This is a genomic window from Pseudochrobactrum sp. XF203 (genome assembly GCF_020341615.1).
GTDB classification, from domain to species: Bacteria; Pseudomonadota; Alphaproteobacteria; order Rhizobiales; family Rhizobiaceae; genus Pseudochrobactrum; species Pseudochrobactrum saccharolyticum.
Map to the genome: position 1 here is coordinate 57,672 of NZ_CP084393.1, position 225,396 is coordinate 283,067.

A 225,396-nucleotide genomic window follows, 5' to 3' on the forward strand; every position below is an offset into this window, starting at 1 on the left:
AGCGTGGCATGTATGGCCATGCTCGTGTATTGCCGCCGGAGAGCCGTAGTATCAACGGAGCCTATGAGATTGCCCGCTTGCTATTGGTGAAGGCTGGCAGACGATTGCGGCGCGAGGAATATTATGCCAGCGGCTTGTGGCTCTGGATGGCAATTGATGGCGGCTCATGGTTCCGCACGATCAAAATGCCGACCGTGAATGATGAGCAAGCCATTATGACGGCGCATACAGCGCTTTGGGAATGCGCACGGAGAGAACTGCCGAGACGCACAACCATTTTCCGTGTCGGTGTTACCCTGATGGATTTGAGCGAGGCCAATGCCCGTCAGCTGGATATCTTCAACAATGATGATGCGATCCGGCAGAAATGGGAAAGAGCCAATGGCGCTATGGATGCGCTCAATTCCAAATATTCCAGCACGATTGTTCACATGGGTGAATGGAAGCCGCCAGCGGGTGGCCATGTCGGCGGTAAGATCAGTTATGTGCGCATCCCCTCTGCGGAGGACTTCTACTAATGGGCAACTGGAAAACAAACTACAGGGTCAGTGATTTATCTGACACTCAAAAGCTGGAAATGATCTGCAAGAAATGCAGCAGGCTTGTTTACATTAATAAGGCCACAATCTGCACAGCCAAAGGCCGTGAACAGCTCTACCTGGATGAGATTGAGAAACGCGCCCGATGCAAGGCACGGGGCTGCAAAGGTCAGATGCGTATGGCCATGGTTCGGCTGGATGAGATGTCCGGCTTCACCGGAGGGCTGGCATGAGCGACGATATCAAATTCCGCACATCCAAAGGTATTTATATCCATTATTGCTTACATAAAGGGTGCAAGAACTGGGGAGCCTACGGCTTCAAAGGTCGCTTCGGCACAGAGTGGTTTTGTTTCGAGCATAAGGACGATGGATTATACATGCCGAAATGAACCAACGGTTCAATCCTGTATCTTAAACAAATTTATGGAAATGCTCATTGATTTGTTTTGTTCATCACTAAGTTCCAAGTCGGAAAGAATATTTTTCCGACAACAGGGATTAAAAGTGAACCAAGTATAAAGCCGAATATACCATCGGAAAATGCAGTCACTAACCAGTTAGCCACAGCAGCAAAGGCTTCTGAAACCTTGCTTGATGCTAATGTCGCCAGATACTCTATGAATCCATTCGGCTGATGCATCCCCAATTCATGCATTCCGTGAATGAAAATATTCCCACCGACCCAAAGCATCGCTGCGGTGCCGATTACGGTCAGTAGCCACAATAATTTGGGAACAGAACGAACCGTCCAATGACCAAAAGCACGCGTCCAAGACAATCTGCCTTTTTTGGCTAGAAGCACACCAAAGTCATCAAGTTTAACGATTACAGCGACGACTCCATACACAAGCAGTGTTACCATAAGACCAACCAAGCATAATGTTACTAACTCAATCCATAAAGATCGGGATTCAATCATTGAGAGAGCTAACGTCATAATCTCGGCAGATAATATGAAATCCGTCTTCACTGCGCCTGAGACACGACTTTCTTCAAGCGCTGTAGGATCCTGAACTTCATCAGTCTCACCGCCTTCGTGGGAATTTGAGGGAATTAGCTTATGCCAGATTTTTTCTGCGCCTTCATAGCAAAGATACGCACCGCCAATCATTAGAAGCCCAGTCACTGCAACCGGAAAATAATAATCCAATGCTAATAAGCCCGGTATGAGAAAGGCCTTATTTCGCAAACTCCCCATAGCTATTCGTGCGATCATAGGAAGTTCGCGAGCCGCAGTTATTCCGACAACATAATTTGGCGTTACTGCAGCATCATCAATAATAACACCAAGGGTTTTTGTGCCGGCACGCGTTGCATTGGCAGCAATATCATCGACAGAAGCTGCAGCTACCTTCGCGATGGCAGCCACATCATCTAAAAGCGCCAGCAAACCACTCATATCATCATCTCCAATGGAATAAATAAGAGTAGTTCACCGATAAAAATAAACAAGATTAGGAGTAGTTGATAAAGAGGGATTTACCGGCGGCGTTAGCACATGATCGTTCCAGCAACTACCAAATCAACAAACAACCAAAAGTAGATTTTTATAAAATAAAAACCAAAGGTTGACACAGGACAGCTAAGTACCTATATTTTTGATATCGATATTTGCTTGTTTAGCTTTGCTTTTAGCGCACACTATGCGCCTCTGACGAACCTTCCTTCAAAAAATCGCTATCACTTTCACGGCGTTCATACGCTGTGGTTTTCTATTATTGCTATGAAAGGGTTCGTTATGGCCACTGGCACAGTTAAATGGTTTAATTCTACAAAAGGCTTCGGCTTCATTCAGCCTGATGAAGGCAGCGCAGATGTGTTCGTTCACATTTCAGCTGTTGAGCGTGCTGGCATGCGTGAACTCGCAGAAGGCCAGAAAATCGGTTACGACTTAGAGCGTGATAACCGTTCCGGCAAAATGTCAGCCACCAATCTTCAGGCTGTATAATTTGGTATAACTCGACTTTGACCACGGATGTACTGGCACAGTTGAAAACATTACCGCGAGAGGTCAGACATTTTGTCTGGCCTTTTTTATTGACCCATATTTTTCTTTATCGTCGATCAAAAACTTCAACGATAATCAGGATGAGTGAAATCGCCAGCATATCCTTAACACTCACAGAATGCCGAGCATTGGCAGTTCTGCGTATTCCATTTGTTCAAATCTCCTAAGGTGATGTTGAACCATTTCACTTTTGAAAAGTTAGCCTTGTGATTGACTCACAAAGGATCTGGATATGAAAAAGACGGGTGTAACAGTTGAGAAAAAACTCCGAGTATCGCTGCCTTACTGGCAGACTACACCCCATATATCTGTAAGAACGAGAAAAACAGCTTCAACACGTAACTTTGATATCATTATTGTTGGTGCGGGAATTAGCGGTGCATTGGTTGCCGAAGCACTAACCGGTCATAAGCGTAAAATTGCCATCATGGATAAAAGAACACCTGTGCATGGGAGTACTATGGCCAGTACTGCTATGTTGCAGCATGAAATTGATCTGCCTCTCCACAAAATGGTCCAGCACACCGGAACACTCCAGGCAGAAACAATATGGCAACGCTCTGTAAATGCCGTCAGCGATTTACATAAACTTATCAAAAAACATGGAATTCACTGTCAGATGCAGCACAAATCTGCGCTGTATTTGGCGGGTGATAAATACGGAAAACGTGCCCTACTGACAGAGACCAAAGCTCGTAACTCTGCCCAGATTGATGCCAGATATCTGGATCAAAAATCTCTAAAAACCGAATTCAATATCAACCGCACTGCAGGAATTGTAAGCACATACTCTGCATCTGCAAATCCGGCTCAAATGACAGCTGGCTTACTAAAGCTCGTTCAAAAACACGGAGCAGAAATCATACAAGATATTGAGATAACTGACTTTGTATCTTTAAATGACCAAGTGATACTGGCAACTTCTGCAGGCGAAATTTATTCAGCAAAGTTCGTAATCTTTTGTACTGGGTACGAATTTTTACAATCGCTAAAAAACAAAAATCATCAAATTATTTCGACCTGGGCTTTAGCAAGCCGGAAAAATATCAGATTACCGCATTGGCTGAATGATTTTTTAGTCTGGGAAGGTTCAGATCCATACTTATATTTCCGCACCGGTTATGACGGCCGCCTAATTGCTGGCGGTGAGGACACGGAAAGCCCGGAAGCATACAAAGATCCTCAATTATTAGCTGAGAAAACAAACACTATTGCGGAAAAAATCAGCACTCTTTTGAATATAAATATTGGGACGCCGGCATTTCGTTGGGCCGCTGCCTTTGGAGATACCAAACTTGGTATACCGATGATCGGTGAAGTGCCTGATCATAAAAACGTATTTGCAGTTATGGGATATGGAGGCAACGGCATAACTTTTAGCAAGATAGCTGCAGATATAATCTCCGCCAAATTAAAGGGACAATCAGATCCCGTCGAGAATTTATTCAAATTTCGTTGAGCCAAAGTTCCTAAATATGGAACATCTCCAATTCTATACCGTTGACCAACATATCAGTGTGAACCTGGTATTCACTCAAATGGTAGAAAGGAGCAATCATGCCCCGTGGCGATAAATCTAAGTATACAGACAAACAGAAGAGAAAAGCACAACACATCGCTGAAAGTTATGAGAAAAAAGGTATACCTGAAGATGAAGCCGAAAGCCGCGCATGGGCAACCGTAAACAAAGATGATGGAGGCGGTAAAATGCCCGGCGGCTCTGGAAGAGGCAAGAAAACCGATCACCCCGCCTCGAAAGAAGGTGGCAAAAAGGGTGGTGAGGTAGCCGTACCAAGGAGTGCGAGCGAACGATCCGCTACGGCAAAAAAAGCAGCTCAAACACGTAAAAAGAATAAAGAGTCTAAGTAATTTATAAGCGTATGCAAAACGTAAATTTGCTTGGTTTTATAATTATTGGCTTTTTATGGTTTTTTTCCAGCCGGTCATATCTCTTCACAAATCTTGATATGACAATTTCATCCGCTGCCATCAGTCTATATTGATGATTAGAAGCGGGATAAGAAAATGCCTTTTAAAAAAGCTGATATCGTTGGTGCCTATACACCAGAGCAATTACATATGCTGCAACAAGCCTATGATGAGGTTTGCAATATTCTTGGCCGGTGTCCTACATCCGATGAGAACAAGGATGTTTTGGCAAGAGCCGTGATAAATATTTATAAAAGCGGAGAAAAAGACCCGCAGAAAATTGCAAAATTAATTTCCGAAATTGAAGAGTATCTATTCTAAAATTTATTCCAAACTATATGAGAACATCGAATAATTCCGATGTTCTCATATTTGCATATCTCATTCGTTACGGCTTATTGATTGAGGAGATAGCCAAGTTAGTTAGTTTATTATTAGTGGCTTTTTCCTGATCCAAAATTTCACTAAGTAAGGTATGGGCTTCCTCATGACCTAATTGCTTGGCCCATTCCCGCAAGGACCCATAACGGGAAATCTCATAATGCTCGACAGCCTGACATGCTGCTAACAATCCGGCATTTAAGGCTGTTCCTGAAGCCTCTTTTATCAATCCATCAGTCTCTTTAATGAGACCTTCTATAGCATCACACTTTTCACCTTCCGCAGATTTACCGATAGACTTGAAAACCTTTTTCAAAATCTCGATCTGGCCTTTCGTTTCTTCCAAGTGCTTCTCTGCGGCTTCTTTGAGTTTAGCATCCTGTGCAGCCTTAGCTACATTAGGCAAAGCTTTAACTATTGCATTCTCTGCATAGTAAACATCTTTTAGGGTATGCAGAAAAATATCAGCTAGAGTTTTCATCTTGTCTCCTCCTGTAAATTGAGCACAACGATATGAAGAGATTTAAGTTCCGAGCATCAATTTAGCGATTCAGAAAAAGAAAATATTTTTCTTAATAATCATACACATAACTAATATTTCTCGGAAAAAATTAAAGGCAGATTACTCTGCCTTTAATAATTATTTATCGATAACGTAATCTCTCCGCATCGATTTCATCCACACTATATGGTCGTGCATCCGGATCAAAACGCTCCCAGCCCTCTTCAGTATATCTGCGACGGCGTTCTTCCAGATTGACCATGTTTGCACGCGTCAGAATTTGCTGCGCGATACCATATTTTTCATCTGCTACATGGGCACTTACCAAGGTACCACCTCGACGCACACCCTCTGCATACATTTGCGCATCGTCATCGGATACACCTGCTTCCGCCAGAGCTCCAACCAAACCGCCAGCAGCAGCACCAACTACCGCACCTCCAGCCGCGCCAGCGGCTGTCGCAGCCAACCAGCCCGCAGCAACCACTGGTCCAACACCCGGAATTGCCAACAGCCCCAGCCCCGCCAGCAAGCCACCCGCGCCACCTACTGCCGCACCAATACCTGCACCTACTCCAGCTCCTTCAGCGGCTCCGGATTCTTTATTCGCGTCATGAGTGACGATGCTGATATCATCTGAAGGGATACCTGCTGCTTCCAAATCAAGAACGGCCTGTTTGGCGGTTGAGTAGTCATCAAATAGCGCTGTAATATTTTTCATAATCTTCTCCCTTTTATATAAAGCAATTCAATTGTGATATTATGGATTGGCTGTTGTGACGTTACCCTGATAATCCATAAGAACATTCACACTCGCACCGGCTTTCTGAGCTGTTGCATGCCAAATGCCGTCAGTATCTAGATTTTGCATTTTGACTTCAGTAAACCCGGCAGATTCAATTTTTTCTTTTGCCTGATCTTCTGTGAAGCTGTTCTCACCTTTCACGGGTGCCGCAGGGTTGGTTGAATTCGGCGTGACAATTGCTGGAGTCTTAGTAGTGTCAGTCTGCGTGTTTTGTGGATTAGTCCCTGATTGAGCAAACGCACTTGCAGTCATAAAAATACACGCAGATGTCAAAGTGATCAGTTTGAGTTTCATCATATAACCTCCTGTGGATATTTTACTAACGAGGAGGAAATCTGATTGTTCCAAAATTCAGTATCAATCAAGGGATAACATAATGTAATAAATGAAAATAATACGGGAGATCGAAATGGGTCAATATTTCTCTGATCTAAGCGAGGAAATATCCAAAATTACTGGGCACTATGGCTCATTTTTAATAGCGATTACATTTATAGTTATATGGTCATTATCTGGACCATTCTTTAATTACTCTGATACCTGGCAATTAATTGTAAACACAACTACAACAATAATAACATTCTTAATGGTTTTTCTTATTCAGAACTCACAAAATAGAGACTCATGCGCACTTCACACAAAAGTTGATGAGTTGATTGACGCGCTAAAAAATGCCGATGAAAGGGTCATTGGAATTGAGCATCTGCCATTGGAGGAACTCAAAAAATTAAGAGATAAAATCGAACATCATGCAGCTCTAAAAAGCCAATCTGAAAAAAACTGAAATTATATTTTGGAACTATTCCGCCGCCCGAATGTTAGAAAATTGTAACATACGTGCAAAGGAGATAGTTATGTTGAGAGCTAAACTTCTGGCAACGTCGTGTGCCTTGTTTATTGGTAGTGCGGCCTATGCTCAGACTAGCGACACCACTACCACGCCAAGTGCGCCAATGGAGCAGCAGCTTCAAACCACCGTTAAAACGCAGAACATGTTCGGAAATCAACCTTCGGATACAGCTGCTGAAACCAATAAGGTTGGCTTTTTGGAAGCAAAGCCAGGGCAGCTTCTTGTCTCATCATTCATCGGACAATCCGTTTATGATAGCTCGGAAAATGGCGCACAGTCTGTCGGTAAATTGAATGACCTTATTACGAGTCCCGAAGGTCAGATTGAAGCTGCTGTAATCGGTGTTGGTGGTTTTTTGGGTGTAGGTGAAAAAGATGTAGCGGTAAGCCCAGATCAATTACAGCTTGCTATGCGTAGCGATGGTAAGAAATGGCTAGTCATTAAAACAACCAAAGAAGAGCTGAATGCTGCGCCGGCTTTCGACCGTTCATCGCTTTTCCCGGAAGGTGTAGCTGATCCCGCAGCTGCAAACAAAGAGAGCCCAACGGAAATGCCGGCATCCCCCGCTCCGGCTACTCCGCAAACCAATACCACGCCATAACGCACACATATTTATGATGACTGTCCGGCTTGGTACCGGGCAGTCATTAATGCTTGAAAGGAGCTATGCACTATGAAATATGGCTACCTGATTTTAATAGTGGTGCTGTTGATGCTTTTAGTATGGGTAGTAAACAAACCCAGCAAACCAACTGTAGGCACTCAGGAAGCGCCTCACTCATTACAAACGGCTCCGGAGAATTAGCCGTTTATTTTTTGAAGTTAAGAGCCTTGGCGCGTCAGCCCAAGGCCATTATTTTATCAATATCCACCTATTACAGGTAAAATCTCTCCCGTTATGTAGCTCGCTGTTTGCTCAGAAGCTAAAAACACGTAAGCGGGTGCAAGTTCTTCCGGCTGCGCGGGTCTTTTCATTGGGGTGTCAGCCCCAAACTCAGCAACATCAGCAGCCTCTTTATCGGCTGGATTGAGCGGGGTCCATACAGGCCCGGGAGCTACCGCATTTACGCGAATGCCGTCTGATAGCAAGTTTGCGGCAAGAGCACGTGTAAAAGCATGAATACCACCTTTAGTCATTGAATAATCAACGAGCTTCTTGCTTCCCCTCAATCCTGTGACGGAACCGGTATTAACAATCGCCGCTCCTTTTTTCAAAAAAGGCAATGCAGCTTTTGTCATATTATAATAACCATACAAGTTGGTCTGTATTGTCTCATCGAAATGCTCCGGCAACAAATCCTGAAAGCGGTTAGCATGTAATTGAAAAGCTGCGTTATTAACCAGGACATCAAGCCTGCCAAAGGTTGTTACAGCATCTGAAGCAGCTTTTTCACAAAATGCCAGATCCCGCACATCTCCCTGAATTAAGAGGCATTCACGCCCCTCTTTCTCGATCATTTGCTTTGTAAGCTCGGCGTCCTTTTTCTCCTCGAGATATAAAACTACAATGGTTGCACCTTCACGCGCATATAAAACTGCCACGGCTCTCCCAATACCGGAATCTCCACCAGTAATAAGTGCTACCTTATCCTGTAGTTTTCCTGATCCTGAGTAGTACGGCGCATCGTACAAGGGCTCGGGTTTCAAAACTGCTTCAGACCCTGGCTTAGCTATATTTTGCTTCGGAAAAGGTGGAACCGGATATTCACGTGCACCAGTTTCAGATTCGTATGAATGTTCCGTTTTCTTATCGGAAACCTGTGCTTGCAGCTTCCTTTGTCGGGAGGCAGTAATTTTTGCTTTTTTTGAATTTTTTGAAGATTGTGACACGGCTCTCTCCCATAAAATAATTATGTGAACGATAGCCGGATGGGGTAGAAACTCGGCTGCCATTTCGTTGGCCACAATGAGAAACCGAAAAAATCAAAGTGTTTTTCATTACCATCATGTTCGGTTGACACGACCACCGCTCATAAGAGGAATGTTGCAACGCTATCTTGGTTCCGAAACTAATTTAAAGTGCCAGTATTACAGACCAGTACCCTGTTTGTGGGCAGCAACTACATAAATTCGAAAACTCCAGCACTTAGTAGACGATGTTAAATATGTAAATTTTATCAGCTTTTATTGAACCATTCTCGTTGTGCTTCGTTAGTTCATTGTATCAAAACCATTAAACGAAGGAGAATCCTGATGGATTGGAACAGAGTTGAAGGGAATTGGAAGCAGATCAAAGGTAAGATCAAAGAGCAGTGGGGAAAGCTGACTGACGATGATCTGGATCAAGTAAACGGACGCCGTGAACAGCTTGAAGGAAAAATTCAAGAGCGGTACGGAATTGAAAAAGATCGCGTCAAAAAAGACGTTGATGACTGGTATAATCGCCAAGGATGGTAATCCTCAAAAGCTCCCGCATGGGAGCTTTTCCTTATCCAGCAACGTTTCTTCATTGTCGCATAATAGGTTGAGATAAACTCTACAAAGATAGCTGAAACCACGTGCTTTTCACTTAGCTTAAACATGCGCATTAAGCAGGCATCATTATGGTTTTGGTAAATCAAGTTGCTGCCTAAAGATAAGGAACTGAGAAGATGAGTTAAAATTTCTTCAACAATATCATTGGATTATAGAGGAGGTTAAAATGAAGGAAATTCCCCCGCAAAAAGCTCGCCAAGGCAGCAAAGGCCGGCCAGTTTTGATTGTTTTAATCTCAAGTCTTATCATTGTCCTTTTGGCTTGGGTGGGCGCAGAGATTTATGGAGGTTATATTTCAAAAAGTGAAAACACCATAAATTCCGATCAAACCAATGAAAATAGCGAAACAAACTAAGATCATCAGATCATCGCATAAACACTCAGCTTGCATAGTGTGACATCAATAAATGAGCTGTCAGACTGATACTGAATTATAGGTGATCTCTCTAATATTTCCTAGGAGGGCATGTAATGGACTGGAATCAAATTAAAACGGACTGGCCACGATATAAAGTAAATATTCGTGAACAATGGGGTAACATAACATCAGAGGAACTAGACGAAATAGCTGGCGAACAGAATGCTTTGGAGCATAAAATACAACAGCGCTACAATCTAACACCTGAACAGGTGAGAGAGCAGATCAATGAATGGTATAGAAAATTATCCCGAAATACATAAAATTTCAAAATTTATAATATGCACAACCCATGAGCTGTGCATACCAGATAACTGAGACTTGACTGAGATCCTTCTCTTCTCCGTTAATACCCGTTTATCGTGTCAAGCGGCTTCCGGAGCTATATAGCCTACCTTCTTCTTGGATTTGTTGGAATGGCGCGGTAAAGACGGCATGCAAACCATCTTCATTATAATAAACATTTGAAGCGCCAATCCCCATAAGCCCCATTTTAATTAAACGTGAGCCAAAACCTTTTGTAGTCGGAACTTTGACTATCGGCCCATTTCGCTCACGCCACTCTAAAATTAATGTGGAAATATCACCTTCATTGCTGACTCTCCAATTAACCAATATGGAGCCATCAGGGACTGATAAAGCACCGTATTTGATAGCATTCGTAGTCAGTTCATTTATTAGTAGTGATGTTGACATTACACCTTTAGGACCGATCAGAATTTGGGGCCCTTCTAAAACTATTTTGCTTTTACTAGCTAAAGATTCAAAAACCGACGTGATAACTTGCTCAATTGTTCCATTAGAGGTGCCGCCCAAGCGTAAAATTTCATGTCCTTTTGCTAAAGCGTGAAGCCTTCGTGAAAACACTGGAACCGCCTCTTTTAAATCAGCTTTACGAAATGTTTGATTTACTAGCGCTTGAACCACACTGAATGTATTTTTAATTCTGTGGGATAATTCAGCATTAATGACGACGGCGTTCTGAACAGCCTCGACTTTTTCCGTCATTTCAATGACGGTATCAATCATGCCCAAAACACGCCCCGTTTCATCAATGATCGGGCTATAACAAAATGTAAAATAGCATTTTTCTGGATAACCGTGACGATTAATAACTAACGGGAAATCTTCGATAAATGTCGCCTTACCCTGATAGGCATCAAGTATCATTGGCTCAATATTTGGCCAAGCTTCACTCCATATATCTCTGAAAGATTGTCCCATGCAATTTTGCTTGGCACCAAGGATATTTCTGAATGCATCGTTATAGAGGGTTGTATACTCTTCACCCCAGACAATGGCTTTTGGGAAGCGTGATGCGAGCATAAGCTGGACAGTCGTCTTTAACTGCACTGGCCATTTTTCAGGATCACCGAGTGGTGTTTTCGACCAATCAAAAGCCCTTATTTCATCCGCTGATATTCCAACCTCAGATAAAAAGTAGTGAACATTATTCAAAGGAATCACCAAAAGGCTTAAGAGGCAGTTGCATAACTTGCTTTTAAGCATCAACTGATACGAATGTCTCTTAAAAACACTGCAGGGCGACTTTAATATTATTTTTTAAGGAGTCCTTATACAAAACTCCTAAGAGCTACATGAGCGGACGATAAATCCGGGCCAAAATGTCCGAGGCTCTCGATCTCAAGTAACTCTTGTAATCGTGACCTTGCTCTTGAAACACGACTTTTTATGGTTCCGATTGCACAATCACAGATTTCAGCGGCCTCTTCATAAGAAAAACCTGATGCGCCTATTAAGATGATCGCCTCACGCTGATCGTCAGGGAGTTGATCAAGCGCTTTTCGAAAATCCTTTAAATCCAGTGAACCATATTGAGCGGGATGTATTGCCATGGCGTTACTATAAGTGCCTTCACTATCTTGCACTTCACGTCCACGCTTCCTCATCTGGCTATAAAACTCATTGCGCAGTATTGTGACAAGCCAAGCTTTAATGTTCGTGCCAACTTCAAAGGAATCTTGTTTTGCCCACGCCTTTAAAATTGTATCCTGTACCAAATCATCAGCCTTATCCGCATTTCTAATAAGAGATCTTGCAAAAGCGCGCAAATCCGGCAGCGACTCTATTAGGCTCTTTTTAAAACACGACGGATTGTCACTCATAGTTAAACATCTCCCAGCAATACCACTTAAATCTTTATTTAGATTTTTCTGCTTTATCCAATTCATTTAGTAACTTCATTAAGTTCTCAGGTATTTCCTCATCTCTTAGAGAGTTGTATAGTGACCGCAACTTTGTTCCTATGCCTTGATCTGGGCTGAAAGCTGCAGTCTCCCATATTTTTAGATTTTTTGATTTATTTTCCATGATAGTTCTTTTCAATAATCTTTATGCACTCTGATTTTCCTGCGATTCTGTGATGACCATACTTTGGTGTTCGTGTAAGTAAATGCATTCGCAAGCGTTGGGTTCCTGTTTTTTTTAAAAATTACAGAACAATCAAATTATGTAAAACGAACCTCATCAGCGCGTTTCACAACCTTAATCTATCATTTGATGTGCCGTTGATATTCGCGATTTGAACCAAAAGTACGTTTCTGCGTTTCTAAAGAAGCGGAGGGTGAAATGTGCAATATCTATAATATTAAAATGCATAGTGCTCAGCTGAAGCAGGCCGTCGGGTCATATATTGATCTAACAAACGGCGCATCATTTGATGAAAATATCTACCCTGATTATCCGGCGCCAATATTGCGCAACAATCTGGATGGACCAGAGTTAGCATTAAGCAGATGGGGCATGCCAACCCCGCCGATGTACGTCAAAGGCGAGGCCGACGAAGGCATAACAAATGTGCGGAATATCTCATCCCGCCATTGGCAGCGGTGGCTGACCGTTGCAAATCGGTGCCTTATTCCGGCGACATCATTCAGCGAGTATGCACAGGAGCCTGCCCCGAAGACAGGAAAGAAGCCGCTGCACTGGTTTGCAATTGATGAAACGGAACCACTGTTTTTCTTCGCAGGCATCTGGACAGAATGGATTGGTGTTAGAAAGCCATCAGAGGGCAAGCAAAATCACACCCTGTTTGCATTCCTGACCAGTGAACCGAATTCAGTCGTCGCCCCTATCCACCCAAAAGCTATGCCAGTCATTCTGACTGAGCTGGAAGAATTCGATATGTGGATGACAGCGCCATGGGAAATTGCAAAAGAGCTGCAAAGACCCTTGAGTGAATATAAGCTAAAAATACTCAATTAGGTGAATGATATTAAAGGAATAAATTATGACCGATGATAAAAATACTACACCTTTAACTGAAGATGAGGACGTCAAATTTTTAGCTGAAAATACTGACGTCTCCCCTTTACAAGCGAAAGAGCTCATTAAAAAATTTGGGCGAGATAGAAAAACACTGCTGAAGGAAGCATTAAAATTCAAAGCAGAAGGTTAAACTTACGACCTGCTATACCTGTACCTATTGTTTTTTAATCCACCTGCTGATGAGCTCAAAAATAGCATCGCTTATCCACATTGCGCAGATGCCTACAAGAAATGCTCCAGCATGAATTGTCACATTGGTACCATCATCGGGCGGTAGTGGGAAATGAATAGCATTGAGATAGTGAACTAGCGGGCTGGTGAGATAGCCAGCCGCGAGGGCACCACATACAGGTGATGCTACAGCCTCACGAAAGGTATAGTTTTGGTGTGATAATGCGCGAAGTACTCCGCCAGCGAACCCTGCAATAACAACCGATACCTTAAGTCCATATGAAGTTAATGGATCCTCCATTACCAGCACCCCGCTTTCTTCCCATAGGCGTTGTGACCGGCAATGCTTTTGCCTGCATTCATGTCATTGCCCGCCAGATAAACAGCCGTTTCCGATTTAAGGTTGATCTTCTGCCAGCCCGCGCAATTGCTCGCACTCGTCGCGCACCCCGCCAAGCTCACGGCAAAGGCTGTAGCTGTCCATGTTCCCAACTTCCTCATTAATCCCTGCCCTGTTCTGATTTGCTTGTGTGACGGCCTGTGCAACTTTGAGTGCTGCATCCTGCTTGCCGTCATGTTGTCCGAGCGCATAAAAAAAGAGGCCTGAAACTGCCCCTCCGATGACCGCACCTGTGATGTGTTGAAGACTGATCCTCATGCCGCCTGATCCTGCATGCGCTTAATAAGGAAATATGCACCTGTAGCGAACGCTCCAACCATGATGATTGCAAGCGCCCACTGGATCGGCCCCGATCCGGAAGCCATGCCGCCAAGACCGGATAAAAGACCGCCAATCGATGCCCACGCCTCTGGTTTTTTTAAGGTTTCTGTGAGAGATTGGTCTTTGGGGTTGGCCTTGGCTGAAGCAGTATACACGTCAGTAATTGTCACTTTGCCTTTGACGAGCTGACGTGCTTGCGCTTCCACGCTCACCACCCGCTCGCGCCAGCCCCTACCGAACACCGGCCATGTTTTCAACGTCCGCATGAACCGAAGACGCTCAGCCGCATAAGCGCCGATCAGATCGCCCTTATAAGCTTTAACCGCAGCGACAGTCTGGCCGCCAACAATGCCGTCCGCAGTCACACCAACCACGCGCTGCAGCGATTTAACCGCCTGTGCGGGACCGCTGTTCACACCATAATCAAAAGCCATAAAATCAATACCAACCGGAAGCAGATCGCCGCCGGATTGCACCCAATAAGAGCGCCGGTAAATCACGATAGCTTCTTCTTTGGTCAGTGTTTTCACTTCCGCAGGCGTAACACTTTGTACGCCGCGGTGTGCTGCCAACGTCCTATGTGTTATGCCGTACTTTGTAGCGCCGCCCGGGTCTTTCGGATTATTCACATATCCGCCCTCATGACCAAAGGTCAAGTCAAGCGCGGTCGTTAAGGTCTCACGCATTGCGTTCCTTTCTAAAAGAAAAACCCCGCATAAGCGGGGTATGATTTATTTTTTTGATGTCAGTTGTTTTTTGTTGCGTCGCTTACGCATTTGCCATGTCAAAAAGACAATCATCACAACTGTTATTGTAATTAATGCGACTGCACCATTATAGATAGAAATATACTCATAAACTTTCATAATCTGCCTCCTGTATTGTAAACTGGCGGAGGCTAGGAAAGTTCCTATCAGGTTTCTTATGTTATTTTTTATCCTTATCGCGCCAGCAATTTTTTCGCATTTGCCACATAGAAAACACCAACATAAAAACAGCGATCACTAATATTGAAATTAATAAATAATATACTGAGATATATTCTTGGCCATCCATTTCACTTCCTCCTACCAATACAACAGAGGCAAAGGAAGAATGTTCCATGGTCAACAGCCGCATTGAAACTGATTAAACCAAGGCAGGTATATCGCTCTATCAAGATCTGTCTTGAAAAAAGGATTTCTATCACTAAATCCAAACCGTCATCCCAACTCTTCGTTCAGAATAGGAGGTTTCTGTGAGCGACCGTTTGTTTGACAAACCAGTTTACATTAAAAAAGGACGTTATCTGACATTAGAACTTTCCAACGTTCACGATGCACTTATGTTCTTACATGAATGGCCCGAAGACGATCGCGATCTCATTTATGAAACTGCCTGGAAGGCATGTTGTGATGCCTATGATGGGGTAAAACCAGTAATAGCGGCACGAAACGCGATACAGGGGTTCGCCCGTAAACGTGACATACTAGATATACCTAATCCTCCAATTCCTTGGTCGGCTTCTGAACTTTCAAATAGCGACCAATTACGAGTTTAGTTGTTCAGCATTAAGCCCGAAACGATGCATTCGGGCTTAATGTTATTGCTAGAGGCTGTAAGAATATCCTTTATTAAAGAGATACTGATTAGCCAGAGGTTTTCCGTTTATCCTTGCCGGCATCCCCACTAGGTTGCTTTAGATCAATACGCGTTATCCAACCTGTATTGCGGGAAAAATCATGTTGGACGGTTTCAGTTCGATATGTCCCATCGATACCTGGACGAGCGCCAGTAAGAACGACCGTTCCCTCTGGCTGTGCTTCCGAATTGCCGTCAATCGTGATCGACCCATCACCCTTGCCGCGCTCGCTGTCGGCCTTCCGGCTCTCGGAATTGCGCTTCGCCTCGTCCGCGTCTCCGGCCGGATACCGGCTCGTAAATTCGGCATTGGCTTTTTCGTCCTCGATCTCGACTTCCTCGGTTTTCCACGTCCCTGTTTTTTTATCGTACCATCGTGTTCTAGCCTTCGAGTAACGAGGGCGACCGGTCACGGGTGCGATATCCCACGAGATAAGATTTTCGCCGTAAACAGCCTGAACAACGGCAAGCTGCTGGCCTCCGGCCGAGCGCCCGCCGTTTCGTTTCGCGAGGATTGCAACGTCATTCGAAATCTTGAATGTCGCGCCGATCTCGCGGGCGACCCGCTCTCCGAAATGGATAAAGCTCTCGCCTTGCATCGCCCAATAAGGGCGGATGATAGATTTCAGTTCTTCATCGACGCGGACGTTTTCAATCCCGCCGAGCTTTGCTGCCTCCGAGAATACATCGCCGAGGTTCTTACCGTCCCAATGCTTTTGCTGTTGCTGCTTTGCCTTGCCCTGCGCGTCAAATCCCTTTCCGGAGATTGAGAGCACACGACCGGCAGAGCGGGAGCCGGAGGAGCGGACTTCATCGACGACGCCGCGAAAGACCACGGCGGCTCCGGCGTCATTTGAGCCGAGGGAAACGCTCAGAATTGCCCCCTCGCTTGGCAAAAGGATCGCGCCCTCTCCATCATCAAGCTCAATCCGTATCGTGTCGCTCGACACTCCCGCCTTATCTGTAATGCTTAGATTTATCAGACGGGGGAGGAGCGCGCTTGAAATATCCTGCCCGTCAACCATGACGATGCAGGTCGTCTTGCGAACCGTTGTATTCATGGATCAATCCCAAAGATGGACGACGTTTCGCTCTTTGTTTTTCAATTCAGGAGCGTCAATCGGGAAGCGAATAGAGGTTCCGACCGGAATAATCGGGCCGATATCGGCAAGGCCGGGGTTCATATCGAGGACGCGCTCGACAAAACCCATGCTTTGCCGCTTGAACCGACGCCAGACCAGCAGGGAAAGGGTAATTGCCTCACCCTTTACGACGACGGTTTCCGTGTTGCCGGTGTAAATCATCCGAGCATTCCTATCACTGTTGCAAAGAAGTCGGCATCCTGCGGCGCATCTGCGCGCCGCAGAGATATGTCAACGTCGATCACTTGCCCGACGCCCTTCGCATCGAGGTAGGAGCTTTCAGCCCCAACGCTCGTCACCACAAACCATCCGAGAGGAACACCGTCGCCACGCATGAGATATTGGGGCATACCGCTTCTGCGGATTGTATGAAGTTGCTCTAATGATCCAAGGCCACCGAGCTTGGCAGGGAATAATTTTACTGAGATCGTAAAATTCTCAGCCGCTTCTCCAACAAATTCGAGCGGCGGACGTCGACCCATTATTGGTTTTTCGACATATTCACCGCCGCTCTCGCTACTTGTTGCAGTCGGGTTGAACGGCCAGACCTCGAATTTTAAGGCTCCGAAATTCATAAGCATTATTCAACTCCTGTATCCGCATGGACGCCTGAAATTGCCGACATATCCATTTTTGGCCGTATGGTCGGGCTTATCGTGGTCGAGAGGATCGCTTGAAGTTCTCGCGCGAGAGCAACGGCTTTCGCCCTTGCCTCGGCCGCTTGAACATCAAAAGCCGCGTTGAACGCCCCCATTGTCTCGTTTGCTGCCGAAGCACCGCCCGCCGCGTCGCCTTGCGGCGTCATGTCATTAATTTGCTGGTCGAGCATTGTCCGCTCTACCTGCAAATTCTCGCGCTCCATGTTTGGCATGTCGCGCATAGACGGGTGAGTATTCTTTTCGATCTGCGAGAGGCGAGTATCAATCGCGGCCTGTCGAGCCTGCCATTCGGCAAGATCATGGGCGCGACCTTCCTCAGGTGATACTTGCGGGGCGACGCGTTCGCTTGCGCCGATCTTTGACGGGTCGATGCCCGTCTTTTCTTTCATCCACGCATCAATTCCGCTCGTAAGCCCCCATAGATTGCCCTCTGGGTCTATAGCACCGAGTATTTCGTTAATCGTGTACGCTGTACCAACGACGCCCGCTCCCTTGATGACTTTACCAAAAAGAGAGGTTCCCTTTGTTGCGGCACCGGCAACCGTAGCGCTTGCCGCAGCCGTGCCCGCAGCGCCCGCTGCTGTCGCGCCCGTAACACCCATCGTTGCAGCGGCAACAGCAAGCGCTCCACGCCCGAACTTGGTGGCGAGCATCATCAGCGAGACAAGCGACAGGAAGAATGAGATCACGCCGCCGCCGATGATAGCAATCGGGCCGAGAGCGGCCATAATCATGATCGCATACGTCCCGAACTCTAGCAGTTTAGGATTGCTCTCAGATAGAGATTTTAACCCGTCTGCCGCCCACTTGATAGCCTCCGAGGCGGTCTTGAGAACGCCGCTTTCACCAAGCGTTACGAACAGGTTTTCGATTGATGCAATGAACGCCGCCCAATCTCCGACGATACCTTTCATCATGATTTTAGCCATGCGGTCGGTCGCGCCTTTAGCTCCATTCTCAACATCAGACAGAGCTTTATCGAGATCGCCAGCGAGGAGCGTAATCAAGCGCGAACCCTGCCGAGCGTCGAAGACGCGAGCGATATCGCCGAGGTCGGCACCCTTCTCGCGAAGGGTACGGATAAACCCGAAGAAATCGACCTCGGAGCCTGCGGCCGTCAAAGCCTCAGTAATCGTTTCGGCGAGCTTCGACTTATCCATAACGGAGCCGTCGCCGCCGATAACGTTCGTCAGCTTCTCGGTAAGTTTGCTCAATGATTTTTTGAGCGAAGGGTCATTGAGAACCTGCTCAATCTGCTTTGCGTATGAAGTCGCATCAATACCGTCCACAGCGAGCGAGGAGACAATATCTTGTGCGCTGATCTGACGTCCGCCTTTTACAAAGTCGTTGACGTTGATGTTCAAACGCTCAAGAGCGGCGAGCATTGGTTTTGTCGGGCGAACCATACGAACGAGAGCGGACCGCATTGCGACACCGGCCTCACTCGCACGGATACCATTTCGCGCCATAACCATTGACGCGGCGGATACCTCCTCAATGGACATACCCGCAGCCGCAGCCATAGGGCCGACATACTTGAAGGTTTCGCCCATCATGCGCACGTCGGTATTCGAGTTTGACGCGGCATAGGCGAGAGCGTCGTTTACGCGGGTCAGGCTTTCCGAAGCCTGCTCAACCGTCTTCATAGGCAGACGCATCGCTGTCAGGACGTTCGTAGCAATATCCGCGCTTTCTTTAATTTCAATGTCACCGGCCAGCGCGAGATTAAGCATTCCTTTCATGGAACCCATAATCTGTTCGTACTTAAAACCGGCGCGGCCGAGTTCAAAAGTGCCCTTCATGATCTCGGAGTTTGTCGCGGGGAAAAGCTCGTTTAGCTCTTTCGCGTAACTCTGGATCGATTTGCGCTGCACGTCGGTTACGTTGGTGACGGCCTGCAAGGCGTTCGACGTTTTCTCAAAGTCATAAACCGAGCGGGCACCGAAGAACGTGAGGAAACTAGCGGGCATAGAAAGCCCGCTAGTCATATTATTAAAGTTCCGGCGAAGGCGATCCGTAGCCTTACCAACGTCCGTCACCATCGTATTAATCGCGCCGCCGATAGCGAGACGGCGTGCGTTCGTGCTATCGACCGCCGTCCCGATCCCGCGGATCGAATTCGCGGCCGCACGCGCCGGAGCCGTAACGGCATCGATCAAGCGGACGGTAAGGATTGAGGTAAGGTTAGCCATTTAGATACGCCTCTGCGGAATTTTCGAAGCTGTTTCGAGCCAATCAACAAGTTCTTTGATCGGCAGATCGAGAAAGAAACTTAGGGGCGTGTTGGTGTTTGCAGCAGCAAGCGCGATTACGCGTCGCCAGTCTCCACTCTCCCACGCCCCGGAGCTTCCCCCGTGTTGAGTGCCTTCCCTGCAATGTCTTGCAGGTCTGTAACATCCAGCTCTGCGGCTGCCTCGCCAAGGCCAGCCAAGCGACTGGCAATATCAACCATTGCAGAGAAAACGGCGCTCGTCGGCGGGGTCATTTTCGCCGCGATAGCCTCAAGATCTGTTCCCGTTCCGGACAGCTTTGCAGCCGCTTCGGCGAGGACGTACTCTTGCGAGGCTTTCGCGTTAGACGAATAGAACTTCATCAGTTCCGCAACCTGATCGCCAATGGCAACCATGTCCCCGCCATTCGGACGACGGATCGTGACGGAGGAGATCGTCGCCCCGTTCACCGTAATAGGATACTTGAGATCGTGCTTATTCATTTTCTTGCCCTGAAAATGCCCGCCTTTGCGGCGGACTTATGGAGATATAAACGATTAACTGCCGTTGCTGATCCGAAGAATGTTGTTGAAATCCGGATCGGGATCGACACCACCTAGGCGGAGCGTGTTGGTGAAGAAATCCCAATAGAGTTCTTCGGAGCCATCAAAGAAAAGTTCATAGTGCAGAACTTCATTGATCGCGTATTCGTGCCCCATCGTTTCGCCGCGCGTAAACGCATCCGGCGCAACACGGGAAAGACGCCCTTCCATAATTGCTTTCGCTTCAAGAGCCTTGCCATTCTTTTTATTGCGAATAACACCATACGCGGTGAAGTTTTTCCGGATCGTGCTGCCAAGGCCGAACGAGCGCAGGAGCGGCATATCCCAACCCTTCAGCTTGAAGGTCGGTTCGAGCTTTTCAACGCCGACGCCAAATTCGACGGCTACTTTGCCGCCGCCCGGATTGTGATCGACAAGCGTTTCCTGCAAATCTGGAAGCTTCAATTCTTCCAGCGTCAGAAACTTTGAGTTCTGGGGATCGTGGTCGCCGACGAAAAGGTTCGCCGCTTCCATGATATAGATATTTGACATGACGATTTTTCCCTATAATCGAGAAGCGTTAGCCGTGGCGCGAAGCCACCGCACGAACCTGATTAAGCGTCGAGGCTGGTGAGCAGGTCGTCGAGGAGCGCATCGAGCGCAGGGCGATAACGCGCTGACTGGATGCCGAGATAGCGCAGGACTGGCGGCTCCTCCGCCTGAAAGGCGACAGTAAACCGGCCAAGGCGCAGTTGCTCAGGACTATTGGCGGCGCGCGTGAAATTCACACGGAAGCCGAGCAGATCGCCCGTTGCTTGGATGTCGCGAAGCCCGCCTTTCATGGTGGCGAGAATGTCCTCAATTGTCCCACGGTCAATATTGCGACGGCCGAGGAAAAAGCGGAGGGTCTTGATAAACATCAGATGAATGTAATCGCGGCCTCGCACCTGATTATAGAACTGCCAAAGCGTATCTTCGGAACAAGTGTCTGTACCGACATAGAGGAACCCGCCGTCAGCAAGGGCGCCATCGGTGCTCTCGCCCCGTACGATAATGCCGATGTTTTTCGACAAAAGCTGTTGCCCTTCGGTCGCGCCGTCAAGGATCGAGAATTCAAGCGGACGGGACGGGCCGACAATACCGTAAACCGGCTGGTTCGCCCACGAATGGAACGGACGGCCCTGAAACTCATGGTCGCGGCGCACCGCAATACCAATGATTGCTGGGGATGCCGGGACGGTCACAACATCGCCGACGTCATCAATAACCTTAGCCGCAACATCGACAGGGATTATGCGCTTCGACTGGATTGTCGCACGCCATGCGCTCGCCGCAGTTTCGTCCGTTGCGGGACCGTCAACCACAGCCACAGCAAGCAGGCGGTCAAGCAAAGTCGGAAGGCCTGCAATAATCACATTTGCATCCGCCGAAGACGCAAGTTGAGATGTATATCCGGGCACGCAGATAAGACGAGGCGTAATGCCAAGCTCAGCACCTGCATTGAGCAGTGCATACATCCCGGTGCGGGCGTTGATATCGCCAAGCAGGTTGACGATTGTTTCGTCCGGTGTAGCGCCCTCAATTACGCGAACGCCGACAATTGTCGCCGCCGCCTGAAACTGACCAAGCTGCTGATTAATGAGCTTTACCGCATTGTAACCGGTGCCTGTTTTGCCCATCTTTGCGAGCTTTGCATCGTCAGACGAGTAAAAAAGAACCGGCTCATTAAGCGGAAACTCAGTCGCATCGGCGGCCGGTGCAGTAAACACAAGGCCGACAATCGACATATTCGTAACAATCGCCGGGCGCGGCTCGTTATCGATTTGGGTAATCGACAAGCCGAAGACTGGATCGCTCATTCCTCTTCTCCTGTTGAGGCGGGAACCCCGCCGAGCAATAAAAAAGGCACGCCGAAGCGTGCCTTTCTGCTATGTTTGAATAATAAAAAACCGCCTCAAGGGCGGTGTGTGGTGTCGGCTGTAGTGATGCTTACAATTTTGCTGCTTCGCGCCAGAAATTGTCTTTCTGTTCAGCCGTCCACTGCATTGCCTGACGGACGATTTCAGCCAACGGGTGCAAGCGATTGAATGTTGCAGCGCCAATGACCAACATCTGTGCATTGAACTTATCGTCTTCCGTTGGAAGCTGATCAATGATCACTTGCAACGGAGGCGGAATAGTTCCGTTTTGCAAGGCCGATAGCGCTTCAGCCTTGGTGATAATTTCCATGGCAGCCAGCTGCTGGAAAAACTGCCTGCAGCTAATCTCGTCCGGTACCAGTTCTATTACTGGCTCAACCGGATCAATCGTCCAGCTGTTAGTTTCCGGATGATAGGTTGATTTCTCTGGTGGCCGTGTCGGCACAACAATGTCGTCTTCGTTGATCGGGGTGTCCGTCGCTGACGTGTAAACACCGTCTGTCGGATTATAGAAAATTTTCATATCTTATCCCTTAGGCAACACGCAGAAACACTATGCGTTCGGAAGTTCGTCCCCAGCCTGCGTTCACTCTAAACCGTCCCATAGTGGTGTAGGCGATAGTGAACATTGTTCGATCCCCCGTGGTGTTGCTTGATGCAATTTCTGCACCCCATTCATCAGCACCTGCCATCGAAGCCCAGGTTTCCCACCCCCAATTATGCTGTCCTTCTAGCTTTCGAGGGCGTCGGCGGTCATCTTGTGTTTGGCTGGTTTTAGAAACACAGAAGGCCAAGCATTTCGTCCAAGGCGCAACGGTTTCTCTCCAGCCCCAATCCTCATTATTGAAGACTGAGAAACCAATCTCTACAGAGGTTTTGCCCCACGTCATTTTATTGATGTAGTTCCAGAGATCCAGTGTACCGGTTAAATCCCACATCGCCCCCGAAACGTTTCCGTTAGTGTGAACCTCTGCTCCAGAAACTTTTAAGGTGTTGGCTGCTTGCACCACTCCGGTCGGATGAACCTGCAAGAGGTCTCGTTCCCAAGCCCCCGTTGCAGGGTTCATCTTGCAGAGTACGAGAGCACCGTCTGACCGAAGTATCCATTTCTGAGTATCGTCGGCATCACCTGTAAAACCAAAGCCCAAAAGGTTTCGATTGACGTCGCTATTCCCATTTCTCAGAGAAAGATGCGTTCCAATTCCACGTCCTGTAAAGTTAGGGTTATTGCGATCCAACTTAGCCGCAACCTGTGCGGGAGTAGCAGCTCCAACATCTTCCGCAGACAGGTTGATGACACCTGTCTGCCCATTAACAGATAGCACTTGATCCGTCGGCGTAAGCATTTCCTGCCAGTTAGCCAACACTGTAGCCGGCTCTAAGCGTAGGATGAACGTCTTCTTCAAGTCAGTCCGTACAGCAACATCACCACGTTCAGCAACCAAGGCCAGCATGGAGGGTTGCGAATTGACAACAAACGTATCGGCAATTGCTACCGGTGGCAGCTGAGACGATGGAATTTTACCCGCGGCATCAAGTGTTGCCACACCGTTTGGAACACCTCTGTCAACGGTACCGAGCGCATCAATATTTTGACGCGCCCGCGATTTTTGAGCAAGGGTAAAGGCCTGCACAGAATCAACACGCACTCTTAGTGCGAGAGCATCAGCCGTACTGTTAGTGAGTGACTGAATGCTTTGATCAATAACTGATTGCTGAGCAGCTTGTGATGTCTCAATCTCGCTTCTCACCTGATCTGTGGTGATGGCATCCGTAATGCCATAACCATTGAGCGTGGTCGGTCTGTCAGTGATATCCGCAAAGGAATGCTTATGGCTTATATAAGCATCCTCAAAAGCCTTGAACCGGCTGTCGATGGCTCCGAATGTGGACGCCACCTTAATCATCTCAACGATCTGTAACCCGTATGGGTTTGGGATATCCCAATGATAATTTGGCGTCTTCTCATTTGCCATATTTTACACCTTTGAAAGCAACATGCGCATGCTTTTGATTTCCGGCCGAGCCGCTGGCGTGCCGGTGATTACGACCTTTGTTTGCGCATCAAGGTTGTTTGCGGGATAGGAAGCGCGGATATAAGTCTGCTCAACCACACCGTCGCCCAAGGGCGTTGCACTGGATACATTGACCTGAACATAACTGCCCGGAGCACCGATGCTGACCTGTGCGCCCGATCCTGCTGGCAGGAACGCATCGAATGTCACCAACACTTTATTGGTGTCAGTGGCATCAATAGCGCGGGTGTAATAGTCAGCCGTTGGCTGTAATTCCCCTTCCACAATCTGAACATCAGGGAACAGGAACGGGGTTACATGCTCTGATCCACGAAGTACCGCTTCCACCACAATATCTTCGTTCTGGATGTAATCCGCGAACTGGTGAATTTGTGAAGGGGCAGAGGTGATGATCTCATTACGCGCTGAACGGGTCAGGCGAATTAGCACCTCGGCTTCCGGATCAGGGATTTCAACGCCGGCACGAACGATCATGTCTGACATTTTCAAGGTTTTGAAACTGCCGATAGGGATCACCCGCTCGACCGGATCAAACTTGCAGGCCAACATGTCAAACCAAAGGTCTGCCTCGTTGTGAACAGTCCATGTCGATGCATTGGAGGATGACAACAGCACGCCAACCGTGAACGGCTGACCGGTGATCACCTCGTCCGTGTCGATATCGATCTTGCCGATTTCCGCTGTATAGAGCGAATGCTCAGCATCATCTGTCAGGACAACAAATGCATATTCACGACCGGCTTCCAGATAAACCGGAAAACGGAAGCGCGCGACAAACTGTTCGCCCTCAGTCAGATCAGTGGCAGGAACAAATGCTTCTGCAAGAACGATAGAAGTTGGCATACCCACTTCACACGTTCTGATCTGTACGAGCACAGCATTGGTATTTGATCCTTTCTTTGCGCACCACAAACGGATCGCAGAGAGACACCTTGCATTCACGAGAGTAAATGTCTGTGCCAGAGGATCGCGGCCTTCACCACGGCCACCATCGCCACCTCGTTCGCTGACGTTGTTGACGTTGGTGATGTTGTTAATCACCGTGTTGTTGATCACCGGCTGCGGCATTGTCTTGGATGAAGTCTCCAAGGCTGATGCAAGCCGGTATTCTTCAATGGTGATCTCCCCACGGCCAACATAGGTGCAGGATGCGCGAGTATTCGCAGACCCTTCAAAGAACACCGTCTTTGAACCTGATGGTACATTTGCAGGGATAGCGAATATCCCTGAAATAACACCATCTGCGTTTGCCGGAGCGTAGTCAGTAACCGGAAGTGCAATACCGTCGAACTCCAGAGCAGTCAGCTTTTCATTTTCAATAAAGCCTTCCAGTCTGAAATTAACATCGCGCTGACGAACAAACTCTGCCTGCACGATACGCTCACCGATTTTCTCAACGCGCTGCTCCAGAGAAATTCCTGAGATATATTCACCCTCAGGGGCTTCAAAGGATTGCGTTTGCGGTGAAGTCCAGCCCGTCTGCCGATCCGTAAAAATATCGGTCGAAGGCTCGACGCTTGCACGACCGGGCATTCGTGTGAATGTCTGATACGGGTTGATCTTCTTTGAGCTGCTACGACGTGGCTGTGTGATGATCGGGTATTCCGTGTAAGCAAGACATCGGATGCCGACAAACGACGGGAACTCATGCAGCCGTGGTATAATCGGCAGCGTCATTTTCCCACCGAACACCGCTGCTGTTTGCGGAATACCCTGATCCCGCATCGCATCATTACGGAGCGGATCAACAAACAGGCCGCGTTTTGCGCCGACATCACGGCCAGTGACGTCATTCTTGAGACGCTCCTGAGCAACCAGATCATAAAGATCAACGATTGCTGTGCGCATGTCCGTGATCTCATCATATGGCACGTTACGTACACCTGAGGCTTGAACAGCTGGCGGACGCCCCCAATCGTTATGGAGACGTGCCAGTTCGATCATGCTTTCCGGAATAACTGGCCGACGCGGACGGGATACAGCCGACACACCTTTGATATAGACTGGTGCGCCTGCCATATCGAGGCAGAGGGCATCAATGCGGGGCAGTTTGTAGGCATAGTCCAGCAGAACATTGGTACCGTTCGCCGCGCCCGTCACTGTGACTGTGTCACGGGTAACAGCGTCCGGCTGAATGTTTTCATTGTAACGGTATTTTACCGTGTAATTTGAACCGGGGGACGGCTCGGCGCCGTTCGGTGACCAGTCGATCTGGCCTTGCGACAGTATCCAGCTGGCCGGTGATGTATAAACAGTGCCACCCTGTTTAATTTCAAGAATGGCTGTGACTGACGGATGCTGCAGAGGATCAACCGCACCCGAGAAAGGACCATGAAGAACCGTTTCTGTCGTTTCCTTTTCAACCACAACACGGCGGACACTTTCAATCGGTGTTTTGGAAACCTTGAAAATCTGCGTTCCGCCAGTCGCTTCTGTGAAAGGGTGCGGCTCGGCATCAACATTGCGCAGATCAGGTTCTTCAGTGACCTCAACACGCATTGACTGCTGACGTACAATCCGGCGACCGCTGACATAGGCCACACCTTCGGCAATGGACAACACCTGTTTACCAGCACCATTCAAACCGACAGCTGTCACATCAAAGCCGGTATTCACAAAGGAGCCATTGCTCTCTCGCGAATATTTTTCCAAACTTTTGTAGATTTCTGACTGATCGGTATTGGTTTCAACGGTTAGAATTTTACCATCCCGCACCTGAAATACTGACTGCAAAGGTCGTGGGTCAGTTTCGAGCGAGTGCCCCCACGTCAGAATGATCTCAACGCGTGCAGCGCCTTCTTCCATAAAGGCTTCAGTGCCGGGTACAGAGCCTTTCAGGCTGCTGTCTTCGATATCGGTTACAAGGTTTTCCTGTGACCGGACACCAATTACCAATTCACCTGTGTTGGGCAGTACGAAAACAGTCTCATCAACATCATGTACCAGACCACGCATATAGATTGGGCAGGCAGGAAGACGGACACGAATATGGTCCGCGTCCGGTTCATCCACAATAGGATATTGGCCGTCCATGATACGGCCGTCTTGAATGATGTAATCACCGACACGACGCACCTGATCCAGCGCGCGTGACTGCAGTTCATTCATGTCAGTTGACTGAAGATAGATGCCCTGATGATCACGCCCAAGATCTGGAAACGCAATAGCGTGCTGTCGCCGGCTACGGTCATGTCGATCACCATAGCCAGGGCGCTTGATAATGCTGTTCATGTCGCCTCTCAGACGGTTATGACGAATGTCAGGGATTGGCTGATAGACCCGTCACGCACAATAGGCTGAAAACGGTCGGCCTGAATCATCGTGCCAATATTGGTGATCTCGATGTTGGGCATAAACATTTGCCCCTCTGGCACACCGGCAGCGAAAGCAGTGCCGATCATGATGCCCGCTTCGCGAAGCGTTGTTCCTACAGCATCGGATAAATCCAATTGGAAACGCACGAATACATGCGCTGTGGGGTCAACGCTTTTGCTGTAAGCAGCACCATCCGCCATAATAATGGTACCGGCCGGATCAGGTTTGACGTAATATTTCTCACGCAGCCGGGTTACGCCCACCTGAGCAACCAAACCGGTTTGCGCAGACATCTCGGCATCTAACTGCATTTGTTCCTCGGCATTTGACGGAGGAGGCAGGTTATCCCATGCCGCATCACCCTGACCAACGGCCAGGAACATGACGCTGTCGTACAAAGCGCGTGCGAGAAACACACGTCCGTTTTGCGTAAATACAGGCATTATTGGCCTCTTTGAACTATAAGTGATGGTTTGCCAAATGGCTGAATATTGAACGGCGCATTGCGGGTTGGAGTGGTCGCCTGATTGTTTAGATCAATATGGCGCGCTGATCCGCTGAGCAGAATTGCTCCTTCTTGCCGCGTCGGCATTCCGAGAACTAACGGACGGATCATACTGATATGCTGAGTGCGTTTAACTACGCCGCCGCCAAGCAGAGCATATACAGGCTGACGCCTGTTCACACGGAGTGAGAGCAAAGGCTCGGCATCCGAACGTTTGATGCCAGACCAATTGTTTACACCTGCATCACCATTCAATCGGTGCTTGTTTAGACGAAACGCCCGAACATCATGACCGGCTGTTACACGCGCAAATTCTGATCGAAGCGGCTTCGATGCTCTTACAAGATGCGTGACAGGGCGAACAAAATCGGTATTGCGCACCTCAAATGGTAAGTGAACCTGAAACCACCACCATTTGCTTGCTTTGGCGGGGAACTCTTCAATATCCCCGTCATGATTGATCCAGCCCAGCGCCTTGTGAATTGCAGCAGGTGTACCGATTAATCGCTGCCATTTGATCCCGTCACTAATCACAGTACGCAGGTCAGGAAGATATTCGGCAATTTCTGAGAGGCCGTATTCAGCGACAAGATAAGGTATCACCCTATCAATCGGGTGAAACTTCAACCCGCGCAACTCCACAATGCCGGGAGAAATTTCCGGAGAACGATCAAGTGCATCCGAAAATGACTTCTCTAAGAAAGTCATATTGCTCGGTAACAATGCGGATCGCTCTTTCATCAGTAATCGCGCCCCATGTAATTGAGTTTGATATTACCAATTGCAATCGCGGTACCGGCAGCAGCAACAAGCGGGACTGTCGGGGAAACCATTTCTATACGCTGTACGCCGGACAGATGAAGGCGTGCCTCGATCCAAGACGGGGTTAGATCAAAACCAATTGCAGTCTCAATATTCCAAGCCTTACGCAAAGCAGTTTCAAGCGGGGCTAGGTCAGTTAACGGAGCCGACGGGAGTAACCAAACATTGGCTTCAATTTCCGTCGTGCTTGTAACCGCTGCCTCAACAATTACTGTATCGTTGAGTGGGCGTACATCATCACTCATGACAATGTCCCGCACAGCGTCGAGCATTGCAGCATCCGGAATGCCGTCGTTTTCGTGCGAGAGAATTGCAACATGAATGATCGGCCAAAATTCTTCACGGAAAACAGCAACATCACGGATGCGCACGTCTGCCCGACGAGCTGCAGCCTTATACCAATTAGCTCCGCCTGCTGGTGATCGCGCCTGAATATTGAGAACGGTGCGGCTTCGCAACGCTTCATCACCCTCACCCCCCAATCGGACAACATCGTAAAATGCTGCAAGGTGCTCAAGGTCTGACCCTGTAGCAAACGCCAGCAGATTGGCCTTAGCCGCATCATTGATCCGCGCTCTTAGGAGTATTTCCCTGTAACTGCCAACTTGAAGTAACTTGTTAGCAAGTGAGCTTTCCAGAACGAGTGTCGGCTCAATAGTTGGGAATAAACGAATTAGTTCCTCTTGCATTTCAGCAAGACTTTGCTCGAATGAGATTGTTTCAATTACATCTGGCGATGGATAGCTATCAAGATTGATGGTCATATCAATACCAACCCTCGGCCAGCGGCGCCGCTTATTGTTAAATGTTTTGGACTGCCGGAAGTGAAGTTACCGATCAACGCCAAGGGGCGGTAATCGCCTTCAATACGAACGTGGAATTCACCGCTTCGGCTTACAGAAATTGGCGTGATTTTGGTAACCTTGTAACGTGGTTCCCATTGTTCAATTGCAGAAGTGACCGCAGCAAAAAAAGTAACGATTGTATCCGTTGTAAGATTTTCACCCATGAGCTTCGGTACTACAGAGCCATACCATTCACGCATGATACGTTCTCCAAAGAAGGTGGTAAGAAAGTCACCTATACATTGTTCAACGTGTTCCCAGCCGAAGATCAGCTCTCCAGTTACTCGGTTAAGGTCGACGCCGAGGGCTGCATTTTGTTCCATGCCGGTTTCTCCGAGGTTTCTCCCGCTTTACGCCGCTTGATCTTTTCCTCTTGACCCGCACCGACAGCATTATCATCTGGCGCGAGAACGAGAGTTCCGAGCGCCAATTCGTAAGCCGCCTGATTGTCCGATAGCTCAATCCTGCCGCTGTCCGGCTTGCGCTGGCCTGCCACATAGCGACCGGCGCGTTCGGTAATGAGATAGGTCTTTTTCATAGCTGCCTCTCTATGGGATGCGAAAGAATGATCGCCCTGTCGTTACGTGCCCGCACGTTGCAAGGTGGCCTTCCCGACAAACGGGGATGCCGCCGACGCGGAACGAGGGCGTTCCCTCTGCCATGATAGGGCTGTCGTGCGGCGGGAAGCCGTGCCCCGCAACACTGTCGCCTTTGACCGCGACCGGCTGGCCGTTCACGCGAAACCACGGCACTTGCAAGCCGAGTTGCGTCCCTCCGGCAGCATCGACACCGACGAGCGCAATTCCCGGCATGATTTACCCCAGTGAAAAATCAAAGTCAGATGCAACGGCGCGAAGGCCGTTGCCCGATAGTTCAAAAGTCGTTCCGTCACACTCGATCAGGAGGCGCGGAACTTTGACGACAATTTCGTCACCGCGCACCGCAACGGTCGCAGAGCCGAAGGTCATGACATTTTCGTCGCCCTTATCACTCGGAGATTTGTTCGCGTCGCTCCACGTCATAGGCAGCGCCAGACCTTGGCGGAAATCGCCCGATCCGTTCAGCACCGTCATTTGCTGCCCCCTTGATGGGGGAGCGTGAACCTTCAAAGCGCCTGCTACTTGAGCATACGGGATCGGAGGAGAGAGAAACGGCTCGTCGTCCGTCCCCCCAATGCGGAGACGGACGGTTCCGCCTTGCGGGTCAACCTCGTGAACAGTGCCCTGCGAAACCATCCCGTCGAAACGACGCTCGATCTCAGACGTTCGCCGGAGAAGGTCGGCGAGGAATTGGTCAAGCCTCATTCTCCGGCACCTCAAGTTCACCTGCCCGTTGCTCGGCAATCGTAAAGCCATCGGTAAGGTCAACGGCAGCGAGCTGGACAATTTCGTCAATCTTCACCGGCTTGGTTCCCATGATAACGGCAACGTCGTCGGCAACTCCGAGGTGACCGCGAGCGATTTGCCACGGCAAATAATCGCCGCCCGTTATCTCGGCTTCGATCAGCTTTGCGACGCCCGCATAATCGGCGTCGGCCTTCATAGCAATTAAGACCTTATCCCACGCGCTGCCTACACAAGGGGGTTCACCCGGCGTCGGTTCTTCAACGTGGTCAAGTGAATAAATATACTGCCGCGCGGCGTACCGAACGCCGTTTTCATCGTCCGCTCCGCGGCGGCTTGAAATCGAGTGAACGTTCGTAACCAGTGTGCGCCAAATGTCACCCCAAAACCCGCCGTCTGCGGAAAGGGCTTTCGCAATCTGCCAGCCGATCAGGCCGACCGTCGCCTCAAGCCCTGCGTCGCTTGACGGGATAGTTATAACTTCCGTTGTGTCGCCGTTCTCAACTTCGACCGTTACCTTTTGCGTGACGGCAATTTCGATCACAAGCTCAAGCTTATGATTGCCCGCGCGCAAGCCCTTTCCCGTTATGTCGATATTGTCGTCGTCAGTAGTGACGATAATCACCGGTTTGCTCTCTTTGCTTGCAACGAGGTTGACCGGATTAATCTTGCTGTCGAAAACACGATCCTCGGCGAACGTCCGGCCTTGAAGGGCGCGGATTGTAGCGAAGCGAACGGCGAGGGCTGTGAGGCTCATCGGTTACCATCCAGAACAAGAGAGATGACGATATCGCCACGGTCGGAGCTTTCCGGCGCGCGGGATAACTTGTAAGGCGGCTCATTCGGCCGCTGTATCATTCGAACGCGATCACCCTCCCGAAGCTCATACGGGATCGCTGCGAACACTTCGGGGCACAGCCATATGGCCGCATCCCTCTGCGAAAAGCGTGCGGTCGTGTTGATCTTCGATCCTTGCCGGGATCCGTCGAGAATGTCCGTCTTCGGCGTGAGCGCGACGACAGCGTAAACTCTAACGATTATGCGGGACGGGTCGGAAAGCTCGTCGGAAAAGTCGCCCTGTTTAAGCGGCTCTATCTGTACGACCTCACCAAACTCGCGTTGCACCGCCTTGAAGGCGGTGCGTACTGCGAGACTGTTCAACCGCATGGCACTTACTTCTTGCCAAGCATAAGAACCTTAGGACGTGTGCAGTATTGCAGGGCGTTCATCTGGGTATCGAGATGAATACCCTTATCGTTCGGCATTTTATACTGCTTGGTATAAAGGCGCTGACCGATTGTGTTCACAGTGTCAATGTAATCGGCAGGTGCGAACGCGGTTTTGAACAGCCCCGGAACACCGGTCGGGAAGAAATTCGCTTTGTCGCTTTCGATGAAGGTTTTCCCATCGATTACGCCGCCGCGATAGTTTTCCCAGACAATGCCGCCAAATTCAAAGATACCATAGCTTGAGCGGTTCGGGCCGATATAGCCCTCGCGCAGAATTTGCGCTTCCGACCAGCCTTTGAAAGTTTCGCGGACCTCCGGATGCGAGAGCAGAGCATCAAAGAAATTGTCACCGACAAAGGCATGAATACCGTTAAACGGAACGCCGCCCAGAATGTCGGACATTTTGCGGACGACTGCCGCGCATTTCTTGCGGAGTTCACCGTCAACAGGATTTGAGGCACCGAGAGCGAAATCGATCTCGTTTCCCTGCGTAACGCCGAACTCGGTAAAGAGGTTGAGCGTTGAACCGTCGGCATAGGTGACGATACCCTTTACCGCACCGAGGCGGGCATGTTCTTCGGTCACAGCGAAGTTGATGACGTGGGTCTGCTGGCGCTGGCCGACTTTCATCATGACGGTTTCAAGCTGGCGCTCGGTTCCAAAGGCGCGAACGCCCTGAACTTCTTCCGCATAAACCGCATCGTTGATTTCGAAATGCGGGATAATCAGGGAGCGCATATCGCGCTTCTCTTTGCCGATTGTCGTACCCGGCGCACCGCGCGGTGTCGGCGGTACGATGGTCAGAATATCGCCCTTCTTTTCAATGGCGATTGTCGTCGTATCGACGCCGCTGGCGGTGAAAAGACCCATTTCGCCAATGCGACCTGGCTTGTATTTCAGTTCGTTGATTGCGTCGGTCAGATTGGTAACCGAAAACGCATCGTTATTGAAAATGTCCAACATCTGCGAAATCTCCAAAAATTATTAAGTTACGTCGAGACGTTGGGCGTCAGCGAACGAGAATGCCAACGGAGGCGAGATCGGCAGTTGCCGCTGCCTTCTGCTCGGCGGTTACGTCTTCAGGCCATGCGATGCACTGGCCGTTAATTTCGGCGTCACGGAAGATTGCAGCGATCTTAACGGTTTCACTCGCACCGGTAACGGCCGGATAAATCGCGATAGCAGCCGCCTTTTCACTGCCGTCCTGACCGTCAGGGTCATACGAGACCGCGTGGTAATCGCCGGGGGTTTCAACACCGACCGCGATTTTAAAGCTGTCACCGGCCACAAACGCTGCTGTCCCCGCAGTGATCGTGAACTTGATTTCTTTGTTGAACGCTGCACCGACGGTGGCGTTGCCGAGGCTTGCGCCTGACGGGCTTTCAATCGCGAAAACAGTCGCGGAGGTAGCTGTCGCCGTATAGGTGCCGTTCTTCGCTTTCGAAGATACCGCAGGGGAGGCCATAGCAAGGGTACCGTCGCCGGTATTGCCGGAAGCGGCAACAACGGAGGTCGTTACGCCGCCGGCCTGCGCGAGCAGAGCCAAGACCGTACCGGCCTCGATATTCTGGCTTGCTCCGATGGTGACGCCTTCGCGGGAGCGCTGGCCGTTAGCCTCGCTCAAAATAAATTCTCCCGCATGGCGCGGTTCGTTGAACACTTTAGACATTGTTCAAATTCTCCAATGAGAGGGTTCAATCGCTGCGGATCGCGTGCGCCTGAAAGCGCTCTGGCGATCACATGCTTGCGTTAAGTTTGTCTGTGACTTTGCCCCACGACGCTTTTGTCTTTTCGACAGGGGTCTGAGGCTGGTCGGCCTTCGGGTCGAATGTGACAAGACCACTCGGAGCTTCGCTTGAGCGCTGACCTGTCGGCTGCGGCTGCTTCTGTTCTCTTTCCGGTGCCTGCTCGGATGTCGAAGCAGACAGGCCAGCGAGAGTGCCTTTCACAACATCAGCCGACAAGTCGGTCGTAAATGCGAGGTGCATTGCCGAAGCTTCGCGCCCTTTTGCTTCCGGCAAATTCAAAATCGCCTGAATACGGGTACGTTCCGCCGTTGCGCCGATCTTCTCGCCTTCCTTGCGCGCGGCTTCAATCTCTTCATTATTCATTTTTGCAATCCTCTTGCTGTTTGGTGGCGTTGGGCCGCGCCCTGCCAGTTCTGCGACAACCGCCTCGAATGTGCCGATGCGATCTGCCATCCCAGCCGCGACGGCGGCCGATCCGATAAGCACGTCGCCGCCGCCAAACTTGGCGATCACGTCGTCGGGCTTCACGCGACGGCCTTGAGCGACCGTCGCGATAAATACGTCTGCGAGTGCATCAATCGTGTTTTGAATACGAGCTCTGCCCTCGTCACTCGAAAGGTCTGTCCTCTTGCTGGGCGACTGCGAGGAGATAAATTCGCGCCGACCCGCTTCCGCATCTTTCTTGCTCGTGTCCTGAAAGGCAGCACGGACACCGATAGAGCCAAGGATCGCTGTGTCGGCGATCACGATCTCCGTTGCCTGCGATGCAAGCCAGTAGCCGGCCGAAGCCGCAGACCCGCCGACATAAGCGACAATCGGCTTGATTGCCTTGCCTGCGCGGATTGCCTTCGCCAGTTCATCAACGCCGGTCACTTCACCGCCCGGCGTATCGAAATTGAGAACAATCGACCGGTACGACGGGTTATCGAGGGCGGCTTGCAGATCACGCGCCATAATGTCGTAAGAGGTCGCACCCGAAATCGACGTAAAGATATTCGCGCGGCGGAAAAGAGGGCCGCGCGCTTCGATGATTGCGACCGTGCCCCGCTCCTGCAGGCGCTCGGCCGTCGGTACGTGCTTCGACCGATACGCCTCAAGTGCTTCGATTGAGACATTGTTTTCGCGGGCAGCGACGGAGAGAACGAGTTCCAGCCCTTCGGCTGTGATCGCCCACGGCTCCGCAAGCGCCGCCTGTAAGGCACGCGTTTCAGGCATAGAATCTTCCTTTAGGTTAGTACCGGCGCGAGCCGCCTCGGATCGCAAAGCGCCGATTAACGGGCGGCAATCCTTGCAGTTTGCGGCACTCATCCTCGGCGTCCTGAAACTCTCGACGGAGGATCAAAAGGTTTCCTTGCAGGATGGACGTTTGTACCTCCTGCTCGTTATCGCCATGCCGGAAGCGGACGCGCTGCGCAGAGCCGCCCGCAAGCCGGTCATAGTAAGCGTCTTTCAACGCTCTCGCGCGTTCACATGGGTTATCCCAATTAACCGCAACCTCGTCAGGGTGACCGATTACGTCGTCCGTCATTTCGTTTCGTCCTCCGTAATCAGTTTGTCGCCTACAGGGTCAGGCGTCATTGTATCGCCCTCCGGTAGGTAAAGAGTGGCACGTTTCTTGGCTTCACGGGAGCGCTGTTCATAAACATCCTCCCAATCGACGCCGAGATCGTTGCAAATCATTTCGTCGGACATGACGCCCATACGTTTGTAAACCTCGTGAGCCTTTGCGGCTTTGAGGTCATCGGCCTGCGGTCGGGCAGGCCCGCGCCAGTCAGCCGAACAGGCTGCGGAGCGGTTCTCAATGAACCCCATCAAACCGTTAGGGAACGGGATATTCCCCGCCTCTATCTCCTCCTCAAGCCATGCCTCGTAAACGTGTTGAAGAAAGCGGCCGCAGATATTTTTACGGCGCGCGAGAACGAGAGGCCATTTCTCGGCAGTCGCCATGCGAACGGACGAGTAAGTCGCACCGGTGTAATCACCGGTCAGCGTTTCGACCGTCATGCCGAGGCAGGTCGCAATCTCACGGAGGAGGAACTTGCTGAAAGCCTCATAGGTATCGTTCGGATGCTCCGACCGGTTCATCGTCAGCTTCTCGCCGGGGAACAAGTGAGCAATGCGCCCGCCTGATCCGAGGTCAATTTTAGTCTGCTGATACCAAGCTTGTTTAAAGCCGAACAGCGTCTCGGCCTGTGAGCCTGCACTCGCGTCCTGTTCGTTTTGATCTTGCAAAGCGTTCAAGAGAGCTTCGGTCGGTGCCTCGCTTTCGATTGTCGCGGCAAAGACAGCCTGAATAAGCGCGGCCGTCAGCGTCGCGTCGGCAAGTTGGTCATACTGGCGAAGAACGCGCAGAACAGGAGCAAGCGGCGTAATACCCCGAACCTGTCCCGGCGAGCCTTCGAAGACATGCACAACCTGCGGCCGCCCTGCGCCGTCGCGGGCTGCAATATCGATCTGCTCACGAAAAACACTGTCTCTTGTAAAGCGATACGAAAGCGGGAACCCGAAATCATCTGTCCGAATTCCCTGATACATTCGCGTCATGGCGTCCGTATCTTGAACAAGACGGTGCGGCAAAACGAGTTGAACCTTTGTTCGCGTTGTCGAAACGTCGCGTCGGATCGACGGGAGGAGGCTAACAGCCTCGCCATAGGCGAAAGCGGTTTTGAGAACCATCCCTGTGAGCTGCCCCATCGAGTGCTTTCCGGCTGCGTCGCACTCAACCGGATTTTCAGACCAGAGTATCCAGCGGCGTTCGACTTTACTGATCCATTCCTCTGTTTGTTTTTCATCCCATCCGAGGACGGTATGATCCGGTGTCGGGTTGAGGCGCAGGCCGGTGCCGATGGTACTCGCTACAGCCTGATTAACCGCTCCGGCAATCCAGCCAGAATTTTGCAGTGCGTCGATCGCGCGGGCGGCAGCTTCGATATAGGCAGAAAGCACATCTTCGCGGGTATCTCGAAGAGCAGGACGCCACGCGAAGAGCGCAGCAGCCCCGCCGCTGCCAGGCGACCGGAAATACTGCGCGGAGTGCTGCGGGGAAGACGCCGGAAGGTTATGCCCCGCGCCTCCAACGGCATTTCGTAAGATATCAGAAGCGCGAGAGAGTAAACCCATTGTCACAACCCATTAAATCCAGCAGCAAGCCGGGCAATACGGTCGAATTTCGACTCTGCCTCCGCTTTTGGCGCGCCGTTTGCATCAGGAACTGAGATTTTTGGCTCAGTTTTGTCGTCGTCCTTTCGACGCGAACCGGGACTAATCCGATGCGCGTTTAGTTGGTAGCCAGCCGCCGCCGCCAATGCCTCGCAGTCAAGATAATGGTTCTCGCGGGAACGCTGAACCCAGACCGGAGCACCAGTCGGCGAGGTTGTTCGAGCTTCACTTACGATCTGTTGGCAGTAATCATCCGCCGTTTCCCCATGAAGATACCAAGCTCCGAGAGAGGCCTCGCCGTCTTCCCTGATATGCGGGTACCGCAGGCGCTCATGAACCCAACTTTTCCAGTGATCAGTATCGAGCAAGTGCAGGGTAAGACCGTATTTAGAGGTCTTACCGTCGGCCTTTACTTCGATCTTTGACTGAATAATCGGACGTGTTTGTGTCCTCCGCCCTTTCGTCGGGAATACGAACCGAGGGAAACGCCGTGCGAACGAGTAAACACGATGTTCAGGCACGGCAAATTTCTTGCCCGGGCGGAAACCACTATCCACGAACACAAGACGGATCTGCAGACCATCAATCGGCTGCGTAATGAGATCGGCCAGATCATCCCATACTTCTTGTTGAGAGGTATCTCCCCACAGGTCACCGCTATCGATCAGCCAAGAGGTGGCACGCGCGCCCCACGCTCGGATAACGAACGGGAGGCGGTTTTTCTGAACGTCAATACCAGCCGTTAAGAACAGGGCTTGATCCGGAAGGGTTCGGGGAAGGTACGGTGCTTTAAGCTTTGCAACTTCCTGCCACTCTGGAACATCACCACCGCCCGGCGTATAAACCTCACCGAAACCGGCGTTGACAGCAGTCTGAACCTTGTCGGTTTCACCCGATGCGAGTGCTTTTAGATACGTTTCCGCCCTCTCCCCGAAAGAAACGAAAGGTGAAGCGAGGCCAGATACCCAGAACGATAGCGTCGTCGTATCGGGAGGATCGCCGAGTACGCTCCCGTCCACATTAACTGTTTGCCCCGGCGCAACATAAATGCCCTCGGCGTTCATGGCCTCTTTGTGGACTTCCTCGATAACGCACCCGTTACGAGGACATTCGATAAAGGCTTCGCGACGCGCCTGTGCGGGCGTCGCGGTTTTCGGCCATGATAAGCACTTGAACCGAGGAACAAACCATTCGCGACAATGCGGGCAACGCCATGTCCAATGATGCCGCGTGCCCTCCTGCCAAAGTCGCCAGATCGGCGAGGTTACATCCTCAGGGGCAACAACCCCCCAAAATTCAAGGCCGCTTTCGTGATCCATCTCAGTTTCGACCATCCCCTGCGACGGCGTTGAAGTTATGCCAGTCATGAAGTCCGCATATGTAATACCGCGAGCTTCGACAAGACCGAGTGGGTCGCCTTGTCCTTTAATGTTCGAGAGCATTTCGTCGTATTCATCGACCAGTGCCAAACCGGCAGGGTCGGATTTAAGAGCCGTTGAAGAACCGGCATGAGCCAGGCGAACGGTAACACCCGCGACACGCTTCAAGGTCTTTTTCATACGCTTACCGCGCGCCAGCTTGCGCTTGAGTTTCGGAGCCTCGTCAAAAAGCCCCATCAGGCGCGGCTCAAACTGGTCAGTGAGGAATTCACGCGACGGACCCACGTAAAGAATAGGAACTGGCCGCGTATCACAGCGGTAACCGATTACGTCAAGGATCGTCTCGGTCTTGCCGCTCTGCGCACCGGTGACAAGGACGTTCCGGGTATAACGGTTATCATCAAAACCCCGCGCATAAGGGACAATGTAAGGTGTAAGTAAAGGGTCACGTTGACCCGGCTTTCCGGAGGTCGGTGGGTAAACTCGGTTATCCGCCCCCCATTTGTCAGGAGTCGTTTTCTCCGTCGGCTCCGAAAGGATCGCTGCCAGATCGTAAAGCCTCACCCGCTTCTCTGAACTTGCCTTGTGATCGAGCAAACGCCCCATTTAATCCCTTCTCAATCTCCGCGCGCAATTTCACATCGCGCGTTACCGCTGCGGGGATGCCGGTAAGTTCTGCGCGTAGTGTTGCAAAAACATTTGAGACGACGGCTTCAACGTCTTCCATATCGACGAGGCGACCTTCCTCTTTCCCGATCCGGAGTTCGACCTCTCTTTGCCGTGCGGCCTTAAGGCCGCTGTCAGCTGCTGCTTTAGATGACCTTCGTTCCTCGTCTTTAAGGGAGCGGACATAACCTTGTACAACAGCAACCAGTGGGTACTTTCCCTTGATTGCCACGGGGATATAACCATTCGCCGATAGCTGACGAAGCCATTGAGATGTAATACCCAACAGTGAAGATGCCCCACTCGTTGACAGCATTTCTTCACCCGTAAGGTCGATGATTGCGGACGAGGTCGAAGATGTTGTGGCCTTTTTTGCCATTTCGATTTTCCTCAAAATGCAAAGCAAACTCCGATTTTCCAAATTTGGAAAACGCTCATATTTAGGGGTGCAGCGTGACCGCACAGCTTGCCTATGGGGTAAGGTACCTTTTCTTCGCCCCTTGACGTTGCAATGCAGAGGCGCACAGAGCGGTGAAGGCAAACGAATGACTTTGATGTAGCTCGTTACACCTTGCTCGTCTGCGGCCCTCTATGTGACTTTCCCTCTGGCGCATCGCCTACCACTTGAACAGGCGTATGAGCTCGTGCTCGACGCGCTTCATGGTAAACCCGTCGACTTGCTTCCACTTAGCTACGGTTGGATCTTTGGTGATCTCTCTCGCAATGTTGGGACCGAACAGCGGTTCGACTGGCCCGCGTTCTGGACTGGTACGTTTATAAACCTTGCCATCATAAGCAGGCACGATGAATGTGGATTTGAAAACTCGGCGCTGTTTCCAAGGCGCAGCGCTTACGCCTTTCTTACCTTGCCTTGCTGCGAAGAGGTTGAGGTTCATCTCATTACCAGTCGCTTCAAGGGAGTAAGAAAGTTTATTCGGGTTAGCCCGTTTTGTTTCAACGGCCTTATTAATTAAGCCGTATTTAATTCCGGTCTGACTGACGAGGGAACGCTTGACCTGTGTCCGCGCCATGTCGCCGCCTCGGTTAAGAGCATTTGCAAATATACGTTTAGCTTTTCCCTCACCTGCGACGTTCAGGGCTTTGCCAAAGGTATCATAAATGCCGTCCTTTGTGATGACGATATCACCGGACATAACTATTCACTCTCTCCATGTTTGGACAATAAAAAACCCCGACAGGGGGTAAACTGTCAGGGTTCGTTTAATGCTGTCATAGCTCATAAAAACCGAGCATGATAATCATTATCATTCATTTCTATGCCGTCAATATAACCAGTTAAACTTATGATTTTACTCAATTATATTTAAATTTATTAGTATAAATTAAGGCAATAAAAAAGGCCGGGGCAACTCTGCACCGACCTTCCTACTCACCATTTAATTACCAGTGCCAGTACATCCGTGGTCAAAGGTTTAAATTGATGAAGACGTTTGTGAGCGCTGTGAGAAACGCGCTGCATAGCAACGTCTATGAAACCAACATAGATAGCGATTGTGTTCTAAACAAGGATACAACCGATTTTTTAATTCTGCTGTACCCAGTTAAGTTTGTCAGAGGTAACTCCTACCTCTGATGCAACCTTAATTGCTCGCTCCTTCAACTCCTTAGGAACCTCTGCTGTGCGTGATAGAACCCAAAAATATTTTGGACTTGAACCAACAATAATTGCCCAACGATAATCTTCATCAAGTGCCACAATGTTATAGCCACCATAAAATGGGCCAAAGAACGAGACTTTAAGAGCGCCTTCATATTTATCGCGCACGAATTCAGCCGTTCCCGATGCACGCTTATATCTACCAGAATTTTCATCAACAACGCTGTTAAGCACATTCACTGTGCCATCACCATTAAGCGTGTATTCAGCGGTTGTTTTAATCAGACCTTTTTCAAATCTGTTATCAACGCGCGCGACTTCAAACCACTTACCTAGATATCGATCAAGCTCGAAACCAGTAACCGGGGACACATTTTCGGGAATTTCAGGGTGGGAAGCTTTATATAGCTTATATCCTGCGAACAAACCCACTGCGGCCAATAATAGCTTTTTTGCGTTCATAACAAACTCCTGTCAGTTATAAAATGAACGCATCTAACTGGGTGTAGTTCCTTTAGCTGCAAACGAAAAACAAAAAGGCAGCCTTTAAGCTGCCTCTTGCATTTCCGGATTATGAATTGGTTTTGCCCCTTCACTCATCCAATGCATGACTGTTGCCATCTTACCTAAATCTATACCTGATTTTGGCAGCATTGGCGACACCCTTGACCAGTCAGGGCATTGTAAGGATTGGGCTTTTTTCCAAATGATCGCGGCTAAATCAATTATCTGAGCATCTAAGCGTCGCTCTGCAGTCCTACGAACACGACCCGTTTTTTCGCAGAATGACCGGAATGACCCCACCTTTTTCGGCGCCGCCATACACATGGCATACTGTGAAAGGATCAATCGGCGCTCGATATCGTGCACATACTCCGGAACCCAATAGTATAACACTTCCTCAGCTCTGCTAATTGCCTTGCTGGATGGCACATATCTAATATTGCTTCCGTTATTTCCATAACCCAAAGAATGCCCGCCGATAGTTTCATCCTGATATGTAGGCCAGAATGTCCGAACTGCAGATGGCCGGATCATACCAACATTCAAATGCAGCATCGTGTCTGCCGCTTCAATGATCCGTGCACGAACCACAAATGATAGCTCCATAATGAGTGCAGCGTTTTCATTCAGCTGATTAAAGGTCAAGGCGGATTTCTGGCTCATCAAGTATGACCTCCAATTGCTTGTAAATTAAAGTTCTCAATGTCGGCCGGACTGGCCAAGGCCGTCGCGCTACAGCTTCACCGCGCAAAACACCTAGTGGAATCTGATCAAAGGCATCAAGCGCGTCGCCGGCTCGTTCCGCCCAATCTGGGCGCTGGATAAGCACATCAGAGATTGCCCCGATGGTTTCCGACCATAACTCGTCACGGTTATTGTTGGTCTGCCGGATACACCGCAAAACAAAGATCAGGTGACCATCACCATAGCTGTTACGGATTTCATGCATTGTACCTCTGGCGTGGCTCTGTGCTGCAGCTCGGCGTCGGTAGATCGGCACCAGCTTAATACCCAGACCGTCCAGAAGCGTATCAAGTTTCCCTTTTGCCATGCACCACCATCAGAACATTGCATCGAAAGAGGCTTGCGCAGTTTCTTCCTGCGGTGAGCGGAACACCGTATATTCCGCATCGAACAGAATTTGCGCATCCTGATTGGGTTCGCCACGGCGGCGCTTGTGATTGATCACAGCAGCTTTGCCGCGACTGGCATCATACTTCCGGACTAACTCGTCGCGGCGCTCCTGATGCGTCTCCTGCGGGATAAGCTCTTTGTAGAGCGGTTCCGGCCGATAGAGAGAAAACCACACATCAAGGTTCTGCTTTACACCGCCACCGCCATACGCATCGCCCATCATTGGCCGGATATTCCCCTTGGCTTTCCAGCGGCCTTTCCATTCTTCATTGCGCTGGATCAGGATAACGATTGCCACATCAAGAGATTTCGCCAGTGCCTTAAGCCCGCGATACAATGCATTCACGCGTTCAGCGAAAAGCTCATTCGATTTACCCGGAAGATTAATCATCTTGGCATGGTCGATAATGACCAGATCCAGTCCGGCAGAGCGCTTCATTGCTTCCATCTTGATACGAATGTCAGACAGGGTGCAGTCAGAGAACGCCACGATATCGAATGGCAAGTTCATGGACTTCATAAGCTCAGCCTCAATGCTCCCCTGCTCTTTCGTGTTCAGTGAATAGGAATCCAATCGGCCAAGACTGATCCGGCTTGCTTGCGCCGCTGCCTGTAGCGCCGCTTCTTCATCCGTGATTTCAATGGAGAAGAATGCTGACTTGAAACCGGCTGTTGCTGCATGGCGGCATTGTTGCAGGCTAAAGCTGGTTTTGCCGCCGCCACTATCAGACATGAAGCCGATCAGGTTACCACGGCGGATTTCTCCGGCGACTTGCGTAATCTCCGGCAGGAACCACGGTAACAGCGTATTCTGCTCAAGACTGGCCTTAGCAACCCGCTCAATCGCCTTTGGCAACAAGACACCGTATTTCATGGAACCGGCACGTTCATCACCTTCACGGGAGATTTCAGTCAAGCGATCTGCCGCTCCTGCAATCAGTTTTGCAGGGCTGGTATCAATCGGCATGGATACTGTCTGATCAATCAACGATTGTGCCAGCATATAAATCTGGCGGCGTGACCAGACTTCAAGAATGCCCCGCCCCCAGTCATAGACGCTCATATTTCCCACAGCTTCACTCGAAAGCCGGATAAGGTATTGATACAGGTTCAGATCATCACTGATTTTCAATTCTGCATTGATATACGGCTTGAGTGTCACCGGATTAGCGATGCGCCCCTCACTGATCATCTTTGCTGCTTTGGCATAAACATCAGCATGATGCTCATTTGAGAAATGCTCGGGCTTCAAAAAACCGGCAACGCGCCAATACGATGAATTATCCAGAAAGATACTGCCAAGCAGATACTGCTCGTGCTCAATCGCATCAGGAAGCTTGGGCTCGATAGATGAATGATGATAAGTCATTGCCGCGCCTCCTGATAAGATCTGATTATTTCTGCTGCGAGTTGCGGGACAATTGCGTTGCCGTAACCCTTGGTCGCAGCGCGTTCCACGCCAACGGATACCCCATCATCAAACAATAAGTGGCTGTAATTGCCTGCCATGGCGCGCCTTGCATCAACAAACGGGCTGCTATTGATGGAGAGTGACGAGCTCTCGCCGACAGATGAACATTCGATCTGCTTATATCTTTTCCATCCCGCGCCACTGCAGTCGGCCACCCAAAATAACCGTTGTCTTTCATGATCTGCCTCGACGGCACTAGCTGGGACAATTGTCGCCCCGCAGGCGTAACCAGCACTCTCCAAGTCCCCGAAAACCTCATCGAGCCATCCCCACGCAATCGCGTCTTTAACCTGTTCTCCAAAGATTGCTGAAGGTTGTACGATGCGGATGAGCCGATAAAATTCAGGCCATAAGTGCCTTGGATCTGCGCTTCCTTTGTTTTTTGCGTCGGTGAGGTTGGCAACACTGAACGGCTGGCAGGGGCATGAACCTGTCCAGAGTGGTCGTTCATCAGGCCATCCAGCAAGTCGAGCTGCAAGTGACCATCCACCAATACCGGCGAAGAAGTGGCATTGTGTGAAACCTTTGAGGTCGTCTGCATGAACATCTACAATGCTCCTTTCATCAACTTCGCCGTCCGCGATGTGACCGGCTTTGATTAGATTCCGCAGCCATTGGGCGGCATACGGATCAAATTCATTGTAGTAAGCGCTCATGCCGCCGCCCTCATACTCAGCATCTTAAATGTCTGTGTTTTTGAGGCTGCAAAGGCGATGCCAACAGCTTCGGCCATATCAACATTGGTGACTTTGATTTTCAGCTGGTTACAGCGGTCACGAGCAGCTTTTTTCCATAATTTTTCCTCTTGTGGATCCTCGCCATCCTTATGGGTAATTTTAACTGGTGGCTTGAACCCAGCCCCAAAAAAACTCTTGCGCCATGTTGCAGGAGGAATTGTTTGCCAAGGCAGACGGTACGCACCGATTATACTCACTACAGCGCCAATGAGAGCGTACAAAAGCATCTGGTTAGGATTGACCGTGTGTATGACTTTGGGGCCGTATAAGGTCTGAATTGTCTTCTTATAGGTCTTAATGTTTCGAAGCGGTTCTTCAATCGCAACGAAATCGGGACGCTCTGCTTTCAGCATCGTAACAAGTTGTTGAGCTAAGGATTCTGCTTTTTCTTCTGGGCTTGTACCAATAGCCTTGATAGAACCCGCCTTGATGGAAGAGAGTGAGGAGCTTGGTTCATACCACGCTAGGCCAGTAGTCGTAGCTACATCAAGCCCAAGAATAAGTGCCATCACACGGCCTCCAGAGTCGAAATGAGAGAATAGATTTCCGCGCCATCCTCAGATCGGGCAATCTTCAAACCCTCAGCTTTAAGCTGCTGGTTCACGCGGATTAGACTATTTTGGAACTGGACATAAGCGCCGACCGGCTGTGATTTCGGATTATCAAAACCGCAAGCATGCATGATGTTGCCACGGGCAATCCAACTGCCTGAATTTGCGCGCATGTAGACGCGCAGGCGATAATCACGAGTCTCATTATCTTGCTGTAAGGCTGGCGCGGTTGTCATTATTTACCCAATTATCCAGAGATATAATGGAGCTACGATCAGAGCAGCGGCCACGAAATAACAGGCCGCCGCCAGCATGATCAGCTCAGCAACAGAAGGCTGCTCTTTCACGCCGCCTCCTGATCCGGAAAGTCCGGATCGGCATCTTCGTCAGATTCCGAATTGATTTTTTCCATGGCAGACTGGAGATTATCGCGCATAAATTTCTGCCCCTTGTCCCAACCACGCAGCCATGCCGCATCTTCATCAGAACCGGCATCGTGTGGGCTTTTCGGGTCTTTGCCTGCAAGGCCAGCCAGTTCGCCCTCACCTTCAATCCGTTCGATTGCTGGTGCACGGTCACGCAGCAAATCCGACTGAAAGCCGGGAACAAGATTAAGCCATGTCAGGATAGTGCCCTGATTGAGATAGCGATCCGTCACTGTGGCTTTGTCGTCGGCATTCAGTGCTTTGATTGCAAAGTCTAGATCACCAAGAACAACGCCTTCGGACTGAGCAATTTTACCATCTTCTTTTTTGGCCTTGTTCACTTCTGCCAGTTTCGCATTGTGAACCATACGTTTACGCATATGATTGAAGAATAATGCCTTACGATCATTCTGTGTCAGTTGGGAATTATGTCCTGTTTTTGCTGTCATGCTTTTGCGTCCTTTTTTGCTTTAAAGAGTGCAGCCAAAGTCTCAGCCTCGCTCTCAATATCCTCCAGAGAAACATGCGGATTAATCGCTTTCTCGACTGCGATTTCATGCTGCAGCCGTCTCAGTTGTTCTTCACAAACATCGACATACGCCGCCCTGATACGAGCAAAGAGACTGGCATCCACCGTCTTTGCTCTGCCTATTCGGATGTTGTTCAGCGACCAGAAAGAAATCCCGTAACGGCTACCAATGCGCCGCATAGCGTTTTCTTGATCACCCCAACCTCTCGTTTCTTTCGCAACTATCTTCCGGACGTACCGGTTCGCTAAATCGGCGCTACACATAACTTCATGCACCTTCTGCTTACTTTCTTTGCACCACATGCACGAATTCCCTTGCTACGTTGATATCGGGAAACGCCGGTTTGTCCGGAGGTGTCAGAAAGGAACCGAATGAAATGAAAGCACCGGTGAAACGCTTGAGAAACAAATTGCCGGTGCAACTCGAACTGCCGCTTTCAGGTGACACTACGCTCCTGAACTGCGGGATTTACTGGTGGGAGAAAGGTGACGGTAATCGCCTGAAACCCGCCAATTCAAATGACCCGTTCACACTGGACGATAATTTTTCAGACCAGAATTGAGGCAGGTAATCTGTGGGGCTGGCGCGATGGGAGGAGTTGTCGCGCCAGCCCTTTTCCATGTCAGTTAAGCGGGGGAAGCAAATTAGACATGGAAACTGTTTTAAGCGGCCGCATCAGCTATCTGTGCAACATGCATCTGAACCAACATGTCATTGTCCAGAAGCATGCCTGCCGTGGCAGCCTGCTCAATCAAGAGAGGCCAATATCGAACAGGAATGGACTTTCTACGTCTCATTTCAGAGGCTGCAGAAGGCTTTACACGGATTGCTCTTGCAACCGCACCACTCCCACCAAATTTCTCGTACAACTCATTGATCGTTTTCATATCAACAATCAACACGATTAATGTTGATATGTCAACATGATTTATGTTGTGTATTTTGCGAATGTTGATTCATGGAAACAATGGGCGATAGACTCAGAGCAGCACGCTCTCGAGCAAATTTCACATCCGCAACGAAAGCAGCTGAAGCCCTTGGAGTTTCCGCATCGACTTATCGTGCACATGAGAACGGTCAAAATGAATTTGGCCCAGAAGAAGCCGACCGATATGCTCGGAAGTTCGGCACAACTGCAGCATATCTCCTAACAGGTGCAGGTGCAGAGCAAGCCACCTCCAAACCTCGCCTCGTCTCAAGCTTTGACCCTGATGATGATGAAAATCATGGCAACGGATATACGCGGGAACACTGGAAGCCACACACCGCCGGAGCAATACCTGAGCTTGATGTAAAGCTTGGTGCTGGAAATGGTACGATTGGTGAAGTGATTAATCTGCCGGTCGGCGATAACAGTGTATCCGGCCACAAGGTAATCCGCGAATGGCTTATTCCGGTTGATTACCTGCAGGATGAAATCAAAGCATCACCGCGCCACAGCACCATTATGGAAGTGATCGGCGATTCAATGCAGCCGACATATCTGCCCGGTGATCGAGTTATTGTTGACCTATCACAGGATACAATGAGCGCGGATACCGTCTATGCGATCAGCTATGACGATGAACCGCCCCAGATCAAGCGGCTGCAAAAAGTGCCATTCAGCGATCCGAAACAAGTGAAGATTATCTCGGACAATCCAATCCTTGAGACATTTTCAGTGGAACTAGACAAGCTGACGATCATTGGCCGTATCTGCGGGCATATTGCGCGAAAATAATCTTAATATTCACCTCAAAGAGGCAGGGGCGTTTATATGCAAACTGAAATTATTGCTCTATCTGCGTTAGCTGTGACCATAGCAGGCGCTTTATATAGTTGGGCATACAAGGCACCCAAAAGTTTTAGCCAGTATAGCCAAATGTTTGCAATGATTATAACCTGCGCCTCATTATTAGTAGTATCATATATGCATGGTTACAACTCAGGACTAATTGGCGCCTCCAAATTACAAGAAAAATACGTCAATACAAGCGAACTTGAATACTCAATAATATTGATATTTATAATTGGACTTACTGGTCTAATTACCCAATATTTATGCAAATTAATTGGTATAATTGCAAATTCAATAAGAGATGAAGGAAGTGCTAATAGCTCATCACAAAATAAATGAATACTCTTTCAGTGTGAGCTTGAGTATAAAAATTTGCATCAACCACTAAAATTAATATTCTGATATTCGGGGCTGATAGGCAAAGAGGAGGAGGGAGATGGCTGCAAAATGGGAAAAACTGCTAATTCTATGTAAAACATATCCTTCCCCAAGCGGAAAGTATGCTGAGACCTCCTGCGTTGCGGCAATCAATGAGCAAAAACAATTTGTTCGTCTCTATCCAATTCCATTTCGTTTAATTCGAAAACAAGATCAATTCAAAAAATGGCAATGGGCACGCATCCAAATTAACAAAGCTAAAAAAGATCATCGCCCTGAGTCTCATACAGTCAATGTGGATGCTATTTCATGTGATCCAGAGGCTATATCAACGAAGAACAACTGGAAAGATCGTAGGGCGGCTATTGAGGGCGCCTGTCAATTCACAAGCTTTGATGACCTTGAGGAGTTTCGCGCTAAGCACAATACTTCATTAGCATTTTTAAAACCAAGACGTATTATTGAACTACTAATCATACCGGTTCAAAATCCAAATTGGACCGACTTAGAATTAAATAAATTGTTACGCCGTAAGGATCAATCAGACCTTTTTGATAGTGGCGACGAAACAGAAATAAAATTACTCAGAAAACTACCTTACGATTTTTATTATCGCTATATCTGCGATGTAAATGGTGAAGAAAAAGAATACAAACACAAAATCGTTGATTGGGAGGTTGGGGCCTTATACTGGAATTGCGTTCAAAAACACAAAGAACACTGGGAAAAACCATTCCGAGACCAAATGGTAACATTTATGTCCTCCAGAGATTTAATCTTCTTTATGGGCAATATGCATCAATACCAATGGCAATGGCTAATAATAAGCTTAATTTACCCACCAAAAGATTTACCAATACCAACGACTGGAGACTTATTCGGCAGCTTCTAACTGAAATGTTGGCAACAGGTGTCGATTACGTTCGTATTTCACAGGGTCATCTCCATATAAATCAAAATGCGAGATTCCGTGTCCAACCAATTTTTCAGCGATTATCGATCGATGGCATGTTTTTGGATCGCGTTCAAAGCATAACATGCATGTAACTTTATTAGATGAAGTTTGAGCAAGTTCGCTGATACGATCTTCTGCTGCTGCTGTTTCAATATGCTCCGTATAAATTTTACGAAAGACATCATATTTGCCAGCTCTCGCAGCATCACGTCCAGGCTTAGGATCACCTAAAGTTTGGTATGAATGATACTCAATACCAACAGCTTCTAGATGCTCACGCAAAGAATTTTTTGAAAACCCTTTTTTACGAGACAAAGGTAGTGCACGGACGTCAGCCAAAACTTCAATGCCAACAACCTGCAATGTCTCTATAAATTTAGAAATATCGGTACCTTCGTATCCGATAGTATAAATGGTTTTCATTTCAAATTCCTTTCTCCGGCAGGAGAGCACTGAGGCGTTAACATATATTAAAAATAATCACCACCCTACCTTTTCAGGTCACAAAAGTCCGTATTTTAACAAACTGTGAACTCGTTATTCACAAAACTTGATGATGTAAATCATCTACTCAGCGCCCTTACGTTAATAACCCTTAACATAACCTATTGTTTTTCTTGGTTATGAAGGATGGTGAGGTAAGGGTTCGAGCTAAAGACCCCCCTACCCCCAGAAAGACAAAAGTCCTCCCAGAGGTAGGGGAATCTGTAACATGTCCTGAAGGCCGGAGCCGGTAATGGGACAGATGCTAGAACGCCTCTCAGCAGTTCGTCCTCAGTTCCTGGCAGCACCGTAGGACTTTCGACCCCCGCGCTTGTGGCTGCACCAGCAAAGGGAATTGCACCCTCGTCACCACTGAAATTTCAATGAGCGCATACCGCGCCGCTGTATCAACACATAACGTATCAACATAATTTATGTCAATTAACATTTTATATGTTGACATATTTCATGTTGATTGCCATGTTAGGCCCATCAACAGCACGAAGAAGCCCACGGGCTGATCTGCTTTTCACGATGGGGTTTTATGAAATGAACAAGATTGCTCTGAATGCCGCCGAGCGCATCATGCTCAAAGTCCCGACATTCTCCGGTTACGAATATGCCGATCCTCGCCTGATCAATGGCGCAACTTATGCGGACGTTATCAAGGCGGCTGGCGATTATGATGCCATTGAGATTTACCGGTTTGATGAACAGTCAATGCGCGTGACCGACATTACCGATGAAGTGTCTCTGCATTTCACCGGTGATATTCTGGATAATCCACCATTGTGGCTTCGCCATTCCGTCAGCTTCGGGAACATCGTTGCAGCTGAGCGCCGTTCAAACCGTGAATTTGCAGCCCATGAGCGCTCATTCGCTCAAGTAGCTCTATGAGGTGGTGACCATGACAGCACCACTCATGGATCGCGTCTGGGATGCTTATTGGGATCACGGCAATACCAAGCTTGCACTGGAGCGCGTTGTCGAAGTTATTCAGGAAGATTCCAAGCAGGCTCTGCTTACCGCTCATGTCGAAATCGAACGCCTGACGCAGCTCTGCGCTGAACTTGAAGTCGAATTGCAAGCCGCAGGTTCGCGCCGATTGGAGGCCGCGTGATGGATATCAAGATTGATCTTGATGAGTTTCAGTCGATTAGCGACCTGTCCGTAAAGGTCGTGCAGAAAGCCGCTGAAAAAGCAGGCTTCACTGAGCATCCGGATGGAATTTACTTTGGCATGTCCGATGCGGTTTATCATGCGGATAAGGCTCTCGGTTCCACAGGCCTGAAAAAGCTTGTCGGCAATGCGCCTGACTTCTGGTGGGAAAGCTGGATGAACCCGGCACGTGAAGAAAACGACGATACGCCTGCTAAAATCTTCGGCCGTCAGTTGCACCTATGTGTTTTGGAAGGTCGAGATAAGTTTATTGCTAAATACGCACCAGAACCAATCTCTGACAATTATCAGGGCTGCTTGAAAACTGCCGATGATCTGCGCGATTTTCTATCTAAAAAAAAGGCATCCAAATCAGGCTCAAAAGCAGAGTTAATAGCTCGAGCCAAACAATTTCCTGACTGCCCTGCGATATTTGATGAAGTACTCATTCTCGCACAAAAATCCGGCAAAGAGCTTATCAAGTTTAAGGACTATGCAAAAATCCTTGCTGCATCGGCTTTCATCAAGGCGAACACAACACTGTCCAATGCCTTTGAAGGTGGTCAGCCCGAAGTGTCCGTATTCTGGACTGCTGACGGTGTACGGTTCAAAGCGCGGTTTGACTATCTCAAGCTGAATGCGATTACCGACCTGAAATCCATTGCCAATCGCACCGACAAGGAATTCACCAAAGCCTGCTGCGATGCTGTTGCGAGTTATGATTACATCATTTCCGCAGAGCATTACACCGAAGGCCGCCGCCAGCTTAAACGCCTACTGAATGAAGGTCGCGTGTTCGGCTCCTATGATCCGGAATGGCTGGCGAAGGTCGCGGCAAATGAGGTTTTCGCATTCGTCTTTGTCTTTTGGCAGAAAGATGGCGCTCCTATCTCGCACGGCATCAAGCTCTCCCCTGGCAATCCGCTGTTCAGTTATGCACGAAGCATGATCGCGCAGGCGGTCGATAATTACCGCACCTATCTGGCCGAATTCGGCACTGAAACAGCATGGGTGCCGTCCACTCCACTTGAAGAATTAGACGAAACTGACCTGCCGGTTTGGTACCAGCAGCGCCTTATGACGGGATCGTAATTATGAACCAGATCGTACCAGCACAAAAACGCTCCCTCGTGGATAGCATGGCATCCCGTTACGACATGGAGCCTACAGAGTTCGTTTCAGCTATCAAAGCAACGGTAATCAAAGGTGATTGCTCAAACGAGCAATTTGCAGCCTTCCTGATGGTCGCCAAGGAATACAAGCTCAATCCTCTCACCAAAGAGATTTATGCCTTTCCTGATCGCGGCGGCATTCAGCCTATCGTTTCGATTGACGGCTGGATGAACCTGATCAATTCGCACCCGCAATTCGACGGCATGGAGTTTCAGGACAGCAACGGCGATGATGGGAAACTGTACTCAGTTGAATGCCGCATTTACCGCAAAGACCGTGCACGACCGGTATCCGTAATCGAATACATGTCTGAATGCTTCCGCCAAACTGATCCGTGGAAGAAGTGGCCGAACCGTATGCTTCGCCATAAGGCAGCAATTCAAGCTGCACGTTATGCATTTGGCTTTTCAGGCATCATGGAGCCGGATGAATACGACCGGATGAAAGATGTATCCCCACAGGTAAAAACAGTGATTGCTGACCCGCTGTCGGACGAACCAATCGCCGCACAGGAAACTGTGATAGTTGACGGTGAAATACTTAATGAAACAGCAGGACAAGAAATACCGGCAGATACTCCCCTGTCCGAAGCCGGTACAGAGGGTGGTGAGCAGTCCCCATCAGCCGCCACCCTCGACAATTTCAGCGTAGTTGATCATTTAACCGATCAGGACAAGGTTTCACTGCGGGAACTGATTAATCGCTTAAAGGCCGCCGTCGGTGATGACCCGGCTGTAATCGGCATGACATGCAACGCTTTTCTAGCAGGCGGATATCCTCTTTCTGAGTATGCCAATCAGAAAGCGGGAACAATCGCCATGCACTTTAAAGCAGTGTGCAAGCAAGAAATGGAAGTTGCGGATGCCATCAAGCATGCCTGTGGCATCGCCCAGATTGATGAAACCGAGGTGATGCTATGAGCAAACACCTACTTCTTCGTCGGGGCATCAAGGGCATTCACCGCTTCTTTCAGTCGCTTCTCAACCTTTGGTCCTTTGGGAGGAATTTGCCCCTCCTTATTCACAGTACTATTTGCAGGCTCTTCCACGGTCTCAATATTCAGATTCGTAGTTTTGTTCTTACCAGTAGTTTTTGGGTGAGTCATAAATTTGCTCCTTCTCAAAAACTCAACCCACAAAAGACAAATACGTTCCAATTTTTGTGGTGTTAAAAATGACGAAGCGCATAGAATTCACCCGAAAGATCAAAGCGCAGATCATCACCCGTGCAAACGGCAAATGTGAAAAATGCTCGGCCATACTAAAAGCCGGTGAAGGCGAAGTCGATCACATTTTACCTTGTGCTCTTGGTGGCGAGGCAACAGTTGCTAATGGCCGCCTGCTCTGCCGTGTCTGCCATGTTGAAAAGACGGCTGACGATATTCGGCGCGTCAGAAAATCTGATCGGCAGCGTGACAAGGCAAGCGGCGCTCTACGAGCAAAGTCTGCACTGGCAGGCCGGAAGCAACCAAAGCCAGCACTCACAAAAATCGTTCAGAAGCGTCGCTCACTATACGAGCCAATCCAGCCACAGGAGCGCATGCAATGACAGATAGTTTAATGTTTACTGCTGCCCATCAGCTCCCGATCAAGCTTATTAAGCAAATCAACCATACCGTCGGCGGCGTCCCTATCAAGACCAACCTGCAGAGAGCCATCGACTATGGTTATGAATCCGGTAGCTCTATCAATAATAACCCAAGTACCATTCACATCTTGCTTCATATCATATCGGCTTTCAGACACGGGAAGCACCTCAAAAATAAGAATCCTACAGCGCAATCATTATCAGGTTCGGCTATTGGGGGGCACAGCCGTATGACAAGGGATGAGCTGATTGTTCAGATAGGGCTATTGAAGGCTGAAGACAAACAAGAGCAATCCAAAATTGCAACCCCTGAACCCAATATCATCCGGCTAAGGCGGGAAATCCGAGAGTTGAAGCGCCAAGTTTTCAACGCCTCACCACTCGTATCGGAAGGAGGGAAGGATTGACTGAAAATCTATCAAACGACATTTTAATTGGCGCAAAGTCGATTAGTAAGTTCAGCGGCTTTCCTGAGCGAACAATTTATCATCTATGTGCAAAGGGCTCATTCCCCCACTTTAAAGCCGGTGACTTACTCTGCGCGCGAAAATCCACAATTATTAACTGGATCGCTCAACAAGAAGCAGTGTGATTTATGTCAACCAAAATAGCTGACCTGACAAAATAACAAAGCCGCCATGATAGGCGGCTTTAACGCTTCAATATGTTGCATCCGTGTTGCATGGAGTAATTTGTAACATGTTGAAAACCCTAGAAATGCGCGTTTTGGCATGTAACACAATGCAACACGTAAACAGTACGATCATCGCTGTTCTTATTGTTATAATTATTTGATTTTATTGGATTTTTAAGTGGTGCCCGGAGACGGATTTGAACCGCCGACACGCGGATTTTCAATCCGCTGCTCTACCAACTGAGCTATCCGGGCATCCCTGCAAGCCTGTCTGGCCAGCGTGACGGTGTTGGTGTCCGTCTGATGTGAGCGCTTTATAGCATTAAATTTTTGCCTGTCCAGCACCCTGAACAGAAATTATGCAGCGAACCGGCAATTATTTTCAAAAAGCCCGATTTTCCTTGATTTTTAAAGGATATTTTCTTTTGCAAACTCCCGCACTCAACTCAAAATCACACAAATCCGCTGCCTCGCAGATGAAAAACAGATGTGAATCACCCGAATCCGCCTGTTGAAAATTCTCAGCCGTGGTTTTGACAGCGCAGAAAATTCCATACGTCTTATATTGTGCATTCTGTGTCGCTGCCAAAACCGCTTTTTCAAAAGACGCGACATTCAATCACTGCGCAAAGAGCCGCATTATAATAATTCCAGATGACTTCACCAGCCAGCTGCGATAAAAGGCACGCATGTCGAGGAGAGGATCATATCCTGATTCCTGTTTGTCTGCGGGAGAGTGCCGGTAACGGCCACCGAAGGGGAAATCGCCCGAAATCTCTCAGGTACCAAGAACCGCAGAAAAGCAAGGCAACTCTGGAAAGTCGGGGGAAACCCCGCGCCGAAGGTGTAAGTAAGCCTCAACAGGCTTGCGAGTCTCTCAGGCTTCCGACAGAGGGGTACATCATGGCTTTCCGCTTTTGCGGAAGGCGGACGTGTGTCTCTGGAGTGAAAAATGGGCGATACATCTTCTTTAAAAACGCTTCCGCTGGAAGAATTACATATTGCATCCGGTGCCCGTTTCGGCGGCTTTGCCGGTTGGAACATGCCGCTGACTTATCCGCTTGGCGTGATGAAAGAGCATGTTCATACACGTGAACAGGCTGGTCTGTTCGACATCTCACATATGAAACTCATTGAAGTTTCAGGCAGCGATGCTGCCGCGTTGTTTGCAAAGCTGTGCCCGATTGATGTCACCAAACTCAATGAAGGCCAGTCGAAATATACATTCCTGATGAATAATGACGCAGGCATCATTGATGACCTGATCGTGACCCGTCTGGGTGACGAACGTTTCATGATTGTTGCCAATGCCGGTAATGCCGATATTGATATTGCGCATTTCCAAAAAGGTGCTGCAGGTCTCAACTGCACAGTAACCCCGCTTGACCGCGTCCTGCTTGCCATTCAGGGCCCGCAGGCTGCTGATGTTATGAAAAGCCTCGCATCTGATCTCGGTTTCAGCGTTGAAGAGCTGAAATTCATGCATGGTTTTGAGCCTAAACAGGGCTGGTTCGTTACCCGCTCCGGTTATACCGGTGAAGACGGTTTTGAAATTGCCGCACCGCTCAGCGATGCACAGGCACTGGCGAAATCTCTGCTGGGCGATTCCCGCGTTGCATGGATCGGCCTTGCCGCCCGCGACAGTCTGCGCCTTGAAGCCGGTCTTTGCCTGCATGGTCAGGACATCACTGAAACCATCGATCCGGTATCTGCCGGTCTGACATGGGCAATCACCAAAGCTGTACGCGAAACCGCCGCTTTCCCTGCCGCCGCTAAAGTTCTGGAACTGATTGCTAACGGCCCTGAAAAGCGCCGCGTCGGCATCAAGCCGGAAGGCCGTCAGCCGGTTCGCGCCGGCACCAAGCTGTTTGATGAAGCCGGCAGCGAAGTCGGTGAAATCACGTCCGGCGGCTTCGGCCCTTCAGCCGGTTTCCCTGTTGCCATGGGTTATGTCAGAGCCGATCTGAAAGAACCGGGCACACGTCTTTTTGCGGAAGTCCGCGGCAATAAAGTGCCTGTAGACGTCCATACACTTCCATTTACCCAACCTCGCTATCACAAAGGATAATCGCATGCCTAAAATCTTTTTTACCGAAGATCATGAATGGCTCAGCGTTGAAGGCGACATTGCAACTGTCGGCATCACCAACCACGCTCAGGAACAGCTCGGCGACCTCGTATTCGTAGAACTGCCTGAAGTTGAACGCGTTGTGGAAAAAGGCGAAGCCATTGTTGTGGTTGAGTCTGTAAAAGCTGCATCCGATGTGTATGCTCCGCTTAACGGTGAAGTCATTGAAATCAACGAAGAACTCAATGGCAATCCTGCGCTCGTCAACAGCGCGGCAGAAGGCGAAGGCTGGCTGTGGAAGATGAAAATCTCCGATGCAGCTCAGCTCGAAGGTCTGCTCGACGCTGCCGGTTATCAGGCACTGGTTGGCTAAATCATGGCATCATCATCTCTTCCTTTTGTAGAGCGCCATATCGGCCCTCGCGCCAGTGAACAGCAGGAAATGCTGTCGGCGCTTGGTCTGCCGTCGCTGGACGCTCTCATCAGTCAGGCAGTGCCGCAGTCAATTCGTCTTGACCGCGCACTCAACCTGCCTGCTCCGCTTGATGAAGCCGCAGCTCTCAGTGAGCTGTCCGGCATTATGGGGCGCAACGTAGTTGCCAAAAGCTTCTACGGTGCGGGTTATCACGGCACCCATGTGCCGCCGGTTATTCAGCGCAACCTGTTTGAAAATCCGGCATGGTACACAGCCTATACACCCTATCAGGCTGAAATCAGTCAGGGTCGCCTTGAGCTGCTGTTCAACTTCCAGACACTGGTGACAGAACTGACCGGCCTGCCGGTTGCCTGTGCATCGCTGCTGGATGAAGCAACCGCCGTTGCTGAAGCTGTTGGTATTGCCTATCGCCATCACCGCGAAAAACGTCCGAAAATGGTGATTGCCGGTGAATTGCACCCGCAAACACTGGATGTTTTGAACACCCGTGCAGAACCGCATGGCATGATCATTGAAGTTGGCGGCGAAGTGGATACCACAACCGCTGCGGTGATCATTCCTTGGCCGGATACACGCGGCGTTTACGGTGATTTCACCCGTATTATCGCCAGCGCCAAACAGACCGGTGCTCTGGTTGTGGCCGTTGCCGATCCTCTGGCGCTGACCATCACGCAGTCTCCGGGCTCATGGGGTGCCGATATTGCTGTCGGTTCCATGCAACGCTACGGCGTGCCAATGGGCAATGGTGGTCCTCACGCTGCTTATCTCGGCGTGAAAGAAAACCTCACCCGTATCATTCCGGGCCGTATCGTCGGTCAGTCGCTCGATGCACATGGCCGTCCGGCCTATCGTCTGGCGCTGCAGACCCGCGAACAGCATATTCGCCGCGATAAAGCGACATCGAATATCTGTACTGCTCAGGCACTGCTGGCCAATATGGCTGCATCTTATGCAATCTGGCACGGCCCTAAAGGCCTGCAGGCTATTGCTGATGCCGTTCATGCGATCACTGCCCGTTTTGCAGCCTCGCTCAAAGCTGCCGGTTTTGAACTGGCCGGTGAGCAGCTGTTTGATACAGTGACTGTAACGGTTAAAGGCAAAGCACAGGATTATGCTGACAAGGCGCTGGCAGGCGACCGCCTGATCCGCGTCATTGATGCTGATACTGTGTCTGTCACTTTCGATGAAACCTCGCTGGAAGATGATTATCTGGCTCTGGTTGCATTGTTTGGTGCAAAGCCTGTTGAAAAAGCAGCCCGTCTGTTGCCTGATGCGCCGCGTGACGAACATTTCCTGACACAGGCTGCATTCCACAGCTATCGTTCAGAAACCGAAATGATGCGTTTCCTGCGCAAGCTGGCAGACAAGGATCTGGCGCTTGACCGTGCGATGATCCCGCTCGGCTCCTGCACCATGAAGCTGAATGCTGCTGCTGAAATGATGCCGGTCTCATGGCCGACCGTCGGTGGTCTGCATCCTTTTGCACCACAGGCGCATCTGGAAGGCTACAAGGTTCTGACCGACAATCTCGAAGCATGGCTTTGCGAAGTGACCGGTTTTGACGCTGTATCCCTGCAGCCGAATGCCGGTAGTCAGGGCGAATATGCCGGTCTTCTGGCAATCCGTCGTTATCACCGCGCCAATGGTGACGAAAACCGCAATATCTGCCTTATCCCGTCTTCCGCACATGGTACTAATCCGGCCAGTGCGCAGATGGCAGGCATGAAAGTGGTTGTCGTTAACTGTCTTGAAGACGGTGACATTGATGTGGCCGATCTGAAAGCCAAGGCAGAACAGTATCGTGATACGCTGTCGGCGCTGATGATCACCTATCCGTCCACACACGGTGTGTTTGAAGAAACCATCCGTGAAATCTGCACAATCATTCACGCGAATGGTGGTCAGGTTTACTTCGACGGTGCGAACCTCAATGCACTCGTTGGTCTGGCACGTCCGGCCGATATCGGTGCTGACGTTTGCCACATGAACCTGCATAAAACTTTCTGCATTCCGCATGGCGGCGGCGGCCCGGGCATCGGCCCGATCGGCGTTGGCGCACATCTGGCACCATTCCTGCCAGGTCACGTGAACGCAGGCAGCGACAATGCGGTTTCCGCTGCACCATTCGGCAGTGCGTCTATCCTCGTTATCACATGGATGTATATCCGTATGATGGGCGGCGCCGGTTTGAAAAATGCAACGGAAGTGGCCATTCTCAATGCCAACTACATTGCTGAGCGCCTGAAGGATCATTATCCGATCCTTTATACCGGTGCGAACAATCGCGTTGCGCATGAGTGCATCGTTGACACCCGCGTGTTGAAAGACAAAGCCGGTGTGACCGTTGAAGATGTTGCCAAGCGTCTGATCGATTACGGTTTCCACGCCCCGACCATGTCATGGCCGGTTGCCGGTACGCTGATGGTTGAACCGACCGAATCCGAATCCAAGGCTGAAGTGGATCGTCTTTGCGACGCTATGATCTCCATCGCCAAGGAAGCGGCTAAGGTCGAAGCCGGTGAGTGGCCGCAGGATGACAATCCGCTGGCCAATGCACCGCACACCGTTGCAGACACCATGCTCGACGACTGGAAACATCCGTATTCCCGTAAGGAAGCAGCCTTCCCTGCGAAAAATATGGATCCGGCTTCCAAATATTGGGCTCCGGTATCGCGCATCGACAACGTAGGCGGCGACCGCAATCTGGTTTGCTCCTGCCCGCCGATGGATGCTTATACAGACTAAAACAATCAGAAAGGCCCTGATGAAAATCAGGGCCTTTTCTTTTGTCCGACAAACCACGGCACCGCCTTATGCGACATTAGTCTAACCTCATGCAAATTTTACTTTCCCTCTTAAAGCGGGGGGAGTAAGCGCTCAGGGTGTTTGCCGGTGCTGTGGAATCATCCTGCACCGGCAAAGCATGCAGAAAACTAACCAGTGTATTTTCTTGGATTTCAGGAGGGAAAATATTCTGGCAGATGAATTGTGAGGCATACTGAATGGATACTGCATCGGGGCACCCGCATTCCCAAGAGGAAGAGCCGCATCTTGCCCGTAATCTCAAAAACCGCCATTTGCAGCTGATCGCCATCGGCGGAGCTATTGGTACCGGCCTTTTCATGGGCTCGGGCAAAACAATTTCGCTCGCAGGCCCGTCAATCCTGCTGGTCTATGCGATTATCGGCTTTATGCTGTTTTTCGTAATGCGCGCTTTGGGCGAGCTGTTACTGTCCAATCTGAATTATCGCTCTTTTGCTGATTTTGCCGGTGATTATCTCGGATCATGGGCGCAGTTTTTTACCGGTTGGACCTATTGGCTGTGCTGGATTGTTACCGGTATTGCTGATGTTGTGGCCGTTGCCGGTTATATGTCGTTCTGGTTCCCTGAACTGGCCTTGTGGATTCCCGCACTCGGCCTGATCGTGGTTCTGGTTGCGCTGAACTTGCCGAATGTGCGCAATTTCGGTGAAATCGAATTCTGGTTCGCGCTGATTAAGATTGTTGCCATTGTTGCGCTGATTATTACCGGCGTTGTCATGCTCAGTTCCGGTTATGTGTCACCAAACGGTACTGCGGCTTCCATTACCCATTTGTGGGATCAGGGTGGCTTCTTCCCGAATGGTTTCTTCGGTTTTGTTGCCGGTTTCCAGATCGCGGTTTTCGCTTTTGTCGGTATTGAGCTTGTTGGTACCGCCGCTGCTGAAACCGAAAATCCGGAGCGCAATCTGCCAAAGGCGATCAATTCAATCCCTGTGCGTATTGTTCTGTTCTATCTCGGTTCGCTCTTTGTCATCATGACTGTGATGCCTTGGAACCAGGTTGACCCGTCGAGCAGTCCGTTTGTCGCCATGTTCTCGCTGGCTGGTCTCGGCATTGCCGCGCATGTGGTGAATTTCGTGGTACTGACCTCTGCGGCTTCCAGCGCCAATTCCGGTATTTACTCGACATCGCGTATGATTTTTGGTCTGGCAAGCTATGCTCTGGCACCAAAAACACTGGGCAAGCTGAACCACCGTCATGTGCCGGTCAATGCGCTGTTCTTCTCCTGCACATTCCTGCTGGCAGGTGTTGTGCTGCTTTACGCAGGACAGAGCATTATTGAAGCTTTCACCATTGTGACCACGATTTCGGCTCTGCTGTTTATCTTTGTCTGGTCGATCATTCTGGCATCTTATGTGCAATATCGCCGTAAGCGTCCTGATCTCCATGCAAAATCAAACTTCAAAATGCCGGGCGGCTATGCAGCCATTATTATGGTATTTGCTTTCTTTGCTTTCATCCTCTGGGCATTGGCACAGCAGGCTGATACGGCACAGGCACTGCTGATTACACCGGTATGGTTTGTCCTGCTCGGCGTGATCTATTTCTTCATGCGCAAGAAAAGCGTATAAAAACTGAAAAGGCCACTCGTCAGAGTGGCCTTTTTTATTACAACAAAATCCAGCGTATCAGCGGTGCGGCAAAGACATTGACCAGACCAACCAGCACCATCACCAGACCAGCAATGGTGCCTTCTTCTTTACCCAGTTGCTGAGCTTTGGCCACACCTGCACCATGCGCGCCCATGCCGAACAGAGCACCCCGGGCAAGGCCGGATTTCAACGGCAGAAAACGCAGGATTGTATCGCCGAGTGCGGCGCCAATCACACCGGTCACCACCACAAACAAAGCCGTCAGATTAGGAATACCGCCAATATCTTCCGACAAAGCCATGGCAAAAGGCGAGGTCACAGAACGCGGGATCAGACTGAGCCGCAGACTGCCGTCGAGACTGAGCAGCGAAGCCAGCCCCCATGCCGAGAGAATGGCAACAGAACTGCCGACCAGCACACCAAACAACAGAACCGGCCAATATTGCCGGATGACTGCCCGTTGTTCATAAATCGGCACCGCAAAAGCAACGGTTGCAGGACCAAGCAACATCACCAGCCAGTGTGTTGCGCTATTATATTCCGCATAGCTGGTGCGCATCAGCAGCACCGCCGCAATCAGCAAAACCGGTGCGGCAATGAGCGGTGAAAACCAGACACGCGGCCAGCGACGGTAAAGCTTTTTCGCCAGCAGATAGAACAGGATCGTTGCCGCAGACCACAGCACCATCATTCCGAGTGCGGGGGTGAGATAGTCCATGATCCCGCTCATGATGAATGTCTCATCTTTTGCAAATGACGGCTCAGACGCAAACCCGCTTCAACCGCCAATGCGGTGGAGATCATCACGATAACCGTGCCGAGCAAAATAACCGCGAGAATTTTCAGACCCAGCAGACCGAAAAACTCATGGTGATCGAGCACGGCAAGAACCGCAGGGATAAAAAACAGCAGCATCTCTGCCAGATACCATTGCGCACCACGGCGCACAGTCAGCAGGTTCATGCCGCCGGTCATCAAAAGTATGAATAACAGAAACAAGCCGATGACACTGCCCGGCACAGGCAGATGCGTTATTCTGGCGATACCCTCCCCCAAAGCCCAGAAACCGGCGATCAAAGCGATCTGGCCGATCCGGCTGTTTTGTACCCAATGGCGGACTCCTCCCGACATTTGAGCTGGAGACATTTTATGGCACTCTTTTCATGCAAATTAATTTTCCCCTTTATACGCCAACCCCATTCATGATAAAAATGAATTGATTGAATAGAATTAAGTCCCAAATGGAATAGCAATGGAACTGCGCACATTACGGATATTCGCCGAGGTTGTCCGCCAAGGCGGTTTCACACAGGCTGCCAAGACTGTTTTCCTCACGCAATCAGCTGTCAGCAAAGCCGTGCGTCAGCTTGAAGACGAACTTGGCGTGACCCTGCTCGACCGTAACGGCCATAAATCGGTGATGACCGATGCCGGAGAAGTGGTATTCCAACGCGCTCTGCGTATGCTGGCAGAACAGGATGATCTGAAAACCGAACTGGCAGAATTGCAGGGGCTGACCAAAGGTGTGCTGCGGCTCGGATTACCGCCAATCGGCAGTGACGCGCTGTTCGCACCGATGTTTGCAATTTACCGTCGTCTTTATCCCGGCATTGATATTCATCTTGTCGAGCATGGCAGCAAAAAACTCGAAGATATGGTGCGCGACGGCGAGGTGGATCTTGGTGCCTCCCTCTTGCCTGCGCCTGATGAATTTGACTGGCAGAATGTCCGCAAAGAGCCGATTGATGTGCTGATCCCCGCTTCGCACCCGCTGGCCGATCAGCCCTTTATTCCCTTGAAACAATTACAGGATATGCCGTTCATCCTGTTTGACAGTGCCTTTGCGCTCAATCCGATTATTCTGAATGCCTGTCGCAGTCAGGGCTTCACGCCGTCCATTGCCGCACGCTCCAGCCAGATTAATTTCATCATCGAGCTGGTTTATGCAGGGCTTGGTATCGGCTTTCTCCCGCGTCTGATTGCCGAACAACGGGTGCGCGACGGTGTCCGACATATTACACTGACAGAACCCGATCTTTCATGGGACATGGCATGGGTCTGGCGGCGCGGCGCTTATCTGCCTCATGCCGCGCGTGCATGGCTGGAACTGGCAGCACGTTTTCAGCACTGATAAGGGCTGGCAGGCATTATTGCCAGGAAATTCAGGCTCGTTTCTCCCGAACCGCCTGATAAAACCGCACATATCCAAGCTGGGCATTGCCGAGTTGATGCGTAGAATTCATGACTAAAGTGCAAATAAGGGTTTGCAGTTTTGGGGTAGTCGTCTGAGAATGAGCCAAATTTTTCGGGAGATAGTAAATGAGTGACATGACAAAATTTTCATGGAGCGATCCGTTCCTGCTCGATGATCAGTTGTCTGATGATGAACGCATGATCCGCGATTCCGCTGCGGCTTTTGCCAAGAGCGAACTGCTGCCGCGCATTGAAGAAGCCTATCTTGAAGAAGCTGTGCAGCCTGAACTGTTCCGCCTGATGGGTCAGGCCGGTCTGCTCGGTGTGACATTGCCGGAAAAATACGGCGCGGCGGAAGCCAATTATGTTTCCTACGGTCTTGTTGCCCGTGAAGTAGAGCGCATTGACTCCGGCTATCGTTCGATGATGAGCGTGCAGTCCTCACTCGTGATCTACCCGATTTTTGCCTATGGTTCGGAAGAGCAGAAAGACAAATATCTGCCGGGTCTGGTGTCCGGCGAGCTGATCGGCTGCTTTGGCCTGACCGAGCCTGATGCCGGTTCTGATCCTGCAGGCATGAAAACCCGCGCGGAAAAAACCGCGACCGGCTACAAGCTGCACGGCTCGAAAATGTGGATTTCCAACTCCCCGATCGCCGATGTGTTCGTCGTCTGGGCGAAATCCGTTGCCCATGACAATCAAATCCGCGGTTTTGTGCTTGAAAAAGGCATGAAAGGTCTGAGCGCACCGAAGATCGGCGGCAAGCTTTCCCTGCGTGCTTCCGTCACCGGTGAAATCGTGATGGACGGCGTGGAAGTCGGCGAAGATGCCCTGCTGCCAAATGTTTCCGGCCTCAAAGGTCCGTTCGGCTGCCTCAACCGCGCCCGCTATGGTATTTCATGGGGTGTTCTCGGTGCGGCGGAAGATTGCTGGCACCGTGCGCTGCAATATGGTCTGGATCGTAAGCAGTTCAACCGTCCGCTGGCGCAGACACAGCTTTTCCAGAAGAAACTGGCCGATATGCAGACAGAAATCACGCTCGGCCTTCAGGGCTCGCTGCGTGTTGGCCGTCTGATGGATGACCATAAATTTGCACCGGAAATGATTTCGCTGATGAAGCGCAACAATTGCGGTAAAGCGCTCGACATCGCCCGTCAGGCTCGCGACATGCATGGCGGCAACGGTATTCAGATCGAATATCACGTGATGCGTCATTCGCAGAATCTGGAAACAGTGAATACCTATGAAGGTACCCATGATGTTCACGCGCTGATCCTCGGCCGTGCGCAGACCGGTCTTCAGGCATTCTTTTAATAACTGATAATCGCCCGCTTCCCTCTGTATGGCGCTGATTTTTCAGCGGCATAACTGATGGAAGCGGGTTTTTCATATCCGGAGCAAATCTGATGCAGGCGCCGTTGGAAGGCATTAAAGTCGTTGAACTGGCACGTATTCTTGCAGGGCCGTGGATCGGCCAGACATTGGCGGATCTCGGTGCCGATGTCATTAAGGTAGAAAGCCCTGAGGGCGATGATACCCGCAAATGGGGTCCGCCTTATATTGACGACGGTGCGGAACAGTCAGCCGCCTATTATCATGCCTGCAATCGCGGTAAACGCTCGATCACCTGCGATTTTCGTGAAGATGCAGGGCGTGAGACCGTTCTCAAACTCATCAAAGATGCCGATATTGTCATCGAGAATTTCAAACTCGGCGGCCTGAAAAAATACGGCCTTGATTATGAAACCCTGAAGGAAATCAATCCGCGTCTGATCTATTGCTCCGTCACCGGTTTCGGTCATGACGGGCCTTATGCAGCCCGTGCCGGTTATGATTTCATGATTCAGGGCATGAGCGGCATTATGGATATTACCGGCGACCCGAAAGGCGAGCCGCAGAAAATCGGCGTGGCACTGGTCGATATTATCACCGGTCTTTACGGTGTCATCGGTATTCAGTCCGCGCTGCTGCATCGTCAGGTAACAGGTCTCGGTCAGCATATTGATATGTCACTGTTTGATTGCATGACCGGCGTTCTTGCCAATCAGGCAATGAATTTCCTCGCTTCCGGCATAGCGCCGAAACGTCTCGGCAATGCGCATCCGAATATTGCGCCTTATCAGACATTGCCGGTGAAAGACGGCTATTTCATCATCGCCTGCGGTAATGACGGCCAATTCGCCAAACTGGCAGGTTTGCTGGAGCTGTCGGAACTGGCTGAGGATGAGAAATTCCGTACCAATGCGGCTCGCGTACAAAACCGTGATGAACTGACAGCTCAGCTTGAAGCAAAAACATCTGCATGGTTGCGCGATGATCTGTTGGCCGCACTGGAAAAGCTCGCTGTACCGGCAGGGCCGATCAATACCATTGCCGATGTGTTCAGTGATCCGCAATTCATCGCCCGTCAGATGCGGGTGGACAATCAAGGTGTTCCGGGACTGCGCACGCCGCTGAAATTCTCCAATGCAGAACTGAAAACCGGCCTGCGCTCCCCGCGTTTAGGCGAGCATACGGAAGAAATTCTGGCAGAATTGAACTCTGAAAAATAACCAAAAACAGTATTTCAGAAGGCCGCTTTCAGCGGCCTTTTTATTGGCTGATCGTCCGGTAAAACAGGCGATGACATATTGCTGTTACAAAACTGACTCGTGATTTGGCTGATTTGCCTGCAGAATGAAGGTCTTGTCCGCTAAAATGGCGGGGTTTTTATCCACATAAAGGCAATTTTTTTTCATCAGCCATATTTATTGTATTTTACTTAAATTATCAGTGTTGATAAAATATTTTATCCCATTGAATAATATGGTTTTCTGGCAATTTGTTTTAGTTTCGTTCTTTGTAATAAAATTTTAGAATTAGCCAATAATATTGCGATTAATAACAAAGTTTCTCTTTTGTTTTAAAATAATCTCCTTCGACTAAAGGCGCACGGCTGAGAACTGAAAATAGATGTTTGACTCTGCCTGAAAAACTCATACTAGAATCCGTCTCAGTACTTTAACAGGGAGGGTTATATGTATCGTAAAATTTTGCTCGCAGGTGTCTGCGCACTCACACTGACCGGCGCTTTTGCCGGTGTGGCATCTGCCGAAGTCGTTCTGAACCGTGGTAACGACACAGATCCGGCAACATTGGATCATCACCGCACATCCACCGTTTCCGAAGGCCGCATCATGGCCGATCTCTATGACGGCCTTGTTCGTCAGAGCGCCAAAGGCGAAGCTGTTGCTGCCACCGCCAAGTCCTGGGATATTTCCGAAGACGGTCTGGTTTACACATTCCACCTGCGTGACGATGCCAAATGGTCGAATGGCGATCCGGTAACTGCCGGTGATTTCCTGTTCACATTCCGCCGCATTATGGATCCTAAAACTGCTGCCGGTTATGCCAGCATGCTGTTCCCAATCAAAAACGCTGAAGATGTGGTTGGTGGTAAGAAACCACTTGAAGATCTGGGCGTTGAAGCGGTCGATGATCTGACCCTCAAAATTACGCTGAAAGGCCCGACACCGTATTTTCTTGAACTGCTGACCCACCAGACCGGTCTGCCGATGAACAAGAAAAGCGTTGAAGAAAACGGTGATAAATTCACAACACCGGGCAAAATGGTCACCAATGGTGCCTATCAGCTGGTCAGCTTTACACCAAACGACAAAATCGTCATGAAGAAGAATCCGAACTTCTATGACGCCGATCAGGTCAAGATCGATGTTGTTAACTGGATTCCTTTCGAAGACCGCGCCAGCTGCATGCGCCGCTTTGAAGCCAAAGAAGTGCAGGTCTGCTCCGACGTTCCGTCCGAACAGATGGACTATGTGAAGAGCAAACTGGCTAAAGAATTCCGTATTGCCCCTTATCTCGGCTCCTATTATCTGCCGGTTAAAGGTAAAGTTGCCGACAGTAAACTGAAAGACCCGCGTGTTCGTGAAGCCATCTCCATGGCGATTGACCGTGAATTCATGGCAGAACAGGTCTGGCAGGGCACAATGCTTCCGGCCTATTCCGTGGTTCCTCCGGGCATTGCCAATTATGTTGAAGGCGGTGTGAAGGCTGAATATGCCGACAAAGACATGCTGGAACGTGAAGATAAAGCTAAAGAGCTTTTGAAAGAAGCCGGTGTTGAGCCGGGCAGCTTGTCAATCGAACTGCTCTATAACACATCCGAGAACCACAAGAACACAATGGCCGCGATTGCGGATATGCTGAGCAATATCGGCATCAAAGCCACGCTCAATGAAACCGAAGGTGCTACCTATTTCAACTTCCTGCGTGAAGATGGTCCTTTTGACATCGCCCGCGCAGGCTGGATCGGCGATTATAATGATCCGCAGAACTTCCTGTTCCTGACCCAGAGTGACGTCAGCTTTAACTATTCCAAGTGGAAGAACAAAGACTACGATGCTCTGATGGCTAAAGCTGAAGCCACAACAGATCTTAAAGCCCGCGCGGAAATTCTTGCCGATGCGGAACGTCTGTTGCTCAAAGAAACAGCCGTTATTCCGGTGCTGTATTATTCATCACGCGCTCTGGTCTCCGAAAATATCGAAGGCTGGTATGACAACCTGATGGATGCACATGCAACCCGCTGGCTGTCGCTCAAACAGTAAGTATTTTTACTGGCAGGCTGCATATTCACCTATGCAGCCTGTTGCATATCAAACTATTTTAACTTTGCCGCAGCCATTATTTTTATGAAGGCTGCAGTCAGGAAAATTATATGTTGAGCTATACGCTGCGGCGGCTGGCCAGCGCGATCCCGACGATATTTATCATCATCACGCTGACCTTCTTCATGATCCGGCTTGTTCCGGGCGGCCCGTTTGATCTTGAGCGCCCGATTGATCCGCTGATCCTCGAAAACCTGAAAAAAGCCTATAATATGGATGCGCCTTTATGGCAGCAATATCTGATTTATTTAGGCAATCTGCTTCAGGGTGATCTGGGCCCGAGCTTTGCCCGCCGTGACTTTACGGTCAATGATCTGTTCGCTTCCGGCCTGCCGGTTTCCATCATGCTCGGTGGTCTGGCTCTCACACTTGCCGCCATTCTCGGCACATTGCTCGGCGCGCTTGCCGCCTTGCGCCAGAATTCATGGCTGGATTATACCATTGTGGCCGTTGCAACATTCGGCATCACCACCCCCAATTTCGTTGTCGCACCGCTGCTCAGCCTGTTCTTCGGCGTTATTCTCGGCTGGGTACCTGCCGGTGGCTGGTCTTCCGCCAATGTCACCTATTGGATTTTGCCGATCACCACACTGGCACTGCCACAAGTGGCGGTGATTGCCCGCTTAGTGCGCGGCTCAACCATTGAAGCCCTGCGTGCCAACCATGTGCGTACCGCCCGTGCCTATGGTCTGCCTGCCCGCATCGTCGTCGGCGTTCATGCATTGCGTGCCGCTCTTCTGCCTGCTGTCTCCTATCTGGGGCCGACAGCCGCAGCTTTGCTCACCGGTTCGGTGGTTGTGGAAACCATTTTCGGTATTCCTGGTATTGGTCGCTATTTCGTACAAGGCGCATTGGGGCGCGACTATACATTGGTGATGGGCACTGTTGTTGTCATCTCGGTCTTTGTCGTGCTGTTCAACCTCGTTGTTGACCTGATCTATGCTTATCTTGATCCGCGGGTGCGCTATGACTGATATCTCAACAAATATGCCGTCTCACGGCGCACCGGAAGGCAACACAGCTGTTGCCGGCCGTTCTCTCTGGCAGGATGCATGGATCAGACTTCGCCGCAACCGCGCCGCTGTTGCCAGTGCCGTTGTGCTGATTTTTCTGTCACTCGTCGGTATTTTCGGGCCGATGGTCAGCCCGCATCCCTATGAAAAAATCTATCCGCAATTTGTGCGCGTAGCACCAAGCCTTGAAGCCTATCCGCGTGCGGATACGATTATTCCCGGCCTTGAACGGGAAATGGCGCGCGCGCGCCTGAAAGGCGGAGAACCGGAGCTTGCCGGTTCGAAACTCACTATTGACGTGACCTCAAGTGCGGGACGTGAACTGGATCAGCGCGTTCTGCGTTATTTCGAACGCTCCGATCTGTTCAGCAATCCGAGCCTTGAACTGGCAGCCGACAAGCTGAGCGGCAAGCTCTCGCTGGATGTGGCACGTAATTACTTCTTCTTCGGCACCGATAATCTCGGCCGCGATATGATGACCCGTACCTTTATCGGTGTACGTATCTCATTGGCAATCGGTCTGCTGGCTTCCGTTATGGCGCTTGTTCTCGGCGTCAGCTATGGCGCTATTTCCGGTTATCTCGGCGGTCGTGCTGACAATATCATGATGCGTATTGTCGATATTCTCTATTCTCTGCCCTTCATTTTCTTCGTCATTCTGATGCTGGTGTTTTTCGGGCGGTCGATCATCATCATCTTCATTGCCATCGGTGCAACGGAATGGCTGGATATGGCACGTATTGTGCGCGGTCAGACCCTGAGCCTCAAACGGCAGGAATTTGTGCAGGCGGCAGAAGCGCTCGGTGCAACACGACGCGGTATTATTACCCGTCATATTATTCCGAACGCGCTGGGGCCGGTGATTGTTTTCGTTACCCTGCTGGTACCGAAAGCCATTCTGCTTGAAAGCTTGTTGTCCTTCCTCGGTCTTGGTGTTCAGGACCCGATGACATCGCTCGGCCTGCTGATCTCTGAAGGGGCGCAGAATATGCGCGGCGCTTCATGGCAGCTGATTTTCCCTGCGGTCACCCTGACACTCATTCTCTTTGCGCTGAACTTCCTGGGCGACGGCCTGCGTGACAGCCTTGATCCGAAGGACCGTTAAGATGACAGCAGAAACAGTCTTATCTGTACGCGACCTGCGCGTAACATTTGAAACCAATGACGGGCCGGTTCATGCGGTACGCGGTATCAGCCTTGATGTGAAATCCGGCGAGACCGTCGCAATCGTCGGTGAATCCGGTTCCGGCAAAAGCCAGACAACCATGGCGATCATGGGGTTGCTATCGTCGAATGGTAAAGCGACCGGTCAGGCGCTTTATCGCGGTCAGGATCTGGTCGGCATGTCCGACAAAGAGCTGAATAAAATCCGTGGTGCCAAAATCACCATGATTTTTCAGGAACCGATGACCTCGCTTGATCCGCTTTATAAAATCGGCGACCAGCTGGCCGAGCCTTTGCATTTCCATCGCGGGATGAGCAAAGCGCAGGCACGTCCGCGCATTCTGGAATTGCTGAAACTGGTCGGCATTCCCGAACCGGAACGTCGTATCGACAGCTATCCTTATGAATTATCCGGCGGTCAGCGCCAACGTGTGATGATCGCGATGGCATTGGCGAATGATCCGGATATTCTGATAGCCGATGAGCCGACAACGGCGCTGGATGTGACCATTCAGGCGCAAATTCTGGAGCTGCTGGCCGATTTGCAGAAGCGCCTCGGCATGGCCATCGTTTTCATTACCCATGATCTGGGTATTGTGAAACGTTTTGCCGATCAGGTTTGTGTCATGCGCTCCGGTGAAGTGGTTGAAAGCGGTGCAACGGAGAAAATTTTCTCTTCTCCCGAGCATGCCTATACCAAGATGCTGCTGGATGCAGAGCCGGAAGGCACCAAAGCCGCACCACCCGCAACTGCACCTTTGCTGATTGAGGCAGATGATGTGTCTGTCACTTTCAATCTGGCAAAAGGCTGGTTGAAACCGCAGACGGTTCTGCGCGCGGTGGATGGTATTTCGCTCAACCTCAAACAGGGGCAGACCATCGGCATTGTGGGGGAATCCGGTTCGGGTAAATCTACGCTTGGCCGTGCTATTCTGCGCCTGCTGAAATCAGACGGGCGTATTGCCTATCTCGGCAAAGAGCTACCGACAGACCCGCAGGAAATGCGCCCGAAACGGCGCGAATTACAGCTGGTATTTCAGGATCCGTTCGGCTCGCTCAGCCCGCGTATGACTGTCGGGCGGATCATCACCGAAGGGCTGCTGATCCATGAGCCGGAACTCTCCGCCAAAGAGCGGGATATCCGTGCCGGTGAAGCACTGAAAGAGGTTGGTCTTGAGCCTTCAATGCGCAACCGCTATCCGCATGAATTCTCCGGTGGTCAGCGTCAGCGTATTGCGATTGCCCGTACCATGATCCTGAAACCGAAAGTCATTGTGCTGGATGAACCGACCAGTGCGCTTGACCGCTCGGTGCAAAAACAGGTGGTAACGTTGCTGCGTGATTTGCAGGAAAAATACGGCCTGTCTTATCTGTTCATCAGCCATGATCTGGCAGTGGTGCGTGCGCTTTCCGATTATATTCTGGTAATGAAAACCGGAAAGGTTGTCGAAGAAGGCCAGACCGAGCAGATTTTCGATGCACCGCGCGAGGATTATACCAAAGCACTGATGCAGGCTTCCATGAGCGAAAAACGCTTCGGAGCGTAAAGATCAAAAGGCCGGAGCTTAAACTCTGGCCTTTTATTTTTAATCCAGCACTTTACCGGGATTAAGAATATTATGCGGATCAAGCGCCGCTTTAAGGGTTTTCAAAGTCTGCAATTCGGCAGCGCTGCGGCTGTAATGCAGCCACGGTTTTTTATGCAGGCCGATACCGTGTTCCGCTGAAACCGAGCCTTTAAATGTGCGGATAATGTCATAGACAATATCTTCAACCGCGCGGTCATCTTCGGTGAAATCCGTATATTTCGTAATATCAATATGGAAATTACAATCACCGACATGACCGAAAAACAGGCTGGTCATGCCCGGATAGCGGTTCTGCAATGCCACCTGAATAGCATCTACCGCTGCACCGATCTGTGTTTGCGGGACTGACACGTCAAAACCGATGCACGGGCCTTCATGGGTCATGATTTCCGCAATGGCATCGCGCATTGTCCAGAATTCTTCGGCCTCACGATGGGATTGTGCAATAGCAGCATCGGCAATCCATCCCTGTTCCAATGCATGTTCGAGCACAGACTGAAACAAATCCGCTTCCGCATCCGGTTCAGCGCCCTGCATATCCATCAACACATAAAGCGGATAGCTGCCTTCGAGTGGTGCGCGGGCATATTTCGCAGCCATGTTGTAATAGTCGCCCCACATGGCTTCAAAAGCACTGACGCGGCCGGAAAGACGCTTTTGCGCATAATTCAGCAAATTCAGGGCATTCTCAAAATTCTCAAGCGCAACGACTGCGGCATTGGCACCGCCGATCCCCGGACGCAGACGCAGCACGGCACGGGTCACAACCCCCATTGTCCCTTCCGCACCGATAAACAGATGCTTCATATCCAGCGCCGCATTGTTTTTCGGCATTTCATTCATCATGCTAAGAATTGTGCCGTCTGCCAGCACCGCTTCCAGACCCAGCACCAGATCACGGGTCATGCCATAGCGGATCACACGATTGCCGCCCGCATTGGTGGAGATATTGCCGCCGATCTGGCAGGAACCGCGCGCGCCCAGATCCAGCGCAAAATTCATGCCTGCATTGCGCGCTGCATCCTGAATATTCTGCAGAATGGCACCGGCCTCGACAATCATCGTTCCGGCCTGCGCATTGATTGTCTCAATGCGGTTCATATTGCGCAGCGACAGAAGCACACAATCCTGTACCGGCACTGCGCCGCCGGCAAGGCCGGTCAGTCCGCCCTGCGGAACAACTGCGATACGGTATTCATTGCAGAGTTTCAGAATTTCAGAAACAGTTTGCGTATCCCGAGGCAGAACCAGAGCCAGCGGTGTGCCGCCCTGCTCATCGCTCCAGTCACTCAGATGCGAAATATCAAGATCAGAACCGGTTTGAATGTCTTTACCGAGAAGACCGGATAGTTTTTCCAGCAGTAACTGCCGGACAGAAGCGCTTTGCATTTCATTCCCCTTGATTTGTGAGATTATGTTTATTGGAATTGGTTCTGAATTGTTATAGGGATTTACAAAATTATTACGCTTCAGGTCGTTCTGTTTTTTAATAAGTTCGGCAGCAATCATCCTGCGGTCAAAATTAATATTGTCCGTTCTTTTTACTGAGGTTTCTCATGCCATTGAATATGTCCCGCTCTGCTTTTGCCAAAACTTTCGTTCTGACTGCTGTGATCGCGCCGCTTTGGGCTGGCACTGCACTGGCATGGACAGGTGATGATGTTGCAAAGCGTCTGCAGGCTCTTCTCAAAGAACAGATGGTGGAACTGACATTCTCCAAAGCAGAAACCGACGGCAAAAATGTCATTCTGCATGATGCAAAAGCACAGATTGCTATGCCAAAAACTTCGACTGACGAAACAGAAGAAGTGGAAAAAGACGAGAAAGACAACGCCCCTGTTAATCTCGGCAAGATTACGCTGAGCAATATTACCGAGGGCGAAGGCGATGTTTATCTCGTTGAAAAAGCCGCATTTGATGATGTCAAAATCGTTGAAGACAACAGCGTTTTCACCACCTCTGATATCCGCTTCAACAATGTCAAACTGACCAAAGACCCGAAAGTCGATCTGCTCGGCCGTATGCAATATGCCGAGAGCTTTCATCTCGGTGCCATCAGTGTCACGGTCGAAGGCAAGCCGGTTTTTGAACTGAACGGCGTACATTTCGCGCAGGAACCTTTCAGCAAAGAAAAAGCCAGCAATTATAGCTGGGGCATTGAGGCGCTGAAGGTTGATCTTGAAGAAGCGAACCGCATCGATCAGGAAAAGAAGAAAAAAGAAGCCGCTGAGTTTCAGAAATCTGTAGAAGAGGCCACGAAGGCGGCAGAAGAAGCTGCGCAGGAAGCAGCAGATGCCGCGAAAGCGACCACCGAAAATGCTGCACCGGCAACCGATGATGCCGCCCCTGCTGACAAGGCTGATGCTGCGGTTGCAGCCGATGCGAATCCAGATATTGCCACAGACAATACTGACGAGACGATTGAAGACAGCGGCGACGCGGAAGAACTGGCAGAAGATACCAGTGATCTGGACATGGACGCAATCCGTGCGCTCGGACTGGAAAAAATTCACCTGACCATGGATGGCAAAGGCACCTGGTCACCTTTTAGCGGCGAATATACTGTCGATCAGATGACCATTAGCGGTCAGAATATCGGTACTTATAATTATAAGCTCGCAATGGGCGGTTATAATCTGAAATTCATAAAAGCTGTGCAGGATCTGCTGACCAGTGTGATGGAAGACGGCGGTGACAACACTTCCATGCAGATTGCAGCCGTGGGCATGTTGCAGAACCTGTCCATCAGCAATATGGAATTGCGTTACGATGATGCAAATTTCTTCGGCAAAGTGCTGGACTATCAGGCAAAAGAACGCGGTATTACCCGTGAAGCTCTCGTGCAGGAAATGAAAGACCAGCTGCAGATCGGCGTTGCTTATTTTGAAAATGAGCCGCTTGTTGTTGAGGCCGCGAAGGCCGTGGGCGAATATCTGGACGCACCGAAATCAATCAGCTTTAAAATCCAGCCGGAAAATCCGGTGACCTTCGGTATTCTGACAGCGGTTGGTATGGCTGAGCCGAAAAAACTTTGGTCAGTGCTGGGCGTTAAAGTCGAAGCCAACAAATAAAAGCAAAAAGCCTGCATCTCCGGATGCAGGCTTTTTTATATCTTCATTGCGTATCAGAGCTGATGCAGACGCACATCCGGATACACATCCTGCGCGATCTCACATAAATGCTGGTGATGGGTCAGATAGATCACCTGCCCCTGACCGGCCATTTGTGTGAAAAGCCGGAAAGTTTCCCGCGCACGGTCATCGTCAAATGTTTCCATAATATCATCAGCGATAAACGGCATCGGACGGCGCGACACAAATTCATAATAACCGGCGATACGCAGAGCCAGATAAAGCTGAAACCGCGTGCCCTTAGACAGTTGATCCGCCGTTTTTGAACTGCCATCAGCCGCCACAGCAATCAGAATTTCACTGTCCTTATCGGTCTGTGTTGTCAGCTGGCGATAACTGCCCTGACTGATCGCAGCAAAGGCCTCTGATGCCTGCGCCATCATGGATGAGCGATGCTGATCGCGATAGAGGCGTAAAGCCTGCTCCGCCGCACTGATACCAAAGCGCAGTCGCAGATATTGTTTCGATTTTTCTTCAATCTCCAGCAATAATGTGCGGCGCTGTTCATCCAGTTTTGCAGCGCTGTCATCACCGGCCTGCGCCTCACGCAAAAGCTGCTCAGCCTGCATCTTCAGCCGGTATTGTTCCTGCTTATGCCGATCCTGTGCCTCATCCTGTTCGCGCAGACCCAGTAATTGTTCTTTGAGCTCACCACTATCAGCTTGCGCCAGCAGGTCCTCAGCTTCTGCCGGATGCGCAAGTCTCAACAAATGCGTGATCGTTTGCTCTTCATCCGTCAGCACTTGTTCCAGCTGCGTTTTTTTAGCACCGGCCTGAATTTTAAAACCGGCATCTTCCAGTGTGTCCGCCTGCAATTGCGTGAGCATAGCCTGCTTTCTGGCATTGAGCTCACCGGCTTTCTGGTTCAGTTGCAGCCTGTGCTGTTCAGCTTCCGCCAGACGACCTTGCAGCTCTTGCAGCTTTTTGTATTCGTCTTCCGCTTTGCGAATGCGCTGCGCGCTATGCATAGCAAGCTCGGCGACCGGAATACCCTCACCCGTCGATGTCTGCACAGGCAGACCAAGACGCTTCGCCAAAGCTTCCGTCTCACGACGATAGGCTGCCTGATCGTCGTGCATCGCATGGATACGTTGCGCCAGATCATGACTGCGCTCAAGTGCCGGAGCCAGTTCTGCCATCAGGTTCAGAATTTCGCGCACCTCATCCAGCGCCGGAACAGCATCCGCCTGCCCCAGCCATGTGGCCTGACAAGTGCTTGCCCAGTCTTTCTGCCACTGCGCATCCTGCGCCTGAACCTCATCAGCATTTTTACGGCGAAGGCGTAATTCCTGCTCCCGCTCTGCCAGTTCGGCCTGCAAACCGGCATAAAGCTGAAAACTCTCATGCAGCGTAACGGCCTGTGTCTGGAGTGCGCTTAAGCCAGTTTCCGCAACAGCCACGCCGACCTGTTGTAGTGCCGTAGTCAGATCAGTTTCCGCCTGTCTGATTTGTACCAGCTTCTCATTACGTGACCGGCGGGCGCGCAGCCAAAGCTGACGTTTTTGCAGTAAAGCTTCGCGTTTCTCCATCCAGCGCAATAAACTGCCTGCAGACAGTTTCTCTTTGCAGACCGGTACAAACTGCTGCTGCCATATAGCGAGACGCGCTTCCACCGCCTGCAAATCCGCCTGTGCCGCCGTGCCGGAATTTTGAAGATGGAGGTTCTGTGCCTCAAGCACAGCAAGCCGTTCCCGCAATTGCATGGCGCGGGCAAATTCTGCAGCCTGTGTCAGCCTGTTATGCACGGCCTGATCGTCTTGCATTAGATAGCGCTCAAACGCATCTGCACTTTCACTGCTCAGGCTCTTGCGATGCTGCTGCCATGCGGCATTGCGGTTTTGGCGCAGTTCCGCAGCCTGTTCCTGCGTGATAACCAGACTATTTTGCTGCACAGCCTGCAATTGCGCGCGCAATTGCACCATTTCATCGGTGTTTTTGGCCTGATTATCCTGTGTCTGTTGCCAGCGGTTTTGCAGCACCTGCATATCCCGCCCTGCTGCTTCCACTTCCGCCACATCCGGCACTGCCAAGGCGGCAAGTAGTTTCAGATCAGTCTCAAAATCATGTTGACGATAAGACAGTGCCTGCCAGATTTCATGCAGTTGCGCTTCTTCTTCCCGTGCAGCCTGATCGGCCAGTCGCAAAGAATTGCTCAAATCCTCACTGCGCAAACGGTTCAGCAGATCATGCAGGTAGCGCATTGATGCAGGATCGCAATGTGCCTGCGTGATGCCGCTTTGCTTCAACTTATCCTGCGCAAGTTTCAGCCGTTCTTCCGCAACAGCCAATTCCTTGCCGGTCATTTGCAAGGCTGCCGTAATACCGGAGCGCTGCTCAATAAGGCTGCGCAATGCCGTTTCTGTCTGAATATTGATAAGTAATGTGCGCGGATCAGTTTTGATATCCCGTCCCAGACGGAACAGCAGCGCCTCAATTTTATGTTGCTCAGCATGTAACGCAGCTTCCCGCTCCGGCAGATCCTTCTCTGCCGTTACAAACCGTGCCTGCAGATCCTGCAAATGTCCGGCAGAAGTGGCGAGATTCAGCGCATTTTCATCAGGATGAATTTCAGCAATTTCCCGTTCAAGCCGCGCTATCTCTGCCGACTGATTTTCAACACGAACGCGCAGTTCCGCATCATCAATCATCAATCGCGGCTGCTCATCGGCAAAACCGGCAGGCACCGCCGGAATATCTGCAAAAGCGGCCAGTTCTTCACGCAGGCGATGCAGCCGGTGATAATGCGGCAGCGCATTGAGCATAGCCTCAATCTCTGCAATGCGGCCTCTTATCTGCCCATGCGCAGTCAGAGCCTGCTGATACTCCGCCTCGGCCTGCCGGAAACTGTCACTCAATTTGCCATAGCTTTGTGCCGAGCTTTTCGCATCCAGCTCGGCCTTCGCGGTTTCAAGCTCTTTCAATTGTGCATTGAGATCAACCAGCCCGCCTGTACGCCCACCGGAACGATAGAACTGATCAGCGCGGCTGCGCAGCAAATTGAGATTCTGGCTGATGCCCGCAAGACCGGCACTGGCCGAAAACAGCAACTCACCAAGATTACCCTTGCTGGCAAGGATCGCATCGCCGCCTTCTTCCAATGTGTCATCGTCCAGCGAGAACATCATACGATAGGCATTACGATCAATATCGCCTAATTCGTCGGAAATCAGTGTTTCCGGCAAAACGCGGCCAGCCGGATCACTCAGGCTGTTATTGCGCGCTTTGGTGCGCACCAGTTCCTGCGTTATACCCTGTAACTGCAGGGAAGCGCCGATTTTCATCGCTGAATATGAATGCAGAAAATCATAGCGGCTCTTATGTTCAATACCGAAGAGCAGATCGAGCAGCGCCGAAAATGTGGTTGATTTTCCCGCTTCATTCGGCCCGTAAATAATATGCAAATCAGGTTTGCCCTGATCTGCCGCACCAAAATCCAGCACATGATCGGTAAAGCGGCCATAGCGGGTGAGATCCAGACGATTAATCCGCATTATGCCTGTTCCTCTGCCTGTGCGGCCGCACTCAATTCTGCCAGCACATCCTCACTGCCTTTTTGCAATAAATCAGCAATCAGAGCCTGTGCCTGTGCTTCATCGCCGCCGAAAACATTGCGCATCTCAGCTGGCAATCTTCTCACCAGAGCATCCATCTGCTCTGCAAGACCGCTTTGGAAATGTTTAGAGGCGGCCAGCTCATCGGCAATCAATCTGCCCAGTTCCAGCAGCGGATCAGTGGTCAGTGCGCCTTCGCTTTTCTGTATTTTGCGTGGCGGGGTGCATTCAAGCTCGAGCTTTTCAATCCAGCAATCACCAATTTGTGCTGCCCTGTCCTCGGCCTCAGTCAGCAGCAGATCATGGTCACGGCGCATCTGCCATGCCAGAGGTGTCGTGCCAATCAGATGCAAACGCGCGACGAGTTGCTCACTTGCAGTTGCTTCGCGCTTATTCTCCAGCGCCTCATGCACTGCCGCAATCACAGCACGCCAATCCTCGCAAGCCGAGACATCCACGCTCACCCGTTCAAATTGCGCGATTGATGTCAGCCGCTCTTCTGTCTGCACAGTGCCGTCATCATTTACCGTCACAAGCGTTACGGATTTCACACCGGCCTCATTAATATCGCGCCCTTGCGGATTACCAGCCATTACTACCGTACTGTTATAATGACTGGTCGGTGCATAGACCGCCCGCTTATGAATATGACCAAGCGCCCAATAATGAAAACCATGGGCTTGCAAATCATTGACACTGACCGGCGCATAAAGATCATGCCCTTCTGCACCATTGAGACTGGTATGCATCAGCCCGATATTGACGGCACCGCTGACCGGCAATTCGTAATTGGGCAACAGGCTGTCCGGCGCATGGGGTTTGGCAAAACTCAAACCGTGAATAACCACCGGCTGAGAATGATCCGGCGCGGAAACAGTTATCGCGCGGGCTTTGCGATCAAAAATCTGCACGCGTTCCGATAGGGTCAGCTCTTTGGTAATTTTCGACAGCGCATCGTGATTACCGCGAATGATGAAAACATCAATCCCCGCCTGATCGAGACGACGGAGTTGTTCTGCCAAAAAACGTGCGGTTTTCATTGAAGTCTGGTCGCCGTCATAAAGATCACCGGCAATCAGCAGTGCATTCACGCGTTCACTCAACGCCAGATCGATAATGCGTTCAAAAGCACGACGGGTCGCATTGCCGATCAGCACCGCGAGTTCCTGATTGCGCAAGGCCAGTGAGCGCAGCGGTGAATCCAGATGGATATCCGCCGCGTGAATGAAGCGGTAGGTCAAATCAGCTCCTGAAAAGTCAGGTTAAAGTCTTTGCGCTGACTATGCGACGGGCCGGTTACAAAAATCAATGCAGCGCCGCATTTTAAAAGTGCATAGCTGCCTGTGTTCACCTGACTGAACAAATTCTTGTAAATCATAGGATTTTCTTATGGCAAACACTTACAATTGAAAAATCCCGTTCCTATATGCAGCCAAAGCACTTTTTTCAGGAGACACATATGTTGCGTGCCACCTCACGTTTAAGTCAGTTCACAGTCGCATTGGGACTGGCGCTCGTTGTATCGCTTTCGGCGATGGATATTGCCGATGCCAGACGTGCGGGTGGTGGCAGCAGCTTCGGCAGCCGCGGCAGCAAGACCTATCAGGCACCTGCACCAACGCAAACTGCGCCAAATACTGCTGCACCGATTGAACGCTCCATGACCCCGAATACCGGCGCGCAGACCCGCCCTGCACAGGGTGCGGCGGCTGCCAATGCAGCAAAGCCTGGTTTCTTCAATAATTTCGGCCGCTCCATGCTGGGCGGTTTGCTGGTCGGCGGTCTGATCGGTATGCTGCTGGGCAATGGTCTGGGCGGTATGGCCGGTTTCCTCGGCCTGATCCTGCAGGTTGCCCTGTTCGCAGGTCTGGCCATGCTGGCCATGCGCTTCTTCGCCAACCGTAATAAGCCTGCAACGGCTGCTGCCGGAGCCGGTAATGCTGGCGCGAACCGTGCGAACCCGATGCAGAATCTGGGTGCGCAGTTTGGCAAGCGCGATGACAACACACATGCACGTTCTTCAACCTCTGTACCATCAGCCGGTTTTGGTTCGGCTGCAGGTGCAAGCATGATGCAGCCTGCTGTAGAAGAAAAACCGCTGACTGTTACACAGGAAGATCTGGAGCATTTTGAAAAAATGCTGACCGAAGTCCAGACTGCCTATGGTCAGGAAAATTACGGCACACTGCGTCAGCTGACAACGCCGGAAGCCATGTCTTATCTGGCCGAAGAGCTCGGCGAAAACGCCACCAACGGTCTGCGCAACCATGTCAGCGATGTGAAATTGCTGCAGGGCGATGTGTCAGAAGGCTGGAGCGAAGAAGGCAAGGATTACGCCACCGTTGCCATTCGTTATGAAAGCATCGACTATCTTGCGGACCGCAATACCGGTGAACTGGCTGAAGGCGAAAGCATGGAGATTTCGGAAAGCACCGAAGTCTGGACATTTGTCCGTCCTGCCAATGGCCGCATTGAAGAATGGAAACTTTCCGCAATTCAGGCTGCATAAGGCCTGATTTATAAACTAAAAAAAGCCGCTCTGAATTTCAGGGCGGCTTTTTTATTACCCAAAATATGTAAATTTTAATGATTGCATTTTTTTGCAATCAAATATATTTAATTAATATGTTAATGAAAGCAGGTAAAAAATGCAGAAACCAGACATTGCCGCATTTTACGATCAGCGCACCGGCTCGGTTCAATATGTTGTTGCCGATCCTGAAACACTGGACTGCGTGATTATTGATCCCGTGCTGGAATATGATGAAAAATCCGGCCAGACTGCCACCAATCATGCTGATGAGATGCTGGACTATATTGCACGCCGCAGCTACCGGCTGGTGCGGATTCTCGACACGCATCCCCATGCCGATCACCTTTCTGCCGCCCATTACCTGAACACCCGCACCGGCGCACCGACTGCTATCGGTGCAGAAGTCAGACAAGTGCAGAAAATCTGGTGCGAAATCTATAACTGGCCGGATCTGGCCTGTGACGGTTCGCAATGGGATCATCTGTTTGAAGATGGCGAGACATTTAAAGTCGGCAATCTCGATGCCCGCGTGATCCATTCCCCCGGCCACACTCTGGCCTCGGTCACCTATGTAATCGGCGATGCCGCTTTCATCCATGATACATTGTTCATGCCCGATGGCGGTACAGCGCGTGCCGATTTCCCCGGTGGCAATGCCACTGCATTGTGGAACAGTATTCAGACCATTCTGCAATTGCCGGAAGATACGCGCCTGTTTACCGGCCACGATTACCGGCCGAACGGCCGCGAAGCCCGTTGGGAATCCCGCATTGGTGAACAATTGCAGGATAATATTCATCTCAGCCGCTACCGTGACGAGGCGAGTTTCGTGACCGCCCGTCAGGCACGGGATGCAACTTTGCCGATCCCCAAACTGATGCTCCATGCCTTGCAGGTGAATATTCGCGGCGGACGTTTGCCGGAGCCGGAAGATAACGGACAGCGCTATATCAAAATCCCGCTCGGGCGTTTTGACGGCGCGCCGTGGGAGTGAACATGTCTGATATCATACCAACTGAAGTCACAGCACCTGACGCTAATGAGCTGCGTGCACGGGTGACCGAGGCTTCCGCCTTTCTGAAAAAAATGTCCAATCCTGATCGTTTGCAAGTGACCTGCGCTTTGGTTGAGGGTGAACTGTCTGTGCGCCAGCTTGAAGATATGCTCGGCATCCGCCAGCCCGGTCTGTCGCAGCAGCTTGCAGAATTGCGCGCTGCCGGACTGATCAGCGCCCGTAAGGAAGGCAAAGCCGTGTTCTATTCTCTGGCCGATGAGCGGGTGAAAATCTTCATCGCCACCATGCACCAGTTGTTTTGTGCACCGGATATAAGGACATAACATCATGGAAAATTTTACCCCATGGTCTGCTCTTGGCGGCGGATTGCTGATCGGGCTTTCTGCGGTCTTGCTGATGTTGTTTGAAGGCCGGATTGCCGGTATCAGCGGTATCGTCAGCAGGCTTTTCCCGCCCTATAGCGACAATCGTTTTTTATCCCGCGCCGGATTTGTGCTGGGATTACTGGCCGCACCTTTTCTCTATCTGCTCTTCACCGGTGCACTGCCAACAATCACAGTTGCATCCGATCCGGTCTTGATGATGAGCGCCGGTTTGCTGGTCGGTTTTGGCGCCGTCTTGGGCAGCGGTTGCACCTCCGGCCACGGTGTATGCGGCATTTCCCGTCTCTCGCCCCGCTCCCTGCTGGCGACAACATTGTTTATGGCAGCCGGTTTCATCACCGTCTTCATCATGCGTCATCTCGTCAGTTAAAGTAGGTCGATCATGTCATTTCTGGTTAATCTTGTTATCGGTCTGATCTTCGGGCTGGGACTGGTGATTTCCGGTCTGGCCAATCCTGAGAAAGTGCTAAACTTTCTGGATATTACCGGCAATTGGGACCCATCGCTGGCTCTGGTGATGGGTGCAGCGGTGGTCACAACTTTCATCGGTTATCGCGTGGTTTTTGCTCGTCAGAAACCGCTCTGCGCCGTAGATTTTGATGTGCCTGCAAACCGTAAAGCCGACAAATCCCTGATGACAGGGGCAATCCTGTTCGGCATCGGCTGGGGGCTTGGCGGTATTTGTCCGGGGCCTGCTATTACCACGGTGGGATTAGCCGCAACCGGTACATTGATCTTTGTACCGGCGATGGTCATCGGCATGCTGATAGCCCGTAAAGTGAAGGCTTCGTGATCCCTCAGGAAACCTTCAATCGTCAGCTATTTTAAAGTGTCAGAGCGACCTTTGTGAGCCAAATATGGCTCACGGCGCTCTGATTTGATCAATCGAATGGAACACAGGACCGTGGCCGACTGATCGGCCATTTCCATCTTTCATGCCGACTTCAAGCTGATGCGCAGCACCAATCGCCCGCAACAGATAGGCTTTGGCCTCGCGCACTGCATCCGGCAATATATTGCCTTTTGCCAGTTCTGCCGCCAAAGCGCTCGATAACGTGCAGCCGGTGCCGTGGGTATCCGGCGTTTCAATTCGTTCAGCTTCAAACCATTCTGTATGCGTGTTGCTCAGCAAAAGATCAGGGCAGAATTCACCTGCCATATGCCCGCCCTTCATCAGCACGGCTTTGCAACCTTTAGCCAGCAAAGCACGGCCTTGGCGTTCCATATCCTCGCGGCTTTCAGCGACCGGTTGTCCGAGCAATGCTGCCGCTTCCGGCAGGTTTGGTGTCAGTAATGTTGCCAGCGGCAGTAATTTCTGCCTCAGACTTTCCACCGCCTGCGGGTCGAGCAACGCTGCACCACCTTTGGCAATCATCACCGGATCAAGCACAATCTGCAAATCCGGTTGTTTGACAAGCTGCTCCTGCAAAACTTGCGCCACGCGATCAGAAATTTGCGCATTGACGATCATGCCGATCTTAACCGCATCGACCCGCACATCGCTGAAAATCATGGTTAGCTGCTGGGCAACAAAATCTGCCGGTACGGGAAAAACACCGGAAACGCCTTGCGTGTTTTGTGCGGTCAGCGCTGTCAGCGCCGCCATGCCGTAAGTACCACGGGCAGCAAAGGTTTTCAGATCAGCCTGAATACCGGCACCGCCGGACGGATCGGAACCGGCGAGAGAAAGAACATTTTTCATGACTTAGCCCTTTGCTCCACGGAAATGAGCAATCGCCGCATTGAAGGCACGGGCTTCCTGCTCAGGACTCTCCTGACCGCAAATTGCAGACACCACAGCCAGACCATCAACGCCGGTCGCCAGCACATCCTCCACATGCGGCAGTTTAATGCCTCCGATTGCCACAGCTGGCAGGCCGTTGTGCGAGTAAACCCGTTTCAATCCGTCAAAACCGATGGAAGGTGTGCAGTTCTTTTTGGTAGCGGTCGGGAAAACTGGGCCGATGCCGAGATAATCCACCACAGCACTATCCGCTTTGGTGGCCATTTCTGCAGTCTGTACCGACAGACCAAGGATCATATCCGGCCCGATCTTTGCCCGCACCTGTTCCGGTGAACCGTCATGCTGGCCGATATGCAAACCATCGGCACCAACAGCAATGGCAACCTCAATATTGTCATTGATAATCAGCTTGGCATTAGTACCTTCAAGCGCCGCTTTCAATGCTTTGGCAGTTTCAAGCATCTCCTGCTGGTTAGCATCTTTGTCACGCAACTGCACCATTGTGGCACCGCCGCGCACCGCTGCGATTGCCGTTTCTACCATACCCAAACTGCCGCAAAGCTCGCGGTCGAGAACGAGATAGAGCGACAGATCAAACTGTTTCATAGAATTGTACCTTTGCCTGAGACTGGAATTGTGCGGGGGAGAGCGCATAAAGCGCATCGATAAAATCTATCTGGAAGCTGGCAGGGCCTTTTGCCTGCAAGGCCGCCTGCTCTCCGGCCACAGCATACATAGCCAGAGCTGCGGCAGAGGCCTCGAGAGCAGAGGTCCTATGCGCGGCGACAAAAGCACCGGTCAGGCAGGTGAGTGCACAGCCCAAAGCTGTGACCTGCGGCATCAGTGGCGAGCCGCCGTCAATGCGCAGAGTTGTCTGACCATCGGTCACAAGATCATAAGCGCCGGTCACTGCGACTGTACATTGATGCTCCCGCGCCAGTTTTTGAGCCGCGTGGTGCGCGCTACCGGCATCATCACCGCTGTCTGCGCCCTGTCCGCGTGCGGAAAAGCCCGCAAGCGTCAGAATTTCTGAAGCATTACCGCGAATAACCGTAGGTTTCAGTGCCAGAAGTTTTTGCGCAGCATCGCGGCGGAAAGTTGAGGCAAAATGCGCAACAGGGTCAAAAACCCACGGAATATTATGCGCATTGGCGGCCGTGATAGCAGCAATCATCCCTTGCACCCAGAGCGGCGACAGCGTGCCGATATTGATTGTGACCGCGCCGCATAATTTTGCAAACTCCCCCGCCTCTTCCTGCGCATGCAGCATAGCCGGAGATGCACCGGCAGCCAGAACCACATTGGCAGCCGTATTCATCGCCACAAAATTTGTGATGCATTGTATGAGAGGTTTGCGTTGTCGCATGGTTTCCAGCATCACGCCGAAATCCGGTAGATCTTTCATATCAGCCCTCCGCAACGGTGAGGGTCTGACGCGGGGTGCCGTTATCGTCGCTTTTGCGAAAAGCCGCCCTTTGATCTGACTCCCTCCGCCGGCATTATCCGGTTCAGGTTCAAAGGGTACTTCTCAGCCGGTATGATCCGGGCGCCCCTGTCTCTCATCGTCATTATGGCAGAGCCGGATGCGGCTGTCCACCGCTTGAGCAAGCTCAGCTGATTAATATGGCACGGAAATCATTGACATTTGTACCGGTCGGTCCCGTTACAAACAGATCACCACTGGCATTGAATGCACTCCAGCTGTCATGGCCTGCGAGAAACTGTTTCGCATCAAGACCAAGCTCCGTCATGTGCTGAATTGTGTTGCCGTCAGCAAAAGCACCGGCATTATTCTCCGAACCATCAATACCGTCCGTATCCGCAGCTAAAGCGTGAATATTAGCATTGCCTGCAATATTCAGCGCCAGCGCCAGCATAAATTCGCTGTTGCGCCCGCCTTTGCCTGCCTTTGAACCGGAGCCGAGCGTTACCGTTGTTTCACCGCCGGAAAGCAGCAGAAGCGGCTGGCCGGATGTGCGGTTGCGTGCCTGATATTGCGCCATTGCCCCATGCATCAGCGCAATGTCTTTCGCTTCCCCTTCAATGGAATCCGAGAGAATGAGCGTTTCAACGCCCTGCTCCTCAGCCAGTTTTGCAGCCGCCTTTAGTGATTGCGCTGCGCTGGCAATAATATGGTGACTGTGCCGCGCAAACACGGCATTATCCGGCTGCGGAGCATCGGCTGCTTCACTTCGCAAATGCGCTATCACCTTTTCCGGCAGCTGCATCTTGTAATGTTCAATATATTTCAGAGCATCATGGCGCGTTGCACGATCAGCAATTGTCGGCCCTGAGGCGATCAGTGCCGGATCATCACCCGGAATGTCCGAGACAATCAGACTGACCATACGGGCAGGTCCTGCCAAGGCTGCCAGCCTGCCACCTTTGATCGTGGAAACATGTTTGCGGATAGCATTCATCACGCTGATCGGCGCACCACTGGCGAGCAGCGCCGCATTGACTGCCTGCTCGTCGGCCAGTGTCAGCCCCTCCGGTGGCGCAGGCAACAGAGCCGAGCCGCCGCCGCAGATCAATGCCAGCACCAGATCATCCGCGCTCAGATCTTGCAAAGCGGATTTCAGATGCTTGGTTGCTTCCAGTCCCGCTGCATCCGGCATCGGATGCGCAGCTTGCAGCACTTTGATAAACCGGCATTCCGCCCCGTAGCCATAACGGGTAACGACCACACCCTCCGGCGCAGGGTTACCGGCCTCAATCCATAAAGTCTCAAAAGCCTGCGCCATTTGTGCGGCGCCCTTACCGGCACCGATCACAATGGTTTTGCCCTTTGGTGCTTGCGGCAAATAGGGTTTGAGACAATGCAGCGGATCAGCCGCCTGCACGGCTGTTTCAAACAGGGATTTGAGAAATTCCCGTTCCTGCCCCTGTTTCAGTTTAACCTGTGTCCGTCCGATGCCCTGTGGCAGTTGACTGCCACCATCGCTATAACCGGCAGGGATGGCTCCAACCGCATTGATGATACGGCGCTCCGTAATCGCTGCAAAAATCTGATCAACAGCCTGTTTTGCCCCAACTAGGCGTGACGGATGATCAGTATCTGCCGCCGCATGAGGCAGCAACAACATGGCTTTCGGATATTTTTTAGCTAATGGCACATAAGGCGCTAATGGTCCTGACAGAGTACCATCTTTTTCAAACAGGTCGGCATCCACTGCAACATTGCGGATATGACCGCTCTGCATCAGCGGTTCAAGTGCTGCAACATCCACCAATTCACCACGGTCATAATTGATGACCATTGCGCTTGTCGCCATTACCGACAGAACATCATGACCGACAAGACCCTGATTGCTGTAGCGCCCTGTCTCCTTGTTCAGCGCACCAAGCCCCAGATGCACACTCAATACATCAGCATTTTGTGCGGCCTCTTGCGGTGTCGCCGCGTAAGTATAACCTTGGCTTTCAATCCATGAGCGATGATGTTCCCGCGCATAGATCACCACATCCATAGCAAAGGCTTTGGCCAATTTTGCCACTTCCATGCCGATATTACCGCTGCCGAGAATGGCAAATTTACGCCCTTCAAGACCAGTGCTTGGAAAACGCGCCAGATCGCGGCCGGTATCAAATTTTCCTTCCAGCACCTGCGCATAAAGTGTTTCCGTATCGAGATCGGGACAAAACTGTAACAGCGCTTTCAGCACCATTTGCGCGGTAATACGGCTATTAATGCCCGGTGTATTCATCAAAGGCGCTGTGCCGGAAATCCATGATTGCGATTGCATATTGCCGGTGCCTGCACCGATACGCACACCGCCCTCGGCGAACTGGCATTGCGGCGGGATACGGGTGGCGGCTGCGATCACCGCATCATATTGCCCCTGCCCCGCAACGGCTATCAGCTCTTCTTCAGTGCTAAGATCAGGGCAATAAAAGAAATGCAGCTTACCGGCTGTGAGTGCCGAGACTGCTTGCAAAGCATGATCATGAAAGACCCCGCCTTTCTCTTCAATATAATGGCGGATTTCATGCCATTGATGCTTCCCTTGCGCATCAAGACGCAACTCCAGATGATCCGTAATCAGGATTTTGGCAGTTTTGTCCGGCATGATTTCAGTTCCCTTATAATTATTTAGTACGGGGCAATACCCAGATTATAGTGATTGGCAATTTGCCAGAACCAATCTGCATCAAGATCAGTCTGTCGCTCGGCAATATTAATATGCTCAGCACAATGATCGAACAGCGCATAACAAAGCTGCTCGTCATCATGGCGGGCATAATAGGCAATGCCATCAAAATTTTCCGGATGATTATACAGTGCTTTTGACCAGTTTTGCGCGGTATCGTAAGGCAACCCGCTATGCAGCACTTCAGCCGTTGCACCAACTACAGCCAGTCCGCGCCCTGCAAGTTTGGCCAGCTTTAACGGCGCTGTCAGCTCCAGCACCACATGCGCTTTCTTCTGTAAAAGCATTAAATCAATCAGGCTGCGACCGGGTTCACGTAAGAATGTTTCAGCAAAAGCGCCTTCCCGTGCAGCGGCTGTATAAAGCACACCATAAGACGCATCCGGCGCATTCAGCCTGCCCATATCGGAGCGGTCGAAATAGACGGGTTCAAAAGCAGCTGTATAAAAACGATATAATTTGCTTCCCGCAGCCAGAGTGATCAGCTCAGGCTGTCGGGAAGCCAGATTTTGTGGTGGTTGCGGCCCGCTCACGCGCCTTGCAAACCATTGAGCCGTGCTGCTTCCAGCACCGCATCTGTTTCACCACGACGCAGCAGCTCAATCGGCTTTTTGCCGTTGAGACGTTCATCCGGCCTGCTCAGAAAGTTCAGCAAAAACCACGGATTAGCGCTGCCAAGTGCCTGACGCACAGCTTTCAGTCCGGCAACAATACTGCCGTCATTGAGAAACTGGATCGTCGGATAGGCACGGCGGTTGCCAGGCCCCGGAACTGCGAGCAATGAACCATCCTGCACGCGTTTATCCACGGCCTGACGGGAAATACCCTGCAATAACAGGCGCACTTGCTCCAGCGTATAGGCGCCGCCTGCCTCGCGCAGATCCTGCTGGGCGATTTCAACACCACGCAGCAAAGCCAGAGCGCGCGCATCCGGCTGATAGGCCTCTTTGGCAACAGCCGTAGCAGCAGTTTTATGGACAGGCTGACGTTTAGCAATGGCACGCGCATTTGTATTGCCGCGCGGCTTTGCCTTTGCTGCAGGGGACTGCCGTGCTTTCTCAGCCTTCGGTGTATTCTGCGTTGTCTGTACCATTTTCATCTCCTGAACTTAAAGATGATACTGCACAGACTGGTTGTCAAGCTTGCTGTTATTGTCGAAGTTGCATCTTACATGAAGCGACTTGCAGAATATGGCTCTGCCGGAATGAATGGTTTCTCTCCCGTCATCAGCTCTGCCAGCAACCGGCCGGATGCAGGCCCCAGTGTCAAACCATGATGAGCATGACCAAAATTCATCCACAAGCCCGGCTTGTTTGGCACCTGACCGATAACCGGACGCATATCCGGCATACAAGGGCGCAGACCCAGCCATGGCTGCGCCTCAACCGGTTTGCCCAATGACGGCAATACTTTACGCGCACGTTTTTCTGCCCGATCGAGCAGGATACGATTAGCCGGTGCATCCGGCGCTGCAAATTCAATACCGGTTGTCAGACGCATACCCTGACGCATCGGTGCCAGCACATAGCCGCCTTCCACTTCCACCACCGGATGGTGAAGTGCTGCATTATCTTCCAGCGAGAAATGCAGATGTGTGCCGCGTTTGACTGCCATCGGCATTTTCATTCCGGCCTTGTCATAGATGAGATGGGACTGAGGTCCGAGCGCGGCCACAACATTACGTGCGGTCACAGGTTCGCTTGCCCGTACCGACCAGCCATCACTTTGCTGCTGCAAAGTCGAGGCATCGCCGTGCAGGAACACGCCGCCGCGTTGTGTGAAGAGAGAAGCATAGGCTTTGACCAGAGCCGAAGGATCACTCACGGTTTTCGGGTCGAGCCAATGAACGGCACCGGCAATATTGCGCATGGATGGTTCCGCTGCTGCAAAACCGGTGCTGTCGAGCACTTTATAATTCAGACCGAAGCGATCCAGCGACGGCAGTGTTTTCACAAAAGCATCAAAAGCCTGTTCACTGCAAAACGCTTCCAGCCAGCCTTTGTCCTGCACCAGATTCTGGCAACCGGCCTGATCAATCAGGAAATCATGTTCGGTCACACTGGCTTCCACAAGCGGCAGCATGGCTTTTGTTGCTTTTGCCAATCCGTCCGCGGAAGAATGACGCCAGAACTGAAACAGCCATGGTGCCAGTTTTGGCATATAGGCCAGATCATAACGCACATCCGTACGATTATTCAGACCATATTTAATCAGATTGGCGAGCCCGCGCGGAAATGAATAAGGAATAACGCTGGAGCGTTCAATCAGACCGGCATTGCCATAACTCGTCCCTTCACCCGGATCTTTTTTGTCGATCAGACAAACGGCATGGCCGCGAGCCTGCAAGTGAAGGGCAGTGCTGACACCGATAATGCCTGCACCCAGAATGATTGTATCGAATTTACGCATGTTATGGCCGGATAATACGGGTCATGACTACAGGCAGAAAAATTCCGGCCGGCAGTTTGCCACGGAGGACTGAAAATACAGGATTAAGACAATGAGCGCGCAAAGTTGCGCGCTCATCAAACGGTTTTAACAGCCGTTGCGATCAATAAATATCGAAGTCGAAATACTTCTTCATGATCTTGTCATAGGTGCCGTTTTTGCGGATACCGTCAATCGCCGCATTAAACTGGGCTTTCAGATCATCATTGCCCTGTTTCAAAGCAATACCGGTTTCTGTCTGTGTGCCCGGCACGTCTTCAAGAATATGGCAGCAGCTTCCGGCTTCCGTTTTCAGCCAGTCAACGACAGGAAATTTGTCGGAGATCATTGCATCCAGACGGCCGGTCTTCAGATCCGCATTGGCTTCGTCGGCGCTCACATAGAGTTTGACCTCAGCACCGGCTTTAGCCAGCACATCTTCCGCATAAATCGCCTGAGTTGTGCCGCCCTGCGCACCGATTGTTTTGCCGGAGAAGCTTTCCGGTTTCACATCTTTAATCGGGCTGTCTTTCGGTACAGCAATCGCCAGAGGCGTGGAATAATATTTATTGGTGAAGTCGATCTGTTTCTTGCGCTCTTCGGTAATGCTCATCGACGCGATAACCGCATCAAATTTGCCCGCCTGCAAGCCCGGAATCATGCCGTCCCAATCATTGGCAACGAGGGTGCATTTGGCTTTCATTTCTTCGCAAAGAGCATTGGCAATATCAACGTCAAAGCCCTTCAGCGAACCGTCAGCATCAACAAAGTTGAACGGAGGATAAGCACCTTCTGTGGCAATACGGATTTCTTTCCATTCTTTTGCGCCCGCCGATGTCGCAATAGCAGCCAGTACCATACCTGCAAATAAAACTGATTTACGCATAGTTCCCTCATTATGTCGTGAAAATCATTCTCCGGGGGCAGCTAAACAGAAAAACGGGGCAAAGGAAAGCCCTTGCCCCGTTTCTCATTTCATCAAGACATTCTGAATACGCATCATGTAGATACGTATTCATCCCGCTATTAAGCGTAAACTTTACCGAAGCGGTTTGCGAGGAACTTATCCAGCGCAATATCTTCCTGCTTCATGAAGCCCTGTGCAGGGATGCTGCCGTCAGCAAGCATATCAACAACAGCGCAGATAGCGGAAGCAGTGGTAACCTGAATACCGGTCATTTCCAGACCATCCTGAGTCTGGTTGTAAACCTTATTCGCATAAGTTTCCTGAGTCAGACGACCGTCTTTGTAGCCGGTTACCGTTACGAAGATAACGATAACGTCCTGCTGGGTGCCCGGAACTGCAGTTTCAAGAATGTCCTTGAATACATCGCGGCGATGACGCAGGCCGAGGTCATTCAGCAGAGTTTTGAAGATATCGCAATGGCCAGGGTAACGGATGGTGCGGTAGTTCAGGGTGCGAACTTTGCCTTCAAGGGTTTCAGCCAGAGTGCCGAGACCGCCGGAAGTGTTGAACGCTTCATACTGAACGCCTTCGAGCGAGAATTCTTCGCGCTCTTCCATAGCAGGAACCAGTGTCAGCTTGCCGTTTACGATGGCTTCACATGGCTCGATATATTCGTTGATAACGCCGTCCGTGCTCCATGTCAGGTTATAGGTGATGGAGTTGGTCGGGAACTGTGGCAGAGCGCCGACGCGCATGCCGATGGATTCCAGCTTGTCGAATTTCTTGGCCAGATCGTAAGCAACGATCGAGATGAAGCCAGGAGCCAGACCGCACTGTGGAATGAAAGCGGTTTTAGCGGTTTTAGCGAGTTCTTTAACGTGGCGTGTGCTTGCAACGTCTTCGGTCAGGTCGAGATAGTGAACGCCTGCTTTTGCAGCTGCATCAGCAATACGGATTGTCATCTGGTAAGGCGCAGCGCTGAGAACAGCAAATTTACCGGCCAGAACGGCTGCCAGAGCGGCTTCATCAGCAATATCAACAACCTTGGTTGTGATGTTCTTTTTGCCGGCAAGCGCTTTCAGCTGCTCTTCCGCACGGTCTGTTACCGTTAAATTATAATCACCGGTGTTACCCAGAAGCTGTGCAATTGTTACACCGATCTTACCGGCACCAACGACGACGACGTCTTTCATGACTGACCCTTTATTATATTGCCTGAGTGCCACTGCCTGTGCCTGCGCAACAAGGAAAATGTAACACTTTAATAATACTGTATTATTTCCCGAGGACTTGATTCAGTCTCAGGAAATGATGGCATAGAGTCGCAGAATTTTCGTCAAAAAGAAGTATCTAAAATGACGGAATGACGCTATATATTTGAACGAAGTGACGCTAGCGAGGTTCAAAATGACGACGAAAGCCGATATGGCCCTGATTGCTCTTTTACGCGAGAATGCCCGCGCATCGACAGCAACACTTGCCAGACGGCTCGGCGTTTCCCGAACAACGGTTCAAAGCCGCATCGACCGGCTGGAAAAACGCGGCATCATTACCGGCTATACTGTTAAACTGTCTTCAGAACATGAAAGCCATCTGGTGCGTGCGCATGTGCTGGTTACAGCCCTGCCGAAATTTTCACCAAAGGTTGAAGTCGGTCTCAAAACCATGATGTCCGTGCGATCTGTTCATTCGATCAGCGGCAATTTTGATATGATTGTTATTGTTGAGGCACCGTCAATCGGCGAACTCGACAGTGTGCTCGATCAGATCGGCGCACTGGAAGGTGTTGAACGCACCATGTCGTCTATTATTCTCTCCACCCGCATCGAGCGGTAAAGTCTTTTCAGACCCATTAAACCTGTTCGTTTCCCGCCAGCTCTGCATAGCTATGCGCGTACCTTCAAGAAAAAGCAGGTCTTATCCGAATTTCAGGGGGATTGTGACCGCTTCAGGGCTGCGCTGAGCGCTTTTGCGGCAAGTTTTTCACTTAAAATGATGATTATGACAATTTAATGCCTGACGGAGCGTTTTCCCAATCCGAATAAGCAACGCAGCTATGCAAATTTGTCTCTGCTCATTTCGGATCATTAGGGCTATATACAACTCAACAAACAACGACATAAAATTTTCTAGGTGAGAAACATGAACCTGATCCGCTCTTACAACAACTGGCGCCGTTACCGCAGCACAGTAAACGAACTGAACCGCCTCTCAACCCGCGAACTGAACGATCTCGGCATCCTGCCTGCAGAAATTCCGTTTGTAGCTCGCAAGGCAGCTCAGCGCTAATAAGAATTACAGAGATATCAAACCTGAGCCTCCCTCCTCCTCCCAACTCAGGTTTGATCGAAGACCGGTCTCCCTCCTCCCAACCGGTCATTCATTGTAACGCCCGATGCTCCTCCCAGCGTCGGGCGTTTACTTTTTCGGCAACCCGTTTTTGGTCTTCAACACTCAAAGATGGATATAGGCAAAGCCCTGTATTTGCAGATATGCAAGTTCTGCAACGCCGCTTGGCACCACATCATCTTCTGAAAGACGATACAGGCTTTTAATCTCGAGATTACGCGCGCGCATTGTATTGGCGCAGGCCAGAAACCGAACGCCCTGTTCGCATAAATTATCAAAACGTTTTTTCAGAATATCGTCGGCTTCCGCAATCTGAAACAAATCCAGACCCGCGCCGTGGCAAACCACACGGATGGTAAAAGCCGGTTTTGTTTCACATCCTGCAGATAATGCCTGCACATGATTGGTCAGGGATGTGAGCAATGCCGCCATATAAGCTTTTGTCTCAGCCGCTGTGGCATTTATAAAAGCACCATTATTATGATAAACGACCCGCTGTTCACCGGACTTGCTATAGCGATTATGTGTCAGCGGATCGTTCATCATAAAACTCCGGTCAGAGAACGGCGACTTTCGTGCCGCGCGCACTTACAGGTAATATTGGCATTACCGCTCTGGCTTGTTATTTCGCCGCTTTCTCGCGGGCGCGGGCATCAGCCACCGCCATTTTGAAACCGTTATAATCCAGTGCCATCGCCCGGAACGGCCCGATCAGATGCGTTGGAGTACCTTCAACGCCGATTGATTCCGCCTGCGCCATGACACGCTTCAGCTGCGCAGTGATTTTACCGTTGTTTTTGTTCAGATCAGCCTGCAATTGCTGCATATCAATGCCGGAGGCTTTAACAGCATCAAGCATCGCCTTTTTAGGCACTTTGCCGCCCGGAATGGACATCAGTGCTTTATGAACGATTTCATATTTGCCCTGATATTGCGCTGCCAGTGCCAGCTGAGAGCCATAGACCGACGATTCTGTCAGGATCGGCCATTCTTTATAAACAAGGCGGATATTCCCGTCTTCTTTGACGATACGCGCCAGATCAACACCGGATTTTTTGCAGTAAATACAGTTATAATCGGTGAAAACGACAATGGTCAGATCACCTTTGGGATTGCCGCCGGCAGGCGCTTCCGGATCATAGAGAATCCCGTTGACATCAACCTCCTGCGCAAAAGCCCCCTGCTGGCTGTTCAGCAGATAAGCAGTGCTCAGCGCAATACCGGATGAGAGTTGAAGGAACTGGCGGCGTTGCATATGGTTCTCCTGCAATGCAATAGGTAAATAAGGTGGCGCGGCTCAGAGGCCGAGTGCCTGAAGACGATTGTCCAGCTTGTCCGGTGTCAGCTCGCCAATGATACGATTTTGCGTTTGTTCTTTGGCTGTTTGTGCTTCAAGGAACATCAGCGTTGGCGGTCCGACAACATTAAAACGCTGCATCAAATCACGGCTGGCATCATTATAATCGGTGATATCTGCTTTAATCAGTGTGAGATTGCCCAGACGTCCCGCATATTCCGGCTTTTTCATCACTTTTTCATTGCTCTTACAGGTTGTGCACCAGTCTGCGGTGAAGTCCACCAGCACCGGCTTACCTGTCGCAATTGCCTGATTGAGCACCTGGTCATATTCAGCTGAAGTTTTTACAATTCTGACCGGCTGGGTTGTAGCAGTTTGTGCAATCTGTTGGGTGCTGCCCTGTAAAAAGCCCAATGGTTGCCACGGATCCGTTGAACCGCCTGCAAAACCGACCATCAGCAAAGTTCCGTAAATCAGCGCGGCAATGCCGGTTGTTTTTTCAAGGCGCATCCATGCGGTGCTTTTAGCACTCAGGCGGTCAAACACACCGAGGAAAACACCGCAAGCCAGTGCTGTGAGCGCCAGCAACAACATTGCATTTTCGTCGGAAAGCAGGCGCAGGATCATGTAGATCGCCAGTCCCAGAAAGACGACGCCGAAAATCTGTTTGATTGTGTTAAGCCACGGGCCGGATTTCGGCAGATATTTTGCGCCAAATGTACCAAAAACAATCAGCGGTACACCCATGCCCAGTCCCAGAGCGAACAGAGCAGAGGCACCGCGCACGGCATCGCCTGTCTGTGCGACATAGAGTAATGCAGCGGCAAGCGGCGGGGTCACACAAGGCCCGACAATCAGCGCGGAGCCAAAACCAAGCACCAGAGCGCCGCTGATTGCACCGCCTTTGCCGGATGTGTTGCGGCTGAAGAAATTTGTCCAGCCTTGTGGCAATTGCAATTCATAATAGCCGAACATCGACAAAGCGAGCGCGACAAACACCAATGCCATAAACCCAAGCGCATAGGGTGTTTGCAATGCGGCCTGCAAATTATAGCCCGACCAGGATGCGGCAAAGCCAAGCACGGCATAGGCTGCAGCCATCGCCACCACATAAGCCGACGACAGGACAAAACCGCGGCCGGATGACAGTTTCTCACCGGATTTTGCCAGCATTCCCGACAGGATCGGAATCATCGGGAAAACGCAGGGTGTCAGTGCCAGTAACAGACCGAAGCCAAAAAATCCGGCCAGCATGAAAGCGAAATTGGAGCCAAGCCACGCAGTTACTTCTTCCGTGCTGACATCGGTGAGGCTTGCAATCAGACCGGTTTCAGCCGGTGCTGCGGGTTCCTGTGCAGGCGCAGTATCATCGGTCAGTGATAAATCTGGGGCAGCAAGTTCCGTCTGTGACAGACCTCCCAGACCCAGCGCCACTTTGGAAAGCTCCAGTGTTTGCAGATCAAGAGAGCGTGTTACCGGCGGATAGCAGATACTGTCTTCCTCACATCCCTGCCAGCGCACCAGAACATGCCCGTCTTTCGGCAGCGCATTTTCAGGCACCTGTGCAAAAGCGCGGTTATACAAAACTTCGGTACGGCCGAAATTCATATCGTCCTTGATGACACCTTCACTGACATCGGCAGGAAGTACTGTGCCGTCCGGCTTTTCCACCTGTATCTTGTCGCGATACATGTAAATTTTAGGCGCAATATTCCATTGAAATTGCAGCGCGTTTTTCTCATCGCGCGTGACACTCAATTGCATAACTTCTTCAGCGCTGCGCATGGTTTGCGCAACAGCCTGAATACCGGTCACAGGTGTAAAAGCAGCAGATAATACAATGCTGAAAAAGAGCAGACTGAAAAGCTGTCGGTAAAAATGTCGGATCATATTATCCTGCGAAAACTAAAGCATGTCGCAGCTAAATGAGTTCATTTAGCGTTCGCGAACATGCGACAATTGAAAGAACCTAGAGCGAGTGCCATGAATGCCATTAAACTCAACACGCTCTAGAATCTTGTATGCGATACCCTAATAAGACGCCCGAATATCACACAGATAGGCGGATGCCTGTTATAATGTCCATACTATCTTATGACCTTAAGTCAGCCTTAAGGCAGAAAAGTCAGTCTTGCAGATAATAGACCGCAAAAGTTAAGCGGAACAATATTGATAGTTAAAGTGCATTCCTAAGCGGGTCTGAAAGAGGGGTCGCAAGCGAGAATGTTCCGGAGAATAAGATGCGTGTTTTGGTAGTGGAAGATGATCCGGTTTTGTCCAACGGCCTGAAGGTCGGGCTGGGTCTGACCGGCGCAACCGTGGATCAGGTTGCTACCTGTGCAGATGCGCTGGCCGCATTGGCGTGCTCACGCTTTGACGCGATTGTGCTGGATCTGATGCTGCCGGACGGTTCCGGCCTTGATGTTTTGAAGAAAATGCGTGCCGATAAAGATCAGACACCGGTTTTATTGCTGACTGCGCTGGATGAAACCGCAGACCGAATTACGGGTCTGGATAGCGGTGCCGATGATTATATGGGCAAACCTTTTGATCTCGATGAACTGGCGGCGCGGGTCAGAGCCATCGCCCGCCGCGGTGCCGGACGCGCCCGCGCAGTCATGATTGCCGGTCATGTAGAGCTTGATCCTTCCAGCCTCAATGCAAAAGTGAAAGGCGAACGGGTTCCGCTGTCACGCAGGGAATTTGCCGTATTGGCTGCTTTGATGGAAAGACCCGGAATTATCCGCTCCAAGAGTGATATTGAAGAAAGGCTCTATGGCTGGCAGGAAGAAGTGGAAAGCAATACTGTTGAAGTGCATATCCATAATCTGCGCAATAAAGTCGGGCGGGATGCCATTGAAACCGTGCGCGGCCTCGGCTACCGGATGCGGGTAACATAATGACTTCTCTGCATAAAAGACTGTTTATTATCCTCGTCACAGCCACAGGCATTATCTGGGCCTGTGCTGTTGCATGGACCTATTTCAACAGCCACAACGAACTTGAAAAAGTGCTCGACACGCGTCTGCAGGAAGCCGCACGCATGGTGCATTCGCTGCTGGGCAATGCTTCCACCGGCATGAACACCACCAAAGCCATCAGTCTCCCGCATGAGCATGGCAGCTATGAACGCTATCTTTCCTGTCAAATCTGGTCACTGGACGGCGAACTCGTCGGCAGTTCAACCGGCGCACCGGACATTAAAATAGCAGGTAACAGCACCGGCTTTTCCGATGAGGTGGTTGAGGGTGAATTATGGCGTGTCTATACAATCGTTGATCCTGCAAAAGGCGTAAGAATTATTGTTGCAGATCGGCTGGCTTTGCGTGACCGTCTCGTCAGCGATCTGGTTAAAGGGCTTCTCGCTCCGGTTATTCTGATCCTGCCGCTGCTTGGTTTCCTGATCTGGGTCAGTCTCGGCCGTGGCCTGCGGCCATTGCATGAACTGGCGGATAAAGTCCGGCAAAAAGATGCGGATGATATGCGGCCGTTGCAGGCAGCGAATATCCCTTCCGAAGTACGGCCATTGGCCGATGCACTGAACGGGCTGTTTATCAAAGTGGAAGCCGCACGGCGCCATGAACGGGAAGTAACGGCTTTTGCCGCCCATGAATTGCGCACCCCCCTCGCCGGCTTGAAAACACAGGCACAAATTGCACTGGCGGCAGCCGATCCGGCAATTAAAGAAGGCGCATTGCAGCAAATTCTGTTGTCCGTTGACCGGACAACCCGTCTTGTCCGCCAATTGCTGGCTTTGGCCAAGCTGGATGCCGATGCCTCTCCCGTGGTGAGTGAGAAGGTCAATCTCGGTCAGTTGGCCGAAGAAATCATTGCTCAAAATCCGGTCAGCGGACGAAAAATCGAAAACCACATTGATCCTGCTCTCTATGAACAAGTGATACAGACCGACCGGCATAATCTCACACTGATGCTGCGCAATATTTATGAAAACGCCACGCATTATTCACCGCAGAACGAAACTATCAGCTGGGAAAGCCTGCCAACCGGCAGCGGCATTGTCGTCAAAGATTGCGGGCCCGGCGTGGCGGAGGAAGAAATCCCGTTGCTGACCACACGTTTTTATCGCGGCAGCAATAAGAGCCAGACCGGCACCGGACTTGGGCTGACCATTGTGGAAACGGCCGCCAAACGTGTCGGTGTGCTTTTCAATTTACGAAACCGGAAAGATCGTATGGGTATGGAAGCCGAGCTGCGCTGGATATAGTTTCAGTCAAAAATCAGACATAATTTCAAGATTATAGAAGTTTAAATACATAAGTGCTAGAATGAAATAAGTTCAGAATGAACTATATTAGTGCTATTTAAATAGATAATGATTTTGAAAGGAAAAATTAGTGAACCGGACAGGTAAGACGCTCCTGTTTGTACTGATTTTTCTTTTGTTCTGGGTCACGCTGACACCTTTTATGGATTTACGTGATCCGTCGGTGCTTCTCGCACAGGAACAGGGCAATGCGCTCCAGCAGCTTGTGTCTTTGTCACTGTTCTTTATCTCTGCGCTTTATTTGCTGGCAAATTGGCAAATTGCCCTCAAAATGCTGTCGCCATTGCTGATTATCCTGCTGTTCTGGCAGTTCATTACAGTCTTCACGTCTGATTATTCCGGTATATCCTTCCGCCGTTATGTCTACAGTATAACGGTGATTGTGACCGCCATGGCTTGGGTCATTCTGCCTGAAAACCAGCAGCATTTTCAGCGCATGTTGAAATATCTAAGCCTGTTCATTCTGGGATTGTCTTATTTCGGCGTGATATTCATGCCGGAAGTCTCCATTCATAATGAAGCTGAGGTGCTGGAACTGATTAATGCCGGTTCGTGGCGCGGGCATTTCTCTCATAAGAATATTGCAGGACCTGCGATGATCGTACTGATCATCTATAATCTGTATCTGCTGCGTAAAGATGATTATCTGATACCGGCTCTGAATATTGTTCTGGCCACGATTTTCCTGATTTTTTCAAACAATAAAACCTCTATCGGTCTGATTGTTATCGCTCTTCTCGTGGCCGAGATTATTCGCTTTGTGCGATTGCTGCCGTTGCAATATCTCGCTGCGATCATACCTGTCGGGCTGATGCTGCTGCTCACGGTCGGCACGGTTGTGAGCCTGCCTGTGCAGGATTTTGTTACAGGCCTGATTTCGGATCCGACATTTACAGGGCGCACCGAAATTTGGAAATTCGCACTGGAGCAATTGCGTGCGCATCCGTGGGTCGGTTTCGGCTTTGATACATTCTGGAATATGTCCCATTTGATCAATGGCGGCTATGAGATAGAGACCTGGGCATCAAGAGCCGGTCATGCGCATAACGGTTATATTAACCTGATGATGACAACAGGGCTGATCGGCATCACGCTTTTCATTGTCTGGATGCTGTTCTGTCCGCTTCTGGATTATCATCGTTCCCAGAAATCCGGCAATGATCCGGCACTCGCAGTCATGTATCTGCGCATCTGGGTCTTTATGATGCTCTATGCCTCTCTGGAATCGCCGTTCTTTGCCCCGCGCGGACAGGTCTGGTTTTCACTGCTGGCCGCGGTTTTTGCCCTGCGCCTTCATGCACGCGTCAAAGCCCGTTAAATCGCTAAATTTCCGCTTCATCCGTCATTTTGCAGCCGCTCTCCGGCCAAATGATGAATAAGCAGCACAATGTGATTACTATTCATCACAAATGATTGTGCTTGTTGTTGACTAAGCTCAATTTTCAAACTGTATTTCTGTGATCTTATATCCGTGGGAGACGGATTAGGGGCATGCTGCGAAAAACCGGACCATGGTTATTCGGCACCGGCATGCAAAACAAAACCGGAGCACGCTATGCTCCGGACGGCAGTTAACCGCAAACAAGGTTATCCGGGGGGATACCGGTGCGGTTACAGTCACTGCAGGCGAACATTATTGAGGAAATGTCGGCTATGAATCATAAAAATAATCACCGGACAGGCGGAGAGATCCTGATTGATGCTTTGCGCATCAATGGCGTGGACAGAGCTTTCTGCGTACCGGGTGAAAGCTATCTGGCGGCTCTGGATGCATTGCATGATGCAAAAGAGGATATTGAGCTGATTGTCTGCCGTCAGGAGGGCGGTGCGACTTACATGGCGGAAGCCTATGGCAAGCTCACCGGCAAGCCGGGGATTGCTTTTGTCACCCGCGGACCGGGTGCAACCAACGCATCTGTGGGTGTGCATACGGCATTTCAGGATTCCACCCCGATGATCCTGTTTATCGGACAGGTTGCCAGCGATCAGGTTGAGCGCGAAGCCTTTCAGGAAGTGGATTATCGCCGCATGTTCGGCCAGATGGCCAAATGGGTTGTGCAGATTGATGATGTTGCCCGTATTCCGGAACTGGTATCTCAGGCATTTCATCGCGCAGTGAATGGTCGTCCGGGTCCTGTTGTTGTGGCACTGCCGGAAGATATGCTGACAGCTCATGCCAGTGTTGCTGACGTGCCGGCACATAAAAAGGTCGAAATCTCTGCCGGTACAGAGCAATTGCAGGAACTGGCTGATCTGCTGAAGCAAGCAGAGCGCCCTGTAGTCATGCTCGGCGGCAGCGGCTGGAATAAACAGGCTGTGGCTGATGCGGAAGCCTTCTGCGTTGCGAATAATCTGCCTGTTGCCACATCATTCCGCTGTCAGGATCTCTATAATAATGCGCTGGCTAATTATGCCGGCGAGCTTGGCACATCCGCAAGCCCGAAACTGCTGCAAAGCATTAAAGACAGTGATCTGCTGATTGTGATCGGCGCGCGGATCGGGGAAATGACAAGTGCCGGCTATACAATGGTCAATATTCCGGTGCCAAACCAGAAACTGATCCATGTGCATAGCGGCGCGGAAGAACTGGGACGCGTCTATTACCCTACCCTGCCGATCAATGCGACAATGGCTGCTTTTGCCAAGCAATTGCGCGGTCTTGGCAAGATCGGTTCTGATAAATGGGCATCCTGGACAGCCGAGCTGAACAAGAATTACAACGATAATCTGCAACATGCGCCAATTCCGGGTGATGTGCAGATGGGCGAAATCATGCAGTGGATGCGTGCAAATCTGCCTGAAGATACGATTATGACCACCGGTGCCGGTAACTACACTGCATGGCCGCATCGTTTTTATCAGTACAAGACCTTCCGCACCCAGCTCGGCGCAACCAACGGCTCCATGGGCTATGGTGTGCCGGCAGCGATTGCTGCCAAACTGACCGACCGTGACCGCACTGTCATTGCTTTTGCCGGTGACGGCTGCTTCCTGATGAATGGTCAGGAACTGGCAACAGCGATGCAATATGATGCCCGGGTCGTGTTTATCGTCGTCAATAACGGCATGTATGGCACCATCCGTATGCATCAGGAACGCACCTATCCGGGTCGTGTTTCCGGCACCGGTCTCGCTAATCCGGATTTTGCAGCGCTGGCACAAGCCTATGGCCTGCATGGTGAAACAGTTGCAGTAACAGACGAATTTGTACCGGCTTTTGAACGCTGCGTAGCTTCAGGCAAACCTGCTCTGATTGAAATCCGCATCGATCAGGAAGCGATTACACCGAAAATGAGCCTGAGCGCGATGCGTGAGCAGGCTCTGGCTGCTCAAAAAGGCTGATCTGTCTTTATCCGGCTTAATAATTACCCCCTCCCCTTCTGACCGGAAGGGGAGGGGGTAATTTTTTTAAGGGCATTTTTTATCAAAGCCCTCCCCTGTTTAAGGGCTAGATATCTTTCATCAGACGCAGCGCATCATAAATCGCTGCATGGGTATTACGCGCGGCAACAGCATCGCCGATACGATAAAGCTGATAGCGGCCGCTCTCATTTTTATTCACCTGCTGTGCCTGCCCGGCGATCAGATCATCATAATTGACCGCACCGAGATTTCTGGACTGCGGCTTGAGTTCAAAATACAGATCATCCAGCGGTCTTGTGCCGTGATTAATCACGATCTGATCGTGATCCTGTTGTTTGTCTACACCGCCATAATCGCTGCCGATATGCGCAGTGAGGCTGTTACCGTTTCGGGTGACTTTATCAAGACGATAGGTCACGGTGAAAGTTACCCCGTCTTTCTGCAGGCTGCGCATATAGGGCACAAGGTTCATTGCCATGATTTCCGGCGCGAAACTCCGGTCCGGGGTCATGACTTCAACTTTTGCCCCTGCTTTTGCCAACACTTCTGCCGCCTGCAGAGCCGCATGGTCGCCCGCATCGTCAAAAATCAGCACATTGCTGCCCGCTTTGACATCACCGGAGAGAATATCCCATGCAGAAACAACGAGATCGTTGCCCTCGGGAAGCATTTCAACATGCGGCATACCACCGGTGGCAATAATCACGACATCAGGGCTTTCAGCATCAATTTCCGCCTGCTCTGCCCATGTATTGAAACGGAATTGCACGCCAAAGCGTTCGCATTGTGCCATACGCCAGTCGATAATGCTGATCATCTCACGACGGCGTGGTGATTGTGCGGTGAGACGGATTTGCCCGCCTGCCCTGTCCGCGGCTTCAAAAACCACCACCTCATGGCCGCGTTCACCGGCAACACGGGCTGCCTCCATACCGGCAGGCCCCGCACCGACAATCACAACCTTCTTTTTGACCGGTGCTTTGCTGATCACATGCGGCATGGTCAATTCACGCCCTGTCGCCGGATTATGAATGCAATAGGCGGCACCGCCCTGATAAATCCGGTCGAGGCAATAATTCGCACCAACACAAGGGCGGATATCTTCTTCTCTTCCCTCAATTATTTTACGCACAATATGCGGATCTGTCATATGCGCGCGGGTCATTCCCACCATATCGAGCTTGCCGGAGGCAATGGCATGGCGGGCTGTTGCCACATCCGGTATCTTCGCCGCATGGAAAGTCGGAAAATTGGTAGCCGCGCGAATTTCACCGGCAAAATCCAGATGTGGTGAATTAGCCATTCCCTGAATAGGAATAAGGTCTGTCATTGCCGGATCAGTATCAATATGGCCGCGCACCACATTCAGAAAGTCAATCATACCACTGTCTTTAAGACGGCGGGAAATTTCGATCCCCTCCTCCTTATCATGGCCGCCTTCCATCATTTCATCTCCGGTATAACGGATACCGACAATAAATTCCGGCCCCACCCGTTTGCGGATTTCTGTCAGCACATCAAAGGTAAAGCGCAACCGGTTGTCCAGCGAACCGCCATAGGCATTATCGAGATCATTGGTCACCGGTGACCAGAATTGCTGGATCAGATGGCCATAGGCCTGCAACTCTATCCCGTCGAGACCGGCCGCCTGCATACGCTCTGCCGCATCGCCAAAATCCTTGATAATCCGCTCAATGTCCCAGTCTTCAAGACGTTTCGGAAAAGCGCGGTGCGCCCCTTCCCGCTCGTGAGACGAGGTGACAGCTGGCAACCAGTCGCCTTTGTCCCAACGGGTACGGCGGCCGAGATGGGTGAGCTGGATCATTACCGCTGCACCATATTCATGACATTCGTCTGCCAGCGCTTTCATCCACGGCACCACCTCATCCTTATAGGCGAGCACATTATTGAAAACCGGCGGACTATCGCGCGAGACCGTTGCCGAACCGGCAGTCATGGTCAGCGCCACACCAGCCTTAGCGCGCTCCACATGATAAGCACGATAGGCATCTTTCGGCATGCCGTCTTCCGGATAAGCAGGCTCGTGGGATGTTGTGATAATACGGTTGCGAAGCCGCAGATGTTTAAGCTGATAAGACTGTAAGAGCGGATCATTATTCATTGCATTCCCCTTTTTTGAGGAAGCCTAATTAAAATGTACAATACTGTCAATTTTATATACAGCAGTGTACATTTTATCGCAGTCAGGTTAAGATGCACCCCTTTAGTGAACTTAAACATCTGAATTATAATAATAATTTTAAAAGGATTATATATGTCCGCGATTGATAATGACGGTGAGAGCGGCTGGCGTGGCTCAAAGGAACTCTGGCTGGATGCCGCCTATCAGGTATTATTGGAAAGCGGTATCGACAATGTCCGGATTCTGACACTGGCCAAAATGCTGAAATTATCACGCACCAGTTTCTACTGGTTCTTTAAAGACCGTGATGCATTGCTTGATGCGCTGTTACAGCTTTGGCAGGAAAAAAATACCACAGCCCTGCTCCGGCAGGCCGGTACAGATGCACAAAGCCTGAGCGAAGCCACCCTCAATTTGTTTGACTGCTGGCTTGACCGCACGGTTTTCGACAGCAGCTTCGAACATGCCGTACGCAGTTGGGGTGTACAGTCTCCTGCGGTTGCGCAGGCTTTAAATGAGGCTGACGCTACCCGTCTTGAAGCTATACGATCTATGTTTATCCGCCACGGTTGTGAGCCTCTGCTGGCAGATGTCCGTTCAAGAGCACTCTATCTGACCCAGATCGGCTATATCAGCCTCAATACAAATGAGGATGTGACAACACGAATGCAGCGAGTGCCTTCTTATGTGGCAATATTTTCCGGTACCCTGCCCTCTGCCCGCGAGCTTGAGCAATTTCATCAGCGTCATTCCTACCGGCATCATTCGTGATGCATTTGGTGCTGCGGACATTATCTGCTATCAGAACATTCACGATATTCATGCGCTTTAAAACAATGGATATTGTCAGACAGCATTCATCCGCAGAAATTGAGACGCCATGTTTACGCTAGCAAAACGAGAAGTTTTTGAGCAGGAAATCAAACGAAGCCGTTTTCTTGCCATTGCACTTCCCGTCGCTGATGAAGAAGCTGCCAAAGATTTTATCGTCCGTGAATCCTATAATGATGCCAATCATAATTGCTGGGCGTGGCGTATGGGGCAAAATTATCGCTTCAATGATGATGGTGAGCCAAGCGGCACAGCGGGCAAACCGATCCTGCAAGCCATTGACGGTTTGGAACTCGACAATGTTGTGGTGCTGGTCACCCGATGGTTTGGCGGAACATTGCTAGGCAGCGGTGGCCTGATCCGTGCCTATGGCGGCACCGCAGCCTTATGCCTGCGCGCTTCGGAACTGGTTGAACTTATTCCGACCCAGACAAGTTTTATCCGTGCACATTTTTCTGAGCTCGCTTTGATAAAAGCGCGCCTTGCTGGGGTCGAACATCTGACAATCGCATCGGAAGATTTTCATAATACCGGCGCCGATTTGCGTCTGGAAATTCCGTCACAACAAAAAGACGCTGTGCTACGTATGCTCACAGATATAACGGCAGGCAGAATTCAGATTGCGGACAAGGCAGAAGATCTGAGTTTCTGAAACCGGCAAGCAGTGTTGACAGCTGTCAACCGGATCACGATCAGATACAGATTGATGAGCCCTGCAAACTCACACCATCCTCACGCCAGTCACACAGAGCATCTCCGAACAGAGAGCGCACCACCTACGCACTATCACCGGCATCAGTTTTTGATTGCAAGAATGCGTTGCAGAGCGGTTAATATCCGTTAACTATAAATAATTTGACTTTCCCTGCAGGATTTTACACTCTTCTAACGAAAAATTACAAAATCTTGCCGGTTTACCGTTACTCGCCACTGCATCTGTTATTTGCGTTTTCCAGTGTTGATTTAAGCACTTGCGTTAACAGATTAGTAATTTTGTCCGAATCGTAGCATGATGGACAAAGAAAAGCAGTGGTTTACGACTATACGCGGCCAATGCGCATAAAGGTTGGATAAATTGACGACGAATTGGGCAGATATTGTTGCTGATGCACAGCAGCATTTAGCAACCACAAACAAGGCTGCAAATGCACCTTTGGCGGCAGACCGTACAATCGCAGCGGATGCCGAGCTTTTATCTGCGCAATTACAGGCCATGCGCGAACGTCTGTTTGCCCCGGCGTCGAACAAGATCCTGCGCAAATTCAGCAGCAGTGAAGCGGCCAAGCTTATTGGCGTTTCCGACAGCTATCTGCGACAGCTGTCCATTGCCGGTGAAGGTCCGCAGCCGGAAACCGGCTCCGGCGGACGCCGTCTCTATACTCTGGAAGATATTAATGCGCTGCGTCATTTGCTGACCGAGCAAAATGCCAATAAAAATCGCAACTATCTGCCATGGCGCGATGAAGAACGCGGCGAGCATCTGCAAGTCATTGCTGTCACCAATTTCAAGGGCGGCTCGGGGAAAACCACAACCACCACCCATCTGGCGCAGCATCTGGCTCTGTCCGGCCTGCGCGTTTTGGCCGTTGATCTCGATCCGCAGGCATCTATGTCGGCCTTGTTCGGTTATCAGCCGGAACTGGATCTGAGCGGCAATGATACGCTCTATGGTGCTATCCGTTACGATGAGGCACAGCGCCCTCTGCGTGATATTATCCGTAAAACCTATTTTGACGGGCTCGATCTTGTGCCGGGCAATCTGGAACTGCAGGAATTTGAACATACCACGCCGCGTGTTCTGGCAGAGCGTCGCGGCCCTGCCGCGGATATGTTCTTCACCCGTGTTCAGGCTGCTTTGCAATCGGTCGCAGATGATTATGATGTTGTTGTTCTGGACTGCCCGCCGCAACTCGGTTTCCTGACCTTGTCAGCTTTATGCGCAGCAACATCAGTGATTGTAACCGTGCATCCGCAGATGCTTGATGTCGCTTCCATGAGCCAGTTCTTGTTCATGACATCCGACCTGCTCTCGGTTGTACGTGAAGCCGGCGGATCGCTGAATTTCGACTTCCTGCGCTATCTGATTACCCGTTATGAACCAAATGACGGCCCGCAAGCACAGATTGCAGGTTTCCTGCGCGCGCAGTTCGGCGATCGTGTACTCACAGCACCCATGGTTAAATCAACCGCCGTTTCCGACGCAGGTCTGACCAAACAGACACTTTATGAAGTTGGCCGCGAGAATTTCAGTCGTGTCACTTATGACAGGGCGATGGAGTCGTTGACAGCTGTCAACGGCGAGATCGAAGCACTGATCCATTCCGCCTGGAACCGTCCGGCGAGGGGAGGTAAGGCATGAACAGCTCAAGCCGCAAAAATCAGTTAAAGGCTTTGTTCGGCGCGCCCTTACCGGCAGCAACAGAGCCACAAGCTCCTGAAGTTTCAGTCTCATCATCACAGGCTGAGGCTCCGGCATCAGTACCGGAGAAAACACCCGATCAGCTGATCCGTCCTTCAGCCAGCCGTTCCGGCGCCGTCAAGGCTATGGGGCTGTCCTTGGCCGATATGTCCCGAGAGCTGGAAAGTGCTAAACAACTCTCTGAAAGCCTCGCCAAAGGCGATCAGGTTGTTGAACTTGATGCTTCGCTGATTGACGGTTCCTTCGTTGAAGATCGTCTGACCCGTCAGGAAACCGATGATCCGGAATTTCTGGCTCTGGTGCAAAGCCTGCATCAGCATGGCCAGCAAGTGCCAATTCTGGTACGCCCGCATCCCGATCAGGCGGGACGTTTTCAGGCCGCCTATGGTCACCGCCGTATGCGTGCCGCTGCGCGGCTTGGATTACCGGTAAAAGCCCTTATCAAGCCTCTTACCGATGCAGAGCTCGTTCTTGCGCAGGGTAAAGAAAACAGCGAACGCCGTGATCTTTCTTTCATTGAGCGTGCTTTATTTGCTCAGGCTTTGATTGAGCGTGGTTTTGAACGCTCCACTGTTCAGGATGCTCTGTCGCTGCATAAGGCAGAAATGACACGTTTCCTGCAAGTGGCAGCAGCTATTCCTGAACAGATTATCCGTGCGATTGGGCCAGCACCAAAAGTCGGAAGACCGCGCTGGATGCAATTAGCAGATGTTCTGCGTGATAAGCTGCAGCTCAAACAGGCTCAGCGTATTATCACTGACAGCGACTTCAAAGATGCGGAAACTGATCTACGCTTTCAGCATTTGCTCCAGAAGCTCACCGCAACAGAGAAGCCGGAAATAAACAAACCTGCAGAACAGAAGCTGCAAACACGCAATGGCGAGAGCCTTGGCCTGTTACGGTTACAGCAGGGCAGGGCGCAGTTTGATCTGCAACGCCACGATGCGGAAGGTTTTGCGGAATATCTCGCCGGTGAAATGGCTGAACTTTATGAACAATTTCAGCAGAAGAAAAACGGATAAATCTATTCCCGTCTTCTCTCTGCGCGTTAGTAATGCGTATCAGGCGTTACAAATAATTTCAGAAATAACAGACTGAAATTATCAACAGCATAAATGAAGGAACCACACGGTTTATGGAGTGAGAAGGGCGCTACCAGATCAAAAGCCCCGAAAACGACAGAGCCAGTTTTAACAGATAGGAAAAAACGGCAAGAAAAAAGGCCCCCTGAACGTTACCGAACCGGAAGCCCTCTTTCGATGTAGCAATTAGAGAGAATCACTTTCGCGATCAAAAGTCAAGAGTCGGCAATGTTCCGGCAGTGTTTTTGCTTGCCTCAAATGAGGTAACAAATGACTGAGCATTTTGCGACGTCCCCGTTTGGCGGGCGAATGATGAATGCTGCGCATTTTCTGAGTTACGAGAAACTTCGTCAACAACAGAAAGAAGTGCGTCAGAAACAGAGTGAAACTGAACAGGATCATCACAGCATTGATCGCTGGAAGCTGTTGCGTGCTTTAACAGAAGCCCGTGAAGCCTATCAGCTGTCTTCGCGCACCATTGCCGTGCTCGAAGCTCTGCTGAGTTTTTATCCCGATAAAATTCTCGACAGCCGTGTCGCGCTGATCGTCTTTCCGTCCAATCACGAACTTTCCATGCGCCTGCGCGGAATGTCCGAACCGACAATCCGTCGTCATATTGCCATTCTCGTTGAACTTGGTTTCATTTTGCGCCGTGACAGCCCCAATGGTAAGCGTTTTGTGCGCCGCGACAGCAATGGTGAAATTACCATGGCCTTTGGTTTTGATCTGTCACCGCTGACATTTAAAGCCTCAGAAATTGAAACCCATGCAAGTGAATTGCGTGAACAGGCACGTATCCGTCAGCAATTGCGTTTCAATATTACCATTCATCTCCGCGATATTTCCAAAACCATTCTGGCCGCCCTCAATGAGGGGAGAGCAGAGGACTGGAATGCTCTTTATGATCAGTTACAGGCACTTTCCGGTCGCGTTGAGCGCAATGGCACGCTGGAAAATCTGGGTAAACGCGAACAGGCTTTGAGCATTTTGCGCAAAAACGTGGAAAATCTTTATCTTTCAAAGGTTTCAGAACAAAAAACGAGCGGCAATGTATGCGAAAATGAGCACCACATTCAGAATTCAAACATAGAATCTTTTGATAATAAACAAGTACAAAATCGCGAAAACATTAAACCAGAGCCAATATCAAAAAATTTGCAGCATGACTCTAAAGTGCAAACTCATACATCAACACCTGATCTTCAGGAAATTTTACAACATTGTCCGCAAATCAACCATTACGCACAGCATGGTATTCATCAATGGCGTGATTTAATCCTTACAGCAGGGCATATTCGTCCGATGCTCGGAATTACCGCTTCTGCATGGCAAAAGGCTTGTGAAATTATGGGAGAGATCAATGCAGCGATTACACTTGCAGCAATCCTTGAACGCTCTGATAAGATCCGATCGGCTGGCGGATATTTGCGAAAATTAACCCAGCAGGCAGAACACGGCCAATATTGCGTAAAACCCGCACTGCGCGCCCTATCCAATACAAGGCACTAAGCGTCTATTTCAAACTGAATCCTTTGTTTGTCGCATTATCACAACCTGTCCAAGTTGACCTGACTTGCTTGTGAAATGCTCTGAGTGAAGGTCATTGTACCGACATAGTCGCTTTTTATGACAGCAACGCGTTCAAACAATTGTGCGTAATGTAAATTCTGATTTGCCTGACTACGGATAAGGCATAGACACGATGTGCAGCATCTAAGGCAAAAAGAGATTAAGTTCATGGCAGAAATTCAGCCCCATTCATCCGGTTCAAAACGCAATAAAATTATGCTGATTTCTCTGATTGCCGGTCTGCTAATCACTGGACTAAGTGCTCTTGGTCTCTGGCAGGTCAAACGACTGAGCTGGAAACATGACCTGATCGCCCGCGTCGAGCAAAATATCAATGCAAGCCCTGTTTCCGCACCTGATATCAATGCCTGGCAAAATGCTGATAAGAAAGCTTATGAATATCGTGCTGTGACGCTCTCCGGTCATTATCTTAATGATAAGGAAATCGCAGTCGGTGCACTGACCGAGCGGGGTTCAGGCTATTGGATTGTCACACCTTTTCTGCGCGATAACGGCGAGACCGTCTTTATCAATCGCGGTTATGTTGCAAGTGCCAAGCGCGATCCTGAGAACCGCACAAACGGTCAGATTGAAGGCGAAACAACAGTCACCGGCCTGCTACGCCTGACAGAGCCGAAAGGCTTTTTCTTGCGCCAGAATGAACCGGAAAAAAATATCTGGTATGCCCGCGATATTGAGGCTTTTGCCAAACATGCCGATGTGAAGAATGTGCCGGATTACTTCATTGATGCGAATGGCGCCCAAAACCGTGCTGACCGGCCGGAAGGCGGGCTGACCGTAGTAAAATTTGCAGATAATCATCTGGTTTATGCACTGACGTGGTTTTCACTGGCATTGATGGTGTTCGGCATGGCCGTGTTCCTGATCCGGTATGAAGGCAAACCGAAATCGGAAGATGATGATTAAATTATATAATAATATCAATTAGTTAAATAAAACTCCCCCGCCAACAATAAAGCAGGGGAGCCATCAATAAAACCTGTTACTTGATCAGGCGGGCTTCACCGACATCTGCAGCGCTCTCAGACAGGCCGTATTCTTTGAGAATTTCGACCATGCGACCGGATTTATGCAGCTCTTTAACCACATCATCGGCGGCAGCGAGCAGATCCGGATTGTTTTTGGAAAGCGGCAGACCGGCCTGTGCCGGATAGACAGAGCTTTGTACGCGCTCGTCTTTTTCTGAAACTTTAATCTGAACATCTTTCAGCGCACCGCCTTGCTGCGCGGCAGTACCAACGGCAACGCCGTCAATTGCGATCTCGATACGTCCGGCTTCCAGATCCTGATAAAGCGCAACATAGTTGTTATAGAGGCTGAGTTTATCGCCGAGAATGGCTTTCAGCTCATTGACCCAGAGATAGCCCTGTACGGTTCCGACATTGCGGCCTTCAAGCTGGCCAACAGTGGTCACACCTTCTTTGGAATAAAGCCCCATCTGATCGAGATAGAGCGGAGCGGAAAGATTGACCACTTTCTGCCGCTCATCGGTGCGGTAATAATTGCCGATGGCAATATCTGCACGACCTGAAACAACAAACGGAATGGCTGTTGCATATTCAACCGGTGCGATTTTGATTTTCAGGCATTCTTTGGCAGCGATTTCCTTGACGATTTCACCATCCACACCGCTGAGATCGCTTTCGCCTTTAGGAATGGAGAAAGGCGGGAAAGTCGGTGCTGCAATCGTCAGATAACCGGCTTCAACAGTGGTGATTTTATGCTGCGGCGTGCAATCCTGTGCAAAAGCAGCGCCTGCCAGAAAAGTGCTGCTAAGACCGGCAGCCAGTGTGAGTGTAAAAAACTTATTCATGATTTCCCCTTTTTGTTGCTTATTTAATGCTGCGCACGGGCTTCGATGACGCCGACAATCAGCGTCGCCGGAATGCAAATGAGCAGATAGAGAAGACCAGCCAGGATCAGGGCTGGCAGATATTGGAATGTATTGGTTCCAATTTCATAGGCGCGGGCTGTCAGCTCCGGCAGCGCAATGGCAAAACACAAGGATGTGGTCTGAAAAATCAGGATCGCAAAGCCGAGCAGAGCCGGAATAGCGATACGCAGGCCTTGCGGCACAACGATAAAGCGCATCATATCCAGCGGTGTCAGACCGATTGCCTGAGCTGCCTCACGCTGTCCAGCGGGGACAGATTGCAGACCGGCACGGATGATCTCACTGGTATAAGCACCGGTTGTCCAGCTCAGAGCTACAATACTGGCCGACCAGGAGGTCAGCGTCAGACCGGCAGAAGGCAGGCCGAAATAGGCAAATTGCAGCAGAACCAGAGACGGTGCGCCACGGCCCACTTCAACCAGTGTCAGTGCAGCCCAGCGGGTTGGTTTTGTCTTGGACATTACGCCGAGCGACAGAAAAAAGCCCAGCGGGATGCCGATCAGCAGGCTCATTCCGGTGACAATCAGGCTGATCCGCAGGCCGCTGAGCATTTGCGGTAGCCAGTTATGGAATTGTTCCGCCAAAACCGGGATCATCGGGACACCTTCTTTCGCATACGCGCATCAATACCGCGTGACATCCACGCAACCGGCAGGCTGAGCGCGATATAGAGCAGGGCGACAAAGCTGAAGACTTCAAGCCCGCGATAGGTCGCCATAGAGGACTGATTGGCATAGAAGGTCATTTCAGAAACGCCGATTGTCGAGGCAATTGCAGAATCTTTCAAAAGACCGATGGCATAGGTTGCCATTGCCGGCAGGGCGACGCGGATAAGCTGCGGCATGATCACGTCAATCCACATCCGCACCGGATGCATACCCAGAGCGGCAGCGCCTTCCCATTGACCACGATGAATGGAGAGAAGCGCGCCGCGATAAATCTCCGCCATATAGGCTGAAGCAATCAGACCGAGACCGGCTGCGGCCGCAGGGAAGGGGGCAACACGGAAATAACCGCTGCCAAGCCCGAAAAAGATCACAAACAGCCAGACAATCGGCGGAATGCTGCGCACAAAAGTAATCAGCGCCATGGCTGAGTAGCGCAGCCAGTTATGACGGGAAATACGTGCCAGCATCAGCGGTACACCGAGAATAAGCCCGATCATCAGTGCTGCGGCTGTTAAAGCGATTGTCGCAGGCAAGCCTCTGATAATATTAAAGATAATATCCTGCATCAGCGATCTCTCACAGCATGCAGAAACCGGCGTGCGCGTTCAGTCTGCGGATCACGCATAACGTCTTTGCTGATACCGGATTCAATGATGTTGCCGTCTGCCATAATCATCACATGGTCGGAAACGCTCTCGGCAAAATGCATTTCATGAGTGACGACAATCATTGTCATACCGTCTTGCGCCAGCTCACGCATGACCGCGAGAACCTCTAATCCGAGTTCCGGATCAAGTGCCGAGGTCGGCTCATCGAACAGCATGATTTTCGGGTTCAATGCCAGCGCACGGGCAATGGCGATACGCTGCTGCTGGCCGCCGGAGCAGCGATGCGGATATTCGGCAGCCTTGGAGTCCAGTCCCACGCGTTTGAGGAGTTCAATAGAACGCTCATTGGCTTCCTGCTGCGAACGGCCGAGAACGCGTTTCTGTGCGAGCGACACATTTTCCAGCACATTCATATGCGGAAACAGGTTGAAGGACTGAAACACCATGCCTGCCGAACGGCGCAGATCGAGAATTTGCTTTTGGGACGGATGTTTCTCGGCAACAAGTTCCATATCACCGAGTGTGATGCGACCTTTATCCGGCACTTCCAGATAATTCAGACAGCGCAGCAATGTGCTTTTACCGGAGCCGCTGGGCCCGATAATAGCCAATACACCGCCCGGATTAACGCTTAAACTCACACGATTGAGTACTGTGAGAGCTCCGAAGCTCTTTTCAAGCGCTTCCACGCGCACCAGTGGCTTAATGTTATTTTGTGTCTGCTGCATTGCCTTTTCCGTCACCGCCGCCGGATAAAATCTGAGCGGCACTGAAATATGTTTCCCCGCAGGACGGCGGCGTGCTGGCAAAGCTGTTTATTTATTTTGCAATTGTTTACACCGTCCCGTGCTGAGAGCAGTTTGCCGCGTCGGACGCGCGTACCAAATCAAGAAAAGTGGCTAAACGACAAGATTTTCTTGATGATATATTCAGGTGGAAATTTTGCAGAAAACGGGCGTGTTTCAGCACGCAGCCGCTTGCGAAAAGAGCAGGCTGACAGGTGCAGACGCAAGATAATCTGAGGGCTTACTTATATATCGTAAGGCATGTCGCCGATGGTCATTTCACGGCGCAGCATGGCTGACCAGTCTTCGCCTTTGATCCAGTCGCAAAAAGCCGCAATGGTTTTCACACGCCGGTAGCCGCGCGGCACAACCAGATAAAAACCCGGAATATCTTCTTCTTTCATGGTGCTAAGAGCATCAATGCCGAGCGGTGCAATCAGCCGCCCCTGACGCAAATCATCCATAGCATCAATGGCCGAAACCAGCCCCATCCCCATACCAGCCAGTGTAGCACGGCGCATGGTGGCGGCATCCTGAAACTGCACATCGCCTTTGGCTTCAATATCTTGCAAATCCAGATGACGCAGTACTTTTTGCCATAGATTGGTGGCCAGCACCGGATGCAGCAAAGTCATGCTCAGCAGATCTTCCGGTTTCCGCACCCGATGTGCGAGCGCCGGTGCACAGCAGATAATTTTCGGGTCACGCACCAGCAATGTCTGGTCGAATTCTGTCCACTCGCCGAAGCCCCATTGCACGGAAACGTCGATATCATCGCGGGAAAAATCAGGGATTTCTACCATGGTAGTAAGCTGCAATACCACGCCGGGCATTGTGGTGCGGAATTGCTCAAGGCGATCCATCAGATAGCGGGTGGCAAAATAGGGGCTGGCATTGACATTAATACGGTTGCGGTGGCCGGTCTTGGTGACGCGACGCACACCCTCAGAAAATTCGTCAAAACCGGCCTGCACAAAATGCGCGAGCAGAATGGCCTGTTCTGTCGGGTCAACCATGCGGCCTTTACGGTCAAACAGCATGATCCCTAATGTGTCTTCCAGCAGTTTAATCTGCTGGCTGACGGCTTGCGGGCTGACAAATAATTCGTCAGCCGCCTTGCGGAAACTGCGATAGCGCATCACCGCATGAAAGACGCGTAAAGCATTGAGCGGGGGGAGGCGTGGCACCCTGTCATTCATGGTCTGTGACCATGTTTATAACGACCTGATTAATGTGCATTACCTGCCTCCGCTCGCCCTTATGCTTGCTAGGGTCTATATCATATCACAGCCTTTTCAAGGAAAGGCTTATTGGCAATCACGCGCTCATAGCCGACTTCGGAGAGGTCGAGTGTGCGGAACGCATTATAGGTGATCAGCTCGGATACAGCGCGTCCTGTTGCGGGGCCTTGTTGCAGGCCATGACCGGAGAAGCCATTGGCGTAAATGAAGTTTTCCACCTCGGGATGACGGCCGACAATCAGATTATGATCCAGCACGTTGAAGTCATAATGCCCCGCCCATTGGTTCACCACTTTGATCGCCTCAAAGGCCGGTGAGCGTTCTGCCAGAGCCGGCCAGATGATCTCTTCAAATTCTTCATAACGCGGCGTGAAATCGTCCCAATCGACCGCAGGGTCTTCTACCGGCGGACAACCGGTCAGGAAGAAACGGCCTTCAGGACGGCAGAAAACACCGCTCGGATCAATCATCAGCGGCAGGCGGCCGCCATTGACTGTGGCACTGCCTTCCGGTGTCTGAGCGCAGTCATAGACAAATAATGTTCGTTTGCGCGGTTCAATCGGCACGTCCAGCCCTGCCATGCGTGCGGTCAATGCCGCACTGACACCGGACGCATTGACGATGGTGCCCGCCGAGATGCTCTGACCGGATTTCAGTTCCACACCGGTGACACGATTGCCATCGCGCTGAATGGCTACCACCTCATCGGTGATATAATCTGCGCCGAGCTCACGGGCTTTATTCTTGAAGCCATACATCAGGCCGGTATTGTTGAACCAGCCTTCACCGGAGCGGCCATAGGAGGCCAGCAGAATATCGTCCGTATTGAGGTGCGGGAATGCGCGGCTCAGCTCCTCACGTTCCCACAGCACCACATCGGCACCGCAGGCGATCTGCACTTCGTGATTTTCGCGCAAAGTCTGCACCTGATCCGGCGTATTGGCGAGGAACAGATAACCGCCTTCGTGGAATTGCAGATCAGGCTTGTCACCGGCAACCTGCATGACTTCCGCAAAATTGCGGATAAAGTCTGTGCCGAAACGGCTGATTTCCACATTAATCGGGTTGGAAAACTGATTGCGGATCGAAGATGATGACAGCGATGTAGCGGCGCGCACATAGGTCGGGTCGCGTTCCACAACGAGGATTGAACCGTTAAAATCAGGGTTCTGTGACAGGAAATAGGCGACAGAAGAACCGATGACCGCGCCGCCGATAATTACAACATCATAATGCTGTTTCATGATTTTGCCTCATCATCAGGATGGCCGATATCGACAAACCAGCCGCCGAGATAACGGGTGGCAGGGGCATAAGGGTCAGAGCGTTTGGTGCGGCTTTCGACTGCGGCACGATAGCTTTCCGTATTATCCTGCGGCTGATAGCCGAGATGACCCGCCTTGCTGTTATTAACCGGCGAGACACGGTTATCCGACATGCCGAAGCTGACGGTAAAACTAACACGCGGCGCAGTGAGGGCGGCGGAAACGAGACGCACACAATCATCAAAGGACAACCACGACCACAGCATGCGGCGGTCTGCCGGTTCAGGGAAGGATGAGAAAATGCGCAAGGCGACTGTCTCAATGCCGAATTTATCCCAATAGAGCCGCCCTAAGTCTTCGACGAAACATTTGGACAGACCATAGAAACTGTCAGGCCGGTGCGGGGCATCTGCATCAATATGTGTTTCCAGCTCATGATAACCGATGGCATGAACGGAAGAGGCGTAGATCACACGCTTCACACCATTTTTGCGGGCGGCTTCATAAATATTATAGCTGCCCTGAATATTCGAGCGCAGAATACGCTCCCATGACACTTCCAGCGGCTCACCGCCGAAGTGCAGGATCACATCCACGCCTTCCGCCAGTTTCATGATCGCATCGGCATCATCCAGATCGCAGATGACGGCTTCTTCATTCGGCTGCAGATCATTGATCGCAACGCGGTCTGTGAGGCGTAATTTGCGCGCCAGTGGTGCCAGTCCGCGGCGCAATTCTGTGCCGAGCCTTCCGGCAGCTCCGGTGATAAGAATTGTATCAAAATCCATGATTTATGCCTTTGGTGCCGGTTTCAGACGTGCAACAGCACCGGCAATACGCTTGATAGCTTCACTCAGCACCTCATCTGAGGTTGCTGTGGAGATGCGGAAATAAGGTGACATACCGTAAGCGGCGCCCGGTACAGCTGCGACATGGCCTTCATTGAGCAGGTAATTTGTCACCGCCGTATCATCACTCAGCACAGAACCGTCCGGACACTGTTTACCAATCAGACCGGCACAATTGATAAAGGCATAAAACGCGCCTTCCGGCACACGCAGGCTCAGGCCTTCAATCGCATTAATGCCTTTGACCACCAGATCGCGGCGGCGCTGGAAAGCATCGCGGAAGGTGCGGATATGCTCCTGCGACCCTTCAAGTGCCGCTGCACCGGCGGCCTGCGCAATCGAGCAGACAGATGTGATCGACTGGCTCTGCACCGTGGCCATGGCTTTAATAAGCGGCAGGGGGCCAGCGGCATAGCCGACACGCCAGCCGGTCATCGCATAGGCTTTGGACATGCCGTTGACGATCAGACTGCGGGTTTTCAGCTGCGGACAGGCTTTGGCAAAAGAGATAAATTCCAGCCCGTCAAAGATGATGTGCTCATAAATCTCGTCGGACAAAACCAGCACATGCGGGTGGCGTTCCAGCACCGCGCCGAGCGCCTTGAGGCTGGTTTCATCATAGACTGCACCGGACGGATTGCCGGGGGAGTTGAGGAATAACCATTTGGTTTTCGGGGTAATTGCCTGATCCAATATTTCCGGTGTCAGGCGAAATCCGTCTTCTTCACGGCAATGAGCAATCACCGGTTTGCCGCCAAGCAATTTCGCCATTTCCGGATAAGACACGAAGTATGGTGTCGGCAGAATAACCTCGTCACCGTCTTCCAGTGTTGCCATCAGCGCATTGAAAATGATCTGCTTGGCACCGTTGGAAACGATGATTTCATCGGTGGTATAATCCAGCCCGTTCTCGCGGGAAAATTTGGCGACGATCGCCTTGCGCAGTGCCAATGTGCCGAGCGCTGCCGTATAGAGCGTGTCACCGGCTTTGGCCGCCTGATAGGCAGCCTCGGTAATATGCGCCGGTGTCGGGAAATCCGGTTCACCAAGCCCCAGATCAATCACATCAATGCCTTTGGTACTCAGTGCTTTGGCAGCTTGTGAAACGGCCATGGAGGCAGACGGTTTAACCGCTGCCAGCCGTGAAGAAATATAGGTCATTGTCTCTCCTCCGTGACATAACCCTGAATTTTATCCTGCTCGTGTGCCTTTGCGCAGCGCTGCGCCGGATCGCCATAGCCGCCGCCGCCCGGCAGGTTCAGCACCAGTCTTTTACCTGCAGGCACATGCTGCCAGCCTTTAGAGCGCATTGCGGTGCCGTCATCGAGCTTCACGGAACCTGCAGTCCCGTTTTGCCCGCCATTACGGCCACGCGGCGCTTGTGTAACACGGTCAAACATCGCGGAAAAATCAAATTCATGATTATCCGCCGCACCGATTTCGATGACTTGTCCGAGACCGCCGCGGAACTCGCCGTCACCGCCGGAATCCGGTCGCAATTCTTTGCGCCAGATGATCACAGGGCCGGTATGCTCAGTGGCTTCAATCGGCATAGTGTGAACACCGGACGGGAAGGCCGTTGCCGACAAGCCGTCAAGGGCAGGGCGTGCGCCCATACCGCCGGAATTGAACATCAGCACTTCGGCATTCTGTCCGCTTTGTCCTGCCACAGGGCGCACGGAAATATGAATATTCCACAGTGCACCGGCACCTTCTGCCATGATCTGACCCGGCAAAGCCTTGGCCAGTGCACCAAACACCAGATCCGGCACCATATGGCCGATGACATGGCGCAGACTAACCGGTGCAGGGCGTTGCGCATTGAGAATATTGGTCTCGGAAGACACAGTGAAGAAAGCCAGCGAGGCGGCATTGTTCGGAATTTCCGGTGCCAGCACGCATTTCAGCGCATAGGATGCATAGGCCTTGGTATAGATGACCGGAACATTGATACCCCAACGGCTCATCGGGTCGCTGCCGGTGAAATCCACATTCACCAGACCGTCTTTCATATCCACAACGGCTGTAAGACGGATCGGCTCATCATAACCGTCTGTTATCAGCTCATTTGACCACGAGCCTTCAGGGAACTGTGCCAGACGTTCACGCATGGCATTGGTGGTGCGCGAGAAGATGAATTCCGACAGGTTATCGAGCGATGTCAGGCCGATCTCGCGCATCATATCGACAAGACGGCGATGACCGACTTCGTTACAGGCGGAGAGGGAGTAGAAATCGCCGATCACCTGATTAGGCTCGCGCACATTGGCACGCAGAATGCGGATCAGGTCTTTATTGACCGCGCCGCGTTCGGCAAATTTCATGATCGGAATCTGAATGCCTTCTTCATAGACGGATTTGCCATCTGCGCCGAAACCGCGACCGCCGACATCGACTACATGGGCGGTACAGGCGAAGAACGCGACCAGTTCGCCATTGAGGAAGGACGGTGAAACCATTGTGATATCATGGAGATGGCCGGTGCCTTTCCACGGATCATTGGTGACATAGGTGTCACCCTCGAACATCTCTTCGCGCGGAATTTCATTGATAAATTCCAGTACTGCTTCGGCCATAGTATTCACATGACCCGGTGTGCCGGTCACAGCCTGTGCCAGCATCTGCCCTTGCGGATCAAAGACACCGGCAGAAAGATCGCCTGCCTCGCGCACCGAGGTGGAAAAAGCGGTGCGCAGCAAAGTCAGCGCCTGTTCTTCCACCACGGAAATCAGGCGGTTCCACATGACCTGCATGCGGATTTCATCTAATTCACTCATGCGGATTTTCCTTTTTTCACCAGCAGAATTGTGCTGTCTTGCTGGATAACCGCATCAAAAGGCGCGGTCACAATGGTGGAGGTTTCGCGCTCGGTAATGATCGCAGGGCCCGCTACACGGTCACCGGTCGTTAAAGAACCACGATCAAAAATGCCGGTCTGCAGCATCGCACCATGGCTCGGATCAAATACATCGCGCTGTAAAGCAGGGGCGATGACACGATCGCCATAGCTGACAGTACCGCTTTGGGTGAAGTTTTGTTTGACTTCCACTTTCACCGACCATGTGACGATTTCAATTTCTGCGCCTTCAATCGGACGGCCAAAGAAACGGGCGTAATTTTCAAGGAAACGCTCACGGATTGTCGTCAGTGCCTGATCGTTAAACGGTGGCTGTGGCGCGGTGACCGGAATTTCCCAACCCTGACCGGCATAGCGCATGAAGGCGGTGACTTCACGCTCCAGCGGTGCATCAGTGCCGCTGCGCACAAAGCTTTCCGCTGCGGTACTGAGGTCTGCCAGCGTGGCATTAACCGCCTCAAGATTGATACCGGATAACTTCGCCAGATGCGAAACCAGAGCTTCATAGCCGAACGGTGCTTTGAGGAAGCCGATAGCAGAACCGACACCGGCACCCTGCGGGATCAGGCATTGTTCAACGCCGAGTTTTTCGCAGAGACGTGCGGCATGCAAAGGTGCGGCACCGCCAAAGGCGATCATAATATTATCGGAGATGTTTTTGCCGTTTTCCACCGCATGAACGCGGGCGGCATTGGCCATATTCTCATCGACCACTTCGCAAATGCCGAAAGCAGCGGAGAGCGGTTTCAGATTGAGTTTGGAGCCGACATCCTTGTCGATGGCCGTTTCGGCATTCTGCACGGATAATTTAATCGCGCCGCCGGCGAAATTATCAGCATCGAGTTTGCCGAGCATCAGATCGGCATCGGTAATCGCAGGGCGGGTACCGCCGCGCTGATAGCAGGCAGGACCTGGTTCAGAGGCAGCACTTTCAGGGCCGGTCTGGATGCGACCCATTGAGTCCACCCAAGCGATGGACCCGCCACCTGCACCGATTTCGATCATCTCGATCACCGGAATGGAGATCGGCATGCCGGAACCTTTGCAGAAGCGATAGGTGCGGGCGACTTCAAAAGTACGCGCGGTTTTCGGGACGAAATTTTCGATCAGGCAAATCTTGGCTGTGGTGCCGCCCATATCGTAGGAAACAACATTCTCAATGCCAAAACGACGGGCAATATCAGCAGCGAAAATCGCACCGCCCGCAGGGCCGGACTCGACCAGACGCACCGGAAATTCAGATGCTGTATCAACGGAAATCAGACTACCGCCGGAATGGATCATGAAAACAGGGCAGGTTGCGCCCATTTCTTTGAGCCGTACCTGCAAACGCGCCAGATAATCGGCCATTTGCGGGCGCACATAGGCATTGGCGCAAACTGTGTTGAAGCGTTCAAATTCGCGCATTTGCGGCGAGACTTCCGCCGAGATGGAAATCGGCACGGAAAGCTTGCGCTGCAAAATCGCACGGGCACGGCGTTCGTGCTCCGAATTCATGTAGGAGTGGATAAAGCCGATGGCGACTGCGCCGAAACCACCTTCTGAGATCGCATCGGCGATTTCTTCCAGCTTTGCCTCATCCAGCGGCTGCAATTCCTGACCCTGCGCATTCATGCGGCCTTTGACTGTAAAGCGATGTTCACGCGCGACCAGAGGGGAAGGCAGTTTCAGATTGAGATCATATTGCTCGAAACGGTTTTCACTGCGCATTTCGATCACATCGCGATAGCCTTCGGTGGTCACAAAAGCTGTCTTGGCACCGCGCCGTTCAATCAGCGCATTGGTAGCCAGTGTGGTGCCATGAATAACAATATCGAGCTCGGCAGGGCTGATGCCTGCCTGTTCCGTGACAATGCGGATACCGTCGAGAATTGCCTGTTCCGGCGCAGTATAATTGGTCAGAACCTTGGTGGAGTAGAGCGTTCCGCGCATATCCAGTGCGATATCGGTGAATGTGCCGCCGATATCTGCACCAAGCCGGATGTCGTTTCGGGATGTCATGCCATTTCCTTCGCTGCCAATGCGGCGGCGCGCATCTGGCTTAATGTCTGGCGGGGTGTGAGGGCTTCCGGTGAAATATTCAGTTCCAGAACCGCGCCGGATTTAGACGCCGCAGCACGTTCAAAAGCGGCGGCAAAATCTGCCGTGGTTTCCACTCGCTCCGCATGGAAACGGTAGGATTTTGCCAATGTCACAAAGTCCGGATTTTCCATTGTGGTGCCGGAGACGCGTGCCGGATAATGCTTTTCCTGATGGGCGCGGATCGTGCCGTAAATCCCGTTATTGAGAATGAGTATAATCGGCTGCGCACCGGCCTGCATGGCGGAGCCGAGTTCCTGACAATTCATCTGGAAATCGCCGTCACCGGCAAAGCAGATCACCATGCGCTCAGGCTCTGCAACTTTGGCGGCAATCGCTGCGGGTACGCCATAGCCCATGGCGCCGGATTGCGGGGCGAGCAGCCGTGCTTTGGTGCCGAATTTTGCAAACTTATTCGGCCAGACCGTGAAATTGCCTGCGCCATTGGTCAGGATCACATCTTCCGGCAGACGGTCGCGCAAGTAAGCCATGACTGCAACCATATCCACCGGTGACGGCTGGGCAGGGGCATCAAAACTGGCAAGATAGGCTTCACGGGCGGCTTTGCGCCAGTCTCCCCATGCGCCGCTGACCGGCTGGAGGCTTTGTGCAAAACTGTTCGGGCAGGCGTGAATGCCTAAATCCGGCACATAGATTTTGCCGATTTCCGCATCGGACGGATGGACATGGATCAGCTTTTGCTGCGGCACCGGTACATTGAGCAATGTATAGCCGTCAGTGGTCATCTCACCAAAGCGGACATTGATTGCCAGAATAAGATCGGCATCACGGATCAGCGCTTTGACATGGGGCAGCATGCCGACACCGGCTTCACCCGCGAAGGCTGGAGAGAAATTGTCGAACTGATCCTGATAGCGGAAGGCTGCAACCACCGGAATATCAGACTGCTCGGCGAAATTTTGTAATGCTGCGCGACCAGATTCAGACCAGTTGGTGCCGCCCATTAAAATGACCGGTTTTTTCGCGGCTTTCAGTAGGTGCTGCGCGGTCGCCATTGTTTCTGCCTGCGGGGCAGGGGAGGCGATTTTAGCCGGTGCGGTCAGAGGCGCTTTGTCTGTCAGACTGGTCAGCATATCTTCCGGCAGTGCAATCACTACAGGTCCCGGACGGCCAGTTGTGGCCACTGTCCATGCGCGTGCCAGAATTTCCGGAATACGCTCGACCTGATCGATCTGTACCGCCCATTTGGCAACTGTGCCGAACATGGCGCGGTAGTCGATTTCCTGAAAAGCTTCACGGCCGGTCATATCGGTGCCGACCTGACCAATAAACAGCAGCATCGGCGCGCTGTCCTGCATGGCCGTGTGCACGCCAATGGAGGCATTTGTGGCACCGGGGCCACGGGTGACAAAGCAAAGGCCGGGGGTGTTGGTTAGTTTGCCGTAAGCGGCAGCCATAAATGCGGCGCCGCCTTCATTGCGGCACAGGATATAATCCAGCTTGCCTTTGGTGTCGTGAAGTGCGTCCAGCACTGCCAGATAACTTTCTCCCGGAACACCGAAGCTCTTACGCGCACCAAGCGCGATCAGGCTTTCTACAAGGAGTTGTCCCCCGTTGCGCATTATGCCTTTACCTCCCGACATATAAACTCGCAAAAGCCGGAAATACGCATGACCGGCGGAGATTATAAATGCATGTCATGTCACGATCAAAAATCAAGAAAACACGTTAATCGACAAGATTTACTTGTCTGAATGGCTGCGCAAAATATTTTGTGTCATTTGTCTGACATTCAGGCACTTTATGAGCCGGTTGATTTGTATCGGATCAAATCTCTGGCAGAAACAAAGCGTTGCGGATGAGGGGCATAATGCGCTCAGGAAATGAAAGCGGATCACTGACAAAACCGGCACAGGGTTCCTGTGCTGAAGTTTTCCGCGTGTTTCTTAAACTCGGGCTGACATCGTTTGGCGGGCCGGTTGCACATCTGGGCTATTATCGAGACGAGCTTGTCGTGCGCCGTAAATGGATGGATGAAGCCGGTTATGCCGATCTGGTTGCCTTATGCCAGTTTTTGCCCGGCCCTGCGTCCAGTCAGGTCGCTTTTGCGCTTGGTCTTTTACGCGGTAATGGTCTTGCCGGTGGTCTGGCGGCTTCACTGGCCTTCACACTGCCATCAGCACTCCTTCTTGCGGCTTTTGCACTGGGCGCAGCATCATTCACAGGTGTGTATGCGGAAGGTCTGCTGCATGGTCTGAAATTGGTTGCCGTGGCAATTGTTGCACAGGCGGTCTGGGGTATGGCGCGCAGTCTGACACCGGATAAGCCCCGCGTTTTCATTGCGCTTTCAGCAATGGCGCTTGTGGTTTTTGTGGCGGGAGCAATCGGGCAGATCGCGGCTATTACCGGCGGTGCCATGCTTGGCCTGTGGCTTTGCCGTGGCAATGGTACGGCTGTGACCGGCAATCTGAAATTTCCTGTATCGCGCAGAGGCGGCTTTATAGCTTTAAGCCTGTTTGCGGTTTTATTTGCATTTTTGCCGGTGCTGACCGCTGTTACAGGATATCAGCCTGTTGCTGTGTTCGATGCTTTTTACCGTGCCGGTTCGCTAGTTTTTGGTGGCGGGCATGTGGTTTTGCCGCTGTTGCAGGCAGAAGTTGTGACACCGCAATGGGTGAGCAAAGAGGCTTTTCTGGCAGGTTATGGGCTGGCGCAGGCTGTACCGGGGCCGTTATTCACATTCGCAGCCTATCTCGGTGCGGTGATGCAACCGGAGCCAAACGGCATTAGCGGTGCTTCTATTGCTCTGATCGCGATATTTTTGCCGGGCTTGCTGCTTGTTTATGGTATGCTTCCGTTCTGGGACAGGCTGCGTTTGCGCCCGACAGCACAGGCGGCAATGCGTGGTGCCAATGCAGCGGTTGTCGGCATACTCGGTGCGGCACTGTATAATCCGGTATGGACAGGGGCGGTTTTTACCAATCAGGATTTTGCGCTGGCACTGACAGGGTTTTTATTGCTCACAGTCTGGAAAGTGCAGCCCTGGATTGTTGTCGTTTTGATGGCCTTTGCAGGAATGATGATGCCGCTTTTGCCGTTGTAATTGAGGTAGCAGATGGCTCGTTAAAGCTTTGAATAATCCTGACAGGTTCTTTGCAGCGCTATACTAGCTGGAGTTAAACCGGATGTGTGGCTTTCTTTGTCGGGTATGATCGGAATTTAGTGTGAAATTAGAGATACGTCTGGCTGCGAAAGCTGAGAAATCAATCATAAGCGCTTTTATGGCGGAATATTTCGCTGAAATGCGCGCTTACGAAGAGACAGACGATGATTATCCGTATTTTGATTTATACTGGTCAGAAGCAAACAGATGGCCATATCTGATATCTTTTGAGGGAAAAGATATTGGTTTTGCCTTTATCAATAACTGGTCACCTTCCGGTAAAGGCACGGACTATTCATTTGCGGAATTTTTCATTCTGAAAGCTTATCGCAAGCAGGGACTGGCACGCTATGCAGCTGCTGAGATTTTGCAAATGCATAGCGGGTTTTGGGAACTGCGCATCGCGCCAAAAAACACAACTGCGTTCCATTTCTGGCAGGCTGTGATCAGATCAGCTCAAGCTGAAAATGTAGAAAAGCTTGAAACTGAAGAGGATCTGATTTTCCGCTTCCGGCCATTATCGCGGCAGCTTTTACGCTGATTTTTGTTCTGCTTCGTAGTTTCGGGAACTCTCAATACCTATATGCGTTCACACTATAACTGACGGGAGTTTGTTATGAGCGTGAAAAAGCTATTGATGGCCGCTATCGGCCTGTTTGCCGGATATAAATTATACAAAGCCGCTAATCCTAAAATTCCTTATAATGTGGTGCCGGTTACCGGTTTCGAACTCAATCGCTATCTGGGGAAGTGGTATGAAGTCGCTCGTGTAGAAAACCGATTTGAAAAAGGTCTGATTAAAACCACTGCTGAATATACACTCAATGGTGACGGCACCGTAAATGTGCTGAACAGCGGTGTCGATGAAATCTCCGGTCGGCATAAGCGTGCATCGGGGACGGCTGTTTTTGTACGCGGCCAATCTGAGGGCGCATTGAAGGTATCGTTTTTCGGCCCGTTTTATGGCGGCTATAATATAGTTGCTTTGGATGAGGATTATCGCTGGGCAATTATTGTCGGATCAAGCCCGAAGTATTTTTGGGTTCTCTCCCGCACAGTTGAAATACCAGAGGAGTTAAAAGACAGAGCGATTAAGGTTGCATCTGGGGTTGGTGTTGATCCTGATAATATTAATTGGGTACAACAATTTTAAAAATAAAAGCTGTCTTGATCTTTTTTAAGACACAATCACTGTCTATATACACAGCATAGACATTGCTAAGCAGCGCGTTTCTCACAGCGCTCGCAAATGTCTTCATCAATTTAAGCTTTTGACCACGGATGTACTGGCACTGGCAATTAATTGATGAGTAGGAAGGTCGGTGCATTTTTGCCCCGGCCTTTTTTATTGTCTGCAGTTGAAATTTTACAACTCTGCATTGTGAAATGCACGAGAAACTATATCATCAGATCGGGATGTTGTTTCTTTTATATTTATGATGATAGAGTATATATAATTATGATATTGAATATAAATGATAATTTAATATCAGTTATTATGTTTTGTAAAAAAATATTGCCTATATCTTTAATTAATTATCATTACCTGTTGCTATTTTACTATATGAATAATTGTCTTCTATAATGTAAAAATAATTATCAATAAATAAAGGGGACAATCATGAAGAGTATTATTCTGGCCTCCGTGCTGGCATTAACAGCAGGCTCAGCCTTCGCTGCTGATGCTGTTGTATATAATGATCCGGCACCTGCAGTTGTCGACACCTTCTCCTGGACAGGTGGTTATATCGGTGTGAATGCCGGTTATGCAGGCGGAAAATTCAAAACTGATTTCAACGAATTGCTTGGCGACGTTTCACTCAGAGGTAATGCCAGTGGTTTTATCGGCGGTGTTCAGGCCGGTTATAACTGGCAGTTTGACCAGACAGTTGTTGGTATTGAAACTGATATTCAAGGTTCGGGCGTGAAATCCGATTTTGATGTCAGTGTTCCGGGCGGTACATTGGTGAATCTCGGAACCAAGGTTAGCTGGTTTGGTACAACACGTGTCCGTCTTGGTTACACCCCGGTCGATCGTTTTCTGGTCTATGCAACCGGTGGTGTTGCCTATGGTAAAGTTAAAACCTATGCGAACAACTATTTAGATGGCTCATCCCAGTCTGACACCAAAGTTGGCTATACGGTTGGTGCCGGTGCAGAATATGCTATTACAAATAACGTAACGCTGAAGACCGAATATCTCTATACCGATCTTGGTAAGCTCAAACTGGATTATGTTGATCTCGACAGAAGCTGGCGTATTGGTGAAGCCAAATCGCAGTTTCATACAGTTCGGGTTGGCTTGAACTATAAATTCTGAGCTTTTGGCTTGGTTTTTACTAACCCCGCTTTGGCGGGGTTTTTTATTGTCTGCTTGGCTTTGGCAGGCTGAGCCTTTGCGGCTTTTAACTTTTCCGCTTCTTCAGCGGCTTTTTTTGCTTCCAGAAATTTGTCTGCACATTTGTTTTTAGTCATTGCTGCATTGAGCTTCGCCTGACCTGTTTCATCAATGAGGGGCTTGGCGGTTTCGATGTTTCGGCACCACTCCAAATCCCTTACCTGCTGCGACACGCAGCCAGCGAGTCCGAGAAGAGGAAGTGTAAAGGTCAAAGTACGGATAAGTGAAAGTCTGGTTCGTGCGCTCTCGGTCGTTTGATCCATGTTTCGCCCCTCAGTTATGTGCAGGAATTGAACAGCGGCTTGCATAGTAAATCAAGAGAAATTCACTTGATGAGCGATGACACAATCAAAACGGCATTTGTACCAATGCTGATTAACGGCCATTTCTCATAACGAACTGTTTGCAGGTTGCTGTGAAATCTTCCAGCAGTTTAACCTGATACCCGACCACCAGTACTTCACCTTTCCTGCGGGTAACAAATTCATCTTGCATGACAATTTTTTGGACGCGTTTTATTTCAGTGTATTTTATGCGGCATGTAGAGCCCGGCGTTGCCCTTTGTGTGAAAAATGTTCCGTTACTGAGTTGAATGCGCGGTGTAGAAAATTGAGCGCCCTTTTCTGCTTGACGGGATTGCGGATCTCTTTCTCTTTCGGAGGGGGAGGGTTAATCTGCTGACGGTACAGGGCAGGTGAGATCGCCTTCTTCGCAGTTGAGATAATCTGATAATTGTTTGTTACGTGCAGTTGTTAATTGGGTTCTGCATGTTGCAACCATCATTGGATGAATGCTTCCGCCGGATGTTGTCGATGTTGCGAAGTTACATTCTGCGTCTCTGAACTTCATCCAAAGGCGCTGTGAACTTACCAATAATTTCTTGGTTTCCTCATCATCGGCCAAACGTTTTTCTATCTTTTTGTAGTTTTCGTTAAGTTGCTTATCAACCTTGGCCAATGCGTCACTGGCGCATTTGGTCATTGTTGACTGGTCTTCAGCTTTGTCGCAGTCAGTAGATGCATAAGCTGGCAGCGATATAAATATTGATCCGAGAGTAACCAAAGTAACTAACTTCATTTCCACCTCCCTATATTATCTGATGATTGAAGCGTGACTTTCATTTCAAAGCAAGAGGCATTTACAGAAGAGGTTTAGGAATGAAGAATAATCAGTAAAGAAATGCCGGTCTCATATATGTGAACTTCAGGTGGTAGTGAAATCTGTGTTGTTTCTTAAGCCTTCTAGAAAAGCATCACTATCCGCCGTATTTCATGTACTTGCCCACATCCCAGACATTCAAAATCAGAGCAATAAAATCTGTCCCAGGCGTGTGAAGTAAGGGGGGATTTATCTGTTCACCAAAGCGTGATCAGATAAAAATGAGCTGTTTAATCAGAATTATTCTGCTAGTGCTCTGCACCATAGATTGCAGCATAGAAAGCTTCAAAAAATGGATTGGGTTCCTATCGTCTTCGGTATCTTCAAGCTTGGTGTATTAGGCGTTTGCATGTTCTTCGCTATCAAGTGGCATTATGATAAAGATAAGGAAGAGGCGCAGAGAAAAAGAGAAGAAGCGCAGATGAGCGGCGAAGCAAGCGGGCTGTAAGAGCCCGCCTATTGCATACCGCATGCTAGATCATGCGAGTAAAAAGCGTGTACGAAGCAGGCGGGATGAGTGCTATATGTCAGGGGTATTGTTCGTTAACTTCAAGACAAGCATATCCTGTTGAGAAGCAATTTGTGATAGCTCTGGTTTGCCCTTAATAACTTTATCATGAACTTCAGATGCTAGCCCCCTCACAATAATTTTTATGCAATCAGGGTGGTGCTCCAGCACAGTTGGGAGCACCATAATTATATTCGTAGCAGCATCGCCTCGATCTCTGAATGTTGTTACTGATCTGACAGATATGTCCGCTCTCAACCTATCTGCAACCGATAAATTCTCTGGTGAATCAACGATCCAAAGATCACAATATTGGTCTTCCTGTCTAAGATTGAAGTGCTGTTCTGTAGAAAGAATGATGGTGTTTTCCATAACGCTATCCATTTGATATAATTATGTATTTTATTGCAAATATTTGCAAAATGAACGTTAAAGAAAACCGCCACACTCCTGCACTTAGCAATGCCTGTAGCTAATTAATTTTCCCGCACTGATACGATGACATAATCCTCATATATCTCAACATTGATCAATGGTGTTCCATTGAGAATTGCTTTTTCTGTGCCATCATAAAATTTACCTTTGGCGGCCATGCGTTCGAAACGGGCACGGTTTTCTTTGGATGAGAATGTGTAATCAGCTTCATCTTCCTGATCGCGCTTATCATAGACATGAAAGTTTGCACGATCCTGCCGGATAATCGCCGCAGCAGATGTAAGGCGCTTTCCCGCTGAATTGAAATGATCTTCTGCACTTAACCGCGCATAATAAGATTCAAGTGGTTTTTCTGCTCCATGGGCTGAAATAGCAGATGCCAGCAATATACCTGTAACAATAATTCCCCGCATATAATCCTCTTGATTGGTTGCTCGGTGCTATTTCCGCAGTGACTATGTAATGGGCTGCCACTCCCTGAAACACTTATTTGGCTGAAGCAATCAAAACTGCGGCTTTCTCAGAAAGATAGCAGCCTCTGCCCCGCAAATATATGAGGGCTTTGCAGGTCATGTCGCGATCACCTGTATTCCCGATGAATGTATTGAAGGTATCGTTGAACTCTATGACGATGTTTTCAGTACGCCATGCTGATCGGTAATCAACGCGTGAAATAGCCGAATATGGTTTCTGACGAAGGCGGAATAACCGATACTCTATCTTGTCAGGATGGAGCGTCAGTACGGGTTTCATGTTGTTGCTTCCCCATGCAAACCACGGAAGCGCTTTCCAGCCACCAAATGATGCTTTGAGAGGGATGTTCAGGGAGGTTTGCATACTGATCTGTGATGGCCTTGATTGAGGGGTTATTGTGCAGCTGAGGCCATATGATAGGCAACCAAAGCATTTGCGTGGCCATGGCCAAGTCCGTGTTCGGATTTGAGTATAGCTACCATCTCCATATGTTTTTTGCCTTTTATCCCGCTTAAAATCTCTAACCAATGACTGACTGGTTTTCCGTATGTTTTCTCAATGGACGGAAAGTATGAAGCAGGGCCTTTTACATTCTTATCTGTGGTCATGGTGTACCCTTTATAAGAGCAAATATTATTGTTGCGAGACTGCTCATTTCATTGATCTTCACGATTTTCCTGATGGTGAAAATCGGTTGCTAAATCGTAATATTGCGGAATGATATTTGTCTATCGAAACATTGGTCTGGAATTGAGTGCGGAGATTCATATGCCAAAAAACTTAAAGTCAGAGGCAGATCAAAAATATCATTTTTCCGAGCAGGCGATCCATTATCTCGGGAAACCGTTAGAGTCCCTTACCGAAAAAGAAATGCGAATTTTTAAGCGTTTGGTTGATCGTCAGACTATTGCGCGTAACGTGAATGTCGCATTCGATGATAAATTAACAATCGGGCAGCGGCTCGCCGATAAAGTAGCCAAGTTTGGTGGTTCGTGGACGTTCATTTTTATCTTTGCTGTTCTGCTTGCTTCATGGGTAGGCATTAACTCGCTTGCTGCGATCCGGGCATTTGATCCTTATCCGTATATATTTTTGAATCTCATACTATCTATGCTGGCTGCGGTTCAGGCACCTGTGATTATGATGAGCCAAAACAGACAGGCCGCAAAAGATCGTATGGATGCAGGTCATGATTATGAAATCAATTTGAAAGCTGAAATCGAGATATTAGCTTTGCACGATAAGCTGGACAAGGTTATCTCAACTGAACTGAGTGCGCTGATCGAAAAGCAACAGCAACAGATTGATCTGTTATCGAAATTGGTGTTGGGGCAAAAGCCATAGAATTCTAACCAATTCATAGCGTTGACGAAGAGGAGAAGCAGGCTGCTCGCTGAAGCATTATCACTTTTCCCGACGACAGCGGCCTTTTCTGTTCTTTGGTGATTTTTTATTGAGCCTCTAACGGCGCGCTTCCGTTGCCATACGTATGGCAAGGCCTGCGAGTACCGTACCCATCAGCCATCTTTGTATAACCAGCCATGTCGGACGGCTGGCAAGGAAGGCTGCGATTGAACCGGCAGCGATAGCGATCATCGCATTGACAGTCACGCTGATGATGATTTGCGTAAAGCCGAGGGCTAAGGATTGAACAAGCACACTGCCATGATCGGGGCTTATGAATTGTGGCAGGAGCGACAGATACATGACTGCGATTTTGGGATTGAGCAGGTTCGTCAGAAATCCCATCATAAAAAGCTTACGGGGGCTATCCTTTGGCAAATCCTTCACTTGAAACGGCGATCTGCCTCCCGGTTTTACCGCCTGCCACGCTAAATAGAGCAGATAGAGCGCGCCTCCGAAACGCAGCGCGTCATAGGCGTAGGGCACAGCCATAACAATCGCTGTAATGCCGAGCGCAGCGCAGAGCATGTAGAACACAAAGCCGAGGGCAACACCGCCGAGTGAGATCAGCCCTGCCGTGCGGCCTTGGCAGATCGACCGTGAAATGAGGTAAACCATATTTGGTCCGGGCGTGAGCACCATGCCGAGTGCGATAAGCGCAAAAGCAAGCAGACTACTTATTTCGGGCACCGGGACACTCCTCTGCTTCTTCCTTATTCCCACAGCAGGGAATGACAGAATTTCAGGAACTTCAATGAATGATTTTAAAATGTTTCATTGCGTATGAGAGTCAATACAGATTCGAGCGCCTGAGGTTGCTTATGAACTGGGCGGAAACCAATGTGCAGGGAATGATGTATGAGCTTGCTTGCACGGATTATGCACGAATCTTTGCGCTTAGTTCCGTGCGTTCATGCAGAATTGAAAAAAAGCGCCCGAATAAGGCGCTTTACATATACTTGATTTGTTAGGGAAAACTGGTGCTGCGAGAGAGGATTGAACTCTCGACCTCTCCATTACCAATGGAATTTCTCTCTTTTGATAAGGCGCTGAATTTACATTGAAATAGAAGCTTGAAAAATCGCCTTGCACGGATAATGCACTACGCTGCCTTGGTGGCGTGTGATTTTTTGCTCCAGCTAATAAGCCGTCCCTCCCATTTAATCGGGTCTGAATACCAGATAAATTCGCTCCATCCAGCAGCGAGCTTGATGCTGTTTACCGCTTCAATCAAAGGCTGTTGCGGCACTGTTGTGTAAAGCCTGCTCATATCGTCGGCAACGTGACCAAGTATCTGATCTTTGATGTATGGGTGCACACCATTGATCACAAGCTGAGTGCTAAAACTATGTCGAGCTGTATAAGGTGAAATATCCTTGATGCCGGTTCGCTTGCGCGCTCCGGTAATTGCCGTCGCCAGCTGGCCGCCGTACTCTTCGGTCAGCGGGTATGGTTCGCGCTTATGAGTTAAAAACATCTGACCGGTACGCACTTTCAGAGCAGTGAAAAGTGGTACAAGATAATCGTGGATTGGTACGCCGCGCTTCTCTCCGATTTTGCTGCTTTGAACAACAAGCCATCGGTTGCTGATGTCCACGTCTTTGCTTTGGAGTGCGAATAACTCAATAGGGCGCATGCCGGTCAAAAACAGAGTTGTCATGACCATTGCAGGTGCTGGTGACATACCGGCAATAAATGACATAGCGTGATCATATGATACTGGATGAGAGCCAGAGCGATATTTCTTATTGAGGATAGCTGTGCCTTTTGCTTTCTTCGGTCGTGACCATTGACGAGGTTCTGCCCACTGGTTTCGAACAGCATGGTTCCACACAGCAATGAACGGTGCGTAGCACTGGCGAACCAAGGTTTCAGGCAGGCAGCCCGGATAGAGCTTTCGTGCGGCTTCATCCAGATCGCGCTGAGTGATCGTGTGGAGCAGTTTATTGCGAAAGTGAACGGCAAGTCCGACTGGCTTTTGTGTTTTCTTCCTGATTTCAAATATGAACCGGTCAGACCCGCCAGAACTCACAAAGGATTCTGCAGCTTCCTGAAAAGTTACTACGGCCTTCTTTCCGTAAACACTTTCATTTAATAGGCGAACCTCCGCTTGGACGCGAATTGCTTCCGCTGCTTGCTCATCGCTCGTTCCTGTAGATTCATAAACGCTTTGTCCTCGCACTGTACCGCGGATGATCCAGTTTCCTTTGTCTCCGCGCCTGAATTTGATGAGGGGCATCGCATTGAATCCCATATTGCCAGAAGGTCACTATCACTAAACAAAAGGTCGCGGCCATTAACGGAGCAGAGGCCGCTTTTACGCGCCACCTTTGCAACTGACCGGCTGTTCATTCTCAAATATTCTGCAGCTTCATTCAGCGTATAAACACGGCCGAGTGGGCCAGATGTGTTTAACATTCATTCCCTCCTTCCGGTGCGAGTGGTGAGGCTTTGAAAACTTGGCGCTTCAATTCGCGGATTTTACGCCTTAACCGGATGATATTTGTTTCAGCGGTTGCAATTTTGGATTGCTCTTGTTTTTCTTCAGCCTTCAATAGCCCTATCTGAACAATCAGCTCATCTCTTGTCATACGACTGTCCCTCCAATAGCTGGATCTGATAATGATTGTGCTATAGGATTCTTATTTTTGAGGTTCTTCCGGTGTCTGAAAGCCGATATGATATGAAACAAGATGTGAACGGCACTTGGGCTATTATTGATAGAGCTACTGGTTTCATAACTATGGTCGATGGATCTTTGCAGGTTGGCCTTGATAGGGATGCTGCTGACGATATGGTTGATTTGCTTAATAAGCTTGATCGGGAACTGATGGGCAGCAGTAAACATTAAACTATCTGTCATTGCATGCGCTCCTGTGGCTGGATTGGCTCGAATAGTGAGCGACGCTTCTGAACGATTTTTGTGAGTGGCGGCTTTGGTTGTTTCTTGCCGGAAAGCTTTGATGACGGGCGCTTTGCGCCGATATGCTTCCCGCGAACGCTTGCAACTTTTGCTTTCTCTGCTACGTCCTGCCTTGTCTTTTTAATGTGGCAGTGAGAGTGAGCAGGGGCTAAGTTGCTTTCACGGTTATCGCCACCGTTAATCAGTGCAATTCGGTGATCTGCATCCCATGTTTCAAACGGGACTTTGATCGGAATATTGCAGCAGTGGCAGATACCATTTGCACGATCAAAAACCCTTTGGCTCACGCGTGGCGGGATTTTCGTGTCGTCAGTCTTGCCGATCCATTCTTTGACTGTACGGGCCATCAGCGCCCCCAATCCAGAGAGCCATTGCGGTAAGGAATGCCGCGTTCAATGGCGACGATTACAGCTGTGGTTCTGAGCAGTTCACGCTCAAGGTGGCTGTATCGCTTCTTGTCTTTCTTGGCTTTGGCTATAGTGGCCTTGAGAGTTTCAGCGGTGGCGCGAAGCTCTGGCAATGGATCGTCCTGATAGCCAAGAAGCTTGCGCAGTTTTGAAATGAGGAACTGAATAATCATGCTGCCTCCATAAGGTAGCCTTGGCGTCGTGTGTCGGTGAGGGGGATATGATGATCGGCGCACCACGCCAGCGCGTATTCGAGCAAAGAGGCGGCGCGTTTAACTGACATGCGGGCGGTGCTTTCGCGGATGTTTACGAATTCACCTTCAAGCCCCGGCACAAATTCGACTTCGCCCTGCGTTGCTTTTGTGTGACCGGAAACGAGCAGAACTTTCCATTCTTCCGGTTTTCGCGGTTTGCCAGCCCACTCAAAGCCAGACTTCGCAATGTCAGAACAAATTGAATGAAAGAAATCATTCTGGCCTCCGCTTCTGGTTGGTGGTGCAAAGGTTGCTGTGTGACCGTCAGGCAGAGCCATGAGCGCTCTGATTGCATTCTGGCGAACCTGCGGATTTACAATGGTGTAACGCTGCTTTTCCATGAGGTACCTCAGAACGGAATATTTGGATCATCAAAGCCACTTCCATGCCCACCTGACTGCTGCGCATAGGACTGTTCGGACTGGCGAGATGGGTTCTGTTGGCTGGACTGATGTGTTTCGCGCTGATCTTGTGGAATAAACGCACTGATCAGGATGCTTTCTCTGCCGTCCTGACCTGAGACGCCGGCAGGGTTGAATGTCTTTTTGAGCATGATGAAATAGCTTTGATCTTCATCATTTTGCATGAGTGCGCCGACACTTTCCCACCGAGCTTTTTCCTGCCCTGAATTGCGATCAGTGTAGGAACCGACTTTGACAGCGAGATCGCGAATTTTCTTAGCCATTATGCTTGTTCTCCGAATGCCTGAGCGTAAGTTTCAAATTCATTGGCAAGTGCATCCATCCAAGCGCGTGGCCAGCGTTCACCGGTTGCTCGGCTGCGATAATGTTGCTTGATGGCTTCAAGCCTGACGAGTGACTGGCAATCAGCCATATCGGCGCGAACGTCTTTGATAAGGCGGCTCCATGCATCGTCACCGTTCGCGTCGGCGCGTTTTAGTGCGGCACTGGATTTGCTCGGTGCGGTGGGACGCTGATCATGATTGACGATTTCACCGGTTGCTGATCCATCATCATCTTCACCGCCGACGCGGATATTGAGCAGGGCACAGGCTGCGTAACGCTTGCCATAGCTGACTGAGGAGCCAACCGCCTGCACAGCGTTCTTGCTGCCGCTCTTATCCGTTGGCAGTTTTAGGTCTGTGCTGTCGTCATGGCCTTCTTCATGGTGAAGAATGGCTGTAACGGTAATGGCGTCCTGTTCGACTTTGGTTTTGAATGACAAAGCAAAGCCATGCTTGGCAAGCACCGGCTGGATGCCGCCCTGAATATCCTCCCAAAGACCATAAGCGCCGTTGTTGCTTTTGCCGTTCTTCTCAATAGCTGGCAGATCGGGCTGCATACGGGCAAAGGCCGCATTGAAGGCTGCTTTTGCATTGCGCTCGATAACGCGCTCCTGCATCTGCAACAGACGCTCCATCTTGTCGATATCGACATTCGGGTTCATGGCCGCGCGTTCAATCACCTGAATGATGGCAGCGACTTCGCTCTGCTGAACCGGCTGGAGTTCTGTTGTCTGTTCGATAATTGCGGGTGCGGCGCTCATGAAAATGCTCCGATATAAGTGAGTAAAACAGCCACAAAGATTGACATTGAGGCGAGGGAGCAGAGGTCTTGGATAAAGCCGTTCATGCCGCCCTCAGTTCAGGTGCGTTGATTTTTTCGACTTTGTAGCCAAGCGCCTCCGCAAGGCGTTCGAAATGCTCGGCAACGTGTGAGCCAGCCATTGGCCAGTCCTGAGTTGCGCCGGACAGCCGGAACGCATGAGCCATTGCGGCATCTTGAGAAATATTGGCTGCAAGAGTGGAAACGCGGTAATAATTGACCATCACGCAGCCCTCGGAAAACGGACTTCTTCATCTTCAATGAGGCGTGTCAGGAGGTCATCGTCGCGCTCTGCCTTGTCCGCGATCATATGAACGAGAAACTGCGATGCGCTTTCACCTTTGGACAGGTTTTCACCGTCCAGATAGACCGCGTTTACTTCAAGAACCGGCTCGCCGTTATCCCAGATCAGGGACACATCGACTTCACATTCAAAATCCTGAAACAGTGTAATGCCGAGAGCTTTATCGCTCAGATCAGTGCAAAACGGGTATCGCATGTTTCTCTCCATCGTTTAGCGGATCGGCGGTTGCTTCTTCGCGCTGTTGATGGATACAGTATGCATAATGCAAACTATGCAGTCAATATAAAAGTATGCAAAATGAGAATTAAATGTATGAATGCATACTACGATGTATGCTTTTTACCCCAACCATGCTAGAATCAGGGCAGCAAAAAGCCCGCACGAGGCGGGCGACCATAATTAGTAGTTAATGATGATTAGGGGATGCGCATTAACCATGTTACTCTGTCCTTGCCCTCTCTGCGGAATACTCCCAAAAGAGGGCGGGAGGATACTAAAGTGAATAAATCCACACAGAGGAATGTAATCGACAAAGCAGATATTTCGATTATTAATAATGCGCTTTCAGAAATCTGCGCCGCCACATTCATTGAATTAAAAAGTGAAGAAGGGCAGGCAATAGCGAATTCCGTTGTTCGCGAATACATGGTCGGCCATCATGATCCGAAAGAGCTGGTAGATTTGATGCTTAGGCGAATTAATATGGCCGATAAGTTAAAACGAAAACATGAGCGGATTATAGAGCACTAGATCAAACGCAAATTCTGAGCGCCGGAAAACTGGCGCTTTCTGCATATTCAACTAATGCAAATTTTATCAAATTATTTCTTCTCGCTACTCGCGAATTTTCTCGTCATAGAGTTATGTACCGCATACGTCTTGAAAGCTGGTCGCTTCTCTATAATTCGTTAGAAAATTCTAACGCAATGGGAGGGAAATATGTCAATCGCAGCAAGCAAAAACAGCTCGGTCAAGAGGGATATGAGGTTAATTAATCTTGCGGTATCTCATGTTTGCTCAGTGACCGATATCAATCTGAGTAGCAGGAAAGGCCTTGCTTTACAGAAGGAGGCCTTACATCAGTATTCAATGGGGCATAATTCTCAAATGGATCTGGTTGATGCGCTACTTATTTGCGTTCTTAAGGAAAAGCTACGGGGGGAAAAAAATGCAAAACGCAATCGTAAGGCGGAGTTATTAGCACTTAAGCGCAAAAGAAAAGCGCCTGAGTGACCGGCGCTGTAAAATATATAATGGTTCATCACGCTGCAATACGATAGCTATCAGATGGACTATCTGCAGAGATCACCTGATTGACTGAGGACGATAATATTTGTCGCATGGCAGCATCTGTGGCTTTGTAATTTTCTAAAACAATTACAGTTTTGGGAGCGCTATCCATAATTGTTATGTCGCCCATTTTAAGGTGGGCTGCAGCAATAGCATTAAAAGATGGAGATACGTATTCATATGCAGCGATTACATGGCTGTTTTCGATATAAGCTCCATCGACTTTCCATTCTTTTGTTGCACCCAAGATACCTACGTCAAACGAGGCTTTTTTGCCAAAAGCTTCGATCATTTTTTGCTCAAATAGCTGCCTTGAAGGCTTAATGCGAATCAGATCCGCGGAAAATATTGTCTTTTCAATTGATTGAGATGAAGCATTTGCAATCAACATAACCGCAAATGGTAGATTTAACGTAGGAATTTTGTTTAGAAAAAACGCGTGGTTGTCGTATTCAATTCCTGAGCGTCTTGCAGTTGCTCCAGCGACTTTAAAAAATATATCTTTGATACCCATTGTTTCAGCGAGGCAAGCGGCATAACCATCATCTGACACAAGATAGTTATTATTTATTTCGTCAATTCTAACGACAACCGATGTGCCGTTTGGGTATAAGACCCCTGTACTAATAAAGGCTGATTTGCCTGAGATTTTTGCAAACGACAGCTGTTTTGCAACGCTATGTGCAATCTTCTCAAGATTATGATTTAAAATGTTAGCTGTGGAGACCATGGCGGTGTAGGTATCCCTTTAACGTCTGGGCATTTCCAAATCTCGGAACATAATTCAAGGTACTCCGAAAAAGATGATATTGCACGAGGTAAAGGCGTCGCAACGCCTTTGTCTGACTGGTCGAATGCCCCTATACCTAATGGCTTGTTTAAATCATATGGATGCCAGCGATCAAAGTATTGTTGCAATCCATATGGGGATGGAGCTGTCGCAGAGTTAACATGGGGACGCAATGGCCTCCATTCAATTGGGTTAACTCTGAGGGAGCGCTTCATGCGTGGTGGGCGCACTTCAATCTGGCCATAAACATCTACTTCCCATGTTTCTTTAGGAGTTGTAATCCTTATGGAAACACCACCCCCAAGAATGCCATTTAACTGAATTGCCGTAACATAACGTAGCTTTCCAGAGGATCGGTCTGTGTATTCATCCCACTTTGAGAAGTCATCAAAGGTTTTTTCAGACTTATTCACTGTGTCCAAGAAGTTAAATATTTGGTCAATTTGATGTGAGTTCATTTCCCCCGCCGCAACAATTATCGTTTTTACATGAGTAGCCGATTCCTATCCGATCATCCACAACTCTAAATATGATCACTTGTTTCCCCAATTCCCCACGTCACCACATCTAGCGCATCCTTAACCATCCGTTAAAAATCTGTTCGCTTGCGTAAAGTTGTTCTTGCTATGTTCACTCCACATGGTCAAGATAAAGCTGAATCAGTCGCTGGGAGTTTGCGTAATGGCTGAACTGTTTGTGGTGCAGAGTTTTAATCAGGCTAAAGGCTGCTACTCGCCTGATGCTCCTATTCAAGTGCAGGACGCTTCACAAGCACGTCGTCTGGCAGAAAGGCTGTCATTATACAAAGCGGCTGTAATTGCCTTTGTCAGAGTGGCCGACATCAATACGGGCGATTACTCTGTTCCAAGGCTTTTGGTTGCAATTGGTGAGCTGCCGGAGGAGATTTTAGAGCTGGAGAGGGCGGATTAGCGCCCGCTGTATTTGCCAACGACACGGTGACAGTAAGGGAACGATGCGCGGTATTCGGTGAAATCCTTTGCAGGATTGTATTGCCTAAGCTTCCACTCGAAGTCATTAAAGCCAACCAAACGCTTAATGATGCATTCTGCTTCGTTGGCCGGTGGAACATGAAATAAAATCACGTCTTTTCCACGAGCTGGCGGCAAGTGAGGGTGAACAAGTGCCATATCCCCTTGCTCATAAGCTGGCTCCATGCTGTCGCCAACAATATAGACGCCATAAGCATCTTTGACGTTTTCAAGAATGGCTGGCCGCTTCACATAGTCGATTGCATCAAAGGTGATAATTGTGTGCCCATCGCCACCCATTGCTGCAGCGTAGATAGGGAAATCACGATTGCCGACCAGTTCTTTGCCTGGGATTATCGTTGGCGTGAAGCCTTCGACGCGCTCAGCAGTTTGTTCTTTTTGCGGGGCAGCTGGGAGGTCTTCGTGCTCCCCAGAAGGGCCGCGACCTTCGCCGGTAAGTAGCCAGCCTTCGCCGACACGAAAAGCCGCTGCATATCGGTCGGCGACACGCGACAGACCTCGTTGCCCGCTCTCGTGCTGAGAGTAGCTGACATAATTCCAGCCGAAATATTCGCATGCTGCTTTGGCTGTCTTAAAGCCTCGCGCAACACGTGCCTCTTCAAGTCGCTTGGCAGGAGCAGGTCGGTCATCTTGAGTCATGCTTGCAATATGCACATTATTAGTATGCATTTCGACTTGACTATAAAGTTTGCGTTATGCATACTTTGCGCATGGAACACGTTCATATTGACCTTGCCGCCATTCGGCGTTCTCTGAAATTAACTCAGCCACAGCTTGCAGAAATGGCGGGCGTTAACCTGTCTACTGTGTGGCGATGGGAGAATGAAGGCGTACCTAAAAGAGGTGCTGCCAAGGCGTTTATCGATCGTTTGATCGCAGACACTGTAAAAAGTTCCAAGAAAAAGGATCGCGCAGCATGAGCCACGCGACCCCATCATTCAGTTTCATATCACCGGTCACTCCTCCCGCCGGTGAGGCCGAGACGGCTCTTTGCCCCCGCTTGATCGTCTCGGCCATCAATTCCCGTCCTTTGGCGGTGTATCTGCGCATGTCTGTTTTTATTCAGTATGCGCAGCGCAATCTTTCCCACTGGCTCCATGCACTGGTTGCTCCTGTCTCGTTTGTCCGTCGCAAGGTCAAACGTAACGGAGAGGTTTTGCAATGTCCGACAAAGGTTTTGAAAGATCTGACAAAATGAGTGTGGATTACATCAGTCATGCCCGTGGGATGTCTGAGTACATCCTGAACCGGTCATATCGCGGGGCGGGCGACACGGTTGAAGCCGCAATGCACCGCGCCGAGCGTCGATTTGGTGTGCCTGCAACATGGCTGCATCGTCTGAGATACCGAAACATCAAAGATATGCCTGTGTCCGCATACGGGGCGATTGTTCGCGCCTATGAACTCGCATGTCAGGCATCAGAAAAAGCATATGAAACAGAGAGGGAATTGGCACATGCCCGTAATTCGAAACTTATCGGGCTCTCTGATCTTGTTGCTGGGAAGGAAGCTCCACGAGTTGACGCAGAAATTCCGGCACTTTTGGACGCGTCTGACGAAGCGAACAAAGCAGCAGAATAACAGACATCTGGAAATCAATAAGAGGCGGCAGGAATGAAACAGGAATTGAAAATACCTCATCATGCAAAACCAGTTCTTTCTCGCCTTCGTCAGGGGGGGGCACTTGTCCGACAATCCTCTACGTCAGAGGAGGCAACGATGAAAGGTAATGGCTTCATCTACTTCACACACCCTGACGGCAAGAAAGTTGGGTTTTCGTCTGCGCTTTGGCTCATCGCTAATCACATGGTTTTGCCCTCCGGTGACGACCTATTCGGCGGCACTCAAACCTATCGGGTGCCGCATGTCGGCCACTCTTAATCTGCGCACTATGCGCACAATTGCCGAGGGACAAGTCAATTCCCTCAAAGATTTCATATCGCTTCACCGGATCAATAAAACGCGCGGTGAGGCTTGGTTCATTCAGCAGGAAGAGATTTTACAGCATCGCCGTCAGGTTGTGACGTTGATTGATGCCGAAATCTCCCGCCGTCAAGAGCGCGAAAGTGAGGCAGCATGAAGCCAGTACTTATGTCAGTCACAACAGATGAACTTATCCTCTGGCAGGCTTATGTCGATGCCAAGGCCAAGGCTGATAGCACAGGCGCATTTTTAGATGCGATTGAGGCTAAACGCTGCCTGAAAGCTTTCTACTGCTATGAATGCCCAATCATTCAGAAAAACTTGGGTGCGATATGACCATTGCACTCAACCAAGCTGATTTTGTTATTGAAATTGAACAAGAGGTTCTTGGTTCGCTGATGCTTGGTGGCTTTAGCCGTGTAGCATCTATGCTGGAAGCCAGACACTTCATTGAACCTGTACACCAGCATATCTATCAGGCGATAGCTTCGGCACATGAGCGCTTTAATTCTGCTCGTCCTGATATTCTGGTCAAGCTGTTACCTCAAACTGTAGCAGAAACGCACGAGCAGTCTACAGGGCAGGGTATATCGCATTATCTGGCGCGCCTTGCCACTTCGTCAGTGCTTGGCTCTGCCAATATCGAGAAGAGCGCCAAGCAGGTTATTGAGCAATCAGCACGGCTGGCACTGGCAGATCAGGCCGAAAGCCTGAGTGCAGCTGCACGTGATCCGAACTCCAATCCCGCTGAGCTTGTCACTAAGGCTGGCGTGATTTTTGATGATATCGTTTCTGATTTGCGCCGCGGCTCTAAACGCAAGTCTCAGGTGTCTGTATCTCACGCCGCATCTAACGCAATCATTGCTGCTGAAATAGCTATGGCGACCGGCACAGGTATTACCGGCCTGTCGTGGGGATTGTCAGACATCAATCATGTAACCGGCGGTATTCATAAGCGCGATCTGACGCTGATTGGTGCGCGTCCATCAATGGGTAAAACTTCCGTTGCAATGTCTGTTGGCTGCAAACTTGCCAAGCAGGGTCATGGCGTTGGCTTTATTTCCCTCGAAATGGATGCTGAGAAGCTGGCGGCCAGAGCCGTGTCGGATCTGGCCTATGACGATAATATTCGTATTCCTTATCAGGATTTAGTCACAGGTCGATTGTCTCAGCCAGACCTCTATGCATTGAAGCGCGTTCAGAAAGAAATGGACGGCCTGCCGTTGCTCATTGAAGAGCAGTCCGGGCTTTCTATTTCGGATATCCGCGTCAAACTTGAAGTGATGCTGGAAGCCTCTGAAAAGGCCGGTCATACTCTTGATTGCCTGATGATTGACCATCTTGGGCTGATCCGCGCCAGTAATCGCTATTCCGGCAACCGCACAAATGAAATTGCAGAAATGACCGGTGCGCTCAAATCTATGGCGCGTGAGTACGATATTTCTGTTGTGCTTCTCTCCCAGTTAAACCGTGCTGTGGACCAACAAGCCGATAAACGCCCTCAGCTGTCTGCTCTGCGTGATAGCGGAGCCATCGAGCAAGATGCCGACACAATCATCTTTCTTTACCGCGAGGCTTACTACCTTGAGCGTGAAAAGCACGATGATATGGATAAGGAAATTGCCCGTCAGGACAGGCTGGCAGAAGTCAAAAACAAGCTTGAATTCCACATTGCAAAGCAGCGCAACGGACCGGTCACACAGGTTGATCTGTTCATTGATGTCGCTTGTTCTGCTGTCAGAAACGCAGCGAGGTATGAAGCATGAATGGCCTCCCATATTACAAGGCATATCCACGTGACTTTATCGAGGGCACCATAGGAATGGACTTCGAAACAAAGGCTGCTTATCGGCTCGTCCTTGATCTGATTTACATGCAGGGCGGCAATCTCCCTGATGATGCACGTTACATTTCCGGTCTGCTTGGATGCACTGTTCGGAAGTGGAATTCATTGCGCGGATCGCTTGTTGCTATGGGCAAAATTATCGTGAGCGGCGAGTTTCTGACAAATGAACGCGCAATTATCGAGCTCGAAACTCTGAGAAAACTTCAAGATAAACAAGCTGAAAATCGTTCTCGTTCTAATAAAATCAAAGACTTAAAATCACCACGGTTCGACCAATCAGAACCAGAACCAAAAGAAGCTAAAGCTTCTAACGCGCATGTGCGCGAGGCTGCTGCTGATCTTTCTCAAAAGCAAAATCTCGACCTCAGAGATTTAACGAAAAAGCTGACGGAAGCGGTGGACGGTAAAATCCAACCGCACGGTTCACTGGTTGTCGGAACTATCTTGGAGCTGATCAACAATGGCGTTGATCTGGAAGCGGATATTCTACCGACAATCCGCGCTGTTGCGTCCCGAATGTCTAAACCAGCCAATTCATGGGCATATTTCGTCGGTGCGATCCGTGATGCTTACAACAACCGTATCAAAGCCGGTGAAGGGCTGGCGAAGCCTGCGACCGTGACAAAGATTGATGTTTTCGCACTGCCGCAGGCAGAGCAGGAGCGCAAACTCGAGTTTTTTCTTGAGCAAGCAAGGCTGCATCGCCGCTGGAACCCTCTGCTTGGCGCTCTTCCATGGCAGGATGGTTGCCGCATTCCTGAGCATCTTCTCAAGCCGAACGATGGCAAGGGCTGGCAGATCATCGGAGTGGCGGCATGACGGCACTCGATATGTTCCGCATGGGGAAAGATACGCTGGAAATCGCGGCAGCTATGGGCAGGCCAGAGGCTGAAATTGAACAACTGATCCACCTTGAGCGAACCGCGCAGATCAATAATTTCAAACGCATGAGGCAGGCAGGGAAATGAAAACAGAAGTGGATTTTGGATGTCGCGGCTCCAGTGTTGAAGATGTGAGCATCTATCGCGGAATGAATCCTAAATTCGTTCAGCGGGTATGGAAAAAGCGTCGATCTAAACAGCGTGAACATAAAACGCAGACGCATAACAGCACCATCCCTGACGTTTTAATATCAGCTGAGTTGCTTGTTTCCTTGCAGTTCGAGACATTTGAGGAATTGCGGATGATGGCCGCTGATCTGTTCAATGTCCCAAAGGAAACTTTGGATGAGAAAAACAGAACTGTTCGTGTTGTTCGAGCTAAACATGCTGCCATTTGCGCAGCAAAAATCCATTGGCCAGACATTTCGCTATCTGCCCTTGGGCGAGAGTTTTTCGTGGATCACACAAGTGCGCTCCACGCGCTGCGGAAATACGGAATTTATACCAGTCAATCACAAACGAAATCAGCAGCATAAGGATTAAGCCATGAGTGACGATATTACCGGTGATAGCGCCCAGACCATTGCAGTTGGCCAGCTTCGTGCCTTTATCGAGCGCATTGAACGATTGGAAGAAGAAAAGAGCACCATCAGTGAGGACATCAAGGAAGTGTTCGCGGAGCTCAAAGGCTCAGGCTTTGACACCAAGGCTGTTCGCGCAATCATCCGGGCTCGTAAGAAGGAAGCGCATGAGCGTCAGGAAGAAGAAGCGATGATCCAGCTTTATATGGACGCGTTGGGAATGAGTTAACGCTGCAGACGTGTGTAGTCATTCTCTTTCGTATGGCTCTTCGTAAATCCAGGGCGCTGAGTTTAGAGGTGCATAACTATGTAGCCAATTGAGAGTTTCAGCATATCGTTCAGCCTCGACCTCAATCAATGCACCATACTTGACGCCACCAACAAAAGCCTCCTCACCAGTCAGGCAATCCATAACGATCCAGTCGTCACCTGACAAATGCCACTTCATAAAACGCTGCATACGCACTCGTTTACCCCTCAGATGATGTGGCAACAAGTTTCAATATTAGCAGTATTTTATAGAGTTACAATAGATATTCAGCGCAGGGAAATACATATGGCGGCACCATCAAAAGAACAGCGCAAAGCAATCTCCCGCGGCGAGGTGGGAACCCTCAAATCCGATATTCGGGTGCATCGCGTTCCAAATCCGTTTTATTCACCGGATCACTCGGGTGAGAGCTGGAACCCGCCGAAGATCAAAGCCTATGTGAATATCAAGGAAAGCGCCGTGGGCACTCTCTATTCACGCGGCCATATCAATGATGCACAATGGGCGGCTGCTGGCCGGTTCCGTCAATATTGGGAGCGGTCGGGCGCGAAAGGCACAATTGCCATAGACTATGGCCGCGAGCAGGTGGATGGCGGTAAAGGTATCGACCCGCTGCCGGACAGCATGATTGATGCGGTGCAGCGGTTGAATGAATGCAAGCCTGTCCTTGGTCGAAAAGCCTTTGACCTGATGATCAAAGTCGTCGGGCAGGGCATGGAGATAAAGGATATGGCGGCCAATCACAGAGAGCGCACCACGTTAGGCGATTATCTCAAAGATGGGTTAGACGAGCTGGCTGTGCATTGGGGGTATAAAACACAATAGGCTGTTGCTCGTTATAACGGAATATACTATATTTTGTATTGTGGTGATTTGCGTTTAACGCGCAATCCGATTTGAGAGGCAGCTTAAAGGCTGCCTTTTTTATTGGCGACTACGCACTCAAACCGTAGCTATCTGTGGCCCCCCAGCATGACAGTAGATGAGCGCGTAGTCGAGAGCATCTCTTATTACTTTTGATTATTAAGTCCAGCTAATTTATTTAGCACATATCTTCCCCGCCCAACCCGCATGTAGAGTGCAGACTCCTCTTTACAATTTTCAGCACAATTCGCTGCGAGATAGGAATAATAACGAGGGAAACCCCAACCTGGGCATATTCGGCGCACGTCATGGGCTGAGAATGGTTCTTTAAGGGTGCGATCAACCACCACCGCATCAACAATAAGTTTGTGAATCTTGTCCCTCATAGATCACCTCCATATTACTGACTGTAAGATTAGGTGACGATCTTAAGATAAGCAACTACTGTTAGATGGTTTAGCTAATCCGCCTTCGCCTAAAGGTAGGGCAGCGCAGTTTGAATGCGCCGGTCGTGGTTCGATCCCATGAGGCGGAACCAGATGTTGCATTGGAAAGCAGCTCAGCTTGCTACTCAATTAAACAAGATATTGAATAAACAGCATTAAATATAATCAATATAGTGGTTATATAAATTAAATTTGTAGTGATTGAGCTTTTGCGCTCTAATGAGGTTCGACACTCCTCTTCTAAAGGAGGCGGAATTGCGTGATTTTCATTATTTGAATGATGCATAATCAACCTTCCAAAGTAATAAAAATTCCCCATGAATTTATATATTACTAATATAAAATTCTTAAGTAAATATGTATGCAATTCTTGGTGCACCGCTTAGTGCGGGGTTTTTTATTGTCTGATATCAAATTGAAAGGAAAACGCATGAAACTTTTACGAAGTATGTTCTTCGGTTGCATTGCTATGCTTGCTGCCGCCTTCTGCCTGAGTACGCCGGCTGCTGCATTTGATGTCAGCCCAGCAGTGTATGCAGTAAAACTCACCATTTCTGACTATGACGTGCCGGATGTCTTTAAGGCAGACGTTATCACTGTCGGCATCACATCGCTGCCTGATCGAAGTACCAACTCCCATGCTGTTGAGTACAATATTCAGAACCAGCCCAACTCGGCCTTCCGGCTTGCCGTTGATACCTACAAGCATATCGACCCGCACATTGCTGCAGGGCGTTGAGATTTTAATTTGCCGGTTTCACCCCGCCGTTCCTCACGGTTCGGCGCGGGTGCTCATTTCTATCTCCTCAGGAGAGAGGATAGATGTGATACTAAAGACAAACACTGCGGAGTGAGAATTAGTACATAATTGGCGCAAGCAACTTTATGGTATGTGCGATCTGGATTGGGTCTTTCTCGCCTTGCTCAGTTAAACGTATCACCGCCTTTGCAATTATTTCGCGTTTTTCTCCTGTGGTGGGGCATTCGCCTAAAATAGCGCAAACTTCGTTGTACATGTTTTGAAGCATATCCAACTGTTCGGGCGTGTAAGACCCGATATAATCCTTAGATCGAAATGGCATTGTATCCTCCCGCATGTAAGTAAAAACTAAAGTTACCACCTCTACGAATATTTGCGATTCATTTTTGCCAATGCTGTCTTAACCTTTTCGGCTGACCTGCATAAGGATGAACTATGCCCTTCCTCGAATTCACCTTTCAATCATTCTGGCACTTTATCGGGATGGTCATTCTCATGTGGACGGTACTCGCTGGCATTGCATGGATTGCAGCAGGAGCAAGGGGTAAGTGATGACCGATGAAGCGCCGGTAACAGGCAGGCCGACAGATTATAGTCAGGACATAGCTGATCTGATCTGTGAGAGGCTGGCAGACGGGGAGAGCCTACGCAGCATTTGTGAAGATGAAGCTCTCCCAGCTCGTTCTACGGTTTTCAGATGGCTTTCATTGCATCCTGAGTTTTCAGACCAGTACGCACGCGCACGCGAGGCACAAGGAGACGCTATTTTCGATGATATCCTTGAAATTGCCGATGATGGGCGCAATGACTGGATGGAGCGCCAGAACGGGGACGGCGAAAACATTGGCTGGCGGGAGAATGGTGAGGCATTGCGCCGATCAGCTTTGCGGGTCGATGCCCGTAAATGGATGGCCGGTAAGCTTCGCCCCAAGAAATACAGCGACAAGCTTGATCTGAATGTTTCTGGATCGCTCCAGTCTATGCCAGAGGAGCAATTAGATGCTCGGATCACTGAGTTACTCGGAAAAGTTGGAGCTGGAAAGCTTGCTGGCCGAGAGGGCGCACCGGAAGAAGGTGAATAGGCTCAAAGGGTATGAGCCTTATCCAAAACAGATAGAATTTCATAATGCAGGCGCTTCTTATCGGGAGCGCCTTTTTGCTGCCGGTAACCAGTTGGGCAAAACCCTATCCGGTGCGGCAGAGGTCGCCATGCATCTGACCGGAGAATATCCGTTCTGGTGGCAGGGCTTACGCTTTGACCATCCGATTGTGGTGATTGCAGGCTCCGAGAGCGGTGAGCTGACCCGTGATGGTGTGCAGCGCCTGCTTGTTGGTCAGCCTGACCGTGAAGAAGAATGGGGTACAGGTTTTATCCCGAAACGCTGCATCCAGCGCACGACGCGCAGACAGGGCGTTTCCAATGCCATTGATACGGTGACGGTCGGGCATGTGAGTGGCGGAGCTTCGTCTCTGCTGTTCAAATCCTATGACCAAGGTCGCTCAAAATGGCAGGCCAATACGGTGCACTTCGTCTGGTTTGATGAAGAACCGCCCTCAGACGTTTATTTTGAAGGTATCACGCGCACAAATGCCACCAAGGGCAGCGTGATGATGACCTATACGCCGCTCAAAGGTATGTCGGCGGTTTCTGCGCGGTTCTTTCTTGAAGATGCGCCGGATCGCATCAAGATCATGATGACCATTCAGGATGCGCTGCATTACTCGCAAGAGGAACGCGACCGCATTATTGCCAGCTACCCGGCACATGAGCGTGAAGCGCGCACCAAGGGCATACCGACACTCGGCTCCGGTCTGATCTTTCCGGTGGCTGAGGAAGATATTGTGGTGCAACCGTTTCCGATCCCTGCGCATTGGGTACAGATCGGCGGTATCGACTTTGGTTGGGATCACCCGACTGCTGCCACCAGCCTCGCATGGGATCGGGACAGCGATATTGTCTATGTCACAAGAGATTACCGCAAGCGTGAGGCAACACCGCTTATTCATGCAGCAGCATTGAAACCGTGGGGCGCATGGCTGCCGTGGTCGTGGCCGCATGACGGCTTGCAGCACGATAAAGGCTCCGGTGAGCAGATAGCGAAGCAATACAAAGAGCAGGGCATGAAGATGCTGCCGCAACGCGCGCAGTTTCTTGACGGTTCAAACGGTGTTGAGGCCGGACTGTCAGACATGTTGCTGCGGATGCAGACAGGGCGCTGGAAAGTATTCTCGACCTGTCAGGATTGGTTGCAGGAGCGCCAAACCTATCACCGGAAGGACGGCAAAGTTGTGAAAGAGCGTGATGACGTGATTTCTGCATCCCGTTACGCATTGATGATGTTGCGGTTTGCCAAGCAGGCACCGCCACCGGAAACCAGCCGCGCTTATCGCGGGTTCGGGCCAAATACCGGTTCAAGTTGGATGAGTGGGTAAAATATGGCTGAAAAAGCAATCGACAGCGAAGCGATATTTGACCGGCTCAAAGGCTGGTACAAAGACGATATCGATAAAGTGCGTGCATGGCGCAAACATGCCAAAGAGCATTTTGACTTTGTGGCGGGCAATCAGTGGTCAGATGGCGATCTGGTTGCCATGCAGGAGCAAAAGCGCCCTGTTCTAACCTTCAACAATATTGCGCCTCTGGCCAATGCGGTTGTTGGTTCTGAAATGAACAACCGTCGCGAAATGCGCTTTATCCCGCGTGAACAGGGTGATGCACACGCGAATGAAATCCTAACTGCTGGTGGCGAATGGTTTCGTGATGAAGCCAATGCTGAATATGAGGATAGTGAAGCTTTCCGCGATATGATTGTCAGCGGCCTCAGTTTCATGGATACGCGCCTTGATTATGAGGATGATCCAGACGGTGCGCCGGTGACTGAGCGCATTGATCCGTTTGAAATGGTGTTTCCATCAACTGCTCGTAAGCTCAACATGACTGATGCTATGCGCATGTTTCGCGTGCGGGAAATGAGCATTGAAGAAGCGCAAGATATGTTTCCGGATATGCCCAAAGAAGCGCTGCACGCCGGTTGGGCACGTGATGATGCAGGGCGGGACAATCCGCATCAAGTGAACCACGGCAATCGCTATTCTGATGATAATCAGGGTGAGCGGACATTCGAAGCAGGTGAGAAGGTTGTTATTGTTGAGGCGCGGTGGCTGGAACGTGAGCCGTATTATCGTGGCCTTGATCCGCAAAACCCACAGGCTATGCGCGAATTTACGACTGCTGAGGTCAAGCAGATCAATAAGGAAATGCCTGAGATTGCGCCAAGTCTGAAACTGGTGCGCCAGATGCGCAAAGTGGCAAGACGTGCATTTCTTGGCAACAGTCTGCTGGCTGAGATCGATAGCCCGTTGGCGCCGCAAGGCCGTCTTGGTTGGGATGTTATGACCGGCTATTTCGACACTAAAGACGGGCTGTTTTACGGTATTGTTCGCGCTGCAATTGATCCGCAGCGCTGGACGAACAAGTTCTTTAGCCAGATCATGCATCTGCTCAACTCGCAATCCAAAGGCGGGTTGCTGGCGGAAAAAGAGGCTTTCGATAATATTCGGCAGGCTGAGGAAACATGGGCAAGTCCGGATGCAATCACATGGGTGAATGCCGGAGCGTTGCAAAGCGGGCAAATCCAGCCCAAACCACCGGCGCAATTCCCGCAGGGCTTTTTCGCACTGTTCAACGAGAGCAAGGAAGCGATTACGCAAGTAACTGGTCTCTCACGGGAGTTTATCGGTACGCGTGAAGTTGATCAGGCTGGTGTGCTGGAAAACACCCGCAAGCAGTCATCGCTTGGGGTGCTTGCCTCCTTGTTCAATGCATTGCGGCTTTATCGCAAGCGTCAGGCAGAAACCATTCTCTATCTCTTGCAGAATTATTTGTCGGATGGCCGCCTAATCCGTGTCGTTGGTAAAGGACAAGAGCAATATCTGCCCTTGGTTCGCCAAGTCGACAAGAAATACGACATCATCATTGATGACAGCCCGACCAGCCCGAACGAAAAAGAGCGCACTTGGGCGGTGATGCAGAGCCTATTCCCGCTGATCGGTAATATGGTCACGCCGGATATTCTGCTTGAGCTTCTGGAGCTTTCACCGCTGCCAGCCTCACTTGTGGCAAGCATCAGAGAGCGCTCTAAACAAGCGCAGGAACAGCAAAGCCAGCAACCGCCGCAGCCTTCTCCGGAAGAAATTGCGGCTAAAACTAAGGCGGAGAGCGCACAAGCTGATCTGGCTGTTAAACAGCAGCTCGGGCAGATGAAATTGCAGGAAAAAGCGACTGAGCTTATGGTCAGGCAGCGCAAGGCTGAGATTGAGGCCGGTACTGCGGAGCAAAAAGGCAGACTGGATGCGCAACGCCTTGCCATTGAGGAGAGCCGCAATGCAATCCGTCGTACTTCAGAGGCGCGGCGCGGCTCAGCCATTTAACAAATAGCAGGGGGAAGCCCTGTTCTCGCTGAACCGAGCGCTATCGGTTGCCGTTGGTCACGTCAGACTATTCTCAAGGAAAAATCATGTCGGATATGGAAGAAGGCAAGCTCTCTGCTGAGGCAGAGGCTTATTTTTCGTCGGGCGGTGAAGTGCTGCCGGAAGATAAACTGAATACAGCTATCGAGCAGCCGGAAACAAGCGCTGTTCAGGAGCAGCCACAGCCGGAAGCCCCTGTGACAGATGGGGACAGCGCTGAGCAGGAAGGTGATCCTAATCGTACCGTGCCTTATGGTGCACTCAGCAAAGAGCGCAGCAGGCGCAAGGAAATTGAGGCTAAACTGCAAGCTGAAATAACAGCGAAAGCAGTCCTTGAAGACCGTTGGAACACTCTCGCTCAGGCTATGCGGCAGAATGGTGAGGCTGCGGCTGTCGACGATGATCCGGAACCAGATCCGACTGTTGATATCTTCGCCCATATGCAGTGGCAAGGTCGGCAGAATAAGAAAGTGCTCGAACAAATTCAGGAGCGAGAAACCCAAGCTGCACAACAGCAACAGGTTCAGGCTCAGGAAAGAGCTGTTGCTGATTACTGGCGGGATTCATGTCAGGAATTTGCAACTCAGTCGCCAGACTATGGGGATGCTGTACATTTTCTGTCCGAAACCCGTGACAAGCAGTTGCAGTCTATGGCGGCGGCTTATCCTCAGTTCCAGACGCAAGAAGGGCGTAATCAGCAAATGAACGCCGAGCTGCGTGATATCGTAATCACGGCGGCAAAAACCGGCCAGTCACCTGCACAGGTGATTTATAATATGTCCAAAGCATACGGCTTTACTGGTGCCGCTCCGGCTCCAAATGCAGCAGCAGAACAGCTAAAGACAATTCAGGATGCGCAGTCGCGTAATAAAACAGTTGCTCAGGCAAGTGGCGCGCCAAGTGGTGATGTACTGACCTCTCAAGCGATTGCAGACATGTCGCCGGAAGATTTCGAGCGGTGGTACACCAAGCCTGAAAATCAGACACGTCTTATCAAGGTGCTTGGCGGTCGTTGAGCACAGCAATGAAGCCTCGGTATGCTTTCAAACTGCCCTTCGTCATTCGGGACGTCAGACCGAACCGCAGCAGGCGTAATCCTGCTTTCCGCTTAGCCGCGCGGCGTGATGCGCAAGCATTAACTCAAATTCCCAATCAGATTTTGGAGGTTTAGCCCGATGGCTACCACTGTTCAGCCCGTCAATGATGCATTGACTGTAAAACTCTGGTCTCAGCGTATGGATGTTGAGGCACTCAAAGAAACAACCGCCTATCAGTATATGGGCGAAAAGGCCGGTTCTCTGTGCCAGATCATGACCGAAACCAAAAAAGGTGCCGGTGACCAGATCACATGGGGCATTCGTATGTTGGCTACCGGTGACGGTACGACTGAAAACGAAGTGCAGGAAGGTAATGAAGAAAGCCTGACCCGCCAGAGCGACAAGATGGTGATCAACGAACTTGGTCATGCCCATCGCGTCCGCAACGAAGGTACAATTGATCGTCAGCGCGTACCTTACAATATGCGTGAAGAAAGCTATGACAGCCTGAAGGACTGGATGGCCGACCGTATTGATACATGGTTCTTCAACCAGCTCGCGGGCAATACCTTTGTCACCAATGGCAAATATACCGGTTTCAATGCCGCCATTGCTCCAAGTGCTGGCCGCATCCTGCGCGCCGGTGGTAAAGCAACGGATCAGGCACTTGTTGCTGCTGATGTGTTCAAACTGCAAATGATCGACGATGCTGTGAACCGTGCGAAAAACGCGGCTCCAATGGTGCGTCCGATCAAGGGCTTGGGCGCGGATATTGATTATGTCTGCTTTATTCATCCGGATCAGACGCTCTCAATGCGCAAGGACGTGGCAACGGTCGGCAACTGGTTTGACCTGCAGGGCAAACGCTTGCAGGGCGGTGATATCGACAAGAACGGTCTCTATACCGGTGCGCTCGGTGTTTATAACCGTACGCTGATTGTTGAGAACAGCCGTGTACCGCTTGGCATCGATGCAACCGACCCGGCAAGCCTCAAGCAGAAAGCCAATACCCGCCGTGCAATATTCTGCGGTGCGCAGTCGGCCTCGATGGCGTTTGGTAAAGACGGCGGCAAAAACAAGTTCAAATGGGTGGAAGATCTGTTTGACTATGATCGTGAACTTGGTGTTCGTGCCAGCATGATCGGCGGCCTTAAAAAGACCGTTTATGACGGCGTGGATTACGGCACCGTTGTGTTGACCTCTTTTGCTGCACCGGCTGCATAAATCCTGATTGGGCGGGTCATTCCCGCCCTTTCTCTTTTGTGAAAGGCGAGGTCATATGGCGATTACAGTTGTAACATCGGGGCCGAATTTCACCGGTGGCGATTATACATTTCCGCAACTTATCGCAGATATTTCCCGCGATGTTGACGATACGACCGGTGAATATACTGCTGATATCCAGCGCGCGATTGCGGCTTCAATCCGTTATTGCGAGCGCGAAACCTATTATTTCAATGAAACCCGTGATGTGACGTTTAATACCGTTGCCGATCAGCAATGGTATGGCGCACCAGCTCATGAGCAAATTCCGCGCCTTGTGCATATTCAGGCTGCTTATCGTGAGGATAATGCAGGAAATGTGCTCGATCTGCGTCGTGATACGCCGGAAAATATGGAACGGCTTTCAGACCGTAATGCTGTCAAAGGCGAACCGGTTTCCTATACCTATTTCAATCAGCAATTGCGCCTCTATCCGGTGCCGGATGATGCTTATAAAATCCGCTTGCAGCTTGGCGCATATCGTCTTGCACCATTGACCAGCTTTGAAATCCCCAATGCATGGGTGACTGAGGCCTATGACCTTATCAAAGCCCGCGCCAAATATATTTTGGCTAAAGATACGCTCAAAGACCCGCAGGTCGCCACAGAAGCGCTAAGTGATTATCAGGATCAGCACAAAGCTTTGAAGCGAGAAACAACCTCACGCAATGCGCGGGGAGTTATCCGTGCGACAGCATTTTAAGGTATAATCCATGCCGACAATCCCATTTGCAGAATTTCGCCCCGATGTTTCTGATCTGAACGGAGCTTACACCGGTGATGTGAACAATGTGCTCTGCGCTGACGGGTCTTATATCCCGTTTCCTCAGTTTAAACCTTTGTCGCAAGCGCTGCCTACTGCCTGTCTCGGTGGATTTATGGCGCGCGATGATCTGGGCGGCACCTATATTTTTGCAGGCACAGCAACGGGGCTTTTTCGGCTGGATAATACCGATCTGGGATGGGTCAATATATCGAAGACCGACACGCAGTATAATGCCAGCCGAGAGGCACGATGGTCATTTGCGCAATTTGGCACTTTTGTAATCGCGGTGAATGAAAACGACAATCCGCAGGTGATTGAGCTTGGGCAGGCGTTGTTTCGTGATCTTGGCGGGAATCCGCCCCGCGCTGCGATTGTGCGGGTCTGGGGTGATTTTGTTGCTCTGATGGGGCTGCCTGCGCATCCGCGCCGTGTATGGTGGTCTGGTTTAAATGATGCAGAGCACTGGACTGTTGGTAGCAAGAATTGCGATTATCAGGAGTTTCCTGATGGTGGCGTGGTTCAAGGTTCAACTGAGGCGACGAACCCGCTTGTGTTTCAGGAAAAAGCAATCCGGCGGGTGACCTTTGTTCCAGGCTCGGTTGAGATATTCACCTTTCAGAAAATTCATGATCAGCGCGGCGCGCGTTCACGTCTTTCTATCGCGTCGCGTGCAAATCTGGCTTTTTATGCTGACGAGGGCGGGTTCTTCCAGATTGCTCCTGACGGCTCTATGGCCAATATCGGCTTTGAAAAAGTTGACCGCACGGTTTTTGATCAGGTAGAATGGTCGGATACTGCTGAAATCATGGGCGTTGTCGATCCGTTTTACTCTCGTGTATATTTTGCAATCCGGCGCTTCGGTAATGAGAATTACAATCAGATATATATCTATGATTGGGCGCTGAGCCGTTGGACAAAGGCTGATATTGCCGCATCCATGCTCATGTCTGCTGCCACACTTGGTTATACGCTGGAAGGGCTGGACGCGGTTTCAACTTCGATTGATGCCCTGCCTTATTCGCTTGATGCCCGTTCATGGCAGGGCGGTTCGCCTGTACTGGCGGCTTTTACGCCGGATGGGGCACTTGGCTTCTTCAACGGCCAGACGCAGGAAGCCGTGATTACTACACAGGAGATCGGCGATACCACCGGCGGCGTGACACGTATTCATGAAACCTATCTGATTGCCGATACAGATGATGCCCGCTTGGCGATTGGCTCACGCTTTCGCCGTTCAGAAGCTTTTCGCTGGCAGGATGAGCAAGCGCCATCCTCACGCACCGGCATGTATCGTCGCATGTCCCGTTCGCGGTTTCATAAAGTTAGAGTTCGCATCCCTGCCGGTTCAATCTGGACGCATGCGCAAGGCATTGAAACCAAAATCAGCACGGCAGGTATGAAATGACACTCGACATTCATCTGACAAACGATTGGCCGCCGGAGCGTATTGCGCATTATGGCCGACAAATCACCGCCTCTATGCAGCGAATGGTAGCGCGGTTTCCCAAAGATATCGAAATCAAATCCCTGATGAAGGAAATCCTGTCAGGTGAGCGCCAGCTATGGCTGATCCTCGATGGCGAGGAATATGTTTCCTTTGTGCTCACTGAAATCAAACATAATCAGGCAACAGATCACCGCACAATCATGGTGACGGTACTGGCCGGTGAAGATGGTTTGGACAGCACGCCATTGATTGAAAAAATCGAACAATATGGCCGTGATCAGGGTTGCCATGAATGCAGCGTTCTTGGCCGCTTGGGCTGGAAACGTGCATTAGCAAAACAGGGCTACGGCGCTGAGCTGGCAATGTTTCGGAAAGGACTTGCATAATGGGTAAAAAAGGCGGCTCACAGACACAGACAACCGAGAATAAGCCGCCTGCATGGGCGGCTCCTTTGTTTCAAAAGTCTGCCAGCGAGGCAATGGATCTTTATAACAGCGGTAAAGGTGGCAATGTCTATCAAGGCCAGACCGTTGCCGATCTTGGAGCCAATACGCAGGCCGGTATTGGTAGCGTCATGAATGGTGGCGCGGATTATGGCGCGCTGAAACAGCAGGCCGGACAGCCAACCAGTGCGCAATCCAATTTGCAAGATTATGCCTCCGGCAAATATCTCAAAGAGGGTAATCCCTATTATCGTGAGCGGTTGAACAATGAAATCAGCTCAGCCAATGACCTGATCCAAAGCCAGTTTGCCGGATCAGGGCGCTATGGCTCCGGCGCGAACACCGATGTGCTTGGCAAGAACACCACCAATATGCTGCTGCAAGGGTTGGAGAGCGATTACAACCGTGCAATGGATAATCAGTTCAAGGCTGTTGGCGCGATTGATGCAGCCAATGCGCAGTCTATTCAGAGCCAGCTTGGTGTGGATGCCGCGCAGCTTGGTCGTGGTCAGGCACAGATCGGTGCAGGGCAGCTACAGGATAAGAACGCTCAGGATAAATTGCAGGCCGATTATGCCAAGTGGCAGGCAGAGGATATGAAGGACTGGACGCGGCTCGGCCTGTTGCAGAGTGCTGCTGCTGGTTCTGCGGGCAATTATGGCACTAATGTTCAGACGGTCAATCAGCCGTCTAATCCGCTTGGTGCGCTTGGTGCTGTCGGTTCGTTGTTCATGAAATCTGACGCGCGGCTCAAAGAAAATATTGAACACACCGGCGCTTATGAGAATGGGCTGCCAATGTATGAATTCAATTATATGGGCGAACCCACACGCTTCCGTGGCCTGATGGCGCATGATGTGGCCGATAAGTATCCGGATGCGGTTGTGCTGGAAGATGACGGCTATCTGGCGGTCAATTACGACGCTCTCGGCATTAACATAGAGGTGGTGGCGTATGTTTAATGCTTTGAAAGGCGCAGGCAGCGCCATGAACACCATTGCACAACCAACAGCTGCCGCCAGCGGTGGATTTCTCAGTGGTATCGGTGGCAAGCTGGAAAGTTTTCAGCAGGCAATTGCTGGCACGCCTGAGAACCGCAATATGTTCTCTCAAGCCTTGCAGGATATGAGCGGCGGCAAACTCGGTAAGTATCGCTCTGAAATGACGGACGCAGAAAAGAGCAGGCAGGATTTGCTTGCCCAGATCGGACAGAACCAGCCCAAAGCACAATTCTCACCAGTACAGATGGCTGGTGGTCAGCAGGGGAACCCGCTCTCAGCCTATATCGCTCAGATCATGGGGAAAGGTGGTCAGGTATAATGCGCAATCTTCTCACAAGCTTTCTTGATCAGCGTGAAACTATCGGCAATTTGCTGGCTCCATTTCTGACAGGGCAGCCACAACAGTTTGCGCCGCGACCAAATCCGAACATGCTTTTGCAGGGTGCAGAAGCTGCACAACAGCCCGCGCCGCCGTTACCCGTGCCAATAGATGTGTTGCAACAGCAGGTCGCACAGGTGCCACGAGCGGTCGATCCAATGCCGACACACTCAACATCCCAAGCAATGCCAGCACAGCCGCCGCAGTCCAAATCTGGCGGCTTTTTTGATGGTCTGTCCAAGTTTGGCAAAAGCGATTTCGGTCAGCGTTTAGGCGATATGTTTCTGGGCTGGGGCATGGGCGGCACTATGCAGGACAGCCTGTCAAAAGGCAGTCAGATGATTGCCGCCGGTAATCAGGACAGGAAGACGAAGAAAAACCAGAACCAGACTGTTGAATGGCTGAAAAGCAAAGGGATGGATGAAAGCGAAGCGCAGGCCGTTGCCAGTGACCGCGCTTCTCTCAACGCCTATCTGATCGCCATGCGCAAAGGTGTTGATCCGATGCAGGCGCTCCAACAGCGCAAGATGGAACTGGAAATTCAGAAGCTGGAAAACCCGCAGCTCTCACCGTCTGACCAACTCGCCCGCGAGAAATTCGAGTGGGAGAAAAACAACGGTGGTGGGGCTACTGAATATGGTCTTAATCCTATTTGGGGGCAGGATGATCAGGGCAAACCAGTTTTGGGCGTTCTTGGTAAAAACGGTTCTTTCAAGCAGGTCGATACAGGCGGGTTTGATATTTCGTCCGGTACTGAACAAATCGATCTTGGTGATAGTTATGCCATTAAGGACAAGCGCTCCGGTCAGATTATTGGCTCCGTTCCTAAAAATCTTGCAAATGCTGAGAAAGAAAAAGTCGTAGGAAAGGCGCAGGGAGAGGCTTTCACTGCGCTTCCTTCTGATCTTGCGAGGAGTGAACAAACGATTGCTGATATTGATACACTGCTCTCACATGACGGGTTATCTGCAATTGTGGGGCCTGCTGACCAGTACCGTCCCAATTGGACAATGGGAGCAAGTGGGCGTGATGCACTGACCTATATCAAAAAGCTTCAAGGCGGCGCGTTTCTTCAGGCATTCGGCATGCTCAAAGGCGGTGGCGCTATCACTGAAATTGAAGGCGCAAAAGCGGAAGCAGCAATGGCGAGAATGGATCGCTCGCTAAGCGAGGATGATTTTAAAACTGCGCTAAAGGATTTTCGAAGCGCAGTCTCAGACGGCATGCAGAAATTAAAGCAGAAAGCTGGTGGAAACACAGATGCAGCGTATCCTCCTGCTGGCACAGCCAAAGTTAACAGTCAGGCTGAATTTGATGCTCTGCCGAGTGGCACACAATTTACGGCACCGGATGGAAGTATTCGGAGGAAACCATAATGGCAAATTGGTGGGAAGCTGCGCCTCTTGTTGAGCAGACACAGACAGACACAGCAGGCGGCAACTGGTGGGATGCTGCCCCACTGGTTGAACAATCTGCACCACAGCCTCAGGCTGATGATCAGTCTGGTTATGGCTCGCAGATGTTTTCAGGCCTGATGGAAGGTGCGACAGGCGCACTGGGCGCTCCTGTTGATCTGATGAATAATTTCGTCGTTAAGCCAGCCGTCAGCGGCGTAAATGCGCTTTTCGGTACGAACATTAAAGCCTCTGATGCGCCTCTCGGTGGCTCCTCTGGATTGCGTCAAGGGCTGGCAATATCTCCAGAAAGTGATGACAGCGGTCAACAATTCGCCCGCCGTGTCTCACAATCCGTAGGTGGTGCAATCGTGCCACTCGCTGGAACGGCGCAGACCGCAGGGCAGCTTGCCGCAGGACTTGGTGCAGCGGCAGGTGGTGGCGTTGTCGGCGCAACAGCGCAGCAACTTTTCCCTGATAATATCGGGGCTGAAATTGCCGGTGAATTACTTGGCGGTATCGGTTCGGGTGGTACGATTGCTGGTATAGCAAACCGTTCCACCCGCAAAGCAGCAGAAAGGTCTATTCCATCTATTGAGCAGCTCAAACAGGGCGCAAAAGACGCTTATGAGGCGGCAGATAATGCAGGCGTTGTTTATTCTCCTAATGCTATCGAAAAACTCAAAAGCACTATCGTGCCTGAACTTGCGGACTTTGGTTATAGGCCAGACTTACATAGTGGTGTGAAAAATGCTCTCGATGTGATCGGCGAACTTTCAGGAAAAAATATTACGCTGAAAGGCTTGGAGCAGGCACGCAAGGCGATGGGGGCAGGTTATAAAGGCCCACTTTCAGATTTCAGGAAAGAGAATAATGCCGCACTAAAAAAAGTGATAGATTCTTTTGACAATATGGTCACAAAGCCGGGGCGTGGCGATATCCTTATGGGAAATCAGCAAGAGGGCATTAGAGCGCTGCAACAAGCCCGCAATCTGTGGCAGAGATCAGCCAAGGCCGAACAGATTGAGTATGCATTTAACAAAGCAAAAGATCGCGCTGGCAAAGCCGGAACCGGTGGTAATATTGACAACACCATACGGCAGGAAATCGATAAGGTACGCCAAAAAGGTAAGGGCTTCACTGTGGGTGAACAGCGAGCTATGGCGGAAATCGCCAATGGAACGGCGGTGCGTAATCTATTGCGCTTAGGCGGAGGGCTGTCTCCTACGCGCGGCGGATTGCCTCTTTTACTCAATGCAGGGGCGGCACTTGGAACCGGCGGGCTATCCCTTGCTGCAAGCGGTGGCGGATTAGCAGCAAAGATGGCAGCGGATCACAGTACGAAAAGCGCCGTCGATAGATTATCAGCGCTTATCCGTTCAGGAGGTAACGCACCTAAGTGGACTACTGGTGAGTTAAACAATCGGATTGTTGAGGCGTTATTAGCGTCGCAAGCTGCCAGCCAATCAGATAAATAATAAAGGCGAACCTTAAATTAATAACATTTACCAGAGGCGCCATAAAAGCAAGGATAGGAGGAGTACGATCATCCACACACCGACTTCTATATTGTTGAGGCGGCGACGGATGCCAACAAGATTAAAATTAGTTACCTCTTGCGGACTTATAGCTTTCCCTTGTTTGGAAGCGTGTTCATATATTTTGTCTACTCTTTTATCGTGGCTGTCTGACCATTCACCGAATATCATTAATCCTCCATCTAGCTATCTAATTATGCAGTCTATTTGGTTCATTTGTCGGCCTCTAACAGCACAATCATGCACTCTGAGAACTCTTGTATGGCTTTTTGATTATGTAAACGCTCTCCAGCATTGGTAAAATTCTCTACAGTGAGGTCGATATTAATTTGAATATCGGATTGCCCACCCGCACGATTAAACCCGATGGAAGCTGCTTGTGTTTGTAGTTGCTCCATCAGTATCGGCAATGATGGCTCTAATTGATATACAGAAAAAACTCCGCCAGCCGTATCAGATTGACCAGAATTAACTAGCCCGCTTAAGTTGTTCTTGTAACCACTCCCGATAAGGTATGCCCTATCAGGAGCTGAGGGCTTTAGGACGACCTGACCGCTCTGATCAACAGCCATCTCATTAACAACTACTTTGACTGTAACCCCGAGGCTGTTTTGAGCTTTCATAAGCCCGATGGAGCCTGTGACTTTAATAAATTTGCCTTGGCGGTAAATGTGATCGCGAGTTAAAACGTTAAAAACAAATGTACAGCCTGTTACTGTGCCTTCTGAAATAAATGGCTGAGAGATGACGCTCAATGTTCCTGCCATTTTATCAAGATAAGATTCTTGTGTAGCAGAAATAGCATAAACATGCCTCACTCCTAACAATATGAATAGTACAGAGGCCGCTAAACGAGATTTACCTTTATTCACATTCGCCCCCGAATTTATTGGTCAGGTGACTTTACTCACAGCGCTGGAAAAGTCGAGGGCTTCATTTTTCGACCTTAGTTGGATCGTGGTCTATTTGCATTTCTCAACAATACTCAATCCTGAAAGGAATGGAAGCCTATGTCACGCATCAATATGCAGGGCGTGGATGGAAGCGGCTGCCTTTGTCATAAGTCAAAAGCAACGTATTGCAGCGTGCCAGCGTGCCCGCTTAACAGGATCAACGCTTCGATAAATTCGCAGCGGCAGCGATCCACTGATGACCCTGCTCAAGCATATACTGACGGGCAGCATCATCTTTGATTGGATGTGGGTTATTGTAAAACTGAAAGTTATAAACTGATTTCTCGAAAAGCTCTGCAATGTGCTGCTCGAGTTCAGGCTTATCCGCGATAACGAAAGCCAACATGCTTTTCGTCAAGGTTTGCAGAGCAAAGAAATCAAGCTTGTTGAGTTCTTCATTCGTTATTTGGTTATCCATGATTCTACCCCCGTCAATTTTCTAGATAGTTGAATCAATTCAGCACCATGTCCACAGCCTCGCTAATGCGGGGCTTTTTTATTGGAGAAAGCCATGTCCTTTGACTTCAAAAAGTATGCTGTCGGCGGGGCGATGCGGCCTGATAGCTTCTCAGGACTGGATCAGGGCTTTGCTTCTGCACTGTCCAATATGTTTGCGGCTGCGCCGCCGGAAATTGCTCAACATTTACGCATTACTTCCGGCTTTCGCTCTCCTGAGCGGCAGGCACAGCTATGGCAGGATGCGTTACAGAAATACGGATCACCGGAAAAAGCGAGGAAGTGGGTAGCGCCTCCGGGGCGATCCAATCACAATCATGGTCATGCTGTCGATCTGAAATATCTCGATCCGTCTGCAACGACATGGGCGCATGAGAATGCCGGTCGGTTTGGGCTGGCTTTCCCGCTTTCAAATGAGAACTGGCATATCGAACTTGCAGGCAGGCGAGGTGGGAAGCCTGATCCGGCACTGGTTGCCAGCGCTCCGCCTTCACAATCAGCCCTACCTCTGCCGAGTACATCCCCGCAACTGTCTGCACAAGTGTCAGCGCAACCTGTCTTAGGCAATGAGCAAGCGCCAGCCTTTGCAGAAGCCGCAGCGCAGGAGTCGAGCCGAACGCAATCCAGCTTGAATGCGCTTTTGCAAGCCTTCGGCCAGCAACAGCCGGAAGCATCACCGTTTTCGCCGGTTCAGTTCTCCGGCGTTTCTCCCAACCAGTCCAACGCACTCGCCTCGCTTGTGGCTTCAATCAAACAAGGACGCGCATAATGCCGATCAAAGATTACAGTACCACACCGTCAAATAACACGGCCATCAACGGGATTAATATTGCCGAGGGTTGTGCGCCTTCCAACATCAACAATGCGATCCGACAGCTTATGGCCGATCTGGCCGACAAGCAGGCGCTGAAAGCCTTTCTCAATGTCGTGATCGGTACGGATGTGCAGGCCTATGACCCTAAGCTTTATAATATGGTCGTACCTGTTGGCGGAACAATCGAATGGAATGGCGATACAGAGCCGGAAGGCTGGATGTTCGAGGACGGGCGCGCATTGTCCCGCACAACTTATCCGGCACTGTTCGCTGTGCTTGGCACAAAATGGGGGGCTGGCAACGGTACTACGACTTTCAATATCCCTGATAGTCGGGGGCGTGTTGTAGCTGGCATTAATCGCGGAACCGGCAGGCTCACCGCTGCGTACGGTGGGGTTGACGGTGATGTTCTTGGCGCTGTGGGTGGCTCGCAAACTCATGTACTGACGGAAGCGCAGATGCCAAGTCACCGGCATGAAGGCAATACCAATCAATCCGGCAGGCACTGGCACCATTATACAGGCGCAGCCACGAACGTGAATTACGGTGGCGACCGCCCATCTGGCACCGGAGGCAACAGCAAGTCTGCGACAGACGAAGCCGGTGAGCACTCCCACTATGTTGAGACAAATTACAAGGGCGGGAACCAGCCTCACAACAACGTTCAGCCGACGATTATCAAAAACAAGATTATTCGGGTGCTGTGATGGAAAAAACATCTCCTACTCCACAGGCGATTTCCGGTGTCTCAGATACGAGAAGCATCCGTGTCCTGCTCCTTGCGAACGGGCAACAGGTGCATGCGCCGTTAGACGGCCTTTTGAAACCTCTCGCTGACCGAATAACAGAACTTGAAGCCCGCCTTACTGCGGCTGGCTTATAAGAGGTGACGCATGGTTGATATTCCTTATCATACCCATCAATTTGACATTCCCACCGCATCTGAGGGTGAAATCCGCACTGGCGTAGAAGCCGGTAAAGCTATCACGCCTGATAAGCTTTTCCCTGTGCTTGCAGACAAGGCCGATAAGTCTACCACCCTTGCCGGATATGGCATTGTTGATGCCGCGACCAAAGAGCAGGGGCAGAAGGCAGATACGGCAGTGCAGCCTGCACAGGTTTCCGCTGTGGGCTTTTCAGGTCGCTATGACGATTTGCTGAACAAGCCTTCGCTTGGTAGTGCTTCGGGGCTGAATGTTGGCACGACTGCGGGAACTGTTGCGGCAGGTGACGATGCCCGTATCGTTAATGCCGCTCAACAAAGCATCACTGTAACTGCCGGAGCGGGGTTGAGCGGCGGCGGTACATTGGCTGCAAATATCGCTCTTGCTCTGTCCTCCACCTCACTCGCCTCGCTGGCTTTGGCTGATACTGCTGTTCAACCTTCAAGAAAGCTTACTGCCGGTACGGGACTGACGGGTGGAGGCGACTTCGCCGCTGACCGGACAGTGGCGCTTAACGCCGCAAGCATTGCGTCTCTTGCAAAAGCTGACACAGCCGTGCAGCCGCCAGCAATCGCCAATTTTGCCACGAGGGCGGAACTGACTGCCGGACTTGGAACAAAGCTTGATACCGGCGCTCAAGCTGCGGACAGTGCGAAGCTGCAAGGTTATACGGCTCTCACGCTTCCAATCTCGACAGCAACGCAAACTGCACTGGATGGAAAGGCAACCACAGCGCAGGGCGCAAAAGCTGACACTGCTGTTCAGCCGTCTGATCTTGGTGCTCTGGCAACAAAAAGCAAAGTTGCGACAGCAGATATTGATGCTTCCGGCTCAACAGCAGGTGGGGCGTTGCTAACCCGCGGCGGTGTATGGGTTGATCCGTCCGGCGGCGGCGACATGTTCCGTGCAACATATGACCCGAATAACAAGGCCACCGATGCTTTCAGCATGGGCAGTATGGTCGAAACGACATCTGCCAAGATTATGACCGCAGCTGAGCGGACAAAGCTTGCAGGCATTGCCACCGGTGCGACGGCGAACACAGGCACCGTTACAAGTGTCGGGGTTGCTGTACCAACTGGTTTATCTGCAACTGGCGCCATTACTACGAGCGGCACAATCACCATCTCATACGCCGCTGGCTATCAAGGCTACACCACAGCAGAGGCGAATAAGCTGGCCGATATTCCTGCTGATGCGGACAAGACGCCTACACTTGCAGCGGTGGCCACGACAGGCAGTTACACAGACTTGTCTAATAAGCCGACAATTCCAGCCGCACAGGTTCAAACCAACTGGAATGCTGCAAGCGGGATATCTTCAATTGCCAATAAACCGGCGACTTTCCCACCTTCAGCGCATACTCATACGCCTTCAGAAGTCGGTCTTGGTAATGTCAATAATACCAGTGACGCGAATAAACCTGTTTCGACCGCACAACAGACTGCGCTCAACGGCAAACAGAACAATTTGGGTTATACGCCAGCCAACAAGGCGGGTGATACGTTCACAGGTGACTGTAACTTTCAGTATATTGACATTCGTCGCGGAGCAGCATTCACGCAGCAGGCAATACAGGGAATCGGCTGGTCGTCTGGCTTCGTACCTTGGCGCATTATCTTGAACGGTGACAAAAGTCTTGCTTGGTGGGCTTATAACGAGAACACAGGTGATACTTACGGACAACGCATGCTCCTGACACAATCGGGCAATTTTGCTATCAATGGTAGCCTTTCAAAAGGTTCTGGTACTTTTCTTATCGACCACCCTCTTGATCCTGCCAACAAGAACCTTCGCCATGGCTTTGTTGAAGCACCAGAGTACGTAAATATTTACCGCGGTGTTGTCCGCCTTGTTAACGGCAAGGCAACCGTGAACATTGATGAATATTTCGGCATGATGTTCGGCACCTTCTGGGCGGTGAATACCGATATCATGGTGTCAGCTCTGCAAAATCAGGAAGGCAGCACAGTTGTCTGGCCTGAAGGCAAAATGACCGGTGGCACATTGAACATTACTTGTGCTGATACAGCCTGCAATGATGAAATCGCTTGGATGGTCACAGGTCGACGTAAAGACCCATATGTACTTTATAGCGATCCAAACTGCGAACGCGGCACCGGTCGTTTTATCCCTGAGTTTGATAAAGAGGTCTAACATGAGCACTGTGACAGTTGTTGATCATGAACGTATCGGGAAAAAAGGCTTTCCCATGCACCCAGAAGCGTATCCTGATTATGCGCTCCCCACGAAAGAAGTGCCTGTGGAAGAACATGAAGGCGGGGGTATTCCTGAAACAGAATTAACGCCAGAACAGCGCCGCGCACTAATGCCGCCAATCAGCAAGCGACAGCTCCGCCTGACATTGGTACGCAATGGCATCAGCCTGTCTGACCTTGATGCGGCTATTCTCGCGATGGGTGATGAAGCTGTAATCGAGTGGCAGGACGCTTCTGAGTACCGGCGATTGCACCCGCTGCTCAACCAAGTGGCAGCGCATCTGTCATTAACGCAGGAGCAAGTTGATGTAATGTGGCAGCAGGCGTTAAGCGCTTAAAACGAAAACAGCCCCAGAAATTAATCTGAGGCTGCAATGCAGTTCCGAATACAAAGAATTAGAACTTATAGTTCAAGCCAACGCGCACAGTGTGGAACTGAGATTTAGCTTCGCCGATACGAACATCGCGAACACCATCATAAGCATCGAGTTTCAGCTTACCAAGGTCAGTGTACAGATATTCTGTTTTAAGCGTCACGTTGTTTGTGATTGCATATTCTGCACCAGCACCAACAGTGTAGCCAACTTTGGTGTCAGACTGAGATGAGCCACCCATGTAATCGTTCGCATAGGTTTTAACTTTACCATATGCAACACCACCAGTTGCGTAGACCATGAAGCGGTCAACCGGAGTGTAACCAAGACGGACACGTGTTGTACCGAACCAGCTTACCTTTGTTCCGAGGTTCACCAATGTACCGCCTGGGACACTGACATCAAAATCGGATTTTACGCCGGAGCCTTGAATATCAGTTTCAATACCAACAACTGCCTGGTCAAACTGCCAGTTATAACCGGCCTGAACACCGCCGATAAAACCACTGGCATTACCTTTGAGTGACAGGTCGCCAAGCAATTCGTTGAAATCAGTTTTGAATTTACCGCCTGCATAACCGGCATTCACACCGATATAACCACCTGTCCAAGAGAAGGTGTCAACCACAGCTGGTGCTGGTTCGTTATAAACTACGGCATCGGCGGCCATAGCGGAGCCGGTGAACAAAAGTGCGGCGGATGCTGCAAGGGTAAGGCTTTTAAACATATTGATCTCCCAAAAGATGATTCTTGAGTTATTTTCTACACTGGCAAGTGAAAAATAGCTGTTACATGACAGCAACAGTCATGTGAAAACGCATATTCATTTGTCTGTAGCAGTTAAGCTTTGTAATTATTATTTTCAACAATGAACTGATGCCTCGCTTTTGCGGGGCTTTTTTTATGAAAGGAACGCTATGCGTGAGACCTTAACGACCGCGCTTGACCTGATGTTTGGTCATGAGGGCGGATATGTGAATAATCCGAAAGACCCGGGCGGTGCCACGAAGTACGGCATCACACACAGGACATTGGCCGCTCACCGTGGTGTTGCCAGCGTTACACCTGCACAGGTCAAAGCGCTCACCAAGGAAGAAGCTGCAAAGATTTATCGGCGCTCCTATTGGGTGCAATCCGGCGGCGATCTGCTTCCGGTTGGCATTGACTTCATGGCTTTTGACTATGGTGTGAACAGTGGCCCAGCACAGGCGATTAAATCGCTACAACGGATTGTTGGCGTGACGGCTGATGGTATCGTCGGCGCTCATACCGTTGCGGCTGTGAAGGCATATAAGGGCGATCTGATCGCCGCTTATGCGGCGGAGCGTCTTCGGTTCATGAAGACATTGAAAACTTGGCCGGTGTTTGGTCGGGGTTGGCAACACCGGGTGAGAGGCGTGGAAGCACAAGCGCGGCAGATAACCGAGGGAGGCCATGTTGATTCTGCTGCTCATAATGCTTCAGCTAAAGCCAACCCCAAAGATCAGTCAATCACGGAAACGCTGAAAAAACCAGAGGCATGGGCATCAATCGGTGGCCTTTTGTCAGGTCTTGGCGGTATGGCTTCCGGCACCGGTCCGATGCAGTGGGCGCTTGCAATCATCATGGTCGGAGCATTTGCCACCGGTGTTTATTTCCTCATCAAGCGCATGCAGGATCAGGCGGCATGAAGATCAACTTTCAACACATCACTGGTGCGGTTATCGGAGGGGCAGTTTCAGGCCTCTTTTTTTATGCGCTTGGGCAACATGACGGCAAGCAGGATGCGGCCTTGAAAGCCGCTCAAGCTGTCACACAGGCAATTCAGAACAGGGCAGGGATCAATGAAACAATCGACAATTTGGACAGCGTTGCTTTGTGTGTTGAGCTTGGCGGGGTGCGCGACCAGTGCGAACAATTGCGCGGGCTGGCAGAAGATCAGCGTTAAGCCCGAAACCGCTGTCTATCTGGCAGGTAATGACCAAAGCGCAGGTAAGGGCATTGCTGGTCATAATGCATATGGGAACAAGGCGGGGTGCTGGTGATGTCGCCAACAGAGAATGATTTCGATCTTCGTTCCCGCGTTGTAAATCTTGAGCAGCAGCTAACGGGTATTCTCCCTCGCCTTGTGGTTCTGGAGAAGTTTTAGGTTCAGTCTGAAATAGCAGATGCACGCAAAGACGAACAATGGAAGCATATGGACAACCGGTTTAACGATCTTGAGAAGAAAATATCCGGTGTAAGTGATACTCTGGCTAAGGTCGTTTGGCTTATAATAAGCGCTCTGATCCTTGGGGTTGTCAGCTTCATGATAAAGGGTGGTTTTAATGTGGCTTAATGTTGCTCTTTGGTTTTGATTTCTTTGTTTTTGAAGGCGGTGTGATCGCGGCTTGAGCAAGTCTTTGTGCTTTTAATCGGGCGGTCTTCTCATCACGAAGTTTCACATTTTCTTCGATTTCATCGGAGATACGTGCATGAACACTGCTTTGATGCTGTGTTTTCTCAAAGGCAATTTCTGCATTTTGACGTAATAAGCTATGCATTGATTTCATCTGGTAGCCAATCTTGATGTGAGAAATAAAAAAGGCCAGACAAAAATGCCTGACCTCTCATTATGTGTATTCTCTCCAGTGCCAGTACATCCGTGGTCAAAGGAGTGAGTTACACCAAGTTATGCTGCTTGCAGATTGCAAGCTGACATTTTGCCTGACTTATTATCACGCTCAAGATCGTAACCGAGCTTCTGGCCTTCAACGATTTCACGCATGCCAGCGCGTTCAACGGCTGAAATGTGAACAAATACGTCTGCATTGCCGTTGTCAGGCTGAATGAAGCCGAAGCCTTTTGTGGAATTAAACCATTTAACTGTGCCGGTGGTCATAATGAACCCTTTCATAGCAACATAAGGTGCTCATAACGCAGAATAGCGTTACGAGTATGATAGCGATTTTTGAGATGAAAGGTTCGTTAAGGGCGCAGATGCTGCGCAAAAAGCAAAGCTAAACAAGTAAAATATCGATAACACCAATATGGACTATTAATATTTTTTGTCAATCATTAGTTTTTTAAATTTATTTATATCAATTTTAAGTTGTAGTTGAAATTAAGCAGTACGACCCAATATGAGTTGGTCAATCCCTCATGTTGGAGAATTAAAACAGCAGTCTATAGAGCTTTAGTATATGTAAGTCACTTAACTGTTTTATTGCCGTCCTCTTTGTGTTCAAAGCAGAACCATTCGACGCCATACCGGCCGTTAAATCCCCAGCTACCCCACTTTTTGCAGCCTTCATGCATGCACCAGTGGATATAGAGTGCCTCCTGTTTGGCCGGTTTGTTTTCCCATGGCGGGGTGTCATCGCTCATTGTGCCGAGTCCTCATTCAAAACAATCTCCTCATACCGTCATCTTCCTGGTAAATAAAATACGATCCCTGCAGATCGACCTGACCAGCAAGTATATCCACGCTACTGATGCCGCGATAACCGCAGACATGGCACCTTATTCGACGTGGCATAGTGAGTATTTCGGTCTCTTCTCCGCACATCATGGCCATGAATCGCGACGGTATATCTCTGACCCGTCCACACCCTCCACAAGTCAGGCGCAGCAGGTCAAGATGACTTAAGCTGCGTAAAGTTGGCATCATGCCAGCCCTCCGGTAAAGCCGGACATTTCATCCTGCCGAACCATGGCCATACGCATCTGACCTTTGCAGCCTCGTGCCTTGCATCGGGCGCGTTTCTCTATCTCATCCAGATATAATTGTTCGCGTCCTTTGGCTGTGCAGATTGTGGCCTTGTTAATGTAAACAAGCCTGCTGCATTTTTTACAGATCATTTCCAGCTTTTGAGTGTCGGACAAATCACTGACCCTGTAATTGGTTTTCCAGTTGCCCATTAATAGAAGTCCTCCGCAGAGGGAATGCGCACATAGCTGATTTTGCCGCCGACATGACCACCCGCAGGCGGCTTCCATTCGCCCATGTGAACAATCGTGCTGGAATATTTGGAATTGAGCGCATCCATAGCGCCATTTGCCTTTTCCCATTTCTGCCGGATTGCATCATCATTGTTGAAGATATCCAGCTGACGGGCATTGGCCTCGCTCAAATCCATCAGGGTCACACCAACACGGAATATGGTTGTGCGCCTCGGCAGCTCTCGCCGTGCGCATTCCCATAGGGCTGTATGCGCTGTCATGATGGCTTGCTCATCATTCACGGTTGGCATTTTGATCGTTCGGAACCATGAGCCGCCATCAATTGCCATCCAGAGCCACAAGCCGCTGGCATAGTATTCCTCACGCCGCAGCCGTCTGCCAGCCTTCACCAAGAGCAAACGGGCAATCTCATAGGCTCCGTTGATACTGCGGCTCTCTGGTGGCAATACACGGGCATGTCCATACATGCCCCGCTTCTGTGGCATGGCCTGAATGTCGTAGCCGTGCAGTGCCATCCAAAGCCGCTCTCCGTTCACACTGCGCCAGATTTTGCGCATATGCTTTGGCTGCAGGTTGTAGAGCTGCTCGGTTGTGATCACTTGACTATGAGCCAGTCGCATTTTCATGCTGTGGCCAACCCCCGGAACGTCTTCAAGCTTCACCTGAAACAACGGTTCCGGCATCATGTGCGGGTGCCAGATCGCTAAACCATTGCCATATTGCCCAGCCTTCTTGCTGGCATCTTTGCCAGCCTTACAGGCCATCTTTGCCAGCTGCCGGTTAGCTGCGAAGCCGATAGAGCAGGTGATAAACTCACCTATATTTTTATTAATGGTGCTTTTGATTTCATACGCCAAGCCTTCCGGATCGCGCCGTCCGCGGTCATCCAGAATACAGGTCAGCTCATCAATGCTCTTGGCTGTATCGATAGGAATGACGGTTTCAATTTCACAGAGCAGGGCGTTGTGAGCGCGGCGGTAAAGGTCTGGTTTCTGCCCAATTAAAATGAGGTCAGGGCAAAGTGCTTTCGCATCCTTAATCTTCATGACGTTTTTTACGCCATAGGCTTTCGCTTCTTTTGAGCAGGCGATAACGGCCGTGCGATCTGTGCCTACAAACGGTACAACGCCGACCGGCCGACCACGCAGGCGCTTATCGCATTGCTGTTCAACGCTGGCAAAGAAGCCGTCAAAATCCAAATATAATCGTTCAATCGTTTCTGGCTTACGCATGGCACAACAAATCCGTGGCGCAAACGAGTGCGCAAAAGGTCAGCAAGTTTTAAAAATTCAATTCTGTTCTACAAATGTTCTCTTATGCGAAAAGAGTCAAGAAAGATTCGAGAGTGCTAATTGAGGCTGTGAATCAGTGTTGATGATTTCCGCTTGGGATTTTGATTCTTTAAAGCGCTTGCTGCGATTCCTCGTGCACGGATTTTGCACGGATGCACGTGTTTATTCGCGCTTTGTTCCGTACGTTCATGCAGAAATGAAAAAAGCGCCCGAATAAGGCGCTTTGCATCTATTTGAATTCTTTGGGAAAACTGGTGCTGCGAGAGAGGATTGAACTCTCGACCTCTCCATTACCAATGGAGTGCTCTACCACTGAGCTACCGCAGCATACTGTCCGTTGCGGCGGACTTCTGGCATAAGATTCGTGAAACCGCAAGCCATCAAATGCATTTCTTTTGCTTAAAATACAAAAACCGTACAAACCTGTGCATATGTATGCTTTTCCAAACAGGTTTGCTGGTGTAAAAGAACCGCATAATGACTGATAAGCCTGATACCCCATCCCAAAAAGCAGAAGCAGATCAGCGTGCTAAGCGCCGTTCTGAACAATTGCGTGCGAATCTCATGCGTCGCAAAGCGCAGATTCGTTCAAGACGTTCCGGTGCGGAAGATGAGCGCGGCGAAGGATTGCCTGCTGCCGGTAAGACTGAAACTGACTGAATACCTCGTCCGGATGATATTTCTAAACTTTTTCAATTTAGGATCATGTCCGGAAGACGAAAGCCTGAATGTTTACAGTTCGGGGCTGCATTATGAGCCTCCCGCATAATGCAAAGCTGCCGGACGGATCATGGCTTTAATGAAAAGTGTGATTTTAGAATAAAAGACACATTTCTGATTGAATCAGACTGTTGTGTCAGCACCAAACTGCTTTATGGCAGCATTAATATCAGCGCAGACTTTGCACGGCAAAGATATCTGTAACAGGAAAACCGGAACAGGACAGAAGCAGCATCTGCTGTGACTGTCTGAAAACAGGCTGTCTCGACAAATGCAGGGAATGCGTTTTGTGCAGGAAGACATTGCCGTGAAAGTGAAAAATTATGGATCGTATTAAAATCACCGGCGGCAACAAACTGAACGGCATTATCCCGATTTCCGGCGCGAAAAATGCAGCTCTGCCACTGATGATTGCATCGCTTCTGACCAATGAAACGCTGACGCTTGAAAATATGCCGCATCTGGCCGATGTGGAGCTGCTGACACGCATTCTCGGCAATCACGGTGCGGATTATTCGGTCAACGGCCGTCGCGAACATCAGAACGGCTCCTATGAGCGCACTGTGCATTTCACCACGAAGAATATCGTTGACACCACTGCACCTTATGAACTGGTTGCTAAAATGCGCGCCAGCTTCTGGGTTATCGGACCGCTTCTGGCACGTGCCGGTGAAGCGATTGTGTCGCTGCCGGGTGGCTGTTCGATCGGCACACGTCCGGTTGATCTGATGCTCGACAGCCTGACTGCACTGGGTGCAAAGATCGAGATTGAAAACGGTTATGCCCGTGCAACAACCAGTTCGGGTCTTGTCGGAGCTGAATTCACATTCCCGAAAGTCTCTGTCGGTGCGACCCATGTGGCGCTGATGGCTGCCTGTCTCGCCAAGGGCGATACAATTATTCACAACGCGGCCTGTGAGCCGGAGGTGGTAAACCTCGCAGAATGCCTGAATGCCATGGGTGCGAAAATTGAAGGTGCGGGTACACCGACTATTCACATTCAGGGTGTGACCAGCCTGAATGGCGCGCGTGTTCGCGTGATTCCTGACCGTATTGAAACCGGCACCTATGCCATGGCTGTTGCCATGACCGGCGGTGATGTGGTTCTGCAGAATACCCGATCTGACCTGTTGCAGTCTGCACTGGATGTCGTGCGCCAGACCGGCGCAGAGATCACCGATGTGGAAAACGGCATTCGCGTGGTGCGCAATGGTCACGGCATTGAACCGGTGAATATTACGACCGATCCGTTCCCGGGTTTCCCGACCGATTTGCAGGCGCAGTTTATGGGTCTGATGACCAAAGCCAAAGGCACATCGCATATTACGGAAACGATTTTTGAAAATCGTTTCATGCATGTGCAGGAACTGGCGCGTCTGGGTGCAAAAATCTCCCTGTCCGGCCAAACCGCAACGGTTGAAGGTGTTGAGCGCCTGAAAGGTGCGCCGGTGATGGCGACCGATCTTCGTGCCTCTGCAACACTGGTGATTGCAGGTCTGGCGGCAGAAGGTGAAACCACTGTGAACCGCGTGTATCATCTGGATCGTGGTTTTGAACGTCTGGAAGAGAAGCTGTCCAATTGCGGGGCCGAAGTTTCCCGCATCAGCGGTTAATCTGTTTGCAGGTTTTTCTGAACCAGACCCCGATCTGTTGTCGCAGGTCGGGGTTTGCTATTAATCAGTAGTGCTTTTTACTGTTAAGTGCTTATATCAATGGGATAGACTGTTCTTAGCGAATTGAAATGCTCAAGGAGAATGATTGCGAATGCTCAAGCTTGTGGCAATGGATGAGGAAGACTTACAGATTATTTCTGCACATATGCAGGATGCGGTTCTGAAAGTCGGCGATCTGGATTACCGCCCTGCGGAGCAGCGTTTTATTCTTGCGTGCAACCGTTTTGCCCGCGAACAGCAACCTGTGCGCGCACGCGGCAAAGAGAGCTATGAGCGCCGCCGCAGCGTGTTGCATTTTGACCGTGTAACGCAGGTACGTGTACAGAATATCGACCGCACCGCACCACAGGATGTGTTGTCTTTGCTGGCGATTAATTTTGAACCGGCTGATACGCCTTCCGGTGTGATTGAACTGGTTTTTGCAGCGGATAAGACCATTCGTCTTACTGTTGAAGTGATAGAAATGCGCCTTGCTGATCTGGGGCCTGCCTGGGAAACCGGCAATAAGCCGGATCACATAGCTGCCGATAATATGACGAAATGAGGGGTTAGCGTGGTTCAGACGCTCATACAAAGTGCCGCAGATTTTGAAAACCGTTTTGCGGCGTTTCTAGCAGGCAAACGCGAAGTTTCAGAAGATGTTGACCGTGCCGTGCGTGAGATCGTGCAGCAGGTACGCGAGCGCGGCGATCAGGCGCTGATCGACTATTCCAAACGTTTTGACCGGATTGATCTGGAAAAGACCGGCATTGCTGTGACTGCTGAGGAAGTACAGGAAGCTGTTAAAAATGCCGACCAGTCTGTGATTGATGCGCTGATTGTGGCGCGTGACCGGATTGAATCCTATCACAAGCGCCAATTGCCGAAAGACGATTATTATACCGATGCACTCGGTGTTGAGCTTGGCTCACGCTGGACAGCCGTTGAATCGGTCGGGCTCTATGTGCCGGGTGGTACAGCCAGCTATCCGAGCTCGGTGCTGATGAATGCGGTACCGGCTAAAGTCGCGGGTGTCGAGCGTATCGTTATTGTGGTTCCGTCACCGGATGGCGTGTTGAATCCTCTGGTGCTGGTGGCTGCGCATCTTGCCGGTGTTTCAGAGATTTACCGTGTGGGCGGTGCGCAGGCAGTTGCAGCTCTGGCCTATGGGACTGAAACCATCAAACCGGTTTCTAAAATCGTCGGTCCTGGCAATGCCTATGTTGCTGCTGCAAAACGTCTGGTTTTCGGCACAGTCGGTATTGATATGATTGCAGGCCCGTCAGAAGTGCTGGTTGTGGCTGACAGTGACAATAATCCGGACTGGATTGCCGCGGATTTGCTGGCGCAGGCCGAGCATGATGCTTTTGCCCAGTCAATTCTGCTGACTGACAGTGCGGATTTCGCCAAATCGGTAGAAGATGCGGTTGAACGTCAGTTACAGACTTTGCCGCGCGCGGAAATCGCCCGTGCAAGCTGGCAGGATTTTGGTGCGGTCATTCTGGTGGATGATTTTGACAGCGCTGTGCCGCTGATTAATCGTATTGCTGCCGAGCATCTGGAAATTGCAGTGGCTGATACGGATGGTCTGCTGCCGAAAATCCGCAATGCCGGTGCGATTTTCATCGGAAAATATACGCCGGAAGCGATCGGTGATTACGTCGGCGGGCCGAACCATGTTCTGCCGACAGCCCGATCCGCGCGGTTCTCTTCCGGCCTGTCGGTGATGGATTTTGTAAAACGCACCTCACTTTTAAAACTGGGTGCGGAGCAGTTGCGTCTTCTCGGGCCATCCGCGATTACGCTGGCTGAAACTGAAGGATTGCAGGCACACGGTCTGTCGATTTCACGACGGCTGAATATGTAACGATGAATGAGGGACAGCGGGCAGGTTTTCTGTATACCGCCTGCGTAAAGAGTGATGACCGGAAAAAGTGACAATGCCCGGCTGATCGATGTGGAACTGGACGAGACAATCGGCCAGTCTACGCCGGATATTGAGCATGAACGGGCCGTCGCTATTTTTGATCTGATCGAGGAAAACAGTTTTTCTCCGGTTGGTGACAGTAATGGCGGGCCTTATCGTCTGCGTTTGTCACTGGTTGAAAAACGCCTGATCTTCAATATTACGCGTGAGGCAGGGGAGCTTGTGGCAACGCATATTCTCTCGCTGTCTCCGCTGCGTAAAACGGTCAAAGATTATTTTCTGATCTGCGAAAGCTATTATGCAGCCATCCGCTCGGCAACACCGAGCCGTATTGAGGCGATTGATATGGGGCGGCGCGGCTTGCATAATGAAGGCTCGCAGACTTTGATGAACCGGCTTGAAGGTAAGATCGACCTTGATTTCGATACGGCACGGCGTTTGTTTACGCTTGTCTGTGTGCTGCACTGGCGCGGGTGACGGATGAGCATAATTCCTGATCCGGTACCGGATGCTCTTGCAGATGCTGCCACTGTCAAAAAACCGGCATCCGTTCTGTTTGTCTGCGGAATGAATGCTATACGCTCGCCGATGGCGGAGATTCTCACCCGTTCCATGCTGCAGGGCAAAACCTATGTCGCATCGGCGGGTGTAACACGCGGCGAACGTGATATGTTTGTGGATGCGGTTCTTGAAGAAGAGGGGCTGTCGCTCAATGAAAGACAGCCTGTCGGACTGGAAGAGCTGAATGACGGTTATTTTGACCTGATTATTACGCTGACACCGCAGGCACATCATGTGGTATTGGAGCGGATGCGCAGTTTTGCGGCCAATGTGGAATATTGGCCGATGCCTGATCCGACACTAGTCACCGGCTCACGGGAGCAGCGTTTATCGGCCTACCGAGATGTTCGCGACCGTTTAAAACAGAAAATTACTGAACGTTTTCTGTGATTCAGCAGAGCTTTTAACAGTTCTCCATTTCAGTTGTTCACAAACGGACTCTAATCATATAGGTTCCGCGCAAATTCAGACCTTCTGCATGATGCAGATTTATTAAACTAAAAGACAGGTTACGTATGGCTAAAGAAGAAGTCCTTGAGTTCCCGGGTATTGTAACGGAACTTTTGCCGAATGCTATGTTTCGGGTAAAACTCGAAAACGAACATGAAATCATCGCTCATACGGCTGGCCGTATGCGTAAAAACCGCATTCGCGTTCTGGCCGGCGACAAGGTACTGGTGGAAATGACCCCTTATGACCTTTCCAAAGGTCGTATTACCTACCGCTTTAAATAAAATTTCTGCTGCCGGACTCATATCTGACCATGAAGACAACAATGTCCTATCCTCTGGTACTGGCCTCGGCATCGCCGCGGCGCATTGAGCTTCTGGCGCAAATCGGTATTGAACCTGCATTTCTGCAGCCTGCTGATATTGATGAAACACCACAGCGTTCGGAACATCCCCGTTCGCTGGCAAAACGTTTGTCAAAACAGAAAGCAGAAAGAGCTAAGGACAAGTTGAAGAATGATGCGGATTACAAATCCGCTTTCATTCTCGCAGCCGATACTGTGGTAGGCGTGGGACGGCAGATCCTGCCTAAGGCGGAGAGTGAGGATGTGGCGCTTGATTGTCTGCGCCTGCTTTCCGGCCGTGCCCATAAAGTTTTTACCGGTGTTTGTCTGGTCACGCCGAAAGGCAGCCTGCGTCAGGTACTGGTTGAAAGCCGTGTGCGCTTTGACCGGCTGAGCCGCCGCCAGATGGACGCTTATATCAGTTCCGGTGAATGGCGCGGCAAAGCAGGCGGTTATGCAATTCAAGGGCTGGCAGGCAGTTTTATCGTCAAAATGGTCGGTTCCTACAGTAATATTGTCGGCCTGCCGTTGCATGAAACGCAGGCATTGCTGGAAGGTGAAAATTTTCCGGTTTACGACCAGTGGCATGAAGGCAAAGTGTGATGGCGGATAAAGACAAACCTGCCGCCTCCTATGGAAATGTGACGCCGTTGCGTCCGACACGGCCTTGCCCTGAATGCGGAAAACCCTCAATACGCGACTCTTATCCGTTTTGTTCGCCGCGCTGCCGTAGTGTCGACTTAAACCGCTGGCTGTCAGATGCCTATGTCATTCCCGGCAAGCCGGTTGACGACAGCGATCAGGAAAACAGCTGACAGAAAACAGAAGCGGTCAGGGGAGTAATATGAATTTTCTGATTGTTTTTCTCGGAGCAGGAATCGGCGGGGCAGCCCGTTACGGCACCGGTTTGCTACTGTCACGTTTCTCCGCACTGACAATGTTTCCGCTCAGCACATTTGCGGTTAATATTACCGGCTCCCTGTTGATGGGACTGATTATAGGCTATTTTTCAGCGCGTGGTGGTCTCGCGGAGAGCTGGAAACTGCTTCTTACCACCGGCATTATGGGTGGATTCACGACATTTTCTGCCTTTTCACTGGAAACAGTGCTGCTCATGGAAAGCGGTAATATAGGTACAGCTCTGGTCTATATCCTGTCCTCTGTGATTTTGGGTGCAGCAGCCCTGATGGCAGGGCTGTATCTGATGCGCTTATTGTAATTTTTTAATTGATATATAAAAAATATATCCTGTAATAATTAACATTAGAAAGCAAAGTATTTATCTAATATAGTTTTGGGTGTGTATAAATTATATTTAGGAAATTTAAATATGTATTATCATATTAAAAATTTACGAACAAATCAATATATCGTTTTGGGAAAAATGACGTTGGAGGGAGGCTATTATAATGTTGATTTGAAAAGCTTAATAAATAAGGAAAATGCTTCAACAAAATGGGAAATACATCAAAGCATAGCTTTCCAAGATACAGAAGTACATACAATAAGTGCCGCGGTTAACGGATCTGTTTTGATTGATAATTTTGGGCCAACAAAAAAAGATAATAATCTATCGATTAAAATTGTTAACGCGACTTATCTTTTGTATGAAGAAAAAAATAAGTTAAATTTGTATTTTAGTTCTACGCAGCAGAATAACATATATCGTATGTATTCCGTGGATAAAGCGTTTGCGCTATCTGCTTATAATATTAATGATAGTGATGAACGCCTCTGTATGGTTTCTGGCCTTTCAGAACTTCCTGATGCTTGGTTGTTGGAAGAAGCGGCTTAAGTTTTGAATCCATTTATACCGCTACCACATTTCAATATGGATTTTTGAACCATCGCTGAAGCGGTTGATATGAAACGGTGAAGGGTCAACAACGGGCTTTTCACCGGTCACCATATCGGCGATCAGTTTACCCGCACCTGGGCCGATACCAAAGCCATGGCCGGAAAAGCCGGTGGCGACAATGCAATTCGGCAGATGATCCAGCGGCGAGATAACCGGTACAATATCCGGTGTTGTATCAATCAGACCCGCCCATTGCTGGGCGATTTGTACATTTTTGAAAGCAGGCAAAGCCTGTTGCAGTGCTTTGAAAACGGCCTGATTGCCAGCTTTATGCGGCTCCGGATCAAGAATACGGATTTTCTCGAAGATAGATGTCTGATCTGCGGGGCGTAATTTCCATTCAAAGGCTTCTTCAATAAAGCGTTGTCCGAACCGCAGACGCACGGTTTTCCATTCAGTGCGCAATGCAGGAATGAACTTAGGCAGAAAGCGGAAACTGTCGGGCACGATATCGGCAATACTGCCTGAGAGGCTGGCAACCGTATAGCCGCCATCCATCCGTTTGCGCAGTGCAAAATCGGAGAAAGCAATGGCAGCATCAACACCGGCTTCAACCGGCGTGGTGCGCAATACGGATGAGCGCATTTTCAGTTGCGGCAGGGTAATACCCAGATCAGAACAAATCAGACGGGACCAGCTGCCGCCGGCAATCACTACAGCTTCACACTCAATTGCGCCATGTTCGGTAATCACAGTGCTGACGCGGCTATTGGTGGTTTCAATCCGGCGCACAGCACAATTTTGCATAATGACAGCGCCGAGCTCGCGCGCTTTTTCTGCAATAGCAGGCGCTGCTTTTTGCGGCTCTGCGCGGCCGTCCGCGGCGGTATAGAGCGCACCATAGAGCGACCGCTGCAGGCTGGGTGCCAGCGCTTCGGCCTGTTGTTTGCCTACAACCTGACTGTTAATGCCGTGTTCTTTGGCAATGCTCACCCACTCACGCCATTTTTCCAGATTTTCTTCTTTTTCTGCGGCGAAAGCGATACCGGTGGTGCGGAAGCCGGTTTCCCTGCCGGTCAGCGCATTCATCTGCGCCCATTGTTTCATACTCTCAACAATCAGCGGCATTTCGCGGCTGTCGCGCCCGGTATGACGGCACCAGCCCCAATTGCGGCTGGATTGCTCACCGGCAATCACACCTTTTTCCAGCAGGGTTACAGGAATACCGCGCTGCGCCAGATAAAGTGCTGTGGACACACCGATAATCCCGCCGCCGATAATAGCGATCTGCGTTTTTGCCGGTAAGGACGGAGAGGACTGGACGCTGTCTGTCTGCGGACCCATAAGATATTCCTGTATGCCTGTATTAATTGCACTTTGCAGCTTCGGCTATTCCGGTTGATTCGACAATTGCAGAAACAACGGCGGAACTTGCCGGTTGATGAAAAAAACATGTCATAATCCGCACTCAGTTTTGTCATCAAACCAATTTAATAGATAATTTGCGGGCGAGTTTTTCCACACCTTGTGTAAAAGCCGCCGAAATCGGAAATTTTGTGCCTGAGATCGGGAAATTGCAGACATAAGTTGCAATCAAGCACTTGCTATTATGCAGGCCAAAACCACATAATAACAACCGGATTTAACGAGATAATTTCGTTTCAATTATGTAGTTTTATGAGAGTGAAAACCGCTCTTGAGGAATTTGAGGAGGGCAGGCGCGGATGGTGACGGACGGAAAAGTCCTTTTTTTGCTCATCATACTGCCATTTATTGGCTGCGCTCTTACAGGCCTTCTCAGATCGAATGACCGGCAGGTTGCTGTCTGGTTCGCGGGGCTGACCGCGGTTGCCGCATTGCTGCTGACCATTGCGCTTTATCCTTATGTGACCGGCGGTAAAGTTCTGCACACGCAGATGGCATGGTTGCCTGCTTATGGTCTCAATGTCACTTTGCGGATGGATGGTCTTGCCTGGCTGTTTGCCATGCTGGTCACAGGCATTGGTCTGCTCGTGGTGATCTATGCGCGCTATTATATGTCATCGGAAGATCCGGTGCCGCGCTTTTTCTCGTTCTTCCTTGCCTTTATGGGGGCAATGCTCGGCGTGGTGCTGTCGGGCAATATGATCCTGATGGTGGTGTTCTGGGAACTCACCAGTATTTTCTCCTTCCTGCTGATCGGTTACTGGTATCAGAATGTCAGCGCCCGTGACGGTGCGCGTATGGCACTGACCGTTACCGGTCTTGGCGGTTTTGGCCTGTTGCTCGGTGTGCTGCTGCTTGGTCATATTGTCGGCAGCTATGAGCTGGATGTTATTCTGGCATCGGGCAATCTGATTAAAAACCATCCGCTTTATACGGTGGCTCTGGTGCTGATCCTGCTTGGTACTTTCACCAAGAGCGCACAATTTCCGTTCCATTTCTGGCTGCCGAATGCGATGGCCGCGCCAACGCCGGTTTCAGCCTATCTGCATTCTGCAACGATGGTGAAGCTCGGTGTGTTTCTGATGGTGCGGCTGTGGCCTGCACTGGCGGGCACAGAAGAATGGTTCTGGCTGCTTGGGCTTGCCGGTCTGACGACTTTGCTGCTGGGTGCTTGGTTTGCGCTGTTCCAGCAGGATCTGAAAGGCCTGCTTGCCTATTCGACCATCAGCCATCTGGGACTGATTACGGCTTTGCTCAGCCTTGGCAGTCCTCTTTCAGCTGTTGCCGCGATTTTCCATATGGTCAATCATGCGATCTTCAAAGCTTCGCTGTTTATGGCGGCGGGGATTATCGATCATGAAACCGGCACGCGTGACTTGCGAAAACTAAGCGGTTTGTTCCGCTTCATGCCGATTACGGCAACTTTGGCGATGGTTGCCAGTGCGGCGATGGCCGGTGTGCCACTGCTGAACGGTTTCATTTCCAAAGAGATGTTCTTTGCAGAAACGGTGGAGACACATCTGTCTTCATGGCTCGATACGGTCACACCTTATGTGGCAACGCTGGCGAGCGCTTTCAGTGTCGCTTATTCGATCCGCTTTATCTATTCGACCTTTTTTGGCCCCGCACCGGTTGACCTGCCGCATACACCGAAAGAGCCGCCGCAATGGGTGCGTTTCCCGATTGAGTTGCTGGTGCTGCTCTGCCTGCTGATCGGTATTGTGCCGACATTGATTGTCGGGCCGTTCCTGCACACGGCTGTCATGTCGGTTCTTGGTGGTGCCACACCGGAATACAGCCTTGCAATCTGGCACGGCTTTAATGTGCCGCTGCTGATGAGTGTAATTGCGCTGATCGGCGGAACCGTGATCTTCATGGTGATGAAAAACTATCTGGCAAAATGCGATGAAGGGCCGCCATTGCTGCGCCATCTCAATGGTCAGCGTATTTTTGAGCTGGTGCTGGTAACTGTTTCATGGAAATGGGCGCGTAGTATTGAAAGCCGGTTCGGAACACGTCGCTTGCAACCGCAAATGCGGGTGCTGATGCTGATTGCGATTTTTGCCGGTGCCTGGCCTGTTTATCAGGCGGGACTATTTATGGGGCCATTGGTGCCGCTTCCTGTGGATCCGGTCTTTGCCATTGTCTGGCTGATCGGCGCGCTTTGTGCGGTCGGTGCAGCCTATCAGGCTAAATATCACCGGCTGGCATCGCTGATGCTGCTTGGCGGCGCAGGGCTTGTGACCTGTTTTACATTTGTGTGGCTCTCCGCACCGGATCTCGCGGTTACGCAGTTGCTGGTGGAGATTGTCACCACAGTTCTGTTGCTGCTTGGTTTGCGCTGGCTGCCGAAACGCTGGCAGGAAGATGAAAATGCAAGCATTCCTCTGGTGCCGCGCTTACGCCGTTACCGCGATCTGATTATCGCACTGGCTGGCGGCGGCGGTATGGCGCTTGTGTCCTATGCAATGATGACCCGTTTCAGCCCTGCAACGCTTGCCGATTATTTCCTCGGCAATTCCTATACGGAAGCGGGCGGCAAGAATGTGGTCAATGTGTTGCTGGTGGATTTCCGCGGCTTTGATACGCTGGGAGAAATCACGGTGCTTGGCATTGTCGGTTTGACGGTTTATGCGCTGCTGCGTCGTTTCCGTCCGGCATCGGACACTATGGAATCCCCGCAACAACAGAAAATCCAGAATGCTTTTGATGAGGCTGACCCGGAACGTCATGCCGGTGCAACCCTGTCCGAATATCTCGCTGTGCCTTCTGTGATTATGCAATATTTGTTCGGCGTGATTATCGTTTTCGCCATGCATCTGCTGCTGCGCGGTCATGATCTGCCGGGTGGCGGTTTTGCGGCCGGTATTACGATGGCGATCGGCTTTATTCTGCAATATCTCGCCTTTGGTACCCGCTGGGTGGAAAGCCATTTGCGCATTCTGCCGGTGAAATGGATGGGTTTCGGTTTGCTGACCGCAGCGGCAACCGGTGCGGGTTCGTTCTTTGCCGGTTATCCGTTTCTCACCACCTATTTTGATTATGCGGAAGTACCGCTGATCGGCAAAATGCCGGTGGCATCCGCACTGCTGTTTGACATCGGCGTCTTCACACTTGTGGTCGGTGCCACTGTATTGATGCTGATTGCCTTGGCACATCAGTCGATCCGTCATCGCCGCTCGGAAAAGACACAATCGGAACAGGCTGAACAGGCCGTACTCGTTAAGCAGGGAGAGGGACGCTAATGGAACTTATTCTCGCTCTCGGTATCGGTATTCTGACAGCTTCCGGCCTGTGGCTTTTGCAGCGTCCGCGTACTTTTCAGGTGATTATCGGTCTGTCACTGATTTCCTATGCGGTTAATCTGTTTATTTTCAGTATGGCCAGTCTGCGCACAGATTCCGCGCCTATTCTAGGCGATCAGCCTGATCCCGCTCTTTATACCGATCCATTGCCGCAGGCACTGGTGCTGACAGCAATTGTGATCGGCTTTGCCATGACAGCCCTGTTTCTGGTGGTCATGCTGGCTTCCCGTGGTCTGACCGGTACCGACCATGTTGACGGCAGGGAGAGCCAGTAATGCAGGATTGGCAGGAACATCTGATTATCGCGCCGATTCTGCTGCCGCTCATCACCGCAGCTTTGTTGCTGCTCTATGATGAGCGTCGCCGTGTGCTGAAAGCTGCAATCAGCATTGCAGCGACTTTTGTGTTGTTTGTTGTGGCGATCATGCTGGTCAATATGGCCAATACGCCGGACGACCGCGTGCTTCCTTATCTGCTGGGTAACTGGCCGGCACCCTATGCGATTGTGCTAGTGCTGGATCGTTTCTCGGCAATGATGGTGCTGCTGACCAGCATTCTCGGACTGGCAGCACTGTGTTTTGCGCTGGCACGCTGGCACAAAGCGGGGTCGCATTTCCATACGCTGTTCCAGCTGCTGCTGATGGGGCTGAACGGCGCATTCCTGACCGGCGATCTGTTCAACCTGTTTGTGTTTTTCGAGGTACTGCTGGCAGCATCTTACGGGCTGGTACTGCATGGCTCCGGTGCCACCCGCGTTAAAGCGGGCTTGCATTATATTGCCGTCAATCTCGCGGCCTCATCGCTGTTTCTGATCGGCGTTAGCATGATCTATGGTGTGACCGGCACACTGAATATGGCCGATCTGGCACAACGTATTCCCAATGTACCGGCAGATGATCTGATGTTCCTGCAAGCTGGCGGTGCCATTCTCGGCACGGCATTTCTGGTGAAAGCCGGTGCATGGCCGCTGAATTTCTGGCTGCCGACAACCTATACGGCTGCGGCAGCACCGGTTGCGGCACTGTTCGCGATCATGTCCAAGGTCGGGATTTATGTTTTGCTGCGCCTGTCTTTGTTGTTTTTCGGCGAACTGACACCACGGACAACAGGTTTCGGTGATGCAGGACTGTTTTATATCGGTCTGGCGACCATCACTTTCGGTCTGATCGGGGTGCTGGCATCGCAGGCGCTCGGGCGTATTGCCGGTTATAGCGTGCTGGTTTCTTCCGGTACATTGCTGGCGGCAATCGGTACGGGCAATGTGGCGGTAACCGGCAGCGCTCTGTTCTATATGATCAGCTCAACGCTGACGATTGCGGCTTTCTTTCTGCTGATTGAGCTGGTGGAGCGCGGTCAGGATGCGGCGGCCAACGTGCTGGCGGTGACGATTGAAGCCTATGGTGACGAGGAAGAAGAAGAGGAAGAGGAAGTCGGCACAGTTTTGCCTGCAACGCTTGCTATTCTCGGTGCCTGTTTTGCCGTCAGCGCTATTTTGCTGATTGGTTTGCCGCCATTTTCCGGTTTCGTGGCAAAAATCTCGCTGTTGTCGGCATTGTTCAATCCGGCTGGCATGGGCACTGATGCACCGATTTCCGCAGCAAGCTGGGCCTATGTAACGCTGATTATTCTGTCCGGTGTCTCGGCACTAATTGCGATGTCGCGCTCCGGTATCCGTACTTTCTGGGCATCGATGGAAGGCAATGTACCGCGCGTGCTGATTATTGAGCTGGTGCCGGTGGCGGGGCTGTTGTTTCTGTGTCTCGCTCTGACCATTCAGGCGGCACCGGTGATGCGCTATCTCGATGCGACCGCGCAGGCACTGCATCGTCCGCATAATTATATCGACCATGTTCTGTACGCAAAACGCTCGGCGGGATTTGAACCGGCCGCTGCCAGTACACCGGCTGCGAAGGGAGACGCACAATGAGAGCATTGTTTCCGCATCCCGTTTTGTCGCTGAGCTTCTGGATCATGTGGCTGCTGCTCAATGGTTTCACACCCGGCCATACGATTTTGGGTTTTTTCATTGCATTGGGCGCAGGTCTGGCTTTCACCTCGCTGGATCCGGAACCGGTGCGGGTTCGCTCTGTAAGGGCAATTATCGAACTGTTTTTCCGCGTTGTTGCCGATATTTTCTGGTCAAATATTGCGGTCATCAAAATCATTCTTTTTGACCGGCCAGAGCGTCAGGCAGGATTTGTGACCATCAGCCTGCAATTGCGCGGACGTTTGCCGCTCGGTATTCTGGCCTGTATCGTGACCTCAACGCCCGGTACGGCATGGGCAAATTTTAATCCCGTAACGGGTGTTTTGCTGATTCATATTCTCGATAAAGACGGAGAAGATGAGTTCCGCACCGTGATAAAACAGCATTATGAACGCCTGCTGATGGAGATTTTCACATGAGTACAGTGATTTTATCCTGGGCGCTGCTTTTGTCCCAGCTTTGTCTGGGGGCAGCTCTGCTTTGTGCAACATGGCGTCTGATTGCAGGGCCGCGTGCGCAGGACCGTATACTGGGTCTGGATACGCTTTATGCCACGATGATGATGTTGTTTATCACCTTCGGTATCCGTACCGGCACATCGATTTATTTTGAAGCTGCCTTGGTGATTGCGCTGCTGGGCTTTGTGTCCAGCGTGGCACTGGCAAAATTCCTGATGCGCGGCGAGGTGATCGAATGAACCATGCAACGCAACTGCCGCTCTGGGCAGCCATTCTGGTTTCGGTCTTTTTGCTGGGCGGATCAGTGATTACGCTGATCGGCGCGATCGGTCTTTTGCGCTTTAAAAAGTTCTATGAACGGATTCATGCCCCGACACTCGGCACGACTTTTGGTGTCGGCGGCATTCTCATTGCATCAATTATTTTCTTTACAGTCTTGCAATCGCGACCGGTTTTGCATGAACTGTTAATTACCGCTTTTGTGTTTGTGACAACGCCGGTAACACTGATGCTATTGACGCGGGCAACCATGCATCGCGATAAAACGGATGACAGCCGGCAATTGCCGACCTCAAACGACCTTTATTAGCGATTTCTGGACGTGCCTCTTCTCTGATTTGTGTTGCGACTTATTGTCCAGACCTGCTTTGCGGGTTGCGGAGGAGCAACAATAATAATATCTGAAATTTCAGTAATTTCTGAAAGTTCAGAAAATACGGGAGCAACTGATTTGGAATTGTCGCCAATCGTACAATCATTTGTACTGCACTTCGGTGAAATGGGCAGCCGCTGGGGTATCAACCGCACGGTCGGGCAGATCTATGCCTTGCTCTATCTTTCTAAAGACCCGCTCTGTGCCGATCAGATCGTGGATGCCCTTGGCGTCTCACGGTCGAATGTTTCTATGGGTATCAGAGAGCTGCAAGGCTGGAACCTTGTTTTGCTGAAGCACATTCCGGGTGACCGTCGCGATTTTTATTCCACACCGGGCGATGTCTGGCAGATTCTGCGCACATTGGCGGAAGAACGCAAAAAACGCGAAGTCGATCCGACTTTGAGTGTGTTGCGTGAAATTCTCATGGAAAAGCCGACAACAGAGAGCGATGCATTTGCGCAAGCGCGTATGGGCGATATGCATGGTCTGATTGAACGCCTGACCAACTGGTATGATGATGTGAAATCGCTCGAAACCGAAAGATTGACCATGCTTTTGAGCATGGGGTCAAAGGTCACGCGTTTCCTTGAAGCCAAGGACAAAATCGTCTCGCTCGGCCGCAGCCGTGCGCAGAAAAAAGAAGGACAATCCGAGTGAAAGGAGGGACGGAGTGAGTGAAGCTTTATCCGGTTCGTCTGCCCCTTCGGAAATTCCGGCGGCAACGCCGGAACGATCCATGTCTGATGCAGTAACAGTTACCGGCAGCGACAAGGCTGCCGGAACTGTAAAGGCGTCTGCACGGCGCCGTAAAAAACGTGCACAACCGGCCAATTTGCGCAAAGGCGGCTGGTTACAGGTTCTGGCGGCGCTGATCTGGCTGCCGCAGGCAGGCCTGATGGCCTATGCGATTAATGAGCTGACCGTCAGTGGGACAGTCAGCAATCTTCTGATGATCGTTGCCGGTATTTTTCTGTTTGGCCTGCTGCGTACCATTTTGCAGGGCACGGGCGAGCGGATTGCCTTTAAAACATCGCGTGCGGCACTGTCTGATCTGCGTGCAAAATCGGTGCAGGCGCTGGCTGACCGCTCCCCGCTGGATCGCAACCGTGCGGCATCGGGTGAGGCGGCAAGCATTCTCGCCGAACAGGCCGAAATGGTAGTGACTTATTGGTCGCGTTACCAGCCGGTGCAGATGAAAGTCATGATTGTTCCGATTGTCTTTCTCATTGCTGTGCTGTGGTATTCATGGGCTGCGGCACTGGTCTTGCTGGTTGCGGCGCCTCTTATTCCGGTTTTCATGGCGCTGATCGGTTATCGCGCCAAAGCCGCCAGTGAAGAACAGCTGGTGGAAATGGGGCAGATGAATGGTTTCCTGCTCGACCGTTTGCGCGGACTGGCAACAATCCGTACATTCCACGCTGTTGATCTGACCGCACAGCGCTTGCGCCATAATGCGGAAACGCTGCGCCACAAAACCATGATCGTGTTGCGCATTGCTTTCCTGTCTTCTGCGGTACTGGAGCTGTTTTCTGCGCTCGGCGTGGCGATGGTTGCGGTTTATATAGGCTTCCACCTCTTGGGCGAGCTGAATTTCGGCGCGTGGGGCGCAACGCTGACATTGGGGCAGGGGCTGTTTATCCTGCTGCTGGCGCCGACATTTTTTGAACCGCTGCGCGAACTCTCCGCTGTCTGGCATGACCGCGCTGCCGGTGAAGCCGCGATTGACGCGCTGGAAAATATCAGTGCAGGCGGTATGAAACTCACTGCGGTTGCTGCGACTGCGATACCCGCTGAGACAGAGAAAAATCATGCTGTCACTCTGCGCGATGTGGATTTCAGCTATGATGCAGATGATGAAACTGATCTGCTCTCCGGCTTTAGCTTACAGATTGCGCAAGGCGAGCATGTTGCGCTCTTAGGACCAAGCGGCAGCGGTAAATCAACGCTGCTGGCGATGATGGCCGGTCTGATCGCACCACGCAGTGGTGATGTTCTGATACATGATACCGTGCTCGATCAGAGCAGTGCTGACACACTGCGTCAGCAATTCTCATGGATTGGCCAGAAGCCGCATATTTTCTCCGGTTCTGTGCGTTCAAATATTACACTCGGCCGTGAAGGTTTTGCCCTGAGCGATGTGCAGACTGCACTGAAGACAGCAGCGCTGGATAATGTGGCTTCTGCCGCTGCAGCCAGTGATCTTGGTGAAAACGGCACCGGTCTTTCCGGTGGTGAAGGCCTGCGTCTGGCATTGGCAAGGGCAGCTCTGAAATCCGGTGCGGATATTATCTTTGCCGACGAGCCGACTGCCCATCTCGACAGTGAAACCGCGCTCAAGGCAACAGAAGGTCTTCTGGCTATGGCGCAAGGCAAGACATTGATTATTGCCACCCATGATGAAGAACTGGCGCGCAAAATGGGACGCATCATTCGCGTTGACAGGCTGAGCGGTGCGGAAAATCTGCATGTGCAGGAAGACAGCGGCAATGCTGCTGCACCTGTATGTTCTGCACGGAGGGCGGCGGAATGAAGAAACTTGCGGTTCTGAAACCTGTTCTCAAACTGTTTTTCTCGGAAAAGCGCGGCAAATTATGGGCCGGTATGTTGCTCGCCGCTGTGACAGTTCTGTGCGGTATTCTGCTGCTTGGTCTGTCCGGCTGGTTTATCACCGCAACGGCAATTGCCGGTCTGGCAACGGCCACTGCTTTGGCTTTCGATGTGTTTGCTCCGGCTGCGGGTATTCGTTTGCTGGCTATTCTGCGCACTGCGTCGCGCTATGCGGAGCGTCTGGTCACTCATGATGCAACGCTGGCTGTGCTGGCGGCATTGCGTGAGAAATTGTTCCGCAGCTGGGCTGCACCGCAGGCAGCAAAAGAACTTTTGCGCCGTCCGAGCCGTCTGCTGTTCCGCCTGACGGCGGATATTGATGCGCTGGATGCGCTTTATCTGCGCGTGCTGGTGCCTGCCGGTGCGGCTTTTGTCACCATGCTGGTGGTTGGTTTTGCTTTCTGGCTGATGGATAGCACTTTCTCGCTGGCAATGGTGGCGGTTTTGGTACTTGCCGGTTTTGGCCTGCCGCTGATTGCAGCACTCTGGGCGATGAAACCAATGCGCCGCCGTGCCAAAGCTGTTGAAGCCGTACGCGCGCGCAGTATTGATCTGGTCTCCGGCCAGACCGATCTGCTGATGGCGGGACGATTGCAGGCGCAAAGCGCAAGCATATGTGCGGCTGACAAAAGATTGTCCGATGCTGATGATCAGCTCAACCGGATTGAAATTTCGGTCGGTGCCGGTTTTGGTATCGCTACGGCTTTGCTGCTCTGTGTTGCTTTGCTTGGCGGTGTCTGGCTTGCAGAGGCTGGCACAATTTCACCTGCTGTTGCTGCCTTTGCGCTGCTGATGGCACTGGGTGCGATGGAACCATTTGCAGCATTGCGCCGCGGTGCCATGGAACTTGGTCGCACGCTGATGGCTGCGCACCGCGTTGGCGACCGCTATGAAACACAGCCGCATTTCTATGTGCCGGTACAACCGGCCGATCCTCATGAGGCTGTTTATCTGGAACAGATCAATATGCGCTATGAGGACAAGATGCCTCTAGTGCTGCAAGATATCAGCCTGAGCGTGCGCAAGGGTGAAAAACTGGCGATTGTCGGCACAAGCGGCACAGGTAAATCGACACTCATGGCTTTGCTGGCCGGTGAGGTGACCGCGGATTCCGGTATTATCCGTCATGAGGCAGCAACGTTGCTGACGCAGAAAACCCAGCTGTTTCAGGATAGTCTGGCGGAAAATCTGCGTCTTGCTCAGCCAAAGGCAACGGACGATGATCTGATGCAGGCACTGGAAATGGCCGGCCTGTCAGAAACGGTAGGTGACATGCCGCAGCAGTTGGAAACAATGCTCGGCGAGGGCGGCCTTGGCCTGTCCGGCGGTCAGGCACGCCGTCTCGCACTGGCGCGTCTGTTTCTGCACAATACCCCGCTCTGGCTGCTGGATGAACCGACGGAAGGGCTGGATAAAGCCACTGCGCAGGACATTCTGCAGCGATTGGCACAGGCCACAAGTCAGAATAGCGGCCACGGCAGAACCATGATTATTGCGACGCATCTGCGCCGTGAAGCTGAGATTGCCGACCGTATTGTCGTGATGAGCAATGGTCGCATGACGGCAGAAGCACTGAAAGGAACGCAGGCATTTTCAGATATTCTGAAGACACTGCGTCAGGTTTAACAAGCATACCTGTCCGGAACCGGACGCGTTGACAGCCATGTCTTTGAAAAGGAAGCCCCGCTTTATGAAGCATGATTTTATACACTTAATCAGAGGGATGATCTGACAAAAACGGATCACATTATCTGATTTTGAAAGCGGTTTTCTCCCAAGCGCCGCTTTCATTCCCACACTGTGAGAACCCTGTAACCGGCCGGTATTACCAGCCGGAACGGATATGCATTTCCTGATGCTATAAATTAGTATAATCTAGAATTGGTCTATTTTAAGCGTGTCCCGAAAAGTGCGAAGCGGTTTTCGGACAAGATACGAATAAAAGCAAATAGATAGAGCATATCCGCCCTGCAGGTTTCTCACAGACATTTCCGGCAACAATGCCGGTCATACGGACTGTTTGATATACGCGCATTTTGACCGGAATGCCCCCTATTTTCCGGAGAGACGCGTAAAAGCTTTGTTTTCAAGCATAGTTTGCCGGATACCGAATAGTTTCCGGCGCTAAGCTACAACAGGAGCGCCGCGCCCCCGCGGCGGATGATGATGGAACTGGATATTGTTTCACTATCCCGTCTGCAATTTGCAGTCACCGCCATGTACCACTTTTTGTTTGTTCCTTTGACGCTCGGCCTGTCTATTCTGCTGGCGATCATGGAAACGGTCTATGTAATGACCGGCCGCCTGATCTGGCGGCAAATGACAAAATTCTGGGGTACATTGTTTGGTATTAACTTTGTAACCGGTGTCGCCACCGGCGTTGTGATGGAATTCCAGTTCGGTATGAACTGGAGCTATTACAGTCACTATGTCGGGGATATTTTCGGTGCGCCGCTGGCGCTCGAAGGGCTGATGGCTTTCTTTCTGGAAGCAACCTTTATCGGCCTGTTTTTCTTCGGCTGGGATCGCCTGTCCAAAATCGGGCATTTGACCGTGACCTATCTGATGGCGATCGGCTCCAATATTTCCGCATTGTGGATTCTGGTGGCCAATGGCTGGATGCAAAATCCGGTCGGATCGCGCTTTAACCCTGAAACCATGCGTATGGAAATCACGGACTTCTTTGCCGTTGTTTTCAACCCTGTTGCGCAGGCCAAGGTCGTGCACACGGTCTCGGCCGGTTATGTCACAGCTTCCATTTTCATTCTCGGTGTTTCGGCATGGTATATGATCAAAGGCCGTCATCTGGAACTGGCCAAACGCTCGATGACTGTGGCGGCTTCTTTCGGTCTGGCCGGTGCTTTGTCGGTTGTGGTGCTGGGGGATGAAAGCGGTTATCTGACATCCGATCATCAGAGCATGAAAATGGCTGCGATTGAGGCCATGTGGGATACAGAACCGGCTCCGGCATCCTTCACGCTGATTGGTGTGCCGGATCAGGAAAACCGCGTGACCCATTATGCCATTCACATTCCCTATGTGATGGGGCTGATCGGTACGCGCTCTCTGACCATTGAAATTCCGGGTATTAACCAGCTGGTTTTGCAGGCTCAGGATCGCATCCGTGACGGCATCAAGGCCTATGATGCCTTGCAGACAATCAAAGCGACGCCACGGGGCGAGCAGGCACCGGCAGAAGCCAAACAGGCTTTTGAACAATATGGTGAGCGTCTGGGTTATGGTCTGCTGCTGAAGAAATATGTTGATGATCCGCGCACTGCTACGGATGAGCAGATCGTGGCTGCCGCCAATGATACTGTTCCGGGTGTGCTGCCGCTGTTTATTGCCTTCCGTGTGATGGTGGGCCTGAGCTTCTATTTCCTGTTGCTGACCGGTACCTTCTTTTTCCTGTCTGCACGCAGAAAACTGGACAAACACCGCTGGCTGCTCTGGGTTGCGGTCTTCTCTATTCCTCTGCCTTGGCTGGCTGCAGAAATGGGCTGGCTGGTTGCGGAATTCGGCCGTCAGCCATGGAGTATTGAAGGAGTTCTGCCGACAGCCGTGGCGGTCTCCAATCTCAGCCCCGTAACCGTGCTGATCTCGCTGAGCGGATTTATCCTGATCTATACAGTTCTGTTCATTATTGAGATGGGCGTGATGATCCGTGCGATCCGCAACGGGCCGCAGCCGGATCATGCTCCGGTTTCCGCACCCTTTGAGAAACCTGTTCCCAGTAAACCGGTACAAATCGGGGAGGCAAAATAATGGTTTTGTCCGAACTTCTTGATTATTCAACCTTACGCCTGATCTGGTGGGTATTGCTGGGTGTGCTGCTCATCGGCTTTGCGGCGATGGATGGTTTTGACCTTGGTATTGAAACCATGCTGCCATTTGTTGCCCGCACCGATCTGGAACGCAGACTAGTGCTGGAAACCATTGAACCGGTCTGGGAAGGCAATCAGGTCTGGCTCATTCTGGCCGGCGGTGCGATTTTTGCCGCATGGCCGCAGCTTTATGCGGTGTCTTTCTCCGGCTTCTATCTGGCGATGTTCATCATTTTGTTCGCACTGATCCTGCGGCCGGTCGGCTTTAAATACCGCAACAAGCGTGAAAGCTCGCTGTGGCGCAACAATTGGGACCGGGCATTGTTCATCGGTGGTTTTGTGCCGTCGCTGATTTTTGGTGTGGCTGTCGGCAATGTGCTGCTCGGCGTGCCGTTCCGTATCAATGACGATATGATGATCTTCTATGAAGGTTCATTCTTTGCCTTGCTTAACCCGTTTGCGCTGCTGGCAGGTCTGATGTCAGTCATCATGCTGGCCATGCATGGTTGTGTGTGGCTCTGTGTCAAAACCACAGGCATTGTGGCTGAGCGTGCTAAAAAATACGGTACGCTTCTCGCATTGCTGACAGTGGTCTTTTATGTCGCCGCAGGGCTGTATCTCTGGAAATCCGGTCTGGGTTACCGCATTACCAGTGAGATTGATCCGAACGGCCCGTCGAACCCGCTGTTTAAAACCGCAGTGGTTGAGCAAGGCGCATGGCTTGCCAATTATCTGCGCTATCCGGCTCTGTGGGCTGTGCCTGCCCTCGGCCTGCTGTCGCCTTTCGCGGTGATCCTCTTTTTGTGGGCACGGCGTCCGCTCGTGGCATTGCTGTTCGGTAAATTGTCGATCTTCGGTGTGATTACATCGGTGGGTGTGGCAATGTTCCCGTTCATCCTGCCATCCTCGCTGAATCCGAGTGCCAGCCTGACGGTCTGGGACAGCTCATCCAGCCATCTGACCCTGTTCATCATGCTGATCAGCACCGGCATTATGCTGCCGATCATCATGCTCTATACGAGCTGGGTCTATTATGTGCTGCGCGGAAAAGTGACGGAAAGCGATCTGGAAGAGGGGCATTACTGATGCCCGTTTTCGTCATCATTTCTGTCTCTTATATAATATGAGGTTTTAAATGTGGTATTTCGCCTGGGTTTTAGGACTACCTCTCGCAGCGGCTTTCGCGGTGCTCAACGCCATGTGGTATGAGCTGGTGGATGATGCTGCCAAGCGCAAAGAACATAGCCATACAGGCTCTGAGCATTAAATAAAAAAGCCGGTCTGAGTTTTCTCAGACCGGCTTTTGAGACCTGTCAGAACCGGTAATTCACACCGATTTTGAATGTATGAAAATCAAGCGAATTGGATGCTTTGCGTCCGTTTTTAACACTCGACGATCCTTCATGCTTGACGGTCTCATAGATCGCTTTTTCATAAGGCTCACAATATTGCGGGAACTGAGTGCAGAAGTCACCCATGCCCGGCTGTTTTGACGGGTCAACAATCTCAACACCAATCTTTTCCTGTGTTTCCCAGTCACGCATGATACCGGCACGGGCATTGTTAAAGTTGAAATTGGTTTTGCCGAAACGTGTGTAGGAATAATCCGCCATCACCGACCACCGGTCATTAATGGCATATTCAATCCCGCCGCCGGCTGTCCAGCCGAAGCGTGTTGCTTTCTCCTTTTCAGTCAGCGCAATTTCTGTGACCTTGTCAGAACTGTCTGCACTGACACGATATTGCTCGCGCGACTGGCTCTCGCGGGCAAAGGCCACACCGCCGGTGCCGTAAAGCATCCATTGGTTATCCAGCGCGTAACCAAGCTTACCGCGCACAGCGGCGGCCCAGTCAATGTCATAGAGGGTCTGCGCCTGCACATTGCCGGTACCGGCAAAATCGCCTTCTGTTGTGCGGGCTTTATGTGCAGCATTCAGATAGGTTTTGCTCCAGTCTGCACCGATGCCCAGTACCACACGATTTGGTAATTGCCAGTTATAACCGGCCTGCACACCAAACAACCCGCTATCCATGCCGAAATCAGCGGATTCCGTTGCCGAAACAGCATTGGAGGTGCCGTCGAGAGCGGTTGTGTTGCCCCATATACGGCCAAGAACACCACCGGCATGGGCACCGGCATAAAGGCCTGTCCAGTCAATCGGAGCGCCTTCAGCCGTTGGACGCCGTGTCAGGAAGGATGGTAGAGATGGCAATTGTTGTTCACCACCGATCTCGGCTGTGAGGCTGGCATAGAAAGTACGGCCCGGTCCCGGCTGCGTCACAAGCCCCAGAGGATCAATGTAGAATTTATCAAACACATTCTCGACGCGGAATGCCGCTGTCAGATTGTCGGTGATTTTATATTCTGCAAACAGGTCAACAAGCGCATAGGGCTTCCAGAGCACCGGTGTGATGAATTCAGATGCGCCCTGTGCAGTCACATCGCCATGACCGATAGCGCGCGGCCCCGTATAGGAGACACGACCGCCGAGCATCAGCCGTTCTTCCAGCAGTTTCTGCGACAGGGTCAGATCAACGGAATATTTCGGTTGCACATGGTTGGTGGCATAGTCACCATAAAGGCTCTTACTGTCGCAGCTGTCGGGTGTCCGGCAATATTCAACATTCAGATAATAATTGGCTGCAAGGTCGGCCGTGAAGCCGTCCAGCTCATAGCGGCCGGAAAATTCCAGACCGGAAAACTTCGCGCGGTGGATATTGCCGATATTCAGGGCAAAATTGCTCGGATTTTTAGTGTCATAAACAATATTGCGTGAAATGTAGTTTTTAACATCCCAGTTGAAGTAACCGAGTTTCAGCATCCCCGTATCTTCATCGGTAAGCAGGCTGTTACGAACGACATTGGTGCCGATTTCCCAGTTACTGGAACGCTCAGGCTTTACATCCGTATTTGCAGTAACGCTGTTGAATGCGGAAACGGATTCAATAATGCTCGGCGCACGCAGTGTATTGGAATAATTGACATAGAACTGGGTCTGTTCCCACGGTTCAAAAGTCAGACCGACAGACGGGCTGAAACCGCCATCATTGGTTCTGGAACCCTGTCCCTTTGCATTCTTGATCTGATTGCGCTCATAGGGATCAAAGCGGTCTTTCGACCAGAAATGCGAATAGCGCAAACCGCCATTCACAGTGAGCCAGTCAACAGGCTTATATGCAGCCTTCGAATAAGTCGCGATTTCATGGCGGATCGCATCACGCGGTGTCATCCAGCCTTCCAGAGCTGCGGAATGTTCACTGCCGCGCGTATCTTCCACACGGAAAGACGTGCCGTAAGTCAAATCCAGATCGCCTGCATCAAAAGTGAAAGAGGATTTGTTCTGGACATCCCCGCCCCACATATCACTGTCAGATCCGACACGGAAATCGGCAGGCAGGCCGATCCCTCCCGGTGTAACACCACGACCGCCACGTACCGGATTACGCAATTGCAGATGCGTCCAGTAGAGATTGGCGCGCAGATCAATCAACTCGTTGTCTTCCGGTTTCCAGTTATAACGCGCAGTCACCGTGTCGAGGCTGGTTCCCGCGGTTTGCTTTTGCTGTATGGACTGGTCTTTAATGCCGCTCAAGCGTGAGGCCAGCCTGTCACCGGCCTCGCTGCGATAACCCATATAGCCGAGCTGCACTTCATGATCATCCGCAAAACGGGCATTGAGTTTTGCCAGCCATGACTCGGTTTCCAGCTGGGTGTTGAGGACTTCCTCACCCGGACGGTAATTGGTCAGCCCCTGATTGGCATAATATTCGTTCCAGTAATTACTCGGGCTTCTGGGTGTGCAATGAATGGCAACCATTGAATTACAATAAGGCTGTCTGCCCAGATTGACCGGATCGGCCGCTGCAGAACCACGCGTTCCTGCATGATAATTGCCCTGTTTGCGCCGCGCATAACCGGCCAGAACATCGATTGAATCGCCTTTATAGGCGCCGACAATACTGCCGGAAGCGGATGTCGGAGACAGGAATGACGGCCTGTCCAAACCGTCTTTTGAACCGACAGGGGCTTTCATTGCATCCCATGGCGCAAAGGGCCACTGATAACCGCTCAGAGCGCCGGCCAGCGGTTTGGACGTGTTGCCGCCAATGCCGCCTTTAACGCGGATACCCCAGTGATTACCGTCTTTAACAATATCATCCACGCCGACGGTGCGCATACTGACCGAACCGGCATTGCCCCATGAAGCGGTGTCTGCGCCCTTGTTGATTTCCACGCCAGCAATAAAATCAGGATCAACAAAGGTACGGTTGGAAACACCCTGATAGCCCTGATAGACGGTGACGGAGTTTTCCGCGCCGTCAATGGTTGTGGATACGCGCCCCATGCCTTGCATACCGCGAATATTGACATCAATTGATCCTGCACCATTGCGGGCTTCACCGGATTTGACACCGGGTGTACCGCGGAACATATCCGCAGGGCTGGAACCGCGATAACGCTCAATTGTTTCGCCGGAAATATAGGTGGTTGGTGCTGCCGTTTCATAAGGCGCTGTTGCGGCGGCGATTGCTCCGCCGCTGGAAACAGTTATCTGGTTCAGAATGAGTGAGCCGTCCGGCGCAGCGCCGCCGGTATTGGCGGCAAGACGCTCGGTAATCAGCACGGATTTTGTACCGGTGAAATTATAGGTCAGGCCGGAGCCTTGCAAAATCCGCGCCAGTGCCTGCTCTTTGGTGGCTGCACCTGAAATCCCCGGAGAAGATTTCCCGCGCACGACGGCAGGTTCATAGGATAGCTGGGTGCCGGATTGGCTGCCAAAGGCTGCGAGTGCACGGTTGAGCGGACCGGAAGGAATATTGAAGCCTGTCTGTTGCTGTGCCTGTGCATTGAAGCTGGTTGCTGTCAGAACCACGCCGGTTATCATTGCGGTGGTTGCCAGCAAAGCGGCTATCATGGCTTTGCTGCATTTGGTGTGTCGTGCCGCTTGTTTGGTGGCGCCTGTCATGCCTGCTCACTCCGTCGGTCAATCATTACAGGCGTTTTTTCTGCATGAGAAAACGCCCTCATATTCTTCTTTACGAGTGGCGGATAAAAATATTCAGTTTTTACTCATATTTTATACGGAAGAGACAATTGTCAGCAAAGACGCAATTTTTCGTGTTTTAGCGCCAAAAGGCCGGACAACTGCTGCAATGGCTGCATCAGGGTCGTTAAGATCAAACACACCGCTGACCGTGCGTGATCCGAGTGAAGGATCAGCGATCAATACGCGCCCGTTTTGCCAACGGGAAATTTTTGCACAAAGGGCGGCAACGGTTTCATTTTCCGCAAACAGCATATTGGAGCGCCATGCTGCAATTTGTGATGGCTCCTGATCGCCGCGGGTAATCCGGCTGGTTGTACTGTCAAAACTAAGCCACGTACCGGCCTCCAGCTTTTCTCCTGCCGGTGTGCCGGTTCTGGCTTCAACACTGCCATGCGCTACGGCCACAGAGAGAAAGCCTTTTTCTGCAGAAACATCAAAAGCCGTGCCCAGCGCAGTGACCAGCATAGGGCCGGTTGAGACGGTAAAAGGCCTTGCGCTGTCCGGCTGAACCTGAAAATACGCCATGCCGGACAGCAGCCCGATACGGCGGTCTTGCTCGGAAAAATCAACGGCAATTGCACTGTCAGGCCCCAGCGTTGCGAGGCTGCCGTCAGGCAGGGGAATGTCCCGGATCTCTGCCGTGGAGGTGATGTGATCGGCCTGCGACAGCAGCCACAGCTGCGGTACTGTCAGTGCGCCGGTGGTCAGGGCTCCAAGGCCGAGTGTGGTTCCGGCGATAAAATTGCGGCGGGATAATTTGCTTTTCTCCGGTATTTTCCGGTTTTCTGAGAACAAAGTGCCGGTCATGCCATGAATGGCAGCCACACGCGCCCAGGCTGCGGCATGGGCAGGGCTGCGGGTGACCCATGTTTTAATCATGTCGGCAGAAACGGGATTAACGGGGTCATTTTGCAGACGGATAGCCAGATCGGCTGCTTCACGAAACAGCCGCTGTGCTTCCTCTGTCTCATCAGCGGAATTGGTCATATGTTTCAAGCCTGTCCGGATAGATTACTGTCTCACTTCTGTTTACGAATGAGCGTGGCTAATTTTCAGTATATGGGGAAATTTGTCACAGTCCGGTAAGGCGCCTGTCAATAAATTCATAGGCATCTCTGATGAGGGTCCATGTTCTGCCCACGGAGAGATTAAGTTCCGCTGCAATCGCCGCAATGGTCATCTCATCCATACGATGCATCTCGAATGCTTTGCGTGTTCGGGCGGGCAGTTCCTGCAAAGCCTGTTGTGCCAGCATCAGTTTTTGCCGGTCATAGACCTGTTTTTCCGGTGAGGGAGAGGGGTCAGCAATGGCAGAAAAATCTTCGGGTGTGAGATCGGCTCTGCGCAGCAAACCTTCACGCCGCTGATGATCTGTACCGAGGTTGCGCGCAATTCTGAACAAATAGGCTGCTGGATTATAAGTGGTTTTGCTTTCCGCAGGGGGAGAAACCAAAACGCGTAAAAACGTGTCCTGCGTCAGATCGGCAGCCGTTTCTTCAGGAAGCCCTCTGCGGCGTAATGATTGTATAATATCACGCGCATGTTTTTTAAAAAGATGATGGAGATCCCACATCTGTGTAACCGTTTTCTGAAAGCATATGCGTCCGGCTCGTCAGGCAATGATGATAGAATAAATCTTGACTATAATAATCAAGTTTATTTTGCAAGGCATAAATCTCGCTTCAGATACGGGCAGGGGCTATGCCGGTGAGTGTAACCCAACGGCATAGCGGTCTGGTTGTCCCTGCGAACCTTAAAAATTGGCCGTCAGAGATGCATAGAATGTCCGGCCTGGTCCCGGCTGCTGTGCAAGGCTGAGCGGATCGACATAGAACCGGTCTGTCAGATTTTCCACGCGCACGCTGGCGGTATAAGTGTCGTTGATTTTATATTCTGCAAACACATCTACCAATGTGTAAGGCTGCCAGTTGATCATCGTGATAAACTGCGACATGCCCTGACCTGTGACATCACCATGTCCGCTCGCACGCGATGCGGTATAGGAAATGCGACCGCCGACTGTGAGTGCATCATCCAGCAATTTCTGGGTCAGGGTCAGATCTATACCATATTTAGGCGGTACCTGATTGGTGGCATAGTCGGCATAGAGAGATTTGTTTTCACAGGTTTCAGCGGTACGGCAGAACTCCACATTCAGATAATAATTGGCAGCCAGTGTGGCTTCGAAACCGCCGAGCGCATAATTCGCCGACATTTCAAAACCGGAGAAACGGGCGCGGTCAATATTGAAAATGCGCACATTCTGGGAGTTTGCATATCTATGAAAATCGCGGGCGATGTAATCTTTTACATCCCAGTTGAAGTAACCCAGTTTGAGCATAGCCTGATCTGTACCGGCAATCAGGTCATTCTGAATGAAGTTCGCACCGATTTCCCAATTGTTCGCACGCTCAGCTTTAGTGTCTTCGTTTACAGTCATGTTGAAAGCGGACACGGCCTCCATAATGCTCGGAGCGCGTAAGGTACTGGAATAATTGGTGTAAAATTGTGCGCCTTCAAACGGCTCGATTGTTACGCCAAATGACGGGCTGAAACCGCCCTGTTTGAAGCGGGCTTTTCCATAGACCATGTCGGGGTGGTTAATATGAGTTTGGCTACGATCACGCGACCACATATGGGAATAACGCATCCCGCCATTGACCGTCAGCCAGTCAACCGGTTTGTATGCCGTTTTGATATAGGCCGCAGCTTCTTCACGGGTGCCGTCACGCAGATCAAGAAACGTGTCCCATTTCCTTGTGGCTTCTGTCGGCTTGGTATCTTCCTTTTTGTATGATGCACCATAGGTCATATCAAAATCACCATAGGGAGTCGTGAACTGTGAACGGTTGCTGATATCGCCGCCCCATGTCCACAGGTCCGGTCCGGATTTAAAGTCGGCTGGTGCATCTGCCGGCAGCCAATCGGTCGGGTTGCGTTGTTTCAGTTTCGTACCCCAGAGATTGGCTTTCAGATTAATCAGGTCATTGTCGGCAGGATCCCAGCGATATTTAAATGTTCCTGTATGCGCTTCCATATCCGTCGTCAGGCGGTGTTGTTTGGCTTGTAACTGGAGACTGTTCAAAGCATTGGCCTTAATGGCACCTGCTTCACTATCGAAGCCTGTATAACCAAGCTGAATACTATGCCCGTCACCAAACATTACCTTGCCTTTTAGTAGCAGAGATTCTGTTTCCAGTTGGGTGTTGAGAACCTGCTCGCCCGGGCGGAAATTGGCAATACCAGTGTTCTCAATAAAGTTCGGAAACCATTGGTAATTAGATGGAACATTACAGTATTGAAGGCAGGCTATCATGCCGCCGCGATTAATAATATCTGCAGCAGGTCCGTTTTTGCCTGCATGATAATTGCCGCGCTTACGATAGGCATAACCTGCCAGCAATTCGATATTTTCATCCTGCATTGCCGCAACGATACTGCCTGAGCCATTTGTTGGCTTTAGAAAAGCCGGGCGGTTCATTGTGTTATCAGAGGCAGAAACTTTGGAATTGTTAACATAGTCTATATCTGACTGCTGCGGGAGAGGGTATCCTCGGTTTTCAATTTTGTAGCCAGCAACGTTACCCTCTTCAGGTTTGCTGGAATTGGTGCCGAAACCGCCTTTCACACGCAGGCCGAAGCGGCTGCCTTCCTTGACAATATCGCCCGCCTCAATTGTACGCATGGCGACCGTACCGGCAATGCCGCTGGATGCAGCATCAGAGCCTTTTTGGATATCAATGCCGCCGAGAAAATCCGGATCAACAAAGGTGCGGTTCGAGATGCCCTGATAGCCCTGATAGACATTAATGGCATTTTCCGCACCGTCGATGGTGGTGGCCACGCGCCCCATGCCCTGCATACCGCGGATATTCACATCAATCGCACCGGCACCATTGCGGGCTTCACCGGACATCACGCCCGGTGTGCCGCGGAAAATGTCTGCAGGGCTTGCGCCGCGAAAACGCTCAATCGTCTGCTCTGAAATATAAGAGGTCGGTGCTGCCGTGTGATATGGCGCTTCAGCCGCGGCGATTGAACCGCCATTGGTCACGGTGATTGTGTTCAGCGTCACGGTGCCGTCCGGTGCAACTACGGATTGGGCGCTTCCTGCCGGATCATGAATTGTGAGCGTTGTGCCCTGAATAGAGTAATTCAGGCCGGAGCCGGACAGCAATCTGCCCAGTGCCTGTTCCCGTGTCATCGTGCCTTGCACAGCAGGGCTTGTCTTGCCGGATACCATATCGGATCGCATCAACAGTTTGAGACCGGCACGATCAGCAAAACCGGCCAGTGCTGAACCCAGATTTTGTGCGCGGATATTGAAACTGATCGTCTGCGATACAGTGCTCTGCGCATGGGCAATCATCGGCAATCCGGTGCCAAGCACTGCAATAAACGCAACCGAAGCCAGAAGTCCGGCCTTTTGCGCATGTTGGGACAAAGAGAGCTTTTTCGCCTTGATGATAGCCTGCATGGAAATATTCCGCCTTACCAATATGACACATTCCGGCCTCCGCTCATGACGGAAATTCCGGCCTCATAATTCAAAGACGAAACGGCGTGGCTGATCTTGCACCGGTAAAATATAAAAATATGATTATTTTTATCATAAATTTGAATCGGGTAGTTTTTTAGCGCAAAATTGTCACAAAAGGCAGGCGGATCACGGAGACAGGCAGGGTGGTTTCAATAGCCTGTAAAATTTCTTCCGGCTGGCTGAGATCAAAAACGCCGGTGACCTGCAATGTTTGCAGGCGGTTGCTGGCAAGAACAATTGTTCCGCCGCGATGACGCTCAATTTCTGTAACGACTTCGCGGAGCGGCTTGGCGTTGAAAATCAGTTTGCCGCGGCGCCATGCGGTTTCAATGTCGGAATCCACCTCTTCCGGTGCGGATATATTACCTGTGTCTTCATAGCGGATGCGGGTATTAGCACCGGCGACCACCATATTGCTTGTCTGGTTTGCGGGCTGTATCCGGCTGCTGACGCCGACAGTGCCTTCAATCACCGTGACAGCAACCTGCTGAGGTTTGATATCAATATCAAAAACCGTGCCCAGAGCACGGGTCTGCCCGTCAAGTGCCTCAACGATAAACGGGCGTGCCGCGTCTTTTGCGACAGTAAACAAGGCTTGCCCTTCATAGAGGGTCAGGCGTCTCTCATTTGCTGACATATCAACGGAGAGTGCAGAACCGGCATTGAGAAACACGGTTGAACCATCAGTCAGCGTAATGCTGCGCTGCTCACCTGTACCGGTTGTATAATCGGCATAGAGACGCGGCCCGATGAGTCCCGTCTGATGCAGCGCGGCACCGCCGGTTATCAGTCCGGCTAGCCCGAGAACTGTGCGTCTGGTGAATTGTTTTTGCTTTGCGGATTTACGCAGGCTTTTACCGGCACTGCCAATACCGTGCCACAGTGCCTCGGCCTCGCGTGCAGCCATTTCATGCTCAGTGCTTTGACGGCGCCAGTTCGCAAATCCTGCATGATCCTGTGCGGTTGCCCGTCCGGAGCTGAGCTGCACAATCCGGTCGATAGCCTCATCGCTTAAGCTGATATCCGTTTTATATTTGATTTTTCCGGGCATAGCGGCTCAGGTGAGTGTACGAAAATGATCGCGGCAATGGCGCAATGCCTGCGCGAGATAACGTGCGACCATGCTTTCCGATACACCCAGACGGTGAGCAATCTCATAATGGGTCAGCAGGTCGCAACGTGCCAGCAACAAGGCTTTGCGCGGCTTTTCCGGTAATTGCAGCAGAGCGTAAATAAGCTGTCGCAATTGATCCCGGTCAATCGCAAAAGCTTCCGGTGACGGAGCAGTATCGGCAATCGCCTGTAATGTTTCTTCGTCACTGAGGCAGGCTTTGTGATGGCGTTGTTCTTTGCGCAGCAGATCAATCGCAATATTATTGGCAATCCGCATGATGAATGCGCGATGATCGCGAACCTCAGAAGAGCGTTCCTGTATTTTGGACAGGCGCAGCCATGTTTCCTGCAAAGCATCATCGGCCAGCTCATGGGAGCTGGTGCGTTTTTTGAGCTTTTCACGCAGCCATTTCAACTGCCGTAAATAGACAGACAACAGGTCTGCAGAATGATCGGTTGATTGAATGCTCATGCCGTGTGACTGCGTGCAAGGGGGGCGAATGAATGGACTTATAATACTATACAAAAATACTCATATTTAAAAGCTGAAAAATTTCGGCGCAGGAATATCCTGTGTGTAGCGCTGAAAATGCTGCTGAAAGATCAAAATCGCCGCGTTTGGGCGGGTTCAGCAGTTTCCTGTAGTTTCTGCGCCGAAGCTTAACAAAAATATTGTTTGTGTTGCCGTTCCGGATGCAATTCCGCCAACCTGAAAGGTAATTACATATGAGGTTTCTGTTATGCCTCTCCCTGTCCGCATATTCTCTGGCCGTTTCAACGGCTTTTCCGGCTGAGGCTGCCCGTGCAGATGCGGCGATTGCGGGGGCTCAGATCACCGTGACGGAGCGCACTGTCACCACTTCGGTGGCCAAGCCGGTGCCAATGGAATGGAAACTGGGTTTTAACGGATTGTTTGTGCCGCGAGAAGAAGTGGCCGTAGGCACAACATTACAGGATCAGCATATTGCAGCGGTTGAGGCGGAGGCCGGTGATTATGTAACCGCCGGACAGGTGCTGGTGCGGCTGGATACAGTGAAACTGGATATCAAGCTCAGAGAAACAGACGCGCGTGTTGCCCGCGCCCGTGCGTGGCTGGCTCAGCAGGAGGCTGCACAGATACAGGCACAGTCCAATCTGAACCGCACACAGCGCCTGCGCAGCAATGGTGCTGTCAGCGAACAGTCCTATGATGACAAGTTGTCGGCGCTGAATATAGCCGAGCAGAGTGTGGCGGTGGCAAGGGCCGAGTTCACGCAGGCAGAGGCGCAGCTGGCAGAGGCTAAAAGCGAGAGAGCACGGGCGATTATTCATGCGCCGGTCAGTGGTATCATTTCGGAGCGCAATGCCCGTGTCGGTGCGCTGGCTGGTAACGGCACGCTTTTCAGTCTTATTCGTGACGGCGAAATAGAATTTGCGGCTGAAGTGCCGGAAAGTGAAATCCTGCTGATGAAAGCAGGTCAGGCGGCGCATGTCACACTGCCGGATGGTAAAATCGCAGCCGGACATATCCGCTTATTGTCGCCGAAAATCGACCGCCAAACGCGGCTGGGCAGAGCCTATATCGCGATTGAGGGCAAGCAAATATCGCTCTTCTCCGGTGCTTTCGGCAGGGCAGACGTGGTGTTCTCGCAAAGCAAGGCAATTCTGGTCAATGACTCTGCGCTTTTGCATGGCCGTGAGGCATCCGATGCCTCGGTCTTTGTTGTTGTCGGCGGCAAGGCTGTCAAGAAAACAGTCAAGCTCGGCTTGCGCAAGAACGGAGCTGTTGAAATCCGCTCCGGCTTAAATGCAGGTGATTACATCATTGAAAAAGCAGGGCCGCTGCTCCGTGACGGCGAGACAGTAACACCTGTTCCTGCACGAGCGCCTTGAAAATTCGGATTCCCTGAAAGTATTGTTTATGACCAGTAATATTTCCGCCTGGGCCATCCGCAAGCCGGTGCCGACGCTTGTTCTTTTCATTGTTCTGACCCTTGCCGGCTGGGCTGCATTCAATAAGCTGCCGGTGAATGCCAATCCCAATGTATCCTTTCCCGTGGTGACGGTTGCGGTAACGCAGGCCAGTGCTGCCCCTTCCGAAATGGAAGCGCAGATTACACGCCGTATTGAAGGTGTGGTATCCGGCATCGCAGGGGTCAAACATCTGCGCTCCTCCATTGCGGATGGTGTGTCGACGACCACAGTCGAGTTCCGCATCGGGGTTGATCCCGACCGTGCCACCAATGATGTGCGTGAGGCCGTGGCGCAGATCCGCTCAGATCTGCCGCAGACTATTCAGGAACCGGTGGTCAGCCGTGTCGATGTTGAAGGCGGGGCAATCCTTTATTACACGATTTCCGCGCCGGATATTTCGGCGGTTGATATGTCATTGTTCGTGGATGATACGATTACCCGTGAACTACTGGCAGTGCCCGGTGTCCAGAAAGTGCAGCGATTGGGCGGTGTCAATCGTGAGGTGCGTATTGCGCTGAAACCGGAGCGGTTGCTGGCACTTGGTGTATCGGCGGATCAGGTCAATTCTGCTTTGCGCGAGCTGAATGTGAATGTGCCGAGCGGGCGGGGCAATATCGGCGACAGGGAGCAGTCGCTGCGCACGATTGCAAGCGCCAGAACGGTGGAAGAGCTTTCCGCTTTAACGATCTTATTGCCGGGCAACCGGTGGATCCCGTTGCGTGAGATTGCCACAATACAGGACGGGGCGGGTGAGCCGCGCGGCTTCTCCCGTCTGGACGGCAAAGCCGTGGTTGGCTTTTCTGTGTTCCGTGCAAAGGGCTATAGCGATACGGTTGTTGCCAATGGTGTCAAAAACCGGCTTGAGGACATAAGACAGCTCAATTCGGGCACAGAGATCAGGGAGGTCAGCTCCACGGTCGAATATACGGTGCAGAGCTATAATAATGCGATCACCACACTGCTGGAAGGCGCTGCGCTGACGGTTGCGGTGGTGTTTCTTTTCCTTCGCAACTGGCGGGCGACCGTGATCGCAGCGGTGGCCATGCCGCTTTCCATTTTGCCAACATTTGCGGCGATGTATCTCCTCGATTTTACACTTAACAGCATCAGTCTGCTGGCTCTGACACTCGTCATCGGTATTCTCGTTGATGATGCGATTGTGGAGATAGAGAATATTGAGCGCCATATTCATATGGGCAAGCGCCCCTATATTGCAGCGCTAGAAGCATCGGATGCGATCGGCCTTGCTGTTGTTGCGACAACCCTGACGATTGTCGCTATTTTTGCACCGGTCAGTTTTATCGGCGGTGCGGTCGGGCAATATTTCAAACAGTTCGGCCTGACTGTTGCGATTGCGGTGCTGGTCTCCCTCGCTGTTGCTCGTTTGCTCACGCCGCTGATGGCTGCCTATATGTTGCAGCCGCATCCGGTGAGTGATAAAGCGCCGGGATCTTCTGTACTTGGCCGTTGGTATCTCGGATTGCTGAGCTGGACGCTGCATCACCGTAAAGCAACCTTTGCCATGGTGGCGGGTATTTTTGCCGGTTCGGTCTATCTCATGACATTGCTGCCCACCGGCTTCATGCCGCAAAGCGACTCCAATGTTTCACAAATCAGCGTAACTCTGGCACCGGGTACCCGCCTTGATGAGACCGCCCGTGTCTCAGACGACATTGTCAATCAGCTGCTGAAACGACCTGAGATAAAGGATATTCTGGCCACATCATCGGATGGTGTGAATGAGTTCTCCCTGCTGATTAATCTCAAGCCGCGTGCGGAACGGGAGACAAGCCAGAAGGAATTCGAAGCGGTTATCCGTCCTTTGGTTGCTGCAATACCGGATATTCAGTTCACCTTTACAAAAGACGGCGGCGGCAAAGAAGTGGCTATTATTCTCGTCGGCAATAGCGGAGAAAATCTCACCCGTGCTGCCCGCGAGCTGGAAGCCCAGATGCGTGAACTGCCGGAACTCGCCAATGTGGTTTCATCCGAACCTCTGCCTGCACCGGAGCTGCATGTAAAACCGCGTCTGGATGAAGCTGCGCGCCTTGGTGTGTCACCGGCCTCGATCGGTATGGTTGCCCGCATCGGAACAGTGGGTGAGACGGATGCCAATTCGGCGCAGTTTAATCTGGGTGACCGGCAAATACCGATCCGTGTTCTGCTGGAAAATTCTGCCCGCAGCGATCTGGATATGCTGAAGAACCTGAAAGTGGGAACTTCAACCGGCAATCCGGTTCCGCTTGCTTCCGTTGCGGATATTTCCTTCGGTTCTGCGGAGAGCCGTGTAGAGCGTCTGAACCGGATGCGGATGATCGAGGTGCAGGCTAATCTGGATAATAATGCGACGCTCGGCACGGCACTGGCAGCGATTGCTGCGCTGCCCGCCTATAAAAACCTGCCTGAAGGTGTCCGCGAAGTGGAATATGGCAGTGCGGAATATATGGCAGAAATGTTCAGTAATTTCGGACTGGCGCTGCTGACCGGTATTCTGATGGTGGCGGCAGTGCTGGTGCTGTTGTTTAAGGATTTTCTGCAACCTTTTACCATTCTGATTGCCTTGCCGCTTTCCATCGGCGGCGCGGCGATTGCACTGCTTCTCTATGGTGCGGCTTTGGATCTGTCATCGGTTATCGGTATTCTGATGCTGATGGGGATTGTCTGCAAAAACTCTATTCTGCTGGTAGATTATGCCATTGAGTGCCGCAAGGAAGGTCTTGATCGCGATGCGGCCTTGCTGAAAGCCGGTATTACGCGTGTCCGGCCGATTATCATGACCACAATCGCCATGGTGGCAGGGATGGTGCCTGCTGCCATTGGTATCGGCGGGGATGCGGAGTTTCGCGCGCCGATGGCGGTTGCTGTGATCGGCGGGCTGATAACCTCAACGGCACTCAGTCTGGTTTTCGTGCCGGTTATGTTTACCGCAATGGATGATCTGAACAACTGGCTGAGCAGAAAGCTGAAAAAGCTGACTTCGGTAACCGATGAAGACAGAAAACATACTGTCTCGGGTGAGGTGCTCTGAATGTGCGGATATAGCAGGCAGGGAGCGGATTATGCTCCTTGCCTGCTATTGGCTAGCTGTCCGGCAATCTATATTTATTGCGCGGTTGCGGGTGTTTCCGTCAGATTTTCATGCACGATTTTGCCGTCTACAATGGTCAGAACCGAGCGTATCTTGTCGATTTCTTCTGCCGGAACGGTCAGGTAAGGCTGATCCAGAACTGCGAGATCGGCCTGTTTTCCTGTCTCCAGTGTGCCGCGGTTCTGCTCCGCAAAACCGATCCATGCCGCGTTTTTCGTATAGAGCGCGAGAGCCTCTTCACGGGACAGCAATTGATCCTCTGCTTTTTGGATAACACCGCCGAGCGAACGGCCGGTAACGTGATATTCAATCGCCTGCCAGATGCCATAAATGCCGATACGCGTGGAATCCGTGCCGCCTGCAACCAGAATATTTTTATCAATAGCTGCACGGGTTGGCGGGGATTTGGCAGCAATATCTTCGCCATTGGCTTTCAGAATTGCAGGGCCTTCAAAATAAGGACCCATCTGTACGGTGTAGGACAATCCCAGCTTTTTCATCCGCTCCAGTGTAGCTTCTGACCCAGTATTGAGATGCGCGAGAGACCACCGTAAATCCTGCAAGGGATAAGCCGTGTTCACATCTTCAAACACGGTCAGAATATCGCTGGCTGCATCATCGGTATAGGCGTGAATTTCCAGCGGAATACGCCGTTGTGCAGCAAATTGTGCGACCTTGCGTAACTCGTCTTTGGCTGCCTGCGGAGAGGTGAAGCCAGGCCCCATCTGAACGCCGTCATTCATGGCTGCGACGATGGATTCACCAATGCCGAGAAAGCTGACCATGCCGGTGTCATAATAAGGCTGGCGGAAAGCCATAAGGTTTTTGAACCATTCCGCTTCCGTACCGGATTGCATGGCCGGAATGCGATATCCTGCGCGAAGTGTCAGTTTGCCGTCCATTTGCAAGGCAAAGAGGTTTTCATAGGCGGAAGAAGGGCCAGCGGATGGATCAATAAAACCAGTCATACCGGCACTGTTAAGCGCCGAGAAAAATACCTGCATGCTTTGCAACTGTTGTTGGCGATCTGCGGGCATCATCTTGGCAAAGAGTGCATTATAGGAGCCGATATGCCCCAGTAATTTACCTGTTGCCTTGCCATTCGCATCGCGCTCAACCTGAATACCCTGCGGTAGGGCCGGTTCGGCTTCATTGAGTTTTAAGGTTTCGATACCCTTCTCATTGAGCAAAGCATAATCATACAAATATTGAACATAGACCGGATGATCGGGAACGGCTTTGCTCAGTTCCGCCACAGTCGGAGCGCGGTTTTCTTCAAACTGTTCTGGCAACCATGAGCCGACAACGGCAACCCATTGATCCGGTTGTTTTTCTGCTGCTGCCTCTTGTAAGGTTTTCAGAGCGTCCGGCAGTTTGGTTTCATCATACCAATAGGTTTCGGATGTATAAGTCTGACCGCCGCGAATGGCATGAATATGAGTATCGACCAGACCCGGAATGACAGTCTTGCCTTGCAAGTCAATGCGGCGGGTTTTGTCAGTGCTGAATTTTTCTGCGAGCGTGTCATCACCAACAGCAAGAATATGATTGCCCGAAATCGCCAGCGCTGTTGCAGCAGGCTGGTTTTCATTCATTGTGATGATTTTGCCGTTGTAAAGAATGAGATTTGCATCATTCGCCGCGGCAGGATTCATCAGCGCAGCCAGACCGGCAAATATAAGAGGGGTGGTTTTGAGAACAGCATGCATGGCTTGATATCCCTTCCGAATAGTTGAAGCGGAATTCAGATATTTATTGCTTGTGTTAGTATTAATGAAAAAACGGCAGGCGGAAACCGCCTGCCGTTTTTGTTGTTACTTGCGCATTGAGTCGAGAACTTCGTGGTTTTTCTCAACTTCCTGTGCCTTAACATAGCTTTCAATCAGAAGCTGGTAGGCAGGGAAAATCTTGGTGTAGACTTCAGCCCATTCCTGAGCGTCCGGACGGTTCCAGCTGCGCTGGATTTCAGAAGCCACAGCTGCGGTATCAATCGGCACAACGCCGGCCTGCATCACACGTGCCAGAGTAATTTCCTGTGCCATTTTCGAATAAGTGCCGGAAGCATCGATAACAGCAAAGACTTTATAACCATCCTGCACAGCGCTGATTGACGGGAAGGCCATGCAAACACTGGTGATTGTACCGGCAATAATCAGGGTTTTGCGGCCGGTTGCTTTAACGGCTGCAACAAAGTCCGGATTATCCCATGCATTGATTTCGCCTTTACGGGCAATATATTGCGCATGAGGCGCATTGGCATGGATTTCCGGAATCAGCGGGCCGTTCGGACCCTGTGGAACAGAAGCGGTGGTGATAACCGGAATATTGGCCAGTGTTGCGATCTTGGCAAGCGCAGTTGCGTGGTTGCGCAGAACAGGCATTGGCATATCGCCGACAGTCTGGAACAGGCCGCTCTGATGGTCGATCAGCAGCATAACTGCATCATTTGGGTCGATAACAGGACGCTGGCCGTTGAAATTTGCCGGATTGGTCATTTTAAGTCTCCTCAGTTGTTAATCCGCCTCGCGGACGGGGTATCTGCTGTGCGGTCAGACAACTTGTTCTGCCCCGCAATTTCTTCTGATAACGCTCACTGACTGATGGCTGGTTGTTTGTGCTCAGCCGGTGGTTCGTGAAGTGTTATCGTCTGGATATGAACATAAAACTGCACCAATCATCTGTATAGATCGAAGTTTATGCCTTAATGTCCTGATTATGAGACAATGACAGGTGTTGTGAAATGGAATGTGAAACTTCCAACCGGATTGGCTTAAAAGCACAGCATTGACGGGGAGGGAGCTGAGAAAACGGTAATTTCGCACGCAGTTTTATCAGTCGGGTGTGTTCAATGATTTTTACAATAATGCAACCTGTAATTGTTTATTGTGCAGAGATTTACAATGGTTGTATTTTTCAATTTTAGCATCGCAATAATCTGAAATATTACGATTTTTGTAAATTTTATATTTAAATCAATAGGATAATAAAAATACGGACAGAGAATTAAAAATTTAACTTGTGTCGTAAAAATTTAATTGCATGGTTAATACAACCTATGGTAGATATTTTGTGAGAAGTGAGGTTGCGTAAAACAGGTTGTGTAAATCGGGGTGCCATCCCGCTGCCGTACAGCATTTTCTGTAAATGCGGGCAGAAGGGGAAAGGCAAAATATTACAAGTAAATAATGTTTAATTCATTGGGGTGCGAGATGAACAATCTATTTACAGCCAACGGCGAAGATCATGCTGCAGTTTCACAAGGGATTTTATTCCGTGAGGCGGATGGACAACTGAACAGCAGTTTCTCTGATACATTTAAGAATTTGGTGCATTACAATAATCAGATTGCCTATATTGTGAGCCATAGCGGTAAATTCAGCTGTGAGCATGATCATTATGTGGTCATTATCACGCTGGCGGCTATTAAAGATCTGCATTGGTCTTTGCAGGGCAAATTCGGGGAAAGTTTTGACGCGCCAGCCGGATCAGTGCTGATTATTCCGCAAGGTGCGGAATATGTTATGAGCTGGCCGATTGAAACGGACTATATCCAGATTGCACTGGATGACGGTCTGCTGGGCGACTTACAGGATATTACCGGTGGTTTGTCACTCAAAGAATTATTCCCGCATCCGACAAGACTGCCAAATCCAAAGGCGCTGCTGATTGCCAATCTGCTGCGCGCGGAACTGCTTAAAAATGCGCCGGTCAGCGCAGGCTATATCAAAGCTTTATTGTCAGTTCTGATGGTGCAACTGGTGCAGAACCATTCTTTCCTGAGAGCAGGGAGCGGGCGGCAGGAGAGCGGTGGCCTGTCTTATCAGGCATCACGGCGTATCGAAGCTTATTTGCGTGAAAACTATATGCGCAAATTATCGATCTCCAAAATGGCGGATATATTGGGCGTGTCCGGCGGGCATTTCCTGACATCTTTCCGCGAGAGCTTCGGGCAGACACCGCATCAGTTTTTGCTGATGCTGCGGTTAAATGCGGCGGAAGAAATGCTGCTCGGCAGTGATATTTGTCTGGCGGAAATTGCTGACAGAGCAGGATTTTCCAGCCAGAGTCATATGACCACAGCTTTGAAAAAATGCCGGATGGTCACACCGGGTGAATTGCGCCGCAAAAGATTGAGTGCTGTCAAAACACACAAGTAAAATTGCTAACAGGATTCATAAATAAAGCCGCCGCCTGTTTTCAGGCGGCGGCTTTGTTACGCTGTAATCTGAATTATGCGCCGTATGGCACCCAGATATTTTTCACCTGCACTGCACGGCGCAGATAATCACGTCCCTGACCCTGTGCTGTATCTAGCCAGTTACGCTGACGGCCATTGCTTACCCATGTGGCTTTGAGATTGCCGGTCGAGGCTTTCTCAACCATGGCACTGCCTGCCTGCGAGCCGACATACCAGAGCGCGGATACGGCATCATGTTCAGCGAGTGTTTTCGCCAGCACATCGCGTTCACCGGTGATGAGATTGACCACACCGGCCGGTACGTCTGATGTATCCAGCACCTGATAGAAAGCACCGGCGATCAATGGGTGACGGCCGGACGGCACAACCACAGCGCGGTTGCCCATAGCGATCGCCGGCAGGATCAGTGAGACCATTGAAAGCAATGGTAATTCATCAGGACAGACAATACCGGTCACGCCCCATGGCTCATTCATGGCCAGAGTGACATGACGCGACTTGGTGGAGTGAACGGCTCCGTCAAACTTGTCTGCCTGTGCGGCATAGTAGAAAATACGACGGATTGAAGCGTCGAACTCTTCTTCTGCCTTTTTCTCGGAAACACCTGTGCTGGTGGTGAGCAATTCAATGAATTCAGCACGGCGCTGTTCGAGATTTTCGCCTAAGTAATACAGTACCTGTGCACGGTTATGGGTGGTTGCACCGCTCCATGATCCGGCTTTGGCTGCTGCTTCTACGGCATTACGGATATCTTTGCGGTTGCTGAGCGGTGCTTCGCCGATGACAACATTGCCTTTGCCGTAAACCGCATAGCTTGCACCACCGTCAGGACGTGCCTGCTTGCCGCCGACATAGTTTTTCATGGTGCGGTCGATGGAACCGGCAGCCACTTTCTCACCGGCTACAGGCAGAGCGGAGAAAGATGGTGCATCGGTTTCTTTGATGAGCGGCAGAGCTTTTTCCCAGTCGCTGACCAGATATTCATAGAGACCTTCGCGCGCGCCTTCGCGGCCGAAACCGCTTTCACGATAACCGCCGAAACCGGCACCGGCATCGAGCATATTGGTGCAGTTGATCCACACAACACCGGCCTTAACGGAAGCGGCAATATCCAGAGCGGTATTGATATTTTCCGACCAGATAGAAGCGGCCAGTCCGTAAGAAGTGTTATTGGCCAGTGCAATCGCTTCAGCCGGTGTGCGGAAGGTTGTTGCCGCTGCAATCGGGCCGAAGATTTCAACCTGACAAACAGTGGAAGCCTGATCCACTTCCGTGAAGAAGCCCGGCGCGATGAAGCTGCCTTTGGCTGGCAGGGCATTCGGTGTCTGCCACAGCGCACCGCCTTCTTCCACGCCTTTGGCAATCAGTGCGGAAATGCGCTTCACCTGCAATGGGGAGACGATTGCACCGACATCAGTGGATTTATCCAGCGGATCACCGACGCGGATTGTTTCAAGACGCTTGCGCAACTTGCTATAGAAACGCTCGGCAATGCCTTCCTGTACCAGCAGGCGGGAACCTGCACAGCACACTTCACCCTGATTGAACCAGATCGCATCAACCACGCCTTCAACCGCGCTGTCGAGATCGGCATCTTCGAAAACGATGAACGGTGACTTGCCGCCGAGTTCCAGCGACAGTTTTTTGCCGGAACCGGCAATCTGTTCGCGGATGACACGGCCGACATTGGTCGAGCCGGTAAATGCAACCTTGTTGACATCTTCATGGCCGCAGATCAGCGCACCGGTTTCACCGTCGCCCTGTACAATATTGACCACACCGGCAGGCAGACCGACTTCATGGCAGATTTCCGCAAAGGCAATCGCGGTCAGCGGGGTCAGATCGGCAGGCTTCAGCACAACCGTATTACCGGCAGCCAGAGCAGGGGCGATTTTCCATGCCAACATCAGTAGCGGGAAGTTCCACGGGATCACCTGACCACAAACACCGACAGGGGAGAAACCACGGAATTCATCTTCCACCATCTCAGCCCAACCGGCGTGATGATAGAAATGACGGACAGCCAGCGGCACATCAATATCGCGGCTTTCGCGGATCGGCTTGCCGTTATCCATGCTTTCCAGCACGGAGAAGAAACGCTCACGCTTCTGCAGATGTCGGGCAATTGCGTAGAGATATTTGGCGCGTTCATGGCCGGAGAGTTTCGACCATTTGCCGAACGTAGCGCGTGCGGCTTTGACAGCCGTATCAACATCTTCCGCTGTACCCTTGGCAATGCCTGCCAAACGCTGCTCCGTTGCCGGATTGATAACATCAATAATCTGCGCATTGCCAGCATCGGTAAAGCGGCCATTGATGAAGTGACCAAACGGCGCGGAATGATTTTTCAGCCATGCAACAACATCGCCATTGGCTTCGGGAGACGGACCATATTCCATTGTGTTCAGAATATCCTTGATCTGTGCCATAGTCGTAATTCCTTATGCCGCAGCGTGACGGGAGAGGTCGGCATAACGGCCGGTCACATAATGTTCGAGCTGGCGTTCAATATCGCCGAGCAATGAGGAAGCGCCGATACGGAACAGATCCGGCTGCAGCCAGTCATGACCCAGCTCTTCCTTCATCATCGACAACCAGACAAGAGCTTCCTTGGCGGTACGCAGGCCACCGGCAGGCTTGAAGCCGATGATCTGGCCTGTGAGTTCGCCGTAATCGCGCAGTGCACGCACCATGGTCAGGCTGACCGGCAGGGTTGCGTTGACTTCTTCTTTGCCTGTTGAGGTTTTGATGAAGTCAGAACCGGCCTGCATTGCAACCATAGATGCCTTATAGACATTGGTCAGGGTCTGCAGATCGCCGGTAGCCAGAATGGCCTTCATATGGGCTTCGCCGCAGGCTTCACGCATCGCAGCCATTTCATCATAAAGCGCCTGCCAGTTCTGGGTCAGAACATGCTCGCGGGTGATGACGATATCGATTTCTTTCGCGCCTTCTTCAACCGCATAACGGATTTCAGCCAGACGCAGCGGCAGCGGAATAAGACCGGCAGGGAAGCCGGTGGCGACGGAAGCAACGGGGATATTTGTGCCTTCCAGCGCTTTAACCGCATGGGGAACCATTGTCGGATAAACGCAGACCGCACCGGTGGTGATATTGGCATCAGCGAGTCCAAGACCTTCCAGAATATCCGCACGGATCGGGTTTTTGGCTTTGGCGCAAAGGCGGCGCACACGACCGGCAGTGTCATCACCGGCCAGTGTTGTCAGGTCAATGCACTGGATGGCGCGTACCAGCCAGGCAGCCTGATATTCCTTTTTCACCGAACGGCGGGCGGGAATGGTCGCGGCACGGCGCTCAAGTGCCGAGCGGTTGACGTTGATATCGTCAAACCATTCGGTTTTCAGCGGGGTTCCGGTGTTACGTGCATGAGAAGTGCTCATCGTATATCCGTAAAATTGGGGTGCAATCAGAGGCCTGTTCTGGGTGGAAGCAAGCTGTCCTGACAGGTTTCCGGCTACGGGGGTAAAACCGGAAAGCTGTCAGTTCCGGTGATTGCACCGGTTAAATCAACGCGCTGTTCTGCCTGTTATCAGGCGTTTGGCGCAGCATGTTTAGGAGCACTTTCCAGCAAAAGTGGGAACCGGTTTTGCGTTCGGAAATGCGTTAGGCAAATAGATAGAGCGGTTCCAATGGTTCAATATTGGCTGGAACCGCTCTGGTTTAGCTATGGTTTTTGCAGAACTCTGCAAACTCTTCGAGAGATGCATAGGATTTCTGCGTGCCTGTCTTTGTAATGCTGTCGGCGGCATAGAGGCTGGCGCTTTTCAGAGCCTCCGCCACATTGCCGTGTTCGGCATAGAACCGTGCGAAAGAGCCGATAAAGGCATCGCCTGCGCCGGTTGTATCTTTCGGGGTGACTTTGACCGGTGCGATATTGACCACCTCATCAGCGGTTACCAGACGCGCACCGCGACCACCGAGGGTTACGATGACAGTGCGGATACCTTTGGCAATCAGCGAGCGGGCAGCAGCAATAGTCTCTTCGTCTGTCGAGGTTGGCATGCCGGAAAGCAACGCCAGCTCGGTTTCATTCGGCACAAGGAAGGACACTTGGCGGATACGTTCAGGATCAAGATCAGCTGCAGCCGGTGCCGGATTGAGAATGGTTTCAATCCCATTGGCCGCTGCAAAGGCGATGGTGTGATAGACGGTCTCGACCGGTACTTCCATCTGCATCAGGATCAGGCCGCATTGTTTCAGATCTTCGGCAGCGTCATCCACATCCTGTGGTAGCAGATCGGCATTGGCGCCTTTAACGATGAGAATGGAGTTTTCGCCGCTTTTATCGACAAAAATCGGGGCAACGCCACTGGATTTACCTTTGATAACGCCGACATGTTTGGTGTCAATACCAGCCTTTTTCAGGTTGAAAATAGTGTTGTCACCGAAAATATCATCACCGACTTTGGTTACCATCATCACATCGGCACCAAGACGTGCCGCAGCAAATGCCTGATTGGCACCTTTGCCGCCGCAGCCCATTTCAAACAAAGGCGCTTCCAGCGTTTCGCCGAGAACCGGCATACGGTCCATATAGGTAACCAGATCGACCATATTGGAACCGACAACAGCGATTTTTTTCGACATCAGAACTACTCTATCTCTTTGTTTCCGCACTTAATCTTATTCGGAACACCATCAGCTGTTCCGGATCAGTGCCTTAAAGCGCAGTGATCATCTGCTCAAATTCATCAGCTTCCGCAGGTGCCAGATAGCCGAGGCGTACAGGGAAAGTCGCGCGTTCGCCCGGAGCCAGCAGGCGCACATTGCCTTTGGCTTTTTCTGCCAGATAGCCTTCCGGTTCGCAGGTGGAAGGCAGGGCAAAAGCTGCAACCTGCGCATCGCCATTGACCAGAACCCAACGCACGCATTTCGGGAAATCTGCCGCCGGATAGGAGATGGCAAAAGCCTCGCCCTGTTCCAGTTTCATCATCTGATGAATGGTGCCGTTTTCATCCTGTTTCAGATTGCGCAGATAGAAAACCTGCTCAGGATCGTAACGATCAGGATCGTCCAGCACTTCCATGACGGACGGGTCTTTGGCCAGCTCGTCAATCAGCGCCAGATAATCAGGATTTGGTGTCACATGGGCAGGCACGGCGGTGCGCACTTTAGTATCTTCCGGCGAGAAGGAGGTCGGCTGAATGATACGGGCATCTTGCGTATAGGCGAAGTTGACATGGCACATATACATCAGTTCCATCGGGGCATAAGAGAGGTTCTCCACGTCCATTTCGATGTCGAATAATGTGTCATCCGCATAAAGGCGCACGGACGGGCGTGCCAGATAATGCGCACCAAAGCCCATCACATATTCATATTCGCCTGTCACTTCGACATAGGCGCCCTGTTCATCCTCACCAAAGATGAGACCTGCAACATCCATATTGGCACAAGGCATTTCGCCATGCGCGGCATGGGTATCCTGTGCCGATGGCACACCGTTGCGCAGCAGGCCGGAATGGAAGGCAAAGCAGCCATAGGTCTCGGCAATGGTTTTGGCAGGACGCGGCATGGCAAAGCTGTTGCCCATGGTCAGATCAACGCCGTCAAATTCCGCACCCCAGACCATCTGCCCCATATAGGGCAGAACGATCAGATGGCCGCGCTGATTTTCGATCATCAGCGCTTCAACGCCGGTGGCGTAGCGGAATGCAGTAACGGTCAGACCATCCGATGAAGCAATTTCATGCGGCTTGTCGGTGAAATCCTGACGGCGAAGATGAACGGAAATATCCTGCATGGCTTTACCTGTCTGAATTGCGGAATGCATTGATTGCAATCACCAGAATGAGGAATGCACCCCAGATGAAATCAATCAGATGATTGGAGAAACGCAGCATCTGGAAACCAGATGACAGCAACATCAGTGCAACAAGTGCAATACCCACACCCAGCACACGCCCTTTACCGCCAGCCGGATTGGTGCCGCCGAGTACGGCAATCAGCACGGCCTGCAGCAGATAGGATGCGCCGTAATCGGATTTTGCAGCATTGGTACGACCAGACAGGATGATACCGGCCAGTGAGGCGAGCATACCTGTGAGCATATAGGAATAGAGGATCATGCGGTCTTTTTTCAGACCTGCAAATACCGCAGCTTTCGGATTGGTGCCGATCAGCATCAGATTGAGGCCGAGGGTGGTGCGGCTGAGCAGCAGCGCAATCAGACCGGACACAGCAACAAAGATGATGAAAGGTGTGGCAATACCGAAGATTTTGCCATTGCCGATCATGTTCCATGCATCAGGAAAGCCGACAATCGCAGGGCCGCCGGTGAGTACCAGTGCCAGTCCCATAAATACCTGACCGGTGCCGAGCGTGGCGAGAATTGGCGTGATGCGCAATTTGGCGATCAATATCCCGTTGACCAGCCCTGCCACCAGTCCCACCAGCAAGGCAAGCAGCACACCAATCACCGTATAGAACAGCATATTACTGTCGGAATTCTGGGCGGCCTGCACCATGGTGGAGTGGAAATAGACACCGGCGAGAATGCCGGAGAGATTGGCAATGCCGACAACGGACAGGTCAATACCGCCGGTCAGCATGGCGATCATCATGGCAATCGACAGAATGCCGAGTTCCGGCATGATGTAGCTGATCGATTCAAAATTGTAATAGCGCAGGAATTTATCCGGATTGAGCCAGCTCATGGCAGCAAACACCAGCACGGTGATAATCACCAGCTGCAGGATATTGCGATCCATATTGGCAGGGCTGAGAAAACGGCGCGTATCAATATCTTTTTTCATATCTTTATCCCCGCCGCTCACACCAGATTTTTCCGGTCACGCCATGCGGTAATTGCCGTGGCGATGATGATGATGAGACCAACGACAACTTTTTGCCATGTGGTGTCGACTTTCATGATGATCAGCGAGTTCTTGACCATCACCAGCATGAAAACGCCGAGCAAAGTGCCAAGCACCGAACCGCGACCGCCGAAGATCGACGCGCCGCCGAGCACAACCGCTGCAATCACTTCCAGCTCAAGGCCGGTAAAGTCACGCGGATTGGCAAGCCAGATCATCGAGGAATGCAGCAGACCTGCAAAACCGGCCAGCGCACCGGCCACACAATAGACCACGAAAATGGTTTTGGCGGTGCTGAAACCAACGCGTTTCGCCGCCTCAGGCGAACCGCCATAGGCATAGATCGAGCGGCCGATCATTGTATATTTCAGCATCAGATGAATGAGCAGCGCGATGCCGAGATAGACCAACACCATCGCTGTGAGGCCGAAATTCGTACCGGTGGCCGAGGTCATGGAAACGACGTCGGTCTTGCCGAATTCGATCAGCTCTTTCGGCATCTTGTTGATGTTGACGATACTGGTGCCGACCAGACCAAGAACCAGACCACGCACAATGGAGCCGGTGCCGAGTGTCACGATCAGCGGGATCATGCGGAACTTGTAAATAATCGCCGCGTTGAAAGCACCGAGTGCCAGACCGATCAGCGTGGCCGCGATAAACGGAATAACCACACCGTCATAGCCGATGGCGACCATGGCTTTAACAGTCAGATACATTGCCGCAATCGCGAAAGCAGTGAAAGACACGTCAATCCCGCCGGAGATCATCACCAGCAACACGCCGAGCGCCATAATACCGATCACGACATTGGAGCGTAGCAGGCCGAACATATTATCCAACGACCAGAAGGCCGGATTGATAAAGCCGATAGTAATCATGGCCAGCAGCAGAACGCAGGCGATGATAAATTCTGTTGTTTGATAGAACTTCATGACCGGTTCCTCAGTTCAGTGTCTTCAGCCGGTCATTGACGGCATCTTCAGTCATGCTGCTGCCGGACAATTCATCCACCAGCTTGCCCCGATGCATCACGACAACACGATTACAATTCTGCACCAGTTCCGGCACATCATCGGAGATCATCAGAACAGCAAGGCCGTTATCCTTGGCGAGCTTGCGGATAATCGCATGGATCTGCGCCTTGGAGCCCACATCCACACCAACCGTCGGGCCGTTGAGGATCAGCACTTTCGCGCCGGTCAGAAGCCAGCGGGCAAGCACCACGCGCTGCGCGTTACCGCCGGACAGATGGTTGACCGGTGTATGCGGACCCGGTGCTGCAATCTGCATGGCGTCGAACATTTCTTTCGTGACCTGATCGACTTTTTTACGGTTGATGAAGAGGCCGCTCACCATCTTATCCAGCGAGGTCACAATAATATTGCGCTCAATCGACTGGGTGAGGAACAGACCTTCCGTGAGGCGGTCTTCCGGCACATAGGCAATGCCGAGATCAATAGCCTGACGCACCGATTTCGGATGAATGGTTTTGCCGTTCAGCTGCATTTTTCCGGTGCATTGCGGGAGCATACCAAACAGCGACAAAGCGAGCTCTGTACGGCCGGAACCGATCAGGCCGGAAATACCGACAATTTCACCGGCATGGAGCGACAGGTTTACCCCGTCGAGCAGCACATTGCCGGTCGCTGAATCTTTGGCTTTCAGGTCTTCAACCTGAAGCACCGGCTGTGTGCTCTGTTCTTGTGCCTGCCAGACATAGCTGTCCGGTTTCAGATCCAGACCGGTCATCGCGCGGGTAATTGCCGGTTCGTCAAATTCACTGATCGGGCCTTCCGCGACTTTCTTACCGTTGCGGAATACGGTGAGGCGCTCGCTGATTTCCAGCATTTCGCGCATTTTGTGGCTGACAAACAGCACGGCAATGCCCTGTGCCTGAATATCGCGCACGATCTTGAAAAGTGCATCCACCTCATGGCGGGTCAGCGCTGTCGTCGGCTCATCCATGATGATAAGGCGTGCATCGGCCATGACCGCACGGGCAATGGCAACAATCTGTTTGCCCGAGGTCGGCAGACTGTCGACTTTTGCATCGAGATTAATTTTAACATCAAGGCGGTCGAGCGCCTTCTGTGCCAGTTCGCGAACCTGTTTCCAGTTGATGGTTTTGCGGCCTTCAATCAGGAAAGTGTTCAGCGCCAGATTTTCGGCAACAGTCAGATTTCCGAACAGGGAAAAGTCCTGATAAATTACCTGAACGCCGTGATGAACGGATTTGACAGGATTGAGCTTGCCGGCAGGTTTGCCGTCAAACAGGATTTCGCCGTCCTGTGGTGTGTAAACACCGGACATCACTTTGATGATTGTGGATTTTCCGGAGCCGTTTTCACCGGCAAGGCAATGGATTTCACCGCGGCGGATGGTCAGCGATACATCATCAAGGGCTTTAACACCCCCGAAGCGCATGCCGATATTGCGCAGTTCTATCAGATTTTCAGTCATATTATTCCTGCCTGTGACAGAACGGATGTGTTCCCGCAGAGCTGGAGCATTTCACAGTCAACCCGGATCAATTCGGACATCTGTGATATGCGGCCATTAAAGAAACCAGAGCGATATCCATAATTGAATCTGGACGTAACCTGCTCCGGTAAAAACAGAGGCGGCAACAAGCCTGTTACCGCCTCCGGCTCTTTACAGATTAGAAGTCGTATTCAGCCATGTTGTCTTTGGTTACGCCAACCCAGCCTGCACCATAGAGCAGATGCGGCTGTGCAGCATCCGGAGCGAGCAGAGAATTGTAACCGGCAAGGCCGAGGTCAAGACCGGCTTTGATCTGGTCGTTTTTCTTTTCCAGAGCAGCAACAGCCAGCATGTTCATGGCATAACCGGCAACAGCAGGATCCCAGAACTGGATATACTGGATATCGTCATTCTTCAGATATTCACCGGCAACCGATGGCAGACCTGTACCTGCGAAGAAGACTTTGCCTTTCAGACCGCCTTCAGCGATCAGACGACCGGCACCGGCAGAAGTCGGCATAGGCGCACCCAGAATACCGGTAATGTCCGGATAGGTGGTCATTGCTTCTTTCAGCTTGGTGTAGTCGGTATTGGCATCGTCATAGGTTTCCAGACGCTCGGTTGCCTGCGACATTTCCGGGAAATTGGCTTTCTGATATTCCACAGCACCGTCAATCCAGTCCATCTGGGACTTCGAGGTGAGGCTGCCGACAGTGGCAACATATTTGCCTTTGCCGCCCATATATTCGCCGAGCTGCTT

Annotated in this window: 249 protein-coding genes, 3 tRNA genes, 1 pseudogene and 2 riboswitches (2 of these 255 running past the window's edge); of the genes and pseudogenes, 122 read left to right on the top strand and 131 right to left on the bottom strand. The window is 50.9% G+C overall.

Going from position 1 to position 225,396, the window contains the following annotated elements; translation table 11 throughout:
• The 3 genes in view from LDL70_RS15980 to LDL70_RS15990 are tightly spaced (each overlapping or abutting the next) and all read left to right on the top strand, a layout consistent with a single transcriptional unit that may run on beyond the window.
• Positions 1–518, top strand: partial view of a type VI secretion protein ImpB gene (locus LDL70_RS15980; RefSeq protein WP_116088439.1) — the end only. The gene continues 757 nt to the left of window position 1, outside the view; only the last 518 of its 1,275 coding nucleotides appear in the window; the start codon falls outside the window, past its left edge; its stop codon occupies positions 516–518.
• Positions 518–772, top strand: a complete 255-nt coding sequence (locus LDL70_RS15985) for a hypothetical protein (RefSeq protein ID WP_075656814.1) — start codon at positions 518–520, stop codon at positions 770–772. Before LDL70_RS15980 ends, LDL70_RS15985 begins: the two co-directional genes overlap by 1 nt.
• Positions 769–930 carry a hypothetical protein gene (locus LDL70_RS15990; protein WP_170265255.1) on the top strand — a complete coding sequence of 54 codons (162 nt, stop codon included), beginning with the start codon at positions 769–771 and terminating at the stop codon, positions 928–930. Before LDL70_RS15985 ends, LDL70_RS15990 begins: the two co-directional genes overlap by 4 nt.
• A 44-nt stretch (positions 931–974) precedes the next feature.
• Here LDL70_RS15990 and LDL70_RS15995 read toward each other — a convergent pair whose 3' ends face one another.
• Positions 975–1,940, bottom strand: a complete 966-nt coding sequence (locus LDL70_RS15995) for a DUF808 domain-containing protein (protein ID WP_151159529.1) — start codon at positions 1,938–1,940, stop codon at positions 975–977.
• A gap of 324 nt (positions 1,941–2,264) precedes the next feature.
• Here LDL70_RS15995 and LDL70_RS16000 point away from each other — a divergent pair, with 324 nt between their 5' ends.
• From LDL70_RS16000 to LDL70_RS16015, 4 genes are all read left to right on the top strand, one after another.
• Positions 2,265–2,489 carry a cold-shock protein gene (locus LDL70_RS16000; protein WP_075656816.1) on the top strand — a complete coding sequence of 75 codons (225 nt, stop codon included), beginning with the start codon at positions 2,265–2,267 and terminating at the stop codon, positions 2,487–2,489.
• Between the two features lie 292 nt (positions 2,490–2,781).
• Positions 2,782–4,008 (top strand): FAD-binding oxidoreductase, encoded by a 1,227-nt coding sequence (locus LDL70_RS16005; RefSeq protein ID WP_116088438.1) that lies wholly within the window; start codon positions 2,782–2,784, stop codon positions 4,006–4,008.
• Positions 4,009–4,106: 98 nt separating this feature from the next.
• Entirely contained in the window at positions 4,107–4,418 is a 312-nt protein-coding gene (locus tag LDL70_RS16010) for a plasmid stabilization protein (protein WP_225688950.1), read from the top strand.
• 156 nt (positions 4,419–4,574) lie between these two features.
• Positions 4,575–4,799 carry a hypothetical protein gene (locus tag LDL70_RS16015; RefSeq protein WP_075656819.1) on the top strand — a complete coding sequence of 75 codons (225 nt, stop codon included), beginning with the start codon at positions 4,575–4,577 and terminating at the stop codon, positions 4,797–4,799.
• A 67-nt stretch (positions 4,800–4,866) separates the two neighbouring features.
• Here the strand turns inward: LDL70_RS16015 and LDL70_RS16020 are convergent, their stop codons facing one another.
• From LDL70_RS16020 to LDL70_RS16030, 3 genes are all read right to left on the bottom strand, one after another.
• Positions 4,867–5,340, bottom strand: coding sequence for a ferritin-like domain-containing protein (locus tag LDL70_RS16020; protein ID WP_225688952.1), 474 nt, complete (start codon positions 5,338–5,340; stop codon positions 4,867–4,869).
• Between the two features lie 163 nt (positions 5,341–5,503).
• Positions 5,504–6,082, bottom strand: a complete 579-nt coding sequence (locus tag LDL70_RS16025; protein WP_225688954.1) for a general stress protein — start codon at positions 6,080–6,082, stop codon at positions 5,504–5,506.
• A 39-nt stretch (positions 6,083–6,121) separates the two neighbouring features.
• Entirely contained in the window at positions 6,122–6,463 is a 342-nt protein-coding gene (locus LDL70_RS16030) for a PepSY domain-containing protein (RefSeq protein ID WP_370637855.1), read from the bottom strand.
• A gap of 112 nt (positions 6,464–6,575) precedes the next feature.
• Here LDL70_RS16030 and LDL70_RS16035 point away from each other — a divergent pair, with 112 nt between their 5' ends.
• On the top strand, positions 6,576–6,950 hold the full coding sequence (locus LDL70_RS16035; protein ID WP_225688956.1) for a low affinity iron permease family protein: 375 nt from the start codon (positions 6,576–6,578) through the stop codon (positions 6,948–6,950).
• Between the two features lie 70 nt (positions 6,951–7,020).
• Positions 7,021–7,617 carry a PRC-barrel domain-containing protein gene (locus LDL70_RS16040; protein WP_225688958.1) on the top strand — a complete coding sequence of 199 codons (597 nt, stop codon included), beginning with the start codon at positions 7,021–7,023 and terminating at the stop codon, positions 7,615–7,617.
• Between the two features lie 260 nt (positions 7,618–7,877).
• On the opposite strand, the gene LDL70_RS16045 is transcribed toward LDL70_RS16040, so the two are convergent.
• On the bottom strand, positions 7,878–8,921 hold the full coding sequence (locus LDL70_RS16045; RefSeq protein ID WP_225688960.1) for an SDR family oxidoreductase: 1,044 nt from the start codon (positions 8,919–8,921) through the stop codon (positions 7,878–7,880).
• 288 nt (positions 8,922–9,209) lie between these two features.
• Here LDL70_RS16045 and LDL70_RS16050 point away from each other — a divergent pair, with 288 nt between their 5' ends.
• From LDL70_RS16050 to LDL70_RS16060, 3 genes are all read left to right on the top strand, one after another.
• The gene (locus LDL70_RS16050) at positions 9,210–9,413 is read left to right on the top strand and encodes a CsbD family protein (protein ID WP_225688962.1); all 204 of its coding nucleotides are present in this window, start codon (positions 9,210–9,212) and stop codon (positions 9,411–9,413) included.
• Between the two features lie 244 nt (positions 9,414–9,657).
• A complete protein-coding gene (locus LDL70_RS16055) occupies positions 9,658–9,846 on the top strand; it encodes a hypothetical protein (RefSeq protein ID WP_225688964.1) in 189 nt (62 codons plus the stop codon).
• A gap of 116 nt (positions 9,847–9,962) precedes the next feature.
• Positions 9,963–10,172: a CsbD family protein gene (locus tag LDL70_RS16060; RefSeq protein WP_225688965.1), complete on the top strand. Its 210-nt coding sequence runs from the start codon at positions 9,963–9,965 to the stop codon at positions 10,170–10,172.
• Positions 10,173–10,266: 94 nt separating this feature from the next.
• On the opposite strand, the gene LDL70_RS16065 is transcribed toward LDL70_RS16060, so the two are convergent.
• The 3 genes from LDL70_RS16065 to LDL70_RS16075 form a co-directional block, all read right to left on the bottom strand.
• Positions 10,267–11,367 carry a PAS domain-containing sensor histidine kinase gene (locus tag LDL70_RS16065; RefSeq protein ID WP_225688967.1) on the bottom strand — a complete coding sequence of 367 codons (1,101 nt, stop codon included), beginning with the start codon at positions 11,365–11,367 and terminating at the stop codon, positions 10,267–10,269.
• 116 nt (positions 11,368–11,483) lie between these two features.
• A complete protein-coding gene (locus LDL70_RS16070; RefSeq protein WP_028233364.1) occupies positions 11,484–12,035 on the bottom strand; it encodes an RNA polymerase sigma factor in 552 nt (183 codons plus the stop codon).
• 34 nt (positions 12,036–12,069) lie between these two features.
• The gene (locus tag LDL70_RS16075; RefSeq protein WP_225688969.1) at positions 12,070–12,240 is read right to left on the bottom strand and encodes a NepR family anti-sigma factor; all 171 of its coding nucleotides are present in this window, start codon (positions 12,238–12,240) and stop codon (positions 12,070–12,072) included.
• A gap of 258 nt (positions 12,241–12,498) precedes the next feature.
• Here LDL70_RS16075 and LDL70_RS16080 point away from each other — a divergent pair, with 258 nt between their 5' ends.
• Positions 12,499–13,134 (top strand): SOS response-associated peptidase, encoded by a 636-nt coding sequence (locus tag LDL70_RS16080; RefSeq protein WP_225688971.1) that lies wholly within the window; start codon positions 12,499–12,501, stop codon positions 13,132–13,134.
• Positions 13,135–13,159: 25 nt separating this feature from the next.
• Positions 13,160–13,327: a hypothetical protein gene (locus tag LDL70_RS16085; RefSeq protein ID WP_170265252.1), complete on the top strand. Its 168-nt coding sequence runs from the start codon at positions 13,160–13,162 to the stop codon at positions 13,325–13,327.
• A 24-nt stretch (positions 13,328–13,351) separates the two neighbouring features.
• On the opposite strand, the gene LDL70_RS16090 is transcribed toward LDL70_RS16085, so the two are convergent.
• The 4 genes from LDL70_RS16090 to LDL70_RS16105 all read right to left on the bottom strand — a co-directional run bounded on the left by LDL70_RS16090 (position 13,352) and on the right by LDL70_RS16105 (position 15,193).
• Positions 13,352–13,669, bottom strand: a complete 318-nt coding sequence (locus tag LDL70_RS16090) for a hypothetical protein (protein WP_225688973.1) — start codon at positions 13,667–13,669, stop codon at positions 13,352–13,354.
• 96 nt (positions 13,670–13,765) lie between these two features.
• On the bottom strand, positions 13,766–14,026 hold the full coding sequence (locus LDL70_RS16095; protein ID WP_225688975.1) for a hypothetical protein: 261 nt from the start codon (positions 14,024–14,026) through the stop codon (positions 13,766–13,768).
• Complete coding sequence (locus LDL70_RS16100) at positions 14,023–14,775, bottom strand: glycoside hydrolase family 108 protein (protein ID WP_225688977.1); 753 nt, start codon at positions 14,773–14,775, stop codon at positions 14,023–14,025. The genes LDL70_RS16095 and LDL70_RS16100 overlap by 4 nt, the downstream gene beginning before the upstream one ends.
• Positions 14,776–15,016: 241 nt before the next feature.
• Positions 15,017–15,193, bottom strand: coding sequence for a hypothetical protein (locus LDL70_RS16105; RefSeq protein WP_225688978.1), 177 nt, complete (start codon positions 15,191–15,193; stop codon positions 15,017–15,019).
• 133 nt (positions 15,194–15,326) lie between these two features.
• Here LDL70_RS16105 and LDL70_RS16110 point away from each other — a divergent pair, with 133 nt between their 5' ends.
• Positions 15,327–15,629: a DUF982 domain-containing protein gene (locus LDL70_RS16110; RefSeq protein ID WP_225688980.1), complete on the top strand. Its 303-nt coding sequence runs from the start codon at positions 15,327–15,329 to the stop codon at positions 15,627–15,629.
• 88 nt (positions 15,630–15,717) lie between these two features.
• Here the strand turns inward: LDL70_RS16110 and LDL70_RS16115 are convergent, their stop codons facing one another.
• The 36 genes from LDL70_RS16115 to LDL70_RS16290 form a co-directional block, all read right to left on the bottom strand.
• A complete protein-coding gene (locus tag LDL70_RS16115; RefSeq protein WP_225688982.1) occupies positions 15,718–16,770 on the bottom strand; it encodes a phage late control D family protein in 1,053 nt (350 codons plus the stop codon).
• A 3-nt stretch (positions 16,771–16,773) separates the two neighbouring features.
• Complete coding sequence (locus tag LDL70_RS16120) at positions 16,774–17,013, bottom strand: tail protein X (RefSeq protein WP_213600175.1); 240 nt, start codon at positions 17,011–17,013, stop codon at positions 16,774–16,776.
• On the bottom strand, positions 17,010–17,432 hold the full coding sequence (locus LDL70_RS16125) for a phage tail protein (RefSeq protein WP_116088426.1): 423 nt from the start codon (positions 17,430–17,432) through the stop codon (positions 17,010–17,012). Before LDL70_RS16125 ends, LDL70_RS16120 begins: the two co-directional genes overlap by 4 nt.
• Positions 17,432–19,702: a phage tail tape measure protein gene (locus tag LDL70_RS16130; protein WP_225688984.1), complete on the bottom strand. Its 2,271-nt coding sequence runs from the start codon at positions 19,700–19,702 to the stop codon at positions 17,432–17,434. The genes LDL70_RS16125 and LDL70_RS16130 overlap by 1 nt, the downstream gene beginning before the upstream one ends.
• Positions 19,703–19,818: 116 nt before the next feature.
• Complete coding sequence (locus LDL70_RS16135; RefSeq protein ID WP_225688987.1) at positions 19,819–20,223, bottom strand: phage tail assembly protein; 405 nt, start codon at positions 20,221–20,223, stop codon at positions 19,819–19,821.
• 54 nt (positions 20,224–20,277) lie between these two features.
• On the bottom strand, positions 20,278–20,814 hold the full coding sequence (locus LDL70_RS16140) for a phage major tail tube protein (RefSeq protein WP_225688990.1): 537 nt from the start codon (positions 20,812–20,814) through the stop codon (positions 20,278–20,280).
• A 62-nt stretch (positions 20,815–20,876) separates the two neighbouring features.
• Positions 20,877–22,121: a phage tail protein gene (locus LDL70_RS16145; RefSeq protein WP_225688992.1), complete on the bottom strand. Its 1,245-nt coding sequence runs from the start codon at positions 22,119–22,121 to the stop codon at positions 20,877–20,879.
• A 130-nt stretch (positions 22,122–22,251) separates the two neighbouring features.
• On the bottom strand, positions 22,252–22,704 hold the full coding sequence (locus LDL70_RS16150; protein ID WP_225688994.1) for a hypothetical protein: 453 nt from the start codon (positions 22,702–22,704) through the stop codon (positions 22,252–22,254).
• A gap of 10 nt (positions 22,705–22,714) precedes the next feature.
• Positions 22,715–24,157: a hypothetical protein gene (locus tag LDL70_RS16155; protein ID WP_225688996.1), complete on the bottom strand. Its 1,443-nt coding sequence runs from the start codon at positions 24,155–24,157 to the stop codon at positions 22,715–22,717.
• A gap of 3 nt (positions 24,158–24,160) precedes the next feature.
• Positions 24,161–27,448: a DUF4815 domain-containing protein gene (locus LDL70_RS16160; protein WP_225688998.1), complete on the bottom strand. Its 3,288-nt coding sequence runs from the start codon at positions 27,446–27,448 to the stop codon at positions 24,161–24,163.
• A gap of 8 nt (positions 27,449–27,456) precedes the next feature.
• Positions 27,457–27,975 carry a hypothetical protein gene (locus tag LDL70_RS16165; protein WP_225689000.1) on the bottom strand — a complete coding sequence of 173 codons (519 nt, stop codon included), beginning with the start codon at positions 27,973–27,975 and terminating at the stop codon, positions 27,457–27,459.
• On the bottom strand, positions 27,975–28,778 hold the full coding sequence (locus LDL70_RS16170) for a phage tail protein (protein WP_225689002.1): 804 nt from the start codon (positions 28,776–28,778) through the stop codon (positions 27,975–27,977). The genes LDL70_RS16165 and LDL70_RS16170 overlap by 1 nt, the downstream gene beginning before the upstream one ends.
• Complete coding sequence (locus tag LDL70_RS16175) at positions 28,778–29,623, bottom strand: baseplate J/gp47 family protein (protein WP_225689004.1); 846 nt, start codon at positions 29,621–29,623, stop codon at positions 28,778–28,780. Before LDL70_RS16175 ends, LDL70_RS16170 begins: the two co-directional genes overlap by 1 nt.
• Positions 29,620–30,027 (bottom strand): GPW/gp25 family protein, encoded by a 408-nt coding sequence (locus LDL70_RS16180; RefSeq protein WP_151159505.1) that lies wholly within the window; start codon positions 30,025–30,027, stop codon positions 29,620–29,622. The genes LDL70_RS16175 and LDL70_RS16180 overlap by 4 nt, the downstream gene beginning before the upstream one ends.
• Positions 29,985–30,242: a hypothetical protein gene (locus LDL70_RS16185; RefSeq protein ID WP_225689006.1), complete on the bottom strand. Its 258-nt coding sequence runs from the start codon at positions 30,240–30,242 to the stop codon at positions 29,985–29,987. The genes LDL70_RS16180 and LDL70_RS16185 overlap by 43 nt, the downstream gene beginning before the upstream one ends.
• A 10-nt stretch (positions 30,243–30,252) precedes the next feature.
• A complete protein-coding gene (locus tag LDL70_RS18090; protein WP_151159503.1) occupies positions 30,253–30,516 on the bottom strand; it encodes a PAAR domain-containing protein in 264 nt (87 codons plus the stop codon).
• 3 nt (positions 30,517–30,519) lie between these two features.
• Positions 30,520–30,777: a hypothetical protein gene (locus LDL70_RS16195; protein ID WP_225689015.1), complete on the bottom strand. Its 258-nt coding sequence runs from the start codon at positions 30,775–30,777 to the stop codon at positions 30,520–30,522.
• Between the two features lie 220 nt (positions 30,778–30,997).
• Positions 30,998–31,804, bottom strand: a complete 807-nt coding sequence (locus tag LDL70_RS16200; protein WP_225689017.1) for a hypothetical protein — start codon at positions 31,802–31,804, stop codon at positions 30,998–31,000.
• Entirely contained in the window at positions 31,801–32,214 is a 414-nt protein-coding gene (locus LDL70_RS16205; RefSeq protein WP_151159500.1) for a hypothetical protein, read from the bottom strand. Before LDL70_RS16205 ends, LDL70_RS16200 begins: the two co-directional genes overlap by 4 nt.
• Before the next feature lie 5 nt (positions 32,215–32,219).
• Positions 32,220–33,239: a major capsid protein gene (locus LDL70_RS16210; protein ID WP_151159499.1), complete on the bottom strand. Its 1,020-nt coding sequence runs from the start codon at positions 33,237–33,239 to the stop codon at positions 32,220–32,222.
• A gap of 46 nt (positions 33,240–33,285) precedes the next feature.
• Positions 33,286–33,945, bottom strand: a complete 660-nt coding sequence (locus tag LDL70_RS16215; RefSeq protein WP_213600163.1) for a head decoration protein — start codon at positions 33,943–33,945, stop codon at positions 33,286–33,288.
• Between the two features lie 67 nt (positions 33,946–34,012).
• Positions 34,013–35,239: a S49 family peptidase gene (locus LDL70_RS16220; protein ID WP_213600162.1), complete on the bottom strand. Its 1,227-nt coding sequence runs from the start codon at positions 35,237–35,239 to the stop codon at positions 34,013–34,015.
• A gap of 16 nt (positions 35,240–35,255) precedes the next feature.
• Positions 35,256–35,552: a hypothetical protein gene (locus tag LDL70_RS16225; protein WP_151159496.1), complete on the bottom strand. Its 297-nt coding sequence runs from the start codon at positions 35,550–35,552 to the stop codon at positions 35,256–35,258.
• Positions 35,549–37,144, bottom strand: coding sequence for a phage portal protein (locus tag LDL70_RS16230; RefSeq protein ID WP_225689019.1), 1,596 nt, complete (start codon positions 37,142–37,144; stop codon positions 35,549–35,551). Before LDL70_RS16230 ends, LDL70_RS16225 begins: the two co-directional genes overlap by 4 nt.
• A 2-nt stretch (positions 37,145–37,146) precedes the next feature.
• A complete protein-coding gene (locus LDL70_RS16235; protein WP_225689021.1) occupies positions 37,147–39,168 on the bottom strand; it encodes a terminase gpA endonuclease subunit in 2,022 nt (673 codons plus the stop codon).
• Positions 39,068–39,607 (bottom strand): terminase small subunit, encoded by a 540-nt coding sequence (locus LDL70_RS16240; RefSeq protein ID WP_225689023.1) that lies wholly within the window; start codon positions 39,605–39,607, stop codon positions 39,068–39,070. The genes LDL70_RS16235 and LDL70_RS16240 overlap by 101 nt, the downstream gene beginning before the upstream one ends.
• Before the next feature lie 238 nt (positions 39,608–39,845).
• A complete protein-coding gene (locus LDL70_RS16245) occupies positions 39,846–40,382 on the bottom strand; it encodes a hypothetical protein (protein ID WP_225689025.1) in 537 nt (178 codons plus the stop codon).
• A 389-nt stretch (positions 40,383–40,771) separates the two neighbouring features.
• On the bottom strand, positions 40,772–41,308 hold the full coding sequence (locus LDL70_RS16250) for a lipocalin family protein (protein WP_225689027.1): 537 nt from the start codon (positions 41,306–41,308) through the stop codon (positions 40,772–40,774).
• A gap of 84 nt (positions 41,309–41,392) precedes the next feature.
• Positions 41,393–42,013, bottom strand: a complete 621-nt coding sequence (locus LDL70_RS16255; RefSeq protein WP_225689029.1) for a hypothetical protein — start codon at positions 42,011–42,013, stop codon at positions 41,393–41,395.
• Positions 41,985–42,401: a hypothetical protein gene (locus LDL70_RS16260; RefSeq protein ID WP_151159490.1), complete on the bottom strand. Its 417-nt coding sequence runs from the start codon at positions 42,399–42,401 to the stop codon at positions 41,985–41,987. The genes LDL70_RS16255 and LDL70_RS16260 overlap by 29 nt, the downstream gene beginning before the upstream one ends.
• 9 nt (positions 42,402–42,410) lie before the next feature.
• The gene (locus LDL70_RS16265) at positions 42,411–43,853 is read right to left on the bottom strand and encodes a DnaB-like helicase C-terminal domain-containing protein (RefSeq protein WP_225689030.1); all 1,443 of its coding nucleotides are present in this window, start codon (positions 43,851–43,853) and stop codon (positions 42,411–42,413) included.
• Positions 43,850–44,611 carry a DNA cytosine methyltransferase gene (locus LDL70_RS16270; protein ID WP_370637858.1) on the bottom strand — a complete coding sequence of 254 codons (762 nt, stop codon included), beginning with the start codon at positions 44,609–44,611 and terminating at the stop codon, positions 43,850–43,852. The genes LDL70_RS16265 and LDL70_RS16270 overlap by 4 nt, the downstream gene beginning before the upstream one ends.
• Positions 44,608–45,201: a hypothetical protein gene (locus LDL70_RS16275; protein ID WP_225689032.1), complete on the bottom strand. Its 594-nt coding sequence runs from the start codon at positions 45,199–45,201 to the stop codon at positions 44,608–44,610. The genes LDL70_RS16270 and LDL70_RS16275 overlap by 4 nt, the downstream gene beginning before the upstream one ends.
• Positions 45,201–45,479 carry a hypothetical protein gene (locus LDL70_RS16280; protein ID WP_225689034.1) on the bottom strand — a complete coding sequence of 93 codons (279 nt, stop codon included), beginning with the start codon at positions 45,477–45,479 and terminating at the stop codon, positions 45,201–45,203. The genes LDL70_RS16275 and LDL70_RS16280 overlap by 1 nt, the downstream gene beginning before the upstream one ends.
• A 107-nt stretch (positions 45,480–45,586) precedes the next feature.
• Entirely contained in the window at positions 45,587–46,117 is a 531-nt protein-coding gene (locus tag LDL70_RS16285) for a hypothetical protein (RefSeq protein WP_225689036.1), read from the bottom strand.
• Positions 46,114–46,500 (bottom strand): hypothetical protein, encoded by a 387-nt coding sequence (locus tag LDL70_RS16290; RefSeq protein WP_213600152.1) that lies wholly within the window; start codon positions 46,498–46,500, stop codon positions 46,114–46,116. Before LDL70_RS16290 ends, LDL70_RS16285 begins: the two co-directional genes overlap by 4 nt.
• A 74-nt stretch (positions 46,501–46,574) precedes the next feature.
• On the opposite strand from LDL70_RS16290, the gene LDL70_RS16295 reads away from it, so the two are divergent.
• Complete coding sequence (locus tag LDL70_RS16295; protein WP_225689038.1) at positions 46,575–46,760, top strand: hypothetical protein; 186 nt, start codon at positions 46,575–46,577, stop codon at positions 46,758–46,760.
• A 100-nt stretch (positions 46,761–46,860) separates the two neighbouring features.
• On the opposite strand, the gene LDL70_RS16300 is transcribed toward LDL70_RS16295, so the two are convergent.
• On the bottom strand, positions 46,861–47,085 hold the full coding sequence (locus LDL70_RS16300) for a carph-isopro domain-containing protein (RefSeq protein ID WP_225689040.1): 225 nt from the start codon (positions 47,083–47,085) through the stop codon (positions 46,861–46,863).
• An 80-nt stretch (positions 47,086–47,165) separates the two neighbouring features.
• Between LDL70_RS16300 and LDL70_RS16305 the strand changes: the two genes are divergently transcribed.
• The 3 genes from LDL70_RS16305 to LDL70_RS16315 all read left to right on the top strand — a co-directional run bounded on the left by LDL70_RS16305 (position 47,166) and on the right by LDL70_RS16315 (position 49,245).
• Positions 47,166–47,918 carry a LexA family transcriptional regulator gene (locus LDL70_RS16305; RefSeq protein WP_225689245.1) on the top strand — a complete coding sequence of 251 codons (753 nt, stop codon included), beginning with the start codon at positions 47,166–47,168 and terminating at the stop codon, positions 47,916–47,918.
• A 36-nt stretch (positions 47,919–47,954) separates the two neighbouring features.
• Positions 47,955–48,314: a hypothetical protein gene (locus LDL70_RS16310; RefSeq protein WP_225689042.1), complete on the top strand. Its 360-nt coding sequence runs from the start codon at positions 47,955–47,957 to the stop codon at positions 48,312–48,314.
• A 97-nt stretch (positions 48,315–48,411) separates the two neighbouring features.
• Positions 48,412–49,245: a hypothetical protein gene (locus tag LDL70_RS16315; RefSeq protein ID WP_225689044.1), complete on the top strand. Its 834-nt coding sequence runs from the start codon at positions 48,412–48,414 to the stop codon at positions 49,243–49,245.
• Here LDL70_RS16315 and LDL70_RS16320 read toward each other — a convergent pair.
• Complete coding sequence (locus LDL70_RS16320) at positions 49,228–49,731, bottom strand: DUF488 family protein (protein ID WP_225689046.1); 504 nt, start codon at positions 49,729–49,731, stop codon at positions 49,228–49,230. The two genes, LDL70_RS16315 and LDL70_RS16320, sit on opposite strands and share 18 nt — an antisense overlap.
• A gap of 609 nt (positions 49,732–50,340) precedes the next feature.
• Between LDL70_RS16320 and LDL70_RS16325 the strand changes: the two genes are divergently transcribed.
• Genes LDL70_RS16325 through LDL70_RS16340 form a run of 4 tightly spaced genes read left to right on the top strand, consistent with a single transcriptional unit; the run spans position 50,341 to position 53,042 of the window.
• Positions 50,341–50,688: a hypothetical protein gene (locus LDL70_RS16325; RefSeq protein WP_225689053.1), complete on the top strand. Its 348-nt coding sequence runs from the start codon at positions 50,341–50,343 to the stop codon at positions 50,686–50,688.
• A 10-nt stretch (positions 50,689–50,698) separates the two neighbouring features.
• The gene (locus tag LDL70_RS16330) at positions 50,699–50,911 is read left to right on the top strand and encodes a hypothetical protein (protein ID WP_225689054.1); all 213 of its coding nucleotides are present in this window, start codon (positions 50,699–50,701) and stop codon (positions 50,909–50,911) included.
• Entirely contained in the window at positions 50,911–52,041 is a 1,131-nt protein-coding gene (locus tag LDL70_RS16335; protein WP_225689055.1) for a PD-(D/E)XK nuclease-like domain-containing protein, read from the top strand. Before LDL70_RS16330 ends, LDL70_RS16335 begins: the two co-directional genes overlap by 1 nt.
• A gap of 2 nt (positions 52,042–52,043) precedes the next feature.
• The gene (locus LDL70_RS16340) at positions 52,044–53,042 is read left to right on the top strand and encodes a recombinase RecT (RefSeq protein ID WP_225689056.1); all 999 of its coding nucleotides are present in this window, start codon (positions 52,044–52,046) and stop codon (positions 53,040–53,042) included.
• Between the two features lie 8 nt (positions 53,043–53,050).
• Here the strand turns inward: LDL70_RS16340 and LDL70_RS16345 are convergent, their stop codons facing one another.
• Positions 53,051–53,227, bottom strand: a complete 177-nt coding sequence (locus LDL70_RS16345; RefSeq protein WP_175576110.1) for a hypothetical protein — start codon at positions 53,225–53,227, stop codon at positions 53,051–53,053.
• A gap of 68 nt (positions 53,228–53,295) precedes the next feature.
• Here LDL70_RS16345 and LDL70_RS16350 point away from each other — a divergent pair, with 68 nt between their 5' ends.
• Entirely contained in the window at positions 53,296–53,670 is a 375-nt protein-coding gene (locus LDL70_RS16350; protein WP_225689058.1) for an HNH endonuclease, read from the top strand.
• Positions 53,667–54,116 (top strand): hypothetical protein, encoded by a 450-nt coding sequence (locus tag LDL70_RS16355; RefSeq protein ID WP_225689060.1) that lies wholly within the window; start codon positions 53,667–53,669, stop codon positions 54,114–54,116. Before LDL70_RS16350 ends, LDL70_RS16355 begins: the two co-directional genes overlap by 4 nt.
• Positions 54,117–54,522: 406 nt before the next feature.
• Here the strand turns inward: LDL70_RS16355 and LDL70_RS16360 are convergent.
• Positions 54,523–54,598: transfer RNA gene (locus LDL70_RS16360), tRNA-Phe, on the bottom strand.
• 464 nt (positions 54,599–55,062) lie between these two features.
• A riboswitch (glycine riboswitch) is annotated at positions 55,063–55,148 on the top strand.
• A gap of 147 nt (positions 55,149–55,295) precedes the next feature.
• Here LDL70_RS16360 and gcvT point away from each other — a divergent pair.
• The 4 genes from gcvT (at position 55,296) to LDL70_RS16380 (ending at position 61,241) form a co-directional block, all read left to right on the top strand.
• The gene (gene gcvT / locus LDL70_RS16365; protein WP_225689062.1) at positions 55,296–56,411 is read left to right on the top strand and encodes a glycine cleavage system aminomethyltransferase GcvT; all 1,116 of its coding nucleotides are present in this window, start codon (positions 55,296–55,298) and stop codon (positions 56,409–56,411) included.
• Between the two features lie 4 nt (positions 56,412–56,415).
• Positions 56,416–56,784 (top strand): glycine cleavage system protein GcvH, encoded by a 369-nt coding sequence (gene gcvH / locus LDL70_RS16370; RefSeq protein WP_022711596.1) that lies wholly within the window; start codon positions 56,416–56,418, stop codon positions 56,782–56,784.
• Between the two features lie 3 nt (positions 56,785–56,787).
• Positions 56,788–59,592 (top strand): aminomethyl-transferring glycine dehydrogenase, encoded by a 2,805-nt coding sequence (gcvP, locus tag LDL70_RS16375; protein ID WP_116088417.1) that lies wholly within the window; start codon positions 56,788–56,790, stop codon positions 59,590–59,592.
• A 257-nt stretch (positions 59,593–59,849) separates the two neighbouring features.
• Complete coding sequence (locus tag LDL70_RS16380) at positions 59,850–61,241, top strand: amino acid permease (RefSeq protein ID WP_225689064.1); 1,392 nt, start codon at positions 59,850–59,852, stop codon at positions 61,239–61,241.
• 37 nt (positions 61,242–61,278) lie between these two features.
• Here LDL70_RS16380 and LDL70_RS16385 read toward each other — a convergent pair whose 3' ends face one another.
• Positions 61,279–61,980, bottom strand: coding sequence for an LrgB family protein (locus LDL70_RS16385; RefSeq protein WP_151159474.1), 702 nt, complete (start codon positions 61,978–61,980; stop codon positions 61,279–61,281).
• Positions 61,981–61,988: 8 nt separating this feature from the next.
• On the bottom strand, positions 61,989–62,408 hold the full coding sequence (locus tag LDL70_RS16390) for a CidA/LrgA family protein (protein WP_022711591.1): 420 nt from the start codon (positions 62,406–62,408) through the stop codon (positions 61,989–61,991).
• A 106-nt stretch (positions 62,409–62,514) separates the two neighbouring features.
• On the opposite strand from LDL70_RS16390, the gene LDL70_RS16395 reads away from it, so the two are divergent.
• The 7 genes from LDL70_RS16395 (at position 62,515) to LDL70_RS16425 (ending at position 71,849) form a co-directional block, all read left to right on the top strand.
• Positions 62,515–63,393, top strand: a complete 879-nt coding sequence (locus tag LDL70_RS16395; RefSeq protein WP_225689066.1) for a LysR family transcriptional regulator — start codon at positions 62,515–62,517, stop codon at positions 63,391–63,393.
• A gap of 197 nt (positions 63,394–63,590) precedes the next feature.
• Positions 63,591–64,769 (top strand): acyl-CoA dehydrogenase, encoded by a 1,179-nt coding sequence (locus LDL70_RS16400; protein ID WP_370637861.1) that lies wholly within the window; start codon positions 63,591–63,593, stop codon positions 64,767–64,769.
• A 92-nt stretch (positions 64,770–64,861) separates the two neighbouring features.
• A complete protein-coding gene (locus LDL70_RS16405) occupies positions 64,862–66,007 on the top strand; it encodes a CaiB/BaiF CoA transferase family protein (RefSeq protein WP_370637859.1) in 1,146 nt (381 codons plus the stop codon).
• A 465-nt stretch (positions 66,008–66,472) separates the two neighbouring features.
• On the top strand, positions 66,473–68,065 hold the full coding sequence (locus LDL70_RS16410) for a peptide ABC transporter substrate-binding protein (RefSeq protein ID WP_151159470.1): 1,593 nt from the start codon (positions 66,473–66,475) through the stop codon (positions 68,063–68,065).
• Between the two features lie 110 nt (positions 68,066–68,175).
• Positions 68,176–69,099, top strand: a complete 924-nt coding sequence (locus LDL70_RS16415; RefSeq protein ID WP_225689067.1) for an ABC transporter permease subunit — start codon at positions 68,176–68,178, stop codon at positions 69,097–69,099.
• A gap of 13 nt (positions 69,100–69,112) precedes the next feature.
• Positions 69,113–70,243: an ABC transporter permease gene (locus tag LDL70_RS16420; protein WP_370637862.1), complete on the top strand. Its 1,131-nt coding sequence runs from the start codon at positions 69,113–69,115 to the stop codon at positions 70,241–70,243.
• Position 70,244: 1 nt separating this feature from the next.
• Entirely contained in the window at positions 70,245–71,849 is a 1,605-nt protein-coding gene (locus tag LDL70_RS16425; RefSeq protein WP_225689069.1) for an ABC transporter ATP-binding protein, read from the top strand.
• A 39-nt stretch (positions 71,850–71,888) separates the two neighbouring features.
• Here LDL70_RS16425 and LDL70_RS16430 read toward each other — a convergent pair whose 3' ends face one another.
• The gene (locus LDL70_RS16430) at positions 71,889–73,280 is read right to left on the bottom strand and encodes an FAD-binding oxidoreductase (RefSeq protein WP_225689071.1); all 1,392 of its coding nucleotides are present in this window, start codon (positions 73,278–73,280) and stop codon (positions 71,889–71,891) included.
• Positions 73,281–73,447: 167 nt separating this feature from the next.
• Between LDL70_RS16430 and LDL70_RS16435 the strand changes: the two genes are divergently transcribed.
• Complete coding sequence (locus LDL70_RS16435) at positions 73,448–74,962, top strand: hypothetical protein (RefSeq protein ID WP_225689073.1); 1,515 nt, start codon at positions 73,448–73,450, stop codon at positions 74,960–74,962.
• Between the two features lie 53 nt (positions 74,963–75,015).
• Here LDL70_RS16435 and LDL70_RS16440 read toward each other — a convergent pair whose 3' ends face one another.
• Genes LDL70_RS16440 through LDL70_RS16450 form a run of 3 tightly spaced genes read right to left on the bottom strand, consistent with a single transcriptional unit; the run spans position 75,016 to position 79,951 of the window.
• Positions 75,016–78,513, bottom strand: coding sequence for an AAA family ATPase (locus tag LDL70_RS16440; RefSeq protein WP_225689076.1), 3,498 nt, complete (start codon positions 78,511–78,513; stop codon positions 75,016–75,018).
• Entirely contained in the window at positions 78,513–79,814 is a 1,302-nt protein-coding gene (locus LDL70_RS16445) for a DNA repair exonuclease (protein WP_225689078.1), read from the bottom strand. Before LDL70_RS16445 ends, LDL70_RS16440 begins: the two co-directional genes overlap by 1 nt.
• On the bottom strand, positions 79,811–79,951 hold the full coding sequence (locus LDL70_RS16450; RefSeq protein WP_022711580.1) for a hypothetical protein: 141 nt from the start codon (positions 79,949–79,951) through the stop codon (positions 79,811–79,813). The genes LDL70_RS16445 and LDL70_RS16450 overlap by 4 nt, the downstream gene beginning before the upstream one ends.
• 81 nt (positions 79,952–80,032) lie before the next feature.
• On the opposite strand from LDL70_RS16450, the gene LDL70_RS16455 reads away from it, so the two are divergent.
• The 5 genes from LDL70_RS16455 to LDL70_RS16475 all read left to right on the top strand — a co-directional run bounded on the left by LDL70_RS16455 (position 80,033) and on the right by LDL70_RS16475 (position 83,297).
• Positions 80,033–81,082 (top strand): Tim44 domain-containing protein, encoded by a 1,050-nt coding sequence (locus LDL70_RS16455; RefSeq protein ID WP_225689080.1) that lies wholly within the window; start codon positions 80,033–80,035, stop codon positions 81,080–81,082.
• 139 nt (positions 81,083–81,221) lie between these two features.
• Complete coding sequence (locus tag LDL70_RS16460; RefSeq protein WP_225689082.1) at positions 81,222–82,100, top strand: MBL fold metallo-hydrolase; 879 nt, start codon at positions 81,222–81,224, stop codon at positions 82,098–82,100.
• Between the two features lie 2 nt (positions 82,101–82,102).
• Positions 82,103–82,444 (top strand): metalloregulator ArsR/SmtB family transcription factor, encoded by a 342-nt coding sequence (locus tag LDL70_RS16465; RefSeq protein WP_075656854.1) that lies wholly within the window; start codon positions 82,103–82,105, stop codon positions 82,442–82,444.
• Between the two features lie 4 nt (positions 82,445–82,448).
• Positions 82,449–82,874: a YeeE/YedE family protein gene (locus LDL70_RS16470; RefSeq protein WP_225689084.1), complete on the top strand. Its 426-nt coding sequence runs from the start codon at positions 82,449–82,451 to the stop codon at positions 82,872–82,874.
• 12 nt (positions 82,875–82,886) lie between these two features.
• A complete protein-coding gene (locus LDL70_RS16475; RefSeq protein WP_225689086.1) occupies positions 82,887–83,297 on the top strand; it encodes a DUF6691 family protein in 411 nt (136 codons plus the stop codon).
• Positions 83,298–83,366: 69 nt separating this feature from the next.
• On the opposite strand, the gene thiD is transcribed toward LDL70_RS16475, so the two are convergent.
• From thiD to LDL70_RS16525, 10 genes and pseudogenes are all read right to left on the bottom strand, one after another.
• On the bottom strand, positions 83,367–84,206 hold the full coding sequence (gene thiD, locus LDL70_RS16480) for a bifunctional hydroxymethylpyrimidine kinase/phosphomethylpyrimidine kinase (RefSeq protein WP_225689088.1): 840 nt from the start codon (positions 84,204–84,206) through the stop codon (positions 83,367–83,369).
• 3 nt (positions 84,207–84,209) lie between these two features.
• Complete coding sequence (gene thiE, locus LDL70_RS16485; protein WP_225689090.1) at positions 84,210–84,854, bottom strand: thiamine phosphate synthase; 645 nt, start codon at positions 84,852–84,854, stop codon at positions 84,210–84,212.
• On the bottom strand, positions 84,841–85,653 hold the full coding sequence (gene thiM / locus LDL70_RS16490) for a hydroxyethylthiazole kinase (RefSeq protein WP_225689092.1): 813 nt from the start codon (positions 85,651–85,653) through the stop codon (positions 84,841–84,843). The genes thiE and thiM overlap by 14 nt, the downstream gene beginning before the upstream one ends.
• 63 nt (positions 85,654–85,716) lie before the next feature.
• Positions 85,717–85,812: riboswitch (TPP riboswitch) on the bottom strand.
• A 46-nt stretch (positions 85,813–85,858) separates the two neighbouring features.
• Positions 85,859–87,142, bottom strand: coding sequence for a glycerate kinase (locus LDL70_RS16495; protein WP_225689249.1), 1,284 nt, complete (start codon positions 87,140–87,142; stop codon positions 85,859–85,861).
• 180 nt (positions 87,143–87,322) lie between these two features.
• A pseudogene (locus LDL70_RS18095) lies at positions 87,323–88,318 on the bottom strand (NAD(P)-dependent oxidoreductase); the annotation flags it as partial.
• A 23-nt stretch (positions 88,319–88,341) separates the two neighbouring features.
• Positions 88,342–88,932 carry an RES family NAD+ phosphorylase gene (locus tag LDL70_RS16505; protein ID WP_225689093.1) on the bottom strand — a complete coding sequence of 197 codons (591 nt, stop codon included), beginning with the start codon at positions 88,930–88,932 and terminating at the stop codon, positions 88,342–88,344.
• Entirely contained in the window at positions 88,929–89,492 is a 564-nt protein-coding gene (locus LDL70_RS16510) for a hypothetical protein (protein ID WP_022711570.1), read from the bottom strand. Before LDL70_RS16510 ends, LDL70_RS16505 begins: the two co-directional genes overlap by 4 nt.
• A 74-nt stretch (positions 89,493–89,566) precedes the next feature.
• Positions 89,567–90,808 (bottom strand): FAD-binding oxidoreductase, encoded by a 1,242-nt coding sequence (locus LDL70_RS16515; protein WP_225689094.1) that lies wholly within the window; start codon positions 90,806–90,808, stop codon positions 89,567–89,569.
• A gap of 142 nt (positions 90,809–90,950) precedes the next feature.
• Positions 90,951–91,712: an ABC transporter substrate-binding protein gene (locus LDL70_RS16520; RefSeq protein WP_022711568.1), complete on the bottom strand. Its 762-nt coding sequence runs from the start codon at positions 91,710–91,712 to the stop codon at positions 90,951–90,953.
• A 140-nt stretch (positions 91,713–91,852) separates the two neighbouring features.
• Positions 91,853–92,926, bottom strand: coding sequence for a saccharopine dehydrogenase family protein (locus LDL70_RS16525; RefSeq protein ID WP_225689095.1), 1,074 nt, complete (start codon positions 92,924–92,926; stop codon positions 91,853–91,855).
• A 214-nt stretch (positions 92,927–93,140) separates the two neighbouring features.
• Here LDL70_RS16525 and LDL70_RS16530 point away from each other — a divergent pair, with 214 nt between their 5' ends.
• Together LDL70_RS16530 and LDL70_RS16535 are read left to right on the top strand one after the other, a co-directional pair.
• Positions 93,141–93,569 (top strand): Lrp/AsnC family transcriptional regulator, encoded by a 429-nt coding sequence (locus LDL70_RS16530; RefSeq protein ID WP_022711566.1) that lies wholly within the window; start codon positions 93,141–93,143, stop codon positions 93,567–93,569.
• Between the two features lie 306 nt (positions 93,570–93,875).
• Complete coding sequence (locus tag LDL70_RS16535; protein WP_075656864.1) at positions 93,876–94,022, top strand: DUF1127 domain-containing protein; 147 nt, start codon at positions 93,876–93,878, stop codon at positions 94,020–94,022.
• Between the two features lie 165 nt (positions 94,023–94,187).
• Here LDL70_RS16535 and LDL70_RS16540 read toward each other — a convergent pair whose 3' ends face one another.
• The 3 genes from LDL70_RS16540 to dsbD form a co-directional block, all read right to left on the bottom strand.
• Entirely contained in the window at positions 94,188–94,628 is a 441-nt protein-coding gene (locus LDL70_RS16540) for a DsrE family protein (protein ID WP_225689096.1), read from the bottom strand.
• A gap of 76 nt (positions 94,629–94,704) precedes the next feature.
• Positions 94,705–95,337 (bottom strand): DsbA family protein, encoded by a 633-nt coding sequence (locus tag LDL70_RS16545; protein WP_225689097.1) that lies wholly within the window; start codon positions 95,335–95,337, stop codon positions 94,705–94,707.
• A gap of 42 nt (positions 95,338–95,379) precedes the next feature.
• Positions 95,380–97,269: a protein-disulfide reductase DsbD gene (gene dsbD / locus LDL70_RS16550; protein ID WP_225689098.1), complete on the bottom strand. Its 1,890-nt coding sequence runs from the start codon at positions 97,267–97,269 to the stop codon at positions 95,380–95,382.
• Between the two features lie 350 nt (positions 97,270–97,619).
• Here dsbD and LDL70_RS16555 point away from each other — a divergent pair, with 350 nt between their 5' ends.
• The 4 genes from LDL70_RS16555 to LDL70_RS16570 all read left to right on the top strand — a co-directional run bounded on the left by LDL70_RS16555 (position 97,620) and on the right by LDL70_RS16570 (position 103,006).
• Positions 97,620–98,279 (top strand): response regulator transcription factor, encoded by a 660-nt coding sequence (locus LDL70_RS16555; protein ID WP_225689099.1) that lies wholly within the window; start codon positions 97,620–97,622, stop codon positions 98,277–98,279.
• Positions 98,279–99,604, top strand: a complete 1,326-nt coding sequence (locus LDL70_RS16560; RefSeq protein ID WP_225689100.1) for a sensor histidine kinase N-terminal domain-containing protein — start codon at positions 98,279–98,281, stop codon at positions 99,602–99,604. The genes LDL70_RS16555 and LDL70_RS16560 overlap by 1 nt, the downstream gene beginning before the upstream one ends.
• A gap of 130 nt (positions 99,605–99,734) precedes the next feature.
• Complete coding sequence (locus LDL70_RS16565; RefSeq protein ID WP_225689101.1) at positions 99,735–100,982, top strand: O-antigen ligase; 1,248 nt, start codon at positions 99,735–99,737, stop codon at positions 100,980–100,982.
• Between the two features lie 335 nt (positions 100,983–101,317).
• Positions 101,318–103,006: a thiamine pyrophosphate-binding protein gene (locus tag LDL70_RS16570; RefSeq protein ID WP_225689103.1), complete on the top strand. Its 1,689-nt coding sequence runs from the start codon at positions 101,318–101,320 to the stop codon at positions 103,004–103,006.
• 106 nt (positions 103,007–103,112) lie between these two features.
• Here the strand turns inward: LDL70_RS16570 and LDL70_RS16575 are convergent, their stop codons facing one another.
• Positions 103,113–105,149, bottom strand: a complete 2,037-nt coding sequence (locus LDL70_RS16575) for an NADH:flavin oxidoreductase (protein ID WP_225689105.1) — start codon at positions 105,147–105,149, stop codon at positions 103,113–103,115.
• A gap of 153 nt (positions 105,150–105,302) precedes the next feature.
• On the opposite strand from LDL70_RS16575, the gene LDL70_RS16580 reads away from it, so the two are divergent.
• The 6 genes from LDL70_RS16580 to LDL70_RS16605 all read left to right on the top strand — a co-directional run bounded on the left by LDL70_RS16580 (position 105,303) and on the right by LDL70_RS16605 (position 111,998).
• Entirely contained in the window at positions 105,303–105,941 is a 639-nt protein-coding gene (locus LDL70_RS16580; protein ID WP_075656872.1) for a TetR/AcrR family transcriptional regulator, read from the top strand.
• A gap of 109 nt (positions 105,942–106,050) precedes the next feature.
• On the top strand, positions 106,051–106,653 hold the full coding sequence (locus LDL70_RS16585; RefSeq protein ID WP_225689107.1) for a YigZ family protein: 603 nt from the start codon (positions 106,051–106,053) through the stop codon (positions 106,651–106,653).
• 444 nt (positions 106,654–107,097) lie between these two features.
• On the top strand, positions 107,098–108,360 hold the full coding sequence (gene repA / locus LDL70_RS16590) for a plasmid partitioning protein RepA (RefSeq protein WP_370637863.1): 1,263 nt from the start codon (positions 107,098–107,100) through the stop codon (positions 108,358–108,360).
• Complete coding sequence (gene repB / locus LDL70_RS16595; RefSeq protein WP_225689109.1) at positions 108,357–109,442, top strand: plasmid partitioning protein RepB; 1,086 nt, start codon at positions 108,357–108,359, stop codon at positions 109,440–109,442. Before repA ends, repB begins: the two co-directional genes overlap by 4 nt.
• 330 nt (positions 109,443–109,772) lie before the next feature.
• Entirely contained in the window at positions 109,773–111,011 is a 1,239-nt protein-coding gene (gene repC, locus LDL70_RS16600; RefSeq protein ID WP_225689111.1) for a plasmid replication protein RepC, read from the top strand.
• A 228-nt stretch (positions 111,012–111,239) separates the two neighbouring features.
• Entirely contained in the window at positions 111,240–111,998 is a 759-nt protein-coding gene (locus LDL70_RS16605; protein ID WP_225689113.1) for an SURF1 family protein, read from the top strand.
• Between the two features lie 76 nt (positions 111,999–112,074).
• Here LDL70_RS16605 and LDL70_RS16610 read toward each other — a convergent pair whose 3' ends face one another.
• The 11 genes from LDL70_RS16610 to LDL70_RS16660 all read right to left on the bottom strand — a co-directional run bounded on the left by LDL70_RS16610 (position 112,075) and on the right by LDL70_RS16660 (position 124,920).
• Entirely contained in the window at positions 112,075–112,905 is an 831-nt protein-coding gene (locus LDL70_RS16610; protein ID WP_225689115.1) for an ABC transporter substrate-binding protein, read from the bottom strand.
• Positions 112,906–112,928: 23 nt separating this feature from the next.
• Complete coding sequence (locus tag LDL70_RS16615; protein WP_370637864.1) at positions 112,929–113,579, bottom strand: amino acid ABC transporter permease; 651 nt, start codon at positions 113,577–113,579, stop codon at positions 112,929–112,931.
• The gene (locus LDL70_RS16620; protein WP_075656878.1) at positions 113,579–114,220 is read right to left on the bottom strand and encodes an amino acid ABC transporter permease; all 642 of its coding nucleotides are present in this window, start codon (positions 114,218–114,220) and stop codon (positions 113,579–113,581) included. Before LDL70_RS16620 ends, LDL70_RS16615 begins: the two co-directional genes overlap by 1 nt.
• Positions 114,220–114,990 (bottom strand): amino acid ABC transporter ATP-binding protein, encoded by a 771-nt coding sequence (locus tag LDL70_RS16625; protein WP_225689117.1) that lies wholly within the window; start codon positions 114,988–114,990, stop codon positions 114,220–114,222. The genes LDL70_RS16620 and LDL70_RS16625 overlap by 1 nt, the downstream gene beginning before the upstream one ends.
• 302 nt (positions 114,991–115,292) lie before the next feature.
• Complete coding sequence (locus tag LDL70_RS16630) at positions 115,293–116,234, bottom strand: LysR substrate-binding domain-containing protein (protein WP_225689119.1); 942 nt, start codon at positions 116,232–116,234, stop codon at positions 115,293–115,295.
• A gap of 92 nt (positions 116,235–116,326) precedes the next feature.
• Complete coding sequence (locus LDL70_RS16635) at positions 116,327–117,532, bottom strand: FAD-binding oxidoreductase (protein ID WP_225689121.1); 1,206 nt, start codon at positions 117,530–117,532, stop codon at positions 116,327–116,329.
• Positions 117,529–118,341, bottom strand: a complete 813-nt coding sequence (locus LDL70_RS16640) for an NAD(P)-dependent oxidoreductase (RefSeq protein WP_225689123.1) — start codon at positions 118,339–118,341, stop codon at positions 117,529–117,531. The genes LDL70_RS16635 and LDL70_RS16640 overlap by 4 nt, the downstream gene beginning before the upstream one ends.
• A 3-nt stretch (positions 118,342–118,344) precedes the next feature.
• On the bottom strand, positions 118,345–119,562 hold the full coding sequence (locus LDL70_RS16645) for a pyridoxal phosphate-dependent aminotransferase (protein ID WP_225689125.1): 1,218 nt from the start codon (positions 119,560–119,562) through the stop codon (positions 118,345–118,347).
• Positions 119,559–121,178, bottom strand: coding sequence for a hydantoinase B/oxoprolinase family protein (locus tag LDL70_RS16650; RefSeq protein WP_225689127.1), 1,620 nt, complete (start codon positions 121,176–121,178; stop codon positions 119,559–119,561). The genes LDL70_RS16645 and LDL70_RS16650 overlap by 4 nt, the downstream gene beginning before the upstream one ends.
• Entirely contained in the window at positions 121,175–123,259 is a 2,085-nt protein-coding gene (locus tag LDL70_RS16655; RefSeq protein ID WP_225689129.1) for a hydantoinase/oxoprolinase family protein, read from the bottom strand. Before LDL70_RS16655 ends, LDL70_RS16650 begins: the two co-directional genes overlap by 4 nt.
• Positions 123,256–124,920 (bottom strand): thiamine pyrophosphate-dependent enzyme, encoded by a 1,665-nt coding sequence (locus tag LDL70_RS16660; RefSeq protein WP_370637860.1) that lies wholly within the window; start codon positions 124,918–124,920, stop codon positions 123,256–123,258. The genes LDL70_RS16655 and LDL70_RS16660 overlap by 4 nt, the downstream gene beginning before the upstream one ends.
• A gap of 248 nt (positions 124,921–125,168) precedes the next feature.
• Here LDL70_RS16660 and chrA point away from each other — a divergent pair, with 248 nt between their 5' ends.
• The 4 genes from chrA to LDL70_RS16680 all read left to right on the top strand — a co-directional run bounded on the left by chrA (position 125,169) and on the right by LDL70_RS16680 (position 128,781).
• Positions 125,169–126,401 carry a chromate efflux transporter gene (gene chrA, locus LDL70_RS16665; protein ID WP_225689131.1) on the top strand — a complete coding sequence of 411 codons (1,233 nt, stop codon included), beginning with the start codon at positions 125,169–125,171 and terminating at the stop codon, positions 126,399–126,401.
• Between the two features lie 121 nt (positions 126,402–126,522).
• Complete coding sequence (locus LDL70_RS16670) at positions 126,523–127,002, top strand: GNAT family N-acetyltransferase (RefSeq protein WP_225689133.1); 480 nt, start codon at positions 126,523–126,525, stop codon at positions 127,000–127,002.
• A gap of 75 nt (positions 127,003–127,077) precedes the next feature.
• Positions 127,078–127,614 (top strand): lipocalin family protein, encoded by a 537-nt coding sequence (locus tag LDL70_RS16675; protein WP_225689135.1) that lies wholly within the window; start codon positions 127,078–127,080, stop codon positions 127,612–127,614.
• A 468-nt stretch (positions 127,615–128,082) separates the two neighbouring features.
• Positions 128,083–128,781, top strand: a complete 699-nt coding sequence (locus tag LDL70_RS16680; protein ID WP_225689136.1) for an outer membrane protein — start codon at positions 128,083–128,085, stop codon at positions 128,779–128,781.
• On the opposite strand, the gene LDL70_RS16685 is transcribed toward LDL70_RS16680, so the two are convergent.
• The gene (locus tag LDL70_RS16685; protein ID WP_225689138.1) at positions 128,769–129,122 is read right to left on the bottom strand and encodes a hypothetical protein; all 354 of its coding nucleotides are present in this window, start codon (positions 129,120–129,122) and stop codon (positions 128,769–128,771) included. The two genes, LDL70_RS16680 and LDL70_RS16685, sit on opposite strands and share 13 nt — an antisense overlap.
• A gap of 406 nt (positions 129,123–129,528) precedes the next feature.
• A complete protein-coding gene (locus LDL70_RS16690) occupies positions 129,529–129,936 on the bottom strand; it encodes a lysozyme inhibitor LprI family protein (RefSeq protein ID WP_225689140.1) in 408 nt (135 codons plus the stop codon).
• Between the two features lie 373 nt (positions 129,937–130,309).
• On the opposite strand from LDL70_RS16690, the gene LDL70_RS16695 reads away from it, so the two are divergent.
• Positions 130,310–130,465, top strand: coding sequence for a hypothetical protein (locus tag LDL70_RS16695; protein ID WP_022709160.1), 156 nt, complete (start codon positions 130,310–130,312; stop codon positions 130,463–130,465).
• Positions 130,466–130,537: 72 nt separating this feature from the next.
• Here LDL70_RS16695 and LDL70_RS16700 read toward each other — a convergent pair whose 3' ends face one another.
• The 4 genes from LDL70_RS16700 to LDL70_RS16715 all read right to left on the bottom strand — a co-directional run bounded on the left by LDL70_RS16700 (position 130,538) and on the right by LDL70_RS16715 (position 132,042).
• A complete protein-coding gene (locus tag LDL70_RS16700) occupies positions 130,538–130,897 on the bottom strand; it encodes a hypothetical protein (protein WP_151159428.1) in 360 nt (119 codons plus the stop codon).
• A 104-nt stretch (positions 130,898–131,001) separates the two neighbouring features.
• Positions 131,002–131,373 carry a hypothetical protein gene (locus LDL70_RS16705; protein WP_225689142.1) on the bottom strand — a complete coding sequence of 124 codons (372 nt, stop codon included), beginning with the start codon at positions 131,371–131,373 and terminating at the stop codon, positions 131,002–131,004.
• A gap of 73 nt (positions 131,374–131,446) precedes the next feature.
• Complete coding sequence (locus tag LDL70_RS16710; protein ID WP_225689144.1) at positions 131,447–131,797, bottom strand: hypothetical protein; 351 nt, start codon at positions 131,795–131,797, stop codon at positions 131,447–131,449.
• 29 nt (positions 131,798–131,826) lie between these two features.
• On the bottom strand, positions 131,827–132,042 hold the full coding sequence (locus LDL70_RS16715) for a DUF4287 domain-containing protein (RefSeq protein ID WP_225689146.1): 216 nt from the start codon (positions 132,040–132,042) through the stop codon (positions 131,827–131,829).
• A gap of 160 nt (positions 132,043–132,202) precedes the next feature.
• Here LDL70_RS16715 and LDL70_RS16720 point away from each other — a divergent pair, with 160 nt between their 5' ends.
• Positions 132,203–132,778 (top strand): DUF1003 domain-containing protein, encoded by a 576-nt coding sequence (locus LDL70_RS16720; RefSeq protein WP_225689148.1) that lies wholly within the window; start codon positions 132,203–132,205, stop codon positions 132,776–132,778.
• A 117-nt stretch (positions 132,779–132,895) separates the two neighbouring features.
• Here the strand turns inward: LDL70_RS16720 and LDL70_RS16725 are convergent, their stop codons facing one another.
• From LDL70_RS16725 to LDL70_RS16735, 3 genes are all read right to left on the bottom strand, one after another.
• Positions 132,896–133,528 (bottom strand): LysE family translocator, encoded by a 633-nt coding sequence (locus tag LDL70_RS16725; protein ID WP_075656896.1) that lies wholly within the window; start codon positions 133,526–133,528, stop codon positions 132,896–132,898.
• Between the two features lie 412 nt (positions 133,529–133,940).
• Positions 133,941–135,092: a tyrosine-type recombinase/integrase gene (locus LDL70_RS16730; protein ID WP_225689150.1), complete on the bottom strand. Its 1,152-nt coding sequence runs from the start codon at positions 135,090–135,092 to the stop codon at positions 133,941–133,943.
• Positions 135,093–135,249: 157 nt separating this feature from the next.
• Positions 135,250–135,429, bottom strand: coding sequence for a hypothetical protein (locus LDL70_RS16735; protein ID WP_225689152.1), 180 nt, complete (start codon positions 135,427–135,429; stop codon positions 135,250–135,252).
• A 92-nt stretch (positions 135,430–135,521) separates the two neighbouring features.
• Here LDL70_RS16735 and LDL70_RS16740 point away from each other — a divergent pair, with 92 nt between their 5' ends.
• Positions 135,522–135,689, top strand: coding sequence for a hypothetical protein (locus LDL70_RS16740; protein ID WP_225689154.1), 168 nt, complete (start codon positions 135,522–135,524; stop codon positions 135,687–135,689).
• Between the two features lie 8 nt (positions 135,690–135,697).
• Here the strand turns inward: LDL70_RS16740 and LDL70_RS16745 are convergent, their stop codons facing one another.
• From LDL70_RS16745 to LDL70_RS16775, 7 genes are all read right to left on the bottom strand, one after another.
• Entirely contained in the window at positions 135,698–136,108 is a 411-nt protein-coding gene (locus LDL70_RS16745; protein WP_225689156.1) for an HNH endonuclease, read from the bottom strand.
• On the bottom strand, positions 136,108–136,341 hold the full coding sequence (locus LDL70_RS16750) for a hypothetical protein (protein WP_225689158.1): 234 nt from the start codon (positions 136,339–136,341) through the stop codon (positions 136,108–136,110). Before LDL70_RS16750 ends, LDL70_RS16745 begins: the two co-directional genes overlap by 1 nt.
• On the bottom strand, positions 136,338–136,763 hold the full coding sequence (locus tag LDL70_RS16755) for a recombination protein NinB (RefSeq protein WP_151157913.1): 426 nt from the start codon (positions 136,761–136,763) through the stop codon (positions 136,338–136,340). Before LDL70_RS16755 ends, LDL70_RS16750 begins: the two co-directional genes overlap by 4 nt.
• Positions 136,764–136,771: 8 nt before the next feature.
• Positions 136,772–137,107, bottom strand: coding sequence for a hypothetical protein (locus tag LDL70_RS16760; protein ID WP_225689160.1), 336 nt, complete (start codon positions 137,105–137,107; stop codon positions 136,772–136,774).
• A complete protein-coding gene (locus LDL70_RS16765; protein ID WP_225689162.1) occupies positions 137,107–137,928 on the bottom strand; it encodes an ERF family protein in 822 nt (273 codons plus the stop codon). The genes LDL70_RS16760 and LDL70_RS16765 overlap by 1 nt, the downstream gene beginning before the upstream one ends.
• Positions 137,929–138,010: 82 nt before the next feature.
• On the bottom strand, positions 138,011–138,211 hold the full coding sequence (locus LDL70_RS16770) for a hypothetical protein (RefSeq protein WP_225689164.1): 201 nt from the start codon (positions 138,209–138,211) through the stop codon (positions 138,011–138,013).
• A complete protein-coding gene (locus tag LDL70_RS16775) occupies positions 138,211–138,486 on the bottom strand; it encodes a hypothetical protein (protein ID WP_225689166.1) in 276 nt (91 codons plus the stop codon). The genes LDL70_RS16770 and LDL70_RS16775 overlap by 1 nt, the downstream gene beginning before the upstream one ends.
• Positions 138,487–138,789: 303 nt before the next feature.
• On the opposite strand from LDL70_RS16775, the gene LDL70_RS16780 reads away from it, so the two are divergent.
• Positions 138,790–139,041 carry a hypothetical protein gene (locus LDL70_RS16780; protein ID WP_225689168.1) on the top strand — a complete coding sequence of 84 codons (252 nt, stop codon included), beginning with the start codon at positions 138,790–138,792 and terminating at the stop codon, positions 139,039–139,041.
• Between the two features lie 189 nt (positions 139,042–139,230).
• Complete coding sequence (locus LDL70_RS16785) at positions 139,231–139,524, top strand: hypothetical protein (RefSeq protein WP_225689170.1); 294 nt, start codon at positions 139,231–139,233, stop codon at positions 139,522–139,524.
• A gap of 28 nt (positions 139,525–139,552) precedes the next feature.
• Here LDL70_RS16785 and LDL70_RS16790 read toward each other — a convergent pair whose 3' ends face one another.
• The gene (locus LDL70_RS16790; RefSeq protein WP_225689172.1) at positions 139,553–140,311 is read right to left on the bottom strand and encodes a hypothetical protein; all 759 of its coding nucleotides are present in this window, start codon (positions 140,309–140,311) and stop codon (positions 139,553–139,555) included.
• Positions 140,287–140,829, bottom strand: coding sequence for a hypothetical protein (locus LDL70_RS16795; RefSeq protein ID WP_225689174.1), 543 nt, complete (start codon positions 140,827–140,829; stop codon positions 140,287–140,289). The genes LDL70_RS16790 and LDL70_RS16795 overlap by 25 nt, the downstream gene beginning before the upstream one ends.
• Positions 140,830–141,052: 223 nt before the next feature.
• Here LDL70_RS16795 and LDL70_RS16800 point away from each other — a divergent pair, with 223 nt between their 5' ends.
• Positions 141,053–141,301, top strand: coding sequence for a hypothetical protein (locus LDL70_RS16800; RefSeq protein WP_225689176.1), 249 nt, complete (start codon positions 141,053–141,055; stop codon positions 141,299–141,301).
• Here the strand turns inward: LDL70_RS16800 and LDL70_RS16805 are convergent.
• A complete protein-coding gene (locus LDL70_RS16805; protein ID WP_225689178.1) occupies positions 141,298–142,050 on the bottom strand; it encodes a S24 family peptidase in 753 nt (250 codons plus the stop codon). The two genes, LDL70_RS16800 and LDL70_RS16805, sit on opposite strands and share 4 nt — an antisense overlap.
• 26 nt (positions 142,051–142,076) lie before the next feature.
• Between LDL70_RS16805 and LDL70_RS16810 the strand changes: the two genes are divergently transcribed.
• The 11 genes from LDL70_RS16810 to LDL70_RS16860 are packed head-to-tail and all read left to right on the top strand — an operon-like array spanning position 142,077 to position 146,841.
• Entirely contained in the window at positions 142,077–142,301 is a 225-nt protein-coding gene (locus tag LDL70_RS16810) for a DNA-binding transcriptional regulator (RefSeq protein ID WP_225689180.1), read from the top strand.
• On the top strand, positions 142,298–142,579 hold the full coding sequence (locus tag LDL70_RS16815; RefSeq protein WP_225689182.1) for a hypothetical protein: 282 nt from the start codon (positions 142,298–142,300) through the stop codon (positions 142,577–142,579). Before LDL70_RS16810 ends, LDL70_RS16815 begins: the two co-directional genes overlap by 4 nt.
• A complete protein-coding gene (locus tag LDL70_RS16820; RefSeq protein WP_225689184.1) occupies positions 142,543–142,962 on the top strand; it encodes a hypothetical protein in 420 nt (139 codons plus the stop codon). Before LDL70_RS16815 ends, LDL70_RS16820 begins: the two co-directional genes overlap by 37 nt.
• Positions 142,963–142,995: 33 nt before the next feature.
• Complete coding sequence (locus LDL70_RS16825) at positions 142,996–143,262, top strand: hypothetical protein (protein ID WP_225689186.1); 267 nt, start codon at positions 142,996–142,998, stop codon at positions 143,260–143,262.
• Positions 143,246–143,461, top strand: coding sequence for a hypothetical protein (locus LDL70_RS16830; protein ID WP_225689188.1), 216 nt, complete (start codon positions 143,246–143,248; stop codon positions 143,459–143,461). The genes LDL70_RS16825 and LDL70_RS16830 overlap by 17 nt, the downstream gene beginning before the upstream one ends.
• Positions 143,458–143,640 (top strand): hypothetical protein, encoded by a 183-nt coding sequence (locus LDL70_RS16835; RefSeq protein ID WP_139316334.1) that lies wholly within the window; start codon positions 143,458–143,460, stop codon positions 143,638–143,640. The genes LDL70_RS16830 and LDL70_RS16835 overlap by 4 nt, the downstream gene beginning before the upstream one ends.
• Positions 143,637–145,070, top strand: coding sequence for a DnaB-like helicase C-terminal domain-containing protein (locus LDL70_RS16840; RefSeq protein WP_225689190.1), 1,434 nt, complete (start codon positions 143,637–143,639; stop codon positions 145,068–145,070). Before LDL70_RS16835 ends, LDL70_RS16840 begins: the two co-directional genes overlap by 4 nt.
• Positions 145,067–145,969 (top strand): DUF1376 domain-containing protein, encoded by a 903-nt coding sequence (locus LDL70_RS16845; RefSeq protein ID WP_225689192.1) that lies wholly within the window; start codon positions 145,067–145,069, stop codon positions 145,967–145,969. Before LDL70_RS16840 ends, LDL70_RS16845 begins: the two co-directional genes overlap by 4 nt.
• A complete protein-coding gene (locus LDL70_RS16850; RefSeq protein ID WP_175576070.1) occupies positions 145,966–146,118 on the top strand; it encodes a hypothetical protein in 153 nt (50 codons plus the stop codon). The genes LDL70_RS16845 and LDL70_RS16850 overlap by 4 nt, the downstream gene beginning before the upstream one ends.
• The gene (locus LDL70_RS16855) at positions 146,115–146,567 is read left to right on the top strand and encodes a helix-turn-helix domain-containing protein (RefSeq protein WP_225689194.1); all 453 of its coding nucleotides are present in this window, start codon (positions 146,115–146,117) and stop codon (positions 146,565–146,567) included. Before LDL70_RS16850 ends, LDL70_RS16855 begins: the two co-directional genes overlap by 4 nt.
• A 10-nt stretch (positions 146,568–146,577) precedes the next feature.
• On the top strand, positions 146,578–146,841 hold the full coding sequence (locus LDL70_RS16860; RefSeq protein WP_075656917.1) for a DUF2312 domain-containing protein: 264 nt from the start codon (positions 146,578–146,580) through the stop codon (positions 146,839–146,841).
• 18 nt (positions 146,842–146,859) lie between these two features.
• On the opposite strand, the gene LDL70_RS16865 is transcribed toward LDL70_RS16860, so the two are convergent.
• Complete coding sequence (locus tag LDL70_RS16865; RefSeq protein WP_139316432.1) at positions 146,860–147,078, bottom strand: hypothetical protein; 219 nt, start codon at positions 147,076–147,078, stop codon at positions 146,860–146,862.
• A gap of 90 nt (positions 147,079–147,168) precedes the next feature.
• Here LDL70_RS16865 and LDL70_RS16870 point away from each other — a divergent pair, with 90 nt between their 5' ends.
• Entirely contained in the window at positions 147,169–147,708 is a 540-nt protein-coding gene (locus LDL70_RS16870) for a hypothetical protein (RefSeq protein WP_225689196.1), read from the top strand.
• 185 nt (positions 147,709–147,893) lie between these two features.
• Here the strand turns inward: LDL70_RS16870 and LDL70_RS16875 are convergent, their stop codons facing one another.
• Entirely contained in the window at positions 147,894–148,133 is a 240-nt protein-coding gene (locus LDL70_RS16875; RefSeq protein WP_116089444.1) for a hypothetical protein, read from the bottom strand.
• Positions 148,134–148,211: 78 nt separating this feature from the next.
• Between LDL70_RS16875 and LDL70_RS16880 the strand changes: the two genes are divergently transcribed.
• Positions 148,212–148,285 (top strand) — tRNA-Gln (locus tag LDL70_RS16880).
• A gap of 308 nt (positions 148,286–148,593) precedes the next feature.
• Entirely contained in the window at positions 148,594–148,932 is a 339-nt protein-coding gene (locus LDL70_RS16885; protein ID WP_225689198.1) for a hypothetical protein, read from the top strand.
• Positions 148,933–149,050: 118 nt separating this feature from the next.
• On the opposite strand, the gene LDL70_RS16890 is transcribed toward LDL70_RS16885, so the two are convergent.
• Positions 149,051–149,275 carry a hypothetical protein gene (locus tag LDL70_RS16890; RefSeq protein WP_028233507.1) on the bottom strand — a complete coding sequence of 75 codons (225 nt, stop codon included), beginning with the start codon at positions 149,273–149,275 and terminating at the stop codon, positions 149,051–149,053.
• A gap of 229 nt (positions 149,276–149,504) precedes the next feature.
• On the opposite strand from LDL70_RS16890, the gene LDL70_RS16895 reads away from it, so the two are divergent.
• From LDL70_RS16895 to LDL70_RS16950, 12 genes are all read left to right on the top strand, one after another.
• A complete protein-coding gene (locus LDL70_RS16895) occupies positions 149,505–150,035 on the top strand; it encodes a terminase small subunit protein (protein WP_225689200.1) in 531 nt (176 codons plus the stop codon).
• The gene (locus tag LDL70_RS16900; protein ID WP_225689202.1) at positions 149,953–151,386 is read left to right on the top strand and encodes a terminase large subunit domain-containing protein; all 1,434 of its coding nucleotides are present in this window, start codon (positions 149,953–149,955) and stop codon (positions 151,384–151,386) included. Before LDL70_RS16895 ends, LDL70_RS16900 begins: the two co-directional genes overlap by 83 nt.
• Positions 151,387–151,389: 3 nt before the next feature.
• Positions 151,390–153,384, top strand: a complete 1,995-nt coding sequence (locus LDL70_RS16905; protein WP_225689204.1) for a phage portal protein — start codon at positions 151,390–151,392, stop codon at positions 153,382–153,384.
• 86 nt (positions 153,385–153,470) lie between these two features.
• On the top strand, positions 153,471–154,439 hold the full coding sequence (locus tag LDL70_RS16910) for a hypothetical protein (RefSeq protein WP_225689206.1): 969 nt from the start codon (positions 153,471–153,473) through the stop codon (positions 154,437–154,439).
• A 159-nt stretch (positions 154,440–154,598) separates the two neighbouring features.
• A complete protein-coding gene (locus LDL70_RS16915; RefSeq protein ID WP_075657637.1) occupies positions 154,599–155,684 on the top strand; it encodes a N4-gp56 family major capsid protein in 1,086 nt (361 codons plus the stop codon).
• Between the two features lie 55 nt (positions 155,685–155,739).
• Positions 155,740–156,426 (top strand): hypothetical protein, encoded by a 687-nt coding sequence (locus LDL70_RS16920; protein WP_225689208.1) that lies wholly within the window; start codon positions 155,740–155,742, stop codon positions 156,424–156,426.
• A gap of 10 nt (positions 156,427–156,436) precedes the next feature.
• Positions 156,437–157,894, top strand: a complete 1,458-nt coding sequence (locus LDL70_RS16925) for a hypothetical protein (protein ID WP_225689209.1) — start codon at positions 156,437–156,439, stop codon at positions 157,892–157,894.
• A complete protein-coding gene (locus LDL70_RS16930; RefSeq protein ID WP_213597379.1) occupies positions 157,891–158,322 on the top strand; it encodes a hypothetical protein in 432 nt (143 codons plus the stop codon). Before LDL70_RS16925 ends, LDL70_RS16930 begins: the two co-directional genes overlap by 4 nt.
• Positions 158,322–159,341 carry a tail fiber domain-containing protein gene (locus tag LDL70_RS16935; RefSeq protein WP_225689211.1) on the top strand — a complete coding sequence of 340 codons (1,020 nt, stop codon included), beginning with the start codon at positions 158,322–158,324 and terminating at the stop codon, positions 159,339–159,341. The genes LDL70_RS16930 and LDL70_RS16935 overlap by 1 nt, the downstream gene beginning before the upstream one ends.
• A complete protein-coding gene (locus tag LDL70_RS16940; protein ID WP_225689213.1) occupies positions 159,334–159,699 on the top strand; it encodes a hypothetical protein in 366 nt (121 codons plus the stop codon). The genes LDL70_RS16935 and LDL70_RS16940 overlap by 8 nt, the downstream gene beginning before the upstream one ends.
• Entirely contained in the window at positions 159,699–161,135 is a 1,437-nt protein-coding gene (locus LDL70_RS16945) for a hypothetical protein (RefSeq protein ID WP_225689215.1), read from the top strand. Before LDL70_RS16940 ends, LDL70_RS16945 begins: the two co-directional genes overlap by 1 nt.
• Positions 161,135–162,631, top strand: a complete 1,497-nt coding sequence (locus LDL70_RS16950; RefSeq protein WP_225689216.1) for a hypothetical protein — start codon at positions 161,135–161,137, stop codon at positions 162,629–162,631. Before LDL70_RS16945 ends, LDL70_RS16950 begins: the two co-directional genes overlap by 1 nt.
• 272 nt (positions 162,632–162,903) lie before the next feature.
• Here LDL70_RS16950 and LDL70_RS16955 read toward each other — a convergent pair whose 3' ends face one another.
• Positions 162,904–163,563: a hypothetical protein gene (locus LDL70_RS16955; RefSeq protein ID WP_225689218.1), complete on the bottom strand. Its 660-nt coding sequence runs from the start codon at positions 163,561–163,563 to the stop codon at positions 162,904–162,906.
• Positions 163,564–163,801: 238 nt separating this feature from the next.
• The gene (locus tag LDL70_RS16960; protein WP_116089435.1) at positions 163,802–164,062 is read right to left on the bottom strand and encodes a hypothetical protein; all 261 of its coding nucleotides are present in this window, start codon (positions 164,060–164,062) and stop codon (positions 163,802–163,804) included.
• A gap of 93 nt (positions 164,063–164,155) precedes the next feature.
• On the opposite strand from LDL70_RS16960, the gene LDL70_RS16965 reads away from it, so the two are divergent.
• From LDL70_RS16965 to LDL70_RS16980, 4 genes are all read left to right on the top strand, one after another.
• Positions 164,156–164,869, top strand: a complete 714-nt coding sequence (locus tag LDL70_RS16965) for a M15 family metallopeptidase (RefSeq protein ID WP_225689220.1) — start codon at positions 164,156–164,158, stop codon at positions 164,867–164,869.
• On the top strand, positions 164,869–165,621 hold the full coding sequence (locus LDL70_RS16970) for a phage tail protein (RefSeq protein WP_225689224.1): 753 nt from the start codon (positions 164,869–164,871) through the stop codon (positions 165,619–165,621). The genes LDL70_RS16965 and LDL70_RS16970 overlap by 1 nt, the downstream gene beginning before the upstream one ends.
• A 186-nt stretch (positions 165,622–165,807) precedes the next feature.
• The gene (locus LDL70_RS16975; protein WP_225689225.1) at positions 165,808–168,015 is read left to right on the top strand and encodes a hypothetical protein; all 2,208 of its coding nucleotides are present in this window, start codon (positions 165,808–165,810) and stop codon (positions 168,013–168,015) included.
• A 1-nt stretch (position 168,016) separates the two neighbouring features.
• Positions 168,017–168,415, top strand: coding sequence for a hypothetical protein (locus LDL70_RS16980; protein WP_225689227.1), 399 nt, complete (start codon positions 168,017–168,019; stop codon positions 168,413–168,415).
• A 58-nt stretch (positions 168,416–168,473) separates the two neighbouring features.
• Here LDL70_RS16980 and LDL70_RS16985 read toward each other — a convergent pair whose 3' ends face one another.
• A complete protein-coding gene (locus tag LDL70_RS16985) occupies positions 168,474–169,178 on the bottom strand; it encodes an outer membrane protein (protein WP_225689229.1) in 705 nt (234 codons plus the stop codon).
• A gap of 190 nt (positions 169,179–169,368) precedes the next feature.
• Between LDL70_RS16985 and LDL70_RS16990 the strand changes: the two genes are divergently transcribed.
• Both LDL70_RS16990 and LDL70_RS16995 read left to right on the top strand, forming a co-directional pair.
• On the top strand, positions 169,369–170,121 hold the full coding sequence (locus tag LDL70_RS16990; protein WP_225689231.1) for a glycoside hydrolase family 108 protein: 753 nt from the start codon (positions 169,369–169,371) through the stop codon (positions 170,119–170,121).
• Entirely contained in the window at positions 170,118–170,378 is a 261-nt protein-coding gene (locus LDL70_RS16995) for a hypothetical protein (RefSeq protein ID WP_225689233.1), read from the top strand. Before LDL70_RS16990 ends, LDL70_RS16995 begins: the two co-directional genes overlap by 4 nt.
• 376 nt (positions 170,379–170,754) lie before the next feature.
• Here the strand turns inward: LDL70_RS16995 and LDL70_RS17000 are convergent, their stop codons facing one another.
• The 6 genes from LDL70_RS17000 to LDL70_RS17025 all read right to left on the bottom strand — a co-directional run bounded on the left by LDL70_RS17000 (position 170,755) and on the right by LDL70_RS17025 (position 173,991).
• Positions 170,755–170,973 (bottom strand): hypothetical protein, encoded by a 219-nt coding sequence (locus LDL70_RS17000; RefSeq protein ID WP_225689235.1) that lies wholly within the window; start codon positions 170,971–170,973, stop codon positions 170,755–170,757.
• 128 nt (positions 170,974–171,101) lie between these two features.
• Positions 171,102–171,311: a cold-shock protein gene (locus tag LDL70_RS17005; protein WP_028233511.1), complete on the bottom strand. Its 210-nt coding sequence runs from the start codon at positions 171,309–171,311 to the stop codon at positions 171,102–171,104.
• A 308-nt stretch (positions 171,312–171,619) separates the two neighbouring features.
• A complete protein-coding gene (locus LDL70_RS17010; RefSeq protein WP_225689237.1) occupies positions 171,620–171,796 on the bottom strand; it encodes a hypothetical protein in 177 nt (58 codons plus the stop codon).
• A gap of 279 nt (positions 171,797–172,075) precedes the next feature.
• Entirely contained in the window at positions 172,076–172,330 is a 255-nt protein-coding gene (locus LDL70_RS17015) for a hypothetical protein (RefSeq protein ID WP_151159697.1), read from the bottom strand.
• Positions 172,330–173,604, bottom strand: a complete 1,275-nt coding sequence (locus tag LDL70_RS17020; RefSeq protein WP_225689239.1) for a type VI secretion protein ImpB — start codon at positions 173,602–173,604, stop codon at positions 172,330–172,332. The genes LDL70_RS17015 and LDL70_RS17020 overlap by 1 nt, the downstream gene beginning before the upstream one ends.
• A 312-nt stretch (positions 173,605–173,916) precedes the next feature.
• A tRNA-Thr gene (locus tag LDL70_RS17025) sits at positions 173,917–173,991 on the bottom strand.
• Positions 173,992–174,141: 150 nt separating this feature from the next.
• On the opposite strand from LDL70_RS17025, the gene LDL70_RS17030 reads away from it, so the two are divergent.
• The 11 genes from LDL70_RS17030 to LDL70_RS17080 all read left to right on the top strand — a co-directional run bounded on the left by LDL70_RS17030 (position 174,142) and on the right by LDL70_RS17080 (position 181,112).
• Positions 174,142–174,324 (top strand): hypothetical protein, encoded by a 183-nt coding sequence (locus LDL70_RS17030; RefSeq protein WP_022709168.1) that lies wholly within the window; start codon positions 174,142–174,144, stop codon positions 174,322–174,324.
• A 383-nt stretch (positions 174,325–174,707) separates the two neighbouring features.
• A complete protein-coding gene (gene murA / locus LDL70_RS17035) occupies positions 174,708–175,997 on the top strand; it encodes a UDP-N-acetylglucosamine 1-carboxyvinyltransferase (RefSeq protein ID WP_022709169.1) in 1,290 nt (429 codons plus the stop codon).
• Between the two features lie 145 nt (positions 175,998–176,142).
• The gene (locus tag LDL70_RS17040) at positions 176,143–176,601 is read left to right on the top strand and encodes a DUF2948 family protein (RefSeq protein WP_225688643.1); all 459 of its coding nucleotides are present in this window, start codon (positions 176,143–176,145) and stop codon (positions 176,599–176,601) included.
• Between the two features lie 9 nt (positions 176,602–176,610).
• Positions 176,611–177,903 carry a histidinol dehydrogenase gene (gene hisD / locus LDL70_RS17045; protein ID WP_225688645.1) on the top strand — a complete coding sequence of 431 codons (1,293 nt, stop codon included), beginning with the start codon at positions 176,611–176,613 and terminating at the stop codon, positions 177,901–177,903.
• A gap of 54 nt (positions 177,904–177,957) precedes the next feature.
• Positions 177,958–178,440: a UPF0262 family protein gene (locus tag LDL70_RS17050; RefSeq protein WP_022709172.1), complete on the top strand. Its 483-nt coding sequence runs from the start codon at positions 177,958–177,960 to the stop codon at positions 178,438–178,440.
• A gap of 3 nt (positions 178,441–178,443) precedes the next feature.
• The gene (locus tag LDL70_RS17055) at positions 178,444–178,914 is read left to right on the top strand and encodes a low molecular weight phosphatase family protein (RefSeq protein WP_022709173.1); all 471 of its coding nucleotides are present in this window, start codon (positions 178,444–178,446) and stop codon (positions 178,912–178,914) included.
• A 125-nt stretch (positions 178,915–179,039) separates the two neighbouring features.
• Positions 179,040–179,258, top strand: a complete 219-nt coding sequence (gene infA, locus LDL70_RS17060) for a translation initiation factor IF-1 (RefSeq protein ID WP_022709174.1) — start codon at positions 179,040–179,042, stop codon at positions 179,256–179,258.
• Between the two features lie 29 nt (positions 179,259–179,287).
• On the top strand, positions 179,288–179,920 hold the full coding sequence (locus LDL70_RS17065) for a Maf-like protein (protein ID WP_116088349.1): 633 nt from the start codon (positions 179,288–179,290) through the stop codon (positions 179,918–179,920).
• Positions 179,920–180,132, top strand: a complete 213-nt coding sequence (gene yacG, locus LDL70_RS17070; RefSeq protein WP_225688647.1) for a DNA gyrase inhibitor YacG — start codon at positions 179,920–179,922, stop codon at positions 180,130–180,132. Before LDL70_RS17065 ends, yacG begins: the two co-directional genes overlap by 1 nt.
• A 29-nt stretch (positions 180,133–180,161) precedes the next feature.
• Complete coding sequence (gene crcB, locus LDL70_RS17075) at positions 180,162–180,536, top strand: fluoride efflux transporter CrcB (RefSeq protein ID WP_225688649.1); 375 nt, start codon at positions 180,162–180,164, stop codon at positions 180,534–180,536.
• A gap of 111 nt (positions 180,537–180,647) precedes the next feature.
• Positions 180,648–181,112, top strand: coding sequence for a hypothetical protein (locus LDL70_RS17080; RefSeq protein ID WP_225688651.1), 465 nt, complete (start codon positions 180,648–180,650; stop codon positions 181,110–181,112).
• A gap of 21 nt (positions 181,113–181,133) precedes the next feature.
• Here LDL70_RS17080 and LDL70_RS17085 read toward each other — a convergent pair whose 3' ends face one another.
• Positions 181,134–182,459 carry an FAD-binding oxidoreductase gene (locus tag LDL70_RS17085; RefSeq protein ID WP_225688653.1) on the bottom strand — a complete coding sequence of 442 codons (1,326 nt, stop codon included), beginning with the start codon at positions 182,457–182,459 and terminating at the stop codon, positions 181,134–181,136.
• Between the two features lie 380 nt (positions 182,460–182,839).
• On the opposite strand from LDL70_RS17085, the gene LDL70_RS17090 reads away from it, so the two are divergent.
• From LDL70_RS17090 to cydX, 12 genes are all read left to right on the top strand, one after another.
• Positions 182,840–185,785 (top strand): monovalent cation/H+ antiporter subunit A, encoded by a 2,946-nt coding sequence (locus tag LDL70_RS17090; RefSeq protein ID WP_225688655.1) that lies wholly within the window; start codon positions 182,840–182,842, stop codon positions 185,783–185,785.
• Positions 185,785–186,120 carry a Na+/H+ antiporter subunit C gene (locus LDL70_RS17095; RefSeq protein ID WP_022709181.1) on the top strand — a complete coding sequence of 112 codons (336 nt, stop codon included), beginning with the start codon at positions 185,785–185,787 and terminating at the stop codon, positions 186,118–186,120. The genes LDL70_RS17090 and LDL70_RS17095 overlap by 1 nt, the downstream gene beginning before the upstream one ends.
• Positions 186,120–187,772, top strand: coding sequence for a monovalent cation/H+ antiporter subunit D (locus LDL70_RS17100; RefSeq protein ID WP_225688657.1), 1,653 nt, complete (start codon positions 186,120–186,122; stop codon positions 187,770–187,772). Before LDL70_RS17095 ends, LDL70_RS17100 begins: the two co-directional genes overlap by 1 nt.
• Positions 187,769–188,251 carry a Na+/H+ antiporter subunit E gene (locus LDL70_RS17105; RefSeq protein WP_022709183.1) on the top strand — a complete coding sequence of 161 codons (483 nt, stop codon included), beginning with the start codon at positions 187,769–187,771 and terminating at the stop codon, positions 188,249–188,251. The genes LDL70_RS17100 and LDL70_RS17105 overlap by 4 nt, the downstream gene beginning before the upstream one ends.
• Entirely contained in the window at positions 188,248–188,529 is a 282-nt protein-coding gene (locus tag LDL70_RS17110; protein WP_022709184.1) for a K+/H+ antiporter subunit F, read from the top strand. Before LDL70_RS17105 ends, LDL70_RS17110 begins: the two co-directional genes overlap by 4 nt.
• The gene (gene mnhG / locus LDL70_RS17115; RefSeq protein ID WP_075656470.1) at positions 188,526–188,879 is read left to right on the top strand and encodes a monovalent cation/H(+) antiporter subunit G; all 354 of its coding nucleotides are present in this window, start codon (positions 188,526–188,528) and stop codon (positions 188,877–188,879) included. The genes LDL70_RS17110 and mnhG overlap by 4 nt, the downstream gene beginning before the upstream one ends.
• A 141-nt stretch (positions 188,880–189,020) precedes the next feature.
• Positions 189,021–189,602 carry a GbsR/MarR family transcriptional regulator gene (locus LDL70_RS17120; RefSeq protein WP_033315780.1) on the top strand — a complete coding sequence of 194 codons (582 nt, stop codon included), beginning with the start codon at positions 189,021–189,023 and terminating at the stop codon, positions 189,600–189,602.
• A 79-nt stretch (positions 189,603–189,681) separates the two neighbouring features.
• Complete coding sequence (gene cydD / locus LDL70_RS17125; protein WP_225689255.1) at positions 189,682–191,475, top strand: thiol reductant ABC exporter subunit CydD; 1,794 nt, start codon at positions 189,682–189,684, stop codon at positions 191,473–191,475.
• Entirely contained in the window at positions 191,472–193,178 is a 1,707-nt protein-coding gene (gene cydC / locus LDL70_RS17130) for a thiol reductant ABC exporter subunit CydC (RefSeq protein ID WP_225688667.1), read from the top strand. The genes cydD and cydC overlap by 4 nt, the downstream gene beginning before the upstream one ends.
• A gap of 540 nt (positions 193,179–193,718) precedes the next feature.
• Positions 193,719–195,317, top strand: coding sequence for a cytochrome ubiquinol oxidase subunit I (locus LDL70_RS17135; protein ID WP_033315882.1), 1,599 nt, complete (start codon positions 193,719–193,721; stop codon positions 195,315–195,317).
• Positions 195,317–196,462: a cytochrome d ubiquinol oxidase subunit II gene (gene cydB, locus LDL70_RS17140; protein WP_116088342.1), complete on the top strand. Its 1,146-nt coding sequence runs from the start codon at positions 195,317–195,319 to the stop codon at positions 196,460–196,462. The genes LDL70_RS17135 and cydB overlap by 1 nt, the downstream gene beginning before the upstream one ends.
• Positions 196,463–196,511: 49 nt before the next feature.
• Entirely contained in the window at positions 196,512–196,643 is a 132-nt protein-coding gene (gene cydX, locus LDL70_RS17145; RefSeq protein WP_116088341.1) for a cytochrome bd-I oxidase subunit CydX, read from the top strand.
• Between the two features lie 46 nt (positions 196,644–196,689).
• Here cydX and LDL70_RS17150 read toward each other — a convergent pair whose 3' ends face one another.
• The 6 genes from LDL70_RS17150 to LDL70_RS17175 all read right to left on the bottom strand — a co-directional run bounded on the left by LDL70_RS17150 (position 196,690) and on the right by LDL70_RS17175 (position 206,549).
• Positions 196,690–200,343, bottom strand: a complete 3,654-nt coding sequence (locus tag LDL70_RS17150; protein ID WP_225688669.1) for a TonB-dependent receptor domain-containing protein — start codon at positions 200,341–200,343, stop codon at positions 196,690–196,692.
• Between the two features lie 111 nt (positions 200,344–200,454).
• Entirely contained in the window at positions 200,455–201,411 is a 957-nt protein-coding gene (locus LDL70_RS17155) for a FecR family protein (protein WP_225688671.1), read from the bottom strand.
• Between the two features lie 85 nt (positions 201,412–201,496).
• Positions 201,497–201,997 carry an RNA polymerase sigma factor gene (locus LDL70_RS17160; protein ID WP_121993562.1) on the bottom strand — a complete coding sequence of 167 codons (501 nt, stop codon included), beginning with the start codon at positions 201,995–201,997 and terminating at the stop codon, positions 201,497–201,499.
• 180 nt (positions 201,998–202,177) lie between these two features.
• Positions 202,178–204,901 carry a TonB-dependent receptor gene (locus tag LDL70_RS17165; protein WP_225688673.1) on the bottom strand — a complete coding sequence of 908 codons (2,724 nt, stop codon included), beginning with the start codon at positions 204,899–204,901 and terminating at the stop codon, positions 202,178–202,180.
• Between the two features lie 157 nt (positions 204,902–205,058).
• The gene (locus LDL70_RS17170) at positions 205,059–206,015 is read right to left on the bottom strand and encodes a FecR family protein (RefSeq protein WP_225688675.1); all 957 of its coding nucleotides are present in this window, start codon (positions 206,013–206,015) and stop codon (positions 205,059–205,061) included.
• 6 nt (positions 206,016–206,021) lie between these two features.
• Positions 206,022–206,549 carry an RNA polymerase sigma factor gene (locus LDL70_RS17175; protein WP_225688677.1) on the bottom strand — a complete coding sequence of 176 codons (528 nt, stop codon included), beginning with the start codon at positions 206,547–206,549 and terminating at the stop codon, positions 206,022–206,024.
• A gap of 254 nt (positions 206,550–206,803) precedes the next feature.
• Here LDL70_RS17175 and LDL70_RS17180 point away from each other — a divergent pair, with 254 nt between their 5' ends.
• Positions 206,804–207,949 carry an efflux RND transporter periplasmic adaptor subunit gene (locus LDL70_RS17180; protein WP_225688679.1) on the top strand — a complete coding sequence of 382 codons (1,146 nt, stop codon included), beginning with the start codon at positions 206,804–206,806 and terminating at the stop codon, positions 207,947–207,949.
• A 28-nt stretch (positions 207,950–207,977) separates the two neighbouring features.
• The gene (locus tag LDL70_RS17185; RefSeq protein ID WP_225688680.1) at positions 207,978–211,058 is read left to right on the top strand and encodes an efflux RND transporter permease subunit; all 3,081 of its coding nucleotides are present in this window, start codon (positions 207,978–207,980) and stop codon (positions 211,056–211,058) included.
• Between the two features lie 74 nt (positions 211,059–211,132).
• On the opposite strand, the gene LDL70_RS17190 is transcribed toward LDL70_RS17185, so the two are convergent.
• Both LDL70_RS17190 and LDL70_RS17195 read right to left on the bottom strand, forming a co-directional pair.
• Entirely contained in the window at positions 211,133–212,827 is a 1,695-nt protein-coding gene (locus LDL70_RS17190; RefSeq protein ID WP_370637848.1) for an amidohydrolase, read from the bottom strand.
• A 105-nt stretch (positions 212,828–212,932) separates the two neighbouring features.
• Positions 212,933–213,613 (bottom strand): hydrolase, encoded by a 681-nt coding sequence (locus tag LDL70_RS17195; protein ID WP_022710659.1) that lies wholly within the window; start codon positions 213,611–213,613, stop codon positions 212,933–212,935.
• Positions 213,614–214,327: 714 nt separating this feature from the next.
• Here LDL70_RS17195 and LDL70_RS17200 point away from each other — a divergent pair.
• Complete coding sequence (locus LDL70_RS17200) at positions 214,328–215,275, top strand: helix-turn-helix domain-containing protein (RefSeq protein WP_213600318.1); 948 nt, start codon at positions 214,328–214,330, stop codon at positions 215,273–215,275.
• A 73-nt stretch (positions 215,276–215,348) separates the two neighbouring features.
• On the opposite strand, the gene LDL70_RS17205 is transcribed toward LDL70_RS17200, so the two are convergent.
• The 8 genes from LDL70_RS17205 to LDL70_RS17240 all read right to left on the bottom strand — a co-directional run.
• On the bottom strand, positions 215,349–217,745 hold the full coding sequence (locus LDL70_RS17205) for an aldehyde dehydrogenase family protein (RefSeq protein WP_225688682.1): 2,397 nt from the start codon (positions 217,743–217,745) through the stop codon (positions 215,349–215,351).
• A 12-nt stretch (positions 217,746–217,757) separates the two neighbouring features.
• Complete coding sequence (gene deoC / locus LDL70_RS17210) at positions 217,758–218,717, bottom strand: deoxyribose-phosphate aldolase (protein WP_022709622.1); 960 nt, start codon at positions 218,715–218,717, stop codon at positions 217,758–217,760.
• A gap of 280 nt (positions 218,718–218,997) precedes the next feature.
• The gene (rbsK, locus tag LDL70_RS17215; protein ID WP_225688684.1) at positions 218,998–219,924 is read right to left on the bottom strand and encodes a ribokinase; all 927 of its coding nucleotides are present in this window, start codon (positions 219,922–219,924) and stop codon (positions 218,998–219,000) included.
• A gap of 73 nt (positions 219,925–219,997) precedes the next feature.
• Positions 219,998–221,080 (bottom strand): aldose 1-epimerase family protein, encoded by a 1,083-nt coding sequence (locus LDL70_RS17220; protein WP_225689259.1) that lies wholly within the window; start codon positions 221,078–221,080, stop codon positions 219,998–220,000.
• A gap of 4 nt (positions 221,081–221,084) precedes the next feature.
• The gene (locus LDL70_RS17225) at positions 221,085–222,092 is read right to left on the bottom strand and encodes an ABC transporter permease (protein WP_028233306.1); all 1,008 of its coding nucleotides are present in this window, start codon (positions 222,090–222,092) and stop codon (positions 221,085–221,087) included.
• Positions 222,093–222,109: 17 nt separating this feature from the next.
• A complete protein-coding gene (locus LDL70_RS17230; protein ID WP_022709626.1) occupies positions 222,110–223,087 on the bottom strand; it encodes an ABC transporter permease in 978 nt (325 codons plus the stop codon).
• A gap of 10 nt (positions 223,088–223,097) precedes the next feature.
• Positions 223,098–224,615, bottom strand: coding sequence for a sugar ABC transporter ATP-binding protein (locus LDL70_RS17235; RefSeq protein ID WP_225688686.1), 1,518 nt, complete (start codon positions 224,613–224,615; stop codon positions 223,098–223,100).
• 199 nt (positions 224,616–224,814) lie between these two features.
• Positions 224,815–225,396 carry the 3' portion of an autoinducer 2 ABC transporter substrate-binding protein gene (locus tag LDL70_RS17240; RefSeq protein ID WP_075656504.1) on the bottom strand. 465 nt of this gene lie beyond the right edge of the window, so the window shows 582 of its 1,047 coding nt (coding positions 466–1,047); the start codon falls outside the window, past its right edge; it ends in the stop codon at positions 224,815–224,817.

Bases quoted from the DNA above. Each gene is read 5' to 3' on its own strand.
- LDL70_RS17100 (WP_225688657.1), top strand. From the start codon at position 186,120: ATGCAGGATTGGCAGGAACATCTGATTATCGCGCCGATTCTGCTGCCG.
- LDL70_RS16115 (WP_225688982.1), bottom strand. From the start codon at position 16,770: ATGAATACAACGGTTCGCAAGACGACCTGCATCGTCATGGTTGACGGG.
- LDL70_RS16535 (WP_075656864.1), top strand. From the start codon at position 93,876: ATGAACCTGATCCGCTCTTACAACAACTGGCGCCGTTACCGCAGCACA.
- LDL70_RS16135 (WP_225688987.1), bottom strand. From the start codon at position 20,223: ATGAATAAGCACGATCTCAAGTATCCTATTACGGTGAACGGGGCGACG.
- LDL70_RS16555 (WP_225689099.1), top strand. From the start codon at position 97,620: ATGCGTGTTTTGGTAGTGGAAGATGATCCGGTTTTGTCCAACGGCCTG.
- LDL70_RS16910 (WP_225689206.1), top strand. From the start codon at position 153,471: ATGTCGGATATGGAAGAAGGCAAGCTCTCTGCTGAGGCAGAGGCTTAT.
- LDL70_RS16745 (WP_225689156.1), bottom strand. From the start codon at position 136,108: ATGGCCCGTACAGTCAAAGAATGGATCGGCAAGACTGACGACACGAAA.
- crcB (WP_225688649.1), top strand. From the start codon at position 180,162: ATGAATTTTCTGATTGTTTTTCTCGGAGCAGGAATCGGCGGGGCAGCC.
- LDL70_RS16805 (WP_225689178.1), bottom strand. From the start codon at position 142,050: ATGCATACTAATAATGTGCATATTGCAAGCATGACTCAAGATGACCGA.
- LDL70_RS16675 (WP_225689135.1), top strand. From the start codon at position 127,078: ATGAGCGTGAAAAAGCTATTGATGGCCGCTATCGGCCTGTTTGCCGGA.
- LDL70_RS16400 (WP_370637861.1), top strand. From the start codon at position 63,591: ATGACAAAATTTTCATGGAGCGATCCGTTCCTGCTCGATGATCAGTTG.
- LDL70_RS16125 (WP_116088426.1), bottom strand. From the start codon at position 17,432: ATGCTTATGAATTTCGGAGCCTTAAAATTCGAGGTCTGGCCGTTCAAC.
- LDL70_RS16900 (WP_225689202.1), top strand. From the start codon at position 149,953: ATGCTCGGATCACTGAGTTACTCGGAAAAGTTGGAGCTGGAAAGCTTG.
- repC (WP_225689111.1), top strand. From the start codon at position 109,773: ATGACTGAGCATTTTGCGACGTCCCCGTTTGGCGGGCGAATGATGAAT.
- LDL70_RS16060 (WP_225688965.1), top strand. From the start codon at position 9,963: ATGGACTGGAATCAAATTAAAACGGACTGGCCACGATATAAAGTAAAT.
- LDL70_RS16650 (WP_225689127.1), bottom strand. From the start codon at position 121,178: ATGAGTGAATTAGATGAAATCCGCATGCAGGTCATGTGGAACCGCCTG.
- LDL70_RS16950 (WP_225689216.1), top strand. From the start codon at position 161,135: ATGGCAAATTGGTGGGAAGCTGCGCCTCTTGTTGAGCAGACACAGACA.
- LDL70_RS17155 (WP_225688671.1), bottom strand. From the start codon at position 201,411: ATGACCAATTCCGCTGATGAGACAGAGGAAGCACAGCGGCTGTTTCGT.
- LDL70_RS16460 (WP_225689082.1), top strand. From the start codon at position 81,222: ATGCAGAAACCAGACATTGCCGCATTTTACGATCAGCGCACCGGCTCG.
- LDL70_RS16330 (WP_225689054.1), top strand. From the start codon at position 50,699: ATGACAGCACCACTCATGGATCGCGTCTGGGATGCTTATTGGGATCAC.
- cydC (WP_225688667.1), top strand. From the start codon at position 191,472: ATGAAGAAACTTGCGGTTCTGAAACCTGTTCTCAAACTGTTTTTCTCG.
- LDL70_RS16260 (WP_151159490.1), bottom strand. From the start codon at position 42,401: ATGGCAAAAGGGAAACTTGATACGCTTCTGGACGGTCTGGGTATTAAG.
- LDL70_RS17225 (WP_028233306.1), bottom strand. From the start codon at position 222,092: ATGAAAAAAGATATTGATACGCGCCGTTTTCTCAGCCCTGCCAATATG.
- LDL70_RS16000 (WP_075656816.1), top strand. From the start codon at position 2,265: ATGAAAGGGTTCGTTATGGCCACTGGCACAGTTAAATGGTTTAATTCT.
- LDL70_RS16685 (WP_225689138.1), bottom strand. From the start codon at position 129,122: ATGGATCAAACGACCGAGAGCGCACGAACCAGACTTTCACTTATCCGT.
- LDL70_RS16985 (WP_225689229.1), bottom strand. From the start codon at position 169,178: ATGTTTAAAAGCCTTACCCTTGCAGCATCCGCCGCACTTTTGTTCACC.
- LDL70_RS16830 (WP_225689188.1), top strand. From the start codon at position 143,246: ATGTCGGCCACTCTTAATCTGCGCACTATGCGCACAATTGCCGAGGGA.
- LDL70_RS16280 (WP_225689034.1), bottom strand. From the start codon at position 45,479: ATGACAACCGCGCCAGCCTTACAGCAAGATAATGAGACTCGTGATTAT.
- LDL70_RS16320 (WP_225689046.1), bottom strand. From the start codon at position 49,731: ATGAAAACCATTTATACTATCGGATACGAAGGTACCGATATTTCTAAA.
- LDL70_RS16120 (WP_213600175.1), bottom strand. From the start codon at position 17,013: ATGATTTACACCGGCAACACGGAAACCGTCGTCGTAAAGGGTGAGGCA.
- LDL70_RS16990 (WP_225689231.1), top strand. From the start codon at position 169,369: ATGCGTGAGACCTTAACGACCGCGCTTGACCTGATGTTTGGTCATGAG.
- LDL70_RS16930 (WP_213597379.1), top strand. From the start codon at position 157,891: ATGACACTCGACATTCATCTGACAAACGATTGGCCGCCGGAGCGTATT.
- cydB (WP_116088342.1), top strand. From the start codon at position 195,317: ATGGTTTTGTCCGAACTTCTTGATTATTCAACCTTACGCCTGATCTGG.
- LDL70_RS17020 (WP_225689239.1), bottom strand. From the start codon at position 173,604: ATGCGTAAGCCAGAAACGATTGAACGATTATATTTGGATTTTGACGGC.
- LDL70_RS16995 (WP_225689233.1), top strand. From the start codon at position 170,118: ATGAAGATCAACTTTCAACACATCACTGGTGCGGTTATCGGAGGGGCA.
- LDL70_RS16175 (WP_225689004.1), bottom strand. From the start codon at position 29,623: ATGACCATCAATCTTGATAGCTATCCATCGCCAGATGTAATTGAAACA.
- LDL70_RS16580 (WP_075656872.1), top strand. From the start codon at position 105,303: ATGTCCGCGATTGATAATGACGGTGAGAGCGGCTGGCGTGGCTCAAAG.
- LDL70_RS16475 (WP_225689086.1), top strand. From the start codon at position 82,887: ATGTCATTTCTGGTTAATCTTGTTATCGGTCTGATCTTCGGGCTGGGA.
- LDL70_RS16605 (WP_225689113.1), top strand. From the start codon at position 111,240: ATGGCAGAAATTCAGCCCCATTCATCCGGTTCAAAACGCAATAAAATT.
- LDL70_RS15995 (WP_151159529.1), bottom strand. From the start codon at position 1,940: ATGAGTGGTTTGCTGGCGCTTTTAGATGATGTGGCTGCCATCGCGAAG.
- LDL70_RS16265 (WP_225689030.1), bottom strand. From the start codon at position 43,853: ATGACTTATCATCATTCATCTATCGAGCCCAAGCTTCCTGATGCGATT.
- LDL70_RS17195 (WP_022710659.1), bottom strand. From the start codon at position 213,613: ATGACCAATCCGGCAAATTTCAACGGCCAGCGTCCTGTTATCGACCCA.
- LDL70_RS16310 (WP_225689042.1), top strand. From the start codon at position 47,955: ATGCAAACTGAAATTATTGCTCTATCTGCGTTAGCTGTGACCATAGCA.
- LDL70_RS16625 (WP_225689117.1), bottom strand. From the start codon at position 114,990: ATGCAGCAGACACAAAATAACATTAAGCCACTGGTGCGCGTGGAAGCG.
- LDL70_RS16720 (WP_225689148.1), top strand. From the start codon at position 132,203: ATGCCAAAAAACTTAAAGTCAGAGGCAGATCAAAAATATCATTTTTCC.
- chrA (WP_225689131.1), top strand. From the start codon at position 125,169: ATGCGCTCAGGAAATGAAAGCGGATCACTGACAAAACCGGCACAGGGT.
- LDL70_RS16070 (WP_028233364.1), bottom strand. From the start codon at position 12,035: ATGAGTGACAATCCGTCGTGTTTTAAAAAGAGCCTAATAGAGTCGCTG.
- LDL70_RS16450 (WP_022711580.1), bottom strand. From the start codon at position 79,951: ATGATTTACAAGAATTTGTTCAGTCAGGTGAACACAGGCAGCTATGCA.
- LDL70_RS16465 (WP_075656854.1), top strand. From the start codon at position 82,103: ATGTCTGATATCATACCAACTGAAGTCACAGCACCTGACGCTAATGAG.
- LDL70_RS16690 (WP_225689140.1), bottom strand. From the start codon at position 129,936: ATGAAGTTAGTTACTTTGGTTACTCTCGGATCAATATTTATATCGCTG.
- LDL70_RS16790 (WP_225689172.1), bottom strand. From the start codon at position 140,311: ATGGTCTCCACAGCTAACATTTTAAATCATAATCTTGAGAAGATTGCA.
- LDL70_RS16385 (WP_151159474.1), bottom strand. From the start codon at position 61,980: ATGGACTATCTCACCCCCGCACTCGGAATGATGGTGCTGTGGTCTGCG.
- LDL70_RS17150 (WP_225688669.1), bottom strand. From the start codon at position 200,343: ATGACAGGCGCCACCAAACAAGCGGCACGACACACCAAATGCAGCAAA.
- LDL70_RS17200 (WP_213600318.1), top strand. From the start codon at position 214,328: ATGAACAATCTATTTACAGCCAACGGCGAAGATCATGCTGCAGTTTCA.
- LDL70_RS16095 (WP_225688975.1), bottom strand. From the start codon at position 14,026: ATGAGGATCAGTCTTCAACACATCACAGGTGCGGTCATCGGAGGGGCA.
- LDL70_RS17080 (WP_225688651.1), top strand. From the start codon at position 180,648: ATGTATTATCATATTAAAAATTTACGAACAAATCAATATATCGTTTTG.
- LDL70_RS16635 (WP_225689121.1), bottom strand. From the start codon at position 117,532: ATGAAACAGCATTATGATGTTGTAATTATCGGCGGCGCGGTCATCGGT.
- LDL70_RS16925 (WP_225689209.1), top strand. From the start codon at position 156,437: ATGCCGACAATCCCATTTGCAGAATTTCGCCCCGATGTTTCTGATCTG.
- LDL70_RS16090 (WP_225688973.1), bottom strand. From the start codon at position 13,669: ATGGAGGATCCATTAACTTCATATGGACTTAAGGTATCGGTTGTTATT.
- LDL70_RS16345 (WP_175576110.1), bottom strand. From the start codon at position 53,227: ATGACTCACCCAAAAACTACTGGTAAGAACAAAACTACGAATCTGAAT.
- LDL70_RS16965 (WP_225689220.1), top strand. From the start codon at position 164,156: ATGTCCTTTGACTTCAAAAAGTATGCTGTCGGCGGGGCGATGCGGCCT.
- LDL70_RS17090 (WP_225688655.1), top strand. From the start codon at position 182,840: ATGGTGACGGACGGAAAAGTCCTTTTTTTGCTCATCATACTGCCATTT.
- LDL70_RS16455 (WP_225689080.1), top strand. From the start codon at position 80,033: ATGTTGCGTGCCACCTCACGTTTAAGTCAGTTCACAGTCGCATTGGGA.
- LDL70_RS16195 (WP_225689015.1), bottom strand. From the start codon at position 30,777: ATGACGGTGCTGAACGGATCGGGCGATTTCCGCCAAGGTCTGGCGCTG.
- LDL70_RS16520 (WP_022711568.1), bottom strand. From the start codon at position 91,712: ATGCGTAAATCAGTTTTATTTGCAGGTATGGTACTGGCTGCTATTGCG.
- LDL70_RS16350 (WP_225689058.1), top strand. From the start codon at position 53,296: ATGACGAAGCGCATAGAATTCACCCGAAAGATCAAAGCGCAGATCATC.
- LDL70_RS16800 (WP_225689176.1), top strand. From the start codon at position 141,053: ATGGCTGAACTGTTTGTGGTGCAGAGTTTTAATCAGGCTAAAGGCTGC.
- yacG (WP_225688647.1), top strand. From the start codon at position 179,920: ATGGCGGATAAAGACAAACCTGCCGCCTCCTATGGAAATGTGACGCCG.
- rbsK (WP_225688684.1), bottom strand. From the start codon at position 219,924: ATGTCGAAAAAAATCGCTGTTGTCGGTTCCAATATGGTCGATCTGGTT.
- LDL70_RS16235 (WP_225689021.1), bottom strand. From the start codon at position 39,168: ATGGGGCGTTTGCTCGATCACAAGGCAAGTTCAGAGAAGCGGGTGAGG.
- LDL70_RS17065 (WP_116088349.1), top strand. From the start codon at position 179,288: ATGAAGACAACAATGTCCTATCCTCTGGTACTGGCCTCGGCATCGCCG.
- LDL70_RS16220 (WP_213600162.1), bottom strand. From the start codon at position 35,239: ATGCCTGAAACGCGTGCCTTACAGGCGGCGCTTGCGGAGCCGTGGGCG.
- LDL70_RS16645 (WP_225689125.1), bottom strand. From the start codon at position 119,562: ATGACCTATATTTCTTCACGGCTGGCAGCGGTTAAACCGTCTGCCTCC.
- LDL70_RS16740 (WP_225689154.1), top strand. From the start codon at position 135,522: ATGAAACAAGATGTGAACGGCACTTGGGCTATTATTGATAGAGCTACT.
- LDL70_RS16775 (WP_225689166.1), bottom strand. From the start codon at position 138,486: ATGCGATACCCGTTTTGCACTGATCTGAGCGATAAAGCTCTCGGCATT.
- LDL70_RS16710 (WP_225689144.1), bottom strand. From the start codon at position 131,797: ATGCAAACCTCCCTGAACATCCCTCTCAAAGCATCATTTGGTGGCTGG.
- LDL70_RS16440 (WP_225689076.1), bottom strand. From the start codon at position 78,513: ATGCGGATTAATCGTCTGGATCTCACCCGCTATGGCCGCTTTACCGAT.
- LDL70_RS16515 (WP_225689094.1), bottom strand. From the start codon at position 90,808: ATGCGTAAATTCGATACAATCATTCTGGGTGCAGGCATTATCGGTGTC.
- LDL70_RS16855 (WP_225689194.1), top strand. From the start codon at position 146,115: ATGAAAACAGAAGTGGATTTTGGATGTCGCGGCTCCAGTGTTGAAGAT.
- LDL70_RS15985 (WP_075656814.1), top strand. From the start codon at position 518: ATGGGCAACTGGAAAACAAACTACAGGGTCAGTGATTTATCTGACACT.
- LDL70_RS16890 (WP_028233507.1), bottom strand. From the start codon at position 149,275: ATGCCATTTCGATCTAAGGATTATATCGGGTCTTACACGCCCGAACAG.
- LDL70_RS16850 (WP_175576070.1), top strand. From the start codon at position 145,966: ATGACGGCACTCGATATGTTCCGCATGGGGAAAGATACGCTGGAAATC.
- LDL70_RS16760 (WP_225689160.1), bottom strand. From the start codon at position 137,107: ATGGCTAAGAAAATTCGCGATCTCGCTGTCAAAGTCGGTTCCTACACT.
- LDL70_RS16945 (WP_225689215.1), top strand. From the start codon at position 159,699: ATGCGCAATCTTCTCACAAGCTTTCTTGATCAGCGTGAAACTATCGGC.
- LDL70_RS16420 (WP_370637862.1), top strand. From the start codon at position 69,113: ATGCCGTCTCACGGCGCACCGGAAGGCAACACAGCTGTTGCCGGCCGT.
- cydD (WP_225689255.1), top strand. From the start codon at position 189,682: ATGTCTGATGCAGTAACAGTTACCGGCAGCGACAAGGCTGCCGGAACT.
- LDL70_RS16315 (WP_225689044.1), top strand. From the start codon at position 48,412: ATGGCTGCAAAATGGGAAAAACTGCTAATTCTATGTAAAACATATCCT.
- LDL70_RS16230 (WP_225689019.1), bottom strand. From the start codon at position 37,144: ATGGGTTTACTCTCTCGCGCTTCTGATATCTTACGAAATGCCGTTGGA.
- LDL70_RS16680 (WP_225689136.1), top strand. From the start codon at position 128,083: ATGAAGAGTATTATTCTGGCCTCCGTGCTGGCATTAACAGCAGGCTCA.
- LDL70_RS16825 (WP_225689186.1), top strand. From the start codon at position 142,996: ATGAAACAGGAATTGAAAATACCTCATCATGCAAAACCAGTTCTTTCT.
- LDL70_RS17105 (WP_022709183.1), top strand. From the start codon at position 187,769: ATGAGAGCATTGTTTCCGCATCCCGTTTTGTCGCTGAGCTTCTGGATC.
- LDL70_RS17000 (WP_225689235.1), bottom strand. From the start codon at position 170,973: ATGCATAGCTTATTACGTCAAAATGCAGAAATTGCCTTTGAGAAAACA.
- LDL70_RS16275 (WP_225689032.1), bottom strand. From the start codon at position 45,201: ATGGCACTTATTCTTGGGCTTGATGTAGCTACGACTACTGGCCTAGCG.
- LDL70_RS16340 (WP_225689056.1), top strand. From the start codon at position 52,044: ATGAACCAGATCGTACCAGCACAAAAACGCTCCCTCGTGGATAGCATG.
- LDL70_RS17160 (WP_121993562.1), bottom strand. From the start codon at position 201,997: ATGTGGGATCTCCATCATCTTTTTAAAAAACATGCGCGTGATATTATA.
- LDL70_RS16810 (WP_225689180.1), top strand. From the start codon at position 142,077: ATGCATACTTTGCGCATGGAACACGTTCATATTGACCTTGCCGCCATT.
- LDL70_RS16735 (WP_225689152.1), bottom strand. From the start codon at position 135,429: ATGACAAGAGATGAGCTGATTGTTCAGATAGGGCTATTGAAGGCTGAA.
- LDL70_RS16705 (WP_225689142.1), bottom strand. From the start codon at position 131,373: ATGCGGGGAATTATTGTTACAGGTATATTGCTGGCATCTGCTATTTCA.
- LDL70_RS17165 (WP_225688673.1), bottom strand. From the start codon at position 204,901: ATGCAGGCTATCATCAAGGCGAAAAAGCTCTCTTTGTCCCAACATGCG.
- LDL70_RS16835 (WP_139316334.1), top strand. From the start codon at position 143,458: ATGAAGCCAGTACTTATGTCAGTCACAACAGATGAACTTATCCTCTGG.
- LDL70_RS16765 (WP_225689162.1), bottom strand. From the start codon at position 137,928: ATGAGCGCCGCACCCGCAATTATCGAACAGACAACAGAACTCCAGCCG.
- LDL70_RS16130 (WP_225688984.1), bottom strand. From the start codon at position 19,702: ATGGCTAACCTTACCTCAATCCTTACCGTCCGCTTGATCGATGCCGTT.
- LDL70_RS16020 (WP_225688952.1), bottom strand. From the start codon at position 5,340: ATGAAAACTCTAGCTGATATTTTTCTGCATACCCTAAAAGATGTTTAC.
- LDL70_RS16145 (WP_225688992.1), bottom strand. From the start codon at position 22,121: ATGAGCGATCCAGTCTTCGGCTTGTCGATTACCCAAATCGATAACGAG.
- LDL70_RS16205 (WP_151159500.1), bottom strand. From the start codon at position 32,214: ATGCGGTTGAACAGTCTCGCAGTACGCACCGCCTTCAAGGCGGTGCAA.
- LDL70_RS16895 (WP_225689200.1), top strand. From the start codon at position 149,505: ATGACCGATGAAGCGCCGGTAACAGGCAGGCCGACAGATTATAGTCAG.
- LDL70_RS16870 (WP_225689196.1), top strand. From the start codon at position 147,169: ATGGCGGCACCATCAAAAGAACAGCGCAAAGCAATCTCCCGCGGCGAG.
- thiE (WP_225689090.1), bottom strand. From the start codon at position 84,854: ATGAAACAGTTTGATCTGTCGCTCTATCTCGTTCTCGACCGCGAGCTT.
- LDL70_RS15990 (WP_170265255.1), top strand. From the start codon at position 769: ATGAGCGACGATATCAAATTCCGCACATCCAAAGGTATTTATATCCAT.
- LDL70_RS16970 (WP_225689224.1), top strand. From the start codon at position 164,869: ATGCCGATCAAAGATTACAGTACCACACCGTCAAATAACACGGCCATC.
- LDL70_RS16180 (WP_151159505.1), bottom strand. From the start codon at position 30,027: ATGGAACAAAATGCAGCCCTCGGCGTCGACCTTAACCGAGTAACTGGA.
- LDL70_RS16355 (WP_225689060.1), top strand. From the start codon at position 53,667: ATGACAGATAGTTTAATGTTTACTGCTGCCCATCAGCTCCCGATCAAG.
- LDL70_RS16300 (WP_225689040.1), bottom strand. From the start codon at position 47,085: ATGAAAACGATCAATGAGTTGTACGAGAAATTTGGTGGGAGTGGTGCG.
- LDL70_RS16225 (WP_151159496.1), bottom strand. From the start codon at position 35,552: ATGACGGACGACGTAATCGGTCACCCTGACGAGGTTGCGGTTAATTGG.
- LDL70_RS16575 (WP_225689105.1), bottom strand. From the start codon at position 105,149: ATGAATAATGATCCGCTCTTACAGTCTTATCAGCTTAAACATCTGCGG.
- LDL70_RS16470 (WP_225689084.1), top strand. From the start codon at position 82,449: ATGGAAAATTTTACCCCATGGTCTGCTCTTGGCGGCGGATTGCTGATC.
- LDL70_RS17135 (WP_033315882.1), top strand. From the start codon at position 193,719: ATGGAACTGGATATTGTTTCACTATCCCGTCTGCAATTTGCAGTCACC.
- LDL70_RS17205 (WP_225688682.1), bottom strand. From the start codon at position 217,745: ATGGCACAGATCAAGGATATTCTGAACACAATGGAATATGGTCCGTCT.
- LDL70_RS17185 (WP_225688680.1), top strand. From the start codon at position 207,978: ATGACCAGTAATATTTCCGCCTGGGCCATCCGCAAGCCGGTGCCGACG.
- LDL70_RS16980 (WP_225689227.1), top strand. From the start codon at position 168,017: ATGAGCACTGTGACAGTTGTTGATCATGAACGTATCGGGAAAAAAGGC.
- LDL70_RS16815 (WP_225689182.1), top strand. From the start codon at position 142,298: ATGAGCCACGCGACCCCATCATTCAGTTTCATATCACCGGTCACTCCT.
- LDL70_RS17095 (WP_022709181.1), top strand. From the start codon at position 185,785: ATGGAACTTATTCTCGCTCTCGGTATCGGTATTCTGACAGCTTCCGGC.
- LDL70_RS16820 (WP_225689184.1), top strand. From the start codon at position 142,543: ATGTCCGACAAAGGTTTTGAAAGATCTGACAAAATGAGTGTGGATTAC.
- LDL70_RS16660 (WP_370637860.1), bottom strand. From the start codon at position 124,920: ATGCGCAACGGGGGACAACTCCTTGTAGAAAGCCTGATCGCGCTTGGT.
- LDL70_RS17170 (WP_225688675.1), bottom strand. From the start codon at position 206,015: ATGCCCGGAAAAATCAAATATAAAACGGATATCAGCTTAAGCGATGAG.
- LDL70_RS16170 (WP_225689002.1), bottom strand. From the start codon at position 28,778: ATGAAAGAGCGATCCGCATTGTTACCGAGCAATATGACTTTCTTAGAG.
- LDL70_RS16755 (WP_151157913.1), bottom strand. From the start codon at position 136,763: ATGGAAAAGCAGCGTTACACCATTGTAAATCCGCAGGTTCGCCAGAAT.
- LDL70_RS16545 (WP_225689097.1), bottom strand. From the start codon at position 95,337: ATGCAACGCCGCCAGTTCCTTCAACTCTCATCCGGTATTGCGCTGAGC.
- LDL70_RS16415 (WP_225689067.1), top strand. From the start codon at position 68,176: ATGTTGAGCTATACGCTGCGGCGGCTGGCCAGCGCGATCCCGACGATA.
- LDL70_RS16530 (WP_022711566.1), top strand. From the start codon at position 93,141: ATGACGACGAAAGCCGATATGGCCCTGATTGCTCTTTTACGCGAGAAT.
- LDL70_RS16160 (WP_225688998.1), bottom strand. From the start codon at position 27,448: ATGAACAGCATTATCAAGCGCCCTGGCTATGGTGATCGACATGACCGT.
- cydX (WP_116088341.1), top strand. From the start codon at position 196,512: ATGTGGTATTTCGCCTGGGTTTTAGGACTACCTCTCGCAGCGGCTTTC.
- mnhG (WP_075656470.1), top strand. From the start codon at position 188,526: ATGAACCATGCAACGCAACTGCCGCTCTGGGCAGCCATTCTGGTTTCG.
- LDL70_RS16380 (WP_225689064.1), top strand. From the start codon at position 59,850: ATGGATACTGCATCGGGGCACCCGCATTCCCAAGAGGAAGAGCCGCAT.
- LDL70_RS16510 (WP_022711570.1), bottom strand. From the start codon at position 89,492: ATGGTACAGACAACGCAGAATACACCGAAGGCTGAGAAAGCACGGCAG.
- LDL70_RS16325 (WP_225689053.1), top strand. From the start codon at position 50,341: ATGAACAAGATTGCTCTGAATGCCGCCGAGCGCATCATGCTCAAAGTC.
- LDL70_RS17190 (WP_370637848.1), bottom strand. From the start codon at position 212,827: ATGCATGCTGTTCTCAAAACCACCCCTCTTATATTTGCCGGTCTGGCT.
- LDL70_RS16010 (WP_225688950.1), top strand. From the start codon at position 4,107: ATGCCCCGTGGCGATAAATCTAAGTATACAGACAAACAGAAGAGAAAA.
- dsbD (WP_225689098.1), bottom strand. From the start codon at position 97,269: ATGATCCGACATTTTTACCGACAGCTTTTCAGTCTGCTCTTTTTCAGC.
- gcvH (WP_022711596.1), top strand. From the start codon at position 56,416: ATGCCTAAAATCTTTTTTACCGAAGATCATGAATGGCTCAGCGTTGAA.
- LDL70_RS17030 (WP_022709168.1), top strand. From the start codon at position 174,142: ATGACTGATAAGCCTGATACCCCATCCCAAAAAGCAGAAGCAGATCAG.
- LDL70_RS16655 (WP_225689129.1), bottom strand. From the start codon at position 123,259: ATGACATCCCGAAACGACATCCGGCTTGGTGCAGATATCGGCGGCACA.
- LDL70_RS16915 (WP_075657637.1), top strand. From the start codon at position 154,599: ATGGCTACCACTGTTCAGCCCGTCAATGATGCATTGACTGTAAAACTC.
- LDL70_RS16215 (WP_213600163.1), bottom strand. From the start codon at position 33,945: ATGTCTAAAGTGTTCAACGAACCGCGCCATGCGGGAGAATTTATTTTG.
- LDL70_RS16200 (WP_225689017.1), bottom strand. From the start codon at position 31,804: ATGAGCCTCACAGCCCTCGCCGTTCGCTTCGCTACAATCCGCGCCCTT.
- LDL70_RS17235 (WP_225688686.1), bottom strand. From the start codon at position 224,615: ATGACTGAAAATCTGATAGAACTGCGCAATATCGGCATGCGCTTCGGG.
- LDL70_RS16620 (WP_075656878.1), bottom strand. From the start codon at position 114,220: ATGCAGGATATTATCTTTAATATTATCAGAGGCTTGCCTGCGACAATC.
- LDL70_RS16155 (WP_225688996.1), bottom strand. From the start codon at position 24,157: ATGGCAAATGAGAAGACGCCAAATTATCATTGGGATATCCCAAACCCA.
- LDL70_RS16240 (WP_225689023.1), bottom strand. From the start codon at position 39,607: ATGGCAAAAAAGGCCACAACATCTTCGACCTCGTCCGCAATCATCGAC.
- thiM (WP_225689092.1), bottom strand. From the start codon at position 85,653: ATGAAAGATCTACCGGATTTCGGCGTGATGCTGGAAACCATGCGACAA.
- LDL70_RS16840 (WP_225689190.1), top strand. From the start codon at position 143,637: ATGACCATTGCACTCAACCAAGCTGATTTTGTTATTGAAATTGAACAA.
- LDL70_RS16165 (WP_225689000.1), bottom strand. From the start codon at position 27,975: ATGCCTGTATTTACGCAAAACGGACGTGTGTTTCTCGCACGCGCTTTG.
- LDL70_RS16080 (WP_225688971.1), top strand. From the start codon at position 12,499: ATGTGCAATATCTATAATATTAAAATGCATAGTGCTCAGCTGAAGCAG.
- LDL70_RS17010 (WP_225689237.1), bottom strand. From the start codon at position 171,796: ATGAGCGATGACACCCCGCCATGGGAAAACAAACCGGCCAAACAGGAG.
- LDL70_RS17005 (WP_028233511.1), bottom strand. From the start codon at position 171,311: ATGACCACCGGCACAGTTAAATGGTTTAATTCCACAAAAGGCTTCGGC.
- murA (WP_022709169.1), top strand. From the start codon at position 174,708: ATGGATCGTATTAAAATCACCGGCGGCAACAAACTGAACGGCATTATC.
- LDL70_RS16540 (WP_225689096.1), bottom strand. From the start codon at position 94,628: ATGATGAACGATCCGCTGACACATAATCGCTATAGCAAGTCCGGTGAA.
- LDL70_RS16920 (WP_225689208.1), top strand. From the start codon at position 155,740: ATGGCGATTACAGTTGTAACATCGGGGCCGAATTTCACCGGTGGCGAT.
- LDL70_RS16035 (WP_225688956.1), top strand. From the start codon at position 6,576: ATGGGTCAATATTTCTCTGATCTAAGCGAGGAAATATCCAAAATTACT.
- LDL70_RS17110 (WP_022709184.1), top strand. From the start codon at position 188,248: ATGAGTACAGTGATTTTATCCTGGGCGCTGCTTTTGTCCCAGCTTTGT.
- LDL70_RS17220 (WP_225689259.1), bottom strand. From the start codon at position 221,080: ATGCAGGATATTTCCGTTCATCTTCGCCGTCAGGATTTCACCGACAAG.
- LDL70_RS16150 (WP_225688994.1), bottom strand. From the start codon at position 22,704: ATGAAAATTTTCTATAATCCGACAGACGGTGTTTACACGTCAGCGACG.
- LDL70_RS17015 (WP_151159697.1), bottom strand. From the start codon at position 172,330: ATGGGCAACTGGAAAACCAATTACAGGGTCAGTGATTTGTCCGACACT.
- LDL70_RS16430 (WP_225689071.1), bottom strand. From the start codon at position 73,280: ATGCAAAGCGCTTCTGTCCGGCAGTTACTGCTGGAAAAACTATCCGGT.
- LDL70_RS16770 (WP_225689164.1), bottom strand. From the start codon at position 138,211: ATGGTCAATTATTACCGCGTTTCCACTCTTGCAGCCAATATTTCTCAA.
- LDL70_RS16335 (WP_225689055.1), top strand. From the start codon at position 50,911: ATGGATATCAAGATTGATCTTGATGAGTTTCAGTCGATTAGCGACCTG.
- LDL70_RS16525 (WP_225689095.1), bottom strand. From the start codon at position 92,926: ATGAAAGACGTCGTCGTCGTTGGTGCCGGTAAGATCGGTGTAACAATT.
- LDL70_RS16960 (WP_116089435.1), bottom strand. From the start codon at position 164,062: ATGGATAACCAAATAACGAATGAAGAACTCAACAAGCTTGATTTCTTT.
- LDL70_RS16295 (WP_225689038.1), top strand. From the start codon at position 46,575: ATGAAAGCACCGGTGAAACGCTTGAGAAACAAATTGCCGGTGCAACTC.
- LDL70_RS16040 (WP_225688958.1), top strand. From the start codon at position 7,021: ATGTTGAGAGCTAAACTTCTGGCAACGTCGTGTGCCTTGTTTATTGGT.
- LDL70_RS17055 (WP_022709173.1), top strand. From the start codon at position 178,444: ATGAGCATAATTCCTGATCCGGTACCGGATGCTCTTGCAGATGCTGCC.
- LDL70_RS16785 (WP_225689170.1), top strand. From the start codon at position 139,231: ATGTCAATCGCAGCAAGCAAAAACAGCTCGGTCAAGAGGGATATGAGG.
- LDL70_RS16100 (WP_225688977.1), bottom strand. From the start codon at position 14,775: ATGCGTGAGACCTTAACGACCGCGCTTGACTTGACCTTTGGTCATGAG.
- LDL70_RS16085 (WP_170265252.1), top strand. From the start codon at position 13,160: ATGACCGATGATAAAAATACTACACCTTTAACTGAAGATGAGGACGTC.
- LDL70_RS16025 (WP_225688954.1), bottom strand. From the start codon at position 6,082: ATGAAAAATATTACAGCGCTATTTGATGACTACTCAACCGCCAAACAG.
- LDL70_RS16405 (WP_370637859.1), top strand. From the start codon at position 64,862: ATGCAGGCGCCGTTGGAAGGCATTAAAGTCGTTGAACTGGCACGTATT.
- LDL70_RS16585 (WP_225689107.1), top strand. From the start codon at position 106,051: ATGTTTACGCTAGCAAAACGAGAAGTTTTTGAGCAGGAAATCAAACGA.
- LDL70_RS16140 (WP_225688990.1), bottom strand. From the start codon at position 20,814: ATGTCAAATATCTATATCATGGAAGCGGCGAACCTTTTCGTCGGCGAC.
- LDL70_RS16030 (WP_370637855.1), bottom strand. From the start codon at position 6,463: ATGATGAAACTCAAACTGATCACTTTGACATCTGCGTGTATTTTTATG.
- LDL70_RS16860 (WP_075656917.1), top strand. From the start codon at position 146,578: ATGAGTGACGATATTACCGGTGATAGCGCCCAGACCATTGCAGTTGGC.
- thiD (WP_225689088.1), bottom strand. From the start codon at position 84,206: ATGAAAAATGTTCTTTCTCTCGCCGGTTCCGATCCGTCCGGCGGTGCC.
- infA (WP_022709174.1), top strand. From the start codon at position 179,040: ATGGCTAAAGAAGAAGTCCTTGAGTTCCCGGGTATTGTAACGGAACTT.
- LDL70_RS17180 (WP_225688679.1), top strand. From the start codon at position 206,804: ATGAGGTTTCTGTTATGCCTCTCCCTGTCCGCATATTCTCTGGCCGTT.
- LDL70_RS17085 (WP_225688653.1), bottom strand. From the start codon at position 182,459: ATGGGTCCGCAGACAGACAGCGTCCAGTCCTCTCCGTCCTTACCGGCA.
- LDL70_RS16700 (WP_151159428.1), bottom strand. From the start codon at position 130,897: ATGGAAAACACCATCATTCTTTCTACAGAACAGCACTTCAATCTTAGA.
- LDL70_RS16940 (WP_225689213.1), top strand. From the start codon at position 159,334: ATGTTTAATGCTTTGAAAGGCGCAGGCAGCGCCATGAACACCATTGCA.
- LDL70_RS16245 (WP_225689025.1), bottom strand. From the start codon at position 40,382: ATGTCCGGTGATATCGTCATCACAAAGGACGGCATTTATGATACCTTT.
- LDL70_RS16250 (WP_225689027.1), bottom strand. From the start codon at position 41,308: ATGAACGCAAAAAAGCTATTATTGGCCGCAGTGGGTTTGTTCGCAGGA.
- LDL70_RS16560 (WP_225689100.1), top strand. From the start codon at position 98,279: ATGACTTCTCTGCATAAAAGACTGTTTATTATCCTCGTCACAGCCACA.
- LDL70_RS16570 (WP_225689103.1), top strand. From the start codon at position 101,318: ATGAATCATAAAAATAATCACCGGACAGGCGGAGAGATCCTGATTGAT.
- LDL70_RS16255 (WP_225689029.1), bottom strand. From the start codon at position 42,013: ATGAGCCAGAAATCCGCCTTGACCTTTAATCAGCTGAATGAAAACGCT.
- LDL70_RS16285 (WP_225689036.1), bottom strand. From the start codon at position 46,117: ATGACAGCAAAAACAGGACATAATTCCCAACTGACACAGAATGATCGT.
- LDL70_RS16105 (WP_225688978.1), bottom strand. From the start codon at position 15,193: ATGGAACATTCTTCCTTTGCCTCTGTTGTATTGGTAGGAGGAAGTGAA.
- LDL70_RS16305 (WP_225689245.1), top strand. From the start codon at position 47,166: ATGGGCGATAGACTCAGAGCAGCACGCTCTCGAGCAAATTTCACATCC.
- LDL70_RS16875 (WP_116089444.1), bottom strand. From the start codon at position 148,133: ATGAGGGACAAGATTCACAAACTTATTGTTGATGCGGTGGTGGTTGAT.
- gcvP (WP_116088417.1), top strand. From the start codon at position 56,788: ATGGCATCATCATCTCTTCCTTTTGTAGAGCGCCATATCGGCCCTCGC.
- LDL70_RS16015 (WP_075656819.1), top strand. From the start codon at position 4,575: ATGCCTTTTAAAAAAGCTGATATCGTTGGTGCCTATACACCAGAGCAA.
- LDL70_RS16050 (WP_225688962.1), top strand. From the start codon at position 9,210: ATGGATTGGAACAGAGTTGAAGGGAATTGGAAGCAGATCAAAGGTAAG.
- LDL70_RS16005 (WP_116088438.1), top strand. From the start codon at position 2,782: ATGAAAAAGACGGGTGTAACAGTTGAGAAAAAACTCCGAGTATCGCTG.
- LDL70_RS17050 (WP_022709172.1), top strand. From the start codon at position 177,958: ATGACCGGAAAAAGTGACAATGCCCGGCTGATCGATGTGGAACTGGAC.
- LDL70_RS16845 (WP_225689192.1), top strand. From the start codon at position 145,067: ATGAATGGCCTCCCATATTACAAGGCATATCCACGTGACTTTATCGAG.
- LDL70_RS16640 (WP_225689123.1), bottom strand. From the start codon at position 118,341: ATGGATTTTGATACAATTCTTATCACCGGAGCTGCCGGAAGGCTCGGC.
- LDL70_RS18090 (WP_151159503.1), bottom strand. From the start codon at position 30,516: ATGCCGGGAATTGCGCTCGTCGGTGTCGATGCTGCCGGAGGGACGCAA.
- LDL70_RS16210 (WP_151159499.1), bottom strand. From the start codon at position 33,239: ATGTTGGACATTTTCAATAACGATGCGTTTTCGGTTACCAATCTGACC.
- LDL70_RS16795 (WP_225689174.1), bottom strand. From the start codon at position 140,829: ATGAACTCACATCAAATTGACCAAATATTTAACTTCTTGGACACAGTG.
- LDL70_RS16395 (WP_225689066.1), top strand. From the start codon at position 62,515: ATGGAACTGCGCACATTACGGATATTCGCCGAGGTTGTCCGCCAAGGC.
- LDL70_RS16390 (WP_022711591.1), bottom strand. From the start codon at position 62,408: ATGTCTCCAGCTCAAATGTCGGGAGGAGTCCGCCATTGGGTACAAAAC.
- LDL70_RS16435 (WP_225689073.1), top strand. From the start codon at position 73,448: ATGCCATTGAATATGTCCCGCTCTGCTTTTGCCAAAACTTTCGTTCTG.
- LDL70_RS16905 (WP_225689204.1), top strand. From the start codon at position 151,390: ATGGCTGAAAAAGCAATCGACAGCGAAGCGATATTTGACCGGCTCAAA.
- LDL70_RS16425 (WP_225689069.1), top strand. From the start codon at position 70,245: ATGACAGCAGAAACAGTCTTATCTGTACGCGACCTGCGCGTAACATTT.
- LDL70_RS16610 (WP_225689115.1), bottom strand. From the start codon at position 112,905: ATGAATAAGTTTTTTACACTCACACTGGCTGCCGGTCTTAGCAGCACT.
- LDL70_RS16730 (WP_225689150.1), bottom strand. From the start codon at position 135,092: ATGGGATTCAATGCGATGCCCCTCATCAAATTCAGGCGCGGAGACAAA.
- LDL70_RS16270 (WP_370637858.1), bottom strand. From the start codon at position 44,611: ATGAGCGCTTACTACAATGAATTTGATCCGTATGCCGCCCAATGGCTG.
- LDL70_RS16975 (WP_225689225.1), top strand. From the start codon at position 165,808: ATGGTTGATATTCCTTATCATACCCATCAATTTGACATTCCCACCGCA.
- LDL70_RS17175 (WP_225688677.1), bottom strand. From the start codon at position 206,549: ATGAGCATTCAATCAACCGATCATTCTGCAGACCTGTTGTCTGTCTAT.
- LDL70_RS16410 (WP_151159470.1), top strand. From the start codon at position 66,473: ATGTATCGTAAAATTTTGCTCGCAGGTGTCTGCGCACTCACACTGACC.
- LDL70_RS16935 (WP_225689211.1), top strand. From the start codon at position 158,322: ATGGGTAAAAAAGGCGGCTCACAGACACAGACAACCGAGAATAAGCCG.
- deoC (WP_022709622.1), bottom strand. From the start codon at position 218,717: ATGAGCACTTCTCATGCACGTAACACCGGAACCCCGCTGAAAACCGAA.
- LDL70_RS16055 (WP_225688964.1), top strand. From the start codon at position 9,658: ATGAAGGAAATTCCCCCGCAAAAAGCTCGCCAAGGCAGCAAAGGCCGG.
- LDL70_RS16185 (WP_225689006.1), bottom strand. From the start codon at position 30,242: ATGAAAAAGACCTATCTCATTACCGAACGCGCCGGTCGCTATGTGGCA.
- LDL70_RS16715 (WP_225689146.1), bottom strand. From the start codon at position 132,042: ATGACCACAGATAAGAATGTAAAAGGCCCTGCTTCATACTTTCCGTCC.
- LDL70_RS16075 (WP_225688969.1), bottom strand. From the start codon at position 12,240: ATGGAAAATAAATCAAAAAATCTAAAAATATGGGAGACTGCAGCTTTC.
- gcvT (WP_225689062.1), top strand. From the start codon at position 55,296: ATGGGCGATACATCTTCTTTAAAAACGCTTCCGCTGGAAGAATTACAT.
- LDL70_RS16695 (WP_022709160.1), top strand. From the start codon at position 130,310: ATGGATTGGGTTCCTATCGTCTTCGGTATCTTCAAGCTTGGTGTATTA.
- LDL70_RS16290 (WP_213600152.1), bottom strand. From the start codon at position 46,500: ATGTGGTGCAAAGAAAGTAAGCAGAAGGTGCATGAAGTTATGTGTAGC.
- repB (WP_225689109.1), top strand. From the start codon at position 108,357: ATGAACAGCTCAAGCCGCAAAAATCAGTTAAAGGCTTTGTTCGGCGCG.
- LDL70_RS16750 (WP_225689158.1), bottom strand. From the start codon at position 136,341: ATGATTATTCAGTTCCTCATTTCAAAACTGCGCAAGCTTCTTGGCTAT.
- LDL70_RS17230 (WP_022709626.1), bottom strand. From the start codon at position 223,087: ATGAAGTTCTATCAAACAACAGAATTTATCATCGCCTGCGTTCTGCTG.